At 39.0% G+C, this 230,686-nt stretch carries 211 protein-coding genes, 2 pseudogenes and 1 riboswitch (2 of these 214 only partly in view); of the genes and pseudogenes, 138 read left to right on the top strand and 75 right to left on the bottom strand.

From position 1 onward, the window contains the following. Together EA772_RS21985 and EA772_RS01960 are read left to right on the top strand one after the other, a co-directional pair. Positions 1-182, top strand: partial view of a hypothetical protein gene (locus tag EA772_RS21985; RefSeq protein WP_168187470.1) — the 3' portion only. 34 nt of this gene lie to the left of the window's left edge; the window shows 182 of its 216 coding nt (coding positions 35-216); its start codon lies beyond the left edge, outside the window; the stop codon is at positions 180-182. After that, a complete protein-coding gene (locus EA772_RS01960) occupies positions 146-1,123 on the top strand; it encodes a site-specific integrase (protein ID WP_124911005.1) in 978 nt (325 codons plus the stop codon). The genes EA772_RS21985 and EA772_RS01960 overlap by 37 nt, the downstream gene beginning before the upstream one ends. A 492-nt stretch (positions 1,124-1,615) precedes the next feature. Here the strand turns inward: EA772_RS01960 and EA772_RS01955 are convergent, their stop codons facing one another. After that, positions 1,616-2,902 (bottom strand): reverse transcriptase domain-containing protein, encoded by a 1,287-nt coding sequence (locus EA772_RS01955; RefSeq protein ID WP_168187469.1) that lies wholly within the window; start codon positions 2,900-2,902, stop codon positions 1,616-1,618. Positions 2,903-3,598: 696 nt separating this feature from the next. Between EA772_RS01955 and EA772_RS01950 the strand changes: the two genes are divergently transcribed. Continuing rightward, positions 3,599-4,717: a WYL domain-containing protein gene (locus EA772_RS01950; RefSeq protein WP_124911003.1), complete on the top strand. Its 1,119-nt coding sequence runs from the start codon at positions 3,599-3,601 to the stop codon at positions 4,715-4,717. A gap of 330 nt (positions 4,718-5,047) precedes the next feature. Here EA772_RS01950 and EA772_RS22430 read toward each other — a convergent pair whose 3' ends face one another. The 4 genes from EA772_RS22430 to EA772_RS01930 form a co-directional block, all read right to left on the bottom strand. Then, positions 5,048-5,155: a hypothetical protein gene (locus EA772_RS22430; RefSeq protein WP_371683167.1), complete on the bottom strand. Its 108-nt coding sequence runs from the start codon at positions 5,153-5,155 to the stop codon at positions 5,048-5,050. 230 nt (positions 5,156-5,385) lie between these two features. Further along, a complete protein-coding gene (locus tag EA772_RS01940) occupies positions 5,386-5,835 on the bottom strand; it encodes a DUF6527 family protein (RefSeq protein WP_246834023.1) in 450 nt (149 codons plus the stop codon). Continuing rightward, a complete protein-coding gene (locus EA772_RS01935; RefSeq protein ID WP_124911001.1) occupies positions 5,822-7,000 on the bottom strand; it encodes a ThiF family adenylyltransferase in 1,179 nt (392 codons plus the stop codon). Before EA772_RS01935 ends, EA772_RS01940 begins: the two co-directional genes overlap by 14 nt. Beyond that, positions 6,975-7,670: a multiubiquitin domain-containing protein gene (locus EA772_RS01930; protein WP_124911000.1), complete on the bottom strand. Its 696-nt coding sequence runs from the start codon at positions 7,668-7,670 to the stop codon at positions 6,975-6,977. The genes EA772_RS01935 and EA772_RS01930 overlap by 26 nt, the downstream gene beginning before the upstream one ends. A 104-nt stretch (positions 7,671-7,774) precedes the next feature. Here EA772_RS01930 and EA772_RS01925 point away from each other — a divergent pair, with 104 nt between their 5' ends. The 9 genes from EA772_RS01925 to mobC all read left to right on the top strand — a co-directional run bounded on the left by EA772_RS01925 (position 7,775) and on the right by mobC (position 17,809). Then, positions 7,775-8,362, top strand: a complete 588-nt coding sequence (locus tag EA772_RS01925) for a hypothetical protein (protein ID WP_124910999.1) — start codon at positions 7,775-7,777, stop codon at positions 8,360-8,362. Continuing rightward, a complete protein-coding gene (locus EA772_RS01920) occupies positions 8,359-9,984 on the top strand; it encodes an ImmA/IrrE family metallo-endopeptidase (RefSeq protein WP_124910998.1) in 1,626 nt (541 codons plus the stop codon). The genes EA772_RS01925 and EA772_RS01920 overlap by 4 nt, the downstream gene beginning before the upstream one ends. Next, entirely contained in the window at positions 9,966-11,606 is a 1,641-nt protein-coding gene (locus tag EA772_RS01915; RefSeq protein WP_124910997.1) for an adenylosuccinate synthetase, read from the top strand. Before EA772_RS01920 ends, EA772_RS01915 begins: the two co-directional genes overlap by 19 nt. A gap of 1 nt (position 11,607) precedes the next feature. Next, entirely contained in the window at positions 11,608-12,246 is a 639-nt protein-coding gene (locus EA772_RS01910; RefSeq protein ID WP_124910996.1) for a hypothetical protein, read from the top strand. A gap of 29 nt (positions 12,247-12,275) precedes the next feature. Continuing rightward, entirely contained in the window at positions 12,276-12,779 is a 504-nt protein-coding gene (locus tag EA772_RS01905; RefSeq protein WP_124910995.1) for a hypothetical protein, read from the top strand. 239 nt (positions 12,780-13,018) lie between these two features. Further along, the gene (locus EA772_RS01900) at positions 13,019-13,621 is read left to right on the top strand and encodes a hypothetical protein (protein ID WP_124910994.1); all 603 of its coding nucleotides are present in this window, start codon (positions 13,019-13,021) and stop codon (positions 13,619-13,621) included. Positions 13,622-14,080: 459 nt separating this feature from the next. Then, a complete protein-coding gene (locus EA772_RS01895; protein WP_124910993.1) occupies positions 14,081-14,491 on the top strand; it encodes a mobilization protein in 411 nt (136 codons plus the stop codon). Beyond that, on the top strand, positions 14,473-15,738 hold the full coding sequence (locus tag EA772_RS01890) for a relaxase/mobilization nuclease domain-containing protein (RefSeq protein WP_124910992.1): 1,266 nt from the start codon (positions 14,473-14,475) through the stop codon (positions 15,736-15,738). The genes EA772_RS01895 and EA772_RS01890 overlap by 19 nt, the downstream gene beginning before the upstream one ends. A 16-nt stretch (positions 15,739-15,754) precedes the next feature. Then, complete coding sequence (mobC, locus tag EA772_RS01885) at positions 15,755-17,809, top strand: conjugal transfer protein MobC (RefSeq protein ID WP_124910991.1); 2,055 nt, start codon at positions 15,755-15,757, stop codon at positions 17,807-17,809. 62 nt (positions 17,810-17,871) lie between these two features. Here mobC and EA772_RS01880 read toward each other — a convergent pair whose 3' ends face one another. The 3 genes from EA772_RS01880 to EA772_RS01870 form a co-directional block, all read right to left on the bottom strand. Continuing rightward, complete coding sequence (locus EA772_RS01880; protein WP_124910990.1) at positions 17,872-18,240, bottom strand: LytTR family DNA-binding domain-containing protein; 369 nt, start codon at positions 18,238-18,240, stop codon at positions 17,872-17,874. A gap of 107 nt (positions 18,241-18,347) precedes the next feature. After that, a complete protein-coding gene (locus tag EA772_RS01875) occupies positions 18,348-19,343 on the bottom strand; it encodes a sensor histidine kinase (RefSeq protein ID WP_210405069.1) in 996 nt (331 codons plus the stop codon). A 312-nt stretch (positions 19,344-19,655) separates the two neighbouring features. Next, positions 19,656-20,414: a LytTR family DNA-binding domain-containing protein gene (locus tag EA772_RS01870; protein ID WP_168187468.1), complete on the bottom strand. Its 759-nt coding sequence runs from the start codon at positions 20,412-20,414 to the stop codon at positions 19,656-19,658. Positions 20,415-20,682: 268 nt separating this feature from the next. Between EA772_RS01870 and EA772_RS01865 the strand changes: the two genes are divergently transcribed. The 3 genes from EA772_RS01865 to EA772_RS01855 all read left to right on the top strand — a co-directional run bounded on the left by EA772_RS01865 (position 20,683) and on the right by EA772_RS01855 (position 22,281). Further along, positions 20,683-21,273: a Crp/Fnr family transcriptional regulator gene (locus EA772_RS01865; protein WP_124910987.1), complete on the top strand. Its 591-nt coding sequence runs from the start codon at positions 20,683-20,685 to the stop codon at positions 21,271-21,273. A 215-nt stretch (positions 21,274-21,488) separates the two neighbouring features. Beyond that, positions 21,489-21,944, top strand: a complete 456-nt coding sequence (locus tag EA772_RS01860) for a MauE/DoxX family redox-associated membrane protein (RefSeq protein ID WP_124910986.1) — start codon at positions 21,489-21,491, stop codon at positions 21,942-21,944. Positions 21,945-21,969: 25 nt separating this feature from the next. Further along, positions 21,970-22,281 (top strand): hypothetical protein, encoded by a 312-nt coding sequence (locus EA772_RS01855; protein WP_124910985.1) that lies wholly within the window; start codon positions 21,970-21,972, stop codon positions 22,279-22,281. A gap of 31 nt (positions 22,282-22,312) precedes the next feature. Here EA772_RS01855 and EA772_RS01850 read toward each other — a convergent pair whose 3' ends face one another. The 5 genes from EA772_RS01850 to EA772_RS01830 all read right to left on the bottom strand — a co-directional run bounded on the left by EA772_RS01850 (position 22,313) and on the right by EA772_RS01830 (position 30,591). After that, the gene (locus EA772_RS01850; protein ID WP_124910984.1) at positions 22,313-23,758 is read right to left on the bottom strand and encodes a TlpA disulfide reductase family protein; all 1,446 of its coding nucleotides are present in this window, start codon (positions 23,756-23,758) and stop codon (positions 22,313-22,315) included. 11 nt (positions 23,759-23,769) lie between these two features. Further along, positions 23,770-25,155: a RagB/SusD family nutrient uptake outer membrane protein gene (locus EA772_RS01845; protein WP_124910983.1), complete on the bottom strand. Its 1,386-nt coding sequence runs from the start codon at positions 25,153-25,155 to the stop codon at positions 23,770-23,772. Between the two features lie 4 nt (positions 25,156-25,159). Beyond that, positions 25,160-28,477: a SusC/RagA family TonB-linked outer membrane protein gene (locus EA772_RS01840; RefSeq protein ID WP_168187467.1), complete on the bottom strand. Its 3,318-nt coding sequence runs from the start codon at positions 28,475-28,477 to the stop codon at positions 25,160-25,162. A 375-nt stretch (positions 28,478-28,852) separates the two neighbouring features. After that, positions 28,853-29,959: a FecR family protein gene (locus EA772_RS01835; RefSeq protein WP_124910981.1), complete on the bottom strand. Its 1,107-nt coding sequence runs from the start codon at positions 29,957-29,959 to the stop codon at positions 28,853-28,855. A gap of 56 nt (positions 29,960-30,015) precedes the next feature. Beyond that, the gene (locus EA772_RS01830; protein ID WP_124910980.1) at positions 30,016-30,591 is read right to left on the bottom strand and encodes an RNA polymerase sigma factor; all 576 of its coding nucleotides are present in this window, start codon (positions 30,589-30,591) and stop codon (positions 30,016-30,018) included. 458 nt (positions 30,592-31,049) lie between these two features. Here EA772_RS01830 and EA772_RS01825 point away from each other — a divergent pair, with 458 nt between their 5' ends. The 5 genes from EA772_RS01825 to EA772_RS01805 all read left to right on the top strand — a co-directional run bounded on the left by EA772_RS01825 (position 31,050) and on the right by EA772_RS01805 (position 37,657). Beyond that, entirely contained in the window at positions 31,050-31,388 is a 339-nt protein-coding gene (locus EA772_RS01825) for a hypothetical protein (RefSeq protein ID WP_124910979.1), read from the top strand. Between the two features lie 334 nt (positions 31,389-31,722). Further along, entirely contained in the window at positions 31,723-34,104 is a 2,382-nt protein-coding gene (locus tag EA772_RS01820; RefSeq protein WP_124910978.1) for an outer membrane beta-barrel family protein, read from the top strand. 272 nt (positions 34,105-34,376) lie between these two features. Beyond that, complete coding sequence (locus tag EA772_RS01815; protein WP_124910977.1) at positions 34,377-35,573, top strand: sulfite oxidase; 1,197 nt, start codon at positions 34,377-34,379, stop codon at positions 35,571-35,573. A gap of 92 nt (positions 35,574-35,665) precedes the next feature. Then, positions 35,666-36,262, top strand: a complete 597-nt coding sequence (locus EA772_RS01810; protein WP_082489588.1) for a DUF305 domain-containing protein — start codon at positions 35,666-35,668, stop codon at positions 36,260-36,262. A gap of 3 nt (positions 36,263-36,265) precedes the next feature. Beyond that, positions 36,266-37,657: a beta-propeller fold lactonase family protein gene (locus EA772_RS01805; protein WP_056095402.1), complete on the top strand. Its 1,392-nt coding sequence runs from the start codon at positions 36,266-36,268 to the stop codon at positions 37,655-37,657. A gap of 6 nt (positions 37,658-37,663) precedes the next feature. Here the strand turns inward: EA772_RS01805 and EA772_RS01800 are convergent, their stop codons facing one another. The 5 genes from EA772_RS01800 to EA772_RS01780 form a co-directional block, all read right to left on the bottom strand. Beyond that, positions 37,664-38,650 (bottom strand): YeiH family protein, encoded by a 987-nt coding sequence (locus tag EA772_RS01800; protein ID WP_008245480.1) that lies wholly within the window; start codon positions 38,648-38,650, stop codon positions 37,664-37,666. A 117-nt stretch (positions 38,651-38,767) separates the two neighbouring features. Next, positions 38,768-39,517, bottom strand: a complete 750-nt coding sequence (locus EA772_RS01795) for a substrate-binding domain-containing protein (protein WP_008245473.1) — start codon at positions 39,515-39,517, stop codon at positions 38,768-38,770. 11 nt (positions 39,518-39,528) lie between these two features. Continuing rightward, positions 39,529-40,449, bottom strand: a complete 921-nt coding sequence (locus tag EA772_RS01790; protein WP_056870676.1) for a substrate-binding domain-containing protein — start codon at positions 40,447-40,449, stop codon at positions 39,529-39,531. Between the two features lie 19 nt (positions 40,450-40,468). Next, positions 40,469-40,924, bottom strand: a complete 456-nt coding sequence (locus EA772_RS01785; protein ID WP_008245470.1) for a DsrE family protein — start codon at positions 40,922-40,924, stop codon at positions 40,469-40,471. Between the two features lie 19 nt (positions 40,925-40,943). Further along, positions 40,944-42,032, bottom strand: coding sequence for a c-type cytochrome (locus EA772_RS01780; RefSeq protein WP_124910976.1), 1,089 nt, complete (start codon positions 42,030-42,032; stop codon positions 40,944-40,946). Between the two features lie 144 nt (positions 42,033-42,176). Between EA772_RS01780 and EA772_RS01775 the strand changes: the two genes are divergently transcribed. Genes EA772_RS01775 through EA772_RS01765 form a run of 3 tightly spaced genes read left to right on the top strand, consistent with a single transcriptional unit; the run spans position 42,177 to position 44,004 of the window. After that, a complete protein-coding gene (locus tag EA772_RS01775; protein WP_008245460.1) occupies positions 42,177-43,076 on the top strand; it encodes a LysR family transcriptional regulator in 900 nt (299 codons plus the stop codon). Beyond that, the gene (locus EA772_RS01770) at positions 43,069-43,575 is read left to right on the top strand and encodes a hypothetical protein (protein ID WP_056849797.1); all 507 of its coding nucleotides are present in this window, start codon (positions 43,069-43,071) and stop codon (positions 43,573-43,575) included. Before EA772_RS01775 ends, EA772_RS01770 begins: the two co-directional genes overlap by 8 nt. A 39-nt stretch (positions 43,576-43,614) precedes the next feature. Then, positions 43,615-44,004: a YidH family protein gene (locus EA772_RS01765; protein ID WP_056849798.1), complete on the top strand. Its 390-nt coding sequence runs from the start codon at positions 43,615-43,617 to the stop codon at positions 44,002-44,004. Between the two features lie 160 nt (positions 44,005-44,164). Here EA772_RS01765 and EA772_RS01760 read toward each other — a convergent pair whose 3' ends face one another. Genes EA772_RS01760 through EA772_RS01745 form a run of 4 tightly spaced genes read right to left on the bottom strand, consistent with a single transcriptional unit; the run spans position 44,165 to position 47,787 of the window. Next, positions 44,165-45,457, bottom strand: coding sequence for a voltage-gated chloride channel family protein (locus tag EA772_RS01760; RefSeq protein ID WP_124910975.1), 1,293 nt, complete (start codon positions 45,455-45,457; stop codon positions 44,165-44,167). 18 nt (positions 45,458-45,475) lie between these two features. Then, the gene (eno, locus tag EA772_RS01755; protein ID WP_124910974.1) at positions 45,476-46,756 is read right to left on the bottom strand and encodes a phosphopyruvate hydratase; all 1,281 of its coding nucleotides are present in this window, start codon (positions 46,754-46,756) and stop codon (positions 45,476-45,478) included. 58 nt (positions 46,757-46,814) lie between these two features. After that, entirely contained in the window at positions 46,815-47,228 is a 414-nt protein-coding gene (locus EA772_RS01750; RefSeq protein WP_124910973.1) for an EamA family transporter, read from the bottom strand. 4 nt (positions 47,229-47,232) lie between these two features. Then, entirely contained in the window at positions 47,233-47,787 is a 555-nt protein-coding gene (locus EA772_RS01745) for a hypothetical protein (RefSeq protein WP_124910972.1), read from the bottom strand. 42 nt (positions 47,788-47,829) lie between these two features. Beyond that, positions 47,830-47,898: riboswitch (Fluoride riboswitch) on the bottom strand. A gap of 329 nt (positions 47,899-48,227) precedes the next feature. Between EA772_RS01745 and EA772_RS01740 the strand changes: the two genes are divergently transcribed. Beyond that, a complete protein-coding gene (locus EA772_RS01740; RefSeq protein WP_231459955.1) occupies positions 48,228-48,464 on the top strand; it encodes a four-helix bundle copper-binding protein in 237 nt (78 codons plus the stop codon). Between the two features lie 364 nt (positions 48,465-48,828). Here EA772_RS01740 and arsB read toward each other — a convergent pair whose 3' ends face one another. From arsB to EA772_RS01715, 5 genes are read right to left on the bottom strand one after another with little or no spacing between them, the layout of a single operon-like run. Next, the gene (gene arsB, locus EA772_RS01735; protein WP_124910971.1) at positions 48,829-49,914 is read right to left on the bottom strand and encodes an ACR3 family arsenite efflux transporter; all 1,086 of its coding nucleotides are present in this window, start codon (positions 49,912-49,914) and stop codon (positions 48,829-48,831) included. After that, positions 49,914-50,339, bottom strand: a complete 426-nt coding sequence (locus EA772_RS01730) for an arsenate reductase ArsC (RefSeq protein WP_124910970.1) — start codon at positions 50,337-50,339, stop codon at positions 49,914-49,916. Before EA772_RS01730 ends, arsB begins: the two co-directional genes overlap by 1 nt. Positions 50,340-50,345: 6 nt before the next feature. Then, positions 50,346-50,831, bottom strand: a complete 486-nt coding sequence (locus tag EA772_RS01725) for a GNAT family N-acetyltransferase (RefSeq protein ID WP_124910969.1) — start codon at positions 50,829-50,831, stop codon at positions 50,346-50,348. Between the two features lie 10 nt (positions 50,832-50,841). Continuing rightward, positions 50,842-51,312, bottom strand: coding sequence for a DUF6428 family protein (locus EA772_RS01720; protein ID WP_124910968.1), 471 nt, complete (start codon positions 51,310-51,312; stop codon positions 50,842-50,844). A 51-nt stretch (positions 51,313-51,363) separates the two neighbouring features. Continuing rightward, entirely contained in the window at positions 51,364-51,693 is a 330-nt protein-coding gene (locus EA772_RS01715; protein WP_124910967.1) for a helix-turn-helix transcriptional regulator, read from the bottom strand. A gap of 343 nt (positions 51,694-52,036) precedes the next feature. Between EA772_RS01715 and EA772_RS01710 the strand changes: the two genes are divergently transcribed. After that, complete coding sequence (locus tag EA772_RS01710; protein ID WP_124910966.1) at positions 52,037-53,563, top strand: lipopolysaccharide biosynthesis protein; 1,527 nt, start codon at positions 52,037-52,039, stop codon at positions 53,561-53,563. 442 nt (positions 53,564-54,005) lie between these two features. Here the strand turns inward: EA772_RS01710 and EA772_RS01705 are convergent, their stop codons facing one another. The 6 genes from EA772_RS01705 to EA772_RS01680 form a co-directional block, all read right to left on the bottom strand. Next, on the bottom strand, positions 54,006-55,178 hold the full coding sequence (locus tag EA772_RS01705) for a serine hydrolase (protein ID WP_124910965.1): 1,173 nt from the start codon (positions 55,176-55,178) through the stop codon (positions 54,006-54,008). A gap of 218 nt (positions 55,179-55,396) precedes the next feature. After that, positions 55,397-56,095, bottom strand: a complete 699-nt coding sequence (locus EA772_RS01700) for an AbiV family abortive infection protein (protein ID WP_124910964.1) — start codon at positions 56,093-56,095, stop codon at positions 55,397-55,399. Between the two features lie 27 nt (positions 56,096-56,122). Next, complete coding sequence (locus EA772_RS01695) at positions 56,123-56,725, bottom strand: recombinase family protein (RefSeq protein WP_124914957.1); 603 nt, start codon at positions 56,723-56,725, stop codon at positions 56,123-56,125. Between the two features lie 202 nt (positions 56,726-56,927). Next, on the bottom strand, positions 56,928-57,266 hold the full coding sequence (locus EA772_RS01690; protein ID WP_124910963.1) for a hypothetical protein: 339 nt from the start codon (positions 57,264-57,266) through the stop codon (positions 56,928-56,930). Between the two features lie 10 nt (positions 57,267-57,276). Next, the gene (locus tag EA772_RS01685; RefSeq protein ID WP_124910962.1) at positions 57,277-58,686 is read right to left on the bottom strand and encodes a hypothetical protein; all 1,410 of its coding nucleotides are present in this window, start codon (positions 58,684-58,686) and stop codon (positions 57,277-57,279) included. Between the two features lie 27 nt (positions 58,687-58,713). Then, on the bottom strand, positions 58,714-59,340 hold the full coding sequence (locus EA772_RS01680; protein ID WP_124910961.1) for a Crp/Fnr family transcriptional regulator: 627 nt from the start codon (positions 59,338-59,340) through the stop codon (positions 58,714-58,716). Positions 59,341-59,522: 182 nt separating this feature from the next. On the opposite strand from EA772_RS01680, the gene EA772_RS01675 reads away from it, so the two are divergent. From EA772_RS01675 to EA772_RS01640, 8 genes are all read left to right on the top strand, one after another. Next, a complete protein-coding gene (locus tag EA772_RS01675) occupies positions 59,523-60,398 on the top strand; it encodes an RteC domain-containing protein (RefSeq protein ID WP_124910960.1) in 876 nt (291 codons plus the stop codon). 235 nt (positions 60,399-60,633) lie between these two features. After that, positions 60,634-62,223: a cysteine peptidase family C39 domain-containing protein gene (locus tag EA772_RS01670; RefSeq protein ID WP_124910959.1), complete on the top strand. Its 1,590-nt coding sequence runs from the start codon at positions 60,634-60,636 to the stop codon at positions 62,221-62,223. 165 nt (positions 62,224-62,388) lie between these two features. Continuing rightward, a complete protein-coding gene (locus tag EA772_RS01665) occupies positions 62,389-62,568 on the top strand; it encodes a hypothetical protein (RefSeq protein ID WP_210405068.1) in 180 nt (59 codons plus the stop codon). Positions 62,569-62,591: 23 nt separating this feature from the next. Continuing rightward, complete coding sequence (locus EA772_RS01660; protein WP_124910957.1) at positions 62,592-62,810, top strand: hypothetical protein; 219 nt, start codon at positions 62,592-62,594, stop codon at positions 62,808-62,810. 141 nt (positions 62,811-62,951) lie between these two features. Further along, positions 62,952-65,744, top strand: a complete 2,793-nt coding sequence (locus EA772_RS01655) for an outer membrane beta-barrel protein (protein ID WP_124910956.1) — start codon at positions 62,952-62,954, stop codon at positions 65,742-65,744. Positions 65,745-65,753: 9 nt separating this feature from the next. Beyond that, complete coding sequence (locus EA772_RS01650) at positions 65,754-66,524, top strand: GLPGLI family protein (RefSeq protein ID WP_124910955.1); 771 nt, start codon at positions 65,754-65,756, stop codon at positions 66,522-66,524. 67 nt (positions 66,525-66,591) lie between these two features. Further along, positions 66,592-68,778 (top strand): peptidase domain-containing ABC transporter, encoded by a 2,187-nt coding sequence (locus tag EA772_RS01645; RefSeq protein ID WP_124910954.1) that lies wholly within the window; start codon positions 66,592-66,594, stop codon positions 68,776-68,778. An 8-nt stretch (positions 68,779-68,786) separates the two neighbouring features. Continuing rightward, positions 68,787-69,800 (top strand): HlyD family efflux transporter periplasmic adaptor subunit, encoded by a 1,014-nt coding sequence (locus tag EA772_RS01640; RefSeq protein ID WP_124910953.1) that lies wholly within the window; start codon positions 68,787-68,789, stop codon positions 69,798-69,800. 121 nt (positions 69,801-69,921) lie between these two features. Here EA772_RS01640 and EA772_RS01635 read toward each other — a convergent pair whose 3' ends face one another. Together EA772_RS01635 and EA772_RS01630 are read right to left on the bottom strand one after the other, a co-directional pair. Next, positions 69,922-70,689 carry a LytTR family DNA-binding domain-containing protein gene (locus tag EA772_RS01635; RefSeq protein WP_124910952.1) on the bottom strand — a complete coding sequence of 256 codons (768 nt, stop codon included), beginning with the start codon at positions 70,687-70,689 and terminating at the stop codon, positions 69,922-69,924. Positions 70,690-70,792: 103 nt separating this feature from the next. Beyond that, positions 70,793-71,869, bottom strand: a complete 1,077-nt coding sequence (locus tag EA772_RS01630; protein WP_168187466.1) for a sensor histidine kinase — start codon at positions 71,867-71,869, stop codon at positions 70,793-70,795. A gap of 82 nt (positions 71,870-71,951) precedes the next feature. Between EA772_RS01630 and EA772_RS21980 the strand changes: the two genes are divergently transcribed. Next, positions 71,952-72,089 carry a hypothetical protein gene (locus EA772_RS21980; RefSeq protein ID WP_168187465.1) on the top strand — a complete coding sequence of 46 codons (138 nt, stop codon included), beginning with the start codon at positions 71,952-71,954 and terminating at the stop codon, positions 72,087-72,089. 4 nt (positions 72,090-72,093) lie between these two features. Here EA772_RS21980 and EA772_RS01625 read toward each other — a convergent pair whose 3' ends face one another. Continuing rightward, entirely contained in the window at positions 72,094-72,834 is a 741-nt protein-coding gene (locus EA772_RS01625) for a LytTR family DNA-binding domain-containing protein (protein WP_124910950.1), read from the bottom strand. 363 nt (positions 72,835-73,197) lie between these two features. Here EA772_RS01625 and EA772_RS01620 point away from each other — a divergent pair, with 363 nt between their 5' ends. The 14 genes from EA772_RS01620 to EA772_RS01555 all read left to right on the top strand — a co-directional run bounded on the left by EA772_RS01620 (position 73,198) and on the right by EA772_RS01555 (position 83,944). Beyond that, on the top strand, positions 73,198-73,731 hold the full coding sequence (locus EA772_RS01620; protein ID WP_124910949.1) for a hypothetical protein: 534 nt from the start codon (positions 73,198-73,200) through the stop codon (positions 73,729-73,731). An 83-nt stretch (positions 73,732-73,814) separates the two neighbouring features. Continuing rightward, entirely contained in the window at positions 73,815-74,108 is a 294-nt protein-coding gene (locus EA772_RS01615; protein WP_246834095.1) for a DUF4134 domain-containing protein, read from the top strand. Positions 74,109-74,165: 57 nt separating this feature from the next. Next, the gene (locus tag EA772_RS01610) at positions 74,166-74,519 is read left to right on the top strand and encodes a DUF4133 domain-containing protein (protein ID WP_124910947.1); all 354 of its coding nucleotides are present in this window, start codon (positions 74,166-74,168) and stop codon (positions 74,517-74,519) included. Then, complete coding sequence (locus EA772_RS01605; RefSeq protein ID WP_124910946.1) at positions 74,516-76,984, top strand: TraG family conjugative transposon ATPase; 2,469 nt, start codon at positions 74,516-74,518, stop codon at positions 76,982-76,984. The genes EA772_RS01610 and EA772_RS01605 overlap by 4 nt, the downstream gene beginning before the upstream one ends. A 33-nt stretch (positions 76,985-77,017) precedes the next feature. Continuing rightward, positions 77,018-77,368 (top strand): hypothetical protein, encoded by a 351-nt coding sequence (locus tag EA772_RS01600; protein WP_124910945.1) that lies wholly within the window; start codon positions 77,018-77,020, stop codon positions 77,366-77,368. A 133-nt stretch (positions 77,369-77,501) separates the two neighbouring features. Continuing rightward, complete coding sequence (locus EA772_RS01595) at positions 77,502-78,182, top strand: conjugal transfer protein TraI (RefSeq protein ID WP_168187464.1); 681 nt, start codon at positions 77,502-77,504, stop codon at positions 78,180-78,182. Next, positions 78,169-78,816, top strand: a complete 648-nt coding sequence (locus EA772_RS01590; protein WP_124910944.1) for a hypothetical protein — start codon at positions 78,169-78,171, stop codon at positions 78,814-78,816. Before EA772_RS01595 ends, EA772_RS01590 begins: the two co-directional genes overlap by 14 nt. Beyond that, complete coding sequence (locus EA772_RS01585; protein WP_124910943.1) at positions 78,803-79,429, top strand: TerB family tellurite resistance protein; 627 nt, start codon at positions 78,803-78,805, stop codon at positions 79,427-79,429. Before EA772_RS01590 ends, EA772_RS01585 begins: the two co-directional genes overlap by 14 nt. Positions 79,430-79,449: 20 nt before the next feature. Continuing rightward, on the top strand, positions 79,450-80,661 hold the full coding sequence (traJ, locus tag EA772_RS01580) for a conjugative transposon protein TraJ (protein ID WP_124910942.1): 1,212 nt from the start codon (positions 79,450-79,452) through the stop codon (positions 80,659-80,661). Positions 80,662-80,673: 12 nt separating this feature from the next. Next, positions 80,674-81,288 (top strand): conjugative transposon protein TraK, encoded by a 615-nt coding sequence (traK, locus tag EA772_RS01575; protein WP_124910941.1) that lies wholly within the window; start codon positions 80,674-80,676, stop codon positions 81,286-81,288. A 3-nt stretch (positions 81,289-81,291) separates the two neighbouring features. Beyond that, entirely contained in the window at positions 81,292-81,501 is a 210-nt protein-coding gene (locus EA772_RS01570) for a hypothetical protein (protein WP_124910940.1), read from the top strand. A gap of 18 nt (positions 81,502-81,519) precedes the next feature. After that, on the top strand, positions 81,520-82,569 hold the full coding sequence (gene traM / locus EA772_RS01565; RefSeq protein WP_246834021.1) for a conjugative transposon protein TraM: 1,050 nt from the start codon (positions 81,520-81,522) through the stop codon (positions 82,567-82,569). Positions 82,570-82,700: 131 nt separating this feature from the next. Next, on the top strand, positions 82,701-83,678 hold the full coding sequence (locus EA772_RS01560; protein WP_124910939.1) for a hypothetical protein: 978 nt from the start codon (positions 82,701-82,703) through the stop codon (positions 83,676-83,678). 86 nt (positions 83,679-83,764) lie between these two features. Then, positions 83,765-83,944 (top strand): histone H1, encoded by a 180-nt coding sequence (locus EA772_RS01555; protein ID WP_124910938.1) that lies wholly within the window; start codon positions 83,765-83,767, stop codon positions 83,942-83,944. Between the two features lie 115 nt (positions 83,945-84,059). On the opposite strand, the gene EA772_RS01550 is transcribed toward EA772_RS01555, so the two are convergent. The 3 genes from EA772_RS01550 to EA772_RS01540 form a co-directional block, all read right to left on the bottom strand. Then, entirely contained in the window at positions 84,060-84,764 is a 705-nt protein-coding gene (locus tag EA772_RS01550; protein WP_124910937.1) for an SOS response-associated peptidase, read from the bottom strand. Positions 84,765-84,917: 153 nt separating this feature from the next. Continuing rightward, a complete protein-coding gene (locus tag EA772_RS01545) occupies positions 84,918-86,162 on the bottom strand; it encodes a Y-family DNA polymerase (RefSeq protein WP_124910936.1) in 1,245 nt (414 codons plus the stop codon). Further along, complete coding sequence (locus EA772_RS01540; protein ID WP_124910935.1) at positions 86,140-86,586, bottom strand: LexA family transcriptional regulator; 447 nt, start codon at positions 86,584-86,586, stop codon at positions 86,140-86,142. The genes EA772_RS01545 and EA772_RS01540 overlap by 23 nt, the downstream gene beginning before the upstream one ends. Before the next feature lie 323 nt (positions 86,587-86,909). On the opposite strand from EA772_RS01540, the gene EA772_RS01535 reads away from it, so the two are divergent. From EA772_RS01535 to EA772_RS01510, 6 genes are all read left to right on the top strand, one after another. Next, the gene (locus EA772_RS01535; RefSeq protein WP_124910934.1) at positions 86,910-87,365 is read left to right on the top strand and encodes a RadC family protein; all 456 of its coding nucleotides are present in this window, start codon (positions 86,910-86,912) and stop codon (positions 87,363-87,365) included. A gap of 546 nt (positions 87,366-87,911) precedes the next feature. Then, positions 87,912-88,493 (top strand): hypothetical protein, encoded by a 582-nt coding sequence (locus tag EA772_RS01530; RefSeq protein WP_124910933.1) that lies wholly within the window; start codon positions 87,912-87,914, stop codon positions 88,491-88,493. 187 nt (positions 88,494-88,680) lie between these two features. Beyond that, on the top strand, positions 88,681-88,860 hold the full coding sequence (locus EA772_RS01525; RefSeq protein WP_124910932.1) for a hypothetical protein: 180 nt from the start codon (positions 88,681-88,683) through the stop codon (positions 88,858-88,860). A gap of 989 nt (positions 88,861-89,849) precedes the next feature. Next, complete coding sequence (locus EA772_RS01520) at positions 89,850-90,650, top strand: hypothetical protein (RefSeq protein WP_124910931.1); 801 nt, start codon at positions 89,850-89,852, stop codon at positions 90,648-90,650. Further along, complete coding sequence (locus EA772_RS01515; protein ID WP_124910930.1) at positions 90,647-91,528, top strand: hypothetical protein; 882 nt, start codon at positions 90,647-90,649, stop codon at positions 91,526-91,528. The genes EA772_RS01520 and EA772_RS01515 overlap by 4 nt, the downstream gene beginning before the upstream one ends. Positions 91,529-91,534: 6 nt before the next feature. After that, positions 91,535-92,545 (top strand): hypothetical protein, encoded by a 1,011-nt coding sequence (locus EA772_RS01510; protein WP_124910929.1) that lies wholly within the window; start codon positions 91,535-91,537, stop codon positions 92,543-92,545. A gap of 616 nt (positions 92,546-93,161) precedes the next feature. Here the strand turns inward: EA772_RS01510 and EA772_RS01505 are convergent. Further along, positions 93,162-93,878, bottom strand: coding sequence for a LytTR family DNA-binding domain-containing protein (locus tag EA772_RS01505; protein WP_124910928.1), 717 nt, complete (start codon positions 93,876-93,878; stop codon positions 93,162-93,164). 349 nt (positions 93,879-94,227) lie between these two features. Here EA772_RS01505 and EA772_RS01500 point away from each other — a divergent pair, with 349 nt between their 5' ends. The 13 genes and pseudogenes from EA772_RS01500 (at position 94,228) to EA772_RS01445 (ending at position 108,204) form a co-directional block, all read left to right on the top strand. Continuing rightward, positions 94,228-95,073, top strand: coding sequence for a LytTR family DNA-binding domain-containing protein (locus EA772_RS01500; RefSeq protein ID WP_124910927.1), 846 nt, complete (start codon positions 94,228-94,230; stop codon positions 95,071-95,073). Between the two features lie 71 nt (positions 95,074-95,144). Next, positions 95,145-96,023, top strand: a complete 879-nt coding sequence (locus EA772_RS01495) for a hypothetical protein (RefSeq protein WP_124910926.1) — start codon at positions 95,145-95,147, stop codon at positions 96,021-96,023. 80 nt (positions 96,024-96,103) lie between these two features. Beyond that, positions 96,104-96,514 carry a hypothetical protein gene (locus EA772_RS01490; protein ID WP_124910925.1) on the top strand — a complete coding sequence of 137 codons (411 nt, stop codon included), beginning with the start codon at positions 96,104-96,106 and terminating at the stop codon, positions 96,512-96,514. Between the two features lies 1 nt (position 96,515). Beyond that, positions 96,516-97,223, top strand: coding sequence for a toxin-antitoxin system YwqK family antitoxin (locus tag EA772_RS01485; RefSeq protein WP_124910924.1), 708 nt, complete (start codon positions 96,516-96,518; stop codon positions 97,221-97,223). 1 nt (position 97,224) lies between these two features. Then, positions 97,225-97,878: a hypothetical protein gene (locus EA772_RS01480; RefSeq protein ID WP_124910923.1), complete on the top strand. Its 654-nt coding sequence runs from the start codon at positions 97,225-97,227 to the stop codon at positions 97,876-97,878. Beyond that, on the top strand, positions 97,878-99,116 hold the full coding sequence (locus tag EA772_RS01475) for a hypothetical protein (protein ID WP_124910922.1): 1,239 nt from the start codon (positions 97,878-97,880) through the stop codon (positions 99,114-99,116). The genes EA772_RS01480 and EA772_RS01475 overlap by 1 nt, the downstream gene beginning before the upstream one ends. After that, complete coding sequence (locus EA772_RS01470) at positions 99,104-99,469, top strand: PilW family protein (RefSeq protein WP_124910921.1); 366 nt, start codon at positions 99,104-99,106, stop codon at positions 99,467-99,469. The genes EA772_RS01475 and EA772_RS01470 overlap by 13 nt, the downstream gene beginning before the upstream one ends. Beyond that, the gene (locus tag EA772_RS01465) at positions 99,456-99,932 is read left to right on the top strand and encodes a hypothetical protein (RefSeq protein ID WP_124910920.1); all 477 of its coding nucleotides are present in this window, start codon (positions 99,456-99,458) and stop codon (positions 99,930-99,932) included. The genes EA772_RS01470 and EA772_RS01465 overlap by 14 nt, the downstream gene beginning before the upstream one ends. A gap of 11 nt (positions 99,933-99,943) precedes the next feature. Beyond that, positions 99,944-101,071 carry a type II secretion system F family protein gene (locus EA772_RS01460; RefSeq protein WP_124910919.1) on the top strand — a complete coding sequence of 376 codons (1,128 nt, stop codon included), beginning with the start codon at positions 99,944-99,946 and terminating at the stop codon, positions 101,069-101,071. 481 nt (positions 101,072-101,552) lie between these two features. After that, positions 101,553-104,552 (top strand): RHS repeat protein, encoded by a 3,000-nt coding sequence (locus EA772_RS01455; protein WP_124910918.1) that lies wholly within the window; start codon positions 101,553-101,555, stop codon positions 104,550-104,552. 6 nt (positions 104,553-104,558) lie between these two features. Further along, a pseudogene (locus EA772_RS22425) lies at positions 104,559-105,203 on the top strand (DUF6443 domain-containing protein); the annotation flags it as partial. Positions 105,204-105,476: 273 nt separating this feature from the next. Beyond that, positions 105,477-108,011: an RHS repeat domain-containing protein gene (locus tag EA772_RS01450; RefSeq protein WP_168187463.1), complete on the top strand. Its 2,535-nt coding sequence runs from the start codon at positions 105,477-105,479 to the stop codon at positions 108,009-108,011. Between the two features lie 4 nt (positions 108,012-108,015). Then, positions 108,016-108,204 (top strand): hypothetical protein, encoded by a 189-nt coding sequence (locus tag EA772_RS01445; protein WP_124910916.1) that lies wholly within the window; start codon positions 108,016-108,018, stop codon positions 108,202-108,204. Positions 108,205-108,459: 255 nt separating this feature from the next. On the opposite strand, the gene EA772_RS01440 is transcribed toward EA772_RS01445, so the two are convergent. Further along, a complete protein-coding gene (locus tag EA772_RS01440) occupies positions 108,460-108,807 on the bottom strand; it encodes a helix-turn-helix domain-containing protein (RefSeq protein ID WP_124910915.1) in 348 nt (115 codons plus the stop codon). 224 nt (positions 108,808-109,031) lie between these two features. Here EA772_RS01440 and EA772_RS01435 point away from each other — a divergent pair, with 224 nt between their 5' ends. The 3 genes from EA772_RS01435 to EA772_RS01425 are packed head-to-tail and all read left to right on the top strand — an operon-like array spanning position 109,032 to position 112,797. Next, positions 109,032-111,014, top strand: a complete 1,983-nt coding sequence (locus EA772_RS01435; RefSeq protein ID WP_124910914.1) for a DUF6443 domain-containing protein — start codon at positions 109,032-109,034, stop codon at positions 111,012-111,014. Further along, positions 110,929-112,215, top strand: coding sequence for an RHS repeat-associated core domain-containing protein (locus EA772_RS01430; RefSeq protein WP_168187462.1), 1,287 nt, complete (start codon positions 110,929-110,931; stop codon positions 112,213-112,215). The genes EA772_RS01435 and EA772_RS01430 overlap by 86 nt, the downstream gene beginning before the upstream one ends. Before the next feature lie 9 nt (positions 112,216-112,224). Then, positions 112,225-112,797, top strand: a complete 573-nt coding sequence (locus EA772_RS01425) for a hypothetical protein (RefSeq protein WP_124910912.1) — start codon at positions 112,225-112,227, stop codon at positions 112,795-112,797. Between the two features lie 49 nt (positions 112,798-112,846). Here the strand turns inward: EA772_RS01425 and EA772_RS21975 are convergent, their stop codons facing one another. Continuing rightward, complete coding sequence (locus tag EA772_RS21975) at positions 112,847-113,011, bottom strand: hypothetical protein (protein WP_168187461.1); 165 nt, start codon at positions 113,009-113,011, stop codon at positions 112,847-112,849. A gap of 619 nt (positions 113,012-113,630) precedes the next feature. Here EA772_RS21975 and EA772_RS01420 point away from each other — a divergent pair. The 10 genes and pseudogenes from EA772_RS01420 to EA772_RS01380 all read left to right on the top strand — a co-directional run bounded on the left by EA772_RS01420 (position 113,631) and on the right by EA772_RS01380 (position 127,136). After that, a complete protein-coding gene (locus tag EA772_RS01420; RefSeq protein WP_124910911.1) occupies positions 113,631-114,047 on the top strand; it encodes a type IV pilin protein in 417 nt (138 codons plus the stop codon). Further along, positions 114,047-114,571, top strand: a complete 525-nt coding sequence (locus EA772_RS01415) for a hypothetical protein (RefSeq protein ID WP_124910910.1) — start codon at positions 114,047-114,049, stop codon at positions 114,569-114,571. Before EA772_RS01420 ends, EA772_RS01415 begins: the two co-directional genes overlap by 1 nt. After that, complete coding sequence (locus EA772_RS01410; RefSeq protein ID WP_246834020.1) at positions 114,520-115,992, top strand: GspE/PulE family protein; 1,473 nt, start codon at positions 114,520-114,522, stop codon at positions 115,990-115,992. The genes EA772_RS01415 and EA772_RS01410 overlap by 52 nt, the downstream gene beginning before the upstream one ends. A 138-nt stretch (positions 115,993-116,130) precedes the next feature. Next, complete coding sequence (locus EA772_RS01405; RefSeq protein ID WP_246834019.1) at positions 116,131-117,939, top strand: type II secretion system protein GspD; 1,809 nt, start codon at positions 116,131-116,133, stop codon at positions 117,937-117,939. Position 117,940: 1 nt separating this feature from the next. After that, complete coding sequence (locus tag EA772_RS01400; protein WP_124910908.1) at positions 117,941-119,161, top strand: PilN domain-containing protein; 1,221 nt, start codon at positions 117,941-117,943, stop codon at positions 119,159-119,161. Continuing rightward, a complete protein-coding gene (locus EA772_RS01395) occupies positions 119,139-119,681 on the top strand; it encodes a hypothetical protein (protein ID WP_124910907.1) in 543 nt (180 codons plus the stop codon). The genes EA772_RS01400 and EA772_RS01395 overlap by 23 nt, the downstream gene beginning before the upstream one ends. 511 nt (positions 119,682-120,192) lie before the next feature. After that, positions 120,193-123,582 carry an RHS repeat protein gene (locus tag EA772_RS01390; RefSeq protein WP_124910906.1) on the top strand — a complete coding sequence of 1,130 codons (3,390 nt, stop codon included), beginning with the start codon at positions 120,193-120,195 and terminating at the stop codon, positions 123,580-123,582. Positions 123,583-123,588: 6 nt separating this feature from the next. Then, positions 123,589-124,233, top strand: a pseudogene (locus EA772_RS22420) (DUF6443 domain-containing protein); the annotation flags it as partial. Between the two features lie 249 nt (positions 124,234-124,482). Continuing rightward, the gene (locus EA772_RS22210) at positions 124,483-126,888 is read left to right on the top strand and encodes a colicin E3/pyocin S6 family cytotoxin (RefSeq protein WP_246834018.1); all 2,406 of its coding nucleotides are present in this window, start codon (positions 124,483-124,485) and stop codon (positions 126,886-126,888) included. 2 nt (positions 126,889-126,890) lie between these two features. Beyond that, positions 126,891-127,136 carry a hypothetical protein gene (locus EA772_RS01380; protein WP_124910904.1) on the top strand — a complete coding sequence of 82 codons (246 nt, stop codon included), beginning with the start codon at positions 126,891-126,893 and terminating at the stop codon, positions 127,134-127,136. A 256-nt stretch (positions 127,137-127,392) separates the two neighbouring features. Here the strand turns inward: EA772_RS01380 and EA772_RS01375 are convergent, their stop codons facing one another. The 3 genes from EA772_RS01375 to EA772_RS01365 all read right to left on the bottom strand — a co-directional run bounded on the left by EA772_RS01375 (position 127,393) and on the right by EA772_RS01365 (position 128,524). Beyond that, positions 127,393-127,743, bottom strand: coding sequence for a helix-turn-helix domain-containing protein (locus tag EA772_RS01375; RefSeq protein ID WP_124910903.1), 351 nt, complete (start codon positions 127,741-127,743; stop codon positions 127,393-127,395). Between the two features lie 17 nt (positions 127,744-127,760). Next, positions 127,761-128,153, bottom strand: coding sequence for a helix-turn-helix domain-containing protein (locus EA772_RS01370; protein WP_210405067.1), 393 nt, complete (start codon positions 128,151-128,153; stop codon positions 127,761-127,763). 128 nt (positions 128,154-128,281) lie between these two features. Beyond that, on the bottom strand, positions 128,282-128,524 hold the full coding sequence (locus tag EA772_RS01365) for a hypothetical protein (RefSeq protein ID WP_124910902.1): 243 nt from the start codon (positions 128,522-128,524) through the stop codon (positions 128,282-128,284). Positions 128,525-129,009: 485 nt separating this feature from the next. Here EA772_RS01365 and EA772_RS22205 point away from each other — a divergent pair, with 485 nt between their 5' ends. From EA772_RS22205 to EA772_RS01265, 21 genes are all read left to right on the top strand, one after another. After that, positions 129,010-129,783, top strand: coding sequence for an RHS repeat-associated core domain-containing protein (locus tag EA772_RS22205; protein ID WP_246834017.1), 774 nt, complete (start codon positions 129,010-129,012; stop codon positions 129,781-129,783). A 10-nt stretch (positions 129,784-129,793) separates the two neighbouring features. Then, positions 129,794-130,171, top strand: a complete 378-nt coding sequence (locus EA772_RS01355) for a hypothetical protein (protein ID WP_124910901.1) — start codon at positions 129,794-129,796, stop codon at positions 130,169-130,171. A gap of 305 nt (positions 130,172-130,476) precedes the next feature. Then, the gene (locus EA772_RS01350) at positions 130,477-130,713 is read left to right on the top strand and encodes a hypothetical protein (protein ID WP_210405066.1); all 237 of its coding nucleotides are present in this window, start codon (positions 130,477-130,479) and stop codon (positions 130,711-130,713) included. A gap of 127 nt (positions 130,714-130,840) precedes the next feature. Continuing rightward, on the top strand, positions 130,841-131,068 hold the full coding sequence (locus EA772_RS01345) for a hypothetical protein (protein ID WP_124910899.1): 228 nt from the start codon (positions 130,841-130,843) through the stop codon (positions 131,066-131,068). Positions 131,069-132,301: 1,233 nt separating this feature from the next. Then, positions 132,302-133,327 (top strand): hypothetical protein, encoded by a 1,026-nt coding sequence (locus EA772_RS01340; protein WP_124910898.1) that lies wholly within the window; start codon positions 132,302-132,304, stop codon positions 133,325-133,327. 287 nt (positions 133,328-133,614) lie between these two features. After that, positions 133,615-134,733, top strand: a complete 1,119-nt coding sequence (locus tag EA772_RS01335; RefSeq protein ID WP_124910897.1) for a hypothetical protein — start codon at positions 133,615-133,617, stop codon at positions 134,731-134,733. Between the two features lie 351 nt (positions 134,734-135,084). Then, entirely contained in the window at positions 135,085-136,146 is a 1,062-nt protein-coding gene (locus EA772_RS01330) for a hypothetical protein (RefSeq protein ID WP_124910896.1), read from the top strand. Between the two features lie 118 nt (positions 136,147-136,264). Beyond that, a complete protein-coding gene (locus tag EA772_RS01325; protein WP_124910895.1) occupies positions 136,265-137,284 on the top strand; it encodes a hypothetical protein in 1,020 nt (339 codons plus the stop codon). Positions 137,285-138,613: 1,329 nt separating this feature from the next. Next, a complete protein-coding gene (locus EA772_RS01320; protein ID WP_124910894.1) occupies positions 138,614-139,948 on the top strand; it encodes a glycoside hydrolase family 99-like domain-containing protein in 1,335 nt (444 codons plus the stop codon). A gap of 705 nt (positions 139,949-140,653) precedes the next feature. Continuing rightward, positions 140,654-141,679 carry a hypothetical protein gene (locus tag EA772_RS01315; protein WP_124910893.1) on the top strand — a complete coding sequence of 342 codons (1,026 nt, stop codon included), beginning with the start codon at positions 140,654-140,656 and terminating at the stop codon, positions 141,677-141,679. A gap of 340 nt (positions 141,680-142,019) precedes the next feature. Beyond that, positions 142,020-142,919: a hypothetical protein gene (locus EA772_RS01310; RefSeq protein WP_124910892.1), complete on the top strand. Its 900-nt coding sequence runs from the start codon at positions 142,020-142,022 to the stop codon at positions 142,917-142,919. Positions 142,920-143,112: 193 nt separating this feature from the next. Continuing rightward, positions 143,113-143,472 carry a hypothetical protein gene (locus tag EA772_RS01305; RefSeq protein ID WP_124910891.1) on the top strand — a complete coding sequence of 120 codons (360 nt, stop codon included), beginning with the start codon at positions 143,113-143,115 and terminating at the stop codon, positions 143,470-143,472. A 119-nt stretch (positions 143,473-143,591) separates the two neighbouring features. Continuing rightward, on the top strand, positions 143,592-144,113 hold the full coding sequence (locus EA772_RS01300) for a hypothetical protein (RefSeq protein WP_124910890.1): 522 nt from the start codon (positions 143,592-143,594) through the stop codon (positions 144,111-144,113). Between the two features lie 266 nt (positions 144,114-144,379). After that, a complete protein-coding gene (locus EA772_RS01295; RefSeq protein ID WP_124910889.1) occupies positions 144,380-145,477 on the top strand; it encodes a pyocin knob domain-containing protein in 1,098 nt (365 codons plus the stop codon). 245 nt (positions 145,478-145,722) lie between these two features. Further along, positions 145,723-146,433 (top strand): hypothetical protein, encoded by a 711-nt coding sequence (locus EA772_RS01290; protein ID WP_124910888.1) that lies wholly within the window; start codon positions 145,723-145,725, stop codon positions 146,431-146,433. Positions 146,434-147,585: 1,152 nt separating this feature from the next. Beyond that, a complete protein-coding gene (locus tag EA772_RS01285) occupies positions 147,586-150,987 on the top strand; it encodes a hypothetical protein (RefSeq protein WP_124910887.1) in 3,402 nt (1,133 codons plus the stop codon). Positions 150,988-151,021: 34 nt separating this feature from the next. Continuing rightward, positions 151,022-154,291 carry a DUF6443 domain-containing protein gene (locus tag EA772_RS01280; RefSeq protein WP_168187460.1) on the top strand — a complete coding sequence of 1,090 codons (3,270 nt, stop codon included), beginning with the start codon at positions 151,022-151,024 and terminating at the stop codon, positions 154,289-154,291. Between the two features lie 47 nt (positions 154,292-154,338). Continuing rightward, positions 154,339-154,701: a DUF1493 family protein gene (locus EA772_RS01275; RefSeq protein WP_168187459.1), complete on the top strand. Its 363-nt coding sequence runs from the start codon at positions 154,339-154,341 to the stop codon at positions 154,699-154,701. Positions 154,702-155,011: 310 nt separating this feature from the next. Next, positions 155,012-155,134, top strand: a complete 123-nt coding sequence (locus tag EA772_RS22360; protein WP_256370011.1) for a hypothetical protein — start codon at positions 155,012-155,014, stop codon at positions 155,132-155,134. Between the two features lie 26 nt (positions 155,135-155,160). Further along, positions 155,161-155,625: a DUF4265 domain-containing protein gene (locus tag EA772_RS01270; protein ID WP_124910884.1), complete on the top strand. Its 465-nt coding sequence runs from the start codon at positions 155,161-155,163 to the stop codon at positions 155,623-155,625. 3 nt (positions 155,626-155,628) lie between these two features. Beyond that, positions 155,629-155,952 (top strand): hypothetical protein, encoded by a 324-nt coding sequence (locus tag EA772_RS01265; protein ID WP_124910883.1) that lies wholly within the window; start codon positions 155,629-155,631, stop codon positions 155,950-155,952. Between the two features lie 1,510 nt (positions 155,953-157,462). On the opposite strand, the gene EA772_RS01260 is transcribed toward EA772_RS01265, so the two are convergent. The 4 genes from EA772_RS01260 to istA form a co-directional block, all read right to left on the bottom strand. After that, entirely contained in the window at positions 157,463-157,954 is a 492-nt protein-coding gene (locus EA772_RS01260) for a hypothetical protein (protein ID WP_124910882.1), read from the bottom strand. A 129-nt stretch (positions 157,955-158,083) separates the two neighbouring features. Next, positions 158,084-158,959 carry an ankyrin repeat domain-containing protein gene (locus EA772_RS01255; protein ID WP_124910881.1) on the bottom strand — a complete coding sequence of 292 codons (876 nt, stop codon included), beginning with the start codon at positions 158,957-158,959 and terminating at the stop codon, positions 158,084-158,086. Positions 158,960-159,248: 289 nt separating this feature from the next. Continuing rightward, the gene (istB, locus tag EA772_RS01250) at positions 159,249-159,980 is read right to left on the bottom strand and encodes an IS21-like element helper ATPase IstB (RefSeq protein ID WP_124910880.1); all 732 of its coding nucleotides are present in this window, start codon (positions 159,978-159,980) and stop codon (positions 159,249-159,251) included. An 11-nt stretch (positions 159,981-159,991) separates the two neighbouring features. After that, positions 159,992-161,545 carry an IS21 family transposase gene (gene istA, locus EA772_RS01245; protein ID WP_210405037.1) on the bottom strand — a complete coding sequence of 518 codons (1,554 nt, stop codon included), beginning with the start codon at positions 161,543-161,545 and terminating at the stop codon, positions 159,992-159,994. Between istA and EA772_RS21965 the strand changes: the two genes are divergently transcribed. After that, complete coding sequence (locus tag EA772_RS21965) at positions 161,495-161,734, top strand: hypothetical protein (protein ID WP_168187444.1); 240 nt, start codon at positions 161,495-161,497, stop codon at positions 161,732-161,734. The genes istA and EA772_RS21965 overlap by 51 nt on opposite strands. Positions 161,735-162,066: 332 nt before the next feature. Here EA772_RS21965 and EA772_RS01240 read toward each other — a convergent pair whose 3' ends face one another. Beyond that, a complete protein-coding gene (locus tag EA772_RS01240; RefSeq protein ID WP_124910879.1) occupies positions 162,067-162,576 on the bottom strand; it encodes a hypothetical protein in 510 nt (169 codons plus the stop codon). Positions 162,577-163,125: 549 nt separating this feature from the next. Here EA772_RS01240 and EA772_RS01235 point away from each other — a divergent pair. From EA772_RS01235 to EA772_RS21960, 14 genes are all read left to right on the top strand, one after another. After that, positions 163,126-163,548 carry a hypothetical protein gene (locus EA772_RS01235; RefSeq protein WP_124910878.1) on the top strand — a complete coding sequence of 141 codons (423 nt, stop codon included), beginning with the start codon at positions 163,126-163,128 and terminating at the stop codon, positions 163,546-163,548. 54 nt (positions 163,549-163,602) lie between these two features. Next, positions 163,603-163,845, top strand: coding sequence for a hypothetical protein (locus EA772_RS01230; RefSeq protein WP_124910877.1), 243 nt, complete (start codon positions 163,603-163,605; stop codon positions 163,843-163,845). A gap of 51 nt (positions 163,846-163,896) precedes the next feature. Then, on the top strand, positions 163,897-164,286 hold the full coding sequence (locus tag EA772_RS01225; RefSeq protein WP_124910876.1) for a DUF2750 domain-containing protein: 390 nt from the start codon (positions 163,897-163,899) through the stop codon (positions 164,284-164,286). A gap of 736 nt (positions 164,287-165,022) precedes the next feature. Further along, positions 165,023-165,439: a hypothetical protein gene (locus EA772_RS01220; protein WP_124910875.1), complete on the top strand. Its 417-nt coding sequence runs from the start codon at positions 165,023-165,025 to the stop codon at positions 165,437-165,439. 10 nt (positions 165,440-165,449) lie between these two features. Continuing rightward, on the top strand, positions 165,450-165,794 hold the full coding sequence (locus tag EA772_RS01215; RefSeq protein WP_124910874.1) for a hypothetical protein: 345 nt from the start codon (positions 165,450-165,452) through the stop codon (positions 165,792-165,794). Positions 165,795-166,042: 248 nt separating this feature from the next. Next, the gene (locus EA772_RS01210) at positions 166,043-166,651 is read left to right on the top strand and encodes a hypothetical protein (protein WP_124910873.1); all 609 of its coding nucleotides are present in this window, start codon (positions 166,043-166,045) and stop codon (positions 166,649-166,651) included. Continuing rightward, on the top strand, positions 166,652-167,239 hold the full coding sequence (locus EA772_RS01205) for an RHS repeat-associated core domain-containing protein (protein WP_124910872.1): 588 nt from the start codon (positions 166,652-166,654) through the stop codon (positions 167,237-167,239). It abuts the gene before it with no gap. Between the two features lie 156 nt (positions 167,240-167,395). After that, the gene (locus EA772_RS01200; protein ID WP_124910871.1) at positions 167,396-167,605 is read left to right on the top strand and encodes a hypothetical protein; all 210 of its coding nucleotides are present in this window, start codon (positions 167,396-167,398) and stop codon (positions 167,603-167,605) included. 41 nt (positions 167,606-167,646) lie between these two features. Next, positions 167,647-167,994, top strand: a complete 348-nt coding sequence (locus tag EA772_RS01195) for a DUF1493 family protein (protein ID WP_168187458.1) — start codon at positions 167,647-167,649, stop codon at positions 167,992-167,994. A gap of 261 nt (positions 167,995-168,255) precedes the next feature. Then, the gene (locus tag EA772_RS01190; RefSeq protein WP_124910869.1) at positions 168,256-168,834 is read left to right on the top strand and encodes a hypothetical protein; all 579 of its coding nucleotides are present in this window, start codon (positions 168,256-168,258) and stop codon (positions 168,832-168,834) included. Positions 168,835-168,855: 21 nt separating this feature from the next. After that, on the top strand, positions 168,856-169,407 hold the full coding sequence (locus EA772_RS01185) for an RHS repeat-associated core domain-containing protein (RefSeq protein WP_168187457.1): 552 nt from the start codon (positions 168,856-168,858) through the stop codon (positions 169,405-169,407). 238 nt (positions 169,408-169,645) lie between these two features. Next, positions 169,646-169,801, top strand: coding sequence for a hypothetical protein (locus EA772_RS01180; RefSeq protein WP_210405065.1), 156 nt, complete (start codon positions 169,646-169,648; stop codon positions 169,799-169,801). 820 nt (positions 169,802-170,621) lie between these two features. After that, positions 170,622-170,975: a hypothetical protein gene (locus EA772_RS01175; protein ID WP_124910866.1), complete on the top strand. Its 354-nt coding sequence runs from the start codon at positions 170,622-170,624 to the stop codon at positions 170,973-170,975. A gap of 1,642 nt (positions 170,976-172,617) precedes the next feature. Continuing rightward, a complete protein-coding gene (locus tag EA772_RS21960; protein ID WP_124910865.1) occupies positions 172,618-172,986 on the top strand; it encodes a hypothetical protein in 369 nt (122 codons plus the stop codon). On the opposite strand, the gene EA772_RS01165 is transcribed toward EA772_RS21960, so the two are convergent. After that, entirely contained in the window at positions 172,928-174,037 is a 1,110-nt protein-coding gene (locus tag EA772_RS01165) for an IS110 family transposase (protein ID WP_124910864.1), read from the bottom strand. The genes EA772_RS21960 and EA772_RS01165 overlap by 59 nt on opposite strands. Positions 174,038-175,014: 977 nt before the next feature. Between EA772_RS01165 and EA772_RS01160 the strand changes: the two genes are divergently transcribed. Beyond that, positions 175,015-176,367: a DUF4932 domain-containing protein gene (locus EA772_RS01160; protein WP_168187456.1), complete on the top strand. Its 1,353-nt coding sequence runs from the start codon at positions 175,015-175,017 to the stop codon at positions 176,365-176,367. Positions 176,368-176,600: 233 nt separating this feature from the next. Beyond that, a complete protein-coding gene (locus EA772_RS01155; RefSeq protein WP_371683166.1) occupies positions 176,601-176,897 on the top strand; it encodes a deaminase in 297 nt (98 codons plus the stop codon). A 775-nt stretch (positions 176,898-177,672) separates the two neighbouring features. Here EA772_RS01155 and EA772_RS01150 read toward each other — a convergent pair. After that, positions 177,673-178,713 carry an IS110 family transposase gene (locus EA772_RS01150; RefSeq protein WP_124910862.1) on the bottom strand — a complete coding sequence of 347 codons (1,041 nt, stop codon included), beginning with the start codon at positions 178,711-178,713 and terminating at the stop codon, positions 177,673-177,675. Positions 178,714-179,658: 945 nt separating this feature from the next. Between EA772_RS01150 and EA772_RS01145 the strand changes: the two genes are divergently transcribed. From EA772_RS01145 to EA772_RS01135, 3 genes are all read left to right on the top strand, one after another. Further along, a complete protein-coding gene (locus tag EA772_RS01145) occupies positions 179,659-180,480 on the top strand; it encodes a DUF1963 domain-containing protein (RefSeq protein WP_124910861.1) in 822 nt (273 codons plus the stop codon). 211 nt (positions 180,481-180,691) lie between these two features. Further along, on the top strand, positions 180,692-181,066 hold the full coding sequence (locus tag EA772_RS01140; RefSeq protein WP_124910860.1) for a hypothetical protein: 375 nt from the start codon (positions 180,692-180,694) through the stop codon (positions 181,064-181,066). A 133-nt stretch (positions 181,067-181,199) separates the two neighbouring features. Next, a complete protein-coding gene (locus tag EA772_RS01135) occupies positions 181,200-181,850 on the top strand; it encodes a hypothetical protein (RefSeq protein ID WP_124910859.1) in 651 nt (216 codons plus the stop codon). A 237-nt stretch (positions 181,851-182,087) separates the two neighbouring features. Here EA772_RS01135 and EA772_RS01130 read toward each other — a convergent pair whose 3' ends face one another. The 6 genes from EA772_RS01130 to EA772_RS01105 form a co-directional block, all read right to left on the bottom strand. Then, a complete protein-coding gene (locus EA772_RS01130) occupies positions 182,088-182,663 on the bottom strand; it encodes a hypothetical protein (RefSeq protein WP_124910858.1) in 576 nt (191 codons plus the stop codon). Continuing rightward, positions 182,638-184,560, bottom strand: coding sequence for a hypothetical protein (locus EA772_RS01125; protein ID WP_124910857.1), 1,923 nt, complete (start codon positions 184,558-184,560; stop codon positions 182,638-182,640). The genes EA772_RS01130 and EA772_RS01125 overlap by 26 nt, the downstream gene beginning before the upstream one ends. Before the next feature lie 130 nt (positions 184,561-184,690). Continuing rightward, entirely contained in the window at positions 184,691-185,602 is a 912-nt protein-coding gene (locus EA772_RS01120; RefSeq protein WP_124910856.1) for a DUF6438 domain-containing protein, read from the bottom strand. Positions 185,603-185,767: 165 nt separating this feature from the next. Continuing rightward, positions 185,768-186,370 carry a hypothetical protein gene (locus EA772_RS01115; RefSeq protein ID WP_168187455.1) on the bottom strand — a complete coding sequence of 201 codons (603 nt, stop codon included), beginning with the start codon at positions 186,368-186,370 and terminating at the stop codon, positions 185,768-185,770. Positions 186,371-186,536: 166 nt separating this feature from the next. Beyond that, the gene (locus EA772_RS01110) at positions 186,537-187,415 is read right to left on the bottom strand and encodes a carboxypeptidase-like regulatory domain-containing protein (RefSeq protein ID WP_168187454.1); all 879 of its coding nucleotides are present in this window, start codon (positions 187,413-187,415) and stop codon (positions 186,537-186,539) included. Between the two features lie 198 nt (positions 187,416-187,613). Continuing rightward, positions 187,614-188,093, bottom strand: a complete 480-nt coding sequence (locus tag EA772_RS01105) for a hypothetical protein (protein ID WP_124910853.1) — start codon at positions 188,091-188,093, stop codon at positions 187,614-187,616. Positions 188,094-188,531: 438 nt separating this feature from the next. Between EA772_RS01105 and EA772_RS01100 the strand changes: the two genes are divergently transcribed. From EA772_RS01100 to EA772_RS21955, 3 genes are all read left to right on the top strand, one after another. Beyond that, positions 188,532-190,919 (top strand): carboxypeptidase regulatory-like domain-containing protein, encoded by a 2,388-nt coding sequence (locus EA772_RS01100; protein WP_246834016.1) that lies wholly within the window; start codon positions 188,532-188,534, stop codon positions 190,917-190,919. Positions 190,920-191,312: 393 nt separating this feature from the next. After that, on the top strand, positions 191,313-191,675 hold the full coding sequence (locus EA772_RS01095) for a response regulator transcription factor (protein ID WP_124910851.1): 363 nt from the start codon (positions 191,313-191,315) through the stop codon (positions 191,673-191,675). A 312-nt stretch (positions 191,676-191,987) separates the two neighbouring features. Continuing rightward, complete coding sequence (locus EA772_RS21955; RefSeq protein ID WP_168187453.1) at positions 191,988-192,125, top strand: hypothetical protein; 138 nt, start codon at positions 191,988-191,990, stop codon at positions 192,123-192,125. Between the two features lie 269 nt (positions 192,126-192,394). Here EA772_RS21955 and EA772_RS01090 read toward each other — a convergent pair whose 3' ends face one another. Beyond that, positions 192,395-192,940 carry a putative glycolipid-binding domain-containing protein gene (locus EA772_RS01090; protein WP_124910850.1) on the bottom strand — a complete coding sequence of 182 codons (546 nt, stop codon included), beginning with the start codon at positions 192,938-192,940 and terminating at the stop codon, positions 192,395-192,397. Between the two features lie 336 nt (positions 192,941-193,276). Between EA772_RS01090 and EA772_RS01085 the strand changes: the two genes are divergently transcribed. Then, positions 193,277-194,710 carry a DNA/RNA non-specific endonuclease gene (locus EA772_RS01085; protein WP_168187452.1) on the top strand — a complete coding sequence of 478 codons (1,434 nt, stop codon included), beginning with the start codon at positions 193,277-193,279 and terminating at the stop codon, positions 194,708-194,710. 518 nt (positions 194,711-195,228) lie between these two features. After that, on the top strand, positions 195,229-195,453 hold the full coding sequence (locus EA772_RS01080; protein ID WP_371683158.1) for a JAB domain-containing protein: 225 nt from the start codon (positions 195,229-195,231) through the stop codon (positions 195,451-195,453). A gap of 25 nt (positions 195,454-195,478) precedes the next feature. On the opposite strand, the gene EA772_RS01075 is transcribed toward EA772_RS01080, so the two are convergent. Continuing rightward, complete coding sequence (locus EA772_RS01075) at positions 195,479-196,525, bottom strand: transposase (RefSeq protein WP_124910849.1); 1,047 nt, start codon at positions 196,523-196,525, stop codon at positions 195,479-195,481. Positions 196,526-197,954: 1,429 nt separating this feature from the next. Continuing rightward, the gene (locus EA772_RS01070; protein WP_124910848.1) at positions 197,955-198,536 is read right to left on the bottom strand and encodes a Crp/Fnr family transcriptional regulator; all 582 of its coding nucleotides are present in this window, start codon (positions 198,534-198,536) and stop codon (positions 197,955-197,957) included. Positions 198,537-198,677: 141 nt separating this feature from the next. Between EA772_RS01070 and EA772_RS01065 the strand changes: the two genes are divergently transcribed. The 3 genes from EA772_RS01065 to obgE all read left to right on the top strand — a co-directional run bounded on the left by EA772_RS01065 (position 198,678) and on the right by obgE (position 201,837). Next, entirely contained in the window at positions 198,678-199,745 is a 1,068-nt protein-coding gene (locus tag EA772_RS01065) for an SDR family oxidoreductase (RefSeq protein WP_124910847.1), read from the top strand. Between the two features lie 364 nt (positions 199,746-200,109). After that, entirely contained in the window at positions 200,110-200,679 is a 570-nt protein-coding gene (locus EA772_RS01060; protein WP_010599936.1) for an adenylate kinase, read from the top strand. A gap of 162 nt (positions 200,680-200,841) precedes the next feature. After that, positions 200,842-201,837, top strand: coding sequence for a GTPase ObgE (gene obgE, locus EA772_RS01055; RefSeq protein ID WP_124910846.1), 996 nt, complete (start codon positions 200,842-200,844; stop codon positions 201,835-201,837). A gap of 81 nt (positions 201,838-201,918) precedes the next feature. On the opposite strand, the gene EA772_RS01050 is transcribed toward obgE, so the two are convergent. Continuing rightward, on the bottom strand, positions 201,919-202,662 hold the full coding sequence (locus tag EA772_RS01050) for a YdcF family protein (protein WP_124910845.1): 744 nt from the start codon (positions 202,660-202,662) through the stop codon (positions 201,919-201,921). 63 nt (positions 202,663-202,725) lie between these two features. Then, positions 202,726-203,091, bottom strand: coding sequence for a YtxH domain-containing protein (locus tag EA772_RS01045; protein ID WP_010599939.1), 366 nt, complete (start codon positions 203,089-203,091; stop codon positions 202,726-202,728). A 486-nt stretch (positions 203,092-203,577) separates the two neighbouring features. On the opposite strand from EA772_RS01045, the gene EA772_RS01040 reads away from it, so the two are divergent. The 4 genes from EA772_RS01040 to EA772_RS01025 all read left to right on the top strand — a co-directional run bounded on the left by EA772_RS01040 (position 203,578) and on the right by EA772_RS01025 (position 208,380). Continuing rightward, positions 203,578-203,958, top strand: coding sequence for an OsmC family protein (locus EA772_RS01040; protein ID WP_010599940.1), 381 nt, complete (start codon positions 203,578-203,580; stop codon positions 203,956-203,958). Between the two features lie 84 nt (positions 203,959-204,042). After that, positions 204,043-205,296 carry a DUF2130 domain-containing protein gene (locus EA772_RS01035; protein WP_010599941.1) on the top strand — a complete coding sequence of 418 codons (1,254 nt, stop codon included), beginning with the start codon at positions 204,043-204,045 and terminating at the stop codon, positions 205,294-205,296. A gap of 127 nt (positions 205,297-205,423) precedes the next feature. Then, entirely contained in the window at positions 205,424-207,559 is a 2,136-nt protein-coding gene (locus tag EA772_RS01030; RefSeq protein WP_124910844.1) for a glycoside hydrolase family 97 protein, read from the top strand. A 344-nt stretch (positions 207,560-207,903) separates the two neighbouring features. Further along, positions 207,904-208,380, top strand: a complete 477-nt coding sequence (locus EA772_RS01025; RefSeq protein ID WP_124910843.1) for an acyl-CoA thioesterase — start codon at positions 207,904-207,906, stop codon at positions 208,378-208,380. On the opposite strand, the gene EA772_RS01020 is transcribed toward EA772_RS01025, so the two are convergent. From EA772_RS01020 to EA772_RS00985, 8 genes are all read right to left on the bottom strand, one after another. Next, positions 208,377-210,131, bottom strand: a complete 1,755-nt coding sequence (locus EA772_RS01020; protein ID WP_124910842.1) for an ATP-binding protein — start codon at positions 210,129-210,131, stop codon at positions 208,377-208,379. The two genes, EA772_RS01025 and EA772_RS01020, sit on opposite strands and share 4 nt — an antisense overlap. 78 nt (positions 210,132-210,209) lie before the next feature. Next, complete coding sequence (locus tag EA772_RS01015) at positions 210,210-211,334, bottom strand: sensor protein KdpD (protein ID WP_124910841.1); 1,125 nt, start codon at positions 211,332-211,334, stop codon at positions 210,210-210,212. A 214-nt stretch (positions 211,335-211,548) separates the two neighbouring features. Then, complete coding sequence (locus tag EA772_RS01010; protein WP_124910840.1) at positions 211,549-212,619, bottom strand: porin; 1,071 nt, start codon at positions 212,617-212,619, stop codon at positions 211,549-211,551. 149 nt (positions 212,620-212,768) lie between these two features. Further along, complete coding sequence (locus EA772_RS01005; RefSeq protein WP_124910839.1) at positions 212,769-213,329, bottom strand: K(+)-transporting ATPase subunit C; 561 nt, start codon at positions 213,327-213,329, stop codon at positions 212,769-212,771. Positions 213,330-213,418: 89 nt separating this feature from the next. Then, positions 213,419-215,446 (bottom strand): potassium-transporting ATPase subunit KdpB, encoded by a 2,028-nt coding sequence (gene kdpB / locus EA772_RS01000; RefSeq protein ID WP_124910838.1) that lies wholly within the window; start codon positions 215,444-215,446, stop codon positions 213,419-213,421. Positions 215,447-215,638: 192 nt separating this feature from the next. Beyond that, the gene (gene kdpA, locus EA772_RS00995) at positions 215,639-217,357 is read right to left on the bottom strand and encodes a potassium-transporting ATPase subunit KdpA (protein WP_124910837.1); all 1,719 of its coding nucleotides are present in this window, start codon (positions 217,355-217,357) and stop codon (positions 215,639-215,641) included. A gap of 70 nt (positions 217,358-217,427) precedes the next feature. After that, positions 217,428-217,505, bottom strand: coding sequence for a K(+)-transporting ATPase subunit F (gene kdpF / locus EA772_RS22415; protein ID WP_083837946.1), 78 nt, complete (start codon positions 217,503-217,505; stop codon positions 217,428-217,430). A 267-nt stretch (positions 217,506-217,772) separates the two neighbouring features. Further along, a complete protein-coding gene (locus EA772_RS00985) occupies positions 217,773-219,113 on the bottom strand; it encodes a sigma-54 dependent transcriptional regulator (RefSeq protein WP_124910836.1) in 1,341 nt (446 codons plus the stop codon). Between the two features lie 116 nt (positions 219,114-219,229). On the opposite strand from EA772_RS00985, the gene EA772_RS00980 reads away from it, so the two are divergent. The 5 genes from EA772_RS00980 (at position 219,230) to EA772_RS00960 (ending at position 226,557) form a co-directional block, all read left to right on the top strand. After that, positions 219,230-221,698 (top strand): PIG-L family deacetylase, encoded by a 2,469-nt coding sequence (locus EA772_RS00980; protein ID WP_124910835.1) that lies wholly within the window; start codon positions 219,230-219,232, stop codon positions 221,696-221,698. A 101-nt stretch (positions 221,699-221,799) separates the two neighbouring features. Further along, positions 221,800-223,491, top strand: a complete 1,692-nt coding sequence (locus EA772_RS00975) for a sodium:solute symporter (protein WP_124910834.1) — start codon at positions 221,800-221,802, stop codon at positions 223,489-223,491. Between the two features lie 36 nt (positions 223,492-223,527). Next, entirely contained in the window at positions 223,528-224,046 is a 519-nt protein-coding gene (locus tag EA772_RS00970) for a DUF2911 domain-containing protein (protein WP_116169361.1), read from the top strand. A gap of 140 nt (positions 224,047-224,186) precedes the next feature. After that, complete coding sequence (locus EA772_RS00965; RefSeq protein ID WP_124910833.1) at positions 224,187-226,268, top strand: glycoside hydrolase domain-containing protein; 2,082 nt, start codon at positions 224,187-224,189, stop codon at positions 226,266-226,268. 97 nt (positions 226,269-226,365) lie between these two features. Continuing rightward, positions 226,366-226,557: a hypothetical protein gene (locus tag EA772_RS00960; protein ID WP_010599955.1), complete on the top strand. Its 192-nt coding sequence runs from the start codon at positions 226,366-226,368 to the stop codon at positions 226,555-226,557. Positions 226,558-226,642: 85 nt separating this feature from the next. On the opposite strand, the gene EA772_RS00955 is transcribed toward EA772_RS00960, so the two are convergent. The 4 genes from EA772_RS00955 to EA772_RS00940 all read right to left on the bottom strand — a co-directional run. After that, positions 226,643-227,725 (bottom strand): sensor histidine kinase KdpD, encoded by a 1,083-nt coding sequence (locus EA772_RS00955; protein ID WP_124910832.1) that lies wholly within the window; start codon positions 227,723-227,725, stop codon positions 226,643-226,645. A 469-nt stretch (positions 227,726-228,194) separates the two neighbouring features. Beyond that, on the bottom strand, positions 228,195-228,683 hold the full coding sequence (locus EA772_RS00950) for a 2'-5' RNA ligase family protein (protein WP_124910831.1): 489 nt from the start codon (positions 228,681-228,683) through the stop codon (positions 228,195-228,197). A 35-nt stretch (positions 228,684-228,718) separates the two neighbouring features. Then, positions 228,719-229,003: a hypothetical protein gene (locus EA772_RS00945; protein WP_010599958.1), complete on the bottom strand. Its 285-nt coding sequence runs from the start codon at positions 229,001-229,003 to the stop codon at positions 228,719-228,721. Positions 229,004-229,527: 524 nt separating this feature from the next. Beyond that, positions 229,528-230,686 carry the 3' end of a PAS domain-containing protein gene (locus EA772_RS00940; protein WP_124910830.1) on the bottom strand. 1,964 nt of this gene lie beyond the right edge of the window, so 1,159 of the gene's 3,123 nt are visible here — the last part of the coding sequence; its start codon lies beyond the right edge, outside the window; the stop codon is at positions 229,528-229,530.

Below are 230,686 nucleotides of genomic sequence, written 5' to 3'. Positions count from 1 at the left end.
TGGAGTTCTTTTTCCATAATGCAGCAGAAGAACGGATGGAGCGTATCAGGGTTACCCGGAAGCTCAACCGGATTAAAGACCCAAGGCAAAAGCTTAAAAACTTTAATAATCTGTGTGAAGCTTACCGAATTGCCCTCGAAGGTGGTTGGAACCCCTTGATGAGCATGCCAATGCTCGACTGAAAAAGGAACTCATTGGCATCGACCTTAATGAAGCATTGGTTCTTTTTGAATCCTATCACAAAGCTAAAGGAACCAGGCCAAAATCAATCAGTACTTACCGTTCAACAGTCAATTCGTTTATCAAATATTATGGTGGAAATAAAAAAGTGAATACTATTGGTGATTTTGAGATAACCGATTTTCTTAATTTCAAGGAGAGGGAGGAAAAGTGGGCTGGGGTAACTTATAATAATTGCAGGATCGGGCTCAATAATTTCTTTCGTTATTTAAAGGTCAATAAATATATTCTGGAGAACCCTGTAACTGATTGTGAGACGCGGAAAAAAATGCCGACTCAGTCCCATCAGGTTTTTACAGAACTTGATTTTAGGGTTATCATGGACTGGCTTGATAATCATGATAAATATTGTCAGCTATTTGTGCGGATGATTTATTACACCTGTATCCGCCCAAAAGAACTCAGATTCTTACAATTAAAATATATCGATCTGGAGGAAAATACGATTACGGTCCCTGGTACCGTGTCGAAGAATAAAAAATCAATCCCAGTAAATATTGATGTGAGCCTAAGAGTTGAACTGGATAAACTACAGATAGAGAAATTCAACAAAGAATATTTTCTGCTCGGTTCTGCCCAAACATTTATCTCACGAAGTATGTGCTCAGAAAATTATGCCTATAACAGATTCAAGAAATGTTTGGAGGCAACAGGTTTGTTGGACAAAAACTATACACTCTATTCTTTCAAACATCTGTCTAACGTGAGGAAGTTCCAGGCAGGATGGAACCTTGCAGAAATTTGTTCGGCCAATAGGCATGGCAGTCTTTCGGAAACGGAAACTTATCTGAAAGAACTGCTGAAATTGGTAAGACTGATAAAGCAATTCCAGCCATTTAACGTTACTTACGCTTTCTTACAGAGCTTGTCAAGATCTCCGTAAGAAACTTTTGTTTTTGATTTTTACGCTTTCTTAATTGTTCTTCTGAAAAGTGTAAACGATGGATATCATTGACCTTTCTAACTAGATCTGAGATAACATCGAACAGTTCTTGATTGCTAACTTCTAGATTTGGAGACTTATCTTTACTTGTCATAATATTCATCTTCATTTAATAATATAAAATTATAGACCATACACAAAAATAATCTCCCTTACTCTAGGGATACCTAGAGTTTTTGAAGAAGCCGATCCCAATCCCTACAGTGCAGGGGAAATCATTTGAACACCTTTCTAATAAGTTGGAGAAAGAACTCCCAAGATTCCAAAAAAAGGTTAGAAATATTATGTTCTAAAAATGTTTCTTTTTCGTAGTTCGGGAGGTTTTTTGAACAATCATTAATTAATCATATTACTCAGCCGATCATTGGTTGGAATTTCCAATGGAAATTAGACGATAGGAAATGAATTTGTATCAAGATGTTTTTTTAATACTTAGGTGTACTTTTCAAGGGCCTTTTTCAAATGCTTGACAATAGCTTGGTTGAAAATCGTCCGATGCCTTCTGATCTGTTTTCGTATCGAATCATCTTCCATATCCTGAGCTGCGCGGTTGACATAACTGAAATAGTTGCTAGCAAATTTCTTCTTTTTCGAAGTTGTCTGCACTACAGAATAACCATATCTCCCCGGGACCAGTGTTCTGAATCGCCTGTTAGATAACTTTTTATCCAAATTCACGTTGGTATACAAGCGAAAAAGCCTGCGTTTGTAAATCGCCATACTCAAGCCTGGATTATTTTTTGCTGACAATACCGCCCGTTTTGTGCGGCTCTTCACCGAATCAATCATCCGGCGATAAAACTTGGAAAGATTAGCCGATTTGATCAGAGTTTTATGACCATAAAATTCAAAACCAAGGTAAGTTAATGGAATATTTTTAACGAGTGAACCATTTCTAAAAACATGACTAAGTGGTTTCCCACTTGCCTCGTCCAACTTAAAGAAATATTGCTCAGTTTTTTCTATACTTGCATTGACTTTGCTAACCTCCTTTAATGCCTTGGAGACAAAATCGATGAGAAATTCTTTGTCAGCACTGCCACAAATCACTATAATATCATCCGAGTATCTCCTGTAAAAACCTTTTCGGTTAATCACGACCTCTTCAAACATCAATTTATCAAACTCCAAGAGGTAAATATTTGCAAGGGTTGCACTTATCGGAAGTCCCTGCGGAATGCCTATCATCTCATCTTCGTCATTGCGAAAGGTGTTTTTATAGATCCTCAGTGTTTTTTCAGCCAATCGTTTGCGGAAGGCCTTAGGATTGTGGAAAAATGCATTTGTTCCTTGTTTGCGGTTTTCACTCAGCAGTTTCTCATCAAACCCTTCGCGGCGCTTAAACCGGGATTGACGGATACGTAAATCATCTTTTAGAATAAACGAAAACTTCGTTGCTGCTTTGAATACATTGTAATGATCATCCGGCAATGTTGTTTTCTGTAATAAAGTTGCCCAGGATTGTTTCAGGACCCGATGATCCATTGAACTGAAAAAGCTATCAACATCGAATTTCAATACCCAGCATTCCTGAGACGCACGACTGCTGACTTCCTGGAACACCTCGTGCGCAAAGTGAACCGTATTCATTGAGGTATTCAAGCGACTGGGGTGCAAAATTCTCCGATAGGCAGTAATGCAGGCGGCCAATCCAGCGGTGCGCTCAAGTTCGGTCAAATAAAGATTCTGCAGGAATTCGGAATAATATCCAAAAATCATCGAATCGATATGCGTGGCGTAATGTAAAGGCCTGAGTTTTGCATGTGTCTTCCCATTATAAGAGTGTTTACGCTTATGCGAACCTTCTGCCTTTTTATACCTTCTCAACTTAACGTTGGTATGAATCAGCGGAAAAAAAGCATGCCGTTCGACGAACGCTGTGTTTTTCACTTTCGCGAGTATCTCATCACGTCGCGAATTCACGTCTATGTGATCGGTGATGTGTAAATATCCCCTGTGTTTCAACCAAGTTTTTTTTCGTTTCTGTTCCATCAAAATTGGGACCCTGGACCGCTTGCGTATCGGATGATAGATTGCATACTTCCTAAAGAGGGGGAGACCGTTACCCAAATTCTTGAGTCACGCATAAAGTCCTGATAATAAAGCTAATCATTACATCCAAATATTATCAACAATGAAAACACTATTGAGAAACATCAGAATAATTGCTATATTTGTATACTGGCTGACTACAGCATTCCACACAGTGAATGATTTCACTATGGGAGAGCTTAATACTTATAAGCAGTATACGGTGTCTGACACCGTACCTATTTATAAGGGCAGTCATGCTAATTTACAGCCTTCGTGCACTGTTTCGCACAAAGTAATTTCGGTCCAAACCAAATGCTGATCCTATCCTTTGTCCAAAGTCCCGCCTAAAGATATTATATTTGGTTAAAATATTAATCAAAAATGTCTAAATTCTCTATCGGCGAAATTGTCACCCTCTCGACGCACCCATTTACTACGGTCACTAACAAGATTACCATCAGCGGGGAGTATCTCATGATACCGCCCTTAATGATCGTCATTGAAATCTTTCTACCCGAAGCCGCAGAAAGGGAAATCACTTTTCCCGGGTACAAATGTCTCTGGTTTTCATCGAAGGACAACCTTTTGAAAGACAGCTACTTCCAGGAAAATGAACTAAAGGCCATTATACCCCTAGATCCACCAGAACAGCCTATTCAGCTGAACGACCTGGTCGCTCTATCCACACAGCTCTATGAGCTAGGCAAACAGCGCAGCTTCCTGAATACTGAAACCCAGCGCAGCACGGTGATGAAAACCAACAAGGCAACAGCGTTGCTCAGTTTTATCAGTCCGGTCATGCAGGTGATCGAATTGCGAGACTTCGACGCAGAGAAAGATTCCAAGACCGTTAAACACTTGCGCGAACGCAAAGTTTATCCAAAGAGAATTGCTAAATGTAAGTGGTTCAATGCTGCGTCGGAGAAATTTTCAGAATCCTGGATTGCCCTTGACGCCCTGATGCTGATTCCTAAAATCTCCGATGACATCATCGGAAAAGTTAAGAAAGCCATAAATAAAAAAAGTTATTTAAAACTGGAGAACCGCCTGATCCGTCCAAATCAGATTTCGAACCGAAGTGGCTATTATCACCTTGATTGCTTTGATCTGGTCTCACAAACCAATACCAGCATTCCATTCACCGAGCTCGGCGGATTCAAAATCATCCCTTCAGCGTATAAAAAGACAGCACCAGTTTTCAAGAAAAAAACTATTAGGGGCGTGAGTACCATGAAAATTACATTGACTGCGGAAAAGCTGATCAGACAAGCAGTCAGCGAGCTCCCGGAACGTTATCTCTGGATAAGATACATTGATCAGCACGATAACATCACTACCCGTACAGTCAGTGACTACCATATCTACATGGGGGAAGATGAGGCCGGAGATGGTCGTACTGATGTGGAGTTCCTTGTTGGATATTGCCACTTAAGAGATGCAGAACGGCATTTCAGGTTAGCCAATATTTTCGAAGCCAAAACCCTCAGACTATTTAGCTGAAGTTAAGGATGCAACATAGGGGAAGCGCTGTCTATCAGCATACCTTCGTCATTAGCTTTTTTGAAATGCTTTTCCTCAAAAGCAATATTACCATAATTTGGGGAATGCGTTATCACCGCTCCCAAGAAATGGTAGTCATCATAAGGCCTAATATAGATCGTATAATGAGCAGGTCTGCCATTAGTATTAAGATTTTTATCGCTCCATAGCATATCGCCTTTTTTTAATTTATCAATTTGGATTTTCTTATTATTAAATTACACATAATACCACTATAAAAAAGCCGTAACAATTATTTTGTTACGGCTCAATTGCAATTGATTTCATAAGTTATCTTCTTGTGGAATCATCACCGTAAGAATTTCTTTCACGACTGTGACCATATGGTCGATGAATGAACATTTCTGAACCTAGATTTTTGGCGATATTCCTAGCTATCTCTATAGATTGCGATTACATTTCCGCTGTTTTGGTAACCTTCTCGTTACCATCCATGCATATAGCCCAATTTTCATTATGCTGTACAGCATGTTGATTTTTTCCCATTATTTACTTTTCTCCTACCTGTTTAAACATATGTAGTTATCGTAATACGCTTAACTTGTGCATTCGATACAAATCTTCCAGTAATAGCACTTTTATTAACTTTTACACTGATTTATTCATTTTTAATGATGCCTTCTTTTAGTTTTAAAAAATCTTCTGAAGAATAAAGCGATAGATTTCAGGTTAAAACCCTTCTCATTCTTAGATATTTCTTTATGAACGATAACCTTTTCGACCACCTGATTCTCAGAAAATTCTTCTTTTAATTTAATTGAGTAATTTCTACCACGCAGAACCTGTTCCTTACTCCATTTATTTGACCACTCTATTCTATTCTTCGTGATAAAATAATGAGACTCGCACTCAAAACTCCAATTGCCAATTGACGGATAAAGTGACACAGACTTTCCATCAAATGTCAATTCCCAATCAGTTGGAGATAGAGGCGTCACAACTTCGTTGCCGCAGCCACACACACATTTGTGAATGGCTGTGCAAAAGGTAGTCGAAATATAGAGCACACCTTTTTCTATCTTCTCTGGAATGAATTCGACAAACTTAAACTGCAACATCTTCGTTGAAAATTTTAGAAACCCCGATTGAATAAGAACTGTGAAACTCATTCTCTAGATCAACATAGAAGCCACTTTGTTTTTTCCATTTCAAGATGGCTAGAACTGCATTTAGAGCATTGAGTTCTGCAATTTGGATATTAGTAGAATAATCGTTGTTGTCGGCTTCGCCTGAAAATATCCTGAGAGGTAGATGGTCTTTTTTTGCTTTCGTAGATGAAGTTACCCTAACAGCGCCCGTTAATTTATCATCCACAATATTTACACCAAGGCCAACATCAGAAAATGATACACCTATTTCTGATAGATAGTCTGTAATCAATTTCCTCACAGGATTTCTATCAACGCACACAAATACGTAATCCATTCTTGCAAGTTCTAAGATATTCTCTTTGGTGACGTAATAATCATGCTCAACAATAAAGCGGTGCATATTCGAGTATATTTCCTTGAAATACCCAACTTTTCTTGGATTAGATCTCAACTCATCAACGGAAACAGCTCCAGGAGAACGGAACGCATTATGCTGATCAAAACAATCACCATCGAAAAGGTTGATTTCTGCCACTGGTGTTTTTGCAACCTGGTCTAGGATGTAAGCGCCTGTTCCTCCCAAACCGATAATCGCGATCCGTTGCCCCCCGAGTTTTGAATTAATAATTTCAATGTTAGCACGGCTGGAATTAGTATCTATATATTGAAATACCGTTTGATTATCATTATCAGGAATCACTTCGAACGTCTTTTCGGTCACTTCACTAAACAAAAATTTTGCAGGTGCTGAAATAATATCGGCATAACGTTTAACCTTTTCGTAGTAATTTGGATAACCGCTCAAAGGTTTATTAGAGAATGATCTATCTACAATGATGTCACCATTTAATGGTCTCCTAGTATTATCATGCTGAATCGCAGAAATGGCAACACCATTCATATCACATGGATTTTCTCCAATGAAGCTGATTACATGGTTGTCGGGAGTCGTTGTTTTTTCGTCATTACTTAAACTTAAGGTACTTACCAAACTTCCGAATCTCAGTTGCGTATTATGATCTAGGAATGGTATGTGGTGGACAAGTAAATGTCCACCGTTTACCTCGATCTCATAACCCTCGTCTCTAAGACGCTTAAGGTCAGGGCTATGATTTATCAGTTGCTGTGACATCGAAGATCATTTTATTTTTAACACGAACATTTGAACCTTTCACCATGGTGCCTTCTGGTTTTGGATCCCAACCCCTAGAATACGTGACCGTATAACCTACATTTGGATCATTTTTATAGGTTCCAAACGCTAACTCGACGACTTGCTCGAAAGATATTTCTTTGGCATTCCATACCTTTTCACGGGCATTTACAATTATGTTAAAATCGCTAGATTTTTCTTTGGAAAAAAATTTTTCGATGCCAGGTCTGGCGAGATTTATTCGAACATTATTCAATATTAATTCGTCTTCATAAGGTCCAGCTATCATCAAAAATATTTCGTCATCCTCTCCAATGGCTGCAATTTTCTTGATTTCATCTCCAGTTAAGTACTGCTTTTCAGAACTAAATTTCTTGCCATTGACAACAAAATCGAGTTTTTTCTTGATATAAAACCCTTCTATTCCGGGCCTGGCAAGATCAACTCTCGTATCGTCCGAAATGAGTTCATCTTTCCACGGCTCTCTTACGGTGAGGAATAATACGGAACTTTTTGCGAGCCCCGCCAATCTTTTAATTTCTAACCCAGTTAAATACTGCTGGTCAGTTTCATAAGGTTTATCTTCCACACTGAAAGATAACATGCGCTCACAGCCTGGCTGTGTCTGTACATTTCTTAAATCATCCATAATTACTTATGCTTGCCAAAAACTATTTTTTGCCGTCGACGGAAAAAAAAGTTACATTAGTAGCATAAGGTAATGTGAGGTTGATCTAAAAGTTAACGCAATCGATGGATACAATTAATTGGGATGAATTATACTTACAGTTATTTGCTTATACGGATTCGCTCCTGAAGGCAAACACTTGGTTTAGAAAAGGGAAAATCGACTCTTTTTTGGAGGGCAAACAAGTTCATGACTATGTTTCTGCAGCAATTGAGAAGTTTTTAAGCGAACCCTACAAATACGACCCTGCCAAAAGAAGTCTGGTTGGATATTTAAAAGTGCATATTATCCGTTCATTAGTATCAAATGATGTTAATAAGGCCGAGAATAAGACTACGAGTGATTTAGACTTCATTAACAATGATGAAGATGGCGACGAACTGAATATCATGGAGGCCCTTTTGCCCTATGTTGATGCGTACTTTGACCAACAAATTGATCACGATAAAATTCTTAATGACATCAAGGAAGAGATAAAAAGTGATGAAATTGTAAAGAAGATATTTGAAGCACATTGCCAAAATGGGCTTTTAAGAAGGGAAATATTAATGGAATATAATATGGATGCTAATGCGTTCGATAATGGAATGAAAAGATTAAAAACTGTGCTTAAAAAAACGGCGAAAAAATACGATTTAAGGCAACAGATATGAGCAAGGAAACAATGTTTAACCGAGAAGATTTTATTAGGTTGGTTTTAGCCAAAATTGAACACAACAGTTCTTCGGCTGAAAATGCAAAAGAATACTTGATGGATGAGGGATATAAAGTTGATGATATCGTAACTGAGGGGATGAAGCGTATTAGAGAAATTACGAGTCGTTTGAACTTATCGGATAATCGACAATCTCAAAGCAAGAAAATTCCAGCCATATCATCTCAAAAAAGCTTTAAAAAGAATTGGTCTCACGAATCGGTATTATTACTAATTAAAGAATCAAATAATAACGATCCATATGATGAAATAAAAGCTCGTGCGCGCGAACTCGTATTAAAGGGATTTGAAAAGGGTTGGGAAGGCCCACCATATAGTCCAATTAAGCTGGCCGAAATTATGGGGATAGACGTTACCCCTAATGATTCTGTCCTTGACGCCAAGATTGTACCTAAATCTGGCAACAATTTCCAAATCCAGTATAATCCATTTCAAATACCTACAAGAGTGAATTTTAGTGTTGCACATGAAATTGCACACACTTTGTTTTCAGACTGCGCAAAGGCCACCAGAAATAGGGAGGAGAATCCTATGGAAAACAGACAGCTTGAACAATTGTGCAATGCAGCAGCATCAGAAATCCAATTACCTTATGCGATATTTTCGAATGACGCGAATAATTCTCCTGCTTCGATGAAGGGTTTAATTGAGTTGGCAAAAAAGTATAAGGCTTCATTGGAATCTGTTTTCATGAGATATACTGAAGTCATTGATCAACCATGCGCAATTTTGATTGGTATATTTCAGGATGATGGTAAGATTATGGTAGATTACTATAAATCTTCAAGATTCTTTTCTTTGGATATTCCCGAAAATTTTGAAATACCAACGGGCTCCAACGCATATGAATGCACATCTCCGGGATGGACAGCTGAAGAAACAACCTATTGGGATATTTTTCTCGGTGAACAGTATCTAGTGAGCTCTGCTGGGATTTCTCCATATAAAAGAGACACCAAGCCAAGAGTCGGAATTCTTATCATGCCAGCGGAGTATGCACGTCATGATGCTGATTATGGAAAAATAGTACTAGAATTCGGTGACGCTACAAAACCTAGAGGCTCGGGAAAAAAAGTTATCGCTCAGGTCGTTAATACAAGCGCTTCTTTAGGACGCGGTTTTGGATATTCCTTGGCTAAAAATTACCCTTCTGTTAAACAAAGACTTAAGGAATGGAGTGCAGATAAATCGAAGTTTGTCCTTGGTAGCACTAATATTGTAGAAGTGGATAAAGACACTTATGTATTCCAGATGTTGGCTCAAAAAGGCCTGTTTGCTAAAGGCGATGAAATACCATTAAGATATAAGGAGTTGCAAAAATGTCTTGTTCAATTGAGAGAATTCGCACTAGAGAATAATTTTTCAGTACACATGCCGGCGATTGGAGCAGGTCAGGCAGGGGGTGACTGGGAAGTAATCATAGGAATGATCCATGACGAACTTGTCAACTACGAAATTAAGGTAAATATCTATCTATTTCAAGGTACATCTTTCAACCCCAAAAGAAAATCAAATTTAACGCTACTCAACGAAAGCTCTACATGGGAGAAAAAAAAGTAATCCTAGTTCTAACTGGAGAAATTAGTACAGGTAAAAGTACATTGACTGAAAAACTGGAAACGAGATTTGGTTTCAAGACTTGTAAAACCAGAGATGGTCTTAATTATTTTGCGAGGAAAAAATTAAAGGACAATGAACCTGATAGGGATTTTTTGCAAAAATATGGAACTGAACTTGATGTACAAGGTGACGGAAAATGGGTGCTTGAATATTTTCAGCATCTTTACGGAAGTGATTTTGATACCAACAGCTTGTACGTAATAGATTCAGCTAGAATTGTAAACCAGATCAAGCATATTAGGGAGGCTTATAGTTATTTCGTATTTCATATTCATCTAGAAGCAAATGCAAAAACCCTCGAACAAAGGTTTTTCGAGCGTGGTGAAATTAAAGAAATGCCGGAAGCTAAACAGGCGGAGAAATATAAACGTTACAAAGCTGATGAAACCGAAAAACAAGTACCGAAATTAAGAGAAGAAGCCGATCTTGTTATTGATACTGACCGCTGTAACGATGAAGATGTATTTATAAGGGTTGCAAGTTTTTTCAAATTACTGCCTCCCTTAAAAAACGAGTTGGTTGATGTTATCGTCGGCGGACAATTCGGATCTGAAGGAAAAGGTCAGATTGCAGCGCATATATCGCCTGACTATGATTGTCTGATGCGTGTTGGTGGACCAAACGCTGGTCATACCGTGTTTGAAAAACCAACAAATCATGTCTTTCACCTACTTCCATCTGGAACCTATCGGGCTCCACACTCGAAGTTGCTAATCGGACCTGGTGCTGTTTTAAACCTTGATAAGATATTGCAGGAGATCAGAACATTTAACGTCGAATTTGGAAGACTAGTTATCGATGAAAATGCTATAATAATCTCTCAGGCTGATATAGATGCAGAAAATGAGATAAAAGAGAAAATCAGTTCTACTGCACAAGGAGTAGGCATAGCGACAGCTGCAAATATCGTTTCAAGGTTGTACGGAGATGATAGGCACAAAGCTAAACATTATCTTAAAGAATTAAGGGGCTACCTTGGAAACACATCTGAAGAACTAGAGTTACTATATAGGGATGGTAAAAAAATACTTCTTGAGGGAACCCAGGGAACAGGCTTGAGCCTTCACCATGGGCTATATCCGCACGTTACATCACGTGACACATCAGTTTCTGGCTGCCTATCAGAGGCAGGCATATCACCAAGTAGAGTGAGGAAAATTATTATGGTAACTCGTACATATCCAATTCGAGTTGGCGGTACTTCCGGTCCATTTATAAGTAAGGAAATTGACATGAAAACAGTTGCCGACCGTTCTGGGAAAGACGCCGATGAACTAGTGAAAAAAGAAATAACAACAACAACTAGAAAAAATCGTCGGATAGCTGAATTCAGTTGGTCTTTATTTAGAAAAGCTTGTGAACTTAACTCGCCAACCGACATAGCCCTTACCTTCACGGACTATATTTCAACGAAAAATGAAAATGCGAGAAGATATGAAAACCTCACGGACGAGACTAGGCGTTTCGTAGAGGAGATAGAAAGATGCTCCGGCGTAAAGGTTTCTCTGATTGGAACAACCTTTGACTATAGAGCAGTAATTGACAGAAGAAACTGGAAATAAAATGGATTTAGAAAGATTTATACAGCAACGACCATATTTGTACCATTTAACTAATGCGCAAAATGCAGAAAGTATATTGGCCGAGAAAAAATTATATAGCGCTAATCAGATAATTTACATGTCTGGTGATCACAGTGATAATGTCAATCGTCAACGAAGGGTGGGGCATCAAGAAATTAAAGTTGGAGAAAAGTCCTATTTCTTAAGAGATCAGCGGCCGATATCCCAAAAGGCTTTGGAAAAATGTTTGACCGATGGATGGAAGATGCCGGATTTTCTTTACTATTTAAATGACAGAGTATTTATGTGGCCTACATTGGATAGGCTTCGTAGGCATTACAATAGATATGCATTAGAAAACCCCGTTATCTTTAGATTTCCTACAAGGGAAACAATCGAAGCCAATCCTCACGTAAAATTTTGTCGATTGAACTCTGGTGCAACAAGAGCGAACTCTTACTTGGGCGGAAAGCCACCTGAAAGAGGAAAAAATTCTTTTTTGTCAGCGGAAAACTTTTTGCTTCCTTTAAGGGAAGTTGCAGAAGTAACTTTTGAAAATGAGTGTAATTTTGATTTTGCAATCGCTCGCGGGCTCACGCCTGATGGAGTATTTGTTGAGGTAATTCCTAAAGGATTTTAGCAGCATCAAATTGACATAAATATTTTTAATTGGATACCAGTCTAATATATCAGAAAATTGGAGAATTCGTCGTCTCCTTTCAATGGCTTGAGCATCGGCTTAGAGAAATCGGGTGGTTAATTATTGACCCTAAAAGAAATAGTTGGCCCCCGAAAGAACTTAGGGATGATACCAATGTTCAATTGCTGAATAAAATTGAGACGTTATATATTCGTTTTTTAAAAGTTTCTGAAATTACGGATAAGGAGAAAAAAATAACTTCATTTAAAGAAACTATCGCTTCTCTTCATGGACATCGAAAGTATAGGAATTTACTTTTACATTCTGCTTATATAGAAATTCATCGAGTTGACGATAGCGAAGAAATTTGGAGATCGAATCCAAAATTAAAATATGCCGATGGAGACCGTGTGTTTGACACCGAAACGTTAACTCCTGAAAAAATAGATAAGGTAATGCTACAAATGGCGCATGATGCACTTACTATAAATAAGTGCTATAACCAAGCTTTACAATTGGCTGGGAAATACTAGCAACATTATATCCAACAGTTTTTTATATAATGAAATCTACTTTATGCAGAATCACTATCCTAGCTTTGTCAAATTGTAAGCATAAAGTGTCGTAATCAAAATCAATTAGTTTTTTCTCAATGCTAAAATATAACTGGCAATTTTTTACCCGCAAGGGTATATAAACAACCTGGTCGGTTGCCTTTGACGGGTATTTGCCAGCTATGATTTCTTGCATTAAAAAACTAATTTTTATTGTTATGGAAACAAATATCTGCCTACTTACAAAAGAAACACTAACCTACCATGTAGAGAATTACAATTTAATCGGATACGAAAGATTGTTAGTTGAAGAAATCTCATCCGCAATTGGTCAAAAGGATAGCACCTCAATTGAATGGTTTGCTCAGTTTGGCAATACCTTAAGAAAAATTCTCTTCAATGTTCATGCTTACCGCATGGGTTTAAGGTTTGGTTTTGACAACATTGAATTTGATGAATATGACTGGTTGAGTCGACCGACATTTCAGGATATAGAAGAATTGTCGTTTGGACTTCCTGATAAAAGTAGATATGGTAACTACAGCACAATCACATTAGGGCACGGGCCGAATCAAATTTGGACTTATGGACTATCATGTTCATATGGTACCGCGGGATCTTCTTCTGGAATTTGCGTATATGATCAAACCTTTGCCAATAGGGAGGAAGCACTTAAAGATGCAACGACCAGACTAAAAAAGATGATGGTAGCCAAGGTTGGGGATAAAGACACTACCAACCATAACCAAAAGATAATTGCTGCAACGCTTAAGGACATCGACAGATTGCAGACATCCTCAGTACAGTTAACCCTATTTTAAGCTAGCCGTATTTTTCTATATCTAAAAAAATCGATGGACTGATTCATTACACTAGGTATCGTTATAAAATAACGATATTACGTTAAGGAGTACCATTCTCCTGTTTCTTATCCCATCACTTTTGCTTTTTAAATCTTTGATTATGATTAGACCTAAAAAAGCATTTGCCCCAAGACCAAGGCCCAAGCCTGGCTCACCTGTCTATTACCGGGAATTAAGACTGAATCTGCGAAAGACAATTGCTAATATCCCCTTACCGGAAAGTGTAATCGAAAAGCCAAGTTTCTCGGTGCACCAATAAAGTAAATACCCACAAATTCGAGCGACTTACAGGAATACTTTAACCACTCGGGTGTTTTGCAAGATGTATTTTTGTATACACAAAAAAATCTTGCGCCCTTGAGGTCGGGCATTTTTCTCGGAACTCGAAAATGCTGAAGCTAGTTTAGAAACAAGATTATGCCAAGGAAGAAATTTAAAAATCCAGAGCAGCTGCTGACTCATCCGATCATCGTCAGGGTCACTGAAAATACGTATAAACGATTGGAAAAAATCTTGATCAATAGTAATTGTCAATCGATAGGAGAGGTTGCAAGAAATATTCTTTCAAAGGAAAAAATCCTGATGCTGACCAGAGATGTATCGATGAATGAGCCAATGGAAGAACTTGCTTCCATACGTAGAGAACTTCGGTCGATTGGTATAAATATCAATCAGCAAACCCGGCATTTCCATACTTCAAAGAATGAGGCGCAGCGGTCTTTTTATTTCATGCGGACCAGCGATCTTTATAAGAATGTCGGACATAAGGTAGACAGGTTATTGGAATTGGTCACTCAACTATCATTGAAATGGTTGCGAGGATATTGACGGGAAAGAGTATTCGGGGATTAATTAATTATAACGAATCCAAAGTCATTTTGGGAACGGCAATACCAATCCTTGCCAATAGATTCGGACTGGACATCGAACAACTGGAGCTTCGTCATAAGGTGGCGAGGTTTGAACATTTGACTAAGCTTAACAGTAGGGTAAAAACCAATGCAGTACACATCATGCTCAACTTTGATCCGTCGGAAAAACTGCCAATAGAGAGATTGCAAACGCTCGCTATGGAGTATATGGGTGGAATTGGCTTTGCCGAACAGCCTTTTCTGGTGTATAGACATGAGGATGCCAATCATCCGCACATACATATTGTGACCACTAACATCAAAGCGGATTCGACCAGAATTGATCTTCACAACATCGGTAAAGAACTTTCTGAGAAGACCAGAAAGGATCTTGAGGTAAAATATAATCTTGTCAGAGCTGAAGGCCGCGGCAAAGAGCAGCAAATTATTTCTGTTAAGATCGATATGGCTATTTACGGGGAGAAACAAACAAAAAGATCAATTTATAACGTAGTGACGGAAGTTTTGAAAAGTTATAAGTTTACCTCGTTTTCAGAATATAATGCAGCGCTAAAAAGCTTCAATATTGTTGCTGACCGGGGACCTGAAGATTCGGTGATGTTTGCAAAAAAAGGACTGGTTTATTCGGTTTTGGATGCAAACGGCATCCGTATCGGTATACCTTTTAAGGCCAGTTCATTTGCAGGGAATCCGATATTGGCCAAGGTTGAAGGTAAGTATAAATTGAATCTTGAAAAAAGGAAAGCACATGCTGAATCATTAAAAGGAATGATCATCAAGCAACTTACAAACGAAAATGGTTTGACGACAAGACTTTTGGTTGACAGGTTGAGGAAAAAAGGAATTTCATTGATCTACAGGCGTAATAGTGAGGGTAGGATATACGGATTGACCTATGTCGATCACAATACCAGAAGCGTATTTAACGGGAGTGATCTTGGCAAACAGTTCAGTGCAAAATCAGTCTTGGAGATCATGAATAGAGGTGATGACCATGTATTGGAGCATACAAGCCGAAACACCAAAACCAGAAATAATCAGTTTCGGGAAACCGTGGTTTCTGACGAAGATCATAAGAAATCATCTACAGAGGGGCTGTTACACTTTCTACTCGAAAAACCGAATCCTGATCCGGAGTCTCCATCAATACGGATTAGAAAAAGGAAGAAGAGAAAAGGACTTTCAAAAAATAGAGATATATAAAATAAAGTTTAAGATTATGAATACAGGTGAAGATACTCAGGGCCTTAGAAAAATACTGGATTTAAGCAGAATGATTAGTGTTTCCTTATTGGCCATGCACTTTTACATCCGATTTTTTCAGTTGTTCAAAAACTTGGGCTGGCATTCGGAAATTACAGATCGAATAGTCGGTCAATTGGCTAAACTTGCAATTTTTAATGGTTGGTGGTGCGCAAAGCTCGCCGCACTTTTGTTTTTAGCTATATCGCTATTGGGAGTGAAAGGGAGGAAAGATGAAGACATTTCATTAAAGAAGATTTATCTCTATTTGGGATTGGGGCTCTGCTTATATTTTTGTGCTATCTTTTTTCTGTATTTGCCTTGGTCGGATTCGTTATTAATTTGGCTTTATTGTTTGATAACCTCCACCGGCTTTCTTTTAATTTTGGCTGCGGGTACCTGGATTTCCAGAAGAATTAAGCAGAGTCTAGCCATAGATATATTCAATTCAGAAAATGAAACCTTTCCGCAGGAAGAAAGGCTCCTCGAAAACGAATATTCTGTAAACCTTCCCGCTAAGTATCATTATAAGGGAGAATTAAGAGATAGCTGGATTAATCTCATTAATCTTTTCAGAGGGTTACTTGTCGCTGGAACCCCGGGTGCAGGAAAATCATATTTTGTCATCCGTCACCTAATCGATCAGTTAATGGGGAAGGGGTTCAGCATGTTTATTTATGACTTTAAATATGACGATCTATCAGTAATTGCTTATAACTGCCTGCTCAAATATATTGATAGGTATAAGGTTAAGCCAAAGTTTTACGTGATCAACTTTGATGACCTCAACCGTACCCATCGTTGCAATCCACTTGACCCTGCCGCAATGACGGATATTACAGATGCCACTGAAGCAAGCAGGACAATCATGATGGGCCTCAATCGGGACTGGATCAAAAAGCAGGGCGACTTCTTTGTGGAAAGCCCGATTAATTTCCTAACCGCCATCATCTGGTACCTAAAAAAATATAAAAATGGAAAGTACTGTACGCTGCCGCATGTTATTGAGCTGATGCAGGCCGATTACGAACAGCTTTTTAATGTGCTGCAGCAGGAAGAGGAAATAAAGGTTTTGATCAATCCGTTTATTAGCGCCTACCAGAACGAAGCGATGGCGCAACTTGAGGGCCAGATCGCTTCGGCAAAAATTGGGTTGGCGAGGCTTTCCTCTCCGCAGCTTTATTATGTTTTGAGTGGCAATGATTTTACTTTGGATGTAAACAATCCTGAAGAGCCGAAAATCATATGCGTGGGCAATAATCCACAAAAGCTGCAAGTCTACGGCGCAGTACTTTCGCTTTATATATCCAGGATGATTAAACTGGTGAATCAAAAAGGCAAATTGAAAAGTGCACTTATTTTTGATGAATTTCCTACGATATTTTTCAATAATATAGATAGCCTTATTGCAACTGCCCGCAGTAATAAAGTTGCTACGGCTCTAGCTGTGCAGGATTTTAGTCAATTAAAAAAGGATTATGGCGCGGAACAATCTGAGGTCATTACGGGGATTGTTGGAAACATCATTGCAGGGCAGGTGACGGGAAGCACTGCAAAAACATTGAGCGAGACCTTTGGAAAAATTATGCAGGATAGGCAGTCAAAAAGTATCAATAGTAGCGATATCTCTATTTCCCAATCGACTCAACTGGATTATGCGATTCCTTCTTCCAAGATAGCTTCGCTATCTTCCGGAGCTTTTGTTGGAATGGTAGCAGATAATCCAGAGGAAAAGATTTCATTAAAAATGTTTCATTGTGAGATTCAGAATAATCATGAGGCAATAGCAAAAGAGGAAAAGAAATATAAATCTATACCCACTGTTAAACATGTTAATACAGAGGAGATAAAAGAGAATTATGAAAACATTAAATCCCAGATTGCTGACCTGCTAAAATCTGAGTCTAAAACACCTGAACATCATGAAGATAAAAGAGAAAAGGCTTCTAATAAAGTCAGGAATTCAATTAAATCGAAGAAAAAGCCAGCTGCAACAAACAACGAAAAACCTAACACCACAATGTCGTTTTAGGAGGGAACGCCAACTTAGTTACACGAATGATATACTTTAAGTTACGTTATTCATATATATCATCATTTGTATTCTGACTGGATTTCAAGAAATACTTCTCTAAATTCTTCCAACCTGGAAGGTTTAAAAAGATAATGCCATTTGCCCACCATTTTCGGGCGCAGTTCATGCCTAAAACGGGAGGTTACGAAAACCACGTGATTCACTTTTGTAGAGATGCTTTCCACCAATTCTATTCCCGAAATCTTTGGCATTTCAACATCGGTAAACAAAATGTCGATACCCTTATGCTCATTAATATATGTTCTTGCAAGGACCGGGTCAGTAAAAGTGTCCAGAAGTTTCAGCTCAGAAAATTGTGTCAAATAAGCTTTTAACAAAGTGATGGCAAAGGAATGGTCGTCGACGATGATGCAGGTAAGTTCTCTCATAATATTGATTTTATAAAAATTAATGGTAGAAAAAATAGCTATTAAGCCTTTATAGGCTAAAGGTATGCATACTGCCCCTTCTTGGGAAATCTTCAAAAAACGAAACTTTATGTTTGAAGGTTTTTATTTGACTGTAAGAAGTTAATGGTCAGTTCTGTTGTAAAAATGTTTCCAACTGGTCCATATCGAAACTCGAACCATTGTCCATATGTTTTATCCAGTCTGGCCAATATATTTTTTAATCCAATATGGGTTCCGCCCGTGTCATTTTTATTCATAATGGAGTTGCTGGTTTTAAGCACCAATACATCTTCATCAGCATAAATCTTAATGATGGCTGGTATTGAAGGTTCCTGAAAGTTTCCGTGTTTAAAGATGTTCTCTACAATCGTCAGTAAAATAATTGGCGGTAAGTAATGGTCGAAGTGGATCTGCTCGGTATATTCCAGGTTAAGGTTTGTTCCAAAGCGTAGCCTATTTAGTTTAATAATATTCTGGATCTGGGCGGTTTCTCTTTTTAAACTCGAAAGTTCTTTTTGGTCCCCGCTCAAAGCATAGCTCATAATTTCTGAGAATATTAAAATAGCCTCTTCTGCCAGTTTTGGATCCTTTTTGGAAGCATGTCTAATAAAGTTTAGTGTATTGAACAAAATATGGGGATTGACTTGGGCTCGCAGGTAATTTTGCTGGCTGGTTAAAAGTTCATTCTGGAGTTTTTCCATCGCAATTTCTTGCTCGGATTCTTTCTTTTGTTTGAGTAAAAACTGAACATGGAAATAGTAGCCAGTGGAAACCATGATAAAAATTACCGATCGCCAAATCGTCCCGAAAATGAACTTAATGCTTAGTTCCGGCAAAATAAACCCTCTCCCATTATGATAGTTTAATACCCCACCAAGGATCAATGATGTCAAAAAATAGACAGACAGTTCCAGTATAAAAAGCAATAGGAATAAAAAAGTTCTCGGCCTTTGTCTGGAAAATGGCTTCATGGTAACGAAAGCGTGAAAATAAAAAAGTGTAATGTTAAGGGCGTAAAAGCTAATGTAGTATTCCTTGGTGCTGAAATATCCATTTATCCCCCGGGTTACAATCACTTCCATCAGAATATAACTTAGCCACACATATATGTGTTTTTTCCATTGTATCCAGAGCTTTTTTATCATATATATAATATTTGCTATACAATCTATAATAAATGTGCTTAAGGTCCATCTATCTGCGATTATTGGGGTCACTTAAACATATATTATTATGAAAATCCTATCAAATGCCCGATTAAAAAAACGAACCATGTTCGTGTTTAAGAATGTCCGCCAATCTAACCGCCTGAACACAGGTAATTCTACAACAAGTGATCCGACAACAAGTGTGACGACCACGTCGACAATTACGGATCCGACAACATCTGGATTTTAATCTCTCTTTTTTCTTACGCTTCCGACGTGTCTGTTTTTTAAAAATGCCGTGAGTCGCTCCCTGTAAGGTATGCCTACAGGAAAACTCAGCCCATTATTCAGGAAAACCACATTCCCCTCAACCATCTCCAGATGAAGCAGCGAAATGATAATAGATTTGGAAATCCTGATAAATAAGTTAGTATAGCTTAATTCTCGTTCTACATCGCCCAAAAGAGAATAGGTCATGTGTTCATCCTTACCGGTAAATACCTGCACATAGTTTAATAGCGCTTTGATGTAAACGATCTCTTCGCAATTGACTTTTTTGAAATTGTTTTTATGATCTCCCTTTAAAAATATAAAGTTATCGTTCCTTAAGGAATGGAATGAAAGCTCAGATCTGATCTCCATGATCTGCTTGGCGAAATCTACATAACTGAGCGGCTTCATCAAATATCCACGCACCTTTGCCCGAATTGCGTCAAGGGCATAATCACGGTAGGCGGTAACGTAGATTAAAAAATTACAATAGCGTTGAAGCATCTCGGCGGCATCGATTCCACTCAAACCAGGCATATTGATGTCTGAAAATATGACGTCGACTTCTCCGTTTTGATCGAGAAAGCTGATCGCTTCCCGGGCATTACTAAAACTTCTACTAAGCTTTACCCCAGGTACAGTGTCAATGAGTTCCTCAAGTTCGGCCAACGCATGTGGCTCATCATCAATTATAATGCAGTTCAGCTCGTTATATCGGATCGGCTTTGAGTTCATAACTGTCAATATCGGAAATGTCATATTAATTAGCAAATTGAAACCGCTTTGATCTACAATCCTTAAGGATATATAAAATATTTAATAGGTTATATAATAAATTAAGTTTTCAAAACTACCGAAGGTAGATTGCAGAGAAATTATTGTTTAATTATTAATCAAACATTTCAACTTTAGTAATTTACCAGGCCGTCGGAAGCCCAGGAAAACTTCGAAGGGAGCATCACTCCCTTCGACTTTGAAAGAGCTGGAATGAAGCTATTTTTTTATGGTTCCAGACCCTAACTTTCAAGCGATTGTGGAACGGATAAACGGTTTTACCACTGTCTCTCAGCCGTTTTTAGACGCTTTAAAGCCTTTACTTAAGATTCATCATTTCCCTTACACCGAACATCTGCTTCGCACGGGTCGAAAAGCCAGGTATGCTTACTTTATCCTTAAAGGGTATGTCAGGGAAATCACACCTAGCAGTGCCGTGGAGCAGGGTCATACCACCTGGTTCTGGTTTCCCGGTGATTTTATACTTGCCTATCCGGTGTTTTTTAATCAGAAAGATGCTTTGTCTGACATTGAGGCGCTGCCTGACACTGTTCTTTTGGAAATCAGTCATGAGGATTTTATGATGCTAAGAATTAAGTTCAGAGAGGTTGAAAAACTGGTTGAAGAAATAGAGTTCTACTACGACAAGGCACGGATTGCCCACAGCGAAGACCTGTTCAATTTGTCAGGCAGGCAGAAATACCGTAAGTTTTATAGCGCACATCCTGCACTTTTTAATGTGGCGAAACACAAAGACATCGCTTCGTTTTTGGGATTGAAAGATATCGGATTCAGGAGATACTATTCGTTATTTGCATAATTGCAATCGCTTCAAAAAGAGTACAAAATCTTTTCAACTGTGTACGAATGTACACTCCACTCTTTTTTGGAATGGCGAACTTTATCCTAATTAAAAGATGGTTCCGGATCACCAATCAGAAAGGAGTGCTGTGACAAAGACAAAAGTTTTATAATGGAAGCTTCAAGCTTCCGGTGGTGGACACCACCTATTTGATAAACATCTAATGAAATATTATGAAAACATTAAAGCTAGTTAACTTTTCAATTAAGCTGGAACCAAAGTCAATTGACTTTCTGTTGCTTTTTATCAATATCATTCTTGCTTCACTTTTCGCATATACGGCATATGAAAAGATTATGGACCATAAACGGTTTATGAATGGTATTGCTAAAGTTGAGATCATCGGAGGGTTAGCTTTTCTCATCAGTTGGACTGTCCCAATTGTTGAGCTTGTTATCGCTGCAATGTTGTTAGTGCCGCAGACCTTAAGAATCGGACTCTGGTGCTTTTTGGGAATGATGACAATTTTTAGTGTATATATTTTGATTGCATTGATTTGGGCGAGTAAGCTTCCCTGTCATTGTGGAGGTGTTATCGAAACTTTAAGCTGGCCGGAACACCTGTGGTTTAATATTGCATTTATCCTTTTATCACTTGTGGCCATCCGTTTGGATAGAATAAAAAAGTAAATAATAAAAATTAAAATTTCAAATTATGAAAAATTTAAAAAAAATGATCATGGGCTTCGCAGCTGTTGCCATGATTGTAGGTTTTAGTGCTTTTAAAAGCGAATCAAAAAAAGTAAAAGTAGATGCCTGGTATTATACGCTTAACTCAAATGGCACTATTTATACACGAATGGGCACAGCACCAGTGGCTGAACCAAATCCGGATGATTGTCTTTCTGGACCATCTAAAAAATGTTATGTTGCCTTTGCAGATGATGAAGGAGCAACAATTGATGCGACCAGTGCTTTGCCCGCACCAACTGTGGATGAATCCGATAGTAATGGATATCGCCCTTAATTATTGAAATCTGTAGCCATTGCGAGAATGGCTACAGATTTTGTTCAATAATATCGATGAATGCCTTGCTGGTTGACTCGGATACAGGTCGAGGAGGATTTCCAGATATTAATTTCCCGTCCTTCGCAACAATAAGTAAATTAGGGTAGGAAATATAATTATAATATTTCAGCATTGGATGATTTTGCCCCATCCCATTAGTATACGTATAAAGTGATTTCTCACTTCCGTATTTACCACTATTGACACCCGCCTGAAATTTTTTACGATCAGCATCAACATTTACACTTAAAAATACAACACCTTTTCCCTCAAAATACTTCACTATCGGTTCCATCTTCTTGGTCAGCAAAATACAATTACCGCAACCGTAAAACCAGGTATCAATCACGATAACTTTTCCTTTAAGCATGTTCAATGAAATGCTGCGGCCATTAATATCTTCAAATGAAAAATCATACACCGGAGTACCCACATCCCTTGATGATAAAATCGCTTTCAGCCGTTCCTTACAATCCGGGTTCTGAACCGACTCAATTGCCTTAACTAGCAAGTCTGTAGAATATTTATTTTTGTTAATATGCTTTAGAAAATGGTTTTTAAGTAATTCATCTTGTAATAATCCGTCATAATTTTGACGTATCGTTGAGAATATAAACTCGAACGGACTTTGACTCCCCGACTGATTCGAAACCATTTGGTAGAGTTCGTTCAGATGCAGCATATATTCATGATAGATATGGCTTTTGCGTAAACTGAAACTAAACGGAACCGCAAAGCCATTCTGCTCGACAAAAAGCCTCCGGACTTCATTGGTAAAAGCTTGCCTATAAGCGGAATCTAATTCTATTCCCGGAAGTGGCTCAATAGCTGTTAAATAGTAATCATTTATAGCAGAGAACGCATTCAACTTGATAAGCTCAAAGGTGTCATTTTTCCATTCTTTTTTGTATTGATTCAAACTAGACATGACGAGATTACTTTTTTCGACTTTTCGTTTCTGATTAGTAACGATCCGGCTTGGGTCATTAACGTCTCCGATTTTTTGGAACTTGTGGATTTCCATTCCCATCGTATGCTGAAAATTTAACTTCGATGAACCTTTTCCCGTGAAAATTACATCTTTCGGGTTTTTATAATCAATATGAACAGAGTCGCCAGCTTCAATCACAAATTGATTACTTTGTAGAGAGAACATTTGTAACCACCATAGTTCGAAATACCCAACAGCAGAGGAGGGGTATATCTTGATTTTAAAATTGTTGTTTTTAACGCTGACTTTATAGATCTGCCTTCCTTCCCAAGGTTGTCGTGACTGATAGGTATTGTAGTACCTGATTTCTTCGGGCAGTTTTACAAAATTTATAAATTCAGTACTGATGGTGCCTGAGATGATGATTGGCTTGTATTCATTTTTCGCCCATGCGAAGTTACAAAGAAATAGCCCCAGCACTGATGTAATTAATAGTTTTTTCATATCGGGAAATATTATCTGACATTTTGTTGAATACCGCTTAGCGCGATTTCGTCATCAGGAATTGGAAATACATATTTTGTGGAGTTAGGCGCAAGGGTATAGGTTGTCCCACCAAGGTTCCTTTCGAGTTTAATATTGGAGCCATCGCGATTGAGTCGTTTTAGGTCTGACCATCTCAATGCCCTCCAAACCAACTCTTTTCGCCTTTCATTTAAAACCAATTCAAGTGCTGCATCGCTGGAAAGATTTGAATACGGCGTGAAAGTTCCTTTCTGGTATCTGTTGACAAGCAAATTATTTAACAAAGCGGCGGTGATGTCTGGTCTGCCACTTCTGGCAGCACATTCTGCTTTAATCAATAAAACTTCATCAGTTGCAAGTCCGGAGAAAGCGTAAAATCCCCCACCTACATATCCTCTTTTCACATTTAAATTTCCTAATGCATTTTTCACGAAAAAGATATTCAGCCTTAAATCCCTTGGTTGATAAAGGGCAATTAATGCAGGGTCAATCTTGATCGCTGTAGCGACCGTTGTGTAAGCTGTGGTTTGTGAGTAGGCTACCACCTGAGTGCTATAAAATATAGTCTCATCTGTAGAATATGAGAATGGAATGTCGCTTGTCTGGCTAACATTATTATAGTCGATTAACTTGCTGTATTTCGTAATACATTTGTCCGCATTTTCTTCAGCATCATTATACTTACCCATATAAAGATAAATTCTTGCCAGAAGTGCGTACACGCTTGCTTTCGAAGGTCTGTTTTTATTAATTGCCTGATAATCGTCTTTCAAAAGTGAAACAGAATGAACTAAATCTGTAATTATAAAACTGAAAGTTTCCTCTAGATTAGATCTTTTTTCAATGATATCAATTCCTGCAGATTTTCTTAATGGAAGTCCCAGGTCGTTAACCGCCTGCGATGGTATATATACAGGACAAAAATTTCTGGTTAGATCAAAATATGCGAAAGCCCTGTAAAACAATGCAGCCCCCTTTAAATCATCCCACTGTGTAGCATTTGAGGGTAATCGCTCAATTTTCTCCAAACCGTCCAATGCGTTGTTTGCATAAAAGATGGCACTATAAAGCTGGTTCCAGTCGGGAATGTTTACCTCACCTGAATAAACGTCGCTCTGCCATAGGTATGCATTTTTCAGGGTTTGTACACTGAATGCATCAAAATCGGCTTTGTTTACGATACTATATTCATCTGAAGAGATCATTGGGAGCGCACCGGTCTTATTTAGAATGTTGCTGTTGTCCAACAACGATCGAAATTCACTAAGGGATGTTGGATTAACGATTGAAGCACTAGGCTTTGCCTCTAAAAAATCTTTTTTACAGCCACTCAAACAATAGCAAATGAGGATATATAAAATATAATTACTTTTCATGATTTTAAAGATTAGTACTAATTCCGATTGAAAAACTGAATGGGTTTCGATAAAGGCCGGAACCAATGTCCGGATCTATGTTTTGCTTGGTAGCTTTCCAGATGATTCCCAAGTTTTGGGCATAGGCATAAAATTTCAGATCTTTGAAAATTTGCTTTGCGCTATGGTTGTTTGGTTGAAAGCTTAATCTGATATCTTGAAGCCGGATGTGATCGGCCTTTTCGACACTGATCTCGGAATATTGCACAAACGAGTTTTGAGCAGCGTTCGCAGGATAGGAGAGGGCGGGAATGCTGGTATTTAATTCGTCACCGGGTTTCTGCCATCGTTTTTCAAAATCAACATTCGTGTAGGCATAGCTACTACCACCAAATAAGCCCGAACGGCGAAAGACATAATTTAATTTATACCCAATGTTAAATGAAAGCTCTAAATTTTTGAATGAGAAATCGTTGCGCAAATAACCATAAAAGGTGGGTATAGCAGACCCACTGTAAATGAGTTCAGCGGGGTTACCAGAATTAATAATCCCACTGTAGTTTTGAGTCTGCAAACCATTCATGATACCGAGGGGTTTCCCCTGGCCATCCAGTCCTAAATATGCAAAGCTGAAAATAGCAGCATATGGATAACCTTCTAACGGATTGCTGAAATTTGATTGCGCAATGTTCAGGTTACTGCTTTGCTTGACTTTATAGTTTGTAATGATCTCTTTATTGTAGCTAAATAATAATGAGCTTAACCACCTGAAATTGTTATTTCCATAATTTTTACTGATCACGATATCCCATCCGGAGGTTTTGGTGTCTGCAGCGTTTCCTTTGAACTGTACTATACCAGTCTGAGGTGCACTCGGACTATTGGCAATTAAATTTTGGCCGCGTTTCTGAAAATATTCAATACTCCCGGAGAATAGATTGCCTTTAGTGGTGAAATCAATACCAAAATTTGCATTTTGCACTTTTTCCCATCCCAAAGATGGATTAGGAGGGTTTGAAACCTCTAAGGATGGGATGTTCCAGTTGTTTACAACACTGCTTCTTGCTGTTAAGTAGGCAGACGTGGAACGATCAACATTGCCATTGTAGCCAAAAGTTGCTCGAACTTTTACTGATTTTAATAATGGAAAGCTATAAAAAGCCTCATTACTCAAGTTCCATGCGATACCTGCAGACCATAGTGGAACACCTTTCTGGTTGGCACTTACGCCAAAGATGTTTGACTCATCTTTTCTTGCACTACCACTAACGATATATCTATTATCATAAGCATAAGAAAAGTTGACAAAACTCGATCTAAATCTATCTATCGTATAGTCGATTGAAGATCCCAAGGGAATTTTTGCTGTAGCTGTTGAAAAATATTGCGTAAAATTAGTAACGAAATCTACAGGTACAAAAGAAGCATTCGATTGATTGTAGCCATACTGTTGCCAAGAAAGCAGGGAAGATTTATAATCTTTAATTTCAAACCCTGCGAGTGCCGAAATACTATGTAGGTTGAAGCTCCTATTAAAATCGGCCTGCAGCCGTCCATAGTTTGATATATATTCTGTGTTTCGGTCCGTATTAATCGCGCCCAGGGGAATTGGTCTTGTTGCTACGCGTGTTGCCTGATTCAGCTTTGTGTAAGAATTAATCAAATTGCGGGTGAAGAATGAATCCTCTGGACTTAACTGATTAAAGTTGCTTGTACCTTTTTGATACTGAAAATTCATTCCAATATATAGGCCCTCAATTAACTTATATTTCGCATCTCCATTGAGTTTATAATCTGTAAGCTTCGTTTCATTATTGCTGTAGTTTTCGTCTAATGGGCGATAGTTCCAGTCTAGTAAGGCTCCCTTACCGGCGGTGTCAGTATAATGCTTTCTCAGCCCTCCCTCTGTAACAACAGATAATGCATTCCCGAAGGGGTCTGCTAGTTGAAGATAGGGTGTAAAAGGGCTTGAATATGAATTTCCGTTTCCCTTTGATTTGCTTGTGGTTAACAGGATTGCTGCTGAGATTTGTAACTTTTCATCAAAGAGCACATAATTATTTCTAATATTTAAATTGAAACGTTCATACTGATTCACAATAAGATTTGGTTTAACGACGTCATAACCTCCGGAAATATAAAATGTATTGTTTTTACCTCCGCCATCTACACTTATGGAATATTGCTGATTGAAAGATGGTCGGTAAAGATATTTTTCCAGATCATCCCGGACGTCAAGCGATCTTAAGGAATTTAATGATTCGTCCTGCTGAGCAGCTGTGATGACTCCACTGCGATTTTTTAAAAGAATATCTACAACAGGTGAAATGGTACGATAGCCATTATTGATTGTGGAATTGTAAAAACCTCTATCAAATAGATATTTCTCCAGATCAATATATTCCGATGAGCTCATTTGCGCTCTGTAATGCAAATCCGGACGAGCGGTTATCGTGGCATTAATGTTTGCGCTTACACGAATCTTTTCTCTGGCCTTTCCTTTCTTTGAGGTTAGCACGATCACCCCGTTACCTGCTTTCACTCCCCAGATGCTTGCTGCAGCAGCATCTTTTAATATTGAAATAGATTCTATATCATTTGGGTTAATATTGTCTAAACTTCCCTCATAAGGAAAATTGTCCAGCACGATCAAAGGAGATGGATTAGCAAACAACGTACTTCTTCCACGTACCGAAATGTTTGAGGTTATACCCCCACCTTGATTTTTATTGAATATGACGCCGCTCGCAACCCCATCTAATCGGTCTAGTATATTATTTCCGACCCTTCGATTAATGGTATTACTGTCAATTAACACAAAACTCCCTGTTGCTCGTTCTTTCGGTAATTTCTGATAACCCGTTGAAACGATCTGAACATCCTCGAGTATATTTTGTCCCGGTTCTAAAACAATCTTTAAAGACCTCCTGTCTGATGAAAACGGGGCTTCAGCCTGAGAAAAACCCAATGAAGTCACAATCAAAATTCCTTCATTTTTCAAACTTGTGATTTTAAACCTTCCAAAATCATCTGCTACAGTTGTGAGGTCTGTATTTTTGATTTTGATGGTTGCATTTGGAATAGGCTTACCGTCACGATCGATAACAACCCCGTCAAGATCTATCTTGGATTTGTTGGGATTAACCTGATCTTTACCTATTGATGGTTTAAGAAAGATTGTTTTGTCCACCATCTCGAAGCTTACCTTTCTTGGTAAAAAAAGATCTTTCAATACCTCATTCAGTTGTTGGCCTTTGAAATCAGTGTTGATTTTTTCTGATTCATTGAGCGTGCCTTTATTATACCAGAAATCATAACCGCTCTGTTCCTCTATTTTATTCATCACTGAACGGATTGCACTTTGGTTTGCTTTTAAAGTAATTGTTTGAGCATTGGTAGAGGAAAAAAATACTGTAACTAAAAGCGATGTTGCAAAAATCGGGAGGACAGTGCTTCTAAAATATTGCCGGTTTAAAGTCTTTATAGATGTTGTTGGGGGTGGATATTGATGTTTTTTGCCACAGTTTCCCATCAGTTGATAAAAAATCATACTTTTGTTTGGTTTGGTTATGAAATGTTAGGTTAGTGCTTGATGTTAATGCACCAGACTTTGCCGGTGGTGTGCTTCGAAAACACCTCCGGCTTTTTTATCTGGCATCATTAACTAAAATTAAATTTTAAATTTTCTACATAGGCAATCTGTGGTTTAAGTGAACGTTTATGGTGTGTTAGACTTTATTGTCAAAATTCTGGTACCCTGTTTTTCGTTTAATGAGAAATTCACCCCGCTCATTTGTAGCAACTTTAGCAATACTGATAAATTTGATTTTCTTGATATTCCACCAGTCAAACGCATGTTTGGAACGTTATCTTCATATTCTACCTTAATATCGTACCATCGTTCTGCCTCATTTAAAATCGATTTTAAATCTGCATCTCTGAATTTTATCTTACAATTTCTCCAGGCCAAAGTCAAATCCAGATCAACATCAGTTCTTCTAAAACTTGTGCCGTCTGCTATAGACCTCTCTCCCGGTTTTAATGTGATAGAAGCAACATCATCCTTAGAATTAAGTTTAACTGAGCCTTCTAGAAGGGTAGTGCTAACTTCATTGTTGTAGGTATTAATATTGAAATGAGTCCCTAGAACGGTAAGATTTTGATTTTTGGAAGAAACAATAAATGGATGGTTTTTGTCCTTCGCTACTTCAAAGTAGGCTTCGCCGCTGACCAATTTTACTCTACGTTCAATCTTCTCTCCAAAACTGGTAGGATATTGTAAAACAGTAGCGGCGTTCAGCCATACTTTGGTGCCGTCGGACAACACTATCTTGTATTCTCCACCTTTAGAGGTAGAGATGGTTTGATACTCCACAGTGGGATTGTTTTTTATTTTTATTCCGTCACTATAGCTTAAGCCGGAATTCTCTATTTTTATCTCATCATGGTTTTGGTCAAGTTCAATAGTTTTGCCGTTTGATAAGGTTATGCGTGCTGAATTACCTGTTGGGTAAATATGTTCTGCGATTCGGAAACTTCTTTTTATATCGTTCTCCGGTTGTCGGTTAAACATATAAATCGCAAAGACTATTGCTGCTGCTGCTGCAGCAGTTGAAATAGTAATAATGACTTTTAAAGAACGAGATTTGGGTATAGGTAAATCTCTCGAAACTTGTTTCTTGAGAGCCTTAAGTTTTGCGCTGGAAATCTCAACAGGCTGTTCATTAAATGCAAGAAATGATTGTTCAATCAGCGTCTTTTCTGCATCAGTGCATTTACCTGAATTGTATTTTTCCAAAAGTTGCCTTGCTTGTTCGTAGTCCATTTCACCGAATTGATTTGAACGTAGTACGATTTGAGAAGGATGATCTTAAATTTTTTTTAAAAAAAATAAAATAATAGCGGGATGATTTTTCCAAGTTTTATTCGGAATATTTTCAACGCATTTGATAAATGTTGAGAAACATTATTTTCAGTGATTTCCAATCTTTCGGCAATTTCGGTATGGCTGAGGTTTTCTTTCCTGCTAAGTTCAAAAACCTGTCTCATTTTCTTTGGAAGTCGTAGAATCTCTTGTTCAATATAACGATCTAGCTCTTTTTCTCTTATCAGATGGTCTGTTGGCTCATTGGTTTTTAGCTGATAATTCTTCAGAAAGTCTAGATATTTAATTTGTACTTTTTGATGAGCGAAATAATCAAAAATTCTACTCCTGATGGATATATATAAATAAGATGAAAGTTTACCGTTTTCGGAAAGTGTTTCTCTTTTGTTCCATAAGTTTACAAAGAGGTCCTGCACAAAATCTTTAGAAAGGTCTTCGTCTTTAAGTTTTTTAAAAGCGAAAATGAACATCAATTCGAAATAACGATTGTGTATCTCGGTATATGCAGAATGACTTCCTTTTTTGAGTAGGGTTAGAAGCTTATGATCATTATATGTTTTTAAATTATCCATTGCTCACCATTTGATGAGCTTCTTCGAAGAAATTAAGGCCGTGAAATAGAAATAGGGTACGGCAGCTCACTCTCCTTTACTGCCTGGCTCTGGTGGGCCGACCGTCAATTAACGGTGCAAAGTAAAGTATAAGCAAGCACCGTACCCTATAACTTGTATAAGGAACCGATGCAGTACTTACTTCACTTTGCGAAATTTACCAGATTTAGCAGCGAAGCTCGTTTAACGGCAACTTTTATTAGAAACCGTAAAGTTATTAAAAATGCAAATACTTATTACCAAAGTACGTGAATATTAATCTGCTTTATATATTCCGTCGAAGATAACAAAATAAGCCAAATAGTACAATTTTATTATACTAAAGTTCATTAATTGTGTAGTTAATAATTCTATGCCTATGGATTATTATAGAGATTTTTGAAGTTGTGGTTCATATTGGTGAAATTATACATGAGTTGGTGTCCAGAAGCAAATTCAGCGTTCAAGAAGTTGCAGATTATATGAATATGAGTAGATCTAACCTATTTAGTATTTACAAAAGAAGTGAAATAGATAACTACAAGCTTGCAAAATTTTCTGAGTTATTTGGTAAAAACCTCTTTGAATACTATGTTGACAAGACCGCGATAAAACAAATATTCTCAATAGAATTTTCCGAATTAGATCAACGAATAACACATTTAGAGTCACAACTTCGAAGTAAAACCCAAGAACTTGAAGACAAAGATGAAATTATCATAATGCTTAAAAAGGTTGTGGCCTTACATGAGGAAAATCAAAATAATTTAAAAAAATAAACTAAGAATTGATTCTAATTTCTAGAGCAACTTTGTCTGAGTTCCCTTAATATAATTGTCGTTGGTCGAAAGTCAAATTAAGATTACCGATTATTCGTCACGCCAGTGGAGAATATGAGATGATAAATTCAGTAAAAACTTTCGTTCGTTGAGACTATGTTTCTTCAATGAAAATCTATTGCTCTATAAAAACTTGCCTCTTCCGAACTATTCTCGCTTTTGAATGTGGTGTAATTGTTTTTTTTTGAATTAGTCAAATTAGTTATGGAAAATTCTTATTTCTGCATCCTTATCTCTATCAAACTTAAATACTCAAATTTTCCAATTCGTTTTTATGACCAAAATCTTTATTATTCTGCTCTCATTTTTTTGTATTCCGTTAGTAAGTAAATCTCAAATCAACATATATGGTCGAATTGTTGACGACAAAAGCACTAATATTCCATATGGCGGTATCTTGAAATATTCTATTGATGAAAAGGTTTTTTTAGGTAGTGCCATTAGTGATGAACTCGGTAGGTTTTTAATTACCGATAAGCTAAATGCCTCGGTAATTCTGATCATCAATTCTGTTGGTTATAAATCTGACACGCTAAGATTAAATCATTTGAGAAACGATACTGCATTAACTATTGTAATGCAGGGATTTTCAAAACAGCTTCTGGATGTAAACGTCGTTGCAAAAAAAACAATTATCGAAAGAAAGATAGATAGGGTTATCTTTAATATCGAAAACAGCCTTGTATCTAATATAGGCGATGCGATGGATGCAATCAGTAAGGCTCCGGGGGTACGTGTCAATGATGATGGAATTCAATTGATCGGCAAAAATGCGGTAAGAATAATGGTTAATAATAGGCCTATACAACTCTCAGGTGAAAACCTCATGAATTACCTTCGTTCAATGTCATCAAGTAACCTAAGATCCATTGAGGTTATAACCAATCCTTCAGCAAGATATGAGGCAGAAGGGAATTCAGGTATTATAAACTTGGTTGTCAAAAAAGATCTTACCTTGGGCTTTAATGGGATGATCAACACAGGATTGATTTCAGCCAGCTATCAAAACACAGGTCTTACCGGTATACTCAATTATAATACAAAAAGATTACATTTCAGCAGTACGATGAGTACCAACTTGAGCGAGTCCAAATCATTTGCATCAAACAATCTGGAAAGTACATTGTTCATTTGGGATCAATATGATGAGAATCAGTCGACAAGAAGAGGAATACGAGGAGAGTTGAGAATTGATTATGATATAAGTAAAAATTCGTCATTCGGAGTCCGCTTCAGCGAGAATTACAATTCAAATGAAATCAGCAGTTCTTCCAGGGGAACCTTCCTTACCCCACCAAATAAGGTAGATTCGGTAATGACAAATGTCGGGTTCAATAGCATGCCACTTTCCAATAGGTCTATTGATTTGTACATGGAATCTAAATTGGACACTTTGGGAAAGAAACTGGAGCTGTCAGCAAATTATTTCAACAACAGTTTGGATAATGGCACATCTTTTATCAATCTTACAACTACTCCCACAGGATCATTGATCCGAAAATATGTACCCGTAGATTTTGAAAACAATGAAGGAACAAGTGTGTTTTCGGCAAAGGCAGATTTGATACTTCCCTACAGGTTCGCAAATCTTGAATTAGGCACTAAGGTCGTTTCTATTAAAAGCCTCAATTCACTTTTATATAGCGAAGGAACAGATTTTGACTTGTCGAACAGCAATACTTTTAAGTACACAGAAAATACACAATCGCTTTATGTAAACGCGAGCAAAACTTATTTAAAATGGTCATTTCAGTTAGGATTTCGATTGGAAAACACACAAACAGCTGGTAATTCTTCGACAAAAGATCAGGTCGATAGATACAGTTACACGGCTCTATTCCCTACCTTTTTTTTAAAGAACACGCTATCTGACAATCATTCTGTAACAATATCTTATGGGCGAAGGGTTAACAGACCAGATTATGCCGCACTCAATCCTGCCAGGATATATTCTGTAGTCAATGTATACGATCAAGGTAATCCATTTTTAAAGCCATCATTTAGCAACAATCTTGAGCTTGGTTATAATTTTAAGGATATTTTTACTACAAATATATATGCGAGTTTTTTAAGGGATGGATTTAGTTTGCTTACCTTTTTAGATGCCAATACCAATGTACAATCCAATAAGTATCTTAATTATAGTTCAACAAAACAGATAGGACTAAGTGAAACGATCAGTTATTCTCCAAAGAAGTGGTGGGAGAGTACAAATCAAGTCAGCGTTTATCTTTATAACTCTCAATCAAACGGAGTACTTTTAGAATCTCAATTAAAAGGTCTAAGCAGTTATTTATCCACAGATAACACCTTTATGATCAATAAAAAAAGGACTCTTATGTCGAACATGGTGTTTTGGTATCAATTTCCAGACCAGTCCAATTGGTTTAAAAATGATGATTATTACGCAGTGGACATAAATTTAAGGGCTGCATTTCTGAAGCGTAATTTAACATTTACCGCTGGAGTGGTAGATCTATTCAAAACGAGTCAACGCTATTTTTACGGAACAGTTAATGGTATCAATCAGTTCGGAACCAGATATAATGACAACAGGAAATTCAGACTAATCCTGATGTATAAGATCGGAAACAGTAATTTAAATAAAAGGGCACGCTCTGTGGACGATCTTGAAAGTAGCAGAGCAAAACAATAATTTCTAAAACTCTCTAATTTGTTGATAATTTGCTTCGTTTTTTGAGACAAATTTAAAAGCGAATGTGAACGCCTATCAAAAATTCACCATTTTTTGATAGAAATTGAGATGAGTATTTGATAAACAGTTATAGAATTATTATGTCTTTTCTAGCAGGCCAGCGATGAAGTAAAGTCTACAGATGTTTCCTTTCAACCATTAAGAAAATGGAAGAATATAAGTTATCCTATGAGAGATTTTTAGCTATATTGTAATCACTTACATTTATTGAAATGAAAAACGACAAAACATCACAAAACTACACGTTAAACAGACGTAATTTTGTTACTGGAATTATCCCGGTGATAGCTGGTGCGACAATACCATCCTGGGCTTCCGCGAAGGAGATTCAACAAACCAGTCAAGACAGTGAATTTCCAGGACTTATTACGCGAGAGAAAAAGCCATTAAATATGGAGTTTCCATTTCCTACGTTAAAAAACAGGATTACTCCAAATAACCAGTTCTTCATCAGGAGTCATTTTAACATCCCCAATATTGATGCTACAAATTGGGAATTAGAGATTGGCGGCAACACCAATCATGTCATAAAGATCAATCTGAGCGAACTTAAAAAGCTTCCTGCAAAAAAGGTAATGGCTACTATAGAATGTGCCGGAAACGGACGTGCTAACCTCGCCCCAAAAGTGAAGGGTTTAGGATGGGAACAAGGTGGGATCAGCAATGCTGAATGGACAGGAGTACCTTTATCCGTATTGTTAAAGAAGGCTGGCATAAAGGTGGGTACGGTAGACATTATTTTGGAAGGGAATGATGAGGGGATGATTACAGAAGAGCCGAAATCACCAGGAAAAATCAAATTCGCCCGAAGCATTCCGTTAAATATAGCAATGCAGGATCACATCATCATCGCCTATGAAATGAATGGAAAACCATTGAGTGCTGAACATGGTTTCCCGGCAAGGGCAATTATTCCAGGATGGTATGGTATGGCATCTGTGAAATGGCTGATGAAAATTACTGCATCTGAAAAGCCGTTTGATGGCTATTGGCAGACGATTGAATATGCTTACTGGAAGCGTGTTGAAGGACTACCTACCTTGACGCCCGTAACCACTACATTGGTTAAGTCTGAAATATCAAGGCCGGTATTGTTTGAAGCGGTGCCGGCTGGAAAACCTTATCAAGTAAGGGGTGCAGGATGGTCAGGTGATAGTAACCTATCGAAAGTAGAAATAAGCACGGATAAAGGAAATTCATGGCAACCAGCAAAATTAATTGGTCCTGCTATCCCTTTCGCCTGGCAGCTATTTGAATTTGAATGGGTGGTTCCTGCTAAGACTGGAAGATATAGTTTAATGGCTAGAGCGACAGATCAAAATGGCAAAACGCAACCCATGGAGCATGATTTAGACAGAAGAACTTACATGGTTAATTTTATCTCGCCAATTGATGTAGATGTAATATAGCTCAATAAGAACAAATTTCAGGATCTTGCGGTTATCGCATAAGGCTTGTTTGGCATAAACAGTTTATCACAATTAATATTCTACATCAAACCATGATCAGATTCACGTCTATACTTCTACTATTTGCTAGTTTCTCTGCACGAGCACAACATGAACACATGCAAATGGCAACTAAAAAAAATGTCTTCCTTGGGCAAATGGCTCATATGATGATGAAGATGGATGAAATATCAGCTACCACATCTGCAGACAGAGATTTCATACAAATGATGATCCCACATCACCAGGGTGCTATTGATATGGCAGAAGAAGAGATTAAGACCGGAAAAAATAAAGAAATGATTCAGCTAGCTAAAAGTATCAAAGCTGAGCAACAAACCCAGATTCAGCAAATGCGACTCCTGCTCAGCCATCCTGAAGGATTTATCGCTACAGGCAACCAACATCAAAACGCCAACCAGAAGATGATGAAAGTGATGATGGAACAAATGCCTGAAGAAAAACAATTGTCTGATACTGATCTGTCCTTTGCAAGGATAATGCTTCCTCACCATCAGGCTGCCATCGACATGGCTAAAGTTGAGTTGCGGTATGGAAAAAATAAAAATGTAAAAAGACTGGCCGAGAATATTATCTCAGATGAACAGATAGAAATCCAACAAATGAAGACATTTACAAACTCCCATTAACATATGAAAAAGATATCCTTGTTTACGCTATTAATATTCAGTTTTGCCCTACAATCAAAAGCACAATCAATCTATGCCCAAGACAGGGTTTATACAGGCAATCAGATATCTAATACGGTTTCTGTCTTAGATCCCTCAACACAAACGCTATTAGGAAATATTGTTCTTGGTAAACCCCAACCTGATATCTTAAGTCCTCTATATAAGGGACAGGCCCTGGTTCATGGCCTGGGTTATTCCCCTAAAAGGCAATTACTAGCAGCGGTTTCCATTGGATCAAATTCAGTAACCTTTATTTCAACAGCAAAAAATAAAGTATTAAAAACTGTTTATATCGGACGTTCACCGCATGAGGCAACCTTTAACCCTTCAGGATCACAGGCATGGATATCGGTAAGAGGAGAATCGTATATCAGCGTAATTGATGCAAATAAACTGATTGAAATCAAGCAAATCCCAGTAGCCGACGGCCCGGGAATGGTTGCTTTTACTCCAGATGGAAAATGGGCTTATATTTGTTCCAGCTTTACTGCAGAAGTGGATGTAGTGAATGCAACTTCTTATGCTATTGTAAAGCGTATTCCAGTAGTTAGTCCATTTTCTCCAAATATATTCTGTAGTCCTGATGGGAAATGGATTGCATTGACACATAAGGATGTAGGGAAGATCACTGTCATCAGCACGGAGACAAATACGATACATACAGTACTAAATACAGGTCCAATTACCAACCATGTCACTTTTACTTTAGTTAATGATTCACCTGTGATGCTGGCAACCATTGGCGGAGAAAACAGCTTAAAAGTATTTAGTGTTTCACAAGATTTCAAGCTTACTGATAGCGTTGCGACAGGATCATTGCCACATGGCGTCTGGACTTCGGCAGATGGTAAATTTGCATATGTCGGATTAGAAAATGATGACCAGGTACAAGTGGTTGATCTGGTAAAAATGGCCGTTGTAAAAACCATTGCTATTGGACAATGTCCGCAAGCATTGTTGTACGCCGCTAATGCCAGCCCTGCAAATGCCTCAAAAGAAAATTTAACCCCGCTTAATCTTGCAGACAAAAGTCAGGTGATTAAATTGATGAATAAGGATAATTCAATGTCATCAGGCATGCTAAACGTAAGAAGCGTAGGCTTGACTGATCTTGTCCAACAGGACTTTAAAAAACTCGAGCCAAATACTTCGTATACTTTAGCGTTAACCAACTCCTCAAATGATACGTTTAACGCAGATTATGTCATCAATTCTTTTAAGACCGATGAAAAAGGAGCTTTTAGCGGTCAATCCTCGGGGATAATTAAGAGTGTAGGAACAGGTGGCGCCGATTATAAACATGTGGTTCTTATTGATGATCTTTCAAAAAAGCTGGTGATGATCAGTAACTAATGTATTTTAAACCAAAGATATAACTGCCCATAATGCAGCACTTGAAATTACTATCCATAAAATTACGCCTTGTAACAGTGGCATTATCCCCACTGCTTTCAAGATAGTAAATGAGAGTCCGCTTCCTATCAGGAACAAGGTTAAAGTTAAGCCTGCTTTTGCTAATGCTACAAAGTAGGGCGCAAAAGGCTTAATAAAAGGTAAGTAGGTGTTGGCGATCATTGCCAGGATAAATAGCCCTATAAAATAGGGTATACTAACTTTGCTATTGTTGCTTTTGAACAGGAAAGATGTACCAAACGCTACGGGAACAATCCATAGTGCTCTGGCTAACTTAACAGTTGTGGCTATCTGTAGTGCTTGTTCACCATATTTACTGGCTGCCCCAACAACAGAACTGGTATCGTGAATAGCAATGGCACACCACATACCAAATTGTGACTGTGACAAGTTAAGCGCATGTCCGATAGCGGGGAAAAGAAATAAGGCCACCGAGTTGAGTATAAAAACAGTACCCATTGCAACGGAGATCTGTTTTTCTTCTGCGTTCATTACAGGCGACAATGCAGCAATAGCACTTCCACCACAGATCGCCGTTCCAGCTGATATCAAAAAAGATGTTTTACGTTCTATTTTAAATACTTTTCCCAGGATAAAACCAATGATAAGCACTCCGAAAATAGAAACTACGGTAAACAGTACGCCTTCTTTTCCTGCTTTCATTGCACTGAATACATTCATTCCAAATCCTAGCCCGACAACAGAAATTTTTAGCAGCAGGTTTGTGGCCTTGTGATTTAAATGCAGATAGGGATGTTCCATTAGTTGCGCCAATACTAATCCTAGCAATAAGGCTAAAGGAGGCGACATAAATGGAAAGAGGCACAGCAAAACTGCCAGGATGAAGATAATTTTACGGGTGTTTAAATTTAAGTTTAGCAGGTTACCCGCCTTTATTTTAGAAGAATTTGAATTGTCTTTGATTTGTGTCATAATTTTGATTGTCTTTATTTTCTAATTCAAAGATCCATAACTAATAAACCCCGATCAAATCATTAAAACTTATCTTCCATAACTTCATGTTATAGAAGATAAGTTTTTAGACATTATTTATTCCCAACCCCATTTTTTGAAAATGAGATGTCCTTTATCGGATTGCATAAACTTGATAAAATCCTCAGTTTCCGACTTATGCGTACCAGTGCTACCCCTCACTACAGGTGTACCTCTATAGACTGTTTGTGTAACAGGAATCCTAACCATTGAGGTGAGGTCTGGTAAACGGTTATGCCAGGAGCCAAATGTTATCCAGGCATCATATTGAGGATCATTTTTCCATGCAGCAATACCCAATGCCGAATTTGCAAATGTACCTGCTATACGCTGCTGTATGTTTGCAATCAGATCTTGTCGACCTGCCAAATCTTCCCAAAGCCCCATTTGCCCAGCCCCATTCACATCAAGAATTTTCACACCTGGTTTACAGAGATCGCCCAGATTTTTGATGTTTTTAGGATTGCCGGGCCGTACCAGGATCGCTGCCGCACGTTTATATAACTCTGTCCGAGAGTTCGCCACTATCATGTTTGGGTGGTCAGACATGAATTTTGAAAGCATGTATTCTGCTCCTCCAAAGAACAGATCTGCATGTTTCATTGCATCCGGCATCCATTCATTATCTGGCCCGGCAGTGACTTTAATTACGATATCATGCTGCTTTCCAAAAACCTTCGCACATTCATTGATCGGTCCGAGCGGCCCACCGGGACCATAGACATATAAAGTATCGTTTGGGATTTGTGCATTCCCAATGGTCACTACAGCAACGACTGACAATATGGTTAAAAATATATTTTTCATTGTGTTTATGTTTAAGGTAAATCAAAACCAAACTTTTTGTAGATGGCAGCAGCCTGCGGACTGATCAAAAAATCCATAAAATCTTTTGCAGCGGCCGGATGTGGCGCATCTTTTAACTGTCCCGCTATATATTGCGCATGGATATTCTCTTTTTCAGGAATTTCAATGAGCTCAACAGGATGGCCAATCATTTTCTGATAGTAGGCCTCAGTATACCATACTGGAGCGGCGTCACTTTCGTTGTATAGGATCCTCATTGGTGATTGGCGATGATGGATCATGGTAAGATAAGTAGTCTTATCTTTAACTTTATCTTCCATGATGGTAGATTTTAATGTTTCCCCTCCAGCTTTCACATAGGCTTCTTCAATACGTTTACCGATCCCTTCATTCTCTGGATTGGGCATACTGATCCTCAGCTCTTTATTTGCTAAATCTTTGAGTGACTTCAATGCCTTCGGATTTCCCTTTTGGACCATGATTGCCAACCTGTTTCTAGCATATAAAGTCGTTTTGCTAAACCATTCAGGGGTCATGTCTATCCGGTTCTTACCAGCTGTATAAACATCCGGCTTTAAGGTAATTCTCATGTTGCCCACCACAATGCTACCGGTTTTTATTTGTTGGGCTAAAATGCCTGGGGGAAGCGTTTCGGCAAATACCCGCTGATAATGTGGATATGACTTTTTAAAGGCTGCAATTAATTCGTCAATGCACATAAACTGGTTACCGGCAAAGAAAACCACAAGTTGGGGATCATTAATGTCTCCAAAAAGATCAGGCACATTGTCTACTCCAGGTACTGTGAACTGAACTTTACTTTCAGGTGGAGTATTCCAGGGCGGATCAAAGCGATGATCCTGGGCCTTAACATTTCCACAAAGCAATAAAAATGCAACTGTGGCTAAAAAGGTGTGATTTATATATTTCATGATTTTCTAATTATTTGGTTTAAGGATGTACAACTGCCCATCCCTGATATTGACGGATGATGATTTCACCATTGCCGCTGGGTACATAACTGATAAAATCAAATAAGGTATTTTTTTCGATTTTCCTTTCTCTGACGGTATTTTCACATTGTGCAAGAATTACTCCTCTGGATTGCAGTTCTAACAATGTTTTTTCAAAAGATCCGTTCTTCTGGTAAACAGCTACGCCATCTCCAAAGGCAATAAGTTCTGCATTGATTTTCCCTTTTAACCTGGGATCGTCGAGTGCATTTTTTAGGTTTCGAAGTGTTCCTGCAATCTTTTTCTCATCACCGTTATTGATTACATACAGTGCCTTATAATTTTTCAGGGTGGCTTTTGCCCCTGTAAAATTAGCAGGTGTAGCTTGGGCAAAAGTGGCCGAGGTTGCTGCGATCAGCAAAAATAATGTACAGATTAAGGTTATTTTTTTCATGATTTTAGATTTTGATGATTTATTTAGTTGTTAGTTTTACTTGTTTTTCGGAGGTTACAATTGGTGCAAATGGACCATACTTATGTTGATTTTCAGAAAATTTGTCGGCATATGGTCCGTATGGCGCATCAAAAGGTTTTTTTAACAAATCAGGGTAATCTTTTCCCTGATCTTTATGTGGTCTTGGCTGTGAGTTCACAAAAGCAGCGAGATCCCAGGCCTCCTCATCACTTAACTGCGCATCTCCATATCTGGCACCATATGGCATATTGTTCTTTACGAACCCCGCAAAGTTACTGAGTCTATACATCCCTGCGCCATCATTGTAGCTGTGTTTGCCCCATAATGGCGGATAAACATAAGTTAGTTTGTCTTCATCGAGTATTCCCTCACCATTTGCACCATGACAACTTTGACATTTACTGGTATATAAAATCGCTCCATGTTTGACATTCGCTGCCCTATCCAGGAATTTTAATTTTTCGGTTCCCGTTCCAAACACTTTCTCCCCTTTTTTTACACCTGTTCCAAGCCATTTCATATAAGCCAGCATTGCCTGTATCTCTTTACTAGATTCGTCTGGTACTTTGCCTGCAAGACTTCGATTGAAGCACTCTGCAATACGTGCCGATGCAGGTTCAACCTTTCCTGATCTGCCACTCATTTTAGGAAAACTGGAAATAAAACCAGCATAATTATTTCCGAACAGTTTGGTTCCACCCTCGAGGTGACAATTCTGACAGTTCATACCATTTGTAATACGGGCTATGGATCCATTTGGCCCAAAATATTTGCTCGTATGTGCTATTAATTCTTTGCCATACCTAATCATCTGGCCGTACTTGGTGTCCGCCGGAATCGTATTTTCATCAGGCGCTTTCCAGGCATCAGCAGGTACAACCTGGCTTTTGACTTTAACAGCAGCTATACCGGTTTCCACATCCTGTTTGGTTTTTGCTGTCAATTCTACATCTGGCTGCCCATTAAAGAATAAAGTGCAGATGAAAATAGTTCCACAAGCAACAAATAGAATCGCAATGATAGCCGTTGTCCTGGCTGTATATATAAGTGCTTGTCTGATTTCTTTTTCTTTTGATTCCTTATTCATAACCAATGTTTTTCTGTTACAAATGTGCATTTATTCTACGCATCAGAAAAAGCATAAAAAGTTATTGATGATAACATAAGGTTATGATGTCAGTACCTGTTGAAACAAATTGTTTGTATCTTAGCTTATCTACTAAAACCGTGTATGATAGATTTCCGTTTGCAAGTATTTTATGCTGTCGCTAAAAGGCTGAATTTTACAAAGGCCTCGGCAGAGTTATTTATCAGTCAGCCTGCTGTAACCAAACACATTAAAGAATTAGAGCAGGAGTTCAAAATGTCATTATTTGAACGCAGTGGAAACAAAAAAATCAGCCTCACCCCAGCCGGCGAATTATTGTTGCATTACGCAGAACAGATTTTTGGAACCTACCGGGAACTGGAATATGATATGAATCTACTTACTAAACAGCATAAAGGAATATTGAGGATTGGTGCCAGCAGTACTGTGGCACAATATATCATTCCACCTGTATTGGCACAGTTTCACAATAAGTTTAAGGATATACAAATCCAACTGGTTACCGGAAATACAGAAGATGTAGAGCAGCGTTTGATTGCTAAGGAAATAGATTTTGGAATCATTGAAGGCATCTCCCGGAACCCACAGATTAAATACGAACAATATCTAAAAGATGAGCTGGTGCTGGTGTGTTCTGGTCACAATTATGCCATGAAAAAGGAAATAATCAAACCGAATGAGTTGAAGGATTATGATTTATTACTTCGTGAACCTGGTTCTGGTACACTAGATGTTATTGCATATGCTTTAAAAGCACACCGGATAAAGGTGGGGGACTTAAATATAGAAATGCAGTTAGGTAGTACCGAAAGCATTAAATCCTATCTGATTCACAGCAAATGCCTGGCTTTTTTATCTATCCACTCCATATTGAAAGAGCTCAAGAACAATGAATGCCGCATCATAGATATCAAGGATATGGTTATCGAAAGGCCGTTTCATTTCATTCAGCTTCATGGTCAGCCGGACGCTCTGGCGGAACTATTTATGCGCTTCGCTAAAAGCTACAACTACAATGTATAGTGTTACCGAAATTTCGAGGAAATATCAGCCAGCTAAAGTGCTGCTGCTCTTTGTTTCTGAAGCTCCTGGAGGTGGCGATAAACATTTTTACCTGGGAAATACTAATCTGTTTCGAACAATTTATCTTGCATTTAGTGAGGTATTTGGCGATTTTAAATCTGTAGAAGATTTTTTGCAGTTCTTTAAGGGCACTGGATGCTTTTTGGAACATCTAACTTGTACACCTATTGATAAATCGTCAGTGAAAATCAGAAAGAACCAAAGGCAGGGTGGAATAGAGCAATTAGCTCATAAAATCAGAACATATCAACCCCGATTAATCATGATCCTAATGAAAAGCATTGAACAAGAGGTTAAAGAATCTATTGACCTATCAGGCTTATCGTTTATCGAAGAAATTGCAGTTACCTGCTATCCTGCCGGCACTGAATCAAACAGGCTTGCTTGCATCCGGGATACCAGGGTTATCATCTCCAAACTGGCATCGATATTGACATAACATGCAAAATATGTTGCTTATATACCGATACAGAACAAGATGAAAATTCAAGAACAAGAAAATACCAAACAGCATGCAGGAGACCATTTGGCTAATGAAAGAACATTTTTGGCCTGGATCAGAACCAGTATTGGTATCATGGGATTTGGTTTCGTGGTAATGAAATTCTCGCTATTTATCAAGCAGATCAGTGCTGCACTGGGGAGTAAAGTACCACTGCACCAAACCGGAGATTCCCGCATTATCGGGATTTTTCTAGTTGCCCTGGGAGCAATTACTATCATTTGTTCTTACTTAAGATATAATTCAACGAAAGAACAATTGAATCAGGGGGTGTATTACCATTCAACACTTTTTGTTAAAGTTTTAACCGCTTTAGTTTTCATAGCTAGTATACTTTTACTGCTCTACCTTATTAAAACAACATAGGCAGTTAAATCATCTGTACTTGATGCTTTAGAAAAGAGAGGAAGGAAAGCGGTCGATATAGCGTTGTTTTTTGATATAAATTGCTGATTGCATTGGTCAAGGATCTTATAAAAATTTCACCTCTTTATGATAATCCACAGGAACAGGATAAGTCAATATTTTATGTTCCCGTAAATATTTTGGGTACCGCAATACGCTGTGAAGAATATATACCTGAATGGCCACTGAAAAAATAGGCTGTAAAACAGGCTACCGCAAAAAACATGGTGTATTCACTACCAAAAAGTTCTATACCCATAATCGTACAGGCAAGGGGTGTATTCGTTGCACCAGCAAAAACAGCAATAAATCCAAGGGCAGCAAACAAACTAACTGGAGCATTTAATAAGGTCGAAAGTGCATTGCCTAATGTTGCGCCAATATAAAACAAAGGCGTTACCTCACCACCTTTAAATCCAGTTCCTAATGTTAAAGTTGTGTAAATGGTCTTCCATAACCAGCTCCAAGTATCTGCTCCACCAGGCTGAAAAGCAGAGGGAATTGTAACGGCTCCTTGGTATTCGCTATCCACGCCCAAACTTAAGTAATCCGGTTTCCCGATGGCGTAAGTCAAGCCTATAATAATCAGACCACCGATAACAGCAATAAGCCACTGGATCTTACATACTTTAGAAAAAAAGGCCTTGATCTCATGCACCATTACAGCAAACAGGTAGCTGGCCAGACCAAACAATGTGGATGCTAGAATAACCTTACTAAGCAGGAGTAGGTTTACCGGCAGGTATTCAGATAGAAAGTAGGCACTTTTCTCTATGAGATCGATGTGATAAGCGGTATGATGGATGCCCCAGGCAGAGACAGTAAGATCACCAAGCACGCTGGCAATTAATGCGGGAAGTAAAGCCTTGTACTCTATTCTTCCAATGGCCAGAACTTCCATTGCAAATATGGCACCGGTGAGCGGTGTTCCGAACACCGCCCCAAACCCGGCTGCAATTCCCGCGGTAAGGAGCATCTTGGTGTCTACCTCATTTAGCTTAAACCAGCGGCTAAACATTCCTGCGATGCTTCCTCCGATTTGTACCGCGGTTCCCTCTCTTCCAGCCGATCCGCCAAACAAATGGGTAATCACTGTAGTTATTAAGATTACTGGCGCCATCTGCCTGGGCACTCCACCACCCGGCCTATGGATTTCATCCATGATCAGGTTATTTCCTTTTTCTGAGGACCTACCAACTGACTGATAAATCAGGTGGATCACAATACCTGCTAAAGGTAGCAGAAAAATGAGACAGGTATGCTGAAAGCGAAAGTGAATGGCCCAGCCTAGCAGCCAAAGGAACAAGGCAACCATACTTCCTATTGCAATGGCAACAGGAAGTATAAGCAGCGTCCATCGAACCGCATATTTAAAAACCGAAAGGTGTTCAAATAAAAATTTATTATGTTTCATTGTAGGTTAGCGGCTGATTTATAATTTTTTATAAAAAGTATTGATTCCTGCAAATGATGCCCTATCACCAAGTTCTTCTTCTATCCGAAGCAACTGGTTAAATTTAGATACCCTTTCAGAGCGGCAGCCACCTCCTGTTTTGATGTGCCCCGCACCGGTAGCGACAACCAGATCCGCAATTGTCGTGTCTTCAGTTTCACCACTGCGGTGAGAAATAAAGCAATTGTAACCGTTTTTTTGGGCTAGTTCTACGGCCTTTAGCGTTTCGGAAACTGTACCGATCTGGTTCAATTTAATCAGTACGCTGTTTGCAATGCCCTGGTCGATTCCCTGCTGGATAATACTCGGGTTGGTGCAGAATATATCATCTCCAACCAATTCCACTTTGTCTCCCAAAAGGCTGGTCAGCTTTTTCCATCCCTCCCAATCGTTTTCGCCCAACCCGTCTTCCAACAGGATAATTGGGTACTCTTTTAACCATCCTTCCCAAAAGCCAATCATTTCATCTGTTGTGATCCGTTCTTTAGAACTTTTATAAAATTCATATTTTCCATTATTCCACATTTCGCTGGTCGCTGGGTCAAGACAAAGGGAAATATCCTTGCCTGGAGCAAAACCGGCAATATGTATCGCTTCCATGATGATTTGGACGGCTTCCTCATTAGAACTCAGATTTGGCGCAAACCCACCTTCGTCACCAACTCCGGTATAATAGCCTTTCGCTTTTAGCAGACTTCTCAGGGAATGAAAAACAGCTTCGCCCATACGGATACTTTCCTTAAACGAGGGGGCGTTATGAGGGGCAATCATAAATTCCTGAAAATCGATGTTGTTATCAGAATGCCTTCCCCCATTAATGACATTCATGCACGGTACGGGCATTACGTAACCTTCCCTTTCCACTAGCTGCCTATACAAGGGAATCCCTTTTGCAACGGCCGAAGCCCGGGCGAAGGCGATTGAGGCCGCAAGCATCGCATTTGCGCCGAGCCTTGATTTATTCTCGGTTCCATCCAGACCAATTATATGATCATCGAAGGCCTGCTGACCCTCAAAGGATAAGCCGGTGACTGATTTGCCGACTTCGACGTTAATCCCTTTTACTGCTTTTTCCACGCCTTTACCATTATGGCGCTCTGGATCACCATCTCTAAGCTCTACGGCTTCTTTTTCACCCGTACTTGCCCCGGATGGAGAAATACCCCTTGCTGTTGTTCCGTTAAGAGTGACTTCTACTTCTACTGTCGGATTGCCCCTGGAATCCAAAATTTCACGGGCATGAATTTTAGTTAATTTCATAGTTTTTTGTTTTATATTGATTTTTAGTATTTCGGTTGCTTACAAATAATTGAGTTTCTCAAAAGATCAAAACCAGTGTTCCCCCAATGATCAGCAGGGCACCAAAGAATACTTTCAGGGTAAGAGCTTCTTTCAGGAACACCATTGCAAGTATAATAGTTAGGGCAACACTCAACTTATCAAAAGGGGCGACCTGGGACACTTTCCCGATCTGCAAAGCCTTGTAGTAGAATATCCAGGACAAGCCGGTGGCAAGGCCAGATAAAAAAAGAAATAGCAGGTTATGCTTTGACAGTTCCGTAATTCCTTTAAGTTCGCCTCTGGCCATTACGATCCCCCAGGCTACAATCAGTATTACCACCGTTCGTATGGCAGTAGCCAAATCAGAATTGACATTGGTTACGCCGACTTTTGCAAAGATGGCCGTAAGGGAAGCAAAGAAAGCTGATAATAGCGCGTAGATCCACCACATAGTTTTATGTTAATTTTCCGTTATTGAATAATTCCAAAGTAAATGAGTACAAGAACCGTTGCTCCGGCAATGATCCGGTAAATGCCGAACCAGCGGAAAGAATGCTTTTGAAGATAGGTGATGAAAGAGCGGATGGCCATCCATACATCCCACCCGCACCTGCTTTACTTAAATGAATGATCGTAGTTAGATTCGGTTCATGGGAAGGGCGTAGACGCTTAACGGTGTTTTTAATCAGTCCTGAAGCAATCTGATCTGCACTAGCAACTAGTAGCGCAATGGTAATAAGAACCTGCCAAATTTTTTTGCAGAAATTCTGGAAGAGGCAATAAATAATGAAGGCATAAAAAGGAAGCCAAAAACGCTTATCACTGGCCCAGTACATGATCGTATCCCAGAATGCATTATGGTGCTGATTTATCCACAAGAACCATTCAGTTTCAACCGGCAGGACCATTGCTAACACTGATCTCACTTTGGCAGACAGACAAAGTAAGACAAGCGCAATTAAGATAGCTGCCAGCAATAAGAGTTGAGAATTTATTTTTAATTTTTTCACCTACAATACTTTGACCGGCAGATTTTATTACCTGCTGGAATTTCTATTGTAGGCGCCATCAGCTTTTGAAAAAAGCGGTTGAATCGGAAGGACACCATTTCCGTATTGCAAATATAATACTAATAAAATGATGTGCAAAATCTTAAAGTAGGTGTTGAGAATTTAATTTATCACTATTCCTCCTTATTTGAATACGAGAACCAGTTTCTTATTCTTCTACCGTTTAAACAAGCATCATATCACGGGATTAAAGCTTTTCTTAAACAAAATGAAACCGCCTGGAAATAACCATGTTATCTATATAGGAATTTTTTTTATAACCCTAAAAAATTAAAGTTATGGGATACCATGAATGGAAAAACTGTATTGATGCATGCTTAAAGTGTGCTTCAATTTGCAATCATTGTGCAAGTTCATGCACTCAGGAAGAAGACGTGAAAATGATGGCGCGGTGTATTGAGCTTGATATGCAATGTGCAGCCATCTGCTACTCTGCCGCTCAATTGATGAGTATGGGTAGCTCTTTTGCTCAAGACATTTGCCGTATTTGCGCAGATATTTGCCAGCAATGCGGAGATGAGTGTAGTAATCATCATACCCAGCATTGTCAGGAATGTGCAGATGCTTGTAAGGCTTGTGCGGAAGAATGCAGAAGAATGACAGGAGTAGCTGCTTAAGATGCCAATCACCGTGAGCATTAATTGATTAAGGGCAGCATTCTAGTTGCCCTTTCATTTTTATAAATAGGCAAATTTATTCCATTCATTTTATTTTCATTATTCCCTGATTATTTAATAAGTTTTCAGGAGGCGTGGCTTAAGAATGGATTATACTTAGCAGAGTTGCCTACGATTATACTGCTGTACTCCGCTTTTTTCCTATATAATCATAAACTCATTTCATTAATCAAACTCAATTTTTAGTTTTTGATAATGAGTAAATGATAAAATATAATGACAAATTAAAGTTCGTTTTTTGAGACACCTCGCTATTTATATGGGGTAATTTAAGCCCTTCATTCATGAAAAAGTATAATATTCATTATTTTCTTGAATTTACAGGATTAGAAAGATAATATTTTTTCCTGATGTAAAAAGCAAGGTTCACCAGGGCGATCAGTGCAGGGACTTCTACTAAAGGTCCGATCACTCCGGCAAATGCCTGACCTGAATTGATCCCAAATACGCCAATGGCTACTGCAATAGCGAGTTCAAAATTGTTCCCGGTTGCCGTAAATGCGATAGAAGCGCTCTTGGAGTAATCTGCCCCAAAATAACGTCCTGCAAAAAAGCTCATGACAAACATGATGGAAAAATAAATGACCAGTGGAATGGCAATTCTAACCACATCCATCGGGATGTGTACGATTAACTCTCCTTTTAAACTGAACATGATCACAATCGTGAAAAGTAAAGCAATAAGGGTAATGGGCGAAATCATAGGTACGAAGACATTATTAAACCATTCTTTTCCCTTAAGACTGATCAGCGCATATCTTGAAATGATTCCAAGCGCAAAAGGTAACCCTAGATAAACCGCCACACTTTTTGCAATTTCGCCAATGGTAATATTGACTTCCAGGCCTTTCAATCCAAAATAAGGCGGCAATACCGTAATAAAAATATAGGCAAATACACTGTATAACAAGACCTGGAAAATACTGTTTAAGGCAATTAGTCCCGCTGCATATTCCCTGTTTCCTTCGGCAAGTTCATTCCAGACCACCACCATGGCAATACATCTGGCAAGTCCAATCAGGATCAGTCCCACCATATATTCCGGATAGTCTTTTAAGAATATGATGGCCAAAAAAAACATTAGTAAAGGCCCGACTACCCAGTTTAGTATTAGCGAAACGCTCAATACTTTGGTGTCTTTGAATACTTCTCCCATTTTTTCATAACTCACCTTTGCAAGCGGAGGGTACATCATCAGGATCAGTCCAATAGCTAAAGGGATATTTGTAGTGCCACTGGAAAACGAATTAATAAACCCGGAAGATGAAGGAACGAAATAACCTATGCTCACTCCCAGCGCCATAGCAATGAATATCCATAAGGTTAAATACCTGTCAAGGAAACCAAGTTTCTTTCTTTCGGACACAGGGGCACAATTATTTGCACTCATTAAATCTTTTGGTTTATATGTTCGCTGATAAAGTCAGCCGAGTAAACTTTGATCAGGTCTCTGACCCTTCTGAATTCGTCCATGATTTCTTCATCCGTTCCTGTTGCTTTTGCAGGATCCGGAAAGTTCTGGTGAAAGCGTTCTACCTTGCCTGGGAAATAAGGACAGGCTTCGTTTGCATTGTCACATACGGTGATCACTGCATCAAAATGAATAGACAAGTATTCATCTACGTGGTTAGAAGTGTGGGATGAAATGTCAATGTGGTCTTCTGCCATGACCTGAACCGCTTTAGGGTTCACACCATGAGTCTCAATCCCGGCACTATAGATATTGGCTTTACCTTCTGCATAATGATGCAGGTAACCTTCAGCAAGCTGGCTTCTGCAGCTATTTCCTGTACACAGGACTAATATATTTTTCAATTTACTTTAAATTATGGTTTGACTTCTTCTTTCTAATAGGACGGTATCCCGCCAAATGCCATGTTGTTTTCCAATCTTTTCCCTAATACCAAGGATCCTGAAACCAGCTTTCTCATGGATTTTTAAGCTTGATGCATTTTCCGGAAAAATTCCAGCCTGCAAAGTCCAGATGCCTTCCTGTTCACTTGTTTTGACTAGCTTATTAAGCAGACTAGATCCAATACCTTTTCCACTAAATGCCGGATCAACGTAAACGCTGACTTCTGCAACCCCGGCATAAACGCATCTGGAAGAAACAGGGGTTAATGCTGCCCATCCACGCACAATACCATTGAGATCATGGACAAACCGACAAGTTTTTAAATGTGAATCGTCCCATTCCTCAAAGGTTGGGGCAGTGGTTTGAAAAGTGGCATTGCCAGTCGCAATTCCCTTTTCATAAATAGATTTCACCTGGTCCCAATCTGAAGTAACTAAAATTCTAATCCCCATGTGCTTTTATTTAGCAGCAGCCACCACCTGGAGTACAAGTATTTGCATCACCTGCCAGGTTTACCATTTCCAGTTTTTCTTTTTTTGCCGGAATGCCGCATTTGTCCATGGCAAGGCAAGCAGTCGTTTTTGAGATTAAAACAAAGTTATCCCCATCAAAGGCTAGGTCATATTTACCAATGGTTTCAGATTGGTATTCTACTTCTATATCAAGATCTTCCATACCGATAACCTGCTCAGACAAAGAAATGATGTTCAATAATTTTCCTGCTTTCAAACGGTGCTCAAAGTCATTGGCATCCCAAAGCTGGAAATTTGCTACTTTCTCATGGCGCACGGTACCTCCACAGTCAATAAAATCTTTTGTGATCACACCAACTTCAGTAACATGAAAATGCTCAGGCACAGCCTGACCGTTCTCTAGTTTAAAATTAACACTTTCTCTTTTAGCCAGGATTTCTTTAATTTCTGATAGTTTCATAACGATATATTTAATATTGCAATTTAACGATTGATTTAATCTTTAAAAAAACTAACAGCAGTCAGCTTCTTGTTTGTAAGCGCCTAAAAAAGCGCCCATTCGGGTCTCTATTAATTTCCAGGTTACCGGATCAATACAGTAACAAACACTTACCCCTTCAATGGTACCCTGAATAATTCCAGCAGTTTTTAATTCTTTCAAATGTTGGGATATAGTAGCCTGGGCTAGACCCAGTTCTTCTACCAGGTCGCCACAAATGCATGTATTCGAAGCAAGGATCCTCTGCAAAATTGCGATACGGGCTGGGTGGGCCAGCGCTTTTAATAACGTTGCCAATTCATTCTGTTCAGTGCTGAATATTTCTGTTCTTGTAAGTCCCATAACTATGTATTGCAATATTACGATATATAATCTTATAGTGCAAACTATTTCTAATTATACCTTATGAGTTATTTTATTATTCTCTAGTTGGTAATCATTGATACTTAATGTTCGTTTTGTGAGACTAATTTAAAGGCGAATCTGAATACCTATCAAAAATTCACCGTTTTTTGATAATACAAAACGGAAGAATTGATAATATCTTTTTTATAGTTTCAGATTATCTAATGTCCTATTCAAATAAACGATATATTCTTAAATTGATATATTGAACCGTTTACATAAGAAATAAAATCGTATTCTTTCTGATTCATTTTGTTAAATTCGAACTTAATTTTTTCGATTGAGAGACATTAAACAATTAGCGGGTCAAACATTGTGGTATGGGGTTAGTAGCATCGGAGCGAAGTTTCTAAATTATCTTCTCACCCCTCTTCTTACTTACCTGATGACTGATAAATCTGGTGTACAGGATTATGGTGACTATAGCTTACTGTATTCTTGGATTGCAGTCGTTAACATTTTATTTATTTACGGGTTTGAAACGGGTTTTTTTCGCTTTTCTAATAAAAACGGAGTAGATCGCAAGTATCTTTTTGATACAGCATTCGGTTCACTTATCGTTAGTACTCTAGGATTTTTTGTCTTATTTTCCTTTTTTTGCGTGCCCATAAGTAACTTCATGAACTTGGGACGGCATCCTGAATATATACTATTATGCCTTTGCCTGATAGGATTAGATTCGATAAGTGCCATTCCATTTGCCAGATTGCGTCAGGAAAATCGCCCGAAAAAATATGCTTTTGTCAAGTTATTTGGCATCATAATTAACATCCTTTTCACCTTATTATTCTTGATTTGGCTGCCTAAATATGCGGAAGCCTATTCCACTGATTTCATAGCAAATTGGATCAAGGATAATAACCGTGTAGGCTTTCTTCTATTGGCTAATGTGTTACAGAATATGTTTGTATTTCTAATGCTTTATAAAGAATGGAAAGACTTTAGATTTAAAATTAATAAGAAAATATGGAGTCAGCTGTTTTTATATAGTTTTCCTATGATCTTAATTGGCTTGGCTGGAATGATTAATGAAGTAATGGATCGCCAAATGCTGGCTAAGCTTCTACCTACGGGTGTTGATGCTAAAAGAATTGTTGGTATTTATTCGGCCAACTATAAGTTAGCCATTTTCATTACATTGTTTATACAAGCCTTTAAGATGGCTGCAGAACCTTTTTTCTTTAATCAATCAAAAGAAAAAAACGCACCCTTACTGTACGCGCGTGTTATGAAGTGGTTTGTAATTACACTTTCAATAGCTTTTCTATTTTCTGCATTATACCTTGATGTTCTGAAATTTATGATTGGTGTTTCATATCGTTCTGGATTACCTATTGTTCCAATCCTATTGGCTGCAAATATATGTTTAGGAATCTACTATAATCTCTCGGTATGGTACAAAATAACCGATCGCATGCGCATAGGTGTATATATCACGTTTATAGGTGCACTCATTACCTTGACAGGCAATTATTTTTTCATTCCGCTTTGGGGAATGTATGCAGCTGCTTGGACCACGCTCGTCTGTTATGCAAGTATGGTGATTATTACATATTTTATCGGACAAAAATACTTTCCAGTTCCATATCCAGTAAAAAGGATATTAACTTATCTAACTTTAATGCTTATTTTTTATTTTATAAAAGTGAGTATCGATTCAATATCTGAGTTCTGGCCCAATAGGAGGCAAATACTGATACGTTTTCCAGTAGCCACACTTTTGATCATGATATATCTCTCTATTATCTTAAAATTTGAAAGAGCAGAGTTAAAAAAAATGCCTTTAATTTCTAAATTTTTATCTTAAGCTAACAAACAACTGGAAAATTAGGAATGTTGTTTGTTGAATCCTAGGCCTTCTACATGCAGTTGAAAATCGCTATAAATGGTAAATATTTTTTCAAACCCTATCAGTATTCCCTACTTTTTTAATAAGTTTCAGAAGGTAGGGCTTGAGAATATTATAGTAAGCAGTGTCGCCAACTATTGTCCTAAAGTACTCCGCTATTTTCCTATTTTATCATAAACTCATTTCATTAATCAAATTTAATTTTTATTTTTTGATAATGAGTAAATGGTAATTTATAATAGCAAATTAATATTCGTTTTTTGAGAAAAATTTGAAAACTCCTAGAAGGTTGATTTTCTACCCTTCCAATATTAGATGTATATATTAATACAAAATAGGTAGGCATCCTACAAAGTGCATACAACGAGATAGAACCTTGTTATCGGTAGTTTTAGTTGCGTCAGTGAATCTTTGTCGGTTGTGCTTTTATCTTATTAGCCCAGCACTCATAAATAGGATACCAAACATGGTCACCGTTAGAGCCATTGCTAAGCAATATTAATCCACTTTTTGTCGGTAAATGCAAAAACATTGCAGCGCTCCAGCCTTCGTTCTCACCGGTGTGTCCAATCGTTCGAAAATTGTCATAATTTAAAAACCGGTATCCAAGACCACTTTCTCCTTCATTAGATGATGGGAGAATAGGTTGTTCCATTAATTGTATTGTCTCTGGTCTCAAAACATTGTGTAATTGCCTGGAATTAGTTGTAATAGATAATTCGGCGAAGTGGGCTAAGTCTACCACCGTTGTTTGTAATCCTGCTGCTGCCTGTTCTGTAAATATTCTATTTTTTATCGGATTACCCGAAGTGTCGTAAGCGGTTGCAGAATTTTTCATCATTTCTGCTGTCCATTCATAACTTGTATGATTTAATCCTAAAGGTTTGAAAACATTTCTTTTCATGTAGCCTGCAAATTTTTCTTTTGTCTTTTCTTCAAGAAGTAACTGCGCAAGAGTATAACCTCCTCCAGAATAGTCCCATTTTGTTCCTGGCTCGTTTATAAGTCGTACACTTTCCCGGTTTCTTTTTGTTTTACCATCAAGAGATTCCTCTAAACTTAACAATTGTGTTCCCTGTTCAATGCCTCCATAGCCATGTACAGAAAGTCCTGCTGTATGACTTAATATTCTTCGTAGTGTTACCTTTGATACATCATATGAAGATTTGGGTAATTTCCAACGGGTTAAAGATTGATCAACAGGGTCATCTAATTTTAAAAGCCCTTTTTCTGTCAACTGGATAAATCCCCACGCAGATATTACTTTGGATATTGAACCAATGTTAAAGATTGTCTGAGCAGTTACAGGTTTTTTATTTGCCACATCAGCATATCCAATACACTGTATCCATGCAACTTTTCCGTTTTGGATAACAGCCACTGCCATCCCAGGAACATTGTTCTTTTTGGTGAGGTCTAAACCAAGTCTTTGGATTTCGTAATAGAGTGAGTCTGATTTTTCGTGTACACCATTTTTTTTAATGGTCTCTTTCGTTGTCGAGCAAGAAAAGAGAATTATAATAAACGCTACAAATAAGAATTTGAATTTATTAATGCTCATTTGCGCTTCCATTTATTTTGTAATACTTTATGGTGTCAGTAAATATACTGTTTTAAGTGAAGATAGGATCTCAGAATTACCGCTGACGTATGGCAAGCAAACTGATAACGTTTCCGGGCTTTGAGATGCATGAACAAAGTTAAATATTATAACTTTTAATAAGTTCATTACCCAATATTATTGACTGGCGAAACGGAAAATATGATCGTTTTCTAAGATCAATTAGTTAATCAAAGCTCCATGTTAGGTTTGCTAGGATTAAAGAGATTCCATATCTCATCCAATGCACGATTGTAGTCATCATCCAAATTTTTTAATTTGTCTAGAATTTCTGGAACGTCTTGTTGGTAGACATTTTCCACTAGAACAGTGTAGGCATAATCTGAAATTGCATTTTTAAACTGATCTGGTTCCTCAGAATTCAGCCAATCTTTTATTTTAAGGGCTGGATTTAATAATCCAAATAATGAAAAAACACGACTGATTGCCTCTTCATCACTAATGTGTTCCCCAGGAATATGAATTTTTCTTGAGCTTTTGTCAATATCGACATAGAATGCCATTTCCTTTTCAACCGAGAATTTCCCCCTTGGTATAATTTCAGTTAAGAGCGGATCTGTAAGATTGTTAAGTTCTATTCGAATTGTGCAAAAAAATTCATACAAAAATCCTCTTGATGCCTTTAGATCATGTGAACGCCACTCTTTCCAGAATAATTTCCAATTAGAAATTTTGTGAGCTATTGAATATGCAGCTAATAAAGAATATGATTTTCCAAGTTCCTCTAAAGCAAGCTCAGCGATGCCAAGACTCACATACTTTTTACCCTCATACGAGGTGGCCATGTGCATAGAGGCTTTGAACAACTCAAAACAATTATCTATTGTCGCATTGTATAGAGCCAGAACTTCCCTTTTTTCCAGATTCATTTATTGAAATAACAATTATCACAGTTATTACCTTTTCTCCATTTTTTTTATTTCTTCATTGGTGTGGGTATCAAGAATCTTTGCATATCTATAGAAGGTTGCTCTTGTTAATTGAAGCCCTTTATAAATTTGCTCTGGTGTTTTATCCATATCCTTATAAACCGAACGCATAACCAACAATTTGGAAATCGTATCTTTGGTAAAACCTTTCGGCCTGCCTCCCGTACGGCCTCTTGCCCTCGCGGATTCTAAACCAGCTTTTGTTCTTTCTCTAATTAATTCCCTTTCATATTCAGCTAATGAAGCCATGATATTTAAAAAAAGTCGACCATTAATTGTTGAAGTATCAACTCCATCGGTTAAACCTTTGATAATAATTCCTTCTTCACTTAATCTTAAAACTAAATCAATTATATGTTTTAAGCTTCTTCCCAAACGGTCCAATTTCCAAACAACCAATTCATCACCTTTTCGAAACTGGCTAATCATTTTATCAAGTTCCGGGCGAACTTTTGTTGCTCCAGAAATTGTTTCTCTGAAAATGATTTCACACCCCGCTTTTTCGAGTGCTTCAATTTGCAAATTTAAATTTTGTTCTTTAGTAGAAACTCTAGCGTATCCGATCTTCATTGTTGTATCACTAAAACCTTTCTTTGTAAATTTAATAAACTTTGTTTTGTGATACAAGTTTTTGGGAAGCTGGGGTTTTAGAATAATGATTCAATCCTACACAGATTTGAAAATCTCATAAAACCACCGTTTTTTACCTCCTAAATAATCGGAAAGTCACTGTCCTATATAAGTAGAGCCTATTATTATCTGCTTAATTAAACTAATTAATTTCAGCATCCGCATTGTTTAGTAAGGGGAGTTTAAATCTTTCGTAATTGCTAAGCATTTCCCACCATTCCCAGAATTTCCAAGGTTTTATTGCAAAGGTTCTATAAAGTTTTTTGTTAGCATTATCTGGGTTCTCTTTGTTAAATCGTTCGAATCTTATTTTACAAACTTCAAAATCTAAGCCTTTATCAGATTGTTCCTGATATTTAAAACTACCATCTTCATTTTGGTAGGAGTAATTTTCCTGAAAAAAGAAGGAAATAGGAGGTAAGTTAGTTATGATGATAAGTGCCAAAACAGCACCTATTGTGATTTTGGTCGTTTTTTTCATGATACTGTATTTAATTACATTCCCCTTTACTAGCTGGGATATTTCCACCACCTTCATTGATGTCCGAATTTGGATTGTTTGCTTTCTGTTCTCTCAAAGCACCAGCCATACCTGCGGGTGTCTTTGCATATCCGGCACCACCCGGCCCAATGATTCCTATTGCTGTTATTGGATCTGGAATGGGGATACCGCCAGCCTGACCTGCTCCATATACAAAAGCCGAACAGTTAAAGTCTGTGAAATGATATTGCAGAGGTGGGTTGCTAATATAATTTATTACTTTTTGAAAGCTTTCACTGTTAACGTAATAAGTTGCGCCAATGTTATATTTTATGTCGCCATTATCCAAAACTTGAGACTTTGAATCAAGTTTCTGTAATCCAGACCCTGTTGGATAGAATCCTACGGTTTGGGTGATAGTAGTACTGCCACTTGTCTTGCTAAGGGATATTGCAACATGACCAAAGCTATTTGCACCAACATTAAAAGAGGTTCCCGGCTGAGGTTCTATAACATACACTCTCACTACGAATGCGGCATTTGGATCCGTGATTTGAGAAAAGCATTCCATCATTTTTTTTGGATCAACTATATTATTAGTTTCTCCAGGTAAGTTGGATGGGGCAGGAATCAGAGGTTTAGGGTTTGTAGGAGAGGACCCACCACCGCCACCTCCTGCAGAACCTCCGCCACTATATGACCCACCACTATCTCCCCCGAAGAAGGTTGTTCCGTCATCGTAAAATGAATAACTGCAAATTCTTTCTGAATGAATGGTCAGATCGCCATTAGCATCAATATAGCTGCTTTGATACCAGGTGCAACTTTCAATAACCTGCATCTTCATTAGTTTTCCCTGAATGCCTATTAGTGGATTCAGGTCTCCAAGTGCCTCTTTACGCTGCAATTCGAAGTTTTCTTTTGGCCCGATTTCTCCAATTTGTTTACCATCACTGTACAATTGTCCACCTGTTAATTTGTACCCAAGATTATATTCAAATACGCGGCCCGTAAAATTCGAAATTCGGACACTGCCTTTTTGGAGATATACCGCGTCGGGTATCACTTCTATAATACGGGCATCAATCTCGCTGGTCTTAGGATCTCTTTTTATGACCAGCTGTCGGTAACCCTGTTCAATACCCTGGTATATTGGGTGCCCGGGGAGGTTCAATTTCCAGATGTTGCCATCTTTTGTTGCTTGGCTTTTAGCTGCCTGCCAGTCTAACCGCAATTTATTTAAAACGGAACTATTATTGGCGTTGTCGTTTAGTTCTTGCTCGACGTAAGATCTTGCATCGTCTAAACTCAGGTTGATTGTAGTTGGAGATTGAACCGGGTTTAGCTGCTCTGTGTTATCTTTCTTACAAGCGGCAAATGCAAATAGGAGGACGGTGAATATTTTAAGTTTTGTTTTCATAACGGAATTTTTAGCATTAAAACAATGCTATTTTTGGGTGCCGTTTTGTGTCACGTGACACAATCCCAGTTTTTTACGATGTATTCTGGATAGTGTTTCGCGGCTGATTCCCAGATAAGAAGCGATGTTGCTTTGAGTAGTTTGCTGTTCTATCTTAGGGTATTTTTCAAGTAGCATTTCATACCGCGTTTCAGGGGTTTGAGTACGCAGGAAAAGCGCCCGTTCTTCGCTTAACAGATAGTACTTTTGCGTAACAATACGGCCAAGTAAATTTCCTTCCTCGAAATCAGCGTAATAACTATTCAGTTGGTTCCAGGTTAATGATTGCAGTTTGCAGTCTTCAAGTACTTCTATATACTCATAAGCTGGTTTTTGAGTGAAAAAACTGTAGACTGAGATCATGAGGTCTCCTTTTCCCATAAACCAGGTAGTACATTCTCTTCCATTATTGTCTATGAAATATGCACGCAGAAATCCATGTCGGATAAAGTAAAGCCTGCGCGCAGTTTCACCCGGCCTAAGCAACAGGTGTTTTCTTTTGAAAGTCTCCGTGACGACTTCCTCATTGACGCGTTTTTGAAAAGGCGCGGGCAGAGGGATAATGAAGCTTAATGTTTCTAGTAAATCGGCCTCATTACTAAAATGATTTTCCATGCAGTGTCGATTGTGTCACAAATCAACTTTTCATTGCATTTACCTGGCTAATATTGTCCTGTCGGAAGGATATACTTTTTTAACGTTAATTTTTTGCTTTTGTTATGAAGTGCGTTTAAATTTTAATGTCCTAGGATATCTGATTGACTGCTGCTCAAATTGTTAACTTAAACTATATCGTCATGAACCTAAAGAAACTATCAGAAAAACTGTATGCTGAATTAGTGATCCAATTTGAAGAAACAATTTCTATTGAAAGTCCAATTGAAAAATTCAGAACCAATTTAGCACTCGTTCAAAAAGCACTGGCTCAACTCAAAATCCAACTCGCCCAAAGCGGTTTCGCAGATGAGGCAGAAGAGATTTACTTTTTTAAAAAAGGGAAGCCCCGAATATACGCGCTACTGATCCTCATCACTGAACGCTACGCAATTGAAGCCAGCATGCCCCTTCTGGGTAAAGAAAAGCAGATTGCACATCTAAAATCCCAACTGTTTTTCATTGACCGGTTTTTCAGGCAGAATGAATTTCTCTACCAATATTATCGACTTGATGCTGTAGATCTGGATGATCGATATTTTAGAAGAAATCGAAGTAGCCAGCTCATCGGGTTTGCAGAAGTTCCAGATGTTGATCCAACTTTTTCAACTGTAGCGGATTACCTGTTCTCTAAGTTTATCGCTTATGAAAAGCTTCAGGAATCAATCAAACAGGAAATCGAAATGCAGAAAGGTGGTACAGATGCCGTGCACAAGAACGCTTTCAAAGATCTCAAGTGGACAGGAGAAGCAGTTAACATGGTGGAACTGGTTTATGGGGTTTTTGAAACGGGGCAAGTTAACGGGGGTAAGATCACGTTATCAGAGCTTATGGAGTTTTTTGGTCAGGCTTTTCAGGTAAATATCTCCGGATACTTCAAGCGCTTTGCTGATATTAAACGACGTAAATCAATGAGCAAAACAAGATATCTTGATGAGATGCAACAGCTCGTATCCAAACGTATTGAAGATAGTGATGCCTGGATTCCCGAAGACCAAAAAAGCCGTTACGGTTTTTAAAAGCAATTCGCTGGTTGATTATAGTGCCTCTGCATTTATCTAAAATCAATCGTGTTTGGTATTGATTTTATAGCAACCAGCACGTCATCTTCCTTTTGCCTTTATTCGATAACCTGTACGTGGACTTTTATTTTGTCCCCGCTGGGCAGACGTTTGTATAACTGGGGATGATTTCTGTAAAGATTTTTTTTTATTAGAAAATGAAGTGCTAAACTTATGACATAATCACTGAATTATGCGCTCTCTTTTTAAACCTAAACAAAGTAATGCAACTGAAGTTGTTGATGTCCTACTGAAATCACTTAATATAAAAGTAAGTAGCGGTACCGTAAAAAAAACATTAGAAGATCATCCCGAGTATCCTAGTCTGCTTGCGATTAGTGATAGCCTCAAAGAATGGCATGTTGAAAATGATGCATACCGAATAGATAAAGAAGATTATAATCCCTCGGATTTGTTATATCCCTTTCTGGCTCATACACAGCATAAAGGCGGCATGTTTATCATCGTCAATAAAATTGAGAATGGGCAGGTTGTATATAGTGACGAGGATAAAAAAAACGGTGTAATTTCCGAAGAAAGTTTTCTGAAAGCCTGGACCGGCGTGGCATTATATGCCGCGGCGAAACCCACAAGTGGCGAGAAAAGGTATTTTTCAAATAAACTGCAGGATAGTTTCGGAATCGCTAAGTTTCCATTGTTGATCATGGTACTCTTCATGGCGATATGGTTTTCGATGGATAAGCAGCAGCTTACATCTGGATATGTTATCTCAATTTTCTTAAAATTAATTGGTGTCGGTGTGAGTGTATTGTTGCTGCTGCATAGCATTGATGCCAACAATCCGCTGGTACAGAACCTCTGTAGTCTCGGTAGTAAAAATAGCTGCAACGCGGTACTCAAATCCGATGCTGCGAAGCTGACTTCCTGGCTGAGCTGGAGCGAGATCGGCTTTTTCTATTTTACAGGTTCTTTTCTTTCATTATTGCTCGTGCCCAGTTCCGCGCCCGTGATAGTATGGTTAAATATATTTGCACTTCCCTACACCATCTACTCCCTTAGCTACCAATATTCAAGACGCAACTGGTGCCTGCTGTGCTGTACCGTTCAGGCTATTCTTTTAGCTGAGTTTCTGTCTAATTTTTTCACCGGGTCGATCCTCAATCCGGGAAGTTTGGATGATCGGCTCATCATAGAAATAGCTTTATGTTTTCTTATACCCATCCTGGTTTGGTCTGCATTAAAACCATTTTTCACCAAAGCTACTTTAATTGCCCCCCTGAAAAATCAACTTAAGAAATTCAAATTCAATAGTGATTTATTTGACGAGGCACTCCGTAAGCAGCCAAGTTATGCAGTAACAGATGATCTAATGCCAATCAGATTAGGGAATCCTGAAGCGCAGACAATAATTACCATTGTTAGCAATCCTTTCTGTGAACCCTGTGCCAAAGCACATCGGGTCATTGATGAATGGCTCACCTACCGTGATGATATTCAACTCAAGATTATTTTTTCAACTGCAGACCATGACGACGATCAAAAAACCATGGTTTCACGACATGTTAGTGCCCTGAGTTTGTCGAATGACCCCGCTTTATTAGAACGTGCCCTCAATGACTGGTATGGGCAAAATAAAAAAAAGTATGAAAATTGGGCGCAAAAATACCCCGTTGAGCTTGGTGATAATGTTTCGCAGGTGACACAAAGACAAAAAGAATGGTGTGAGATGGCCGATATTTCTGTGACCCCCACAGTTTTGGTGAATGGCCGAAAGCTTCCCGAAGCCTATAGGCTGGAAGACATTAAATATCTCTTGGGATAAAGGAATTGTACAAAAAGGGGCAGCCGGTTGCAACGAAACTGCCCCAAACCGAGTAACGACGTAAATCGTTATCGCTTAAGTAAACCAGGCGTGACTGGATTACAAAATCGTTTCAAAAATAAACTTTTAAAAATGAAAAAAGTGAATTTATTAAGTAAAGCTGAGATGAAAAACGTCTTGGGTGGTGTTGAACAGGTTGGAAGTTGTACGGCCAAATGTAAAGATGGCGGTTCAGTAACATGCGTAGGCAGCTGTGGCGCTATAGATGCTAGCGGAGACGCTGACGGCTACTGTACAGGTGATACCAATAGAAACTGTTCAGGTTCTTCTTCAACTCTTTATTAACGTAACTCTAACCTCAAAACAAAATGAAAAAAATCAATTTGATCAGCAAGGCTGAAATGAAAAATATTTTAGGTGGTACAGCTGCCGTTGTAGCGGATTGTACAGCAAAATGCCCTGGCAAAGCTGATGTGTCTTGTTCAGGTAGCTCGTGCAGTGCAATAGACGGCAACGGATGCGGAGCAGTTAATGGCGATACCATCGATATTAAAACGTGCGACGGTCAGACTTCAACACTTGCCTAAATTGTCCCCTTCTTCCACGAAAAGCTCGTCTTTTCGTGGAATTTAATTGGATATTGTTCGAATAAAATCTGGTAAAACCACTCAAATTTATATCCGGAGATTTTTTAATTATAACAAAAACAGTCATTCAAGTAGTCCTTCATGTTAAGAAATAGCGTCAGAATAATTTTAGTTGTAATTTCCATATTTATAGGACTCCTTTCAAAGGCCTACGGCCAGTCGACTTCAATTTCAGGAATTGTTCAAGATACAACTTCTCTCAAAAGGTTAGCCTATGCAAGTGTCAGCGTTTTAAATGCCAAAGATTCGATACTGGTGAGCTTTGACTGGACAAAATCTGACGGCTCCTTCAACATCCGGAATTTGAAACCGGGCAATTTTTTACTTCTAATAAGCTGCCCGGACTATGCAGATTATGTGCAGCGTGTAAGTATTGACAACAAAAATGCTTCTGACCTGGGTACAATAAAGCTACAGCCACTCGCCAAACTTTTGGCAGAGGTAACCATCAAGGGGCAGGCCCAGCAGCTCCAGATAAAGGGTGATACTTTAGAATACAATGCCAAATCATTCATCATTCAGCCTAATGCGAAGGTTGAGGATCTATTGAAACAGATTTCAGGATTTCAGGTTGATAATAACGGAAAAATAACGGCTTTCGGGCAAAAGGTTGGTAAAGTACTACTGGAAGGAGAAGAATTTTTTGGGGATGATCCCACCCTGGTAACCAAAAATATCAGGGCAGATATGGTGGATAAAATTCAGCTTTTTGATAAAAAAAGCGATCAGGCTGCATTTACAGGTATTGATGATGGTGTAAAAACCAAAACACTCAATATTAAACTAAAAGAGGATAAAAAGAAAGGCTACTTCGGAAAGCTTTTGGCAGGTGGGGGAAATAATGATTTTTTTCAGTCTCAGGCCATGCTAAATGTCTTTAGAAATAAGAGCAAATTTGCGATTTATGGCAATGCCGCTAATACCGGAAAAGTAGCACTCAGCAGTTCTGAAAATGACAAATATGGCATCAATGGACCAACTTTTGAATTATTTCAGGGCGGAATAATTGCTTCCTTGAATATTGTAGATGATCTGGAGCTCAATAATGAGCGCTATAATGGACAGGGTATTCCCAATGCCAAGACCGCCGGTGCACATTATGATGCCAAATGGAATAATGATAAACAATCTGTTAACAGCAATTATGCAATAGGTTCATTGGATGTGGACGGGGAAAGAAATGCAATCAGGAAAACCGACCTTTCCTCCACAACAATCGGAACTACATCTACCCAGGCATTTCAAAATTCGGCATTCAGACAGAAAATAGACATTACCTATTTCGCGAGGCTGGATTCTCTTTCCTCCTTAAAAGTGATGGTCGACGGTCTTGCCAAAAAAAATGAAACGGACAACCACTATGCTTCTTCAACAAGCAATCAAGAAAATCGGGTGCTCAACGATGGAATCCGTAGCCTTAATTTAAAAGGGGAGCACAAACAATTTGACTTCAATTTGCTCTATAATAAAAAATTCAAGAAAGAAAGAAGAACTTTAAGTCTGCAGCTCGCGGGATCATCATTTGATTACCAGTCCGAAGGATTTCTATATTCTTCAAATACGTTTTACGGGCAAACAGGGAATGTCACTTCAAGGGAGCTCGTGGATCAGTTTAAAACTTCAGACGTTAAAAGTAATATGTTCAGTACGACCATCTCCTACACTGAACCACTTTCCAAGACTTGGTCGGTAGCATTCAACTACGGTTTGGGATTTAACAGAAGCCGGTCGGAAAAGTTAACGTTTAATCCCGGTGGAGGATATACCGATATCGACGATCAGTTTAGTAATGATTACCGATTGGAAGAATTAACAAACCAGCTCGGATCCACATTTTCATACCAGAAAACGACCGACCGCCTTAACATCGGCGCAAAGGTAACTAACATTGATTTCCAGCAAAAAGATCTTGCTTCGATGGAAACATCGGACAGGCAGTTTTACAATTTTTCTCCTTTGGTAACCTATATGAAAACACTGTCAGGACGAGGTTGGATTAATTTGATTTATTCAGGTAAAGCACAACAACCTACCATTGAGCAGATTCAACCCATTCGAGTAAATACCGACCCACTCAATATTCAGATAGGTAACCCAAACCTGAGGCCATCCTACAGCCACACCTTAAGGTTAAATTATGTAGACTCTAAAAAGATCAAAGGCATTGGAATTGTCATCGACGGGCTCTATTCAATCATCTCCAATCCAATTATAACAACCTATGATGTTCAGCAAGATGGGCGAGCAGTATACAGTTCGGTAAACCTGGCGGATAATAACATTCAAAATCTCTCCCTAAGCGGAACTTATACAAAAAAAATCCAAGCCATTGAAGGAAGTATCTCCTTGAGGTTATCGTACGCATTAAATAGTAACTATGCTTATAATAATGGTATTTTGGCCAGACGCCTGGCGCAGCTTTATTCAGCGAGGATTGGTCTTTTTTCTTACAAAACAAACAAGTTTGATCTCAACATGGGCGTCAGTCCAAACTACCAAAAAAATGTATCCTCGCTTCAAAAGAGTTTGGATAACAGTGGCTATGGCTTAGTCGGTGATGCGACGCTGAATGTCTACCTCCCCGGCAAAATTATCATTGGCACAAACGCAACTTACGATTATCAGGGAAGAACCACTGCTTTCGAGCAAAGTAATAGTGTTTTGCTGCTTAATGGCGCCTTGTCAAAAAGATTTTTCAAACAGGAAAGTCTAAGATTCTCCCTTTCCGCAAATGATATTTTAAACCAAAACAGGGGATTTACGCGAAATACCGTTGGATCAAGCATCATCCAGAATAGTTACACCACGATAAGACGCTATTTCATGGCCACGCTAAGCTGGGACTTCAGCGGGTTTGGACGTCAGGCACAATAATTTTATTTTATGAGAACATTTATTTTTTGTCTAGTGATATCTTTAATTTCTCAGCGCTCAGTCGCTCAGGAGAAGGGGTCCGTCCTGAATGGTAAAATTGAATATGAACGCAGGGTTAACAAGTATGCATTTATAGAAAAATCTCTGAACAAGTTCAATTCCAATTCCATGCGGGAGGATTATATCAAATACAAAACCTCCCATCCGCAGTTTCTCACTATGAAAAGCGTCTTGTCATTCGCAGAAAATAAATCCCTTTTTACGCCCCTAACAGCGCAGGACAATCAGGTGGAGAATCGTTGGAATGGGCAGCCCATTGCTGAACAGATCAACGTTGTTTTTTCCGACTTCACTGAAAAAAAAACGGTTACAGAAAAAAAAGTATTGGGTGATATCTTCCTGGTGAATGACAGTCTAAAAAAAATAACTTGGAAGATTACCGATGAAACCAGGGATATTGCAGGATTTCTCTGTAGGAGAGCAAATGGCCTGGTATTGGATTCTGTCTATGCAGTTGCTTTTTACACCACCAGTATTCCGCTCTCAGGAGGCCCGGAATCATTTTCAGGATTACCAGGTATGATTTTAGGTATAGCACTTCCGCATGAAAATGTTTCCTGGTTTGCCACCAGAGTAGAGGTTGGCAAACCCATGGTGCCAGTTTCCAAACCAGTTAAAGGCAGACAAATCACTTACAGAGAACTTGTTCCGCTACTTCGGACTACCTTAAAGAATTTTGAAGGAGGAGGTGGCGAAATCATTAAAGCCTTACTGTTATAGTTTCTACAGAACCTCGCCCAATTGGATTCTTCACCCTTAATTTACCTTACACTCAGGCCTACAGATATTGAAAAAATTTATACATTTCAGACAGCAGGATCAAATGGATTGCGGACCAACCTGTTTACGTATGGTAGCTAAATACCATGGAAAAAATTTTAGTCTGCAGCACCTCAGGGACATTTCTGGAATTAACCGTGAGGGAGTTTCCCTTCTAGGGATAAGTGAAGCCGCGGAAAAAATAGGTTTCAGGACAATGGGTTCAAAACTTTCAGCTGAGCAAATCGCAGAAATTGAACTTCCGGCTATCCTCCACTGGGAACAAAATCACTTTGTTGTCCTGTATGGCATTAAAAACGGTCGCTATCAGATTGCCGACCCTGCAAAAGGACTTATCGAATATTCCAAAGCTGAGTTCATCAAACATTGGTTGAGTTCATTTAGTGAAGGAGATATGCAGGGGATTCTACTGATGCTCTCCACGACGCCTGCATTCTTTGCACAGGAAGGGGACAAAAATGCAGGTATCAACTTTAAATTTTTATCGAAGTACTTATTGAGGTACAAACAGCTGGTTATACAGTTGCTCTTCGGCTTGGCTGTCGGAAGTCTTTTGCAACTGATTCTCCCATTCTTAACACAGTCTATTGTTGATATTGGTATCAATACCAAAAATCTCAATTTTATTTACATCATACTCATCGCCCAGACAATGCTCTTCTTTGGCCGGACCAGTGTCGATTTCCTGCGATCCTGGATTCTGCTACACATCAGTACCAGGATTAATATTTCAATACTTACAGACTTTCTGATCAAACTGATGAAACTCCCTATGAGCTTCTTCGATACCAAGCTTACGGGCGATATTATGCAGCGGATGAATGATCAGAAAAGGATTGAAAATTTTTTGACCGGTTCCACGCTCACGGTAATTTTTAATGTATTTAATTTAATCGTCTTTACCATCGTACTTGCCTATTATGACCTTAACATATTCCTTGTCTTTATTTCAAGCGCAGTACTCTACTCGGCATGGGTAATCGCCTTTTTACGTAAAAGAAGAGATATTGATTTCAAGCGTTTTGATCTGGCGGCTAAAAATCAGGGAAGTATAGTACAGCTGATCAGCGGTATGCAGGAAATTAAGTTGAACAACTGTGAGCAGCAAAAACGCTGGGAATGGGAACACTTACAGGCAGGACTTTTTAAGGTTAGTATCCGCAGCCTTTCGCTGGGACAGATTCAGCAGGCTGGAGCATTTTTTATTAATGAGGGTAAAAATATTTTGATTACGTTTCTGGTCGCAAAAGCGGTCATCGATGGACAGCTCACACTGGGGGCAATGATGGCTATTCAATATATTGTAGGTCAGGTTAATAGTCCGGTTGAGCAACTGCTTAGTTTTATTCAACAGTTGCAGGATGCAAAGATAAGCGTGGAGCGGCTGAACGAAATTCACCAGATGGAAGATGAAGAGCCCACCGAGAAAGCTTTTATCCACACACTTCCACTTCGAAAAACTTTGAGCCTAAATGATGTAAGCTTCACCTATCCCGGTGCAGGCAATGAGCCCGTGCTAAAAGGTGTGGATTTTGATATACAGGAAGGCAAAACAACGGCAATCGTTGGAATGAGTGGAAGCGGGAAAACAACTATCCTAAAGTTATTGCTCCGCTTTTACCTACCCAAAAAAGGTAAGCTCAAGGTCGGGAACCTGGACATGGAACAGATTGGATATCGCTTCTGGAGAAGCAACTGCGGGGTTGTAATGCAGGACGGATTTATATTTTCAGATACCATTTCAAAGAATATTGCCGTAGGGGATCAAATTCCAGACATAACCAAGCTCAAACATGCGGTGCATGTTGCTAATATTACGGAGCTAATTAGTACACTTCCTTTGGGGTTAAACACCAAGATTGGTGCCGAAGGAAACGGAATCAGCCAGGGACAGAAACAAAGAATCCTAATTGCAAGAGCAGTCTACAAAAATCCGGAATATATTTTCTTTGATGAGGCAACTAATGCGCTTGATGCCAATAACGAAAAAGTGATCATGCAAAATCTTGAGGAATTCTTCAAGGGCCGGACAGTCGTAATCGTCGCCCATCGCCTCAGCACTGTAAAGAATGCCGACCATATCATTGTCCTGGATAAAGGTAGGATTATAGAGCGGGGAAGCCACGCTGAACTAACCAGCCAAAAAGGGGAATACTTTCAGCTGGTGAAAAATCAACTTGAACTCGACAACTAATTGACTAAATGGAAAACAAAAGTCCCTGCAGAAAAGACGCCTTTCAACAGCTCCATAACGATGAGCTTAACGAAATCATAACCGCTGTGCCCCGCTGGATATTGAGATGGGGTATAAGTCTGGTTTTTAGCCTACTCATCATGATTTTAACTGGGGCAGCACTGATAGATTATCCGGAAGTCATAACATCCAATCTGAAAATAAAATCCATCATCCCGGTTCACCAAGTAGCGATAGCAAACGGTGGTATAGTGACAGGTATTGTTGCCAAAAATGGTGAATTAGTCAGGAAAGGACAAATTTTATGCTTTCTGGAAACAGGTGCACGCCATGAGGACATTTTGGTTGTTTTCTCCACCATTGAGGCAATCAGGCAGGAAGCTAAAGCAGGTAGCATCCGTACCCATTTACCGGTGAATTTAAAATTAGGTGAACTTAAGGATGCTTATGAAAAGCTTTATAACAGTTTTTCAGTTTGGTATCACGACAAGAGACAAATCCCAAAAACTAAGTTAAAAAAAGCAGCTTATTTTCATTCAATCCGCGCTTTGAATGATTTTTCGAAAAACCTCGAATGGTATTTAAAAACCTATACCATAAGGGCTCCAATACATGGTATTCTAAATTACTCCAGCGTATTCTCGCAGAACCAGATGATTAAGCCAGGCGAGAAATTTCTTACCGTAAGCGGCCTCGACCACGTTTTTTTTGGGGAAATATCCATTGCCCAGGAAAACAGAGCGAAGATCAAGATCGGCCAGAAGGTGCTGATAAAACTCAAAAGTTATCCATTTCAACAGTTTGGAATATTGCAGGGTGAAATAAGTAATCTATCTGATGTACTTTATAAAGATAGTATTTACCTGGGTAGGGTCAGTCTGCAACCTTTCGAACAAAAAAATGCAAATAAAAAGCTAATGCTTAACAGTGGCATGCGCGCAGATGTGGAGGTAATCACCGAGAATAATTCTTTACTACAAAGGATATTCAGAAATCTGACTAGACAAATGACCAGGATCTAGTCCAAGGGGGCACAATCAGATAAACCATTTAAAACGAGCTTCGAACTTCCGTTTGGTGACCGTCTGTCTCTTTTAGTTAAAAAAAGAGGATGAGTACAAAAAAATTCAAATCCCGGTTTGTTCAAATGTTTTTTAATGCCTTAAATTTAGTACGTAACAGGTTTTTGGAAATAAAAGCCTCAAAATCATATTGATAGGATTTGGCGACTTTCAATGTTAGTCCGTTTGTCAGTAAGATGCTTGCACCCTTTATCGAACAAATATGATTTTCCGAAATTATCGAAAAATCATCTATACGGATAAATCCACGATAGCCTGAAATTGATTGAACGACACTTTTTGTTTTCAAACTTTTATATTTGATTGACTCAGCCGTTGAGTGAATACAAATAATTTCTTTATCACCGCTTATAGCAACAAAATCTTTCCTTGGAACTCTAATTATTCTAAGGTTGTCATCCATTTCCAATGTGATATAGAAGGATTCTGTTTCACCCGCTAGTGCATGATGGTTATTTTCTATTTCCGTTGTAAAAAGGCGGCTTATCTTCGAAATAAAAGAATTATAGGTGAAGGGTTTAAGGAGATATGCGTCTGCGGAAACGTTAAAGGCATCTAAAGCATATTTTGAGAATGAGGTGGTGAAAATTAGATGCTTTGTTTTATGTCGGATAAGGGAGGCTAATTCGATTCCTGAAATGTTGGGCATCTCCACGTCCATGAAGATGAGATCTACCGGATCAGCTTCAGTAATTGCTGCTAATGCGATAATTGGATCGGCAAACCTTCCTGCCAACGAAAGCCCATCACATTGTTTGATGTATTCACTTATACTGTCAAGCGCTACTGTGTCATCATCTATAGCAATGCATTTAACCATTTTCTTCATTAATCTTTGAAGATAACTTTAACATTCTGATTATTAAAATACGTCACTTTTGTCACGTAGCGATTGACGTTCGTGGAGACAAGCATTGCATTTTTACCGCGGTCTAAATCATTCTAACTGTCAATGAAAATAAAAAAATATTATTTTCTACTTCCCCAAAACTTATCACCGCCCGTTCTCCGTAAGAAAATTGCAGGCGCTTACTGATATTCGACATCCCGGAATGCAAACTTCCTTTAAACCTTTTTGCTGCAATCAGATTTTTGGTCCTGATAGACAGCAAGCCTTCATCAAAACTAATATGGACAGTTCCCGGAACCTTACTGTTTGTAAGATCGCCGTGCTTAAATATGTTCTCTACAATGGTAATCAATACCAATGGAATAAATTTAACATCACGGACTTCATCATCATAAAACAATCTTAAACATAAGCTATGGTTTTCCCGGAGCTGGTGCAGGTTGATCAGGTTCTCAACCTGTTCCAACTCACTGCCGAGGTCTACATATTCTTTGTTGAAATCGCTGTCAACCGCATAACGCATCATCTCAGATAACGCACTTATTCCCTCTGCGGCAACGGGTGCTTTATCCCGTGCATTGTGGTATAGAAAATTCAATGTGTTGAATAAAAAGTGAGGGTTAATCTGTGCGCGAAGATAGGCATTTTCAGAACGGGCAAGATTAACCATGTTTTCCAATTTGTTTTTTTCCAGTGCTTTGGTTCTCCTGCGTTCTTCTATATAGTTCTGTAAAAAGTAATAGCCTGTAGAAAAAAGAATGAAATAAAAGGCCCGAAAAATTGTTCCAAGGCAAAACTGATAATCAAATTTAACAGTGGTTCCATCGAGAAAACGGGTGTAATTTATCATCAGTTTTTGAATGCCATACATCATGCCCACATAGGCTGCAGTCTGCAGGACAAAAAGAACCGGAATCAGCGAAATGGGACTTTTCGATTTTTGTATGCTCCACTTTAGTGTGACTAGGGCATGAAAATAAAACAGTCCAATGTTCAGGGAATAGACAATAAAATACCTGACCGGATTACCAAAAAATCCCGAATACAATCCTATCCAGGCAATTTCATAAAAGATGAAAATCCCCCAAAGGTAAAAGTGGTATCGATAGCATTCCAGAAAATTCCTGATGCCGTTTTTTGTGGTACTGAGGTCGTTCATCCAAGTAGTTGGGTCAAGTGTATAAATAATTATTAGCTGATTCTCATTTGCCTGATTTTTCAAAAATAAACAAAACAAACTCATGAAAAATCAACAAAGAATCATCAAAAGAACCGTGTTCGTGTTCAAAGGAAAATTTCAGGTAGCAAATAACGAAACTATCCCGACTGATCCCACTACAATAACAATTACAGTGGGTACCCGGGCAGTCGCCAGGTGATGATTTAAAATCGGTTACTTCGGATGGTTTTCATTTTAATGAAGTCCATAACCTGTTCCCGGTAAAATTTTCCAATTGTCAGTTCCGTCCCATCAGTCATATAAATTGTATTCCCCTCAACTTTAGATATATAACTTTGAGAGATGACAAATGACCTGTGGATTTGAATGAAATCAGGCTGGTCTTTCAGAACCAGCTTGATTTCCCCTAGGCTCATATAGGTCACAACTGAATCATTCAGTGTATGGATGCGTATATAATTCTGAAGACTTTCAATAAAAATCACCTCCGCAAATTTAATACGAACTAAATTATTGCGCTCATTTTTATTGCGGACGAAAAAATAATCGTCCTTTTGTAGAGTTTGGCTATTACTAGCAGTCTCTGATTTGGGGAAATGCCTGTTTATCGTATCTGCAAAACGTGCCATCGTATAAGGTTTTAGCAAAAAATCATTTGCATGGATCTCGAAAGCATCATAGGCATATTTAGAGTGTGAGGTCGTGAATATCAGTTTATTGGTTTTGTGACGGATTGATTTTGAAAGTTCAATTCCGTTGATAACCGGCATGTCTACATCCATGAAAATGATATCGATCGCTTTTAAACTATTGATTTCTGTCAAAGCCTCTAAAGGGTCCGTATAAATATGGCTTAGCTCAAGCTGTGGCATTAAATTGATGTAGGATTTTAGACCATTGATGGCATGGATGTCATCATCTACTATTATACATTTAAGTTTCATTGGCTACTGGAAAGAAATAGTTTCTAGTAAAAAAATCATGTTTACCAAACTAGCGAAAATTATGCATTTGTCAAGGATTGTTTGAAAATCTTTAACAACATCTTTTTTGCCTTTATTTCAAAGCATATTAAAAATACCGGCGATTATACGATCTAGTGCTGTCAAACACCAATCAAGATTCAAAACTTTTCCTTTTACTTTAATAGTGCTAAACCCCTTTATCCTGCCTTTGCGTAGTAAATCCATGGGTCTCCAGAAAATCGTTCGGAAGTACGCACGTAGTATGGAATCAAAATTTCGCCAATTCCTAAAATTTGTACCAACAAAGGTCAGCAATGGTGCAGGCCGGAAAATCTTAGATTTATGTTACAACAATTTTCCTGGACAACTTTCCTCATTTTCTTCGCCATAGTGACTGCACTCTGGTATCTGGCGCTCCTCTTTACTGTCTATCGTAAAGAAGCAAAAGCGTTTATCTCCGGCTCCATTTCTAGGCCACCTTCACTCTCACCAGGCAAACACGTCTCGGAAGAAAACCAATCTACTGTCCCTGAGCTGGATATTATGGGAAAATCAAGAATGCCCGAAGGACTGGACCTGGTGGGTATGGGGGCGTTAAATTTTTCCGTTGGAGATCATTCCACTTACAGCAATGAAGATCAAAAGTTAGATCAGTTGGGGCTGGTGCCTGATGTCATTCAGGAACTGAAAGAAATTTTCGGGATTCTTGAAAAAGAAAACGGCAGTAAACAGGACTTTTTCGCTATGGCCGCCATGATCAGTGAAAAATATGGGCGTATCGGTTCTAACCCCAATATCGGCAAGATCAATGAGTTTATTCGCGACCATTCACCATTTGCAATTACCCAGGAAGAACTTGAATACCTGTGGGACTAATTAACTGAGTTTTACTTAACGATTTTATCATGAAAACGAATTCATTCAAAGCTGCAAAGAGACTTGTCCTCTCCAAGATCACAATGTTCACACTTGCCTGGTTAACGCTCAATTATATTTTTTCAGTTTCCTGCTTCGCCCAGGACGGGAATGCGGGAATTCAGGAAGCAACCAATAAGGTTAAAGGGTATTTCGATACCGGTTGCGATCTGATGTATGCCATTGGCGCTATTGTGGGTATCATCGGTGCCATCAAAGTTTTTAATAAATGGAACGCTGGTGAATCCGATACCAATAAGGTGGCAGCAGCCTGGTTTGGGAGTTGTATTTTTCTGGTTGTAGTTGCAACGGTGCTAAAATCATTTTTTGGGATATAACCGAGCGAAGCGAGCCCTTGAATACAATGAAAATCAATAACAAAAAAATGAAAAATCATGGGAGCAGTTTATCAAATCAATAAGGGGGTTTCCAAGCCAATAGTGTTTAAAGGCTTGAAAGCACAGTACATCGCCTATCTGGCCATTGGATTGGTGCTCCTGTTGTTGTCCTTTGCCATTCTATACATTTCTGGCTTAAGCCTACTGATTGTCATGCCATTGATATTGATCCTTGGAACAGCACTCTTTATGGTCACCTTTCGCCTCAGCTACCGCTTTGGTGAGCATGGACTTATGAAGTACCTGGCAAAAAAGAGACTCCCAACATACGTCCGGTTTTCTTCTCGCCGGCTATTCATCAATCTGAAGTACAATAAAATTGATCTTCAAAATCTAAATGTAAAGAAATGAAAGAAGCCGTAAACACACTTCCGATCTACAAAGTTGAGCAGGGCTGCATCCTTTCCTTTAGCGGAGATATTACCCTGGCCTATAAACTGCTTTTGCCGGAAATTTTTTCGCTCTCTGACCAGGATTATGAGGCTTATCACCAGGCTTGGGTAAAAGCGATAAAGGTATTGCCTTCAAACAGCATATTCCATAAACAGGATTGGTTCCTGCAGGAAACTTTTAAGGCAGATTTCCAAAAAGATGAAAAGGATTTTCTTTCACATTCCAGCGAGCGTTTTTTCAATGAAAGACCTTATGTTGAACACAGTTGTTATGTTTTTCTGACCAAAAAAGCTGCCCGTATTAAATCTGCAACCTCGTCGACTTCTGGACTCTTGCAGGGTAATCTGGTACCACCGCAAACGGTAAATCCTGCAATGCTTTCGGATTTTATAGACAAGGCAGGGCAGTTTGAAAGGATCATGACCGATTCCGGTTTCGTTTCTATGCTTCGTCAGGATGATAACGACATCTGTGGCAAAGCAAATGCCGGCGGTATCCTCGAACGGTACTGCTTTTTACTAGGGGATAAAGACATGCCGATTATTCGTGATATTCATTTGAGGGATGAGATCCGTATTGGAGAAAAACACATGGAAATCTATACCCTTTCTGATGTAGCGGATTTGCCTTCATTTTGCGGTAGCCGGATAAATTACGAACCCTATTCAACAGATAAATCAAAATTCAGCACAGGGTTCGCTACGCCGCTTGGGCAGCTTTTAGACTGCAATCACATCCTGAACCAATATGTTTTTATCGGTGATGCCCAGCAAACCATCAAACGACTGGAAGCTAAAAAACTACGTCTTCATTCCCTTTCTTCCTATTCCCGCGAAAATGCCAATGGCAGAGACGCTATCAATGATTTTCTCAATGAAGCAGTAGCGATGGGCAGGATTCCGGTAAAATCGCATGTCAATGTGATGGCTTGGTCTGAAGATGAAACCTTGCTAAAGGATATCAAAAACAAAGTAGGCTCTGCCATGGCGTCCATCGATGCAGCTGCCAAACGGGAGACCGACGGGCAGGCGCAGATCTGGTTTGCCGGACTGCCCGGTAATGAGGCCAATTTCCCAATGAACGATTCTTTTGATACCTTTTTAGAACAGGCCACTTGTTTTTTTAATATGGAAAGCCATAATCGCGATTCCCGCTCTGAATTTGGGATTCGCCTCGGCGAGCGACTGTCGGGCAGACCGATACATGTAGACATCTCGGATGAGCCGATGCGCCTGGGTTATACCACCAACCGTAATAAGTTTATTCTTGGTCCATCGGGTTCAGGTAAATCCTTTTTTACCAATCATATGGTCCGGAGCTATTATGAGCAAGGTACACATGTCTTGCTGGTGGATGTTGGACATAGCTACAAGGGGCTTTGCGATCTGGTTGGTGGTTATTACTTCAGTTATTCTGAAGCCAATCCAATTGCATTTAATCCTTTTTATTTAGGGAAGGGGGATGTGCTGGATACGGAGAAAAAAGAAAGCATCAAAACATTGCTCTTGGCGCTTTCCAAGAAGGAAGGAGAGAGTTTTTCACGGGCAGAATATGTGGGTTTTTCTAACGGGTTGACGCTATATTATAAGCATCTGGAGCTTCATCCGGATATCTTTCCATGCTTTAATTCTTTTTACGATTTTTTATCGGGAGAGTATTTGGAGGTACTTGAGGAAAACGGTGTGCGTGAGCACTATTTCGACATCAAAGGATTCCTGTATGTTTTAAAGCCCTATTACCGGGGGGGAGAATTTGATTATCTCCTCAATGCAACTGCCCAATTGGATCTGCTTTCTGAACGCTTCATTGTGTTCGAGCTTGATGCAATCAAGGACCACCCGATACTTTTTCCGGCAGTTACACTCATCATCATGGAGGTCTTTATCTCCAAAATGAGAAAGCTGAAGGGAATAAGAAAGATGATCCTGATTGAAGAATGCTGGAAAGCAATTGCCAAGAAAGGCATGGCAGAATACATTAAATATTTATTTAAGACCGTGCGTAAATTCTTTGGTGAGGCGGTAGTCGTTACCCAGGAGGTGGAGGATATTATTTCTTCTCCCGTTGTGAAGCAGGCCATCATCAATAATTCGGACTGTAAGATATTGCTCGATCAAAGTAAGTATCAGAATAAGTTTGACGATATCCAGCAGCTGCTTGGCCTGACTGAAAAGGAGAAATCCCAGATTCTTTCCGTGAACCGGGCAAATGATCCTGCTAAAAAATATAAAGAGGTATTTGTCTCCCTCGGTGGACAGCATAGCCAGGTGTATCGAACGGAAGTATCGCTGGAAGAGTATTTAGCCTATACTACTGAAGAAACCGAAAAATTGCAGGTACAGGCATATGCAGAAAAGTTCGGCAGCATCCAGAAGGGGATTGTAGCACTAGCCACAGATATCAGAAATTCAACCACTTTTTAACTAAAACTCAAACCTATGGGAAATCTTTTAAGAATGCTACTGGTGCTATTAAGCCTCACTTTCTACGCGTGTCGACAGGATCCAGCTAAAAAATTCCTTCCCGGGCTTTATACCAATTCAGCGACTGGGGAATTAAGTAAGGCCGATGATACCCTGGTGGTAGAATCCGCCGGAAGCAACAACTATCTGCTTCACCGCAAGACCGGATACAACCTGATCCGTGAGGTCAAAACCGGTAAGCGCCAGCATGAAAGCGAAGAATGGAATGCAATCTACGACGAAGGTACAAAAACTTTGTATGAGCTCAGAAGAGGAAAGCACATTACCATTTATCCGGATTCCGGATTTATCCTTATCGGTAAGCGGAAATATACTAAACAGTAAAATATCATCCAATAATTATAAATATATGAGATCTCATCATTCAGGTACAAGGCCATGTACCGCCAAAATCAGAAACGCCTTAGGCAATCCATTTAAAAATCTGGGTTGCCTCGGCACTAAAATTAAAAGAGTTATGAAAAACTATATGGTAATTCTCCCGGTCAGTGCCATGACCATTTGCGTAGGGCTGCCCAGTGGCGCAACCGCGCAGGTTGCGGTATTGGAGGTGATCAAGGCCGGTGTCAAGAAAGTCATCCGCGCAGTAGACCTCAAGGTGCAGCGATTGCAGAACGAGACGATATGGCTGCAAAATGCGCAGAAGGTACTGGAAAACCAGCTATCTAAGTTGAAGCTGACAGAAATCGCCGACTGGACCGAAAAACAAAAGGACCTATATTCGGAATATTATTCCTCGCTATGGAAAGTGAAATCCGCCATTACCTATTATAAACGGGTAAAGGAACTTACCGTCAAACAGGTGGCCATCGTCGATGAATACAAGTGGGCCATCGGGCTCTTTCAAAAGGATAAACACTTCAGCGTGGATGAGCTGGATCAGATGCAAAAGGTTTATCTGGGCATTCTGGAGGAAAGTGTCAAGAACCTGGATCAGGTGCTGCTCGTTGTCAATTCTTTTAAAACGCAGATGAGTGACGCCAAACGGCTGGAGATTATTAATGCTGCGGCTGATAAGATGGAGCAGAACTACACTGATCTGAGGAAGTATAATTCCGGCAATATAAGCCTGAGTATTCAGCGTTCTACTTCTGTTGATGAGGTAGCCAAATTAAAGGAGCTGTATGGCGTGGATTAGATTGATTCGAACGGCTTTTGTTGCGCTGGTACTAATCATATCGGGGTTTAGTGCGCATGCGCAGACCTGGTCAGAATGGTTTTCCCAAAAAAAGACCCAGCAAAAATACCTGGTCGAACAGCTCGCTGCACTAAAGCTTTATGCAGGTTACCTGAAAAAGGGGTATGAAATCGGAAGCTCCGGATTGACTTTCATTAAAGGAGCTGCGAAGGGCGAGTTTGATATGCACGGTACTTTTTTCTCTTCACTAAAGGCCGTAAGCCCTTTGGTAAGCAAGGATGTCAGAATTGCAGAGATTATTAAGATGCAGATACTGATTAGCCAGGCATTCAGTGCTCTCCACTCAGTTGATGGGCTTTCCGCCGTGAGTTCTAGGTATGTGGAAATGGTAAAGCAAAATCTATCTTCTGAATGCATGACCGATCTGGAAGAACTGCTCCTGATTCTCACTGCTGAACGACTAGAGATGGGGGATGAGGAGCGTATCATCAGGATTGATCGACTCTATCAATCCATGCAAACCAAAAAATCCTTTGCGCTGCGATTTGTTGGCACCGCAAGATCACTTGCAAATGAAAAAAACCATGAACTTAAAAGTTTAGAAGAAATGGAGGTATGGTATGAAAATAGGTAAAATTTGGGCTGTCGTATTGATATTGACTCTTTTGTTTACGTCCAGCACAAAGGCCCAGTCCACCGAGGTGCAGCAATTGCTACTGAACGTGGAAAAGCTCAGCCAGTTAAAGAACATTCTTTCCGATATGAAAAAAGGATATACCGTGATTTCAACAGGCTACAATGCCGTCAAGAATATTTCGAAAGGAAATTTTTCCATTCATGAGGTTTTTCTTGATGGACTCATGGCGGTGAGCCCAGAGGTGCGAAAGTATCGCCGGGTGGCAGACATCATCACTGCCCAAAAGGATATCATTTCGGAATATAAAAGTGCTTTTAAAAACTTCAATACTTCTGGGCTTTTCAGTCCCGCGGAGTTGGATTACCTCGCAAAACTTTATGGCAGACTATTTTCCCAAAGCATGGATAATTTAGATGAGCTGACTATTGTCATCACCGCAAATTCGCTTCGAATGAATGATGCCGAACGGCTGGATGCGATTGACCGTATTTATCTGGATACGTTTGACAAGCTGACTTTCCTGCGGAGCTTCAACCGGGATGCGGGGAAACTGTTGCTCCAGCGAAAATCTGCGGTAGCAGATCTGAAAGGCGTTAAGGAACTTTTTTAGATCAATCAAAATTTAAGGATATGGAAAAAATATATAGTCCCTTTTTTAAGGGGACAGGCTTGGCCCTTGTCTTGTTTATGCTTCCAGAACTGGTATTTGGACAGGGGATTGCGGGCGAACTCGCTGGCATGCAACCCGTACTGGAAAAGGTATATGATGATATGGTGCCACTCTGCTCCAGGCTAATTGATGTGGCCAGGGGGTTAGCCGGATTTGGAGCACTTTGGTACATCTCAAGCCGGGTATGGCGGCAGATTGCCGCAGCGGAACCCATTGATTTTTACCCCTTGCTTCGCCCATTTGCGCTTGGTTTATGTATCATGATGTTTCCTGCGGTACTGGGGATTATGAACGGGGTATTAAAACCTACTGTGATAGCGACCGGCGCCTTGGTTGCCGATAGTAACCTTGCTATTGAAAGATTGCTGAAAATTAAAGAGGCTGCTATCAAAAAGTCTAAAAACTGGCAGATGTATGTTGGTGAAAGCGGGCAGGGGGATAGCGATAAATGGTATAAATACACGCATCCTTCTGATCCCGGACGAGAGGATGAATCCTTTCTCGACGGATTAGGGAATTCGATGCAATTCTGGATGGAAAAACAAAGCTATAACCTGCGCAATTCCATCAAATCCTGGTTAAAGGAAGTGCTGGAGGTGCTTTATGCCGCGGCGTCCCTTTGTATCAACACCATCCGAACTTTTTTCCTGATCGTACTTGCCATTCTAGGACCTTTAGTCTTTGGTTTTGCGGTCTTTGACGGGTTCCAGCAAACCTTGAGCGTTTGGCTCGCCCGATATATCAATATTTTTCTCTGGCTCCCCATTGCCAATATCTTCGGAAGCATTCTGGGGAAAATCCAGGAGAATATGATTAAAGTGGATCTGGCCCAGATTGAGGCGCAGGGTGATACTTTCTTTTCCGCCACGGATACCGCTTACCTCGTATTCCTCATTATCGGAATCGTAGGCTATTTCTCCGTACCAAACGTGGCCAATTATGTCGTGCATGCAGGTGGTGGAAACACTATTCTCACCAAGGTAAACTCCATGGTGATCGCTGCACCCCGGTCAGGAGCAAATGCTGCAATGGGGGCTGGTGGAATGGTTGCCGATGCCTTAGGGGATAGTGCCCGTATGCAGTCACAAAGCTACGCCACCGCTTCGCAGGGCGATTATTTTCCTGATCAGAACAGCCATCAAAAGGATAAGATATCTGGTAAATCCGCTTAAAAATTGAAACTTATGTTTACACAATTCAAAAACATCGACACTGCTTTTAGCCATATCAAACGCTTTAGCATCTTTCTTATCATTGCCTGCACAATGATTTCGGGCTTTGCGATTTATAAGGGCTTTGACGCCGCAGCCAGGGCAAGGGCTACCGTTTATATTCTTGCCAACGGCAAGGTACTGGAGGCCGTTTCTGCTGATCGTAAGGACAACATTGCTGTAGAGGTAAGGGATCACATTAAGATGTTTCACCATTACTTTTTTACGCTGGACCCTGATGAAAAAGTGATTCAAGCCAATATATCCTCCGCGCTGAACCTGGCAGATGAAAGCGCTAAAAAGGCATACGATAACCTCAAAGAGAAAGGCTATTTTAACAACCTGATCGCCGCAAATATCTCCCAGCAGATTGTTATTGATAGCACTTCGCTTGATCTCGCTGATTACCCATACCGCTTCAAATGCTATGCTACCCAGAAACTGATCAGGGCAACTTCAACGCTCACCCGTAAGCTCATTACCGCCGGTACCTTAAGGAATGTTTCCCGCTCAGATAACAACCCGCATGGTTTTCTGATCCAGCACTGGGAAACGCTTGATAATCATGATGAACCTTTAAATCCATAGCAAATGGAAAAGCAATCAAATATCGAAGGAAACAAACCCACGCTAGTTGCGGGTTTGCGCAAAAAAATGCTGTCAAGGCAAAGGAAATTGGCAGACCATCTCAATTCGAAATGCCGGGAAATTTCATTAAAAGTGCTCTTGGCTATGCTGATTAGTTTCACGACCCTAATGAGTGCTTTATTACTAAAGCTTATCATCAGCGCTATTTATTAACGATTTAACCTATAAAATATGAATAACAAAAAAATCAGGGACAAAAGAAAAATCCTGCTCGTCTTACCCATACTGATCATGCCATTTCTTTCCCTTGGCTTCTACGCACTGGGTGGTGGAAAAAACTTTCAGAATAAGCCCGTAGAAAATGCAGGCATCAATGCCTCACTTCCCAACGCCAGCTTTGGCAAGGAAAAGCAGACCGATAAAATGGAGATCTATCAGCGCACGCAGCATGACTCCTCCAGCACAAATGCTGGACATTTGGAAGAAGTAGCAGGCCGATTTGGATTTAGTACGACACCAACACCAGATCCGACTAAGGATATTAACCTTAAACTGCAACAATTAAATGCACAGCTCAATGCGCCCGCTAATATCAGAGACTTGTCGGCTGCACGTGAGCGAAATATAAAAGTCCCGGGAATGGGCAGCGATGTTGACAGGCTTGAAAAATTGATGTCCTCCATGCAAGCAGGCAACGGTGAAGACCAGGAAATGAAGCAGCTTTCCGGTATGCTGGAAAAGGTGCTGGATATTCAGCACCCTGATCGTGTGCGTGATGCCTATATCAAACAGGTCACTGCAGCGCCGGAGGAAAAATTCGCTGCCATTCCAGCCCAGGTTGCTGCAAAGCAAACCCTTACGCAAGGCGCAGTGCTTAAACTGATGCTTACTGACACCGTGACCATTAACGGAATGCTAATTCCAAAGGGGCACGAGATCTTTGGACTTTGCAACCTGACCAACCAGCGGTTACTGGTCGATATTAAAACCATCAGAATTCATAACAATATCGTTCCGGTTGACCTGTCTATCTATAGCCTTGATGGGATTAAGGGAATTGCTGCACCAGATGCCATCGTAGATAACGCAATATCAGGCGGAGCGGATGATGCAGTGCGGAGTCTGCAGTTGCTCACTATGGATCAGTCAATAGGAACTCAAGTTGCTGGCGCAGGTATAGATGCTGCCAAAGGACTTTTTTCCAAAAAGGTAAGGCGGGTGAAAATGAAAGTGAAGGCAGGGTTTCCCATCCTGCTTCGGAACAACCAAGTTAGCAGGTAACATAAGCTTTGATATCGGTTGAGTGAAGGCTATTGATCATAAATGAACATTTAGGCTTCTAGAGCCATAATCGCTATCTCATAGAAAATTAATGCGTGGAAGCGCAAATCGTAAACCATAAAACAGTAATCATGAATTTAAACAACTTAGAAAATCTCAAGTCTGAGATGAAAGCACTTGGCTTTAGTAAGGAGCTGCAGGAAAAAATGGAAGACAATATGAAAGCTAATCTTCCTGAATTTGTTTTGAAGGACCAGATCAACGGATATAAAGGGCAAATTGACCTTAATCTTTATTTTAAGCAATCCGGCCAATCCGAAAATTACTATTTGAATAAATATGATGTGGCACTTAATGAAGGCAAACCCTTAGAGGCTGGTCAAAAGTATCTGGTGATCTCTCCTAGCGAAACGGCTGGGAAAAATAATGTTTTTAAAAGAGAAAATGTAGCTGAAGCCATTGAGGTGTTTAAAAAGCATACCGGAAATGCCGAGCTTTCCGTGGGCAAAGATGCTGCCCATAAAACCAGGCTGGCCACCATGGAAGAAGGAAAGATTAACTATGTGGACAAGGAATTCGGAAGGATTTTTCGCAATCCGCCATTGCCACAAACCATCTGGGTAGAAAGAGGGAAAGGTTTCACCGCTTCCCAATCTGTTAACCTGATTGAAGGCAGGGCAGTATATCGTGAGGATATGCTTACCCAGGGCGGATTGCCTTATAAAGCCTGGATGAAGCTTGATCTCGACGGGCCGCGTGATCGCCACATGAATTTCAATATGAACCAATATCATGATCCATCTTACGGATTTAATTTAAAAGAGGTGCTTGATAAATTCAATATCAAAGAACTGGAGAATCCAAAGGAAAGAGAAAAACTGGAAGCCCAATTGAAAAACGGTGATCGCGCATCTATAACTGTAGAAAAAAATGGGGAGCAGGTGAAGTTGCAGGTGGAAGCAGTGCCGCGTTATTCGCAGCTGAATATGTTTGCCGGAAATGGTAGAGCTGAGAAAAGGGAACAGTTCCTTAAGGAAACATCTATCAATAAGGCTGTAACAAAATCAAAGGGGAAAGAGGTTTCTGCCAATCAGGGCTTGGGCGTTTAAGCGCTTTTTGTATTTTAGCGGTTTGTATTTGAACTAATAGTAAATTTAATAAACGCTGATAACTTTAGTCAGCAAAAGAAACAGTTATGGAAAAGTTTGAAAAAGTAAAAGAACTGGTATCGGCAATTGAAGCTGATGCAACTAAATTTTATGATGGTGGCAATGGCGCTGCAGGTACACGTGTCCGTAAAGCGATGCAAGATCTTAAAGTTTTGGCTCAGGAAATCAGAGCAGAGGTAACAGAAAAGAAAAATAGCGCAAAATAAAAAGCTCGCTGTTTTGGGAAATTCTAAGAGTCCCGGCTATTGGCCGGGACTTTTTATATTGATCTGCATATTTTTCTTATTCCTTCACAGGTGTCTAAAGACCTTCAAATTGGAATTAAACATCATCATCGGTATTTAAAGGAAGCAATAAATCCGAATCATTGTTTGGCTTTTTTGTCGTCGACACTGCGTTTACCCTTTTACTTACCTTTACTCTTTTCATCAGTTCGGCAGGGAAAGTATCCAATACAGTCATTTTCGTGGCTAAAGGTAGGGTCTTGCTCAACCATATTTCTTCCTCGGCTTTGGTAAGTATCACAGGCATACGTTTTTTGGCGTGAATTTCTGCCACCAGGGGATTCGCCTCAGTAGTCAGGATACCATAGGTACGAAACTTCTCATTGGTTTCCGGATCGACCCATTGCGACCACAAACCTGCAAAACAGAACAATTTTCTATCCTTAACTGTAAAACGATAAGGCTGCTTATCGCCCTTACCTAATTCTTTCCACTCGTAAAAGCTATCGGCCATGACCAGGCAAGTTTTATGATTGACCAAAAGTGGACGCCACAATACACTGTCCATCGCTGTTTCACTTTTAATATTCCAAGTATCGCGCGTAAGTCTAAGGCTGTCGGCGAAATAAGGTACAATGCCAAAGGCCATTTGTTGAATGATGTCGGGCTCGTCTGCTGTGATTACTAAGCCTTTCTGTGTAATGGCGAGGTTATAATTAGGTGTCCACTCTCCTTGAATTTGGTGTGGATGCGTTTTGAGTATTTCCTTTTCCTCAGCGGTTAAAGTATATCTTGCACACATAATAATGATAGGTAGTTTTTTGTTAATACAACAACCTGATCATTAAGAGGGTTTTATTTCTTCTTTTTTCCTTTTGGCTTATCTTTGATCTGATTTAAGGTAGCTGCCTCTTTCAATAAATATTCTTTTAATAAATTCAGTAATAATTTCATATCATTTAACTTTAATAATGTCGTTCCAGTTTGTCGTATAACACGGGCTTAAAAACTGTCTTTTCATTGTCCACTTTTGTTCCATGCCTTCTCCGGCCATTTTCAATGTTCCGGCCCCATAATGCATGTTGACCTGATCCAGCACCCGTGAAATTTTATCATGTTTTATACCCTTAAACTCGCTGAACATGTTCAACTGAACTTCCTTTTCCGGAATCAGACCAGTGGCTGTCACCTCAACCTTTTGAAAAAGATAACCACGCCTGTAAATCTTTTTAAGGCCATGTAGTGCAACTCTTACCAAGTCAAGCGTGTTATTAACCGGGTGTTCCAGTGGAATAGTGATGGCAGGATAGGCCTGTGCTGCTTCAGGCCCAAATTTATTAGTTAATAACCGTACAGAAATTACACTGGTACAAAGTTTCTCCCTTCGAAGTTTAGTGCCCAATCTGGCAGCATAGCTGGATGTCGCTTCCTTCAGTTCAGTGTAATCGGTCGTGAGTTTGCCAAATGCCCTGCTGGTACACATTCCCTTTTTTGGATCCAGAACGGTTTTGAGTGGCAGGCAACTTTCACCCCATAGCTCGCGCCACATTCTTAGGCCGACAATGGTCATGTTTGATTGTACCCAATCCATCGGCAGGTTTCTAAACTGCGCCGCAGTTTCAATCCCGTCCCTGATCAACTTATGACTGAACTGCCTGCCTATGCCCCAAAGATCTTCTACCGGATAATCAGCCAATGCATCGGAAATTTGTTCAGGTGTTTCCAAAACCATGACCCCATTGAACTTCTTTGAGGTTTTGTTGGCTACCTTCGCTAAAACCTTGGTAGGGGCAATGCCTACACTGATCGGGATGCCGGTGTTATAAATCACCGTTTCTCTGATCTCCTTGCCATATTCATTAAGATTTTGAATACCGCTTAATCCTAGAAAACACTCATCAATGCTATACACCTCTACATCGGGTGTAAACCTGGCCAAATTAGTCATTACCCTTGCGCTGATATCGCCATATAAGGTGTAGTGGCTGCTGAAAACTGCAATATGATGCTTTTTAATTTCGTCGCGTATCTTAAAATAGGGGGCACCCATTCGTATGCCGCAGGCTTTAGCTTCATTACTCCTGGCAATAACGCATCCATCGTTGTTACTTAATACCACAACAGGTAAACCGTTATATTTAGGTTCAAACAGCCTGTGGCAGCTGGCATAAAAATTATTACAATCTGCCAGTGCGAACATGAGTTTGATTTGAATGTGGTAAACACGTCCAGGTTACGGCACCAAATACAGTAATATTCTTGCCTGTAACATTTAAGCAGGCATCCATACTATCATTTAAACACAAAAAAGTATTCTCCCCTTTAATTAGAAGTTTCCTGGTTAGCCATTCCTCATCCACGCTACATACAATTAGCATCCCAGATGAAATCTTTACCGATTTATCGACAATAATGATGCTGCCTTTCATGATACCATAGTAACGCATTTGATCATCATCCGCTTCAAAATAAAAAGTATTGGTTGGATCCTTTACAATCCTTTGTGCGATATGTAACCGTCGTTGTTTATAATCCTCTGCAGGAGAAATAAATCCTGAAACCCGACCTGGGTTATCCAATGTGTCGATTAATTCATTCTTCGGTATCTCTAATTCTCTTATCATAAGCTAACATTTAATAAATCAAAAATACTAAAAATATTAGCAAAATAAGTTTTAGTTATTAACATGCATTACCTATTGTAATCAGGAGGTCTTATTAGCATTAAAACAGTTCTGGGCAATCTTCAGAAGCTACAAATCCATGTTGAGACAGGTCAAAGGGAATCATTTAATCATTTGCAAATTTAGGTTTGCTTTCCGGCACACGACTGAAATTCCGGCATAAACCCGCCTGTTTCCATACCCGCTTTTCCATTTATTCCGTTGCTTCAATCGCTTTGGCGGAACTCAAACCAGTTGAGGCACCATAATTAAATCAGAATATTATGGAAAACTTATTTTATCAGCTTGCTGAAATAGAAATCAGCTACAAACCCAAATTCAAAGTACTAGAACGTCCTCAGATAGATTGCTCGAATAAAGCTTACGACATACTGATGAGTAATTGGGATCTGGACAAGATCGAGCTTGTTGAAGAGTTCAAAATCATTTTATTAAACCGGAGGAATAGGGTACTCGGCATCGTGAATATATCTCAAGGTGGAATGTCTGGGACGGTAGCCGATCCAAAGATAATATTTGCTGTTGCACTGAAAGCCTGTGCAAGTGGGATCATTCTCTCTCACAGCCATCCTTCTGGCGAATCGAGCCCAAGTGAGGCAGATATCAGATTAACAAAGAAGCTTACCGAAGCAGGGAAATTGCTTGATCTTCATATACTCGATCACATCATTGTTTGTGCTGATGAATATTATAGTTTCAAAGATGAGGGAATGATTTGATCGCTAAGCTCCTGCAATGGATTGTAGGAGCTTATTTTTTATTCATTTTTTGCTCATTATCTAACCAAGGAATGTTTTTTCTTTTCATAAAGGGAATGGAACTGGACCAGGATTCCATAGTAGTATTATTCATGCTGATATCTGGTGAAAACAAACACCGCTTGCGCTTTCTGCTTTTTTGAAATCAATAAAAAAACCTATAGGCGTTTTGAATAGCAAATTTCTGAACAATCCGTTTGCCGGCAAGACCATTCCCTAAAGGGTTTGCTGAAAAAAAATCTTCCTTTCTCGCTGCGCTTGAAAGCGTATTTGTTTTTCGCAAAGTCTTGTCTTGCAAACTGGATGGTATCAAGGAGAGGTGGCTTAGCAAAAAGCCAGGAGGCTCCTGCCGACTGATTTTGAAACGTAATATAATCAAGCCATGAACCTATTAAAAAACAGAAGCCCACCGATCCGATGCCTGCACTAATAAGCGCACACGGGAAACTTATCCCATACAAGGAAGATCATTAAAACAATTTACAAGAAGTATTAAAATTAAAGACCATGAAAAATCAAAGTATTAATAACATCCATGCAAAGGCAGAATTCTTGGATATCAAAGACGCCAAGAACCCATTTTATCAACCTTTGGCAGGCAAGGCAAAATTAAATGACAATAATAAATCCCTGCAAGGAGATCAAAGGAACAAAAAAGAAAGCGCAGCTGACTTGCAAATCGAGAATATAAAAGAATTTATCGAAATGCCAAAGCTCCAGAATGCTGTCTCCCAGTTACCAGCGATTAGCGAAGGAAGGGACGAACCGAAAACAACCGACGGAAAACCAGCATTAAATTTAGAAAGTACCTTAAAATTGGTGGAGGAACTTCACCGGCGAATGGTGCAAAGAGGTAGACTGGTTCACACCATTGACAATCTTGATAAATTTGAGATTGAGCAAAAACAAGAAGCCGAAGACAACACTTCAAACTATTACCAGGGCTGTGAACTCGAAATCACAGACGACAAGCGGAATAAGTTTTCAACAAAAAATCCAGTGATTATAAAAGCTGTTGCGCTATTTGTACGTGACTTATGCACAAATCGTCTCGCTGAAATCGAAGCTGAAATTATACTACCCGGATAATTGATTTATATCCTGTCCATTTGGGCAGGGTGTAACCAAAATTCTAATGCAGCATATAACACATTATTAAACTACCTGAAGATTTTGTATCCGGAAGGATATGTCAAAAACCTGCAGAAAATAAAATACACAGTACTTGATAACTTAACACACCTAATTTCTCACACTATATCCTAATAAAATTACCATGAAAACTGAAGAGCTATTTTTTATCATCCGTATCGAGGTACAGACAGGGCACGAAAATATTAATGATACCCTACAAGAAATGGAAAAACAATCCCGCTTTCTAATGACTGATACGCCCAGTGTGAAAGTGATGAATGCAGAAATCCTAACAACAAAAATGAGGAACAAAAACAACTAAAAAATTCCACACAGCCTGCATTACAACTAATGGACACATAAACGCAGTATCTTTTTAGTAAAACAAAAATATAGCCCAGCATCGTCACAATTATCGAATATTGTCCAGCCAGCATGGCGCATTAGAATTTGCAGGTTTGAACTGTACCGTTGAAAAGTGTCCGCATTTTGCTCGTAGGAATTTAAACTTTTACTATCTCAATGCACAGTCACGTGGAATAGAGCCACTCTTGGGTGTCAATAATTACGCTAATGGTTTGCCCAGCGGAATTACACCTGGCAGAGACATCGGCGCGAGGGTAAATATGCGCAAACCATTTTCTCAGGCCCCACCTTGACAAATTTTAATTTTTTGTAAGTATCTAAAATAAATCGACAAATTTAACTTAGCATTGGTGGAAGGGGTCAACTAACTGTGATTTATCTAATTAGGGTATCTTTTTTGGTTTAATCATTAGATTGCTATCATTCGTCATCTAAATTCTATAGTTCGTCAAATAACTCTTATTAATTCGTTAATAGGAAATATATTCGTAACCAATAGATAATTATAACTTCCTCGACTTATAAACTTGTGTTTCCAAGTGTATTTAAATCCTTTTTATGTTAAAAGAACGCTTTTTAAATAGCAATTAATCCAAAATGAAAACAAACAATTTTAGTATTGGTAGTTATCGAAATGTTATTGTCATTTGTCGAACCGCACTCATTTACATAATTGCTTTTTTGAACTTCTTCCAATCTAATATTCTCAGATTTAACTTTAATGCCGTAAAAGTATCTGCTTTAAATAGATTGTTGATCGTTAGTAGCTTATGCAGAGATTCCCAATTTGAGCATTCGTTTGTATGAAAGCAAATTGAAGGTGTAATTATGCTTCTTTATAATGTACCATTGCTCTAAGTATAAAGTGTATAAAGAAGAATGTATGTGGAAATTGCCGATAGATTTAATCATATAAACACAATTCCAAATTTTTAAAGTAAAATCATGAACGTTAAGTATATTTTGATTGTTTGCACAATTTTTTCTGCTATTATGACAAGGGCACAGAACACCTTTCCAACAACAGGATATGTTGGCATTGGTACACTTTCCCCTGTAGGTTATGTGGATATTTTCTCCATACATAATACCACTATTAGCCCCTTAATTTCTCTGAGGTCCAATTTTCACATTACTGGAAATTATGGGATGATCAGATTTGGAGATTATACACAAACAACTGACTATCAAAAAGGGGCTTTAATATATGAAAGCGTATCTGGATCTGCAAGAGGAAAGTTCCATATCGCCATGGAAAATACAGATAGTCCGGGAAGTGTGAATTTAGCTGATGCAAGATTGACTGTACTTTCTGATGGAAATGTAGGTATAGGGACTACTTCACCGAAGGAAAAGCTTTCTGTAATGGGGAAGATTAGAGCTCAGGAGGTCAAAATAGAGATGAATAACTGGCCGGATTATGTTTTTACCAACGATTATCCCTTAATTACGCTCACTAAATTGCGAGACTATATTAACATAAATCATCACTTACCGGATATTCCATCGGCTGTCGAAGCCTCAGAACATGGTATTTCATTAGGGGATATGACAAAGAAACTTTTAGGCAAAATTGAAGAACTTACTTTGTATGCCATTAATCAAGATGAAGATATTCAAATGCTAATTAAAGAAAATTCCCTTCTTATGAAAAATCAAAAAGATCAACTGGCATTGTTTAAGGAATTTCAAACTCAAATCGAAAAAATAAAGATATCCTCATACCCTAAAAAGTCAAAGAAATGATGAAAAGAACAATTCTTATTTTATTTTTAAATATCGCTTCAATTTACGTATACGCTCAGTTAGGGGCGTTACAAGGAAATTCATTTGAAATTTCAAATATAGGTGGCTCAACTATGGCTAATAACTTAATGAATAAGAAGTGGCTTTATAGAAACAATAATGGTAATGATTGGTATACAGCCTCTGTTCACGACGGAATTTCTGTAGACATATCTTTTCTTACACCACAATTAGATACCAGAACGTGGTGGGAGCGAAACCCGATGACAGGTGCTCATAGTTGGGGTGATATGGGGCAGACCATGATGTCTTTAATAGGAGGTAATCTTGGAATAGGTACTTCCTCACCAACATCTAAGTTACAGGTTGAAGGATCCGTTGATGTTAAATATAATAGTGTAGACGGCTATTGGTTAAAGCATAGCGATTTGGGAGGAAATATCATTGCTGGACTTAAAAGAGAAGGGAATAATCTTTTAATTAGAGCATTTGACGGAATCGGATTCTCAGTGGGCAATAATGAGACCAAGGCATTAACTTTAGCTGCGGATGGGAACATGGGCATAGGCACTGCGTCTCCCAAAGAAAAGCTAAGTGTAAATGGTAATATTAGGGCTAAGGAAGTTAAAGTGGAAGCTAATAATTGGCCGGATTATGTATTCGCTCCTGATTATGAATTGAGATCATTAAAAAGTATATCTGCTTATATAAAAGATAATCAGCATTTGCCGGAAGTTCCGAGTGCTAAGGATATCGCTGAAAATGGCATTTCCTTAGGTGAGATGAATAAAATACTGTTAAAAAAAATAGAAGAACTTACGCTACACATCATTGTGCTCAGTGAAAAAGTAGAAAAAATGGAAAATCGTGCTAAATAATAATCAATGAAACTGAAAGTAAATTATATCTTTTTATTAATGATTGTTTCTTTAAATACTTTGGGGCAAGCACTGCCTGTATCAGGAAATCAATATCATTTATATGGTCCGAATAGTAATTGGGGCGAATACTTTCAGGTTGGTGGAAATGGCCAGATCACCAATCACGCATTTATTGCCACTACCAATGGGAACCTGCATCTGGATTCAAAAGCGGGATTTGCTACTTATATCAACCATTACAACCAGGGTCCTACTTTCATTAACACACAGGGAGGCAATGTCGGTATCGGCACAACAAATCCCTCAGAAAAACTTGACGTGAATGGGAATATTAATGTTGTTAGAGTAAAATCCTCTACAGCAATTTTTAATTCAAATAGTCGCAATTCATTAAATTCATTCAATACTGGACAAGATCCCAATCTATCCGGGGGTTGGATTGCTGCTGACTTCGGAGGAAATGATAATGCCTCTGACCGACTTGTCGTTGGAACAGGATTTGGCGGAAAAGTGGTTATTGGAACTCATAATTTTAATTTAACACAATGGGGGGGTGACATCTTGATTAGTCCAAATGGCGGAAATGTAGCTATTGGAACAACTTCAGCAAGGGAAAAACTTTCTGTTAACGGAAAGATCCGAGCACACGAAATCAAAGTGGAAATCCAAAACTGGCCAGACTATGTTTTTTTAAAGGGTTATGAAAAAGCAAGTCTAAAGGATATCAAACGATACATTGATACTTACGGACATCTCCCAGAGGTCCCTTCAGCAGAAGAGGTGAAAGAAAAGGGCGCTTCTCTTGGTGAAGTAAATAAAGTATTGCTTAAAAAAATCGAGGAACTGACTCTTCATCTTATAGAGAAAGAGGATGAAATAGATGTTTTAAAGCAATTAAGGGATAAGGATAATATCCAATCCAAAAAGGAGCAGAAAAGTATTTTGGAAAGGTTAGGTGCTCTGGAGGAAATTATAAGACATGGATCCAATGCCTCAACAAAAACTTTTAATTAATATTAAAATCTGTGCCAACAGAATTAAAGTTGAAGCAGCCAATTGAACGGATTATTGGTGATATAATGGAGGAGATCAACACACTGGTAAGATATAGAAAGTGAGGTAAGCTTATGCTGCAGAGACTCAAAGGGAAAAAGGCCGAAAAGAATTGTATTGCGCTTAGTAAAATGAAAATGTTACTGTTTAAAAAGTTTGAAAATTAGTGCTGCATTTAGCAGAAAAGGGTAATACAATTAGGGAGCAGATGCCAAGATCAATACCTAGCAAAACAGCAATAGACTTCGGGAATACTGCCTTAAACCCTGAAGTTTTAATAAAGAAATTAGCTGCCAAAAAAAAAGTTTTTATGGCAATTATAACTTTTAACTATAATAGTCAATCTCATTGCTTAGAACCGAAATAGATCGGTATTCTATGCTGCAAACTGTTTTGCGCAAATGTGGAAATATATTGACTATTACGATTCAACAAAGGATAATAGGTCTACCAATTCATCTGATAACCATTATTAGCAGCATACATTCCAGAGGTGCCATTCCTCCATTGTATAAGGTAATATCAGTATAGCCAACTCTGAAATGCAGTTTTTGGAAATTGCCATCTGCAATGTCTGTTATTTGAATTTCCTGCGTTTGATATTATTTTCAAAATAGGCATCAAAATTTTTTTGATAGGTTTCGCCCACTGAGACCGTGATGCCGTTTTGTAATGTGATTTTATATCGGTTGACTAGCTCAATGGCATCGGTGTTGATGATATAGGATCGCCTGATGCGAATGAATTGGCCTGTTGGAGCGAGTTCTTCCATCACGTCGGTCAAAGATCCATAGGGGACATAAGTTTTAGTGGTAGTGTACACTTTTAGATAGTTGGCCCAGCTTTCAATGGCGATGATGTCATTGTGAAGCACTTTCATAGCCTGGTTTTTACCGCTCAGCCGGATCATCATAAAGTTTTCTATAGTAACCATTGTTGAGAGTACGTGGTTGATGACGCGGTCAAATTTCTTGGGGCTAATTGGTTTGTCCAGGAAGTGTTTGGCTTGCAAGAAGAAGGCTTCCAGAGAATAATGCATGTGTCCGCTTACTAAAATCAGATTGTTGTATTTACCTGCCGTTTGCTGCGCGACTTCAAAGCCACTCAGGTGTGGCATCTCGACATCTGTAAAAAGGATGTCAACCGGGCGGTTAAGAGACAGCAGGTGTTCGGTAGCCATCTGCGGATCAGTGAATGCGCCAGATAGTTCAAGACTGGCTGAGCGCTCAATATATTCGGTTAGTTGTTCTATTACATTGATGTCATCATCAATGATTATGCAAAAATAGGGCATCCAATATCGCTTCGTATCTTATGGGGATCGGTAAAAAAAATAGAGATAGAAATTTACAAATTTATCAATTCCGGAAGTTGAAAACTGTAGGTGAATATGGGTTCGTATAAAATATCAGGGTGGTTGATATAAATTCCTGAATTTAAATCAGCATTTGTATGATATTCGTTTTTAGAAACAGGTCAGGCTGTCCGGTCATTAACAAACAAACTAAAAACCCTATAAACGCTCTCATGCTGAATGAATATCCAGGCTGAAATTCAAGAATGTATTAAGCATTTTTTCATCTCAACTATGGCGTTCTGCAGTTCCGAGCGTTAAAACATAGAAATGATAATTAACGCCCGATATGATAAATTGTTATGTTATTGGTGAACGATCGACGGTTGAATCGCTCTGTGCACACATTAAAAATTATTCACTTAGTGAGCTTTTAGGTTATGCGATGCATTTCCCGAATGAATTACAGGAGCTTTATAGCATGAAGCCGGATATTGTTTTTTTGGACGCATCGATGTTGCCTGTAGATGAGGAATCGCTGAATATTATCAGAGGGATTTCCACGGTAATTTTCGTTTCCAAAGATGCCCAAATGGCTTTTGAGGCTTTTGAGCACTTGGCTTTTGATTACCTGCTGAGTCCGGTGTCTTTCACCCGGTTTGCTAAAAGTGTAGGAAAATTTGACCGTTTCCGCAGGGTATCGCAGCCAATGGTTTTGCATCATGCCCCAGCATCTATTGAGTCCTTTTTCATCAAGACTGATTCAAAGGGTTTTAAAGAAGTGCTCATCAGGTGCGATCAGTTGCTATACATTCAGGCGCTTCAGAATTATGTCGTGCTGCATTTGGTTGGTGGCCAACGTTATTCCTGCCATAACTCAATGAAAGAAATGGAGGAGAGTTTGTCAGGCTCGAGCTTTATCCGGATCCATAAATCCCATATTATCAATGAGCACAAAATTACGTCGGTGGAAGGTAATATGGTTACGCTGAACAATGATGAATCGCAAAAGCTCTTGATTGGTAATACTTACCGCAAACCTTTTTTCGATCGAAAAAACCAGCGGATGATCAAAAAGCACAAACAGTCGCCGCCATTATTTGATATCTCGCGGCCGGCATCTGTTTTTTTTGGTATCGGAATGTTCGTTTATGATCTTTTAATTTGTTCCGGTTTGGAGGGTGGGCTGTTATGATCTCATTGAAAAGGATACTTTTTGGTTTGGGATTATTTCTGGTTCTCGTAATTGGAGCCTGCTCGGAATTCATGGAGCATTCGCTGGCGGAACGCCATATGGTGCTGCTCTCGCCATCTGATAGGATTGAAACCTCTGTTTATCAGCAGATCTTCTGGTGGGAGGCTATGGATGATGCGCTGTTTTACCGTCTTCAGGTGGTTACGCCTTCATTTGACAGTGCAGCGTCATTGGTGCTGGATACTTTGGTGAAAACTGATAAGTTTATTTTTACGCTGGATCCCGGGCATTACCAATGGCGGGTTAGGGGAGAGAATGGCAGCAGTCGCACGGAATATGCTACCCATGCGTTCGTTGTCTATCCTTCGAGCTTGAAAGAACAGTCTTTGCGATTGAACAGTCCTGCAACAGGACTGCTTACCAGCCAGCCTGATATTATGTTCAGCTGGCCGAAGCTTTTTGGAGCCTTGAATTACCGACTTCAGATAGATACCAATAATTTCGTGGATGAATCTAAAGTGTTGCTGAATGTTTTGCTTGACGGCCAGACTTATATTTTTAGTCCTGTGACTGAAGGTCATTATCAGTTCCGGATTCGGGCGGAAAATGCTACGGAAAATTCGAAGTGGAGCACGGCTGGATTATTAACTTTTGATTCTACGCCACCGTCAAAGGTTAACCTGGAATTTCCTGCCAATTCCGGTACCGTTTCTTCGCCTGTAAGTTTGAAATGGACAGCAGAGCGTGATGCAGTGGCGTACCAGCTTTTCGTTTATAAAAGTGACTCGGTCAGCGTTCTTAATAATACTTTCCCATTGCGCTTATCTGCAAATTCTCATGGTTTCTCTTTTGGTAATCCCGGAGAAAAGCTTATCTGGAGAGTAAGGGCTATGGACAAGGCGGGAAATCTGGGGCCTTATAGTGATTACCGCTCATTTTTTATTCAGTAGCAATGCGTAATAAACGAACGACCTATCTCCTGGTATGTTGTGCTCTCGGTGTCTGGGGTATTATTTTCTATAGGGTGTTTATGCAGACGGGAGAAGAGGAGATGGATTTACCTGATGTTCGAGAAGTGAAGGAAAAATATTTCAACCTGATTGATCACCAATATGATCCGGTTGTGTTGCAACTGGATTATGGCGATCCGTTTCTCAAAGGTGATGATAGTAAAGAGGAATTTATAGTAAACAGTGAACCGGACAAAAAAATAGATATAGTTGTACCCGTAAAGCCCCCGGTTAACTGGCCCGCTATCCATTATACAGGCAGGATTTATAATCCGCAGACTAAAGAAAATATTGCTATCCTGAACATAAATGGAAAGGAAGCGATGCTATCTGAAGGTCAGTCAGCATCCGGTCTGAAGTTTATCATGCAAAGGGGGGATTCAATCAAGGTTAGTTATCAGCAGTCTGTTAAATATTTATCGGTTAAATAATATGAGATTTTTTTATATCTGTCTATTGCAAATGCTTGCATGTTCTACGCTGGTTTGGAGCCAGTGGTCCTATGCAGAAATCGGGGAATATAGTCATACAATAACTTACGCTGATTATAAGGCTGTTTTTCATTTGCATGAAGGAATGGACAGGGTATTCAAAGCGCGGTCAGGATTGCAGTATCACTGGTACGGCAGCAATAAGATTAATGTAACACAAGGCGGCATGGGGGGGAAATTGTTGCAGGGAGAATATAGGGAATTTTACCTTAATAAAAACCTGAAGGTTAAGGGATCTTTTAATAAAGGACTCAAAGAAGGGCAATGGAACCAGTGGACAGAAAATGGGATGCTTCTGTCGCAGACTCATTTTTCCAAGGGGCTTTTACAGGGATTGTTTAAACGATATGGACAGGATGGGGTGTTGATTGAAAAAGGAAAATATCGCAAGGGTAAAAAACAAGGTAAATGGATGAGCTATAGTTCCGGGGACAGCATAAGCATGATTCGTTATCAATATGGCGTGATTAAAATTAAAAAGGACAGTGGTCCTATAAATTGGGTTAAAAAGAAAATGGGTTGGAGCAAAGAAAAAACAAATGCTCAAGGAGCACTGGGCAATTCAGTTAAAACTGGAAGTTCAACTTTTTCTAGTGAAAATTTTTTAAAGAAAGAATCAAAGCCTAAACCAAATAAAAAAAGAAATTAAAATGAAACAGAAATTCTTTGTAGGGCTATTGCTGCTGGCAGCATTAGGCGTCAGTGCGCAGGACCAAACCATTAACGGTAGCCTGAGTATTGGTCAGGATGCCGGCGCTTCATTGGGAAATGGAGATAGCTTGTTCTTTAGAGGGGTGCAAGCTAACAGTGATGAACTCTCTATTTACAGATTCAACAGGGCGGTGAATATGAGTGATTTACGGGTATGTATCGGAGATGATTATGGTGAGCCGGGTGATCGTTTTGTTGTGGGGAGCCATAATTGGAGGGATAGTAAATATTATGCGCACATGGTAATAGATGGTGACGGAAAGATAGGCATAGGTACTGAGGCAATGGGAGCGGAACGGTTGGCAGTAAATGGCTTGGTGAAGGCAAGGGAGGTTAAAGTGGAAGGTGGAGTTTGGCCGGATTATGTGTTTGAAAAAGGTTATCGTCCACTGTCGCTATTAGCGGTCGAAAAGTTTATCAGCTTAAACGGGCATTTGCCCGAACTCCCTTCAGCTTCCACAGTGAAGGCAAATGGAATTGAGCTGGGGGAGATGAATAGGATTTTGCTTAAAAAGGTGGAGGAACTGACCTTGCACCTGATTGCACAATCAAAAGAAATAAAGGCGCTTAAACGTAAGGTAGATAAACGCTGATGCTAAAAGCAGGGGCGCTTTATTTCTCAATCGTAGTTGCGTTCTTCATTGCAGTGTTCTGCGCTTCACTGATCATGCTGGCAGCTCATTACCGCAATGGTTATTCGAAAGAACTTCGAATGATCAGGTTGGTTAACAACTTGGAATCCGTCCAGGCCAGGGTGCTTGCTGTGGAGCTCGGTACTGGTTATGGGGCTTATGAGACCGATCTTTATGGGGATGGACTAGATAGTGTGTCAATTAGCAAGAAGGCATGGGGAGTGTTTGATCTTGCTGTAGTAAAAAGTTTTGTGTTCTCGGATACGCTAAAAAAGGCTTTTCTGACTGGGATGGATAAGCATTCAGATAGTGTTACCCTTTATTTAAGTGATGAGGACAGGCCGCTTTCGGTCAGTGGGGATACCCGGATCACTGGGGATGTTGAAGTGCCAAAGTCAGGCATGCGAAAATCCTATGCGGAAGGAAGGGCGTATTCCCGGGATGATATGGTGGATGGGAAAATCCGCGACAGTGGTCGCAAACTAAAACCACTGGTTAAAGCCTATACAGCGGGTTTAGACATGGAGCTGGAGAAGTCTGGTATTTTGCTGAGACAATTACCTGAGCATGATTTGCAAGTTTCTTTTTTGGATTCGGTCAGCAGGTTCAGGGTGAGGCCAGATCAGGTTTTAAAACATAGTTTATCAGGACATATCGTTCTCTATGCGGATAGCGCCGTGGTGTTATCTTCAACTTGCCGGCTTGAGGGGGTGCTGCTTTTCGCCCGATCCATCCATATAGAAGCAGGGTTCAAGGGAAATGCGCAGCTTTTTGCCAGGGACTCCATCATCATTGGGGATGAGGTAACCTTGGATTATCCAAGCGTAGTGGGTCTGGTGGCAGAACAAAAACTAGTCGGACAGGGTAAAATAACTACCGGTAAGGAGTTGATGTTCAATGGTGTGCTGTTTGCTGCCATGGAGGGTAAGTCCTTGCTGCCGCTGATGACATCCTTTGGTGAATCCAACACCATCAATGGAGAGATATATACTGACGGGGTGGTTAAAATGAGCAAGGGTTTTATTTTAAATGGCAAAGTGTCCTGTAACAGATTTTTAATGCAGACTAAGGTAAGTTTGTACGAAAACTTTTTAATTGATGTGGTTTTCAATAGAAGAGCCCGAAGCAGCTATTTTCTCACTTCCGGCATATTTACCGATAAACCTGGAAAAAGTAAGGTGCTGAAATGGTTGGATTAAGAAGCAGCAAACTAGAAGGTGCTACACTTATCGAGGTTTTGATCGCCATGGTGATCATCGTAGGGGTATTTACCACTGCTGTCACTGTTTTTACCAATGTGCTCAATAGCGGGGTGTCTTCTCAAAAGATTAAAGCCATTCAGCAAATGCAACAGATGAAAATTGATTTAATCAAATCGGAAACTTTTGAAAGGGGGGTACTGAATATAGACAGCATCAGCTATCAAATAGAACCTTTAGAAAGTGGTGTAGAAGGTGTTGGTGCGCTCAAGATCAAAGCCGAGTTGAAAGGACGGACACTTGCGGAGGTTCGGTTTCAATATATTTTAAAAGATCAGGATGAAATGCCATAAACTTTCTGCATACACACTTATGGAGATCACTGTGGCGATGCTCTTGTCTGCCATTGTCATATCAGTTTGCTATACCGCTTATGGATTGATTGATAATTATTATCAAACCTTCCGTTTAAAAAACGAATCTCATGATCAGGCACTTGCGCTTCGGCATGTTTTAATTAAGGATTTTGCCAGCCATTCCATCATTATTGCGCGCAATAATGGAATTGAGCTGATCGGAGATAGCATGGCAGTAGGCTACGTGTTTGAGGAAGATAAGGTAATAAGGGAAATAAAATATCTTCATACAGATACATTCCATTTAAGTCCTTCATCGTGGATGATGGGGTTTGATGGACAGGATAGGATCGCAGGCGATACAATTAATGAACTTGATTTTTTTGTTCAAATAGATAAGGGCGTGGAAATCCCAATGAACTTTCGAAGGGTTTATAGCGCTGTCCAGTTATTTAAATAAATACGTACAAGATGGATATTTCAAGCTTCCAACATAAAAAAAAGGTAAGAACAAAGCATACTGCCGTTGGTCTGCTGGACTTTATGAACCGAGATTTGTCTTTTGGTGATGGGCAGTTGCCGGACAAAAGGAAGCAAGGGTTTTATAACGAACTAGGTACATTGATCCGCTCCGGCATTGACATCTCTACGGCACTGGAATTAACTATGGGCTCTTATAAAGGAAAGGACGAGCTGTTATTTGCTTCCATCAGAAAACAGGTGGTTGAGGGCAAGTCGCTATCTGAAACGCTTGAAGGTGAGCAAAAGTTCAGTAGGTACGAATATTTCAGTGTGCGTATTGGCGAAGAGACCGGACGGCTGGGAGAGGTGCTTGGAGAATTGTCGAAATACTATAAATCCAGGATTTCTCAGCGACGCAAAATCATTGCAGCGATTACGTATCCGATGCTGGTGCTGAGTACTTCTTTAGCCGCAATTTTTTTTATGATCAAGTTTGTGGTGCCCATGTTTGCAGATGTTTTTCAGCGATTTGGAGGCAAGCTGCCTTATATCACGGGTTTGATTTTGAGAATTTCCGAGTGGCTGGATAGCTATATTTACCTCATTTTGGTTTTCATTATAGCGGTAGTGATCTTTTATTTCATCAACAAAGGTAAGCCCTGGTTTAAGCGGGGGAGTGCTTTATTGATGCTTAAAATTCCCTTGGTTGGGGATATCCTTAGAAAGATTTATCTAGCGAGGTTGGCCAACACGATGAGGCTGCTGACAGGAACTTCCACTCCGCTATTACAGGCGATGAAAATGGTAAGGGAGATGATCAGTTTTTATCCTATAGAACATTCTTTGGCAGCTGCGGAAAAAGAGATATTGGTCGGTAGCAGTTTGTCTGATGCTCTGGCTAAACATAATTTTTACCCAGAAAAATTCATCCAGATGATCCGCATTGCCGAGGAGGTAAACCGCCTGGAGTATTTCTTTGAGCAGTTATCAGATCAATATACCGAGGAAGTGGAGTATAAAACCAATGCCATCAGTGGTTTGCTCGAGCCTTTGATCATTATTTTTTTAGGTTTGGCTGTCGGGGTGATTTTAATTGCTATGTACCTGCCTATGTTCCAGATGAGTAACAGTTTTTAGGAAAACTTATATAAATGGCATCCCCTGCAAGTTATCTAACAACTAAATTGTTTTCTTCAAATTAGCGTTGATGAGTTAGTAAGGCAATTCCAAACTATGATATAAAAATTTTGAACGATACAATGGTTTCATTGCATTTTCCTTAACGGCAAAAAATATTTCGTTTCACCGCTAATTGATCTTAATACGTGTCAATGGTTCATTTAGAATCTACCAATGAATTGTGATGGATCGCAATAATTTCACTATTATTTTTCACTTCATTTCGAAATATTTTGACTCCGTTCATCACTTAAAATCGTTTGTTCATGATAGAATCTGGCGCGTTTATCAAATTGATTTCACAATGTAACAGTTAGTATCAATATTAGAAAATCAATCGGTAAAGTTTTCCTTCTTGATACCTGCCTTTCAAAGCTGATAGCACAAAGAAGAAGGAGTTTATAAAAAGACAAATTCAGACAGAATAATATCAATTTAAATGAAAATCCAATTATTGAGGTACTTTTGGCTACCAATTTTATGTGTCATAGGCAACATCGCTACCGCGTATGGTCAGACATTACCAGTATACTATAATCGACCATCATCTCCAACGGCTGCTAATTTTCTTAGATATGGCGAAATACCCGTAGACATGAGTTCTGGCGTTCCGAATATTAGTATACCACTTTTGGAGATAGCATCAGGGAAACTAAAAATTCCTGTAACTTTGTCATATCATGCATCTGGAATTAAAGTTAGGGATGTATCTAGCGAGGTGGGAATCGGATGGGTCATTAATACAGGAGGAAATATTACAAGGACTATTTGCGGTCGTCCTGATATTGAAAGTGATGACAACCTTTTTCTTTTTCCTTATCGAACAAAAGAAGCCATTGATTCTGCTTACCATCAGGCAAATGGCAGCGGAAATTCCACGTCATTCGTTACTGATCTATTTAATTATGCCTATTATAATTCGGCCTTAGACCTCATGTCGGACCGATTTAACTTCACATTGCCTAATGGAAAAAGTGGTGTTTTCAGAAGGGACTTTAAGACAGGTAACGCATATCTCATTCCTTATCAACCTATTAAAGTGAAAATAAATCCCAATAATTTACCTCAGGGCGAGGTCACAAAGCAAATCTTGATTATTGATGATGACGGAACCTCTTATCTATTTGAAAGGGCAACAAACTTCAATGCCCAGACCTGGAGTGTGAAAAAAATTATTTCTGCAGACCAAGAGGATACCATTTCTTTTTACTCTCATACTGAAAGTATTGGCTATAGCTCTTTCAATGACTACATCATTTATTATGACGTAAACAATTATTCCCCTTATCCGTCCTATTACGACCGAAGTGAAGCCAGATTTAGATATTCGGGAGGAGAGATTTTCGGTATTGAATCGGTTAGGAAATCGCAACAGGATTTGCATTACGGAAACGATTATTATTTTGATTATCCGTATTTAATGGATAGTATTGTGACGAAGTCTTCAACTTTGAAGTTCGAATATGCGCTGGATAGGCAAGACCGGCAGTTAAGCGGCTACCCCAATCCAATATCGCGTTTAACAGGAATTAAGGCAATTGACCGTAGCAGTGGTCATATTGTTACAAATGTCAATTTATTCCAATCATATAAAGACAACCGGATGTTACTTGATCAGGTTGTTAATAATGGAAACATTCATTCATTTGGATATGACCAAACAACCGCTCCGCCATATCCAACCCTTGTTTATGGCAACGTCCATTCAACGGTAAGTGAGGATTTCTGGGGATATTCAAATGGGATGCCCACTAGTTCATATGTTCCAGAATTTAATAAACTTGATGTTCCAAACCAAACCTATGAATTCATAACGAAGTATCCCAATATAAATTTTGCCAAAATGCTGGTCTTGAATCGTATTAGCTACCCGACGGGTGGAAAAACTCTTTTTGAGTATGAATTGAATCAGGTAGATCCGGGCGTATATAACTACCAAGCAAGTGATAAACCAATCGATGGACGGGTTGGTGGGCTAAGAGTGAAAACAATATCAAATTTTAAAGATTCAATTTCTTTGCCAGAGGTGAAGTCATACGAATATTTCTCAAAACCACATTATGATTATGGGCTGATTTCTCCATCATTATTTCAATACAGAGAAGACACATATAATTACTCGATTGCAGGACAAATTTATCATCCTGCCAATGCAAATTTACATGTTAGCACAAGCGCACCATATTGTACATCCACGCCTATAGGAAGGATGATAGGTACATCTCAGGCTCCGGTTATTTATGATCAGGTCACTGAATATAACGGGACCCCAAGTAATAATACAGGTAAAACCGTTCATTATTACACGGAAAATTTCTCTTCACCGTTTATAAGTAGCAGATTTGAAAGTCCATATACATATGATAATGGAAATGTAAAACCTCGACTTGTTCGAAAAGAAGATTATAAGTTTCAAAATGGGAACTATATACTTGTATCAAGTAATAGCATTCTATATAATGAATATAAAAATATCACAATAAATACTGGACTGAACTTTAGCTCGGAACTAACGTTTAACCCAATGCAACTTACCCCTATTTCCTACACACCTCCGGAAGGATATGTTCTTATAAACGGTGCTGATGATGCTTTTAGTCGCCTTATTCATGAAAACACAACCGCATCGCTTAAAGTGATGCTCCCTTTTAGGGAGAGGCATGTTACAAACCATGAATCCGGAGATTCTACGATAATTGAGCATCAATATAGTTATAATGACTACTTACAGTTGGCCGAAGAAAAAAGAATAAATAGCGATCAAACATATAACTTTTCCGTTTCAAAATATCCCGTTGACTTTAGTACAGCCTCCCCTTATGACGGAATGGTTAGCCGAAACATTTTAAAACCTGTTATCGAAAAGCAAAATTATCTCGTCGATGGAAATTCTACAATATTTCTTAGTTCGATGAGGCATAATTTTAGTTATTGGCAAAAAAAGCCTGTCAACTATTCAACAGCTCGAATCTATCCTTTAAGTCTTCTGACTAAAAATGGTTCTTATGACTATGAAACCGAGATAGATTTTAAAGCTTATGACATCTACGGTAATCTTAGCCATTTGGATAAAAAGGGTTTGCAGACTAGCTATTTATATTCATATATGGGACAACATCCTATTGCAGAAATTAAAAATGCTAATTATAACATTGTAGAACAATTATTGGGTGGTGAAGCGGGGGTAAAACATATTACCAACTCAAATCTGACAGATAGCCAGGTTAATTCAATTGTAAATATTTTAAGAAATTCTTCTTTACTAAAAGATGCTTTTATCATCAGCTATACTTACAAGCCGCTGGTTGGGATGACGAGTATGACGGATGCCAAAGGTATGACGACCTATTATCACTATGATGCTTTTGGGCGTTTGCAATTTGTAAAGGACCAGGATGGGAATGTGGTTAAGCAGAATACTTACCATTATAAAAATTAAGGCTTTATGAAGAAGTTAATAACTGGGGCACTGGTGGCAGCGGCTGCTTTTGCTCAATCCAATATTTGCTTTGCCCAGGATAACCATAAGAGGCTGTCTGCCTATGATGGTGCGCAGAACATCAGTGCCCCATTGAGCGTAACGCTAGAGGCGCCTTTTCATATCCCTCCACCTGCTCCGGGCACCTCTGTACGGATCTTTACAACAGGCAGAAGTTATGCAGACTGCAGGCCCTTCGTTTCCTCAGCGAGCAGCAACCAGAATTTTATCAGTACACGTATATTCAGGGCTCCGGAGATTGATCCGAATAATCTCTCCGGCCGGGGGATTTGTGAGGTGAATGAAACAGTTCAGTACCTGGACGGGCTTGGAAGGCCGCTGCAGACGGTGATCGTCAATGGGGGGCTTCCCGGGCATGATGTGGTGCAGCCGGTGGGTTATGATGCTTTTGGGCGGGAGGATAAAAAATACCTTCCGTATTCGGTTTGGAACAATAACGGCGCGTACCGCTCGGACGCGATCTCCGGGGGCGGACAGGCGGCATATTACAATAATCCACCTTCTGCGAGCATTCCGCAGACTGGTGCGGCTTTTGGGAAGGTTGTTTTTGAGGCAAGCCCGCTGAACCGGGTACTGGAACAGGGATCAGCCGGAACAGACTGGCAGCCTGTCGCGGGGAGCGATGCGGGACACACGTTAAAGCAGCGGTATGGTACAAATGCATCCGGGGAGGTGAGGCGCTGGGTGGTCAGTGGGAACGGGGCTTCCATCGCCCAGGACAACAGCGGCTATTACCTGGCGGGCAGACTATACCTGAGCACGAGCAATGATGAGAACTGGCAGCCTGAGGATGGGATGACAGGTGCCACTCAGGAGTTCAAGGATCTTGAAGGGCGGGTGGTGCTGAAGCGCACATGGGAGACGGTGTCGAAGAGCCTGAACACCTATTATGTATATGATGATCTTGGTAACCTTCGCTATGTGCTTCCCCCGGCGGTGAACCTGCATACAGACCGTCCTGATGCGGGAGAGATTTCAAGTTTCATCGAGAGCGATCCGGTATTTGACAGGTTCATCTATGGTTACCATTATGACGGGCGAAATCGTGTAATCAGGAAGAAGGTGCCGGGCAAGGGCTGGGAGGAACTGATTTATAATCCTCTAGACCAGGTGGTGTTCAGTCAGGACGCGGTGCAGGCACAGCGGGCTGAGCGGGCATTTACGAAATATGATGCTTTGGGCAGGGTAACAATGACGGGGGTGGAGATCGGACATACGGGAACCAGAATTGATGTCCAGGCTACGGTAAACTCTTATGGTGCCTTCTGGGACAAACGCAGCACTGCGGGGAATAACCTCCATGGTTATGACAATGCCAGTGCACCGGGCAATTACCCTAACATGCAAATCGATGTGGTCAACTATTATGATGACTATGATATACCCGGGCTACCGCATAATGAATCTGCAAGCTTCAGCAATATGACCAAGGGGCTGTTGACAGCGAGCAAGGTGAGGGTGCTGGGTACGACGGACCAGTTTTTGTGGACGGTAAACTATTATGACCGTGAGGGCCGGGTGGTGAAGAGCTATTCGCAGCATTACCTAACGGGTGCTGTCAGTGCATCCAATTACGATATCACTGAGAACGTTTGGAAGTTTGATGGGAACTTAATGAGCAGTGTGCGGACGCATCATGCCAATGGGCAAAGTACTAAGATTGCGACCCGTTATGAATATGACCATCTGGGCCGGAAGGCGGCGACCTTCGAGAACATCAATGATGCGGGAGAGGTTAATTTGAGTTACCTGGCCTATAATGAGCTTGGGCAGCTCCAGGAGAAGAAACTGCACAATGAAACCCAGGGAACAAAACTAACATATAACGAACGGGGCTGGCTGAAGAGCAGCAAGAGCAATGAGTTCAGCATGGAGCTCAAGTACAATGACGCGATAGATGGCGCAGAGGCGCAGTACAATGGCAATATCGCCAACCAGCGTTGGGGCGCGGGGGAAACGCTTCCATACACTTTCGTATACAGTTACGACAGGCTGAACAGATTGAAGCGGGGGGCTGCATCAGGCCTTTCCTACCCGATGAGCGAGCAGGTTGAATATGATGTGATGGGCAACTTTAAGTACCTTTCCAGGGACGGGGGCAATGCGAACAGTTACGACTACCAGCATGGGAATAGGCTGTGGTATGTGGCTTATGTAACAAATGGTTACGCCTATGATGTGAACGGGAATGCGACAACGGATGGCCGCTCAGGTTATACGGTGCAATACAATCATTTTAATCTCCCATTTCATATCCCAAATATCAACCTGACCTACACCTATGACGGGACGGGACGCAAGATCAGGAAGAACTCGAACGGATCAGTGCGAAACTACATTGACGGAATTGAATACAAACCGGATGGAACGATTGATTTTATACAGACCGAAGAGGGTCTAGCACTGAACAATGGTTCAGGTGGATACAGCTATCAATATAATCTGACTGACCATCTTGGAAATGTGCGTTATAGTTTCGATATTTATAATGGAGCGGTAAGAAGGCTCCAGCAGGATGATTACTATCCCTTTGGATTGAGGAAGTCAATATCTCCGGTGGCAACGACGAACAAGTATCTCTACAATGGCAAGGAGGTGCAGGATGAGCTCGGCGGGCAATATGATTATGGCGCAAGGTTCTATGACCCAATTATTGGAAGATGGAACGTGATTGATCCAAAAGCAGAGCTTGGTAGAAGGTGGTCTCCTTATGCTTATGCATTTGACAATCCGATCTACTTCATTGATCCAGATGGGATGTGGCCGGGGCCTGGACCTGGTTTTTGGGGAGGCGTGAAACAAGGATTTACAGGTTATTTTGGTAACATTAAGCAAGCGGTACTAAATCCTGTTCAAACCGTAAAGAGTCAATTTACTCCAGGAGCCATAAAAGAAAATATATTAAATACCGCTACTTTTGGTACCTATGGTATGGCGAAGCAGGGATTAGCTGTTTCTTCAGCTGCATCAAAAGGGGATCTTTCTGTGTTGGGGCATGCTGTTGGTACTAAATTGGCGGAAGCCACTGTTGTTCTCGCTACAGAGGGGGTAGCAAAAGGGCTTGGAAGTTTGAAAGGTGCCTCTTCAGCAGAATCAGCCGGTACCAATGTTTATAGAGTGTATGGAGGCGATGCAAAAGCTGAGGGCTTTTCTTGGACAACTCAAAATCCTAACAGTGTAACTAATTTTAGGGATGCAGCAGGGCTTCCTTCTGGTGGAGCAAGTGGATCTGTTAATACAGGGCAATTCGTGTTAGAAGGAGTTGTAGATGCGAAAAAAATCATTGAGAAACGATCCGCCCTGCCCTTAGATGGGAATAAAGGAGGTTTGCCCGAGCTTATTATTAAACCAGAAGATGTGAAAATTAAAAGAGTTTCAGGTGCAAATCCTGCGTTTTAAACCTATGGAAAATAAATATTCAGGGATGACTGTAAATGAACGACTTTATGTGAGTGGTTTAATAAACGAGTTTGACAAAGCCGTCAAAGAAAAAGACGTTGGAAAAGTAAGATCTATTCTTAATGAAGTAGATATAAGGGATGAGGAATCAATTGAAGCTATTCTAAAACAAGAGGGGCTAATTACTATATAAATTTGTTCATTAAAGTTCCGGTAGATTCAAGAGGCCGTCTTGATTTAACTTATGAGAGGTCCCTTTGCTGATAAACTAATAGGCTGTATATCTGACTATGCAGCCTATTGTTGTTTTTATACCTGCAAGTTGTGTTTTTGGGTACCCAAAAACCTGCTTGCCTTCGCCCCCCGGCGAAGGAAGAAAACCCTGCGCAACTTAGGGTTTTGATGCAATGGCCGGCTTTGCTGGCTGTTTGATGCATAGAATGGCTGTTTACTTGCCTTTTAAGAGTTCATTCTTTTCCCTTTCGGCCTGCGGGAGGCGTTCATAAAGTTCCATTACCTTGTCCAGTGGGTTAAAGGTGCACTGGTAGTTAAAATAGCTCTGGTCGTGGAAGTAGTTGATAATGGCATCTTCGCTAAAGCTCTTGATGGCCTGGGGTGTAACGCCCAAAGCCTTTGCAACCTTGCCAAGTGTTTCTTCTTCCACGCTCTCGCTCTGCTTGATCTTGGAAATGGTCTGCTGGCTGACGCCCATCTCAATAGCGAGGTAATCCTGTTTGATGCCCCTGATCTCTCTGATCCGGCTGATCTTTCTGCCGATATGAATTGTTTCTGCCATAATGTGGATAAACCGATATTAATTGACCCCATCTCGCCAAAAATAATTTTATTACAACGTCTTCGCTTTCAAGACTTTTAAAGGTAATTGCAAATTGGTGATACGGGGTCAAATTAATTGGTTAGTCCACCTCAGCGAGCAGCAACCAGAATTTTATCAGTACACGTATATTCAGGGCTCCGGGGATTGATCCGAATAATCTCTCCGGCCGGGGGATTTGTGAGGTGAATGAAACAGTTCAGTACCTGGACGGGCTTGGAAGGCCGTTGCAGACGGTGATCGTCAATGGGGGGCTTCCCGGGCATGATGTGGTGCAGCCGGTGGGTTATGATGCTTTCGGGCGGGAGGATAAAAAATACCTTCCGTATTCGGTTTGGAACAATAACGGCGCATACCGCTCGGACGCGATCTCCGGGGGCGGACAGGCGGCTTATTACAATAATCCACCTTCTGCGAGCATTCCGCAGACTGGTGCGGCTTTTGGGAAGGTTGTTTTTGAGGCAAGCCCGCTGAACCGGGTGCTGGAACAGGGATCAGCCGGAACAGACTGGCAGCCTGTCGCGGGGAGCGATGCGGGACACACGTTAAAGCAGCGGTATGGTACAAATGCATCCGGGGAGGTGAGGCGCTGGGTGGTCAGTGGGAACGGGGCTTCCATCGCCCAGGACAACAGCGGCTATTACCTGGCGGGCAGACTATACCTGAGCACGAGCAATGATGAGAACTGGCAGCCTGAGGATGGGATGACAGGTGCCACTCAGGAGTTCAAGGATCTTGAAGGGCGGGTGGTGCTGAAGCGCACATGGGAGACGGTGTCGAAGAGCCTGAACACCTATTATGTATATGATGATCTTGGTAACCTTCGCTATGTGCTTCCCCCGGCGGTGAACCTGCATACAGACCGTCCTGATGCGGGAGAGATTTCAAGTTTCATCGAGAGCGATCCGGTATTTGACAGGTTCATCTATGGTTACCATTATGACGGGCGAAATCGTGTAATCAGGAAGAAGGTGCCGGGCAAGGGCTGGGAGGAACTGATTTATAATCCTCTAGACCAGGTGGTGTTCAGTCAGGACGCGGTGCAGGCACAGCGGGCTGAGCGGGCATTTACGAAATATGATGCTTTAGGCAGGGTAACAATGACGGGGGTGGAGATCGGACATACGGGAACCAGAATTGATGTCCAGGCTACGGTAAACTCTTATGGTGCCTTCTGGGACAAACGCAGCACTGCGGGGAATAACCTCCATGGTTATGACAATGCCAGTGCACCAGGCAATTACCCTAACATGCAAATCGATGTGGTCAACTATTATGATGACTATGATATACCCGGGCTACCTCATAATGAATCTGCAAGCTTCAGCAATATGACCAAGGGGCTGTTGACAGCGAGCAAGGTGAAGGTGCTGGGTACGACGGACCAGTTTTTGTGGACGGTAAACTATTATGACCGTGAGGGTCGGGTGGTGAAGAGCTATTCGCAGCATTACCTAACGGGTGCTGTCAGTGCATCCAATTACGATATCGTTGAAAACGTTTGGAAGTTTGATGGGAACTTAATGAACAGTGTGCGGATGCATTATGCCAATGGGCAAAGTACTAAGATTGCGACCCGTTATGAATATGACCATATGGGCAGGAAGGCGGCGACCTTCGAGAACATCAATGATGCGGGAGAGGTTAATTTGAGTTATCTGGCCTATAATGAGCTCGGGCAGCTCCAGGAGAAGAAACTCCACAATGAAACCCAGGGAACAAAACTAACATATAACGAACGGGGCTGGTTGAGGAGCAGCAAGAGCAATGAGTTCAGCATGGAGCTCAAGTACAATGACGCGGTAGATGGCGCGGAGGCGCAGTACAATGGGAATATCGCCAACCAGCGCTGGGGCGCGGGCGAGGCGCTCCCTTACACTTTTGTATACACTTATGACAGGTTGAATAGATTGAAGCGGGGGGCTGCATCAGGCCTTTCCTACCCGATGAGCGAGCAGGTGGAGTATGACGTGATGGGGAACTTAAAGTACTTGTCCAGGGACGGGGGCAATGCGAACAGTTACGACTACCAGCATGGGAACAGGCTGTGGTATGTGGCTTATGTGACCAATGGCTATGACTATGATGAATGGCAATGCGACAACGGATGGCCGCTCAGGTTATACGGTGCAATACAATCACCTGAACCTGCCCAGACATATACCTAACATCAATCTGACTTACACCTATGATGCCAGCGGGAGGAAGTTAAGGAAGAATGCCAACGGATCAGTGCGAAACTACATTGACGGAATTGAATACAAACCGGATGGAACGATTGACTTTATACATACCGAGGAAGGCATAGCACTGAACAACGGTTCAGGTGGATACAGTTATCAATATAATCTGAGTGATCATCTTGGAAATGTGCGTTATAGTTTCGATATTTACAATGGAGCGGTAAGAAGGCTTCAGCAGGATGATTACTATCCCTTTGGATTGAGGAAGTCAATATCTCCGGTGGCAACAACGAATAAATATCTCTACAATGGCAAGGAGGTGCAGGATGAGCTGGGTGGGCAATATGATTACGGGGCAAGGTTCTATGATCCAGTAATTGGGCGTTTTAATGTCATAGATAGGTTTGCGGAGAAGTATTATCATTTATCTTCATATAGCTATGCAGCTAATAATCCAATTAATTTAATTGACATTAACGGAGATTCTCTTTGGGTATCTTATGCTGGTAATAAAATTCTTTACAACAATGGGGGCTTTTATAATAAGGATGGTTCAGCTTATACTGGCAAAGGTGTGAAGACGGACAAGAATGGTAATGTGACCGGCTATAAGGGATTTTTAGGGAAAGCGCATACTGCTTTAGGAGCAATTGGAGGCACTCAGGAAGGAGGTTCCCTCTTAAATGAGTTACAGTCATCTACTAATAGCTTCACAATTCAAAACAGCTCTACTAATGAGTTTGTTGTAGATCCGAGTCAGCGTGTTGCAGGATATGCTAATCAATTACAAACAGATCCACAATATGCCGGCCAGTTAGCAAATACAACTGCTTCTGCAATGTTAGGAGGTGCAGGTGGTACAATCAATTGGAACCCGAGCGGAGCAAATGTATGGGTACTTGGAGGGGGGCAAAATAATAATGCTGCATCTAATTTAGGGCATGAGTTATTTCATGGAAGAGACTCTAATCGAGGCTTGTTAGATTCTAGACTTAATCAAGATCTGAAATACGATGAATGGCAAGCAACATTTAAAGAAAATCAATTAAGGTCACAAATGGGGCTGCCGCTAAGGGAGTTTTATAAATCGCAAAGCAATAATGGCGTTTTAAGCCCATTAGCCCCAAGAATGTTAAATGGAAGTAATCAACCGGTGCGACCTACTTGGGTTCCTGGAAATTGGTAATTAATAGTTATGAAAAAATATTTTAGTGGTGTAATATTCTGTTTGTTTCTTACCTCTTGTTTGGCACAGAGTCGGTCCAATAATTCCAGCCTTTTGGTAAACCAAATTTATGAGAGTCAGTTGGCTTATTATAATGCTAATATTGCCGACAAAGACAATTATTTAAGCATTATCAATTTTGCTAAAACAGAACGATCTACCCTCTTTAAGAGGATTGGAAGGGTAGTTCAATCAGATAGTTTCATTATTCTAGAGGGGTTCAGTCCTGGATGGGGGAACTTTGTTGGATTAGTCTGGAACAGGGAACTTGCCTACTCATATAAGAAATTATCGACTGATAAAAAACTGCATATTACCAAGACGAATCTCAGTGGTAATAATGTAAAGCATAATACGAGTATAGATCCATTTATTATTAAGAAAATATCTGAATGGGATGTAAACTATATTCGAAATATCAAGAATAAAATAGGAATGGGCGTTTCTGATGGTCATTGCTTTATCGCAACTAAGGTTACAAAAGGCAAAACTGACCATGATTATATAATAGAGAACATTGCTTTTGAGCAGTTTGCGGAATAAATTTATTCAGTCTATGACAAAGCCCATCAGAAATGTTGGGCTTTGCTGTTTAAGATGCGTAAGCCTTTTGCGCTTTGGTGTCCCTGAGGACGGTATCAATAAAGAAGAACGGCTTTTCCTTGATGGCGGGGCTTAAGCTTTCTATTTCCTGCATGCGGTTTACGGTCTTTTTATCGAACGAGGCATTCACACCTTCACCGGCGAGGTAATCCAAAGATACCTGAAAATCTCTTGTCCGATCTTCATTTCCTCCTCAATGGATGGTACGGCCATCCCGCTCATACTTGCCGATCATCACCTTGAAATACCGCTTTTAGTGGCCAGATTGGATAAACCGATATCAATTGACCCCATCTCGCCAAAAATAATTTTATTACAACGTCATCGCTTTCAAGACTTTTAAAGGTAATTGCAAATTGATGAAACGGGGTCAAATTAATTGGTTAGTCCAATTAGCCTTTCTGAGTTCTATTATCGTGTTTCCAATGTCGAGCATATTCTGCTAAAAAGTTGGAGTTGCTACCTTTGGATAGAGGCATTTATGCGCAGATTTAAAAGAGTAATATTCAAATTTATAGGATATCTTCATTTTTCCATAAATTATTCTCTATACTAGTTTAGGGTAGCACATTATAAGTCAACAATAGCCATAGTGAGTACCCGGCGTCTAGTTTCGTCACTTCAAAATCTCAGTTTATCACTCCATAAGCATCGTTCATCAAAAAGATTGTGTGCTATTCTTGTTTTCTGTGCACTTTAATTTATGATTTCCGCTGAATGGCATTTTTGATTCAAGATTAGGCTGTTTTTGGAATGATAATGATGAGGTGAATATGAAAAATAAACTGAACAAACGACTTGATGCCTATACTTTGACCGAAATCCTGATTGTTCTGGTGATTATCGGAATTCTGATTTTGCTGGCTTTGCCGAATTTGATGCCTTTGATTACGAAGGCAAAAACTACGGAGGCTAAGCTTCAACTGGAACATTTGGCTAAATTACAGCAAGGTTATTTCTATGAAAATTCCAAGTATTCTTCTGACTTGGTCGAGATCGGGTTCATTCAGGAAAAATTGACTAGTGATGGTAAGGACGGAAAGGCGAATTATAAAGTCGAGATCACTGCCGCGAGCAATAATACCTTTACGGCCAAGGCGACTGCGGTCGCGGATTTTGATGGGGATGGTACTTTTAATGTCTGGCAGATTGATCAGGACAAAAATATCAAAGAGCTTATTGCGGACTAATGGTTACTTTGTTGGGAGGTATTATTATGGTGCTGGGGATGATGTTTTATCAGGATCTTAAGTACAGGGGGATTTATTGGTGGCTCTTTCCATTGTTGTTTTTAGGCCTGTTTGCGCATTCTGTTTTTGTGTCGGGATGTATGAATGTATTGATGATTTCGCTCTGGAATTCATCCTTTGTATTACTTCAGGTTTTTCTATTGACCTTATATATCTCGTTTCGCAAATGGAAATTGACTAACATTTTTGAAGGTTATTTTGGGATAGGTGATCTGCTCTTTCTGATCAGTATTGCTTGCGCTTTTTCGGTGGTAAACTATGTTATGTTTTATATAGTGAGTCTATTGCTGTGCATTTTGCTAACGCTTTTATTGAAGTACAATAAAAATCATTCAGGGGAGAAGATACCGCTTGCTGGCTATCAGTCCTTGATGCTGATTGGGGTGCTGCTGTTTGATAAGTGTCAATCGGAATGGAAGATGGTTTCGGATTTTTCAATGGTCAGTGGCTGGGGGAGATGGTGATGGAAATCAATTCTGAAATACTGTCCTTGATTTCTAAAGACATTGCTTTACAATACAGGGTGTTTCCTGCTGCTTTATTTTCCGGAGTGTTGGAACTGTATTGTGAGGCTAAGGAATTGAATGTTGCACTGGCTGATGAACTTGAAGTGGTTCTGGGTTTGCAAGTTAAGCTCTCTGGATTGGAAGGGCAGGAATTAACCAGGCTCCTGTCCAAGCATTATTTGAGCGATGTGGCAGGGACTGCGGCTGATCAGGGGATCGGGGAAATTTCTGCGGGAGATGATTTTTTGAACGTGTTGATCGATGAGGCCAGGAGGCTCAAAAGCAGTGATATTCATATTGAAACTTTTGAATCCAGATCTCGCGTGCGGGTGAGGATTGATGGGATGATGGTGGAACGTTATCAGGTCAGTAAAGGAGACTATCCAGCCCTAGTAAATAAGATCAAGATCATGGCCAATCTGGATATTGCCGAGAAAAGGCTTCCGCAGGATGGAAGGATTCAGTTTCGCTCGGCCAGACAAAATCCTTTTGATATCCGAGTATCGGTACTGCCAACCCTTTATGGAGAAAAGGTGGTGCTGAGACTGCTCAATAACAGCAGTACGGATATTGACCTGGCAACGCTTGGTTTATCCGAAGCAGATATGGCGAGCTACATGCAAGGCGTGCAACGACCCAACGGGATTATTCTAATCAGCGGTCCGACGGGTTCGGGAAAGACAACGACTCTGTACGCAACGCTAAAATTGCTCAATAAGAGCACTAGAAATATTTTAACCATTGAGGATCCTATTGAATATACGCTGGAAGGCGTTAACCAGGTACAGCTCAAGGAGAGTATCGGATTAGGGTTCGCTTCTACTTTGCGTACCTTTCTAAGACAGGATCCGGATGTAATTATGGTGGGTGAAATCAGGGATCCGGAAACAGCAAACATGGCAATCAGGGCGGCTTTGACCGGGCATCTAGTGTTATCAACGATTCACACAAACTCTGCCTGGGGAACAGTTTCAAGGCTGGTGGATATGGGTATACCCGGATTTCTGCTGGCCAGTACGCTCAATACCACTGTGGCGCAAAGGCTGATTAGGCTGCTTTGTCCGGTCTGTAAACAGCGGAAGTCCTTATCTCCCTCTGAATACCCCAAGGCTTTTAGACCACCTATAGTTTTGGCGGAACAATATATGGCAAATGGTTGTGATCGCTGTTACTATACTGGTTACAAGGGACGGGAAGCGGTTTATGAGGTCATTCCGGTGGATGCTGATTTGGCGCATGAGATACGAATGGGTAACATGGCCATCGAAGGTGTTTTGTTTGAGAAAAATATCAATACCCTTTCTGGAAATGCCTTCGCACTATTTGCACAGGGCAAGACATCTCTGGAAGAAATTTACCCACTTCTGCTATCTATTTAAATGAAAAATATAAATTTAACGCTGCTTCGATGCCTTTTGGTTCTAGTTTTTTCAATTTTTGCGCAGGTCTCATTCGCCCAGAATAGTAGCGATGAGCGGCTGAAGCGAATTGATGAGCGCCTGCGAAATCTGGCGGTGATGGTACCGGGCTTGAACCAGAAGGTTCAGCTTTCTATGTCGGGCGCATCTGCCCAGGAATTTCTGCGGGCGCTAGCGCAGGCGAATAATTTGAACATCAATATTGACCCTTCGCTGAGCTTTAAGGTTTTTACCAATTTTCGCAACGAGACCGCAATGAACATTTTGTTATTTGTGGCCAAGGAGTATGATCTGGATATTAATATGATCGGCTCGATCATGTCTGTTACCAAGGCACCGGTAATGCAAAAGGAACTCGTTCCAAAAGATATCAGGGTAAGTTATAATGTCACGAATGATGATCTGGGCTTTGAACTTAATAATGATACCTTGCTTCTTGTGGCTAAAAAAATCAGCCAGCTTTCGCATAAAAATGTGGTGGTACCAGTAAATCTGCTGAGTAAAAAGGTGACCGGATTTATAGCTGCAGCACCTTTTGAGGTGGCCTTAGAGAAGTTGGCTTATGCCAATGATCTGAAAATGAACAGGACCAATGACGGGGTGTTTTTGTTTCAGTCACTGGGAGAGGGTGAGGAACTATATCTCAACGGAGACAATGCAACCTCAGTAAAGAGAAATCAGAAACCGGTAGCCGGGCAGGCTGCTGCTGCGGGAAATTTTAACCTTTCTTCAAAAAAAGATGCTTCTGGCAACAGGGTACTAAGTGTTGATGCACTGAATACGCCAATATTGGACCTAATCAAATCCGCCTCCACTGAAATGGGCACCAATTATTTCATCTATTCTGAAATGAAAGGAACAGTGAGCACCAGGCTGACAAACATTGATTATGAAAGTTTTCTTACTGCTTTACTACAGGGAACAGAATACACGTACAAAAAAGAGGGGGGGGTATTCATGATAGGTGACCGAAAACTAGAAGGATTGCGATTGAGCAGGATCGTTCAGTTGCAGCATCGCTCTTTGGACACTGTTCAAATGATGATTCCAAGTGACTGGAGAAAAGGGGTGGAGATCAAGGAGTTTCGGGAACAAAATACCTTACTTCTTTCCGGCTCGGCGCCTCAGGTAAAAGAGATTGAAAGCTTTATCAAACAGATCGACCGGGTTGTACCGATGGTGCTGATCGAGGTCACTTTAGTGGATGTGAGAAAAGGTAAAACCGTTAAAACAGGAATTTCCGCAGGTGTTTCTGATAGTGTGAGAACAGGCGGAACCGTTCTTCCCGGGATAGATTATACTTTTGGTGCCAATTCGATCAATAATCTGCTCTCCCGGATCGGGCGGAACAGTTCGGTAAATCTGGGCCGGGTCACACCTAATTTTTATGTGCGGTTGAGCGCTTTGGAAAATAACAGCAATGTGGACATTCGTTCGGTGCCAAAACTGTCTACACTAAATGGGCATTCGGCGAACTTAAGCATTGGCAGTTCCAGATACTATAGTCAGCGGACGCAGAATGTTATTCCTTCGCTAAATGCCCAGACGGTTGTGACCGAACAGTTCACCGAGGTCAATGCGAATCTGGAAATCGATATCCGGCCGGTGGTCTCGGGCGATGACCAGGTGACGCTGAATATCAAGGTGAACATTTCGGATTTCATAGGAAATCCGCCCTTGAACGCGCCGCCGCCTAAGTCCACCAGTAAGTTCAGTTCGATCATCAGGGCAAAGAATGAGGACATGATTGTCCTTGGGGGATTGGAACGTACGGAAAGTAATGAAAGTGGTTCAGGCGTACCTGTGCTTTCACGGATACCTGTATTAAAATGGCTCTTCAGCAGCAGGGAAAAATCCAATGCGAAGGTGGTTACCTTGGTGTTTATCAAACCTACAATTCTTTATTAATATGGACTGGAATGTTTTTTCGCGGGTGCTTGGCGTGGAGGTACGTTTCATAGATAAAGGCATTTATGAATCTAGGACGGTTTTGCTCCAGCGAATTAAGGGACAGCTTGAAATCAAGGAAAGCAGAGAATATCAGGGAAATTTGGTGCAGGTGTTGGAAAGGATTCCAAAGCAATATCCCATAGCTTTGTCGGTTGGAGGAAAGGGAGTTGTTCATAAAAACACGACAGGAGGTACTGGGCTGTCTAATCTGCAGCAATTTCAGATTGCCTTTCCTGCCATTTCTGAGAAGGAGTTTTATGTTCAGGTTTTCTCTGAACCATCTTGTGGACTAATCAGTATTGCCAGAAAGGTCCTTTTGGATGATTTGCTACTGAAGATGAAAGGTTCCGGCTTGCAGGTGCTGTCGGTGAATTTGGGTGGGATTGTGACCTCACATCTCTGGGGGCATTTGAAGGAAGATAACCATTCTATTTCTCTAGACGGTCATATCATCACCTTTGATGATAGCCGGCAATTCACCTCTTACCACTATCAGGGTAATTTGGGTATGGAAACAAGTACAGATTTTAAAAATGAAATCGGAAGACCTTTTGAACTTGTTGCTTACGCCAGCGCCTTACAACTGCTACTACAGGATGATGTAGAACGGATTGAAGCACAAATAGATGGGGCTGCAAAAGACTATTCAGGTTTTGTTGAAAATGCAAAACTGAAAACCAGTGCGATGTTTTTTTTGGTTTTCCTATTTATTTTATTGCTGGGCAGCTACTTGTTTTATACCGATTATAATCTGGCAAACGCAGGTTTAACCCAGCGGGCAGGAAATTTGATTGCCAACCAGCAGGAGAGGGACCAACTGCTTAGAAGTGTTGGTGAACATGAACGTTTTCTGGCCGAGGTAGGTTGGAATGGGGGTTATAATTACGGATTAATGATGGATGAAATTGGGAAGAGTAAGCCCCGTCAGATCTGGCTCACTTCGCTGGCCTTTAATGATGAAAAATACATCCAAACTGCTGGTGGCGCAAATTCATCAAATGTAATCATCCAAGGCATGACGACTAATCTAGTGTCCGTAAACAACTGGATCTATTTGCTGAAGGAAATAAAATGGATCACCGCCGTGAGGTTGCTTCATTACAGTGAAAATCCTCAGGATGAAAATTATCTTTTCAGTATATTAATTCAATATGGAAATGTTACAAAAACTGGAATCTAACAGGAAACGAATACTGCTACACCTCTTGATGCTGACATTTGTATACTTCGCTTATCAGTTATCATTTCGGCAAACCATTGCTGCCATTAGGTTGCATCGTGAATTGAATGATCAGCAACAGAGTGACGCTTTTTCTCCTGGTGCTATTTCACAATTGAGGAAGAAGGCTGCCTTTTATGCGATGGTATCGAAAGGTTACGTTGTGAAAAAAGGGGATGAGGATAACCGGATCTGGCAAGCGGTTTCGGGGATGGCGGTAGCTAACAACGTGTTGATTGGATTCAACGTAGCGCCTTTGGCGGCACAGAATGATACCACTGAATTGGTTGCAGGTATAAATATAAAACATTATGTGTTAAAAGGTAAATATCCAAATTTGGTTTCCTTTCTGGATACCTTAAGCAGAAGCAAGGGCAATGGACGGTTATCGGCGGTTACGTTATCAATTGAAAGCGTTGATAGATCGCAACGAATTAATGATTATTTGCAGCTTAAAATAGCGCTCTCTAGTAAATACTAAAAAAACTAAATTTACTTGCATTTACGCTTGTTGGCTATTGATGATGGATTAAAAGCATTCTTGCCAGTAAATTTCAAGCAGTTAGCGTTTAAAATATCGTCTCATTTCCTCTAAATTTTAAAGAGCTCAAATGCGTTCGTCACCCCAAATGCGATCTTGGTCACTTCCATTGACTACTTTGTCAAATAGATTTATTGTTAAGGTTTAACATGGATAATTTAGATATGCATCGTGAAATTCGCTTGCTTAAATATTTATAAAAGAGTTTAATTCTCGAAAGAGCATGACATCAATTCAAAAGTGATAAAACTGGTTATATGGGCTTTTTTTCAAAGAGTTAATAAAGCTAATGGATATGTTGCAAAGCCTACCAGCACTCAACGGTAGCCATTAATCATTATTGGAAATGGGTGAAATAAACAAATTGTTATTTAACGAAATCTTGAATTTATTATAGCAAATAAAAAATAACACATCAGATAGAAGAACTTAAAAATTAAAGTATAGCTAAATGAAAAACGCTGTGAAAGTCAACAACCTCAGTTTCATGCAGGCAAATGATAGTCAATCGAAGCTGAACAACAAACACTCTTTTATGAGATCATTAATCAAAGAATACCTAGCCGGATTGTTAATATTTGTTTTATCATTTACAATAAGTATTGAAGTTTATGGTCAGGCAAATCAACCGGGGATCACAACAGATATGGTTTCTATTCTGTCTCCTTCACCTAACGCCGCATCCCTTGGCAAATATCTTGAGATACCCGTAGGCGAATACACAGGGATTCCAAATATTGAAATTCCTATCTATCAATTGAATCAGGGTGATATTTCGATGAATCTGAGTCTTTCCTATCATGCTGGCGGAATAAAAGTTGATGATATCGCATCTTGGGCGGGTACAGGTTGGTCATTGAATGCTGGCGGAACTGTTATCCGGATAACACGCGGTATTCCGGATTCATATAATTCCCAGATTTCTGCCAATCGTTATGCGAATGACCAAATGACTGCCCTGGAACGACAGACCTATATAAATGCTGTTTACAGAGGGACTGCAGATTCTGAACCAGATTTATATATCGCCAGGGCGGGGGATCTTAGCATTAGTTTTTTTGAGGATTTGTCTGGAAATTTTCATGTGTTGGACAATAATCCGAATATCAAAATTCAACGGGATTTGAACGGCATAGATTGGATTATCACTAATGGAAAGGGAATAAAATACAAGTTTGGTGCCCGTGAATATACTGAAGCTGACACCCGTTTCAGAAGATCTGATGCAGCAGAAATTGATGGCGGATTTTTTTTCGATGTATCGAACTGGTATCTCACAGAAGTTGAGGATACGAAAAGCAATAAACTGACTTTTGAGTATGTTAACACCATTATATCTTTTCTAACCCGGGGCGTGGAACGTATGAAAGTTCCAATACAAGCCAATGTAGTTGATTGCCAGCCATATGGGGAGTATAATTACACTTATAATACGATTTCTGGAAAACGAATCTCGGCTATCAACTTCAAAAATGGAAGAATTAATATATACGGTGGGCTTCCAAGACAAGATTGTAATGGTGATGTTTCCATTGACCGGATTGAGGTAATAAATCACAATGGTGAATTAGTTAAAAACATGAAGTTCTTTACTTCTTATTTTGATAATAATGCCGTTGGTACTTCAGGCCTGAATTATTATACAGCAATGGATCAAAAAAGACTGCGTTTGGATTCAGTTAGGGAGGAGCGAGGCAATTTATTCGATAAGCCATATAAATTTACTTATTATATAAGTCAAGGCTTACCCTACCGAAACTCAAATGCACAAGATCATTACGGCTATTTCAATGGTCAAAACAATAATACTTCTGTATCTTATTATAGTCAATCTTCTGCAAGTCAGCAAGGTGCTAATAAAAATATTGATGCTGCATTTACTAAAGAATGTGTGCTTACTGCTATTACTTATCCAACAGGGGGAACTATGAATCTTGAGTTAGAAGGTAATAACTATGTTTCAAGGAGGATAAACGGGCCTGGAGGAGGAGGGACTGAAGAGGTTATAATACCACTCACGGGAAATAATAACAATAGCTCAACGGATTTTCATTTTGAAAAATCTTTTACTATTACGCAAGCAGATTTGGAGGGCGGAAGCTACAAAAATGCATGGTTTCGCCTTTATACAGAAGGATTGCAGTCGGGAACTTCTGCGACCCTCCAATTTAGAATGCTTTGGCCGGATGGCATATATAGGGCGCTACAAATTGGGATTTTCAACGTGTATCAATTAGTTGAAGGTAACTATAAAATTGAAGCAGATATTACTACAGAATATGCAGGTAATCCATACGTATACTTTAATTCAAGTTTATACTATTTTAAACAAGCTGCCTCAACCCCAGGAGATACGACTCTTGTCCAACTTGCTGGCCCAGGGCTAAGAGTAAAACGGATAATACATAAGAGCTTTGATGGACCGGACATGGTTGAAGAATATGATTATAATAATCCAAATAATAGTTCATCTAGTGGGCTAGTCGGAAATTTACCTGAGTACGTTTCAACGCAAACTACAGTGAACCAACGTATCGCACAGGGGCCTAATGGGACCTTAACAGAATATTTTAATTGTGATTATAAAGTTTATTCTTCGGCTTCAAACCGTTCGCTTATCAATAGTAAAGGTTCTTTTATAGGTTATAGTTTTGTGACAAAAACGCGAACAGGTAGTGGAAATCAAGGACGGATACTTTCCAAATACAGTAATTTTTCAGAGTTTAATGATTTAAATTATGCTGCCGCCTTCCCTTTTCCTCCAAATTCTTCTCAGGACTGGAAAAGAGGATTATTGCTGAAACGCAAATTTTTTGATGCTACTGGGCAAGAGCGCAGGACTGAGTCATATCAATATCAAGTATTATCCAATTCAACGGTAAATAATTTCGGGTACAAGGTGGGGGCTCATACATTAATGAACTATTCAGGTGTTAATGAAAGCGCTATTTACAATAGTCTTAGTGTTTTAAGATATGATGTATCTACTGATGCATATAAGCTTTTAGCCGATACAATAGTGGAGGTAAATAATAATCTTTCTATGTTGGCAGATAGAAAATATAAATATTCCCCTTCCGGGTTTATGCTGAGTGAGATTGAAAATGGTTCAAGTGATGGCGGTAGTTATATTCAGCGGTTATATTATCCGAAAGATTATCTTGCAAATGCTGGGAGCTCACCATCTCTTGGTTCTTTACTTGAATATAATATATTAGATAACCCTATAGAAGAGGTCAATCTCAAAAAGATTAATGGTGTAGAAAAGTTGATTTCTGGAGTAGTAAATGAGTATGGTTATGATCAAATTAATCAGCGTAAAATTTTTTCCCTTAGGAAGGTTTTTACCTCCGGAAATGATCTAACTACATCCAATAACACTTATAACTTCATCCAAATTCCTTCTCGTTACGAAGAAAAATGGAACTATGGTTTTCATGACGCTGAGGGCAAGCCAAGGCTTGTAACTGAACGTCAACTTCATAAAACTAGCTATCTCTACAGTTACAATTCCCAGTATCCAATAGCTGAAATCAAAAACGTATCATACGCTACCATTGAATCAGTTTTAGGTGGGCCAGCGAATGTAAGCAGCTTCGCTGCTTCTAATCCTAAAGATGCCGAGGTGAATAACCTTGTCACCAACTTAAGGAGTTCGCCTCTACTTAAGGAAGCCCAGATCATCAGCTATACTTACAAGCCGCTGGTTGGGATGACGAGTATGACGGATGCCAAAGGCATGACAACCTATTATCACTATGATGCTTTTGGGCGTTTGCAGTTTGTGAAGGACCAGGATGGGAATGTGGTTAAACAGAACACTTACCATTATAAGAATTAAGGCTTTATGAAGAAGTTAATAACTGGGGCACTGGTGGCAGCGGCTGCTTTTGCTCAATCCAATATTTGCTTTGCCCAGGATAACCATAAGAGGCTATTGGCCTATGATGGTGCGCAGAACATCAGTGCCCCATTGAGCGTAACGCTAGAGGCGCCTTTTCATATCCCTCCACCTGCTCCAGGCACCTCTGTGCGGATCTTTACAACGGGCAGAAGTTATGCAGACTGCAGGCCCTTCGTTTCCTCAGCGAGCAGCAACCAGAATTTTATCAGTACACGTATATTTAGGGCTCCGGGGATTGATCCGAATAATCTCTCCGGCCGGGGGATTTGTGAGGTGAATGAAACAGTTCAGTACCTGGACGGGTTTGGAAGGCCGCTGCAGACGGTGATCGTCAATGGGGGGCTTCCCGGGCATGATGTGGTGCAGCCGGTGGGTTATGATGCTTTTGGGCGGGAGGATAAAAAATACCTTCCGTATTCGGTTTGGAACAATAACGGCGCATACCGCTCGGACGCGATCTCCGGGGGCGGACAGGCGGCTTATTACAATAATCCACCTTCTGCGAGCATTCCGCAGACTGGTGCGGCTTTTGGGAAGGTTGTTTTTGAGGCAAGCCCGCTGAACCGGGTGCTGGAACAGGGATCAGCCGGAACAGACTGGCAGCCTGTCGCGGGGAGCGATGCGGGACACACGTTAAAGCAGCGGTATGGTACAAATGCATCCGGGGAGGTGAGGCGCTGGGTGGTCAGTGGGAACGGGGCTTCCATCGCCCAGGACAACAGCGGCTATTACCTGGCGGGCAGACTATACCTGAGCACGAGCAATGATGAGAACTGGCAGCCTGGGGATGAGATGAAAGGTGCCACTCAGGAGTTCAAGGATCTTGAAGGGCGGGTGGTGCTGAAGCGCACATGGGAGACGGTATCGAAGAGCCTGAACACCTATTATGTCTATGATGATCTTGGTAACCTTCGCTATGTGCTTCCCCCGGCGGTGAACCTGCATACAGACCGTCCTGATGCGGGAGAGATTTCAAGTTTCATCGAGAGCGATCCGGTATTTGACAGGTTCATCTATGGTTACCATTATGACGGGCGAAATCGTGTAATCAGGAAGAAGGTGCCGGGCAAGGGCTGGGAGGAACTGATTTATAATCCTCTAGACCAGGTGGTGTTCAGTCAGGACGCGGTGCAGGCACAGCGGGCTGAGCGGGCATTTACGAAATATGATGCTTTAGGCAGGGTAACAATGACGGGGGTGGAGATCGGACATACGGGAACCAGAATTGATGTCCAGGCTACGGTAAACTCTTATGGTGCCTTCTGGGACAAACGCAGCACTGCGGGGAATAACCTCCATGGTTATGACAATGCCAGTGCACCAGGCAATTACCCTAACATGCAAATCGATGTGGTCAACTATTATGATGACTATGATATACCCGGGCTACCTCATAATGAATCTGCAAGCTTCAGCAATATGACCAAGGGGCTGTTGACAGCGAGCAAGGTGAAGGTGCTGGGTACGACGGACCAGTTTTTGTGGACGGTAAACTATTATGACCGTGAGGGTCGGGTGGTGAAGAGCTATTCGCAGCATTACCTAACGGGTGCTGTCAGTGCATCCAATTACGATATCGTTGAAAACGTTTGGAAGTTTGATGGGAACTTAATGAACAGTGTGCGGATGCATTATGCCAATGGGCAAAGTACTAAGATTGCGACCCGTTATGAATATGACCATATGGGCAGGAAGGCGGCGACCTTCGAGAACATCAATGATGCGGGAGAGGTTAATTTGAGTTATCTGGCCTATAATGAGCTCGGGCAGCTCCAGGAGAAGAAACTCCACAATGAAACCCAGGGAACAAAACTAACATATAACGAACGGGGCTGGTTGAGGAGCAGCAAGAGCAATGAGTTCAGCATGGAGCTCAAGTACAATGACGCGGTAGATGGCGCGGAGGCGCAGTACAATGGGAATATCGCCAACCAGCGCTGGGGCGCGGGCGAGGCGCTCCCTTACACTTTTGTATACACTTATGACAGGTTGAATAGATTGAAGCGGGGGGCTGCATCAGGCCTTTCCTACCCGATGAGCGAGCAGGTGGAGTATGACGTGATGGGGAACTTAAAGTACTTGTCCAGGGACGGGGGCAATGCGAACAGTTACGACTACCAGCATGGGAACAGGCTGTGGTATGTGGCTTATGTAACAAATGGTTACGCCTATGATGTGAACGGGAATGCGACAACGGATGGCCGCTCAGGTTATACGGTGCAATACAATCATTTTAATCTCCCATTTCATATCCCAAATATCAACCTGACCTACACCTATGACGGGACGGGACGCAAGATCAGGAAGAACTCGAACGGATCAGTGCGAAACTACATTGACGGAATTGAATACAAACCGGATGGAACGATTGATTTTATACAGACCGAAGAGGGTCTAGCACTGAACAATGGTTCAGGTGGATACAGCTATCAATATAATCTGACTGATCATCTTGGAAATGTGCGTTATAGTTTCGATATTTACAATGGAGCGGTAAGAAGGCTTCAGCAGGATGATTACTATCCCTTTGGATTGAGGAAGTCAATATCTCCGGTGGCAACGACGAACAAGTATCTCTACAATGGCAAGGAGGTGCAGGATGAGCTCGGTGGGCAGTATGATTACGGTGCAAGGTTCTATGATCCGGTCATAGGGCGTTTTAGTACGGTAGATCCACTTGCTGATGAATTTGATCACATGTCGCCGTATAATTATGCGATGAATAATCCTATCTTAATGATAGATCCTGATGGGATGGCTGCTGATACCTCCAAAAAAGTTACTCCACCTCCAAAGCCTAAACCGATAGAACTAAAAGAGGTTATTATAAAATCTGGAAAATGGAAAGGTTGGGTTGCTAATGGTACTACTATATTTGGAACGGCACAGTATAGACTACCCCAGGCAGTTTTAGAAGCAAACAGAGCTGAGGCCGCTGCTTTTTTGGGTAGATGGACGCCATTGGGAAGAGCAATTACACTTGTAAGCAATCTGCTTGATATAGCGAATTCTGTTAGTTATACACCTGCGCCAAAAGAATTAAAAGGATTTCCTACTGCTAAAAGGGCTCCTAATAAAGGAAGAGCCAGATGGAAGACGTCTGATGGCAAAATACTAGAGTGGGATTCTCAGCATGGTGATGTAGAAGTTTATGATAAACAAGGAAAACATCTAGGGAGTGCAAGCCCAGAAACGGGGCAAATGACAAAAGATGCAGTCCCAGGGAGAACAACTAGAAAATAGATATGAAAATCGAAAGGATAATAAGTTGGTTCAATAAAACTAATGAAGAATTGTTAGGGGAATATAATATTGATCATATAGATTTGGATATTTTAAAGCAAATTTTTCCTTCAAAAGAGGAAGACCCATTATTATATGATCCATACACTATTCATCGAAAAGAAGCAAAAAAACTACAGCCTTATTTGAAGGATTTTACTTTTGAGCTCGAAAAGTTTATTTACCAGATTGATTGTTTTCAATTGTAGTCAATAACAGTAAGGTCTGATATATTAGACCTTGCTGTTTAAAAGGATATACCGTACGTGTTTCTAGCATTGAAACATATCTTCTGTTGTTTGTTTTATGATCTACAAGTTTTGTTTTTGTACGTACACCCCGCCTTCGGCAGGTCTGGCCTACAAAAACCTGCTTGCCTTCGCTTTGGGCGAAGGAAGAAAACCCTTCGCAACTTGGGTTTTTACCACAATGGCCAATTTTGTTGCCTGTTTTATGCTGAGCGTGCTACTTACCTTTAAGGAGTTCGTTCTTTTCCCTTTCGGCCTGCAGGAGGCGTTCGTAGAGTTCCATTACCTTATCCAGCGGGTTAAAAGTGCACTGGTAGTTGAAATAACTCTGATCATGGAAGTAGTTGATAATAGCATCTTCGCTAAAGCTCTTGATGGCCTGGGGTGTAACGCCTAAAGCCTTTGCCACCTTGCCAAGTGTTTCTTCTTCTAGTGTTTCGCTCTGCTCGATCTTGGAAATCGTCTGCTGGCTCACGCCCATCTCAATAGCGAGGTGATCCTGTTTAATTCCCCTGATCTCACGGATACGGCTGATCTTTCTGCAGAAATGAATTGTTTCTGCCATCATGTTTATGTTAAAAGCGGCTATAAAGCAGCAATGTTGTTGTTAAAAAAATCCTTGAACTTCTTTTTGGTGAGCATGGTATCAATGATCTTAAAGACCACCGTGCGGTCTTCCTCATCGAGCTGGTTGATCAGGTTGACCTGTTCAAAATTGGGCTTGTCCTGAATGGTGACCTCTGCAGGCTGATTGTCGAAATGCACCACCTGGTCAATGGTCATGCCGAAGTACCCGGCAAAGCGTTCCAGTTCATCAATAGCAATATCACGTGTGTTGTTCTCCACCTTGTTATAGCTGGTATAGGGAATGTTCAGTTCGGCGGCCAATTGCTTTTGCAGCAATCCTTTGCGTTCCCTGATCTTCTTAATGTTATCGCCTAAGCTCATGACGTTTGGTTTTCTTCCAAAAATACCCATAAAAGCTATTTTAATCAATATGTTGCGTTATTGCTGATTTTACAGTTGCTAAAATAGGTATTAATTGTTAGGTTTGCTATATCGAAAATAGCAATAAATAGTTTAGATGAATAAAAAGGCCAAACTGATCACTCCGAGTATACTTTAACCTTCACAGTACCAGCAAGGCCGAAAGAGTATACTGTAACGTATACGCTGATGATAAAGCCTGCGGCAGCAAGGTGCTTCGCAGTAATAGTTGGGAAATCTTCCATTCCCCAAACCCCTTTGGAACCTCTTGCTGATAGAAAGAGCCGCTCTTTCCTCCCCCACAAAACCAAAGCACTTTCCATCAGTAAGAAGTCGCCACCCAACGCCTGAAATAAACACAATGGTGTTTAGCAAAGATGTATAAATGTCTACATTAATAGTAAATCTTGCCTCCGAAGTCGGCAGAGAAACAAAGTCAGTGCAACCACCGGGAGCGGTTAAAATAGTTTTTGTATAGCAAAAACATAAACTTGCTCCCTCAATGCTCTATCTGCACCAACTAGAATAGAGGTCTGGGGTGATCATTTTGTTAAGCCCCCCAAAAGCGGAAGAAGGGAGAGCTGTCAAGGGAACGTGGAATAAATGGCCTTAGAGCCAAGGCCAAGAGCGTTTATGCCGAGAAAGTCCCTTTACTGCTTTTCCTTCGAGGCTATCTTTGCTGTAACATATGATCAACCTTATCTACCGCAGAAACTCTCCGAAGAACGAAATTACCCCTCTTGTAAAACCCAAACAAAAAACTAACTTTACGCTAAAGGAACGTTCTTTATAAAGCTGAAAAGTACCTGCCAGCGAATCCGGCGAAGTGTAAAAAAGTTGCATAAGGGTGTTTGATTATGGTGCAAGGTTCTATGATCCGGTGATTGGACGTTTCAACGTTGTTGATGCACTTTCCGAGGAAATGCGCAGCCATTCTCCTTATAACTATGGTCTCAATAATCCAATGCGTTATACCGATCCTGATGGGAATGCGCCAACTGATATTATTTTAAGAGGAGCTGGAAATTCCAGTGTGACGATAAAGACAGAACTTATCGATATAGAAGTTAATGCCAGTTCTTTAGGAGTTAATTTTGGAGGTAATTATACGCTACAGGGTGATGATATTTTACAGGCAGGTTTAGATGTGGTAGGTATATTTGACCCAACAGGTATTGCAGATGGTGTCAATGCTGGAATTTCTGCTAAAAAGGGTGATTGGTTAAATGTAGGAATAAGTGCTCTGGGTGTTATCCCGCTGGCAGGAGATTTGGCAAAAGCAGGTAAAATTGAGAAGGATGTAAAAATTATCAGTAATGCTGTTGATGCTGTTAAAACTGAAGCTAAGGTAGAGAAGTCTATTGTGAAGTCAGCTGAAGCAGGTTCTCAAAAGCTATCAAAAGTTGAGAAAAGCAAGACAGTAGAAAATATTGGCGACAAGTTTACAAAGAAAACCGAAGTAAGGCCGGGTAAAGGTCCTGGTCAATCAAGAGCTGAATATAGTACGTATAAAAATAAAGATGGCAAGACTGTAAAGACTTACAAAGATAGCTATGATAGAGGTAATAAGTATCAAGGTCGTAAGCCTTTAAGAGGTGGTCCAGAGGGCAGAGAACAATAACATGATATATATGAAGCTAAGTCAATTGAGATCTTTTTTAGAACAAAAATTGGAAATCGAAACTTTTAGAAAAGGTATTGACAAAGAAGTAGCAGGATATAAAAACCAGCTTTCAAAAAAAGGAGCTAGTTCGGAAGTTCTTTTAGAAGCCGACATTGATTTGTATTTAACTAAGGCACATATATCGGAATTATGTAGGCATTATTTAAATGATCGGTTATCAGAATACGAGTTATATTATGTAATAGATGCTTTATTGTTATCTGAAAACGTGTCTTTTGAAAACGAGAAGCTTTTGGAGCTAACGGAAACAATGACAGACCCATCCGTAAACGGAGTTGTAACTAAGTCAGTAGTGAAAGAAGTTCTTGATTATTGTTTATCTTAAATCGTTAGCAGGAGCATCGCTAATTAGCCAATAGGCTGTATAAACATATATGCAGCCTATTGTTGTTTTGTAATCTACAAGTTGTGCCTTTGTACGTACATCCCGCCTTCGGCAGGTCTGTCTACAAAAACTTGCTTGCCTTCGCTTGAGCGAAGGAAGAAAACCCTGCGCAACTTAGGGTTTTACTGCGGTAGCCAGCCTTGTGCCTTTTTATGCCGAGCGTGCTGGGAATATGGTTAGTTGGGATTACGGTCCAGCCCATGCTCCGGCTAAAGGTATGAGCTATCATTCATCTTTTAGGTTCAATGTTGGTGGAAGTACATATGGCAGTAGCGCCCAATATCCCTTTGGCGCACCTTTCGAGTTTTGGAAATATAAAAAGAATTAATATGGGTAGCTTAGATATTGTCATGCACAATGCAAACACTGTTTCAATAAAAGATCTTGAGCATAATTTAGATATCGCTGATTCCAAATGGGACAAGCTTATTACACTGCTTCATATTAAATGTGAGATCGTATTTTCTCAGGGTTTAGGCTAAGCTATGAAACTAATCCGCAAGAAATTATTGATTATGTAGCTGAGGAAAAACTGTACATCAAAAATGAGGGTGAAGTGATTGAAAAAAACCTTGTAGCATAAGGGAAATAAATGTAATTAATAGGGCTTTGTTAAGTGAACTTTGGAAGGCTTATGATGAGCCATCTTTAGTTTTTTTGACCGAAAAAAATAACGAACAGGATTTGGTAGACTGTATGAGCCACTACCAATTTGGTTTGGAGATTTTGAAACGTGTCCCAGGTATTTATGACTTATCTCAAAGCTACGAGGCAGACGTTATTTGGATTCAAAGCAATGTAGATATTGCACCTTTGTTATTAGCTATCGAAAACTAGTTTATACTAAGGTGGGGCGGATGTGCAGCTCTTACCAAGAATAAAATTATACCCCCAGCAATTTACTGCTGGGGGTTTTTTGTTATTTGGCGAAAGCCTTTTAGTCTTGAAGTTCTGTATGTAGGTATATAAAACGTTAAACAGGATGGACTGGGTATCGGCATCCATCTTCTGTATATATTTTATGCCTTTTCGCACTCCCCATTCAAAAAATCTTCTGTTACCTCGAATGCCATTGTCATCTTTGCCCCCATCTTTATCAATGGCAGGTTCTCGTTGCGTCTTCGCACTTTTCGATGATTTCACAAGATGCCTCAATCTGCTGTGCAAGATCGCCCTGCGACCAGTCCAAGCCTTCCTTAGCGTGATTATTTTGCTTCCGATGTTTAGGCTTTAGTAGTTTGCTTAGATTTTTGTTGATAAATTAATGTGGCAGCAGATGTAACTCCTTAAATGACTGTGTCGAGATGGTCATGACTTATTGACATAACCACTTAAGTTTCAGATGAAGAAAATAACCTGAATGTTCCAAATTCATCTATTATCTCAGATTTAATTTTTTTTGTATAAAATTAGATATTTTCACATTCGCCGGCTTGAATTTGATATGCAAGTACAGGCAATCGATTTGAATTGGTCGGCGTTAGTGTCTATATGAATAGAACTCATGACTGAGATTTTCGTCCTCCTACTAAACTACATTAGTAAGTAGTTCTTCCGAACGCTATCAATAAATTTTAATCCCATATACAGTTATTAGTGACAAAATGCAATTTATTTGTGCTCACTGTCAATTTTATTTCATTGCTTCAAAACCCCTTTTAATCACTTACATCATTATGTTTGTCAAAAACATTTAGGTTAATCAAACAGAAAATCTAACTTGTATTAACGAATTATCTTGGCTTCTTTATCAAAACTACGCGGTATGATAATAGACATCAAATTTACTATTTGGTTTTCCTTATTAAAAATCCTTAAAGCTTCTGTTCAATTTCAGGCTTACGCAGGAAATTATAATAAAATCCATTTTGATGTGGTTTAATCGACAATCATTTTATTATGATACCTTACTCTATTTAGAATCGAGAATGAAATTTGTGTGAATGCATGATGATGAAAGACTTGTTATTGATGACTTGACTATGCATGATTGTAAATATCTTAATTATATGGCGCTTTCAAAACAATTAGCCATAACGTTAAAAATTAGTAATTAATCTAGAAAAAAGAATGAAAAAAATCTGTTTAAAATTTTTGGTATTGATAGGTATTTCTATTGTTTCAAGAGCTTATTCGCAAAATAAATTGGATCCTAATGGTAATGTTGGAATTGGAACCTCTAATCCAATAACGCGTTTTCAAGTTCAAAAGGAATCGTCAGCACCTGCAATTATGATTGGCGGTGGTTTCCCTGGTTCGCCTAGGCTTCAAATCTATGGCTTGGGCGAAGATTCGAATGCCTGGATGGGGTTAGGTGTTGATATGTCTGGAAACTCTTATGAACACAGCATTTATTTCCCTAAATCGCCGTTAGGCTATTCAGGTAGGTTAACAATCGGTGATTATAACGGAAATATTTTCAACACTAGGATGACTGTTTTGGATAATGGTAATGTTGGTATAGGAATACTGAATCCACAAAGTTTACTTCATGTGAATGGTAAGACAATAATCAATGACAATCTAAAAATTTTGGGAAAAGATGCTGCTTGGGCTGAAGGTTTATTAATTGTAAAACCTTCTGGTTGGAGTGGGATTAGGCTTGCAAGACATGATCCCTCTACAAACAATTTTGAAGGTAACTGGGCTTTAGGTTATAATGCGACATCGGGAAATGATTTCTCAATTTCTAATGTAAGGGATGGGAATCAGATGGATTATGTTTTTCATATCAGCGCCCAAACTAGAAATGTTGGTATCGGCACTTCTACCCCTAATGAAAAACTTGCTGTTAATGGTAACATAAGAGCAAAAGAAATTAAAGTAGAGACAACGAACTGGCCGGATTATGTATTTGATGAGGGTTATAAAATTGAAAAGTTGGGAACGTTAGAAAGTTATATTAAAACGAATAAACATTTGCCAGAAATGCCGTCAGCAAAAGAAGTTGAATCGGAAGGGGTTGAATTGGGTGACATCATTAAACGGTTACTTAAAAATCAGGAAGAGCTTACACTCCATCTTATTGAGAAGAATAAAGAAATAATCAACCTTGAAAAGAGGCTCTCGGACCTGGAAAGAAAAGGTAAGCTTTGAAAATTTCAAATAATAAATAAATTATAAATATTAGAATAAAGCAATCTAATATTTAAGGCAGCTCATTATTTTTTAATTTATCCTTAAGACCAATCAAGTGGGTTTGCAATTGATGTAGTTTCAATTTTGTCTCCTTCGGCGAATACGACTTCATTGATAAGTGTCGAAGTCATGAAGAAGATGTTTAGAGTCTTTCACACTTTTGTCATGAGAAAATGATCGATCGTCATGCGATATCTATTCTTGGTCAAATAAATTTTCTTTACCTCTTCAAGATATGATTTTAGATGGGTTTGAAGAAAAGTAGTTCTATGTCAACTGACCCTTTTAAGAATTGTCGTATGAAACGAATAACCCTATTATTTTCAATAAGTTTTTGGACTGGATTAAATCTGAATGCTCAAAGTAACCTATTTCCCCCGACCGGGAATGTAGGTTTAGGCACATCAAATCCTGAGAACATCGAAGGTTGGGATAAGGTATTGGATTTATATGGTAATTCACATTCTAAATTTATGGTTCGTTCATCTGGGATTACGGGTGGATTTTGGTCACATTTATCTGGGTTTTACGGCGCCCCTGCAGGAAGTATGGCCGGAACTGTAAGTAACCATCCATTTAGTCTACTTACTAATTCAACACCTCGGCTCACCGCCTTAAGCAATGGAAATCTAGGTATTGGTACAACAAATCCTTCGAGCCTATTAGAGCTCTTCAAAGAAAATGAGCGGTTTCATTTAACTCTTTCGGGTAATGGAGATGTTAATGCTTACGCAGATATTATTTTCAATGTAAAAAACCCTGTAAATGATTTCCCACAACGCATTAATTCCTGGGTGATAAGTCATAGAAAAGATGGATATTTTTCGGATAACCCATCGGGGCAGTCAAGCCTCGAATTCTATTCGGTTATGAATAATGGTTCATACGCAGCCCCATTGAGCTTTAAGTCTAATGGAGACTTAATTTTAGCATCTAATAAAAATGCGATTGGGGGAAATGTTGGTATCGGAACCAACATCCCGGATGCCAAGCTGGCCGTTAATGGTCTAATACATACAAAGGAAGTTAAAGTAGATTTACAAAACTGGCCGGATTATGTATTTGATGAGAAATATAAAATCTGGCCGCTGGAAGATTTGGAACGCTATATCAAGGTAAATAGACATTTGCCAGATGTTCCGACGGCTATTGAGGTAGAAAAAAATGGTGTTAAGTTAGGCGAGATGAACAAAGTTTTATTGAAGAAGATTGAAGAAATAACATTACATCTTATTGCAAAAGATCAGGAAATGAGGCATATAAAAGCCAGTTTTTTAAAAATCCAGTCTGAACAAAGCGAAATATCTTCAACTCTTCAGTTGTTAGTTAAAGAAATTGGTTCCCTCAAAAAGAGAAATCGATAATATAGGAAGCTTTATTTATACGACGAAGGATTTTTACGGTCGTGCTTCAGTAGGCGGAAGAGATCATGTGGAGCATCCCGCTAATTTTTGATTGTGAAGATGATAAACAAAAGATAGCCGGTTACAAAAAAACGTAAATCTGCTAAAATGAAAACTGCGACATGAGAGTGAACCGAAACAACTGACACGTTCCCGTAGAAAGTATTTTAGTTATAACGCTTTGCTTATAATAAGTTTCATAGAACTGAAAACTGCTGGAAAAGGAGTGGATAAGTGAATTTCTCTATTTAGAGTTAGCATAGATTTGGTTTAACCTTAAATGATTTCTTAATACTTGTTACATTATATTATATGAAAAAAAATATTATTATTATCACGCTGCTAAATATCATAGTTTTTCAGGTCGGCTTGATCCGTGCACAAAATATCTTTCCTGGAAGTGGTCCCGCAGGCATTGGCACTGTAAACCCGGATGTTGCATTTCATATCATTGCTGGTTCGGACAGCAGGCCAGAGGGTATATCCTCGTCGGCTTTTCCTATTCTTAAGTTTTCCCGTCCAGGCACTCCTAATTATGCATACCCTGAGTCGGCTGAATTCAGGATTGCTCACGGAGGTTCGCATATCTGGGGTTCCAGACTAGACTTGTATGTTAATGGTGGGACCAATCAGACCAACATTCCCGATCAACATGCTATGAGCTGGCTTTATAATGGTAATGTCGGAATTGGTACGCAGACCCCCCGTTCGCTTCTGGATGTTGGTGCTGTGATCAATGAAGGGAAACTGGGCGCGGTTCTTGGAAGATTGCAGGAAGGAAACGAAATTGGGGAAGGAACTTTTTTAGGGGTAAGGGGTTATAATACTACATCTGCCTACGGATTCAAAAGCTTCGGTCTGGAGCACAGTTTTTATGGGGTCACTAACAGCTCAATTAATTTTTTGCGGGGCGGAGGCCAGACAGGCGGAGGTATTTCCTTTAACACGAATGTAAATACCGAACAAATGCGTTTAGAGTGGAATGGAAATTTGTTAATTGGTAAAACCACGCAAACTAACCCTTCTTATAAGCTGGATGTGAATGGCAAAGCTAGAGCAAACGAGATAACGGTGAACAGTAATGGCGCTGATTTTGTTTTTGAGGGAGATTATAAACTTGTTCCCTTGGATCAGCTGGAGAATTTCATTAAACGCTTTAAACATCTTCCGGAAATTCCTGATGCGAAAACAATGCAACAGAATGGGGTGGAGATTGGGATGTTGCAAACAAAATTGCTCCAAAAAGTGGAGGAACTCACGCTTCACCTGATTGAAAAGGATAAAGAGCTTACCCTGCAGAAAAAACTGAATGCGGCAAATCATGACCGATTATTGAAACTTGAGATGGCTTTGGAAACGCTAAAGTCGAAATAATCGGGTGTCGGAGATAACAAGCGTAAAGATGGTTTTCTGCTGAGCACAGGAAATCATATGATGATAGCTAATGGACTAAGCCGGCCTCTTTATTTTCTAAATGTTAAAATAGTTTAAAATGAAAAAAATAAAATATGTTTTAGGTATAACCGCTGCATTTATAGCTTCTGCCAGCTACGCGCAGACACCAGAGTTTGCTTTTAATGGAGGGGCAGATGTCATCTTTAAATTTCCTCCAAGGGGATCAGGTGGAAGGGCCATTGTGCATGATGAAGGAAATATCCTAACCCTGAATTATGGTGGTGACTTCAGTGGTGGTACCAGATTGGGACCGCAATTCAATGTTGGCAATGATGGCTCATTTGATGCTAATCATGGGAATTTTGTACTAAAGGGATCTACTGGGAATATTGGCATCGGGACGTCCAATCCGCAATCTAAACTTGAAGTGATGGGACAAATAAAAAGTCATAACGCGAGCGTGGGACAAAGTGATGGACAAACCAGCTCGAAAAATTTTGCGAATTTTAGTTCCAATAACCATGGTTCAGTCCTGGTCTCCTCAAATCTATACTTTAGTGGCAATGATGATCTTAAAGTTGCCAATGGCCACGGGACGATGAGTGGTGCATCTATAATTCTTCCAGGTAACTGTCAGCCCAACCAAGGCGGAATTACTTTCTATACTAGCAATCCTTCAGCGGTTATTGCTGATCAGGTTTTTACGGGCAGTGCAGCGATGGTCATTAATGGTAGCGGAAACGTGGGGCTCGGCACAACTTTGCCCCGTGAGAAGCTTTCGGTCAATGGAAACATCAGAGCACATGAGTTGAAGGTCGAATTAACGGGGTGGCCAGACTACGTATTCAATTCTGGATATTACCTAAAGCCGCTTTCTGAGATCGAAAAATTTATTAAAATAGAAAAGCATCTGCCTGGCATCCCTTCGGCTGGTGAAGTGGAGCAGAATGGCTTGGGCTTAGGTGAGATTAATAAACTATTGTTGGAGAAGGTAGAAGAACTTACTTTACACCTAATTGAAAAAGATAAATTAATAAAAAAACAGGAATCGATCAATGCAACACAGGAAAAACGTCTTGGCCAGATAGAGGCTAGGCTTAAGTTGCTCATCAAATGAGAAAGCACCTAATTTTCACTATATTATTTATTAACCTTCACTAATAAGAAAGAAAAAATCATACATAAGATGCTTGAGATAAGCTTAATTTGGTATACCCGAAACATAGATTTATTTGCTCAGCATCAGACAATCAATGGTAGTTATAATATTAGGGCTAGATTCCATAATATCTTGAATTATGGTTAGAAAATTATATCTGCAAGAAACTCTGATGACTGTTTCATTGGAAGCTAAAATTAAGGAGCTACCAGATACAGTTTAGATTTAATATTGGGGATGATCTGGTGGAAAAACCAATTTAGTTGACCCCGTTCTGTTAAATCTATAATCGTAGGTTTAATTAATGATTAATTCACAGGTATTCCTGGCGGGATGGTGTCAATAGGTTGCGGTTTTTGTCCACTCCCCGACGAATGGGCAGCGCACGGCCGTCTTCATTCCGTCAGCAGAAAAGCCTGCGGCAGCAACGCAAACATTGACAAGAGGTAAAATAGGTTCAGTTATTGGTAACTCAGTTATCCGGCAGATAAACAACGAAGTCCAATCCCTCCAAAAAGTAACAACAATCTTGGGTTAGCCCTTCGTTGTGTTAGATCCATCAACATAACTAGTCGTTATAATGATAAACAAATGAATTTAAAACAATGGAAAAGCGGGACATGTCGAAATTAAAGATCTGGAATTTCAATTCCTAAGCTATATCCTCCAATGTTGAAACATAATAACTATATAATCAAAGCTGTTGCCATTTTTAGATTATTTTCAATATTAAATTTACTTAATCACCTCAAAATCATCGTTTGTCATTCAATTGATCGTATACGTCAAAAAGATTTATTAATTGGCTAGCCTTGATGCTAATTTAGTTTGTAGGTTTTAAGGTGATGAATGATAAGGAGATATTTTACGATAGAAGTTGGTAAAGCAAGTGAAGTTTGCGGTTCGATGATAATCACTGCCAAGTCATCGATAGAATGTTGAAGGGGCGTCATCTATTACAAAAAATGCAATTTAAATATATTACCGATTCTCAATTGGACTAGTGTACTGCAACTATTTCGAACTTTGGATCTTTTGCATTTAGCAGCTTTATATTGAATAAACTTAACTAAGTTTTGATATAAGACATTAAGAAAATCAAGTCGAAAATCTTTCGTCTTTTGACATATTTGAAGCCGCAAATCTCCACGGTTATAAGGTAGGGAGATCATAAATTAAGTTTAATCAAAATTGAATAATTTGACAGATTTATCACTGGGTCAGCTTCTGAAATAGATCTTTCCCAAAGCATTATAACTCCAATATTAAAAATTTAAAGTAACAAGCATGATGCAAAACAATTCAAATTACGATGTGGGTGTATTTTACATGCCCTTCTGGTTATACCCTGGGAATGACCCGATGGATGGAAACTGGAAGATGATTAATGACTACGATACCTTTTTGGTCAACAAAGGTGAAGCCAACAAAGTTCGTATCCCGATGAATAACTACTGGCCGAGTCCTCAATGGTATGATGAACGGATGGCCTCTGTAACTGAAAAACAGCTTGAGTATATGAGCAATCATGAGATAGACTTTGTGGTGCTGGACAGCTACTGGATTCACGAAAATAATATTGATGCATATGTTCCAGCATGGCAGCATGTACTGGAAAATATGAAACAACCTGGATTCAATTTCCATGGGATGGAGTTTGCGATCATGTGGGCTAACGATTTTACAAACATGGTTGATCAGACCAGCTGTGAGAGATTTTTGAGAGGGGGTCTTAATGGGGGGCTTGACCGAATGGTTACCTACTGGTCACAGTTTTTTCAACACGCAAATTATAAGAAAATTGATGGCAAACCAGTATTTTATATTTATTATCCCTCTATAAAATCTCAGGATTTCAGTGGGAAATTCACCACACCCACAATTGAAGGTATATGTGGTTATTGTGAAGATGATCCGTTTTTTGATCCGCTTGGACCTGCTAAGAACGAACCTAATATTAATAACCTTAAGACGAAATACCTTTTGGAGCAGATTGAAGCAAAGCTAGGGATGGAGCTATATTTCGTAGCAGTGATTGCTACTGATATCCGCAACTATGCTGACGCACCTGCGGTGGACTGGTATATTAAATATGACTGGCTTTTGCAGCATCCACAGTTGGCCGGGTATGATGCCGTGACTACATACGGTTATAAATATTTTGATTATGAGGATGCTTTTAAAACAACACAAACAACAGTTTGCAATGGTCAGTCCAGTTTCCATAATTGGGATTATAACTACAGCACAATGCAAGGAATCTATCAACGGTTCTACGACTACATGATAAACAACAGTACCCTGGATTACCATGTTCCGGTCACCGCAGGGTTTAGCAGAAATCCGTATAATATGTTTGAAAAACTGAATGGTGAATATCTTCAGTTTGCAGATCCTTGTAATAATTATACACGGGATCCTATTGATCAGGCTGTCAGCTCTCCTGCTACTTTTGAACAATCTCTCATTTCGGCGAGAAATCTGGTTGACAACAATCCAATAAGAACTCGAAAAATTGTGATGATCAGTGCCTGGAACGAATATGCTGAGGGTACCGTTATCGAGCCTACTGTGACGTTTGGTACACAATACCTTGAAAAGGTTAAGAACGTTTTTATGTAGATTATTCATTGCTGTGGAACAAACAACTTTTCCTGTTTGTTCCATAGCGTGATGCTACAGATGGTATTGATTTGATAAAAATGAGAAGTGGTATACGTAAAGTATGAAAGCACACTAAGTGGCAAGGTTAAATTTAACGATTGTTTTTTGATGATTAAAAATCATATATCAATGCCAATGGTATCTGCAATCTGAGGTTAACGGCATTGGTATTGATATATGATATTCATAGTATAATCTCGATTTAAGGTCTTACAGTTTGATATTTAAATGAGTGTTTCTTATGTATATCTAATAGGCCTTTAGATTTCAGTTTTCTATACTTGAATAATGTGATTTCAACAGCCTGCTTTAAATATCTCGAAGACACCTTATCATAATGTCATTAATGCGTTCAAATTTTTTTTCAATTCAACTGTCTATTAGGAAAAAGATTCAGCCTTTACTAATAGGAGGATATTCTGCACTGTAAACACCCATTTTGTTATCATGTGCAGTCATGATTATTTAACAAATAGCTTTTGGCAATTGAATACATAATTAAACAAGAATCCAATGATGGCATTACTAGCTACACCAATATAAATTTCGTAGAGCGGCTTTGTTTCCGAGCAAAGCCTTTTGATGAGAACTTAAGAAAAATATGGCACAGTTAGGGCTTAATACTATTAAGTGCTTTTCGGATTTAATAGAAAACAGATACAAATGAAACAATTTAACGTTTTATTGCTGCTGCTCTTACCAATTCTAGCATTTGGGCAAACGCAAACAAGAAATGATGCCGGACTCCAAGGAAATCATGGTGCCAGCTCCGGTTTTTTCGAGACATCAGCTCCCGTAAATTATCCTTCAGGTGCCGGAAGCTGGTGGCATTTGTTGGATGTCAGGCACAGTTACCCGGAGAATAATTATGCAATGCAATTTGCAGGTATTTTTTTCGACCAGGAATTATTTTTTAGAAAAACAAATAACAATCCTGTTCAAGCGTGGTCGAGGATACTATTAGAGAACAATGGCCGGGTGGGTATCGGAACTTCTGCTGCCCGCGCGTTGCTTGATGTTGCTAGCCCGCTTAATGAGGGGAAACTTGGTATCGTTTTAGGACGATTACAGGAGGGGGATCATGTAGGTGATGGTACATTCTTGGGGGTGAGAGGTTATAATACAACAACGGCATACGGTTTCAAAAGTTTTGGGCTTGAACATAGCTTCTATGGAGCGGTCAACAGTTCGATTAACTTTTTAAGAGGTGGAAGTATAAGTGGAGGTTGCATCACATTTAATACCAATACAAATATGGAGCAGATGCGTCTGGATGCAAATGGAAATTTGTTGATTGGAAAAATCAGCCAAGCGAATACGACCTACAAGTTAGACGTTGAAGGAAAGGTTCGTGCTAACGAAATAGTGGTTAATACCAATGGTGCTGACTTTGTTTTTGAGGATAGCTATCACTTGCGCCCCTTGTCTGATCTTGATATTTTCGTGAAAAAATTTAAACATTTACCGGAAATTCCACCAGCTAAAACGATGCAGGCAGAAGGTGTTAGTATCAGTGAGTTACAAATCAAGTTGCTGCAGAAAGTCGAGGAGCTAACCCTATATTTGATAGAAAAAGACAAAGTTATTGCAGAACAAGAAAAAAAGTTGAAAGTACAACAAAAGGAATTGAGTGAGATTAAATTCTTTATACACCGTCAATACCCTGACTTCAAGATCAATAAGAAATAGGTAGTTTCGTGAGGTTGTCTTTGACCTATTATCTCCGAGAAATACTAGTTAAAATTACCGCATGGTGTTTGTCAAAAACATTTAGCCCAGTAAATCAGAAAATTTAACTTGTATTAACGAATGTCTATTATACTCTCATGAATCACAACTAATAAGCATTCATCAACAGTGAAATAATTTAAGTGCGATCCATGTCTTAATACTTCAATTTAATAATAAGAACAGCTTTTTAAGCTTTAAGATAGGTTAGCCCATGAAGATTAAATAAGAAGAATTAATTGGTAGAGGTTACCATAATGACTTTTCAAATAATATAATAAGTCTGAAAAATAAAGTGATAATGAAAAAAGTATGGATTACGGTATTTGCGGTATTTTCAACAATTGGCTTGCTGGCACAAGACGTTAGTTTGGGGAATACTGGGGGATTTAATGGCTGGTTTCGTCTAGGGGTTTTATCATTGCAGCAACATGGAGCCGATGCATATATCCAAATCGCATCCGGTGGAGGTTACAATTCGAATGTGGGTCAAAACGGAGAATGTCATATTCATTTTCGGACGAGTAATGCCGTCAGCGAAACAAATGGGGTATACGCCTCGGGAAGTTTTTATAGTACCGGCATAACAAAAATTTTGTCTTCAATTCGTGTAGTTCAGATTAATCAGTCCACATGGGAGTTTTATGCGGTAATGCCGAGCTTTACAGGACAAGAAGCACTCTTTTCTTTAAGGTCGGTTTCTGGCACTTGGCAGTCGTCCTTTTATAAATTAGATCCTCCAACTCAATTTCCAGCATTTGATTTGACTGAAGAATTTCTGGTCACCAGTAATGTCTACATGATGGGAGACGTTGGAATCGGGACCAGTACCCCAAGAGAGAAACTTTCTGTTAATGGAAACATAAGGGCGAAAGAAATAAAAGTTGAAGCAGAAGGATGGCCTGATTATGTATTTGAAGAAAAATATAAACTAATGGATTTAGGGGAGTTGAAGTCTTTTATCAAAAAGCATAACCATCTACCCGACATGCCCTCTGCATCAGAAGTGGTCAAGGACGGCATTGCGGTTGGTGAAATGAATAAAAAGCTACTCCAAAAAATTGAAGAATTCACACTCTATTTGTTGGAGAAAAATGAAGAATTAGTCATGCAAAAACAAAAAATTAAAGATTTAGAGGAAGGGCAAAGCCAATTAAAAAAAATGTTGAAGGATTTAACTGAAATAAAGATAGATCGCTAAATTTTTAGCTGCATTCCCTCTGATCTTTTATTATGAAGGCATATCAGGCGTTTTTCCTAAATATGTTTCTGAGAATTTCGTCAAGTCATTGTTAGAATTAAAAGTTTATTAAATGAAAAAAGTGTTCAAATATTTAAATATAGTGCCGAAGGGCGTGTTCTGCAATTTATAACTCATTGTTTCTAGTGACCTCATGGCTCAGGATCAAACTATTGATGGTAATTTGACTATTGGTGGAGAATTTAAAAACGGACTTGGCTATGCACCAGGGATTTTTCTATTTGGAAATTCAGATGATTTTTTTATTCGTCGTTTCAATGTTGCACCGAATCAAAGTGAGTTCCGGTTCGCTATTGGAGATGATTTTCAACCAGAAGATCGCTTCTCTATAGGTGTGAATTATGGTGGTAGCCAATGGCACTACAGAATGGTGGTTCAGGGTGATGGTAAAGTGGGTATCGGTACCTCTACACCTGGCGCACAGTTGCATGTTAATGGAGGGGCTGCAGTTTTTGGAACAAATGCTGTAACAACAAATACAGATGGCCATTAAGTATTGGCAATATTCATGCGGACTCCGCACCTAATAGCAGCAACTGGCCTGATCAAACAACATTTCTCCTGAGTGGCAAGGATTATTCTACCATCGGGTTTCATGATTCCGGTCACAGGGTGGATTTTATAAAAGCAGGTGACGGCACGATACATCTTGGACACGATGGCGGATTTGGCAGAGCGAACATAGGCTTACCACTTGGCATTTGGAATGCGAATGGTAATGTGGGCATTGGTACATTAAACCCGCAGGAAAAACTTTCAGTGAATGGCAAAGTAAGGGTACATGAAATTAAAGTACAATTAGATGGATGGTCGGATTTTGTGTTTGATAAAAAATATCAATTGATGCCGCTCAATCAACTCGAAGCTTACATTGCTAACAATGGGCATCTTCCAGCAATACCATCTGCTGCAGAAGTAATAAAAAATGGTATAGAACTGGGCGAAATGAACAAAAGACTTTTGCAGAAAATAGAAGAACTTAGCCTCTATGTTATTCAACAGGAAAAACGTTTGCTTGACCAAGAAGTTAAGGCCTTGGAGCAATCAAAACTCAATCAAAGGCAGTCTGAAAATATTTCAATTTTATTGAAGCACATTAAAAAGACAGGCACCAAAACAAAGCTAATGCTTTAAGATTAATTGTTGTTAAGTTTCAACACCTAAACCATCATTCATCTCCCTATTTAGTTTGATGTGATATCATCAATTCTCTTTATTTTTAGTAAATGTGGGTATAAATAACGTGGTATAATTTGTTTATGCAGTTTTTTTTGGTCACCGCAAATCGTTCATTGGTCAATTTGAAAATGGTGTTTGTCAAATAGTTTTGGGTGGGGTGCTGCTGATTACCATTTTTATTCAACATTAACTCATGCTGTATTTATCTAAACTATTATTGTATGAAACTAAAAATGAAAGCAGGTTGGTTATTAGTTTTTTACATCATTTCTAGTGAGACTCTATTAGCCCAAACGCCTTTAACTACAGATAACGGTGTAAAAGCCAATACCAGCCAATATTATGGTGATCTCAATTCTAATCAAGCCTGGGGTGGAATAGGCATGTCAGGAATGTATATCTTTAATGCAAATACTTTGAATCATGCGCCAGTGTCATCTGATTGGTATCATGTTATCGAAATGCAGCATGACGCTGGAAATAATTGGACCGGTCAAATTGCGCTGGGTTATTTTACAGATAATTTATATTACAGACAGCAAAATGGTGCGAACTGGCAAAACTGGCATACGCTGGCCACGCAGGATTGGATTCAATCATTGTTCAATACCAGACTAACCCTTACAGGAACGGGATCCAACAAAGATGCAAATGGTGAAATTAACGGTGATCTGGTTGTAAGGTCAAATACTGGTAGTCGGAATGTTCAACAAGGCGCTATGCTAGAATTTGTAGTTCCGGCAAATACCGATGGAAGTAATCCCTGGGGGCAAGGCAGGATTATTACTGTTGCTGGAAACCAGCTTAACGCAAATGCAACTGGAAAGATGATCTTAGGTACCAGAAGAATGCAAAATAAACTGAATACAGGCAACAATTGGTACTATGGAGATGATTTAACCATTGATGGTGATGGAAATGTAGGTATCGGGATACTTTCACCCACGGAAAAACTCGCCGTAAATGGTAATGTCAGAGCAAAAGAAATCAAAGTGGAAGTGAACAACTGGCCTGATTATGTCTTTAGTAAGGATTATCAGTTGCCCAGTCTGGATAGTATTAAGGTATTTATCAATAAAAACGGACGCTTACCTGAACTGCCATCTGCAGTAAGCGTTGAAAGCGCTGGTTTAAATCTTGGGGAAATTAACCGTGGCCTTGTTAAAAAAGTTGAGGAGATGACACTTTATCTGTTGGAAAAACAAGAACAACTTAATGATGAGAAACAAATAAATGCAAGCCAAACTTTAGAGATTAAAGAAATGAAGATAGTTATGGAAAGATTGACCAAAAGGCTGGAACTGGTCGAAAAAAAATAGTATAAATATCTCATAGATTAATATAGCTCTAACCAGCATGTTAATCTTCGGATGTTATATTGGAAGAATTTAGATGTTTCTACCGCTTATTTATAGAAACGATGACCAGCTCATTTTGTCTAAAATACAATTTATAGTTCATTATATCTTCTTATTTGCGATGTTCAACAGTTAATAAACATTATTCGCGAATAATATCTCTCCTTTGACTGACAATAAAATACATTTATAAACAAAATATAAAGATGTACAAATTAATTTCAATCCTAATTCTTTGCACTGGACTTAGTAGTCAGGCACAAAATACTTATCCTTTTCCCTCTTCAGGAAACCTGGGAATTGGTACAACTTCTCCTATTGCACGTTTGAACGTTTCTGGTACTTTTGTAGTCACCGGAGCGAATCTTGACAAAAATGGAGTAGAAGCAAACCTGAACTATCTTCTTGGAGACGGCAAATGTCTTATTGGATGGAATCGCTCTGGTGGTATGGGAGAAAGTGATTTTATTACTAGTCAGGGCCCTGGTGGCTCAGGGGGATTCAGTTTTATTCAGTATAATTCTGATGGTACAGAACGCGAATTGATGTATATGAGGGGAAACGGTAATATTGGGATTGGGATTACAAACCCTGCTGAAAAACTAGCAGTAAATGGTAATATCAGGGCCAAAGAAGTAAAGGTGGAAACTAATAACTGGCCGGACTATGTATTTAAAGCAAACTATTCACTCCTACCACTTAACCAAACAGAAAAATATATCAACTTAAACGGGCATTTACCAGACTTACCTAGTGCTTTAGTAGTGGAAAAGGAGGGGGTAAGTCTTGGAGAAATGAATAAGTTGCTATTGAAAAAAATTGAAGAGTTAACGCTGCATCTCATCGCTCAAGATAAAAGGATAGATGAGTTGTCCGCTACGATACAGTTAATTCGCAAACCATTAGTTATTAAGTAGGTATTTGTATGTCGAATGTCGCCATCGGAAATATGAGCCTTTAGTTGGAAAGACAAGTTGTTTTAAGCACAAGTTGCCAAGTTCAGTATATATGTTAGCTATTGATTTCATGTAAATCCACTCTCCGGCGAGATTGGGTCACTCGGCTGTTGTTCCTTCACATATATTTATAGAAATTAGTTTAGAATTAAGAGGTAATAGAATTGGTGTTTGTACGTGTTTGCCAATCCAAATACTAAACAACAGAAAGAAGCCTATGTGCTTTGTCTAATTGAGTTCCCTTTTGCATTTCATAGAATATTTTCTGAGTTGTATCTCTGATCCGTTGGTAATGAAAAAAACTTAAGATCGATCTGAATTCAGTATTAAATAGAATTCATTAAATTCTGCAAATGTGCATGATCTGTATATGAATGACTATTTTAACGCTGATCTAGATTATTAAATAATGTAAGTAAAGGTATTAGTTGTTCGATTGTATTCTCCGCGAGTGCACGAAAAGGATACAGTAAAACTGTATCTTTTTTTATTAAATGCATTTAGAACTATTCAAAGGCTTCTTTTTTGCATGTATGTTCAACTCACTGAACTAAATCGTTAAAGCGAATAATTTATTTTTAAATGTTTGTTATTCAGTTACTTTTGAATGGTTTAAGATAATTTCAATGTTTTTCAGCGCTAACTTTTCAATTACCAGTTCGAAGGATTCTAACACCCTTAATTCGTCGAATTCGGTTTTTTTGTTACAATTAGTCATAAAAGAATCTCCGAAATAGTTGTAGGGATTCAACATCTATCTATAATTGATTGCAAAATAATTTCCACGAGACTGATTAAAGAGGGTTGTATGTTTTGATTTCAATCACAGTTCCAATGTTTTGATCTATAAAATATTTCCCTACTATTCGGTTTTAACGGGCAATCTTCTGTTGCGATCTATCTCAACACGTTCATTTAAAAAGTATCGTCGTAAAAGTCACATGTCGTTTTAAAAAGAACAAATGTTAAAAGCTTTTCGAAAGTTTTTGATTTTTTTTAGTTTATAGTTTGTCAATACTAAACCAATGTTTGTCACTTCGCTTGTTACGTTCGTCAATAAATTTTTGGATAGAAAATGCATCATGGTAACTTTCAGGATTAACGTTGAAATCCATGATGAAACCGATCCAAAAACAATTCTTTCTTCAGCTGAAGGCTTTACTGCTTAGTATATCATTGTTAGCTGGTTTAAATGCTGCCGGTCAAATCATAAGGCCGAAGCCATTGTTTAAAGAGCCAACGCCAACTTCGCCACAATCAGCGGCGTTGATCAAGTCAATTGAGTTTCCCGTCGATTACGCGCGGGGCCTGGTAAATGTGGAAATCCCGCTTTACACGGTTAAGGTCAATGATATTGAGATCCCTATCGCGCTGAAATACCACAGTTCAGGAATCAAGGTTCATGATATGAGTGGATGGGTGGGTTTAGGCTGGTCGCTTTCTGCTGAACCGGCTATTACCCGCTCCATTCAGGGAAGGGCTGATGAACGGAATTTTTTGAACAATGAGCTTTTGGGAAATAATACCAAGGAATATTTGGAGGATCTAGCCAATAATGTCAACGATGAGCTTCCCGATCAATTCTATTATTCGCTGACAGGTTCAAGTGGATCTTTTTTATTTAGCAGAAAACCGGGGATCTCTGGTTGGAACATCAAGACGCTTCCTTATCAACCTTTGAAAATAGAGCCTTTGGGCGCAAATCCTTCGCAATTGAATTCCTTTAAGATCACTGATGATTCTGGTCGTCAGTTTTATTTTGGAGGCAGTCATGTTGAACGGACGGACCTGTTGGACCTGACCACGTGGAAGGGAAATGAGATCATTTCAGCAAATCGGATGGACACGGTGAGATTCGCTTATCATCCGACTGTGAATGAATGGGTGCCTAAGCCGCAATCACATTATGTTAGCGTGGATGATCAGCCAACCAATTATCATGATGAAATCGTTCGAGCGACCAATTGTGCTGATGGAAGCACCTCGACTGCTCCTGACGAGCAGATGCCTAAACCTTTTGTGTCAGAATATGTGAACGGGGCGATAAAAAGATATTATTGGAACGTATCTACGCAAAGCCTTGATTATTTGGAGACTATAGACGGCCCTAGCACACCTAGCGTAGAGGCTACAGAGGTTTTATACACAAAAAATATATTCTTTAGGGGAGGTCGTGTTGAATTTGAGATAGGGAACCGCCAGGCGCTTAACGGAAGCACAATTTATGATAATAGCAAGCGACTTAACAAAATCCTGGTCTATGACTCCCAAAACAAGGTTGTAAAAGAGATCCGTTTGACTTATGAAGAATTTAATTCACACGGTAATGTTCCAAACAATAACTCAGTTTCGATTTACCAATCCAGGATGCTGTTAAGTTCAGTAGAAACATTCGCAAACAATGTAACTATAGGGGAAAAACATGAGTTTACTTATAATAGGAATGGAACGCTGCCAAATAAATTCAGTTATGACTTGGATCTTTGGGGATACTACAATGGTCCAAAAAACAATGCCAGCTTAATTCCAAGTACCACACTTGAAGCAAGAACTTATACAAACGCCGCGGTACCATTGACGGTGGGAGGTGCGGACAGAACATCAGATTCTTATTATAATTATGGACAGGCGGCGATATTGATGAGTGTCAAGTATCCTACAGGTGGTACTACTGCTTTCGAATACGAACCCAATAAGGCGCTTAACGTCCAAACGCAACAAAATACTGTGGTAGGTGGGTTTCGCATTAGAAAAATTACCGATTACGATGCGGCGACTGGTGCGTCCAAAGTTCGTTCATTTCTCTATGGTAGCGCAGAAAATGGTGGAGGATATATGCGCCATTGGGTGAGCGGGGATGCGCTCTATAATCCATTTATGATAGAACAAACAAAGCTATCCCTGGTTCGGGGCTTAGTAACGTGTTTTGGAATTCCGGGCCCCGGCGTAACCTATGGTCCAATAAGCATCAACACCCGGTTAAGGACAGTGATGTCCAATCCAGTGGCGAATCTATTCTATAACGGTGAAGTGGTGGCCTATCCAGAAGTCAGTGAATATAATGGAGAGGCTTATCAAATAAATTCAGGGAAGATTGTGCACAAGTATTTTTTTACCGGTTTGGGAAGCCTGGGTGGATATGAAACACCTTTCTTCGTCAATGGGACAACGCTTCCCTATGAAACGAAAGCGGATTGGATCTACGGAACCCAAACAAATAAGGCCATTTATAAATCTCCTGGACTTAATTCTTATGTTGCGATCCAGGAAAATGGTAGCAGTTATTTCCCGGCTTTGGATAGTGATAAGATCTGGTCAAGGTCGGTTTATCGCAATACCGTTGTGATCGATCATTATGGCGGTAGTGGAATCGCCATTCAGCCTTATTTTTATCAGACACAGATCAACGAATACCAAACCGGCTACAATCAGCTGCTTTCAGATACCAGTAACATTCAGGAGAGCGGCTTCCCGCTATTTAAAAAAATCAATAACTATGTATATGGCAATCCTAAACTAACTGTTCCCACTGAGGTGAGTTTTTTGAATAGTTCAGGTAGGTTGATCAAGGAAAAATCTTTGTTTCCGGCGGAAATGGTGGCAATGGGCAATAGCCAGCCTTACCAGGAAATGATCGATAGAAACATGCTGAATGTTCCGGTTGCGGTGGAAAAATATTCAGATCAAAACTTTTTAAATCGGACAACCACCCATTATGGTACCTGGCCGGCAGGACTTATCGCCCCTACCAATATTGCACTTAAAAAAGGGGCTTTTGCTGAAGATGTACAGGTTGAGTTCAAAGGATATGATGCCAGAGGTAATCTGTCTGGTTTCTCAAAACAGCAAGGTCCCAATACGGTATATCTCTACAGTTATAACTCGCAGCACCTGATCGCTGAAATTTCCAATGCAACTACTGCAATGGTAGAATCCGTTTTTGGTGGTGCGGGCGCCATTGCGGGAATTGCTGAATCGATGCCAACTGACGCGCAACTGACAGCCTGGATTAATCAGTTGAGAGCATCCCCGACACTGGGACAATCCCATATTAAAAGTTATAGCTATAAGCCTTTGGTTGGGATGACGAGTATGACGGATGCTAAAGGATTGACAAGCTATTATCATTACGATCCTTTTAATCGGTTAAGGTATGTCAAGGATCAGGATGGGAATATACTACAGGCATATTGCTATAATTATGCTGGACAGGTGGTTGACTGTACCAGCGAACCCGTAGGACAGGAACCGGTAGGGACTTGCCAAAGTTTCCGTTTAAGAATACCATTTTCTGTGTTGAATAATCTATATGTAAGTTACAGGCCTTGTGGCAGCTCGATGTATGTTACAGTGGGCGCCCACGAACTCGAGCAGGAACTTGGGGAGGGGGATGAAGTAGTTCTCACCATCTGTAAGGAAGGAAGTGCTCCTGATTTTCAGTTCCGTTATGGTCCTAATGGTGCTGGTCAAATGATAAATTCAATTCAAATCAATCCAGTTGGTCCTTGTCAATAATCAACTGATGATCGAATTACTTAATAGAAAGAACATGAAAAGACTTATACTTTCAGCAGCATTAATGCTTCTGTCCATGTCTCCGATTTTAGCTCAATCGCCATTGAGTTATCTGAACTGTCCGGGTTTCAATTCAAATCCAAGTGCTGGACAAAATTTCGTGAGCACAAAGGTATTCCGTATACCAGGGGTTCGCAACGGGAATGATGTTGCTCAGGGGGGGAGGAATATTTGCGATGTCACTCAGACCATCCAGTATTTGGATGGTCTGGGGCGTGCCGTTCAAAGTGTAGCCGTTAATGGCGGACTCCCGGGGCATGATGTAGTTACGCCTATAAGTTATGACAATTTTGGAAGGGAGGAGAAGAGATATCTGCCTTACTCGGTGTGGAATAATCAGGGTGCTTACCGTTCAGATGCGATCATTGGGGGCGGGCAGGCTGGGTACTACAATTATCCGCCTTCGGGAATTGTGTCGACTACTGCAGCTTTCTCAAAAGCAGTTTATGAGGATAGCCCACTCAACCGTGTTGTTGAACAGGGAGCTCCGGGTGTAGATTGGCAGCCAGTGGTTGGAAACAGTTCAGGTCATACAGTGAAAACCTATTACGGTATCAATAACTGGGGTGAAGTGAGGCTGTGGATCGTTAATGGCAATGGTGCTGCACTAAGCGGAAGTGATAACGGATATTTTCCTGCGGGTAAATTGACTAAGACGACTTTGAGGGATGAAAACTGGAAGGCGGCTGATGGAGCTATGGGTAGTACGGATGAATTTAAGGATATGGAAGGGCGTGTGATTTTGAAACGGGTGTGGGAGACAGCGACAAAGAGTCTTAGTACTTATTATTTATACGATGAATACGGCAACCTGCGATATGTTCTACCTCCGGCAGTAAACCTGAATACAGACAAGCTGGCTGGTGAACTATCTGCTTTCAATGAAGTGCAGACAGAGTTTATGGATTTTATATATGCTTATCACTATGACAGCCGGGACCGGGTAATTAGAAAAAAAATTCCGGGTAAAGGATGGGAAGAACTAATCTACAATCCGCTGGATCAGGTGGTTTTTACGCAGGACGCGGTTCAGGCAATAAGGGCTGAACGTGCATTCCTTAAATATGACGCCTTGGGCAGGGTAATTATGTCGGGAATAGAGATTGGACATACTGGCACCCGTGATGATGTTCAGGCTACCGTGAACTCCCTAGGGGACTTTTGGGATGACAGGGGAGCGGGTCAGTCCAGTCTTCATGGATATGATAATACCAGTGCGCCAAGTTATTTGCCCAACCTTCAGCCGGAGGTAGTAAATTATTATGATGATTACAATATTCCCGATATCCCGGATAACCAGTCGATGTATTTCAGCGGAATGATCAAAGGGCTGCTGACCGCCACAAAAGCGAAGGTATTGGGAAGTTTAAATGATTTTCTTTGGACCGTACATTACTATGATCGCGAAGGAAGGGTGGCACGGACTTATGCGCAGCATTATCTATCGGGTTCAGTGAACGCTTCAAACTATGATTTGACCAATAATGAATGGAACTTTGACGGAAGTTTGAAGCGCAGTGTGCGGACGCATTACGTCAATGGTTCCCCGACTACCATTGCGACGAGATATGAGTATGATCACATGGGAAGAAAGATCGGCACTTTTGAGAGCATTAACGGTGTTCAGGAAACATCATTGGCTCATCTTGTTTATGATGAAATTGGTCAGTTACGAGAAAAAAAATTGCATAATGATCTGCAGACCACTTACCTGAGTTACAATGAGCGGGGTTGGCTAAAAACCAGTTCAAGCAATGAATTCAGCATGGAACTGGTCTACAACGATGCGCCAAATATCGCGGATAAACAGTTCAATGGCAATATCTCAAAGCAGATATACAACAATGGTGGAAACGGTAACACGATCAATTACAGCTATGATGGCTTGAACAGGCTATCTATAGGTGAAGTATCGCCTAATGTTCTGAGCGAGCGGATTTCTTATGATGTGATGGGCAACATTAATACGCTGAATAGAGATGGCGTAAATCCAAATCAGTACCACTATAACGGCAACAGGCTCTGGTATGCCGAATATTTTACTAATGGTTATGATTATGACGAAAATGGAAATGCCAGGACTGATGGAAGGAATGGGATGGTCCTTACTTATAACCGTTTAAATCTCCCCGCAACTGCTAACAAGGCGGGCATGTCATTGACATATACATATGATGCAAATGGAGTCAAGCTACAGAAAAATGCGAACGGGGTGGTCAGGAACTATGTTGACGGCATCGAATATAAGCCAGATGGAAGCATTGATTTTATTCAGAATGAAGTCGGTATTGCCAGGAACAATGGCTCGGGATATATCTATGAGTACAATTTATCTGACCATCTTGGGAATGTACGGTACAGTTTTAACCAGAACGGAACGAAGTTACAGACAGATAACTATTATGCTTTTGGAAAAAGAAGCCCAACATTTGCATCTTCAAGTGACAATAAATATCTTTATAACGGCAAGGAGTTGCAAGAGGAATTAGACGGTGAGTATGATTACGGGGCAAGGTTTTATGATCCGGTAATAGGGAGGTGGAATGTTCCAGACCCATTACAAGAGGACGAATATTGGAGTGCGTACGATGATGCTTATGCTCAGGAAGCTTCGAATGAGGGATACGATGTGGATGCAGCTGAAGGTAGAACAAATGCAGGTAGATATTTCAGTTTCTTAGGCCCACTTAATATGATAACTGCAGGGAATTCAGCTGTTCACTATAATTCAAGTCCTTATGCTTACGTATTAAACAATCCTCTTAGCTATATCGACCCTTTGGGACTTGATACAGCCAAAGCAAATCAATTGAAAGATGTTACTATTACCGGTGAAAAGGGAATTAATCTTTGGGGACCAGGTATGATTTTACTAGGGCAACCAACTATACCGAAAGATGGACGTATTGTTAGGTATTTTTACGATCATGCATTTGCGGTAGGTAAAAACAAAAGAACTTCAGTAGCCTCTCTAGCTTCTAGAGTAGCTGTAAGAAAAATTGAACAAAAAGCGGGCGATAGAGTTGCCAAAGCAATAGGTAAGAAAGCCGCGAGGCTAGTTTTTAAGCGCCTGGGTGGATTGGTAGGTAGGGCTATTCCCGGAGTGGGATGGGCGATAACTGCTTCTGATGCATGGGAATTTAGAAATGAAATTGGAGCAGGGGCTAAAGCCTTTAGTGCGGGCGCAGGAGATTATTATAAGCTTCGGGCAAATCCAGAGACGGGCTGGATGTATGCAAAATAATAAGGCTTAACTATTATATATTTTTCTTAGGTTCTAAAATGATAGATATGGAAGATGAGTTTTTAAAGAAAATCAGATCATTTGTGTATGATGGTGGTTGGGGCTATGCCTTGCCATTTCCTTTGTTGCTAAAAAAAAAGGAAATTAATAGAGATACAAAATTAGTCTCGGATTTAAAAATTACAGGTGATGATGCAGAGGAATTTTTTCTGGCATTTGCTAAGGAATTTGATGTTGACGTAAGCGAATTTAAGATAGGAGACTATTTTGGCGATGAAGAAGACTTTGTTTCTGGTGCGATCAAAGACCTCTTTAGGAATAAGGAAAAAGGTAGAAAGCCATTAACTATAGGCCAGTTAGAAAAAGCGGCTATAGCGGGCCGTTTAGATGAAAATATTATAAATTCTTAAACCCTGATTTACTATTGTAAAATTTTACAAGTAATAGGCGCAGAGGCTTTTGCTAATTAGCCAATAGGCTGCGTAAACAAGTATGCAACCTATTGGCTTGTTTTGTAATCTTTAAGTTGTGTTATTGTACGTAAATCCCGCGTTAGGCACGTCTGTCTGTACAAACCAGAGTAGATTGACCCCATCTCACCGGAAATAAATTTGCTGCAAAGTTTTGCTTGTCTGCATGTTATAGAATTGGCGAAAAGGGGTCAAATTTATTGTTATATGCAATAAAGATCAGAGTCATATTTTTAACATCAGTACTTACATGACTGATACAATAGATTTTAAGTTGATTGATGCTAATCCAGATTTGACAAACGAAGAACTGGAGAAACATCCAGATATTGTTAAAGGATGGAAACATCAGCTAACATACATAGGTATGTAACCAAGAAATAATTAACCTCTTTTTAAATGGCCGAAGAAGAACACGAAAAAATACTTTTCCAATTTTATAGCAATGTTCTTGACGAAGAGACTATAGAAACAATGTGGGCTGTAGTAATTGATAAAGAAAATGGCCTTTACAAATTGGACAGTATTCCCTTTTATGCTCCCAATGTTGCGGCCAATGACATTATCTATGCAGAATTTGATGAAGATCAGGAACGGCTAACCTACAGACATACTGTTGAATCTTCTGGAAATTCTACTGTTCAGGTCGTAATGATGGATTCTGATGCTGTTACAAATGAAATAAGAGAAGTATTTGACTCGCTTGGCTGCTCTAGCGAAAAGTACAGCGAAGGATATTTTGTAATTGATGTCCCTAGTAGTTTGAACTATGCAACTGTACAGGATAAGCTAACCGAGCTACAAAATGCTGGGATTCTCGATTATGCAGAGCCCTGTTTATCTAAAAAGCACGGGCTGGAGTAAGTTATGAAAACCAAAATCGATATTTTATCTGATAGAGAAGTAGAAATTGGGGATTATGCCGAGTCTCAAAATGGGACGATGGACTTTGTAACTGAAAAACTTTCCGCGGAAGGAATGTTTGAACAATATCGGAATATCCATAAATCATATCTTGAACTCTATTTTCGCATTGATGACGAAGCAATAAAGCTTGAAATCTTAAAGCGGCTGATTTTTTTAAATTGGTACGCTCTGGTGGAGCCGAGTTGTTATACAGGAATTGAAGATCTTGACAATGCAACCGTATCTGAATCGTATTCCATTTTAAATCAATATTTAATCGATTAAAAAATCGATACAGAATTTAAGTGGATGTTGTCTTTTTATTCCAGCTGGGACTACACCATTCTTGCATTTTCAGAATATAAACTTGAAGCCTTAACTGCATTTGTAAAAGGGGGTAGATACTTCCATTTTAAGCTGTCCTAAAAATCAGTTGCCAAAAGGCGTAATGGATAACAGGGTGGAGATTTCGGTAACTTTGACCACATCGTTTCGGAATTGCGGATCATTATGTTTCGGTCAAAATTGACCATCCCAATAGACTAATAAATAATAGGTTAATAATAAATCGGTTTTTTTCTTAAACTGGTCAATCCGACACGGAATCACGTGGTCAACGGAGCCGAAATCTCCACATAGTGAAACACTACTTTCATATGCTATCAAAAACGGACTGAACTTGGTTGATTAGAATTTCCCGATTCATTGGACTTCCAGCTTTGGAAAGCTAAATTTCTCCATTTTTTTTAAAAATAAAATAGGCTGGAAAACCATCTGTTTCTAATCGGTCGAAGATCGATAAAGTCAAATCTTTGTCAGCCATGTAATGTGTGCCCTCCATTCTATGGTAAGCTATAAGTTTTTGCCATTTGGCTTCATTGTTAGTATCATAATTGGATATAAACAGAAATTCAACGGGCTTGTTTCTGTAGTGTTCTTTGATTTAGCTACTGTTCGCTTCGATTTCTAAAAAGCAGGAACCACACCATGTTCCCTACATGTCAACAATCACAGTTTTTCCTTTATAGTAATTGGTTAAATCTTGATGTGTTTTTAGTTTTCTTGGTTGGATAAATTATATTGAGTTGATGAGCTCCCGTTTATCTTTCGCCGTTATGCCTGCAATCATGGAATCACTTTGTAAAGGGTCTGGCTTTGAGGAAACTGTGCTTTAAAATTTTGAAAAATACTTAGCGCATCATCTTTTTTTGAATATCTCAATTCAGAGAGTAATTGGATATAAGCAAATTTTTTAACTGAGCCTGTCAGACAAAGCTTTCAAGAATAAATATCAAACCTATTTTTACGACTTGGCTGTAATGGTCCAAATTTAGACAGTTTAAAAAAAAATGTAATGAATTGGCGTTTAATCATTTGACCGTAGTGTTTGGCAATGAATGAAAAAAGGAAGTACGACGCGACGTTATCGGCCTAAAAAATGGAAACAAAAATAACGGCTTATAACAATGGTTTTTGTAAATGTTTGGGCGAAGGGTGATACTCGAGTTCAGTAATTATTTATTACGTTAGTAATGGTAGATATATTTAAGTAAAATCAAAATTAGCAAAGCCATGAAACGTTATGTGGTACTTTAAAAACCGACAACACGAATGATAATTGAAGCAGAAATAATAAGTCAACCATATTAAGGAAAATATACCGAAAGAATTTACCACAACGAAAGTGCGTGGAATTCTCAAAGTTGTACTTTAAAAAAAATCTATAGCTTAAATTTAGTATCAAAAAACGAAGAATTTTGAACATCATCACATGCTCCTATAAGCATTCGACTGATTATGGAACTAACGATCTTCCAATATTTTCAGTAAAAAGTAAGGCAAAAGCCTCATTTGCATTTCCATACAATTTTTCATAGCCTTCTAGCTCATCAATGTAGTCTTTTAGTGCCGCATTAGTAAGAGTTGAGGCTGTGGATAATCCAGAATATAAATAAGGGAAATTGTTTCTATTAGGGTTAGGTGTATGTAAAAATAATGCGTCGCTACTACTCTCGAAATCTAGCACTAAAACCCACAATTGAAAGTCCTTATCTAATGATTTAGAAAGTTTTTGTAGTATATGAAAATGCCTAAATAACTTATCGAGATGTGGCTTGCGTTTTCTAAAACTGCTGTTCCCATAACCATACCAATCAAAATGTGTATGCCATAAGTCAAACCAGGCCAAATCAGTATTCGAAAAACTCAATTCACTCCAATCATCAGTCTTAAAATCCAAGTTTTTATAATACCTCCTTAGCCCACGATGTTTTTTATATCCATGCATTTGGTTTTAAAGATAGAACTCAATTATTATAGATCAAAACAATTACAGGCTTTAGATAACTAGAATATTTTCCGTCTGAAGTTTATCTCATAAAACGAAAGAATAATTAGAAAGACTTAATATGTATTCCTAATACTTTTGAGCGTATTCCTCCCAGGTTTTAGGGTATTTCATTTTGATGGCTTTAAGTACGTAATCCGGGATATGCTCTTTATAATAGTCCAAACCTTTTCCTTTCAAAAAGGCTATGACGGCAAGCTTTTTATTATATTCTGGTGATTGAAGATCTAACAGATTCTTTCTTAATGCCTCCAGAATATAAACATCATGTCCATCAATCAATTTATATATTACCTTTTTGTAATCAGCTCCATTTTCTAGAAAATATAATGCCACATCAATTTTATCCCGTTTGATAGCAATTCCTAAGGGCAAGTCTGTATTACTGTTATTATTTGGATAATTTACATCAGCTCCTGCCTCAATTAAAAGTGTTACCTTTTCAAGGCTGTTAGCATAATAATACGATATTGCAGAAGTTAAAGCAGTTTGCATCGGTGAATCATTGTCTTTTACAGATTTATTTTCTCCCACTTTAGGATTACCTTTATATGCTAACAATAATTTCAGATACTTTGAATCTTTATTTTCAGCAGCATTAATAACCGCTGTTGCCCCACTACACCTATCTCTTAAATTCGGATCTGCTCCAACATCCAATAGAATTTTGGCACTTGCATAATTGTTATTGAAGATAGACATCATTAATAATGTATTACCACAACGGGATTCCTGATAATCAGGATCTATCTTATTTTCGATCACAAGTGTTTTTACTTCGGAGGTATCTTTATCCCTTACAGCTTTGGCTAAAGGCCATGCTGGCGTATCTTGAAATAAACGATAATCATACCCGGTCAGTTTTGATTTTGCTACCTTTCCATCTGAATTTGAACAGCTTGTCAAAAACAGACAAATAATAGTAGCCTTTGATATTTTTTTCATAACATCATCAATGTAATTAATTTTCGACACTACTTAACTTCGTTTGGAAATAAATCAGTAACAGGCATAGGATTGCAAAAACTATTTTATCAAAAAAGGTAAATTTTCATAGGAATGAGAATTTTACCTTAGGTTCTTGTCTCAGAAAATGAAGATATATGCTGAGCGAGCGTATTGATTATTCCGAACAAAGTACACCACATTCCGAGGCATAGTGCACCAGTTTGGTTCTGGCTTTAGCACTAACTTTTAACCATATCACTTTTGGACAAAGCGATATTCTGTAAACTTAATGATTTTTTTTATTTCTCATGGATTTGCCCGTGAGTGCAATTCTGTGAGCAGATGCTGACAGCCTGTCCATAATTGCATCTGCAAGTGTAGGTTCATCTATAAAGTTGTACCAGTTATCTACTGGCAGCTGTGAGGTTATTATTGTCGCACCGTTGCCATATCTATCCTCCAGAATATCAAGTATTGCAATCCTGGCATCATTGCTCAGGGGCTTAAGCCCGAAGTCGTCTAATATCAGTAGCCTATTTGAGGATATCCCCTTAATCCATCGGAGGTAAGTTCCATCGAGCCTTGCCTGGGCAAGAGCATCCAGAAACTTATTCATACTGAAATATAGCGTACGGAATCCAAGTAGGCAGGAACTGCGTCCCAGTGCACAGGCAAGGAAACTTTTGCCGCACCCGGTAGCGCCGGTAATAAGCACATTTTCACCACGTTCAATGAAAGTGCCGTCCGAGAGTCTTAGTACCTGTTCGCGGGTAATGCCACGCTCGGAAGTACAGAGTATATCTTCGGGAAGGGCATGATATCTAAGTTTACTGTACCTGAGATATTTTTCTGTTCTTGCATACTCGCGGTACTCGATTTCTGCCTGGATAAGCATAGCGAGCATTGAATGTGGGTCCTGGATTTCGTGTATTGGCAATTGTAGCGTTGCCTCATAGCGCCTTGCCATTCCGCCCAGCCTTAGGCTTTTCATCTGGTCTACTGTGTTCTGTGTATTCATATTGATCTTTATTAGTTGGTTTTGTATGCTTCAGCTCCTCGCACGTTCTGGTGTAGCGGTGTCCTGTATTCTTTCTGTTCTATTTCCTCGACCATGTCCATATTGTTGTCAAGAATGTTTTTTATCACAGTATATTTAAACCTGTGTCCGGTGAGTGCTCTTTTGCAGGCAGCTTCCATTCTTGCCGCCCCGTAGGCTTTCAAGAGCCGCATCAGTCCGGCGCAGCCAGCATATGATTGATGGATGACGGGATTGCTCTGCATCAGCTTTTGAATAAAGTCATAAGTGTTCTGACCTGCTTTTTCAGCCTGTTTCAGATAATATTCAGGATCCCATCCCTTTTCATCCGAAAAGGATTGGTGAGCTTCAGGCATATGTTCCCTTACGGTTGTGAAATGGTGTTTTCTGAAACTCCGGACATGTATGGCAATCCGGGTGCAATTATGGAAGATTTCAACGCTGTCCATACAATATGAAATCCTGACCTCCTTGCCGATATATCTGAAGGGAACGCTGTAATAGTGCCAGTCTTCACCTACGACGACATGATAGTTCTTCTGAACTTTTGCCCTGGTGTAGTGCTGGATAGAGAATGATGTTTCTGGAAGTGGTTGCAAAAGTGCAGACTCATTATTGTGGAATAGCTCATAGCGGCTGAAACTTTTGCGTTGAAAACTAAGCTGGTGGTGTTCATTAAGCTTAATTCTGATTGCCTCATTCAATTCCTTGAGACTGTAGAAGGTCTGGTTCCTAAGTTTGGCATAGATGCGCATATAGGCTATCCTCACAAAGTTCTCTATGCTTGGTTTATCCTTTGGCTTATACGGGCGTGCAGCAAAGAGCGCAATCTTATTATGGTTAGCCCATTGCTCCAGCATCTCGGTAAAGACAGGTTCATACTTTGAGCTTTTGGATACCCATTGCCTCATATTATCCGATTTTACCCCTTTGGGCACACCACCGATATAGATGAGTGCTTTGTTCAGTGCCGATACAACCTGAGGCAACTTTGCATCTACAAGTGCTTCCACGTAACCGTAACCGCTAAAGGGAAGAATGGCAAGAAACACCGGACAGCTAACCAGTTCTCCTGTAGAAGTATCCAGATAATGCAGTGGCGCACCGGCAAAATCAACCTGCATCATCTCAGCTGGCTTATGCTCAAAATGCATAACGGCCTTCGAGGCCCGGTTATGTTCCTGCAGCAGATCACAGAATCTGGAATACTGGAACCCTTCCGGATAATTGGTAATATACTCTTCCCACAGCAATAACCTGGTTACGCCTTCTTTGGTGGCGAGCTGTTCATTGTGATATTCTAAATGTTCAAGAAAATGAACCCGCCTGGGGTCAGCATCCTCCATTACCTCTTCGTTTATAAGGCCAAGAATCTCATCGATGTCCCTATCAGAGAGCTTTAGCAAGCCACCAAAAGTCAAACCTGTCGATCTGAACTTTTCGAGGTAACTCGCGATGGTACGCCTGTTGACCCTGACCTCTTTTTCTATTTTCCGTTGGGAGACACCCTGATCCAGGAAAATGAGTATCTGTCTAATCTTATTCATGCTGAGCAGTTTGTTCGCCATATCTACAGGGGTAAGCTTGATGCTTACCAAACCTATATAATTGGCGGGTTAAACTATGCCCAATTGCGTAATATGGTTAAATATAATGGTGCAGTATGTGTCGGAATGGCAGAGAAAAATAATCCTGAAATGAACCAAAAATGGCGCACTTTGCCTCGGAATATTTAATTAGCTCAAACAAAAACTGGTGTACTTTGGCTCGGAATGACTGGTGTACTATGCCTCGGAATGGGTGGTGTAGTATGGGTCGGAATATCCACGTATATCGAGTCACCTTTACACTTCGTTGTCTCAACGAATTTGAAAGCGATGAATATTTTAAACCAGAAACTGACCCTGACGTTGAAATTTTGGAGATAAATCTGGCAGTGTTGGTAAATGGCGGCTATATCTTAATCAAGCTGTATGCTTTATCGGTTTTGAACAAAATTGTCCCAAGCAATTATTACATAATATTTATTGCTTTGTAGAAGAAATTAAAAATACATTGCTAGAAAAGATCATTTAGTTATCAATAACCTACGGAAGAAATGAAGGTGATATTTAACAGCCAAATCAGGGAACTTTGAAATCAAATAGCGATCTATATTTTGCCCAAGCAGGCTATTAATTATTATCTTCTCTTCATTTCGAAAATTAATTTGAATAAAGTAATAATATTCATTATGAGCTAAAGTTCTTGCCCCACTACCATTTTTTTTGTGCTGAGAGGTTGAAAAAACTTCAATTGAAACGATCTCATCGATAGAATAGGTTTGATTATCGTACGTTATGAAATCACTGCCGACTATCAGAACACGTCCTCTTGCATATTTGATATAATTTATATGTAGAATAATAACCGGAATGAAATAAAATAATAAATAAATAATCAGCAAAATAATTGAGCTAGGAAAAAAACTATCCAATGCATATCTAAAAAGCACCGAGATTGCCATGAATGAAAACGTGATAACTATTATTCCTTTCAATGCTTCTATTTGGCTTCTAAATGTTAATGTATATTTCATTACTTGCTAATTATAATATTGTGACTATTTACAATTATTAATTACTGTTGTAATATCTGGGATGGTGATTTCTTTCAGCTCTAATAAGTGGTAGTAAATTATTTTAGTGCTAACAACTTCTTTTGGAACCTGCCCATTCACGGTATACATTTCATTATTTTTTCCATCGCTGTTTCCGAGTATAATCCAATTTTCGTGGAAATATCTCGATTAGTAGGAATAGCTCCTTCTATGTTCAAGGGTAAACCTGCAATATAGGCATGAGAGTATTGGTTATAAATATCTGTTGCAGATATTTCGCTATTATCATTTTCACAGCCTATTAGCAGTAAACTTATTAAAACATATGAGAATTAAAAGATTAGGTTTCATAAAAAATCAAATATAATATTCATTATTGTTTAAACGTAATGCATGCTTGAGGAATCTCAAAAAACGAAGAATTAATAAAATCCTAATGAGTATCAGCGGAAGAAGCCTATCTTTTGATTAGATTTATACAAATAATAGATCGCTAACATCTTGTACGCACTTTTTATAGAATAAGTAATGGAGGTTAATTTTACGATAAAAAACAATACAGCGGCTTTAAATTTTAAAGACACAAATATCGACTTACATAATAATTTTAATTTTGTCGGTTTAGACTATCAGTTGCCAATAAGAGAAATTCATTTAAAATGGGTAAAATCAAAGGGTGACTGGGTTGGTCCAGATGAATTCTCTTTTTTAATCCTAAAACATCGAGATGTTACTTTCTTTAAGGTGATTGAACAAGACGAAAATAGTACACCTGATGATGATAGTTGTCTAGGGGAGATTACATTTTTCCCTTCCTCTGCAAGGGATTTCATCGATAGTTATCTTCCACAGGAAAAACCCAACGAAAATGATGATATCAAATACTTTTTTGAGGGTGGTCTTCAGATAATAATTCATTGCAAACAAATCCATTTAGATGCATACAAATAGAAGAATACATAAGTGTGTCTCGTCCTGCTATAGCTTGTCATTAAAAACTGAAAAATGGCAACAAAAAGCAAAGACAAAACAAAAATTGCAACTAGAAAACCTTGGGGACGATTAAGCGATGATTTGAAAGAGAAAATCATTTGCGAGATCAAATCCAGTATGCTCAGTCAGCGAGCAGCTGGACGCAAATATGGCTTACCTTCAAGTACCATTGGCAAATGGATGGGGAAGCATAATTTGGCTATCTTATTTCATTCAAAGGCATCTTATGAACTTTCAGCGATGAACGAAAACTAAGAGACACACATAAATAGGATAATAACGGCAAAAAGAACAAGAAAGACCTTTATGATGAAAATTACAGAAAAGGAAATAGAAGTAGTATCAGCATTAGCTCCTTACGAGCGCTATAAATACTTCATTAAGCGTGTTGCTGATACGGAATTGATGTATTCTCTAAAAAGCCCGGATGGAAATTGGGCTATATCAGAAGTCAAAGCCTCTAAGTTATTTCCTTTGTGGTCGTCAACGGAGTTTGCTGATCAGTCTAAGGCATCCGGTTGGTTGGACTTTCATGTTGAGGAGATCACTTTGGAGACTTTTGAGGACGAACTTTTGGATTTTGTTCATTTGCACGGTTATCTTTTGAATGTTTTTGTGGTTGGACAAAATACAGGTTTTGTTGTTGATATAGTGGAATTTGCAAAAGACTTGAGTGAAGAAATGAAAAATTACTAAGGCAGTACTTAAGGTAATTAAATAGCAGCAAAGCCTGGTTCATTGAGCCAGGCTTTGCCATTTATAGGCTATATATATGTTTAGCTCATATGTGGAAAAATTAGTTTACATTGATCCCGTCTCGCCAAATATAAAATTATCATAAAGTCTTGCTTGTCTGGATATTTCGGTAGCTTTTACCACATCGTTTCGGAATTGAGGATCAGTTTGTTACGGTGAAAAATGACCATCAATAGATTAATAAATAATAGGTTAAGAATAAATCGGGTTTTTTCTTAAACTGGTCAATCCGATACGGAATTACTTGGTCAACGGAGCTGAAATCTCCATTGATAATACAAAATAAGAAATTTCATTATCAACAAGAATACGGAGGCGCTCGTATCCAATCTATATATTTGTTAATCAAATAGAGTTTAACTGACAAGTGATTTAAAACATAATTGTCTTGGTTGAGAAGATCAGCTTGGGCAATTAGCTTAAATGAAACTTTTTCGAATCAATCTTGATAAAACTTAGTAAATTCACGTAAATAAGGCGATTTGACTTATGTTTACATGTCAATTAGCTTTCATAATCTCTGTCACATGGATTTATTGGTCTTCAGTAATAGAGACCGCACTAACCAAAAGTTTGGACCGGAACCGTTAAGCCACAAATGACGGGATGCGCAGTTAAGTTCTATTAAGTATTTGTTGAATTCCTTTTCAAAATTAAAGAAGGGTTATTCCATGAATTGGCTAACAATTCTTTAAGGGTGTGGGGCGGCTGTTTTTTCAATGGTACCAGATCTATAGGAGAGGCGGCGTTCGATGTCACTGCTGATGTCGTTGCCGGGGAAATTGGCGGGATAATCGGTAGAAAGATTACCGGGGTTGCTGAACAATCTTTGGCAAAGGCAACAGCCTCTGAGGCAAATGCTGTTAGGGGATTGGTCAAAGGAAGCAATTTATTTAATAAAGTTACTGATGGAGAAAGAAATTTGGCAGGTATTAAGGGTACGATCGTAGCAAAGAAATTAGATGTTGCTAAATCAACAGTAGATCTTACTCGCAAGTTAGCTGTTGCTTCCGGTGTCGCAAAAAAGATTTCAAGAGGAGTAATTGGTCGGATTGCAAAGAGGCTTTGCAAAATGTTGCAACCGACAAGGTGAAATTTAATATATGAATAAAATACGAATTGGGACTATATTTATAATTATTATCGTTACTATTAGCTTATTTCTTTATTGGATAGTATCTAACTCAAATAAAGATAATGCAAAAAGAGTTAAAATGGTTGAAAAAAAATTTAATTATTCAAAAGGTGTAATTGCTGAAATCCATTCCTATAAAGGGCATAGTATTAAAGTAAAATACAAAATTAACGGTATTGATTATACATTTTTCGGTGGTTGGGATAACAATCCTGAAGGGTTAAATATAAATGATTCTATTTCATTTAAGTATTCAATAACAGATCCGAACTTGATAATTACTGAACTTGAAAAGGAATATAACATCAACTAATGCAAAGTGTTTGTTGGTAGGTAATGGAAGTAATTCGGTCATGTGATAGATGGCTTAAGTAGAATAGTGTGCTAACAATTAAAATATTAAGATTTGAGTTCAATGCCACGTTGAAGTCAATGGAATTAAGATCATGGCAACACAACCAGCCTTCTGTTGAAATGACCCACGGATTACCTTTAATCAATCAAATTATAGGGAAGGGCAATCTTAATTATTATCCTTCTAAATTTTATAAACGATAAAACATGAAATTTAAAATACAGCCTGTAATTCTAGCTTTGGGTATTTTTTCACTGTGTGTTGGCATCTGGCAAATGTTGCAAACAAAAACAATGATACTTCCCTCTTGGTTTTTGCTCTTGCTCTCTTTGCCTTGTACCCTTCTTGTTTTTTTTGGGTTGGGTATGCTAGTAAAGAAAATACTGAATTCAAAATGGCGGGCTCTAACATTTGCTTCCATATTCGTAATAATATTTAGCTCTATATTTTATATAAGCGAGTACAGGCCTGTTTATACTGTTGTTATTCCAGAAGGTTATGTTGGAGAAGTTAGGTTGCTAGTTTCCAATGAAAAAGAAAATGATTTTTTTATTAACAATTATGGCATTGGATATATCGACAGGAAAACGTTTGACGAAGGCTTTTATCCAAAAATAATTAAGGGAGATAATGAAATAACAAAACAAGTAAAAGAATATAGTAAGGGAGCTTTGGCAACAACACCAGGTGATATTTATTCTTATGAATACTTATCTTTTTTTGTTCCAGCTAAGGGAGAAAGTGTAGAAGATAAGGATATTGAAGAACTGATAAAAATCAAAGCAATAGATACTACTCACTTATATAGAAGATAATTGTCTAGCATAGCTCTGAACAATCGAACAGGTCGTTACAGCCACCATTATAATTGGGCTGACCATCTTGGAAATGTACGTTATACTTTCGATATTTACAATGGAGCAGTAAGAAGGCTTCAGCAGGATGATTACTATCCCTTTGCATTGAGAAAGTCGGTATCTCCGGTGGCAACAACGAATAAATATCTTTACAATTGCAAGGAGGTGCAGGATGAGCTCGGTGGGCAATATGATTACGGGGCAAGGTTCTATGATCCGGTAATTGCAAGGTGGAATGTACCTGATCCTTTGCAGGAAGATGAATATTGGAGCGACTTTGATGATGCATATGCTCAAGAGATGTCTAATGAAGGCTATGATTTTGATGCTTCCGAAGGCAGAAAAAATGCTGGTAATTATTTTAATCTACCGAGAGTACGCAATGTGATAACTGCTGGGAATTCGGCTATCCACTACAATTCCAGTCCATATGCATGTGTATTCAATAATCCTCTAAGTTATATTGATCCTTTGGGCTTGGATACAGCGAAAGTCAACCAATTAAGAGAGGTTACCATCAAAGGAAATAAAAACAATGGTTATTGACCTTGGGGACCAGGGCTAATTGTATTAGGTCAACCTTTTGATTTCTTAAAACCAGTAGGCGCATTAGGTTCTGATCGGGGATCATCGATTGCATCAAGGGTTTTATCAAAAGCAATCCCTTGGGAACGTACAGCTTTCAAAAGAAAAACGGTTAAGGTGCTTTCAAAAGCTATTGGAAAAAAAGCGGCAAGAAAAATTGCTAGCAAAGTTGTTGGTCGATTTATAGGGAGGCTAGTTCCTCATGCTGGATGGGTATTATCGGTAAAGGGTGTTTGGGATCACAGACAAGAAATAGGAGAAATTACCGATCAATTGACAAAAAATAATAAGGAGAATAACAACAATCCAATGTGGTATGTGCGTTAAAAAGAAAAGACGATAGAATCGATGATACTGAAAATATGAATATGAGAGATGAAATTTTTAATCAATTGAAACGCTTTATCATTGAGCAAAATGGCTTTGACGATGAAGAAATTACAACAAACTCAAGAATAGAGGAAGATTTAGGTCTTTATGGCGACGAGGCAACAGATTTCTTAATATCCTATGGAAAGGCTTTTAAAGTTGACTTAACAAAATTTATGAAGGCAGATTATTTTAGTGCCGAAGGAGATTTTATATTGCCAGCAATCATTAGATTTCTGACCAACAGCAAAAAGCTAGCAAGAAAAGCCCTCACGGTTGGACATTTAGAAAAAGCAATAGTTAAAGGTAGACTCGATGAAGAAGTTATAAATAATACCTCTAGATAAAATCATAAGCCAGCGATGTGAGGATGAGGGTACAGAAAAAGTAGACCGAAAATGGTCTATAAAAGATTAGCTGATGAGTAGGTCATAAGATTTCCATCCGCCTTTTTTTTTGGGTGTTTTTATATTCTTTACTGATTTTAATTCATCAAGTTCTTTTGTGGATAAATTAGTTTACATTGACCCCGTTTCGCCAAATATAAAATTATTACAAAGTATTGATTGTCTGAAGTTAAATGAATTGGCGGAAAGGGGTCAAATGAATTGGTTACTGCTGTCAGTACATCCAATTACGATATCACTGAGAAAGTTTGGAAGTTTGACGGGAACCTGATGAGCAGTGTGCGGACGCATCATGCCAATGGGCAAAGTACTAAGATCGCGACCCGTTATGAATATGACCATCTGGGCAGGAAGGCGGCGACCTTCGAGAACATCAATGATGCGGGAGAGGTTAATTTGAGTTATCTGGCCTATAATGAGCTTGGGCAGCTCCAGGAGAGGAAACTGCACAATGAAACCCAGCGAACAAAACTAACATATAACGAACGGGGCTGGTTGAGGAGCAGGAAGAGCAATGAGTTCAGCATAGAGCTTAAGTACAATGACGCGATAGATGGCGCAGAGGCGCAGTACAATGGGAATATCGCCAACCAGCGCTGGAGCGCGGGCGAGGCGCTCCCTTACACTTTTGTATACATTTATGACAAGTTGAATAGATTGAAGCGGGGGGCTGCATCAGGCCTTTCCTACCCGATGAGTGAGCAGGTGGAGTATGATGTGATGGGCAACTTTAAGTACCTTTCCAGGGACGGGGGCAATGCGAACAGTTACGACTACTAGCATGGGAACAGGCTGTGGTATGTGGCTTATGTGACCAGTGGCTATGACTATGATGTAAACGGGAATGCGACAACGGATGGCCGCTCAGGATATACGATTGAATACAATCACCTGAACCTGCCCAGACATATACCTAACATTAATCTGACTTACACCTATGGTGCCAGCGGGAGGAAGTTAAGGAAGAATGCCAACGGATCAGTGCGAAACTACATTGACGGAATTGAATACAAACCGGATGGAACGATTGACTTTATACATGCCGAGGAAGGCATAGCACTGAACGACGGTTTAGGTGGATACAGTTATCAATATAATCTGAGTAATCATCTTGGAAATGTTCGTTATAGTTTCGATATTTACAATGGAGCGGTAAGAAGGCTTCAGCAGGATGATTATTATCCATTCGGATTGAGGAAGTCTATATCTCCGGTGGCAACGACGAACAAGTATCTCTACAATGGTAAGGAGGTGCAGGATGAGCTCAGTGGGCAATGTGATTACGGCGCAAGGTTTTATGATCCGGTGATTGCAAGGTGGAACGTGGTGGATCCGCTTGTAGACTCTATCTAGAAAGTACATCTCCGTATATCTATGTTTTAAATAATCCTATAAGATTAACCGATCCAGATGGTCGATATCCTGATTGGCCTGGTGATGACCTATAGGATGTGATAAAGCAAGGTTTTACTCGATATTTTGGAGGAATAAACAGGCAATATTAAATCCAGTTGAAACAGTTAAAAGCCACATTACTACTTAAGCAATAACGAACAATTTGTTAAAAACAGCTACTTTCGGCACCTATGGAATGGCAAAAGTAGGGATCACATTATCTTCGGACGCATCAAACGGAGATTTGACAGCTTTGGTGAAGGATATGGGTAGTAAAGCCGCCGAAGGGCTTCTTGTTGGTGCAACAGAAGGCTGGAAGGGTTACAGGTGCAGTGACAAAGGTGGCATCTAAAGAAGGTCAGTTTTGGGAAAACTCCTTTTATTCCGAAGGATGCAGAGGGTGTAACATTCAAAACGATTAAGACAAAGGCTGGGAATACAAAAATCTATGCGGAGGGTAGAGGCGTTGCACACACTCAACTAAGAGAAGATGCTTCGGGCAATTATGCTCAACGTACGAACTTTCATGCCAAAGGAAGAAAAAGAAGCGATACGCACATTACAACTCATGGAGAAAGTGGAAAATCGTCACCCCATAAACATACATATTATAAAAAGGAAAACGCAGTGAAGGCCTCTAAGTATAAAATTAATAGTGAGCTCAAAAGTTTAAATTTCATAAAAGATATATTGCTAATTGAACCCAAAGTACGGTTATTTGGTGAGCTTGAAATTGAGCCATATTTGGTGTTTTCAGTTAATTTTCAAGCAGATTATTGGTATATCAAGTATCTTTTGTTAAGAGATCAATATGTTGATCTTACAAATGAGTTCGAGAGTCTTTTTAGTGAATCAGACTTAAATATTATTTGGCTGAGGTTGACGGATGGCAATACTTTTGTTTTGGAGTTTAACGATGGACAACCATTTGTTAGTTTTTTAAAAGAGACTTCTTCGATAACAAATTACTTCGAGTTATTTACCTTGAATAGGCTCTAAACAAGTCCATATCCTGGTGCCAACTAATCACTCATGCCTAAAATAAAAAGTAACATCAAAGTCACGAATCACCTGTCAATACAAAAGGACTTCAGATAAGTCATTTTCATTTGAATGGAGCGAAAGAGCATATATTTGATATTTGTAGATGGCCTAAAGCACAATAAATTACTATGAAATTTGAAGAATATCTTTGGCATAATTCGGAGATTAAAAATATTGAAATAGACAGGACAAACCCTGGTAAGAGTGATACGGTACTATTTGAAATATCCGTAGAAAATAAAGGTCCCCTTAAACTTATCTTTGAAGACGTGTATTGGGTAAGCCTCAATATGAACCTAGGTGTAGAGGCTCCTGAATATATTGACTATGCGTTTATCGAAGTTGAAAGTGTAGATGTTTTGGACCTATATAAAAGGTGGAATGGTTTGATTGAAGAAATCGAATTGCATTGCTACGTAATAAAGACCATCTCAACGAGTAGTTTAATGAAGATTATAGCGAAAAATTTTACAGTCGTTTAAATAGTTGCTTTTTCAAAAAATAGGTTACATGCCTAGCAATCTAAAGTTGCTGGGCTTTGTTGTTTATTGTGAATATGCCTTGCCGGTCTTTGCATCACGGATGATGGCATTTGCCAGAAATAGGAGTATATCTATAATTGAGGGTTCAAGTTCCTCAATCTCGTCTATGAGCTTCAGGATCTGTTTGTCAAAGCTAGCCTTGTCTGGAGATTTCGGTAGCTTTGACCACATCGTTTCGAAATTGCGGATCATTATGTTTCGGTCAAAACTGACCAGGCCCAATTGATCAATAAATAATAGGTTAGGAATAAATTGGGTTTTGTCTTAAACTGGTCAATCCGACACGGAATAAATTGGTCAACGGAACCGAAATCTCCATTCATAATCTCTGTCACATAGATTTATTGGTCTATAGTGATAGAGAACGCATTAACTAAAAGTTTGGACCGGAACCCTTAAGCCACAAATGCCGGGATGCGCAGTTAAGTTCTGGTAAGTATTTGTTGAATTCCCGGTCAAAATCAAAAAAGGGGTTATTACATGAATGGCCAACAATTCTTTAAAGGTGGTTGGCAGCTTGTAAATATTATCAGTTATTTTTAATTGATTAAACCTGCTTCAAAGTCTTTCCGCTTCGACGCAAAATCAGTCAATTAGGCTTGAACTTTTTTATCGAATATCATCCTACCTGCACCTTAATAGAAATGTCAGTATTTTTCCACATTGATTATTAGTTCCTTTTGGGCAGCGGAGGTCGTAATTCCTCGAGCCGAGCTAATTCTCGCTATTTGCTTATCTAAATATACATGAGAATTAGTAGCTTAAGTAATTGTTCAATTAAGCTCCCTTTTACTTTCAACAGAATATTATTTACCTAGAAACCCTAACTTGATAGTCATCGTAAAATGAAATAAAATGATCCGCTTACAACCAACGTTAAAAGTTCTTAAGTTAAACAAAAGTGCTTTTAAAATCCATAAATCGCTATTTGTCTTTCTCATTAACAGAATTAAACAACGTAAGCAGAGGTATCAATTGTTCGATTGTAGTCCCCTCTGGTGCACGAAAGAGGATATAGCAAAAAACTGTATCCTCTTCTTATTAAATGCCCTCAGGGCTGTTCAAAGCCTGTTTTTGTCATTCGTGTTCGAATTACAGAACAAAAATAATTAAATTGAATGATTTTATTGTAAGTATTTGTTCGTCAGCTGATTGGTTGACTTTTTAGGGTGATTTTGAGCTCTTTCAGTACTAACTTTTCAATTACCAGTTCAAAGGATTCGAACACCCTTATTTCATTGCATTTGGTGTTTCTTGTCAGAATTTGGCATAAAAAGAATCTACGGAATAGTTGTAAGGATTCAATGATTACTTATGATCGTTTGCAAAATAATTTCCGAAAGACTGTCTAAAAAGGATTGTATGTTTTGATTTTCATCACAATTCGAATGTTTTTGATCGTATCGATACGCTATTGGATAAACCAGAATACGTTGACCCCATTTTACCGGAAATAATTTGCTGTAAAGTTTTGCTTGTCTGCATTTTAGTGAATTGGCGGAAAGGGGTTATATGAACTGTTTGTGCAGTTAGGAATGTTGGTACTCTAAAACTCATACTTGAGGATAAATTTAACAGACAAATGAATGATATTGCTAAGGAATTGAACTTACAATTCTCAGAAGAACATAATCATTTCGTTTTACCGAATTTTAGAAAATTGTATGCCAAGTTTAATTTCGAAAGTGGTGGACTAATTTATGGGCTAGTTAAAACACCTGAGTTTAATAAATTTCATCCAAAGAAGAAGTTCATTCCGGAAATCTCATCTAAATTAAAAATACAATTTTCGACATCTCATTGCTGGCTTTTATGGAAATTTCTATATAAGAATATTGAAATAGAAGATCACTTATGGTTGGATATCCAAAATAGTCAACTAAAAATTGCTATCAAACTTTTTTTACAAGATATTTTAAATCTGCCAAGCGGTTTGACCACTGACTTGTAACAAATCTTTTATCTTCAATCTCAATAAGTCTATATTTTAATGGCGGATTAAACTTGAAGTCCTTTTGATAAGGTTTATTGTTCTTTAGACATGCATATACCCTCGATGCCATTTTGAAACGAATAGCGTTCAAGACCAGCATCTTGTGTTTTCCCTCAATGACAGTTTTCCGGTGGTAGTAATCCTTTATATCTGGAACAAAGCGTCGAGCCAAAACTGCAGAAGTATGTAGGAGGGCTTTCATTTTCTTGTTTGCAATCCTTGATACCCTTGTCTTTTTTTGGATTGAGGTTCCAGATTTGTATGGAAAAGGAGCTATGCCTGCATATGACGCAAACTGTTTGATTGTGGGGATATTTTTAAATTCATTTGTACAGATAATCATTTCCAAGGCAATTGAAGGCCCAATACAAGGGACAGATTGGACAAGTGTCATAAGTCTATTTAAATCTTCATCGGATTTCCAAGTTGCTTCAATCGAATCTTCAACATCTTTAATATCCAATGTTAGTGCATCAATGCTTCTAGAACAAAGTCTATTGCTCTGTTCGATTAAACCTTTTTTAACAAAGCCAGCACTTTCTTTTAATGGTGTTTTCATTGCAATGTGAAGAGACTGAAGCCTTTTTCTTAGCGAGGTGAGATTGGCCAACTGTTCCAATATCGGTCTTTTAGGATCTCTCAAGCGGAGTACATCTCTCGATTTGTAGAGATACATAGCGATCCTCTTTGAATCCAATTTATCTGTTTTCCCTCTGACTACTCCTAGGGAATTCTTGATATGCAATGGTTGCTCCACGACGGTATCAAGTTTTAGACTTTCTAAGGTATTTATTAAATGGTTGCTATAAATACCGGTGTTTTCCATTCCGAAGATGGCATTCCTTTTAGTAAAACCTAAAGATCGCCTTAGTTGGATAATATGACTCTTTATAGCCTTCTGCTCATTAGGAATTAAACTATGTGTTAAAACATCTCCATTGGATATAACAGACATATCTAGCGTTTCTTTGGAGATGTCAATACCAATAAAATAAATATATTTCTTCATAATATTAAATACATTCGTAGTATAGGTTGTCAATACCCATTTAACAGTCAGGCGTTTCGCTGATTCATAGGTCTTTCCTAGGCAAGGGATTAACTTACCTGACTGTCCTTTTAGTTACCTAAACATTACTTGAGTTTCAATCCTCTATTTTAGGTCTTTCCTATATGCCTGATTTGTTCTACTCAGTTGTGGATGTCTAGCCATCTTAAGTTCAATGGGTTTTGATTTAATACGCAAGTTTCCTAGATACTAAATTTCAGTTGTCAAAAGGCTATCTATGCTTTTTTCGTTATGAACTCCATTATGCAGTTAGGCGCTTATAGTCCTTCTATAGGTTTTTCCTAGATGTGTGCCTAAACCAACCTAACTGCCCTTTTCAAGTTATTATTTATTTAAGACTTCTATCAGTCCATAGGCCTGTTAACCTAGACGCGAGTTTGAGTAAACTTCAAATAACTCTACAAACTTTATTAGGAAATAATGGAGATCACTATTGTTTTTTAATTAGAGAAACTATTTTGCTACCTCTAATATAATTATTAATTAGATAATATTTCTTATCGTTATTGCGTGGACTTTTTTCATTATTTAAGTGATATGCTTAGAAATTAAAGGGATTGAATATTCGACAGCACCCGCCAGCCGGGATTGCCGGTAAAGAGAAGAAATTACTGGTCAGCACAAATTTATAGCTTGCAGAAATTATATAAAGGCTAGGCTTTGAACAACCATAATCCGAAAAATTTGTTTAAAAAGAAAATTAGTGCCACTTCATTGGAATGAGTGATAAAAAATCGTGCAGCCAATAATTTAACGTCAGATAAAGATGTTAAATCCTTTTTTTTAATTTAGCAAAGTTATTTAACTAATGATCGCAATCTTTTAGTCCTCGCATGAATTTGAATTTTCCTTTCCGTATATCAATATCCTTTTTATTATTTTTTTCTATTGCTTCTTCAAATTTAGCTGCGCAGGGGGTGACAATTCTCGCAAAACCCAGAGTGGATGAGCGGGTAGAATTGTTAAGTATCGTATTTAGGCTGGCCGGTGCACAGGAATTCAGTTCTACGCAATTCAAACGTTATACAGATAATATTGAACGATACTTTGGTGCTTATAAAAATCATGAGTTGATTTCCTATATTAAAAAGATTCGTAAAGAAAATGGCATTGGCTATGATGCGGTGATGAAAATGGCGGTGCATTTAGGCCCAGCCCCTGGCTTTAAACCGGTGGTGAAACTTTCAGATTCTGTTCCTGAAAAACGATGGAAAATGGAAAAGGCACAGGAGTTTATCCGGCTGCTGGGAAAGTTTTATAAAGACTCCAGGGCGGATGTTTTTTTTAAGGCGAATGCCGATATTTATAAGGAAGTAAGTCAACGTTTTCTGACTATTTATGACCAGCTTGATCTAAATTGGTATAAGGATTTTTATGGCAAGTCACCGAAAGAGAAATTTATTATTATCAATGGGGTTGGGAATGGTGGAGGAAATTATGGCCCCGATATATTTTATAAAGATGGAAAACGTGAGGTATATGCCATTATGGGAACTTGGACTATAGACAGCACAGGAATGGCCAGATTTGATCTAAGGGATTATTTTCCGACGCTGTTACATGAATTTAATCATAGTTTTGTGAATTATCTCACTGACCAGAATCCTTCCCGTTTTGAGAAGAATGGACAGGTCATTTACAAAGCGGTTCAGGAACAAATGAGTGGGCAGGCTTACGCAGGTTGGCAAACGATGATCAGCGAGGCACTTGTACGGGCGGCGGTAATTAAGTATATGAAAGATCACAGCTTCGATAAGCAGGCTATCGATCGTGAGATTTTAGAACAACTCGATCGGGGTTTTCTTTGGATTAACGAGCTTTTAATAGAACTGGAGAAATATGATCAACAGCGGGATAGATATCCGACGTTGGAAAGTTACCTGCCTAACATTATACTGGCATATCATGATTATGCCCAAAATATCTCTGTTTACCAAAATATATTTGAACAACAAAGGCCAAAAGTGACCTCAATAGATGAATTTGCCAATAATAGTAAAAATATTGATCCGGCAATCCATACCATTACCATCAATTTTGACAGGCCGCTATTCGGCAAAGGTTATTCCATAAACCTCACCGATAAAGGGAAAGACGCCTTCCCAAAGATTAGTAAGGTAAGCTATTCCAAAGATAATACGTCAATAATTTTAGAAACTGCGCTGGAAAAAGGAAAAGAATATGAGTTTGAGCTCAGTGGCCGGTCATTTAAGTCAGTTGATCAAGTGCCAATTAAAAATTTTGTGGTCAGCTTCAGTACCACACCATAAAATTATAGCCAAAAACGCAACCCATAAAGCACAATAGACTATTGTGCTTTATGAATGATATGGCCATTAATCCTGGGTGATGCAACGTATAACCTTTAAATTCGCTCGATCTATCGCAAAGCAATTCTATTATGTTTGAACTTGATCTCACGCAAAACGTTGTCGCCAACGGGGCCGATGTAGATAGGACGACACTAATAAAAGGGAGAGCGTGATCCACTGCACATGCTGAAATCAATGCCATTCGCGCGGCTGCAAAAAGTATAGGCAAAGCAGACTTAAGCGGGTGCATCATGTATACTAGTGCAGAGCCTTGTCCAATGTGTCTAAAAGCAATTTACTGGTTCAATATCGCTCAGGTTTATCATGGAAATACTAAACGCGATGCTGAGTGGGCAGGTTTCGGCGACGAATTTATTACTGTTAAATTACAGAAGAAACTTGAAAAGCAGAAAATTACGTTTCATGGACTTTTGCAAATGAGGCTATCACAGTCTTTGACGAATGGGTTTCATCAAACGCTGAACTGAAAAATGTAATTAAAGGCGGATCGTTATAAGTGCCTTCTTTAAGCTTATTGTCTTAATTTTCTGCTTAAAAATGTTAGAAAATTATGGCTAATGAATTTCTGTTTAATCCTTAAAATTGGAAAAATAAGGCCCCTAAAAAATTAAAGGCTCCGCTAAACCAAATATATACTAGTAGCTAGATGAAATCCGTAACAATTTTGCAAAGAATTTAGTTAATAAAAACCAGATCGTTAGTCTTAACACACTAAATTCAACTAATGTATGAATTCTCATGAATAGCGTACACTAGATTTCGGTTTTAAATATGCCGCAGGACCTTGGTGTGCGAATAGGGACAATTGGAAATCCATGGATAGTTCAGATAAATAAGTCATCAGACCAACGGGATTTATTTTATTGTCAGGGCTCTTGTACTAAGCAGATCGATTCTCAGTATGAGTGCAAAATTAAGGTCTAAAACAATGCAATACGCTCGCTATAGTTAACATTGATCTCAAGAAACCAGAGGATAAAGATTTAGTTTTTAATGCCTTGTTCAACTTCACTACTGAAATGATATATGAGATATCTGTAAATCAACTTGGAAAAATAAAAATCAACACGATATCTACTTTGACGGTTAATTAGTGCAGGTTTTTATCTCAATAAATAGTGACTACCCGGATACTTTGCTCACTTTTAAACGATCCCCAAGTGATACGACTAGTACTGAATAAAAAACAATAATAAAATAGCACTTCTAATTTTTTTAGTTTAGTCGCAATAAAACGGCAAACTATGTTTGTCTTATCCCTTGAGTTAATTTTTCACTATTGTAATCATAATCTTTAGTGTAGAGCCTATTGTGTTTAATACAGGAAAATACCCTTAGGACGAGCTTTGATCTGATGGCATTAAAAACAAGCATCTTCGGTTTTCCCTCTATTTCAGTTTTTCTTTTGAAGTAAGCTTGCATTTCAGGTACAAAACGATTAGATAGCATTGCACATGTATGCAAAAGTGTTTTCATTTTCTTATTAGCAATATTTGAGACACGACTCCTGGATTGCAGCCCGGTTCCTGATTGTTTTGGATAGGGAGCCAAACCTGCATAAGCTGCGAATTGTTTAGGACTACTGATGGTTTCGAATTCGTTGGAAGTTATGATCATCTGTAACGCCGTAAAGGGCCCAACGCAAGGAATTGATGTGATAATATCCATCATTCTTTTAATCTTTGGGTCGGACAAGCATAATAAGTTAATAGTTTCATCTAAGATATGAATATCAGCCTCTAAGGCATCTATGGTTCTTGATGAAAACTTCTCGTTTTGAATTGCAAATTTGGTGCTAACAAATAAATGATCTTCTTTCAATGGCGTTTTTAGTGCTCTTTTTGTTCTTGCAAGCCTGTCTCTCAATGCGACTAAGCTGGCAAGCTCCTGAATGATTTTTCTCTTTCCTTGCCATAACCTTAAATCATCCTTTAACTTTTTGAGATAAGTGGCAATTCTGATGGAATCAAGCTTGTCATTCTTACCTCTCAAATTACCTAGTGAGTTTTTGATATGAGTGGGGTTTTCATAAACAATATTTGCTTTTTTCCTTTCCAATATACTCAAGATTTTATTGGAATAAATTCCGGTATGTTCCATTCCAAACACTGAATTTGATAGCTTAAATCCATTAATTTCTTTTAGCTCAACGAGCATCGATGCTATTGCAGTTTCGTCATTTGCGATTTTTCTATGATAGATCAGTTTTTCTACATTCATAATCGCAAAGTCAAGGGTCAATTTACTAACATCAATTCCAATAAAGTATTTATATCGTTTCATGTTTAAATAGTTGTCCCTTGACAGTTGGGCATCTCATCGTAATATAGGTCTTGATCCTCATTTTGATATTGATTCAACCCAACTGAATGTTTATACTTATCTCCTGCAAAACTTAAAATCCTTAATCATGCCGTAAGTCTTTGTCTTGATGGTATACATAGGTCATTTTAACTCATTGCCTTTCAATAATTACTTCGCATTAAGGGACATTTTTCTTTGAAGTCTAATTATTTTGTGATGACAAATTTTAAGGAATTACACTCATCACAAATCCACTTGTTTTTTTTATTTTAACTTATACCAACATAAGCTTTTTAATTTGTTGATTGATGCAAATATTTTCGATCATCACCTCAATAAAGAAACGTCATTTTTTCAATTTTATGCACTGGCAAAATACTTCGGTCTTTAAGTCGGTTATTATTTGTGTGAGATGACTTAATGAGCTATTTGTTTCAACATATAGTGACTCCAAGATTATGAGGTTTAAGACAGGCAAAATGTTCGCTTTTATGATACATTTTTCTATTTGCGAAATACTGCATATAAGCTTAAGCTAATAGGGGAGGGATATCTTCGTTGTTGAGACTTGATATGCTTCAAATATCTATACACAAATTTAAAAGCCAATAGCTGCTTACCGGCCTTTTTTTAGATGGGCTTTCTTTTGTTGAATATGCTAATCACATCACTTGGCCACTGTAAACGTTTGGTTTCATACAGTATGGTGTTATCAGAAATTCCTTGCACAATCATTTGAAAATTCCCTCTAATATTGTCACAAAAACGAAGCGTTAAATAGCTCAAATATCAATTCAGTAAATGACTTATTAAAGTATGTTTGATGCTATATATTTACGAATGTGACGAATATCATTATTGGTGCAAAATAAGCTTTAATCAATCATCCTAACATTCACTTAAATGATTTAATTTTCTAAATTGATGGAGAAAGTAGAAATTATTAAACTTATAGAAAATACAAAAGCTGTAAACGGGCAAAAAATAATATCGTTATTACTACTCAGTTTAAAATTCAGTTTGGATGAGCCTGCTGTAATAAAGCAATCAAGGTCGCAGATTGGAGGAGCGCCCACGATCTTTGATCAGCATTATCCATCACTTCATGATGTTCCCTTAAGCTTTTTAGCACAAATTTCCTTAGATGATATTCATTACCTGAATGATTTATTACCTAAAAGTGGCCTGCTCTGTTTTTTTATACTCGTAAATGATATTGGCAACCGTTATCCTGACCGAAAAGATGAATTTAAAGTGGTGTTCGTCAACAATACGACGCGAGGCAATGCTAATGGAAATAGTGAGGACATTCCAGCATTCCCTATTTCCTTTGTCGAACAGTTTACCTTTCCTTCCTATCAGGAAGATGTAATTGTTAAAAATAATATGACTGACGAAGATTTGTTTTTGATGGAATCGCTTGAAATGGAAGTTCAATCGGCATCGGCATTGACTGATATCGGGCATCAAATATTAGGGCATCCAAACGCTGTTCAGGGTACAGTAAGGTTTTGGTGGGCTGCGAAATATTTAGGTATTGATCAAATTGATGCCATCACCCAGGAGCAAATGGATAGCATTAATCAGGAGGAAGATCAGTTTGTACTATTGCTTCAGTTAGATTTTAGCGATCCGAAAATCGGCATTGAGCATTTTGGAGATAGCGTTGCTTACTTCGGTATCCATGAAAAAGATTTAGCTAAGGAGAATTTTGACAATGTGATCCTGGTGATGCAAAATACCTAATGAGTAGATTATACCATAGTTGGGCATGTCCAGCCCTTAGGCGCTGCATGCACAGGAAAGTGATGGTACCCCGCTTCTTTTAACCCATCCATTTCTTTGAATAGATATAGTTTTAAAGATCATAATGCTATTTTGTTGACCATAAAATAGAAATCAAGGGTGGCTGACATTAATGTATGGGAATTCGTTTAATAAAAACACAATAAATTTAATGTTGATTATTCCGACACTTCTATTAAGCGGTTGCGCACTGCAAAGTCGTAGAAAAAGTGAATGGATAGGGAGCTACAAAAGACAGGTGTTTATTGCATGTGTTACCTCATCAAATCTAAAATTGGTTGAAAATGATATTTCTCTATCCATAAATTTTGATGTTATTGGTAATACAATTCTTGCGGAAGGTGCCTCTCGTCTTGGTCAATCTTACGATAAACTTATTCAACCTTCCAAAATTTCAGATTTCGAAGAGGAAAGGCCCATTATGAACTACTGTTTAATGTATTATGAAGGAAAAGCACTTGATTCCATAGCTAAATCTGAATATAAAAAGTATTTAAAATCATTAAATTTTTATCCTGAACAATAAGTGTAATTTTAAAATTATCGTTTATGACCCCTAAGACCAACCTGGTCTATTTTATCGATAGAAAAGCAATTTAGTATCTAATTTGATTATTACTTTATCTCGTATCTTTCCATTTAAAATAATTACATTGGATATGATTAAAAAATTTGTTTTATTCTTGTTTTTGGTTTTACCGCTGCTATCTTTTGGCCAATCCAGAGGGCTTGGTATATCACCAATGCATAGATTTTTTCAACATTATACAGATAGCACTATCGTAATAGAATATTCACGGTTAGCTGATGGAAGACCATCTTTTTATAGATTATTGAGTAAGACAGGAGACTTTGTAAATGCTTTCAAATACGAACCGATAGACAGTTCGTATTATTCGGTCTTCAAGCTTAAAAAATCAATGCCTGCAGTGTTATGGAATATGTTCTTAGCTAAGCGTACAGGATTCAAAAATAATGCAGCTGATATCAACATATTTTTTAATTATGTTCAGATAGACAGCCAACGAACAAAAAAGCTATGGCGGGAAATACTATCATTTAAACCATGGCAGCTTGTTGATGATGAAACCTATGGTGCGGAATGTGCAGGCAAACCTGCAGGAACCACATACGATAACGGCACCTGGATTATACATTTGGTAACTAAAAAAGAAATTAAAACTTTATGCTACCTGCTTCCTGAATATTTCGAAAAACAATGCCCAGGGAATAAAAACAGACAAGCTGCAGTACAGATTGAACGGCTTTTCAACGAATACTATCCTGCGTTCACCTACTTAGGATATTGAAAGCAACACTTCGAATTGGCCAAAATCCAGCCGGCGCTCGTTTATAACACATGCAAAATAGCATTTCGATTTTACAAGTTCAGATCCATCCTGCTCCTGCCGCCCTATTGTCGGCGGTAATTTTTATTTATTTTATAGACCTAATACACCAATAAGTTAATTAATTATTCATTACGCTTCCATATTTTCATGAAAGTCTTACGGGTTAAAAATCCAGGAAATATGGTATGGTTTTCATCACCTGGCAACTGTAAATGTTTTGGTTTCATACAGTATTGAGTTATCAGAAATTCCTTGTACGATAATCTGGAAAGTTCCTGTAATATCCCCCGTAAAAAATTTCAACTCCATATCTTGCCCCGTCGTCACGATTTCCATGGGTGACCATAGTAATGTTGAAGTATAGGTAGGCGCCGGCATTGATAACTCAGCTTCATCTAAACTATATTTTTCGCTACTGTAGTTAATACCGTAAATAGTGATAGCCGAATTCTTATTGGTTTCTAATTCGCATCCCTGGTATATCAACGGAATATTTTGAATAATTCTATTATCGCTGACAATATGCCTCATATATGTTTTCCCTTTTTCGGGGATATATGTTTTCCAAGTATGGCCAGAAAATGGACAATTTAAGCACCAGGTTACACATAGGTAATCACCGCACCTATTTCTGCCTTCCTTTTCGGTATGTCCGGTCGGGCTGAATGTATTTCCGTCCTTTTGCGCCTTGATCACAACTTCCTTCAGCATATTGGTTTTTTCAAACCCTGCCAAACCTTGAACATCATTGGATACTTGAAGAATGCTCATCCCCCCCCGAATGTGATTCGATCACGGTGCTTAAAGATTCGTTTATTTTGATATAGGGATTCTCAATATTGATCTGGTAGTTTTCTTTATTCGATTCGTTAACATTTAAAACGACTTTTTTACCCTGTTCAATATTCAGGTCCTGGTGTGTTAAAATAAACTTTCCCGAATTGTCAGTCTCTATCACTGAATAATCATTGCCCCGCAAAACCGATAGTTTAACCGCCCGTTTTAATTTTTTGCCAAAAAGTGTCACCTTGCCTTTAAATTCTGCTGAGGTGTAGCTCGATGAACCGGTGTCTAATGTTTTTAACATGTCTGTCCAGCTATATTTTCTCCAGCCTTTAACCAACAAAATGTCTTCGATATAAGAAATGTTCCTAAAGCCCCTTCCTGAATGGTCAGTAGGGATATCGCCAAGTTCATCGGATAGATAGTGAAAGCTTTGAATATCCTGGGTTAATGCGCTTTGCAGTCGGTTTTGCTGTACACATGCAATGGAAACAATACCTGTATTCGTATCTTTAAAGTATTTTGAAAGATTTAGTTTTAATTTGACAGTTTCTTTAGTGTGGTAAGCCGCTTTATCTGTATTCACAATGATTTTATCTTCTTGATTGTAGTGTGAAAAGAATAATCTTTCCGATTCCGGCCTGCCTATACTGTCAAGCAGTGTTAAGGCAAAAACTCCCCGGGGCACGTCAGCTAAACCGATTTTGATCATCCGCCCAGTGGCGGTTGTCAACAATGGAACATCAGCGTAAACACTTCTATAGTTATGTAACAGCAATCGCATTTTCCTGACACCGTTACTTCTTACCTGTATTTTTATGGTATCATCGACAACAGCTTTGGAGACGTTCATGGCAACAATATGATTTATTGCAGGAGGCAGTTTGTAAGTGACGTTTGCATACACGGCCGGGTTTCCCTGGATTAATTGGAATATATAATTCTTTCCAGCTTTAGGTAACATTCTAAATTTGTTCATTCCGCTGCTTAGCGTTTGGATGGTATCTAAAACTTTATTATCCTCGAGAAGAATGCCTTTTACCATGGCCGGTTCGCCATTTATCGATTTGGCTTCCCAACCAACAGTATTAAGATTGTTGGCAGATAGGTTACCCCCTTCCGGATAGAAACGGATTTTTAAACTATCTTTTTCTATTGTAGGTAACTTTAGTTGAAGTCGTTTAATTTCATTTTGGTTTTTTATAGTCGCAATCAGCACTGGATGCTGCGGAGTGATCTGCCCGCGTGCGATACTAATTACATTTTGACCTGTTTTGGATGATTTTAACGGCCGATCCGGCAAATTTCCGACCTTAGTGTTGATGTTATAATTGGATTTTCTTTTGGTTTCCTCTTCGATGTTCAATGAAATGCGGAGGGAGTCTGCACGATCTGTATCAACTAGCGCAAGTGTAGCCTTAAAATTTTCAACTACGATGGTTTTTATATTTATCGCCTGCCTGAAAATATTCGTCGGCTGACCGTTTGAATCAAGTAGATTCGTGTAACCTATGATATGATATGCTCCAGGAGCTATCGTATCTGGTAACGACAGGCTGCCTGCACACAAACCGTTTTCAAATGCAAATTGGCCGGATAAGTTAACCTTATTGGTAACGTCATCAAAAAGGGCGATAGATAGCGTATGGTGTAATGCAACATGTGCAGAGTCAGCTTTTGTTAAGTAAGCGGAAAACCAAATTGTTTCGCTATTGGTGTATGTTGTTTTGTCGAAGTGAATGAAGAGCACAGCATTCGAAAGGCTTTGTCCATACTGAACTATTTCCTGACCAATATCGATAGATTGATTCGCCTGTTGAGCCACACAGTTTGCCATTGGAAGTGTGCAGACCATTAACCAAAAATATCTAAATATAAATTTCATAGAAAGGTTGAAATAGCGGTGCACAATGCGGCCGAAGAGCGCTTCCTGAACAAGGTAAAAAAAATTAGCGGTGAAACAAACGATTGTTTTTTGAGGCTGCTTCATAAGTGCAAACTTTAATTTCTATCCATCACCAGGTTACCGCAAGAGCCGTCATTTTTGAATACAAAGCGCTCAATCCGAATGTTCCTTGCATGCCATAATCTCTGATGGTTTTTTTTAAACCCTTCTCATAGGTTATGGTTAAGGTGGCTGTTTGGTCGTCGGTCCATGGCACCTGGTATTGATCATTTAACTTTTTTATATTGATGTAATTTGCCAAGTCACATAATTCTTTAAATGTATTCAACGATAAAATTTTTGAAGATTCGCCGTTGGTTCTGGTAAATGCAATCCCCTCGAAATCACCTTTACCGGTATGATACAGTGTTAAATTAAATACCGGGCAATTGCCAAAACAACCTGAAGCCTTCATTTCGATAGATTTTACAATATCGTTTACAGGTACTTCCAACTCAATGAAGCTGTTGTATTTAAAAACTAGCGTGTCCATAATCAGCACCTCCTTATAGGAAAAAGGGATTTTGCTTTCAAAGTCAGGTTGTTGGGTTTTGCGAAAGAGCCTTAAATAGTTTTTTGTGCCAATTTTTATGGGCTTTATCAGCTCACAGTTTTCAAATGAATTCTTAGAAAATCTAAAAAGTTGAAATTTATTATTTCCTTTATCTATGAAAACATAGCTGATGTAATCATACCAATATGCAATAAAAACCAAGTCGGTTAAACCATCATTGGTAACATCTACCTTCTCCCAATTTTTGATATTCCAGTTGGCAAGTATGCCGTTACATTTTAGATTTTTTAAGAGTGAATCCGTTGGTTGTACTTGAAACCTTCCGAATTTATCTTTTGCAAATTCCGGATTTTCCGACTTTACGAAATTATTTACATCAGAATCAGTAATCAAATCATCAATCCTATTCGCGTAAGCAGCCGAATTCCAAAAGAAAATTGAAAATATCAATATTACATAGTGGCGCATGTTATTTTATTTTTCCTATTAATTTAAATTGTGTGAATTGCGGTATAGATTAAATTTAGATTTTTTTTGTTCGTTTTTTGAAGCCGAAAAATAGCTGTATAAGTTTTTTATAAGAGGCTTTTAAAATGATATAGGCTAAAATAATTTGAATATAACCGTCGTTCGCTAAAGTCGAAGGTCTTTTTTAATTTTCATTCCCTGAGGTGAATTTTTTAAACGTTCAGATAATTTATTATAGAGTACGCTAGGTTCGTTCTCGTCATAATATTCTGGCATCTTTAGTAAGATTACATAAGTTCTTAATAAGGTTATAGCTAGGGGAGAATCAGGGTAGACATCTAAGAAGATTTTAAAATCTCTTGTTCGAGTAGCTTGGTTGAATTTTGAAATTTGAGTGTTAAATTCTCCACCTTCTACAACTGAAGTTTTAGCATCACTATTGACGAAAATCTTCGCATCTTCAATTGCGATCATTTTTGGCCTTTGGAGACCTTCCCATTTTTTTATTAACTCTTCATAATCACTCACTGAATCTTTATCGAAATAAAGGAAACAAACTTCTATTTCCAGAGGCTTAGCAATGGTAAAAATAAATTTGCCATCATTTATTCTGGTAATTAAGTTTTTCTTTGTTTCCGGATTACTTATATGAGCAAATTCATAGTCAGTTTTTTCTTTAAAAGATCCGGATATCTTACAATTTAGAACTTGTGCATTCAAGTCATATATTGTTAGAGTTAAGATGAAAATTATCAGTTTCTTAAGCATATTACGAAGTGATTGGTCTTTATCTATTACAAATTTATTTACTCTGTTCCGTTAAGTATATAATTGATTGGTGATTAATGATTAAATTTAAGGTGGCATGAGGTTAATGGATTGTATTTTATCTACATAGCTTCTTTTTGCCTTTGTTGGCAAAACTCTCTACCGCTTAATCCTTTAATTTATAAGCCTGGAAATTAATATACAAAAAAGAGTTTTTTAATGGGGTCCATTCACTTTCGCTTTTCTCTCGGAAAAAACTTTTTTTAAAGGGTGATGGATATGATGGGACAAGGAGTAAGGTTTTATTTACATCGTCATCCTTTAGTTTGGCATCAAGCAATTGTACTGAAACTGCAACTTTTTTATAATTTTTTAGCACAATATTGTAGTCTTCCAAATCAATTTTTTTCCATCCCCTGGTTTCAGATGTTTCAAAAATGATATCCTTAGTCGGAATGATTTTATCCGGCAGATCATTCTTTACAGAATATAAGTTTATACGGTATTTAAGATTAGCAAAATTATTTCTAATCAACAAAAAGTCAACTTCCTTTAACAATATTTGATTGTTAATATCTAAAATTGTAGCCTGTTCAAGTCCACTAACATCACTGGTTCTTGGAACCCTCATATAAGCTTTGGGGGTTAGGTATATGGATGCAGGGGTACGTCCATAGGTCTCTATCGTTTGTTTAGAGGCTTTTATGGATACTTCATTTAATAGTACAGATGAGGCTTCCATGGTTATTGCCCATGGGGAATCCTTTAGTTCGGAAATGGTCTTTCCAAGGGTATGGTATCCCACCCTCATAAAAATTACACTATCAGAGGGTGCTACCGTATTATCCAAAAGTAATTTAAATTTGCCAGTAGAGTCGGCTACAGTACCCAACGCTTTTCCCTTAATTCCTATTGATACATAAGGTATACCCGAACGACTGCCTATATCAACTATTGTTCCGTATCTATTACTTATTTGGGCATGCGAGATAAATGGTAGGATATATAGAAATGTTAGGGCTCTTAAAAAAAATCTGAGTTGCATTCGCATGGTCAACGTTGTGATTTCGGAGGTTAATGCAAGGCTAATGATCAAGACCTACATGTTATTTTGAATATAGTAAAAATTACCATGCTCCGTTAATTAATTTTTCAAAGAGGGCAATTATTTTGGGGCAAAGATTTCCTTAAACTGTAAATCATATAGCTTTAATTCAATATACCTTTTAACCATCCATGAAATTTACTGATCTTTTTTTAATATAATCCAAGGTTTTGAATTTGGTGTATTTTGAGGTGGGTTCGTTGCAAAAATCTTAAAATTAGCATTAGCTCTTGTAAACAATTCAGATTGATGAGCGTTTTCGAAGTCTCCACTTGACCTCGGAAACTCTATCATTTTGATAATTTTATTTTCTTCGAAAAACACAATTTGATTAATGTCTTCACGAATATCAATACGGGAGTGCTTAATGGGGTTCAAACTGATATGATGAGCTTTTTCAACACGACTAATGTTTGTATACGGAGGAAGGATGAGCAGTTTATCCCATTTAAAGTTTATTAGCTTTCCAAGTTCAATCTTTCCCCCGATATTTCTTGACACTTCCTTTTCTAAAAGCAATACTATATGATGATCATTATTTACCCTATTACAACTTGTTGCTAAAAAGAAACCTAAAATAAGGACTGTAAGCGTAAACCGTGAGGAACTTTTAATCATATCGATACAATTCTATTAATCAGACATTTACCACTCAGCATATATTAAAGACTTTATTTATGGGTTTTTGTTACAAAATATCTGAAGTGGGTTCTCATCTAAAGCATTTTTTCGCTAGTCAACTCATATCTGACGTGTTTAAACCTTATCCGAATGGTCTTGTACACTTCTTCTAATCAGCATAACTTTTAGATCAAAATACTTTCGGAGAATTTGATTGATGCAACGTATTTCATAAAAGTGCAGCTTCTCATCAACTATACAAACTACCTTTGATTTGGGAATATAACTGCTAAGCTGCCAGTCCGATAAAGATCTGTTAATTTGGGCTCCAACCCTATCCTATTGCAGAAAAACTTGTAAGCCTAACTTTAAGTGTTTAGCTTAGTAATACTAAAAACAAACGCTTTCATGATCAAATGTTATTGCCTGTTGTTATTGATCATTATATTAAATGTTGCAAGTTCTGCTGGTCAGCAACCCACGCTTGCAGATGGTATTGAATCTAATCATCACAAAGATTTAAGTTTAAAACTGGAGCGGTTTCTTCAGGAGCACCCGAAAGAGAAAGTTCATGTCCACTTTGATAAAACAATTTACGCGATTGGCGATACCGTTCGGTATAAAATTTATCTTGTTAATGGCTACAATAACCAGTTATCTGCTTTAAGTAAGCTCGTGCATGTTGAAATCGTAAGCGGTGAAGGCCATAGTCAAAAATTACGGCTTCCGGTAAATTCCGGTATGGCAAACGGATATTTGGTTTTAAGCCCTCAAAAGTTTAACCAAGGAAGCTATCCATTTAATGTTCACACCCGTTTGATGGAGCATGGCGCTCAGAAGATTTATACTTTTAATTTAAATATTGGCATAAAAGGAAATGCAAATTTGCCAACTGCTTCCAGTGAGGTTGCTTCACTTCAATTCTATCCTGAAGGCGGCACGTTGGTTGCCGGGCTGAGGTCGAAGGTCGTGGTCAAAAGCCAGGATGCCGGGGGTAATCCTATCGCTGCAAATGGCTATGTGATAAATGAAGGAAATCATAAAGTTGCCGAGTTCGCAACCGAAAAATCCGGGATGGGCATGTTTGCATTATCGCCCAAACAGCAAGGAAAATACAGCGCAGTTTTAGAAAAAAGCGTTGCAAACAGGCGCTTTGAACTGCCAAAAGTAAAGGATAAGGGCTATGTACTGGCTGTAAACAGCACTAATGAAGATACTTTAACGGTAAGAATATCCAAAACGATGACAGTCCAGGATGAGGTGCGGGTGGTTTTTCAAGCCAATGGAAATATATACCATGTTATACCCGTATCGATTGTCTTAGGATCATCAGCACTCAAAATCCCAAAAGCTTTACTGCCTTCGGGTTTGAATGAGGTAGCACTTTTTTCAATGGAGAACACCTTGCTTGCGAACCGGTTTTTATTTGTACCAGAAAAGCAATCATCGAAGCAATTATTCCTGGATCGAAATGAATATGGTACCCGTGAACTCGTTAAAATCAGGCTCAACATATCTGATGACACGGGTGCCGGGCTTGTAGGAGGCTATTCTATTGCTGTAGCCAAAGCAAATGAGCCCCTCGAGGAAAACAACAGTCGCTGGTCAATCTGGTCAAGCCTGATTCTTAATGAAACAAATAAAGACCAAAGCATTGATTTTGATCCTCAGGCGCAAACGGGAAAAGCTGCGCTCGACATGCATCTCATTACACAAAGGTTGGGTTCCTTTTCCTGGGATGAAATATTTACAGACAACCAACCCCCGTCCCAATTTACAGCAGAACGAAGCTTATCCATTGGCGGAAAGGTACTGAAAACAGATGGCATGCCGATGGCTGGCGCAAAACTGAGCCTTTTTGCGGCAAAAAATATGATGCTGATTGATACTTTTGCCAATGAAAATGGCATCTTCAAATTTGAAAACTTCAGCGTTTTAGATAGTACGGAGGTAGTGATCAGGGTAACCAACCTGGGCAATGAAAAAAATGTTCAGATTATATTGGAAGAGGAAGTAGGTAGCATTGAAGATGAAGCCACTTATTTACCAAACGCGAACGGAACCAAAGCAGCAAAAAGCGAAGGATCAAATCAAAACCAACCTCATCCTATCCAATCAAAAGAGAAAGTTAATAAATTAAAAACAGTTGAAATTGCCGCCAAACGTCGACCCGTCATTCCTGGTTCGGTTTATCCTTTCGCGGCTGCACCTCCAGATTATACCATAGAAGCTGAAGAGCTGCACAAGATAATCAGTTTGACAGATTATCTCAGAAGCAGGTTTGCTGGGGTCAGGATAATTAATAATAAAGTTATCGGCACATGCCAAGGAAAAGAAGGCCCAATGTTTATTTTATTAAATGGTCAAAATATCGAGGATTTATCTTTCATCGATCCAAGATCGCTAACTGGGGTACAAATTATCAAAGGTGGTGTGACAGCAGCGGGCATGGCAAACCAATTTGGCGAAAGTTTGTATGGTCAGGGAGTATGCTTTGGCATAATCTTTCTTACCTCCAATCATCATAATCCAAACTTCGCAAAGGTTACTGAGCAAACTACGGGTATCATTCGAAAAAAGATTCCAGGTTTTGCTGCTCCTAAAGCTTTTTCTAGTCCTAACTATGCGATTAAGAAAGACGACATTGCCAAAGATCTTCGTGATCCTTTATTTTGGAAACCTGATATCATTACAGACAAAGAAGGCATGGCAACAGTAGACTTTTATACTGCTGATGAAAAAGGCAGGTATCAGGTGACGTTAGAGGGGATTGGCATCAATGGTCAAATTACGCGGGAAGTGGCATTTTTTACTGTAAAGTAGACGAGGTATAGCTTTAAAAACTATTGAGAAGCGTAAATCCTGATTTTATTTATTTGAAAGATCATGTAAAGGATGTAATCACTGGCATATAAAACTCTTGTATCCATAATCCTAAGTCAAACCCAGTATACGATCGTTATCAATTTAGTCAACGAAACCTTTATCAGGAAAGTAAAATCAATAATACGCTGTCATTAAGTGATTGCTTTCGTATGGATTCAAAACAGAGAAAAGCAAGTCTGTTAGCAGAAATACACGTTTAAATTGGTGTAGATATATTTTTGATCTTCCGTCGCTTGATTGCACCCCTGAATGCCCTGAGTCTTTGCTCAGTGATGAGTTAATTGAAATTGTGTGGATTTTCTGTAAATTTAGGGCAATTAAAAAGTAATCATGGCCAAGATATTAGTAGTTGAAAACGACGCCGGAAATGCTAACGTGCTGCATTTGGAATTAACAGAACAATTGCATCGGGTGAAAACAATTAATGATGCCGCCTTATTAGAGAAGATGATTGATCAATTCCATCCGGAACTTATTGTAATGGATATTTTGCTCGATCAATGTGATGGAAGACAGCTTTGTTTTGATTTGAAGAGATCAATTAAGACTGCGCACATTCCGATATTACTCATTACTGCTATGTTAGAATCCCAAATATATACTATTCCGATTGTTGCTGATAAAGTGATGCTAAAACCATTCGATTATGATGAGCTCGCTCGGACAGTTAATAGTCTTCTGCCTACATCATAAATTTTGCCCCATCAGTTTTTTCCTATTTATTGTTTATCAATAATTATTTCAGGCATTAGGTTTTTGACTCATGCAGGTAGCAACCATCCCTATACTATGCTTTAGGGCAGATTGGAATGGATTACGAACCTTTGCTTTTACCCTTAATAAGGCCTTTGCTTGTCATGATAAACATCAATGCCAGCGTATAAAAATATTTTATCCAAATAAAAATTTTTTGAACGCAAATCATTATTGAAATGCAAAACACTTTATTGTTATTTAAAAGTTTGAATTTTCATCAATGGTTCAACATTAAGCATTGATAGAAAAATGGGAACGATTGATTTTGATTTAAGACCACGACCACAATTTGGCCTAACTTATCAAAACTATGGCTTGTACTTGGCATATTCAGTTGGAACAGAAAACCATCAGGATGGATCGTTGGTAGCCCAAACCATCGGGTAAATGCGAATTATTGAAGGTTTGGCATCAATTATAAGTTAAAATAATAGGAGGGGTAACGCAATTTTGATTTTCACATGCCCCAGGAAGGCGGTACCTATAAATCACTTACTAAGTATAAAACATTAGAAGTTTTAAGTGAATATTAAATCATTAAAATTGACATCACCACCGATCTATCTTGATAAACCATAAAAAGTGAATAGAGTATAAATCACAACTGATTTAGGTTAAGAGATGCTTTGCAGAGCAGGTTTAGATTCTATTATTTTCTAAACTATCCTTTCAAACAAAGTGGGATAAAGATTGACAAATCCGCTGTCGTCAACGTTAAGGTCAGCTTCAAAATTTTTTGGAATGTTTTCGTAGTGATAATTAAGGTCAGAATTCTTACTGTACTTTTGTTTTACCGCTTCAATTGACCCGTTAAAAATATCAACATACATGACTTTAACTGTCTTTTTTTGATGAGCACTAAAATGCAGATGATTGATGGGTAGCGTATTGGTGAAGGGTGTCAATGAAATATCTATAAAGTCGAAGTTTCGGAATTGCGGCTTAATTTCTCCGTTTATTGACCAATCACTATTAATTTTTTCTCCCAATATCCTTTTTTTATTGTTATTGACCTCAAACTCTATTTTAAAATTGGTTAATGTCCAATCTTTCGCAATAACCAATGAATAATCTACCCAATAAAATTTATCTTCAAAAGTTCCGATGATTCTTGACTTCACCGTGAAGTTCTGATGCGTTTCAGACAACTGGAAATATTCAAGAGCCTTATAATAAATTCCTTTCCAAATGATTGTTTTCATAGTATTGATGGCTATCGCATGAAATTGATTTTGCGTTTTTAGATTCGGCCGGAACCACGCTAGCCTGCTGGTCTAAATGTTACTGTACTATTTTCGAAAAATAAACACAGATTTTCCAACTGTTGTTTGACCAATAGCCCTGAATCAGGTTCTATCGGAACCATTAATTGGGTTGCTAATCAATCAGCCTTAGAGCTGCCTGTTAAAACCCTTATAAGCGCAGGAGCCCTTTCCCGAATTGTTAGCAATAATATAACCTTGCAATCGCCATTTCTTTATACCTTCGTATTCATTTTAAAAGATCTGAATAGTGCATACCCTAAGACATTTAAAAAAATGACATTTAAAAACATCCTTATCTATTCGGGGTTCATTGGAATCCTGTCGCTATCGGCTTGTTCAAAAAAAACAACGGTTGAAGAAGAAACACCTGCCACGCCACCAAAGGCACCTACGGCCTATGCCATTACTGAAACATTCGAAGCGGGTACGAAAGGAGCCTATGCTTTAGACAGTGTTCAGCTGTTAACCGGAAAATGGACCATGAGTGATGCCCTTATCGGCAACCTTGCTGCAGATGCTAAAAATGGTGCAAAATCTGTCAGGTTGAGAACAGGCTACCTGTCTATGAATTTTGACGTAGCAGGTGCGAAAATGATCTATGTGTCGCATGCAAAATACGGCACAGACGCGAATTCTACCTGGCAGCTTCTGGCCTCCACGGATGGTGGTAAAACCTATGCTCAGCTCGGTTCAGATATTGCTGAAACCAGTACAACTTTAGTAACAGATTCGTTCAAAGTGAGCAGCACCGGTAAAATCCGTTTCCAGATTAAGAAGGCAGGCACCACCAGGATCAATATCGATGACATTATTTTTAAGGGCACTGGCGATCCGGGTATTACGGTAGGTGCACCAGATACCGATCCTGTGGATAATGGAAACTCCACCAATCCAACACCCGGAAGAGGAACGCCCGAGGCAGGTGCAGATGCGCCCCCGGCAGGTGGAGACAATTCAAACTTATTATTTGGCAATCCTTCAGGTGCGATGGCGACAGTAGTTTCAGCGGAAAACTACCTGATTGATCAGAAATATTATGTAGAAAGTTACAGCATGACCCGTGGCATTCCAAACTGGGTGAGCTGGCACTTAGATCCAAATAACTTCAATGGTACCGCAAGCAGAAAAGATGATTTTGCTGCATTCACCGGCCTGCCAGCCAATTGGTACCAGGTGCAAAGCAACAGCTATTCAGGTTCAGGTTTCGATAGAGGGCACAATTGTCCAAGTGGCGACCGTACCAGTTCCAGTACCGCTAACTCAGCAACTTTTCTAATGACCAATATGATCCCTCAGGCTCCAAATAACAACCAGAAAACCTGGGAGTCTTTCGAAAGTTACCTTCGTGGCCAGGCATTAAACGGTTATGAGGTTTATGTGATCATGGGCAGTTATGGTACCGGTGGCATTGGTTCAGCGAGTGCATCGGTAGTGAATAGCATTAACAATGGAAAAGTAACGGTTCCGGCAAACGTTTGGAAGGTAGCGGTACTTTTAAAAACAGGCGATAACGATTTAAGCCGGGTGACATCTTCCACGCGGGTAATTGCCATTAATACACCTAACATTAACAGCACCAGTGCAAGCTGGAAAGATTATATTGTTTCCGTTCGCGACATTGAAGCTGCAACAGGTTACAACCTGCTCTCCAACTTATCACAAAATATCCAGGATGTGGTGGAGAAGATAAAAGATAGTGGGAACTAATCAACCTATTGAACTAATTGATCCGAGTAACAATAACTAATAAATTTAAAAATGGGGGAATGTCAAAAGCTTCCCCCATTTTTATTGGTACTTCCTGATGGCAATTTGAATAAGGGCTACGCCTTTTTATTGTCTTGGGCGCTTAGATAGGTCGAGTCGAAACTTCCCTTTAACCAAGCACTTTGCCAAAATCACGAACATCCGGCGCAATCAGGTATCTGCCGGTATAACTATCAACACTATCCACCATATTGGTTGCACTGGTGGTTGAGGCGTAATGCTCAAGGTAATGCTAATCGCGGGCATCTTTGCTGCTGATCAGGACCAAACAAAGGCAGCCAGCAAGCCCGCCAATGGCGAGCAATGTGAAATCAAATGTAATTCTAATCATGTTGCTATTTGTGTGTATCTGTATTTACATATGGCCAGACTGTCAGCATCTGTTCACAGATTGCATTTACGGGCAAATACATGAGAAATAACATCATTAAGTTTACAGAATATCGCTTTATCCAAAAGTGATATGTTTAAACTTTAGTGCTAAAGCCAGAACCAAAGCGGTGCGCTACCCATATAAAATCTTATTTTGCGATCGCCACCCTAGCGGTAATCTAAGGCCTAGCGAAGCTGATAAACTATTTGTTAAGAAGTTAAAAGAAGGTGGAAAGCTTTCGGATATTGAGGTGTGTGATCACATCATCGTTACTAATCGTAACTATGTTAGCTTCGCTGACGAGTGTTAATGTAAATTAATTTAGCTGGGGTTGATCACCTAAGCTTATTGGTAACTGGTTTAAGAGAGACGTACCCTTTCTCATAAAATCTATCAACACGAACACATGCGAAAACTCTGCATATCAACTTGAATTTAATTGCATTCATAACTGACATCTTGTTCTTTTTATCAACATCTACTCTGCGCCTATAATATGCTTTAATGCTAGGATCATGTCCAATACATGTTCTTACTCCATTATGAAGCAATGATTTAATTCGCTTATTTGCTAGATGCGAAACTCTTGCCTTTTTTTTAACACTTGTCCCAGAATCATATTCAAACGGTGCCACACCACAATAGGACGCAAAAGTTCTTGCCGTTGTAATTGTTTTGAATTCATTCGTATGTATTAGGATTTGTAAAGCAGTTACTTCGCCTATACCCATTACAGAAAGCATAATCTTCATAAGTCGGTTACAATGATCATCATTTGTATAAAGAGCTTTGATCTTTATATCAATATTTGTTATCAAATCCTCAATTTGAACAATTGACGGGTTGCATAGGTTGATATTCGCCGCAGATATAGCTGGATCAATAAAATTAGTATCTTCATTCAGCGGAGTGGTTATGATAACACCGACCTTCACCATTCTTTCCCTTAATGTTGATAAGCTACTGAGCTCATCTATAATCTTCCTGCGAGGTACCCACAGCTTCAATTCCTGAAGGTTCTTGATGAGATATCGGGCGATTCGAGCAGCATCGAGTTTATCATTTTTGCCTCTAATGATTCCGAGAGAATTCTTAATTCGGATGGATGGTTCAACAACTATTTTTGCTTTCATTTTGGTTAAAGTATTTAACAGCATGAGACCATATACTCCGGTGACTTCCATTCCAAATATTGCATAGCCTAATTTGAAGCCTGAAATTTCTCTAAGCTTTAGAACAAATTCCTTGATTGACTCCACGTTGTTTGCCACTCTTCCATTTAAAACATTCCCTCCAGCATATCTTAAACAATAGTTAAATGTAGCTTTAGAGACATCTATTCCAATGAAATATTTAATAACAGTGAGCTTGCTCTCTATCATAATGCATTCTGATTTAACAAGCCACTCTAAAGTCCTTTAATCAAAAATAAATTCTTCTACAGATTGAAATAGGTCGCGTCTTCCAAAATAAACAAACCGCCTTTAGGCTTATGGTCTTGAATAGATCTATATTAACAGCTGTCCTAAATCTATCTTAAAAGTGAAGACATGTTGGTTGAGTGATTTGTTATTACAAGATAAACAAAAACTAGAATTAGTGCAAGTAAGAAATCAAACCACTCTAAAGGCCTTTAATCATATTAAGATTTATAATCTACTTCAACATATAGGTTGCTTCTTCCGCAGTATAGTGTTCATTTTTGAGCTTAAAATAGTGCATAGGTAAAACTATAATGATTGATAAGTTTATCTCAAAAATGTAAATACAAACGGTTGAGTGATTTGATAGTACAAAATAAGAAATTTCATTGTCAATAAGAATGTGGATGCGGTCGTATCCGATTTATATATATTAGTTAATCTAATAGAGTTTTACTGACAAGTGATGTAAAACATAATTGTCTTGATTGAAAAGATCAGCTAGGGCAATTAGAAATTGGGTTAACTGAAACTCTTTCTAATCAATCTTGATAAAACTTAGTAAGTTCACGAAGATAAGTCGATTTGACTTATGCTTACATGTCGATTAGCTTTCATAATCTCTGTCACATGGATTTATTGGCCTACAGTAATAGAGACCACATTAACTGAAAGTTTGGACCGCAACCGTTAAGCCACAAATGCTGGGATGCGCAGTTAAGTTCTGTTAAGTATTTGTTGAATTCCCTGTCAAAATAAAAAAGGGGTAATTCCATGAATTGGCCAACAATTCTTTAAAGGTGTTGGACAACTTGTAAATATTGGCAGTTATTTCTAATTGATTAATCCTGCTTAAAAGTCTTTCCGCTTCGATGCAAATCTAGTCAATTGGGCTTGGACTTTTTTATCGAATATCATTCTACCTGCAACATTAATATAAATGTCAGAATTTTTCCTCATTGATTGTTAGTTCCTTTTGGGAAGAGGAGGTCGTAATTACTCGATCCGAGCTAATTCTCGCTAGTTTACTAATCTAAATATACATGAGAAATAGTTGCTTAAGTAAATGTTCAATTAAGCTCCCTTTTACTTTCTACAGAATATTATTTACATAGAAACCCTAACTTGATAGTGGTCGTAAAATGAAACAAAATGATCCGTTTACAACCAACGTTAAAAGTTCTTAAGTTAAATAAAAGTGCTTTTACAATCCATAAATCGCTATTTTTCTCTTTCATTAACAGAATTAAACAACGTAAGCAGAGGTATTAATTGTTCGATTGTAGTCCCCTCTAGTGCACCAAATGGAGTTAGATCTTAAAGATTTAGCTCCATTTTTTTTGCAATGATTTTCAGCATAAAAAATTCTGAATTTCAGTAACGCTATTAACTATTTTTTTGAAATTAAGTTTTTCTTGATTCTACTCAATGTTTCAGGGGCGATACCCAGATAAGAAGCAATGAGATTTTGTGGAATGCGCTCAATAATTTTAGGGTTTGATGCTGACAATTCCAGGTAACGCTCTTCAGCGCTATGAGTAATGTTACTCATCAACCTTCGCTCTTTGGTCACCAGGCTATTTTGATAAAGAATCCGGAAGTAGCGATCCATGATGGGTACTGTCAGGGTTAAGGCTTCATAATTGCTTTTGGAAAGCAACAATAATTCTGAATCTTCAATCGCATCGATATTAAAAACAGCGGGTTCGCCTGAGAGAAAGCTATTGAAATCTGATAGCCACCATCCTTCCCAGCCAAAAATGCTCATATGTTCGTTGCCCTTTTCATCGATATTGTAGGTGCGGAGTAAGCCTTTGGCAACAAAAACGAGGTTTTTGCAAACTTCTCCCTCCTGTAACAGGTATTGCCTTTTTCTTAATTTTTTGGTCGAAAAGAAACCCTTGATCAGTTCTTTATCCTTATCACTAAGCAAAACTTTTTCTTCAATGTGACTGAAAAGGGTATTGATCATGCCTGAACTTTTTGAAGCAAAGATAAAGTTTTCGCAACACAAGACTGGCGCTTGATTTAGATCAAGCATATTTATTGACGCAAATCAAGTGCTAGCTGTAATTGTTCAGGTAATTTTGAACATCACTTAAAAATTAATAAAATGGATAAAATAGCATTAGTAGTTGGTGCGAGTGGCATTACCGGAAGCAACTTAGCAATTAAGCTGATTGCCGATGGTTGGGATACATACGGTTTGGCCAGGAATCCAAATCGTGAAATAAATAACTTAAAACCTGTAGCGGCAGATTTGCTAGATCTTGATGGCCTGAAATTAAGTTTAGCGGAAATAAAACCCACCCATGTTTACATTACTACCTGGATGCGGAATGACACCGAGGCTGAAAATATTCGGGTAAATAGTTTAATGGTTCGCAATTTACTTGATGCATTGTCTGTACGTCAATCTGTAGTGCATGTGGCCCTGGTAACAGGTTTAAAACATTATTTAGGTCCGTTTGAGGCTTATGCCAAAGATGGATTTTTACCTGAAACGCCTTTAAGAGAAGAGCATCCCAGACTGGATATAGAGAATTTTTATTACGCTCAGGAAGATGAGGTTTACGCTGCGGCAGCTCGCGATGGTTTCACCTGGAGTATTCACCGGCCGCATACGGTCATTGGTCAGGCAGTTGGAAATGCGATGAATCTGGGTACTACCTTAGCTGTTTATGCCTCAATTTGTAAGGCAACAGGGCGCAAGTTCAGGTGGCCCGGCTCAGCGGCGCAATGGAATGGCTTGTCAGATGTTACTGATGCAGGTGTGTTGGCCGAACACCTTATCTGGGCATCAACAACCGATGAAGCAAAAAACGAAGCTTTCAATGTAGTAAATGGCGATGTGTTCCGCTGGAGCCGGCTATGGAAAAGATTGGCAGCATACTTTCAAATTGAATCATTGGGTTTTGAGGGTACCATCTGCCCACTTGAACAAGAGATGAAAGATGATGCTGAAGTTTGGAGAAAAATTGCGGTAGAACACGAGCTGAAAGAAACTAATTTAAGTCGACTTGCCTCTGCATGGCATACCGATCTTGATCTTGGCAGGCCGATTGAAGTGATGACTGACATGTCAAAAAGTAGAAAAAAGGGATTTTTAGTATTTCAGGATACTGAAGATGCATTTTATAAATTATTCGATACGCTCCGTCGGAGTCATTTAATACCTTAATCGGAAAATGTCGAACTAAAACCATAATAAATCCACGATTTTTTTATTTACCACTAACATATTGTCAAGATTTGCGATAAAAATTTCAATGGAAATAGTTCTGTTATAATTTTTTGTTCGGATTAATGAGGTTTTTAGATGAGGATGTTAGGTGGGTGTGGCTTAATGCCTAACATTCTTCTTAAAACAATTTGTTTGGTTTTAAACAAGTTAGTTTTTTAAATAAATTGCCATTTATAAAACTCATCTAAATTAATAATTATATATTTGCAGCCTTGAAAGGCAACACTTTGTGTTATTTTTTCAATTTAAATGAGTCGCAACAATAAGGCTCTTAGTTTTAAAGACAACCTAAACCACGTTAATGCTTAATTTAGTTCTCTTTGGCCCTCCAGGGGCGGGTAAAGGCACCCAATCTGCAAAATTGATTGAAAAATATCAGTTAGTACATGTTTCAACAGGCGATCTTTTTAGAGCACACGTAAAAGGTGAAACAGAATTAGGAAAAAAAGTTAGCCAGTTGTTAGCTGATGGAGAATTGGTTCCGGATGCAATTACAATTGCCATGCTTGAAGAAGAGGTAGATAAAAATCCTGAAGCAAAGGGATTTGTATTCGATGGTTTTCCACGCACCGTTCCTCAGGCAAAAGAACTTGATTTATTTTTAGAGCGTAAGGGAAGCAAAATTGCTGGCGTTATCGCTTTAGATGTTGATCAGGAAGAGTTAACAAAACGCATTGCTGAACGACATAAGATAAGTGGCCGTCCGGATGATGACGCAGAAAAACTAAAAAAACGTATTTCAGAATACTTTGAAAAAACCATTCATGTATTACCTTATTATGAGGAGCAGGGAAAGTTGAAAAAAGTAAATGGAATAGGTGAAATAGAAAGAGTTTATACTGATCTTTGCAACGTAATTGATCAGTTTTAAATAATAATTTTTTAAAAATTAACATCCGCAGAAAAAGCAATAGTTGTTTTTTGCGGATGTTTGTTTTTTAACGATTTTTGTAATCTTAAATCGTACAGTAAAATATAATAAGAATTTACCATCGGTTTTTAATTCAAAATCGCCAAACTAAAAGTTAATAATATGTCACAGGGATCGAATTTCGTGGATTATGTAAAAATTTGTTGTCGCTCTGGTAAGGGTGGGGCAGGTTCTGCACATTTACATAGAGATATCCTCACCTCAATGGGTGGCCCTGATGGTGGCGATGGCGGACGTGGTGGCCATATTACGGTGGTTGGTAACAGCAACATTTGGACATTATTGCACCTTAAATACCGCAAACATATTATTGCCGAAGATGGAATGGCGGGTGGAAGTTCGCACAAATTTGGGCGACAAGGTAAAGATGAAATTTTAGAAGTGCCGCTTGGTACCATTGCTAAAGATGCTGAAACTGGTAAAGTCCTTTTTGAAATTACCAAACATGGCGAAACCAAAATTTTAACTGCTGGTGGTCGCGGCGGTTTGGGTAATGCCCATTTTAAAAACTCTGTTCAGCAAACACCTCGGTTTGCGCAGCCAGGTGAGCCTGGTCAGGAAGTTTGGAATATTCTTGAACTTAAGGTTTTGGCCGACGTAGGTTTGGTAGGTTTCCCTAATGCGGGTAAATCAACTTTATTGTCTGTGGTTTCTGCGGCTAAACCAGAAATTGCCGATTATCCTTTCACTACCATTGTTCCGAACTTAGGCATTGTAAGTTACCGTGGCGGGAAATCTTTCGTAATGGCTGATATTCCAGGTATCATCGAAGGGGCGTCAAAAGGTAAGGGTTTAGGTTACCGTTTCTTACGTCATATTGAGCGTAATTCTGTATTATTATTTATGGTCCCTGCTGATACAAGTAGAACGATTAAAGAAGAATATGAAATTCTAAAAAGCGAGTTGGAATCTTACAACCCTGAATTGATGCAAAAGCCGCATGTACTGGCAATTACAAAATCTGATATGTTAGATGATGAACTCATGGCAGAAATGAAACGGGAGTTGCCAAACATTCCATCGATATTTATTTCATCAGTTGCAGAGAAAAATATTTTAGAGTTAAAAGATATGCTTTGGAAAGCAATTGAAGCTTAAATCATTATTTAATGAGCTAATTTTTGGTTGATTTTTGGAAACCATTTAACAACAAAATTCAGCAATTAAATCACGCAATAATCAGCTGCGAAACTTATCTACAACCAAACCCACCCATTCTTTTAAAATATATTGCCAGTAGCTTAAGGTACCAGCATCGGGCATATAAAAATCAGAAATATCGTAACTATCCTTGCCAATAAAATCAGTAGGGTAATAGTCAAGTTCTCGGTTAAAGGCCTTATTAAAAATCATTCGGGAGCGAGGGATATGCCAGGCACTTGTAATTACCAGTACCGATGCATTTTGACCATTTCTATTGGCTATTTCTACACTATATTTTGCGTTCTCAATGGTGTTTTTGCTTCTATTCTCAATCAGTACTGCCGAATCTGGAATGCCAATTTTGTGCAAATAAGTTGAGGTTAAATCGGCTTCAATAGATTCGGAACCAATTAACTTACCCGAACCGCCACTAATTAAAATCTTCCTGATTACGCCAGTTTTATACAAATAAATGGTTTGTATAAGCCTGTCGCCACGTTCGTTTGCCGCCAATTGACCACCCTTTGTAGATTTTGAAAAACCGCCTAATAAGATGCCAATATCATATTGCTTTTTAGGCGGATATGAAACCTCGTAAATATTATAAACCTTGCCAACCAAAAAACGGTTAGAAAAAACAAATAATAATATTATTCCAAAGATAAAGAGGTTTTTCCTACGCTGTTGGTTTCTAGTAAAAAAGGCAAATACAAGTGTTACAAAAATCCAAATAATGGGCTGTAACGCAAAAATTAAAAGCTTTGAAAAAATGAATGACATTAGGCTGTTTTAAAACCAAATGTATAACCAAATTCTAAGAAAATAAACTTTTAACAGATTAAACTAGCCTTGTCCTTCTTGTACCTGACCATTCTCATGGGCATGTTCCAGAATTTCTTTGATGTCTGACTTAGTTTTTTTAGTAACCTTATGTTTAAAATGAGGCACCTCATGTTCAACAATATCTTCCTCAATCGCTTCCACTCCAAATACTTTTTCTTTCAAAAGGTTGTATTTATCCTGAAAACCATAACGCAGATTTTTGGCACCACTGGCAATTTTACCTCTGGTTCCAGCACCGCTATCAGGGGCAAATAAAACGCTGATTACTGCACCTGCTGCTAATCCTGCAACTAACGCTAAAGCAATTTGAGCATTGCTGTTTGATTTGTGAGCAAAATATTTTCCGATTAACTTTCTGTACTTCATGATATTGTGTTTTTTAAAAGGAACAAACGCTACTTCATAATGTTTCGTTATTTTTAAATTCGATTGTAAATCAAACCTCTAAAACGATTTTTTTTGGCAGCGCAATGACGCTGCAGCTATTAAAAATCGGTCCCGCTTTTCGTTTCAATCTTGTTAAAACTTCTGCTTTGCTGAGGCACGAAGAATCAGTTTCATTGGTTGCAGATGCTTCGTGCCTCAGCATGACAGTTTATTCAGGGTTGCTACAAATAAAAAATATTTCCACTTCAATCGGGGCTAAACAGCAAAAGCTTTTTCCATTTTAGCGTTTTGCAGGGTGCTTAACCCTTGTTTCTAAACCTGATTTTAATGGAAAGCCCGCAAGCGAGGTACGAGTGCGGACTTGGAATGGTAAGCAGGGCTGCAAGCCGCCATGCACACGGAACCCTCATTTTCCAAAAAAATAATTTGATTTTAGGTAAGTTTAAACTTTTAAATTGAATAATAATGGTAAAAGCAACAATAAACAAAGAGCATTATGCATGTGCGGTAACAAACGGAACACATGATATCGTGATAGATGAACCGGCAGATTTAGGCGGAACGAATAAGGGTTTTGCGCCAAAAGGATTGTTAATGGCGTCCCTTGCATCTTGTGTAGCCATTACACTGCGGATGTATGTAGATAGAAAGGGTTGGGCAGTTGACAAAATTGAGGTGGAAGTGAACATGGGTATAGAGAATGCGCAGAATATTTTCCTGGAAGAGATTACTTGTACCGGCCAGTTGACTGAAGAGCAGAAACAAAGATTAGAGGATATTGCGGCGAAATGCCCGGTAAGTAAAATACTGACGGCAGGTAACGAAGTTCGGTCGAAAGTGCTTTAAAAAAATGGTGCAAAACTCGTTTACCTTTTCCTAAAAAGCTTTAATATCTTTGTACCTCTTCAACTTTGTGATTAAAAATTATTTATGGCTACCGAAATTAAATGCCCAAACTGTGCTCATGTTTTTCCGATGGAAGAAGCCATGGCCGAAGATTATAAGCGAGAGTTACGTGATAAGATGATTGCTTTTACAAAGGAAAATGATGCAAAGTTGCAGAAAAGACTTGCTGAATTTGAGAACGAAAAGCAGCTGCAACAAAAAACTTTTGAAGCTAAACTGATTGAAGAGAAGAATAAGCTGAAAGGCGATTTAGAAGAAAATCTGCGTAAAAGTATTGCATCAGATTTCGAAACCAAATTGCAAATGCTGGAAGGCAATGCAAAGGAAAATGAAGAAAAGCTGAAACTTGCACGCGAAAAGGAGTTAGAGTTTTTGCGTAGAGAGCAAAGTTTAAAGCTAAAAGAGGAAGAAATGGAGCTGGCTTTCCAGCGTAAAATGCAAGAGCAACGCAACGAGTTGGTGGAGCAGATTCGTAAACAGGAAGCTGAAAAAAATAGCATTAAAGATACCGAGCACCAGCTTCGTTTAAAAGAGCTTGAAAAACAACTCGACGACCAAAAGAAACTGGCCGAAGAAATGAAGCGAAAAGCGGAACAGGGCAGTATGCAGCTTCAAGGCGAAGTACAGGAACTTATTCTGGAAGAATTACTGCGTAGCAACTTCCCTTTCGATTTAATTGAAGAAGTAGGCAAAGGGGTACGTGGTGCGGATTGTGTACAAGTTGTGCGTAACCAATTCGGGCAGGAATGCGGTAAAATTATTTATGAAAGCAAGCGTACCAAAGATTTTGGTGGCGACTGGATTGAAAAACTGAAAAAAGACATGCGAAGCATGGGCGTTGATGTGGCGGTAATCGTGAGTCAATGTTACCCAAAGGGAATGGATTGTTTTGGGCAGAAAGATGGTGTTTGGATTTGCTCTTTTGAAGAAGTGAATGCAGTAGCTTATGTGTTGCGTGATGGAATCCTGCGTTTATCTACAGCGATGAAGTCGCAGGAAAACCGAGGCGACAAAATGCATATGTTATACGATTACCTTACCGGAGCCGAATTTTCTGAGCAATGGAAAGCCATTCGCGAGGGTTTTATGAGCATGAAATTATCCATCCAACGCGAACGCGATGCCATGGAACGTTTATGGAAAGCCCGTGAAAAGCAACTGGAAAAAGTATTGTTAAATGCTACGCATATTCGGGGTTCGATTGAGGGAATTGCCGGGAGCGATAGCATTCAGTTAAGTTTAACAGATGATGAGGATGAAACCTTGTTGTTGGATTAAAAACGATACAGCTAAATGAATTCGTTATTGCGAGGCACAAAGCAATCTTTTTATAGATCTTAATTGAGATTGCTTTGTGCCTCGCGATGACGGGGAATGTAAATGATTATAAAATAAATGATATAAAGTGAATAAAAACCTAAACAAAAAAACTATTAACCGCTCTCTATTGCTAGCAATTATTTGCTTTTTACTTTTTTCCGGGAACGTTTCCGGACAAGAATTAAAATCGCCTGATGCAAATTTGGTGGCTAACTTTTCATTAGCTGACGGTGGTGTTCCAACCTACAAGTTGAAATACAAAGGCAAAGACGTAATCAAAGCGAGCAAACTTGGTTTAGAACTTAAAGAAGGTAAATCTTTAATGAACGGTTTCACCATTACGGATACCAAAACCAGTACTTTTAACGAAACCTGGAAACCGGTTTGGGGCGAGGTGAAGGATATTGTCAATCACTATAACGAATTAGCGGTTACGCTCACACAAAAAGAAAGCAATCGTTTCATTATTATTCGCATGCGTTTATTTAATGATGGCCTGGGTTTCAGGTATGAATTTCCAGAACAAAAAAATCTGGATTACTTCATCATCAAAGAAGAAAAAACGCAATTTGCTTTAGCTGGAGATCATAAAGCGTTTTGGTTACCGGGCGATTATGATACGCAGGAATATAGCACCACGACTTCAAATTTATCAGAAGTGCGAGGCAAAATGAAAACTGCAGTAACACCAAACGCATCGCAGACTACCTTTTCTCCAACTGGTTTACAAACACCTTTAATGATGAAAAGTAAAGATGGTTTGTACATCAACATTCACGAGGCGGCTTTGGTTAATTACTCGTTAATGTCGCTAAATCTTGATGATAAAGACATGGTTTTAGAATCGTGGTTAACGCCTGACGCAGTAGGGGATAAAGGGTATTTACAAGCTTCATGCGTATCACCCTGGAGAACAATTATTGTGAGTGATAAAGCAGGCGATATTCTAACTTCTAAACTGACTTACAATCTTAACGAACCTACAAAATTTAAAGATGTATCGTGGATAAAACCAACCAAATATGTTGGTGTTTGGTGGGAAATGATTACTGGAAAAAGCACCTGGGCGTATAACGATTTAACTAGTGTGCAATTAGGTGTAACCGATTATTCGAAAACTAAACCAAACGGAAAGCATGCTGCAAATACCGCTCATGTAAAAGAATATATTGATTTTGCGGCTAAACACGGTTTAGACGGTGTATTAGTTGAAGGATGGAATGAAGGTTGGGAAGATTGGTTCGGCAAAACAAAAGATTATGTTTTTGACTTCGTTACGCCATATCCAGACTTTGATGTGAAAGAATTGCATCGCTATGCGGCAAGCAAAAACGTAAAAATGATTATGCACCATGAAACATCATCATCGGTTCGTAATTACGAAAGACATTTGGATACCGCTTACAAATTTATGAAAGCCAATGGTTACGATGCGGTGAAAAGCGGTTATGTGGGCAATATGATTCCCCGTGGAGAGCATCATTATGGTCAGTGGTTAAACAACCATTATTTGTACGCCATTGAAAAAGCTGCGGAATATAAGATTATGGTAAATGCCCACGAGGCGGTTCGCCCGACAGGTTTGGCTCGTACTTATCCTAACTTAATCGGTAATGAATCTGCCCGCGGAACGGAATATGAAGCTTTCGGTGGAAATAACGCCGATCATACTACTATTCTACCGTTTACCCGTTTAATTGGTGGTCCTATGGATTACACGCCAGGCATTTTTGAAACTAAAGTAAGTGCATATAACCCTGAAAATAATTCATTTGTCCATACAACTTTAGCTCGCCAGTTGGCGCTTTATGTCACCATGTACAGTCCTTTGCAAATGGCTGCGGATTTACCAGAGACCTACAATAAATATTTGGACGCTTTCCAATTTATTAAAGATGTGGCGGTTGACTGGGATGATACTAAGGTTTTAGAAGCAGAACCCGGCGATTATATTACATTTGCCCGTAAGGCAAAAGGGAAAAACAACTGGTTTGTTGGAAGAACAAATGATGAGGTGGCCCGTACATCAAAGATTGATTTCAGCTTTTTAGATGCAGGTAAAAAATATACTGCAACCATTTATGCTGATGCAAAGGATGCGCATTACGAAACGAATCCAAAAGCTTATACCATCCGCAAGATGGAAGTAACCAATAAAACCAGGTTGACTTTAAATTGTGCTCCTGGTGGCGGTTATGCAATTAGCATCATGGCAAAATAGGTTTAATGATTTAACAGCAAAGAACGCTAAGTTTTCGCGAAGTGTTGAAGTTAGTTACCTCAAAGTACATAAAGCTTTATTAAGTAATGAGTCGTTCCAAGTTGGAACGACTTTTTTATTGGCACAATGGGCTCATGCAGATTATAATTTTATGCGTTATATTATAGGCGCCCCGTTATTGCGAGGCACGAAGCAATCCTAAGGCGTTAGCTATTAAATTCTTTCGTTTCAAGATTGCTTCGTGCCTCGCAATGACGACTTTTTTTATAACAAAAATCCATCTTCTCTTTCTTTGCGTTTTCACTTTGCGTATTTTGCGGTTAATAAAAGCAAACACAACCCAAATGGCCAGGACAAAAAATCACATTGAACTACAATTTTTAAGCGAACCATCTGATGTGAATTACGGTGGAAAGGTTCATGGAGGGATGATGATGAAATGGATTGATCAGGCTGCGTTTGCTTGTGCACTGCAATGGAGCGATTCATACTGTGTGACCGTTTATGTGGGTGGAATTCGTTTTTTTCGCCCGGTACATATTGGCCATTTGGTGAAAATGGAAGCCCGGATTATCTATACCGGCAAAACCAGTATGCATATCGCTGTTGATGCCTATTCAAAACCAGTAGGTAAATCTGATTTTGTGAAAAATACCCACTGTATTATAGTTTTTGTGGCCGTTGGCGATGATGGCCAACCCAAACAAATTCCATCTTTCAAGCCGAAAACAGATAAAGAAATTGCCATGCATGGCTACGCAATTAAACTCATGGAATTACGTAAAAGTATTGATAAGGAAATGGAACCTTATATTGTTTAAGCTTGATTTATCGGTAACATAAAACTAAAACAACTTCCTTCTCCAATCGCACTTTCTACCCAGATTTTTCCTTCTTCTGCTTCGATAAAGTCTTTGGAAATGGCTAAGCCCAAGCCTGAACCCGATTTGTTTTGTCCATCTGTAGGCACCTGAAAATACCTTTCGAACAACCGTTTCTGGTATTTTTCATCAATTCCTTTTCCAAAATCCCGCACAGAAAACTGAATAAATTTATCTTTCTGAAATACATCAATTTTAACGCTTGATTTCTCTGAACTGTATCGCAACGCATTTGATAGAAAGTTAACCAGCACCCAGGCGGTTTTCTGAATATCGGCATTAACCTTCGGCAGATTTTGATCGCAATTTAATTCCAATTTTATTGATTTCTGTTCCGCCTGGAACTTAACTGCATCTACCGCATAATTCACAATATCTTCGGGCTTGGTAATGGCGAAAGTAAGTTTTAAATTTCCGGTTTCTACCTGCGATAAATCTAAAAGTTCGCTAGTGATTTTTAATAACCTGTCACTATCCTCTTTAATATGTATTAGTAATTGGCTTTGTTCCTCATTCATTGTTCCAACCCGGCTATCGTTTAATAATTTTAAACTCATTTTTATAGAGGAGAGTGGCGTTTTTAATTCATGAGAAACGGTTGCGATGAAATTTGTTTTGGCTTCATCCAATTCCTTAAACTGTGTAATATTTTTCAGCACATAAACACTTCCAGCCGATTTAGAAGATTCGAATAAAGTTTTATCCTCAGGCGTTTCATAATTTGGAATAATGATTTCGCGGTTTTCTAATAAGAAATACGATTCCTTTTCATCAGCATAAATTTTTAAAGTTTTTTCCGCTGTTTCAGGCTTGATAATTCTTTTTAATAATTCATTTTTCTTGATGAGTTCTGCTGCGTTTTGGCCGATGATTTTTTCTTCATCAAGATTCATCAGCTTTGCTGCTAAATGATTCAAAAATAGAATTTCTCCCTTTTCATTTAAACCGATAATGGCATCTTGCATTTGTGCAATAATGGCTTCGATACGCGATTTCTCTGATTTGATTTTTGACAGATTACTATTCTCCCATTCATTTAGTTTGACAACCATGCCATTGAACGAATCTGCAAGTTCAGTAAACTCATCATGGTTATTAAAATGGAGGCGCTGCTTATAGTTTTTTCTGCCGATTTGCTTTATTGCAGCGCTAAATTCCGCTAGTGGATTAGCGACAAAGCCCGGAAAGTTGACGATGAATGTAAACAAAATGAGAAATGCAACCATCGCCGCAATAGAGATATATAAATTTGCTCGGGATGATGCAGCATTTGCCATTTCATTTTTGTCGTAAATGGCTTTCATATTTACCTCTTCTATGTTTTGAAGTGCTGAACGTAAGCTTTTTAAGCTATTTGCATTAATGCTGTTTGTCGAAGCATTAATCAAAGTTTCATAGGCCACCGCTAATTTTTGAAAGGCTAATTTCTCTCCGGTTTCAGTGATATTTTGTCCTTCGTTTTTTAGATTTTGTTCAAATATTTTTGCCTTTTCCGCAGATAATGGGAAAGCACTCTCATCAACAACATTTCGCATAGCTGCAACATATCTCAGCGATTTGTAATTGTCTTTGAGGATGACTTTTGATTTATCTGAAAGCTCGTTTAAAAAGAATAGGGCAATCAATCCAAAGGATAAAACGATGATGAATAGAAATCCGAATCCGAGGCGAAGTTTGGTTTTGATTTTCATGATGATGTTGTGTTAGAATAGTTGTCACATTGAGCTTGTCGAAATGTTCTTCAACAAGCTCAGAATGACATGTTAAGATTACGATAGTATAACCAAATCCAATTCTTTTGTGGCTAAATTACGTAACAGTTGATTAAAAATTGCCGTTCGCATAATGATCTGGAAAATATTTAGGTGTGGTTTACCGATGCAAATGGTGGTAATTTCTTTTTCTGTTGCCGTTTTAATAATGGTTTGGGTAATCTGGTTGCTTTTAACTTTAATCAACTCTGCACCTAATTCTGTCGCCAGTTTAAAATGATTAATCAAATGTCGTTGTTTATCAAGCTTAATTTTATCCAAACTTTCCCCATCACTTTGAACATACAGAACAATCCAGGGTGAGTGGTAATAGGAAGCGAGCCTGGCGGTTTTGCGAATAACTACGCCAGCTGTTTCTGCATTGGAAGAAATACAGGCAAGAAATCGCTCCGGGCGAAGTTTTATGGATTTTGGGATTTCAGTTTGTATTTTCCTTTCCACCTGATGCACCACTTCTTTCAAAGCCAATTCCCGTAATTGCAAAATTTTATCAGCCTGAAAGAAATGCTGTAAAGCCTTTCCGATTTTACTTTTATCGTATATTTTTCCCTCTTTCAATCTGGTCACCAATTCATCGGCTGTTAAATCGATGTTCACAATTTCATCCGCGACTTCGAGAATTTTATCCGGAATCCGCTCGGTTACTTTAATGCCGGTAATATGTTCAATTTCTTCATTTATGCTCTCTAAATGTTGAATATTTACAGCCGATATAACATTAATTCCTGCCTCCAATAAATCAAAAACATCTTGCCAACGCTTATCGTTTTTACTGCCTTCAGCATTGGTATGTGCCAGTTCATCAACCACAACAATTTCGGGGTGGCGATTTAATATGCCCTGCAAATCCATCTCATCGATTTCCTTCCCCCGGTAAAATATATTTTTTCGTGGAATTAAGGGTAAACCAGCAACCAAGGCTTCAGTTTCTGCTCTTTTGTGGGTTTCTACATAACCAATGCAAATATCGATTCCGTTGCGCAAAAGTGCATGCGCTTCCTGCAGCATCCGATAGGTTTTGCCCACGCCAGCGCTCATCCCAATGTAGATTTTGAGTTTTCCTCGTCTCGATTTTTTGATGAGATTGAGGAAGTGTTTAACGGAATCGTCTTTGCTTTGCATGGTGTTTATTTGTCTTAGCCAGACAGGCTTTTTTCTTTTGACAACAAAAGAAACAAAATTGCCGGCTGAAAATTTTTGTTTTAAAGTTGGTGGTTTGGCTTTGACCGTACATCCCCAAAAATTTGTTAGGCCGGTTTAAAGTGAAACGTAGATTTCTGCACTGGCCCTGCTGGATGCAATATCAGGTGTGATAATCTCTATCATCTTTCAATCTTTAAAACGCCACCGCTATACTTGCGGTCAATGTGGTATTCGCATTAACTAAACTTGCTTCGCGATTAAAAATTTTATCCTTGCTATCGTATGTTTTTCCTTCTAAACGAATCACTGCGTTCGCAATCGGTGAGTAATCTACATTTAAAGAGTATCCTTTTGTTTTAAAGCCATTTGGGGTTCCTGTTGAAATGAAAACACCATTTTTATCTTCATAGTATTCGAATCGACCAGCAATGGCCCATTTTGGAGCAAACTTATATTGTGCAACAGCCACGGGCGATAAAATTTCATTTTTCTCGCTACTGCCTTTTGCTTTCTGCTGCGTTCCATAATCGAAACCAAGGGTTAGGCCAAATTTATCTGTCAATTGAAAAACGCCATAAATATTGTGGTACAATCGGTTCACTCGTACAGAATCTGCTCCTTCGGTTCCTAAATAATTGCTGTAATTTACTGTGATTTTATCTGTCGGTTTCCATGTTAACTGTAAACCACCTGCCGGTTTATTATTGCCATCAATGCGGGTAATTCTTTGCCATCCGTTGAGGTAGAGCAGGGTTGCAGCTAGTTTTCCATCTTTTGTGCCGTAAGTTATTTTTGCTCCAGATTCATAGTATGGCGTGTTTTCGGATGCAATGTTACGGGTCAATACCCAGCAATCTTTAGAAATAGCCCCTTCGAAACCAATGTGTGACGCAAAAATTCCGGCATCTATCCATAGGTTTTCTGATTTGGAAAGTTTAACGCCTGCATTGGCTTCGAAAATATTCTTTAAAACGCCAGGCTCGGCGGCTAAGTTTGCATTGGCATAAGTTCCGGCCATTACCGCTAAATTCGCACGGATTGAACCGCTTTCGTAGCCCGCTTTAATAAACCCTAAATTCAAATTTATCTCGTTCGCACGGTTGTGAGAATAAATAAAACCTGGACGATTATGGTCAGTAGGTTTATTAAAATCGTAGCCGTAATAAGTCTCTAAATAACCAGAGAATTTTACTTTAGGCTCATCTTGTGCAAATGCTGTTAGGCTCGCTGTTATTGTTGTGATAATGGTGATTAGTTTTTTCATTTTGTTATTAATATTTGTCATTCTGAGGTACGAAGAATCTTCTTTAACGATTTGTCTAGGGCGGTCGTCATTGCGAGGTACATAGCAATCTTTAAGCGCAAATCGACATCCTAGGATTGCTTCATGCATCGCAATGACGATTTTCCGATTTACAAATTATCCAGTGCTACATTCAGTTTCAATACATTTACCGAGGATAGTCCGAACAAGCCTAGTAATGGTTTTAGCGTATTCATAGCTACCAGTTCCTTAACTTTCTCCTCATTAATTTTACGTGCCTTTGCCACTCTGGCAATTTGGATGGCTGCACCTTGTTCAGAAATATTCGGGTCTAAACCACTACCTGAAGCCGTAACCATATCAGCAGGAATATCTGATTTTTTTAATCCTGGATTATATTTCAAAAGTGTATCAATCCTCGACTGAACTTCTTTCAAATAATCTGGATTAGATGGGCCCTTGTTCGAGCCGGCAGAACCAGCCGCATTGTAAGCAACTGCCGATGGTCTTCCCCAAAAATATTCAGGTTTGGTAAACGATTGACCTAACAAGGCATAACCAATTGTTTTTCCATTTTTAGCGATTTTTTCGCCATCACCTTTTCCGCTGGAAAGTTTTCCGGCTAAGGCAATGCTGATGGGATAGATGATGCATAACAATACGATTAAAACTAAGGTTAAGCGTATCGATTGTATGATGTATTTTTTCATGATATTAAGTGATTACACAGGTTTTAAATAATTAAAGAGCTTCAATTTGTCATGCTGAGCTTGTCGAACAATCTTAATTTATGTTTCGATTAAACAAACAACCCCACTACTAAATCAATTAATTTGATGCCGATAAATGGAGCAACAACACCTCCGATGCCGTAAATAAATAAGTTTCTGCGAAGTAAAGCAGTTGCGCCAATCGGTTTGTAAGCCACGCCTTTTAAGGCTAGCGGAATCAAAATCGGAATGATAATCGCATTAAAAATAACCGCAGACATAATTGCACTTTCTGGCGTATGCAGGCCCATAATATTTAAACTTTGTAAGGCTGGGATGGAAGCAATAAACAATGCCGGAACGATTGCAAAATATTTGGCTACATCATTCGCAATAGAGAAAGTCGTCAGCGTTCCTCGGGTAATTAAAAGCTGCTTCCCGATTTCTACAATTTCGATTAATTTAGTTGGGTCGTTATCTAAATCAACCATGTTTCCAGCCTCTTTAGCCGCCTGTGTTCCGCTGTTCATGGCCACACCCACATCGGCCTGGGCAAGCGCCGGAGCATCATTTGTGCCATCACCCATCATGGCAACCAGTTTTCCCAAAGTCTGTTCATCTTTAATGTAATTCATTTTATCCTCGGGTTTTGCTTCCGCGATAAAATCATCTACACCTGCTTTTTCGGCAATGTATTTGGCAGTTAAAGGATTATCTCCAGTGACCATTACCGTTTTAACGCCCATTTTTCTTAAGCGTTCGAAACGCTCGCTAATGCCTGGTTTAATGATATCTTGCAACTCAATCACGCCCAAGGCTTTTTCATTTTCTGATACAACCAGAGGTGTTCCGCCATTGGTTGCGATGGAATTCACATGGTCGCGTATATCTGATGGAAAAATATTACCAGCTTTTTCTACAATATTTCTGATGGAATCGAAAGCACCTTTTCTAATACGTCTTCCGTCTGCAGTGTCTAATCCGCTTGAACGGGTTTCGGCTGTAAATTTGATGAAAGTTGAACCTGATGGCGTTCCTGTATTTGTGAAACCTTGTTCAGCAGCTAATTCGATAATCGATTTTCCCTCTGGAGTTTCATCAGCTAAAGAACTTAATACGCAAGCATCCGTAAAATCTTTAATCAACACCCCCGCGGTAGGATAGAAGTTGGTTGCTTTTCGATTACCAATGGTGATTGTTCCGGTCTTATCCAAAAGCAAAACATCAATATCGCCTGCAGTTTCTACCGCTTTGCCCGATTTGGTAATTACGTTAGCCCTTAAAGCCCTGTCCATTCCAGCAATACCAATAGCCGATAATAAACCGCCGATAGTTGTTGGGATTAAACAGACGAACAGTGAAATTAAAGCCGCAATGGTAATGGGCGTGTTGGCATAATCAGCAAAAGGTTTTAAAGTAACGCAAACGATAATAAACACCAAAGTAAAGCTGGCCAATAGAATGGTTAAAGCGATTTCGTTAGGTGTTTTCTGGCGGGATGCCCCTTCAACCAATGCAATCATTTTATCTAAAAAGCTTTCACCAGGAGCGGTGCTCACCCTAACTTTTATTTCATCAGATAAAACTTTTGTTCCACCAGTTACAGAAGATTTATCGCCGCCAGATTCGCGAATAACCGGAGCAGATTCTCCCGTAATTGCAGATTCATCGATGGTTGCAATACCTTCCACAATTTCTCCGTCGGTTGGAATTGTATCGCCAGCCTCACAAATGAAAATGTCACCTTGTTTCAGTTGATTCGAGGAGCGGATTTCGATTGTATCATTATCTAAAAGGACTTTTGCAGGCGTCTCTTCCCTCGTTTTACGTAAACTATCGGCTTGTGCTTTACCTCTTGCCTCCGCAATTGCCTCAGCAAAATTGGCAAACAAAACCGTTAAGAAAAGCACTAAAAATATAAAAAAGTTATAAAGCGGAGAACCTTGTCCGCTGTTGCTGAAAGAGTAAATGGTCACGTAAGCCATTACCAGAGTGCCAATTTCAACGGTAAACATTACGGGGTTGCGAACCATTACCCGTGGGTCGAGTTTGATGAAAGATTGTTTCAATGCAGTTTGCATCAAAGCAGGTTCGAATAATTTATTATTGGGTTTCATTTTTAAATATGTATGATGTTTGATGTAAAATGGATGATGTGTTTGGACAATGCCAATATTCATTTTTCCATTATTATTTAAACTTTGAACAGGTATGATGAATGGTATATCTTATCCATCTCCCATATTCCTGTTTACCTCTAGAGCTGTATGATGTTTAGGCTATTCCCTTATCCATCTTCCATCTCACGTTTACCTCAATTGAGAAAAGTATTCTGCCAATGGCCCTAAGGCTAATGCTGGGAAGTACGACAGCGCATTGAGTACTAAAATCACAGCGAAAGTCATTAGCGCAAAGGTTTTGGTATCAGTTTTTAAGGTTCCTGCAGATTCCGGGATGAATTTTTTAGCGCCTAACAAACCTGCAATGGCAACTGGGCCAATTATCGGCAAGAAGCGACCTAAGAAAATAATCACACCAGTAAGCACGTTCCAAAACACGTTATTATCGCCCAAACCTTCGAAGCCGGAACCGTTGTTGGCGTTTGAAGAAGTTACCTCGTAAAGCATTTCAGAAAAACCATGGAAACCAGGGTTGTTTAACCAGTTTTTCGGCTGAACAGCCCAAGCCGCATCTCCATGATTAGTGAATGCAAAACTTGCAATTGCTGTTCCCGCTAAAATTAAAAACGGACTTAATAAAGTGATGATGGCGGCAATTTTAATTTCCCTGGCTTCAACCTTGTGACCTAAAAACTCAGGCGTTCTGCCCACCATTAAGCCTGAAATAAATACAGCAATAATCAGGTAGATGAAATAGTTTAATAAACCAACCCCACAACCGCCATAAATCGCATTTATCATCATGGCTAACAGTTGCCATAAGCCCGTTAATGGCATGGTGCTATCGTGCATCCCGTTTACCGAGCCTGTAGAAATCACCGTAGTTAATGTGCTCCAATAGGCCGTGGCAGCTGGTCCGAGGCGAACTTCTTTACCTTCCATTGCGCCAGTAGTTTGCGATATGCCCATCTTAGCTAATGCAGGATTTCCGCCCAATTCAGAAGTTAAAGTCGGAATCATCAGCATAAATAAACCGATTGTCATGACTCCGAAGATTGTCCAGGCCAATTTTCTCCTGCGGATGAAATACCCAAAAGCGATAATCATCGCCATTGGAATAATGGTTTGGGCAATAATTTCAACCATGTTGGTTAAGTAACTTGGGTTTTCGAATGGATGGGCAGAATTTGCACCAAAATACCCACCACCATTCGTACCCAAGTGTTTGATGGCAATCATCTGCGCTGCGGGACCTCGTGATACATTTACGGTATCGCCTTGCAGAGAGATAAATTGGTCTTTCGCCTCGTAGCTTGCAGGTGTGCCATTAAAAGTTAAAACTAAAGCCACAACAATTGATAATGGCAATAATAAACGTGTAATCGCTCTCACGAAAAACTCCCAGAAGTTGCCCAGTTGTGTAGTGGTTTTATCTCTAAAGGCCTTGAATAATATTACGGCTGCCGCGATACCAGTGGCGGCACTTACAAATTGCAAGAACATCAACACAAATTGTTGTGTTAAATAACTTACACCACTTTCGCCCGAATAGTGTTGCAGGTTACAATTGGCCACAAAACTGATGATGGTATTGAAAGCCAAATCAGATGTCATTCCTGGGTTTCCATCAGGATTGAAAGGAAGTTTATCCTGAAATATCAACACAAAAAAGCCGTATACCAGCCATACCATATTGATGGTTAGCAAAGCTTTGAGTTGTTGTTTCCAGTTCATCTGTTCTTTAATGTTGATGCCTGAAAGTTTATAAATTCCGTTTTCGAGTGGCTTTAAAAAGTCTGTCCAAACTTTTTCTCCTGCAAAAACCTTCGCCAAATACTTACCCAAAGGGATGGCAATGATTAAGGTGAGCAGGAATGTGGCGATGATGCCAGTTAATTCAGTGTTCATTTTTTTTTGTTTTTTACAGATGATTGTCGTTGTGCTTACTGTTTCGAGAGGCTCAACATGACAACCGCGTTTAAAATTTTTCTGGGTTAATCAACACGTAAATCATATAGATAAATACGGCGATTGAGATGATGAATAGTGCTAACATTTTCTTTAGATTTTTTCAAACCAATCGATAGAAAGGTAAGTTGCCCAGCAGAGCAGGATTAGAATTAGAAACAGGATAATTGTCATAACTTATTGATTTATGAAATGCCTATTGCCAACTCTTGTGCCGATGAAAATGTAGTTTTTGCAAAATACTGTTTTACAGGTGTTTGATTTGATTTTGTTATTGAATCAAAATTTTGGACATAAAAAAACCTTTCCGTTTTGGAAAGGTTTTTATCGTTTTGGGATACTTATTTTAATTGGCTTATTTGAATTCCGTTATGCCGTACTCTTCAATTTTTCTGTACAGTGTAGTTAAGCCAATGCCTAACAACCTTGAGGTTTCAGTCTTATTTCCTTTGGTGTGAATAAGCACTTTTTGAATATGTTGTTTTTCTACCTGTTGGAGGTTAAAATTATTTTCCAAAGGAGCGAATTCGAAGAACTCTTGTGGTAAAGCTGATAAGTTGAGGCTATCATCGTCTGAGAGAATAACAAGTCGCTCGATTACATTTTTGAGTTCCCGGATGTTACCTTTCCAGTTGTATTTTTCAAAGACATCAAGCATTTTATTTTCTAATGCAAGTTCGGGGCGATTGGCTTTAACGGCGAACTGTGTTAAATAATGTTGCGCCAAAGCAGGAATATCCACCTTTCTTTCCCGCAAAGGCGGAAGAACGATTGTGAAAACGGATAAACGATAATACAAATCAGAACGAAATTTTCCCGATGCCGCATCCGCTTTTAGATCTTTATTCGTTGCTGCAAGGATACGAACATTTACTTGTTGAGTATTGGTATCACCCACTTTGATAAAACTCTGATTTTCGAGCACCCGAAGCAGTTTGGCCTGCAAATCGAGGTTCATTTCCCCAATTTCATCCAAAAATAAAGTGCCACCATTGGCTTCCTCAAGCAAGCCTTTTTTGTCTTTATTTGCTCCAGTAAATGCACCGGCTTTATAACCAAAAAGTTCACTCTCCAGTAAATCAGGTGAAAAGCCACTACAGTTTAGTGCAACAAATGGTTTTGCCGATCTTGGGCTTTCGTAGTGGATTGACTGTGCAAAAACCTCCTTGCCGGTTCCGGTTTCACCGAGTAGAAGTACGGTTGTATCGGTTTTGCTTACTCTTTTCGCCAGATCAATTGCTACTTTCAAGGTTTTTGACTGACCAATAATGCTTTCAAAGCTATGCTTTGTTGAGGTGCTTTTTTCAAGCTCAAAAATTCGCTGTTGCAGGTTTGCTTTATCCATCGCCTTGTAAAGCAGCGGAATGATCTTATCGTTGTCATCGCCTTTAACCAAGTAATCAAAGGCACCGTTTTTAATGGCTAAAACACCGTCTGAAATGGTTCCGTATGCTGTCAGATTGATAATTTCAACAAATGGTTTAAGCAATTTGATATCTTTCACCATGGCCACCCCGTTCACATCAGGTAATTTTACGTCACTGATCACAATGCTAATATCATTGTTTTTCAGAAGTTTTAATCCCTCTTTGCCAGTGTTTGCCTGCAGGGTTTTAAAGCCTTCTAGTTCAATAATCCTCGAAAGTAAACTGCATATTTTTTTTTCATCATCAATGATGAGGACTATCCCGTTCATAGGTATAATTTATGATGCAATATTAAGGATTAATTATTCTTTGTTTGTACCTTTTTCGATTCCAACTGCGTGAAATAAAACCATTTTGAGCATATTTGTTGCACAAAGCAAATTCTATGTTCAAAAGCGTATTCCTGGTCATCATCCTTGGTTTTATTGTGTTTTTTAGTTCAGCTCAACAAATTCGCCCTGCAAAATCTGCTGAAATTTATCGCGAACTAAAAACATTGAAACATATTCCGAAAGTACTTTATCTGGCAGCACATCCTGATGACGAAAATACGGGCCTATTATCCTGGCTGATTAACGAGCAAAATGTAGAAACGGGTTATCTATCATTAACCAGGGGCGATGGTGGACAAAATTTATTAGGTACCGAACAAGGTGCGGCTTTAGGTTTAATTCGTACACATGAACTTTTAGAAGCCCGAAAATTAGATGGTGCACAACAATTTTTTACCAGGGCTATTGATTTCGGTTTTTCGAAAAATACGAATGATACCTTTAAACAATGGGATGCCGACAGCATTACAGCTGATGTGGTTTGGGTAATTAGAAAATTCCGTCCTGATGTGATCATTTGTCGTTTTCCGCCAACTGCTGCGGCAGGGCATGGGCAACACGCGGCATCAGCAGTAGTGGCTGAAAAGGCATTTGCAGCTGCGGCCGATAAAAATATGTTTCCTAACCAGTTGAAATATGTGGAGGTTTGGCAACCGAAAAGATTGGTTTGGAACACTTTCCGTTTCGGATCTACCAATACGACTGCTGAAACTCAGTTGAAGGTTTCGGTAGGCCAATACGATGCCCAACTGGGCATGGGTTATGGTGAACTGGCGGGTTTGAGCAGAAGTTTGCACAAAAGTCAGGGTGCCGGAACACAATCTGTGGCAGGAGTACGGACTGAATATTTTTCCCCTGTGTTAGGGGTGCCAGCCAAAGAATCTCTTTTTGATAAAATTCCAATCAACTGGTCTGAAAAAGGCATAGATAACATTGATGAACTGATCGATATTATTTTATTGTCTTTCGATTATAACCATCCGGATAAAAGTTTACACGGACTGCTGATGTTGAGGAAAAGAATCGCGGAAATTCAGGATAAAAACCTGAAAAAAGATAAGCTGGCCGCGATTGACCGTATCATTTTAAGCTGTACCGGTTTTATGGGAGAGGTCGTCACTAATCAGGCAGAAGCCATAGCAGGAAATAGCTATAATTTTCGCTTGAACTTAATTTCCCGATCAGCCACACCAGTAATACTGGAACAAATTAACTGGATTAATCAAACTGACAACCTAAATAGAAGGATAGCCGGAGATTCATTGATGACCATTGAACGTAAAATCCAGATACCAGCAAATGCAACCTTAACCGAACCCTATTGGCTGGAGAAACCGGCGAAGAACGCAGCCACTTTTAGTGTTGCCAATGATACCCTAATTGGTTTTGCCGAAACCGAATCGGCTCTGAATGTTTCGCTTTCCTTAAAAATAGGAACTGAAAAATTCAATATAAAATTACCCCTTTCTTTTAAAAAATTAGATCCGGTAAAGGGTGATGTGGTGGAGCAGTTGCGTATTGTGCCAGCCATGGATTTGAGTTTTGCTGAACCTGTTTATTTCGCAAAAGATAAAGAAGATTTAAAAATCACCCTGCGACTCAAAGCAAATAAATATATCAATTATGGTAAGGTTACTTTTAAAATCGGCAGTGCCATCATCGCGAACTTTACCGGCATCAACCTCCAGGAAAATACAATTACGATCAAAGACTTCATTATTCCGGCCAATGAATTGAGCAAGATCAAAACCAATCAGAATAAATTGGAGGTGTTTTTTTCTTCCGAGAATAACGATTTTATCAAAGGGCAGGTGTTAATCCAGTATCCACATTTACCGTCACTTCAATATTTTATTCCTGCCACCACCTGGTTATTAAAGGGTGATGTAAAAGTACTGGCGAAAAAAGTAGGTTACATTCAAGGTGCCGGAGATCTTATTCCTGAAGTATTAAAACAGGCAGGTTTACAAGTAGATGTATTAACCGAAGCGGATATTTTAAACCCGGTTAAGTTAGTCACTTACGATGCGGTAGTAACAGGTGTTCGGGTAATTAATACCGAGAAACGAATCAAAAACTGGCAAACCGCATTGAGAAGCTATGTAGAAAATGGAGGAACAATGGTAATGCAGTATAATACCACGCAAGATATGGCGTTACAAGATTTTGGCGTTTACCCAATGCGCATCAGTGGAAAAAGGGTAACCGAAGAAAATGCAGCCGTTAAAATTCTTATTCCAAATCATAAATTGCTAAACTATCCTAACAAAATTACAACTGACGATTTCAATGGATGGGTTCAGGAACGTGGCGCTTACTTTCCCGATCAGTGGGACGAAAAATATGAGACACTTTTTGAAATGAATGACACCGGTGAAGAGTCTTCTAAAGGTTCAACATTATTTGCAAAATACGGCAAGGGTAATTTCATCTACACACCTTTAGCATTTTTTAGGCAGCTGCCTGCAGGAAATGTGGGCGCAGCAAGGCTATTTTTTAATTTCATATCAGCAGGGAAGTAGATGAGAAACCAGCTTAAGAATTGGAACACCTGGTATATTTTACTTGCTTTGGCATTAATTTTCCAGGTTGTTTTTTATTATCTCTTTACTAAAATCTGGGCATGAGTAATATCGATTGGTTCGTACTCATTTTTACCCTCCTTGCTGTGGTGGCCTATGGCGTTTTTATAGGGCGAGGTCAGAAAAGCAATGAATCCTATCTTAAAGCCGATAATCAAATGCCCTGGTACATTGTGCTTTTGGGTATTATGGCTACGCAGGCAAGTGCAATTACCTTTCTGTCTGCACCCGGGCAGGCCTATACCGATGGCATGCGCTTCGTTCAGTACTATTTCGGCTTGCCACTGGCGATGATTGTAATTTGTATCACGTTCATTCCCATCTTTCAGCGGTTGAATGTGTACACGGCTTATGAATACTTAGAACAACGATTTGATAAAAAAACCAGGGTATTAACTTCCTTGTTATTTCTCTTTTCCCGAGGATTATCAACAGGAATCAGTATTTATGCACCGAGTATTATTTTATCTAGTGTTTTAAACTGGAACATCTATTTAACCAATGTTTTAACTGGCGGAATTTTATTGATTTATACCTATGTTGGCGGGGCGAAGGCCATAGCACATACCCAAAAACTTCAGTTTCTCATTATCTTGGGAACAATGGCATTTGCCGGATATTTGTTGGTGCAAAATATGCCCAATAGTGTTGGCTTTACCGATGCACTTTACCTGGCAGGGAAATCAGGAAAGCTAAATGTGATTACAACTGAGTTTGACTGGAAAGATAAATACAATATCTGGAGCGGACTAATTGGAGGGTTTTTCCTTGCGCTCTCGTACTTTGGAACCGACCAAAGTCAGGTAGGGCGGTACATTACTGCCAAAGATAATACCAATGCAAAAATGGGTTTGTTGTTAAATGGCCTAGTAAAAATTCCCATGCAGTTTGCCATTCTGCTCATTGGTGCGCTGCTTTTTGCTTTCTTCTCTTTAAAACCTGCGCCTATTTATTTTAATGAACGTTCTTATCAATATTTAAAAGAAACACAGCCCCAGCAAGCAGCAGTTTTTGAGGGAGAGCATAAGCTGCTCGAGGAGAAATTCAATGCCCAATCGAAAGCCATTCTTACACAAAAAGAAACTCATGCCGCAGGTTTGGAAAGTTCTATCGCCAGTTTTAAGGAAACCCAAAAAGATGTTAAAGATCTGCATAGCAGGGTAGAGGAGGCGATCAATAAATCAAACTTTAATGCCGAGAAAACTGATACCAACTACATCTTTTTATATTTTGTAAAAAACACCTTACCCGTTGGGATGATTGGATTGCTATTCGCTGTAATTTTCTTAGCCAGCTGGGGATCCATTTCTGCAGCACTGAATTCACTTGCCGCCTGTTCATTAAAAGATGTTCATTTAATTTTCAGTAAAAAGGAACTAGATGACAGAACAGAATTAAAGTACAGCAGGTTGCATACCTTGGGCTGGGGGATATTTTCCATTGCGGTAGCCATGTTTGCCACGCAAATGGGATCGCTTATCGAGGCGGTTAACGTGCTGGGCTCCTTATTTTATGGCCCAATTTTAGGGATTTTTCTGGTGGCCTTCTACTTCAAAAAAATCAACGGGCCAATCGTTTTTATTTCCGCAATCCTATCAGAAATTGTAGTAATTGCCGTTTATGAGTTCGATGTAGTATCGTTCTTATGGTTAAATGTGATTGGTGCTGCAGCCGTAATTATTTTTTCGACTTTGGGATTATTATTTTATCGACCCAAAGCATTAAATTCGTAGAATCAAAAACAACAAAAACAGATAAATAATATTACTATGAAAACGATGTTTAAATCTATCGCTTTGCTTTTTACCGCAATAACGATCTCTGCAAGTGCGATGGCACAAGATGCTCAACCCAAACCAAGTCCGGCGGCAACGGTTACAGGCAAAATTAAAGCCGCAACCATTACCATTAACTATAGCAGTCCTGCTGTAAAAGGCCGTAAAATCTGGGGTGGATTAGAAGCTTATGATAAAGTTTGGCGTGCTGGTGCAAATGAGGCAACTACTTTCGAAACTGATAAAGACATCATGGTACAAGGAAAAGCACTTCCTGCAGGTAAATACAGTTTTTTCTTAATCCCTAAAGAAAGCGGAACCTGGACGGCTATCTTCAATAAAGAACCAAAACAGTGGGGCGCATACAAATACGAAGAAGCAAAAGATGCTTTACGTGTTGATGTAAAAACAAAAGCTTTAAAAGCCACTCAAGAGCGTTTGGTTTATAAAATTACCAAAACAGGGTTTTCTTTAGACTGGGATAAAATTTCTGTTCCGGTAGCAATCAAATAACCCTGGTTATAAAATATGTAAGGCCATTTTCGATAAGGAAATGGCTTTTTTGTTTGCTGTAAAATCGGTTAGATAAATAACCTCACACTTAATATTTACTTCACTTTAAAATGTTATTTTAGGCCAGTTTATTCTCAGGTATGAAAGTTTCACTTAAAATAATTGCACTCCTCTCGTTTTTTTATTTAAACGTTTTAGCACAGTCAAAAACCACGTCGTTCTCCATAAAGGAAAAAAAACCGGTTGATCTTGTGAATGTTTTCTTAGGTTCATCAGGCGATCACGGACAGATGTCGCCGGCAGCTTCCTATCCGTTCAGTATGTTGAGTATCGGGCCGCAAACCTATCCAAAAACACATACAGGTTACGAATATCTGGCGAAAAAATTTGAGGGTTTTACGCACAATCGTTTCGAAGGCGTGGGCTGTCAGGGCTCAGGCGGAAATCTTTTTGTGAAACCTTTTTTAGGTGATGATCCTAAAGCATCTGAACTCATAAAATCGACAGAGAAAGCTGTTCCTGGTTATTATGAAGTTGGCTTTGAAAATAAAATTAAAGCAAGCTTTTCAGTTGTAGGTAATGCCGGAAAACATGTTTATCAATTTCCTGCCGGGAAAAAGGGAATTTATATCGATTTAAGTTATGCATTTAACGGTGCCTTTGTGGAAGAGGAGCATGTGATTAAAAACAATACCATTTCTGGTTGGATTGAATCAAAAACAACCTGTTCTGTAGGTAAATATCGGATTTACTATTATCTGGAAATAAAAAATAATATAAATTGGGAAGAGGTAGCAAATCACAAATTTATCGCCAGGCTTGGGCTGGCGCCGGGTTCGGTAGAGGTGAATGTTGCGCTTTCATCGGTAAGTGCCGAGGCCGCAAAATTAGCCATTAATACCCATTCAATGACTGAAATGATGTCGGAGAGTAGCGGCTATTGGAACAAAAATCTTTCGAAAATTGCGGTGAATGGCGATTTAAAGGATGCAAAATTATTTTATTCGCTGCTTTATCGAACCATGCAATCGCCTTATGTCATTTCCGATCAGGATGGCCAGTATCGGAATACCAAAGGAGAAGTACAAAAAGATAAACAGATTCGTTATAACGGCTGGGCCATTTGGGATAATTACCGTACACAATTGCCTTTGCTTTCGATCATCACCCCTGATCGTTATGCAGGAATGGTTACTTCTATTGGTGATTTATACCTCTCGGGGAAAAAAGATTACGCCGGGCAAAAGGAACCTTCTAATACCGTTCGCTCGGAGCATGCCATTGTAGTATTGCTGGATGCTTACCGAAAAGGATATCCGGTTGATTTTGCGAAAATTGCTGATTCATTGGAAAAAGAAGTAAAGGGGTTGGATTATAAATCGCCAGATAAAGCGCTCGAATCGAGCTATGACAATTGGGCAATGGCGGAGATTTTTAAGATTTTGAAAAACCCACAAAAGGTGGAGATTTATAAAAATAAAGCCCTGGAGTATAAAAAATACTGGAATAAGGATTTTAAAGATATGAGTAAACGGGATGTGGATCAAATGCAGGCCCGTGGTTTATATCAAGGTACCATTTGGCAATACCGTTGGTTTGTTCCCTATGATTTTAAAGGCTTGGTAGCGCTTGATGGGGGAGAGGAATCCTACCTGGCTAAATTAGATGAATTTTTTGCCCGTGATTTATATAACCATGCCAATGAGCCTGATTTGCAGGTGCCATTAATGTATAACATAACCAGACAGGGTTATAAATCTCAATACTGGATGCACCAGTTGGCAGCCGATACCGTTATTCAAAATTATTTTAATGATAACAGCCGCGGCATTGGTAGTTACATTGGTAAAATATACCGTAACCAGCCTGACGCCTATTTGCGAACCATGGATGATGATGCAGGAGCGATGAGTGCATGGTATATATTTACGGCAAGTGGTTTTTCTCCAGCCTGCGTAGGTTGGCCTGTATACTACCTAAACGTTCCTTTGTTTCCATCTGTCACATATGACTTACCTGATGGCAAAACGTTTAAGGTAGAAACTGAGAATTTTAGTTTGAAGAACAAGTATATCAAACAGGTATTTTTAAACGGAAAACCTTTTAACAAAAATTATATCACACAAGATGATATTAATAAAGGTGGCGTTTTAAAAATTGTTTCTTCTGCAAATCCGATCAAAGTTTCAGCTACTGAAAACTGGATTTCGAGTATCGAATAACTAGTTTGGATTATTAATGAAAAAATAATTACTTTTTGGGGTGTCACTGAAAACAAATCAACGCATCGCCTGTTTTCTGTATATAAAATTACATGACATGGCACCCTTAAAATTAAGCGAAGAACAAAATGCAACGTTAACGAACAAAGATACCGCAGAAAAAGCAGATAACCAGCCTTTAGAGCTTCATCCAGAAGCTTACAAGGTAAAAGGACCATCTCCCGATAAGATGAATACTGTTTCTGCTTCTTTAAGAACTTATGCACACGGCCTTTACGGTTTGTTATAAATCATAACCCCTATTTTACATAAGCCCTTTTTCTTTTTAGATAGAGGGCTTTTTATATTGAAAAGAGAATCTTAACAGATTCTGGTTATTTTGGTAGCTGAACAAAAAAGGTTGTGCCTTTAAATTCATTCTCTTCAAACCAAATTTTTCCTTTGTGGGCATCAATGATTTTCTTTGCGATTGGTAGTCCCATACCGTACGATTTTTCACCTCTTGTTCCAATTCTTTTTCTGCGTTCTTGCGAAGTGAATAAAGAAGGTTTTAAATCGTTTGGAATCCCAATACCCTGATCTTTAACTTCAATAATTATGTGTTCATCAAATTCGGTAGTTTGCAATACTATCGTACTGTGATCAGGGCTAAATTTTATCGCATTGGTGAGCAGGTTGCTGATCACCCTCCAAATATTTTCGAGGTTGCAATCAAGCAAAATGGTCTGACTATCGATGGTGATGGTTTGCCGTTTTTCTATCGCTTTGTATTTTAAAATATTAGCACAATATTTTATAAGCGTATTTAATTCGACAGGCTCTTTCTTTAATACCGCATGGGCATCTTCTTTTTCGAGTATTGCGGTCATAAAAGTTAATGCGTTAATTCCTGCTTTTTGAATAATCGATATTAATTCACTTGCTTCCTCATTTAACTTGGTCTCATTCAGTAATAAACTGGAGGCACTCACAATCGCACCAATTGGGCTACGCAGGTCGTGAGCTATGATTTTGGTTACCCTGAGGTTTTCCGATTCGCTTTCTTCCAAGGCATTCATTATGTGTTGCATGTAGGTATTCTGTTCCGAAATCTGCGAATGTAATTGCTTTAAAAGTCTGTTATTCTCCTCATTTTTTTTCCAGGCTTTATGCATTTGAAAAATTATAATCAAAACCAATATGAAAAAGATAACTGTGGTTATTCTGAAAATTAGATCGAGTTGCAAACCTGCTTCTGAGCCAGTAATTATTGGAAAATTCAATAAGTCAACAGAGAAGTCATCCTTATCGATAGCTGCAGTGGCGGAAACAATCCGATCGATATACACAGCAGCATGGTCTTCCGTGTACTGTAAGCTTGTGCATCCTGCTAAAAAAATGAATAGCACAGCAAAACGAAGTGAAATGAAATTTTTTACAATTGCTTCGTGCTGAAGCGGAGGGATGTTAATAATCATAACGAATGTTTTATACCAGATAGGTTCACCAGCTAATTAAAAGTTCGAATCAAATTAATCAGCTAAGTAAATAGGCTTAACCTGGCAAGTAGAAGTGTAGTTTAGAGTTTGCTTTGAACCACACCTATTATCGTAAAAAGGATGATATAATATATGCGTATAAATACGTAGACTAAGTTACCTCTTTTTCAAGTAAATGCCTAATCTTAGGGGTGTGATACAACTATGGTGTGTATGAAAATTTAGCTTAAGTTAGCTTATATAGGAAGCGAGGTTTGCATTTCGCGGAAATTGAGTATCCTATCTAACATAAACATAAATTGTTTAGTAATCAGGCATTTGGCTAAATTTTGCATGTTGGGGCGTTCATGAAAGCTGAGGATATTTAAGTTTATCAATGAGATATGATTTAAGTGGAATATCAAATCATACAAGCTTTGATCTTCCGTTACAAATTACCAAGCAGTTTTTATGAGAATGGGAAATATTTGGTGTGCTCCCAGGGACCATTTAAATATAACCATAGGTCGAGGCCAGAAATAGTAATCTCAAATGGTTCGAAGGATGGATTAAGTTGATCAAATAAAGCTTTCGCCTGATCTGACCTCACCTTGTTTTGTATGGTAATGTGTGGCTTGAATTTTTGCTGATCTTGTAAAGAAAGGTATCGCTCAAAATTTTTCTTGAGCTTGCGATGTACATTTTCCAATTGTTCACTGGAAATAAAATAAGCCACACCATGGCCAATGTTTTTTAAACTACTAACTGTTGCTAATATTGGTTGCTTTTCAACCGATTGCAGCGCCTCCAGGATTTCTGCTGTTTTTGGTAGTGTATGAAACAATGTAAGATGAGCACTGAGAAAGTTTCTTTCCTTCGGAAAATGCATGTTTCTGAGGTCGTCAAAAAAGCTTTGGTGAATTTCATCTATCCTTGCAGTTAAAATAAATGTACTCATGCCAAAGCTATCTTTTTGAAGAAGGTTGTCAGAAATTACGCTGAAGCTTGATTCAGGCTAGCCTCTAATGCACCAAGGTAATCAAATGTTGCAAAACAATTTCCATTTACTTTCCTTATAATGCCTTTGAAACTCGAAGGATAATCGCCAACAGATTCCCAAGCCTGCTTAGCCGCCAATGCATAAGTAACCAGGTCTGTATCGTCCTTTACCAAAAATGTCATGGTGTTATCTCCTTCTACTCCTCCTCTATAACTGTCTATAAATTGAGTCTGATAATAATTCTGTGGAATGGCTTCGATTTCTTTGCTGTAATTCATAATATGATCTTGTTATTTTTGTAACATTATTTTCTGTTATTATGTTTTTTTTGTCAGCGAAATAACTGCATTTATTTAGTCGTTTTAAGAGTAAAGCCTGCTGCAGTTAATGCCTTTCTTTTGTTAAAAAACCTGAAGTGAGTAGTGCTTCAGGTTCTCATTAACTACGCTATTCCATCCGGAAATAGATCGTCCCATTAGTAATATAATAACATCCTAAATTAATTTTCATTACTCTTAATTAGAATAGTCCTTTAATACCATATCAACCTACCAGAGCACCTCATTTAAGAAGCCTCTTGCGTTAAAAAAATGAAATTCTTTTAAAACTTTTTAGGTGCATCATTGTCTTAAATGTACATCTACCTATTACATTTATTTGGTTATTAAGGCTGTTGATTTTTCAATAGCCTTTTTTTGTAATGAAGCTGTTGAGATTTGTTTTTATTACGCTACAGTTGGTTTATCTAATCAGAATATTGACGTTGGTTATAAGTTCTGGAAAAAAGAGCGACCTGCTTTTTTTAGCCGTTCGCTAGGTCAATAGGTAGGCTAAAGTAAAATGTAGAGCCTTTAGTAATTTCGCTTTCCAGCCAAATCTGCCCATGATGACGCTTAATGATTTCGGCACAGAGATAAAGCCCGATCCCAAAACCTGAAACCGTTTGAGGCTGATTCATTACGCGGTAATAGCGTTCAAAAAGTTGGTGCTGGTCTTCGGGCATAATTCCTATTCCTTCATCCTTAACGGCTACGATGGCAGAATTTTCATTTCGTGTACAGGATATTTCGATGGTGCTGCCTGTAGGAGAGTACTTCACCGCATTGGAAATAAAATTATTGATTACCTGACTAATTTTTTCCCGGTCGGCATTAACAAATATTTCTTCTGTTTTGAAAATAAACTGATGACTATTCAGCACAACATTAAACTCTTCATCAATTTCTTTCATGAGTAATGATAAATCGAAATGCTGCCTTTCGATATGAATTTTTCCAGATTCCAATCTTGAAACATTGAGGAAACTGTTAATCATATTCACCATTTTCTTCGATTGATTATTGGCTTTCTCTAAAACGCTCAAAGCAAAACTGTCTTGGTTTTTGCTGGCTTTGCTTTGCAGTAATTGTATATATGCGGTCAATGATGTTAAAGGTGTTTTTAGCTCATGGCTTACCATGCCTATAAAATCATTTTTACGTTGCTCATCTGCCTTTACTTCTGTAATGTCTGATACGATGCCTACCATTTTTGTGGCCTTTCCTTCATTATTGTACCTGGCCTTTCCATGTGCACTTACCCAATGGATTGATCCATCAGGCCAGCTTACTTCGTACTCTGCTTTATAAACCGTTTGGTTTTGAATGGCTTCATGCACCAGGTTTTTGATGGTTTCGCGGTATTGTGGAAGCATGGAAGCATATAAGTCAGGATAAGTAAATTCCCGATCAAGTGGCCATCCATAACACATTTTATACCGATCGTTACAAACCATTGTTCCGGTAGCCAAATCGACCTCGGTTGAGCCTAATGCACCAGCCTCAATGGCAATGTTCAGCCTGGTGTTAATTTCCAGAACTTCCTTTTTAGCATTTACCTGTTCGGTAACTTCAGTAACTACTTGCAAAATACTATCTATCTCTCCATGATCGTTTTTTACCGGTTGATAAATAAAATTGAAG

This window comes from Pedobacter sp. G11 (assembly GCF_003860265.1).
GTDB lineage: Bacteria > Bacteroidota > Bacteroidia > Sphingobacteriales > Sphingobacteriaceae > Pedobacter > Pedobacter agri.
Note: the sequence above shows the minus strand (reverse complement) of the source record. Positions and strands in the feature narration are given on the sequence as shown.

Excerpts from the sequence above, each read along its gene's own strand:
- EA772_RS01635 (WP_124910952.1), bottom strand. The coding sequence starts at position 70,689 with ATGAAGAAAATGGTTAAATGCATTGCTATAGATGATGACACAGTAGCG.
- EA772_RS01305 (WP_124910891.1), top strand. The coding sequence starts at position 143,113 with ATGGCTCAGGATCAAACTATTGATGGTAATTTGACTATTGGTGGAGAA.
- EA772_RS01035 (WP_010599941.1), top strand. The coding sequence starts at position 204,043 with ATGGCTACCGAAATTAAATGCCCAAACTGTGCTCATGTTTTTCCGATG.
- EA772_RS01005 (WP_124910839.1), bottom strand. The coding sequence starts at position 213,329 with ATGAAAAAATACATCATACAATCGATACGCTTAACCTTAGTTTTAATC.
- EA772_RS01150 (WP_124910862.1), bottom strand. The coding sequence starts at position 178,713 with ATGAAACGATATAAATACTTTATTGGAATTGATGTTAGTAAATTGACC.
- EA772_RS01640 (WP_124910953.1), top strand. The coding sequence starts at position 68,787 with ATGGAAAACAAAAGTCCCTGCAGAAAAGACGCCTTTCAACAGCTCCAT.
- EA772_RS01240 (WP_124910879.1), bottom strand. The coding sequence starts at position 162,576 with ATGAAATATACATTAACATTTAGAAGCCAAATAGAAGCATTGAAAGGA.
- EA772_RS01335 (WP_124910897.1), top strand. The coding sequence starts at position 133,615 with ATGGGTTTGAAGAAAAGTAGTTCTATGTCAACTGACCCTTTTAAGAAT.
- EA772_RS01950 (WP_124911003.1), top strand. The coding sequence starts at position 3,599 with ATGTCTAAATTCTCTATCGGCGAAATTGTCACCCTCTCGACGCACCCA.
- EA772_RS01595 (WP_168187464.1), top strand. The coding sequence starts at position 77,502 with ATGAAAAACTATATGGTAATTCTCCCGGTCAGTGCCATGACCATTTGC.
- EA772_RS01935 (WP_124911001.1), bottom strand. The coding sequence starts at position 7,000 with ATGTCACAGCAACTGATAAATCATAGCCCTGACCTTAAGCGTCTTAGA.
- EA772_RS01890 (WP_124910992.1), top strand. The coding sequence starts at position 14,473 with ATGGTTGCGAGGATATTGACGGGAAAGAGTATTCGGGGATTAATTAAT.
- EA772_RS01380 (WP_124910904.1), top strand. The coding sequence starts at position 126,891 with ATGAAAATCGAAAGGATAATAAGTTGGTTCAATAAAACTAATGAAGAA.
- EA772_RS01520 (WP_124910931.1), top strand. The coding sequence starts at position 89,850 with ATGAACGTTAAGTATATTTTGATTGTTTGCACAATTTTTTCTGCTATT.
- EA772_RS01900 (WP_124910994.1), top strand. The coding sequence starts at position 13,019 with ATGGAAACAAATATCTGCCTACTTACAAAAGAAACACTAACCTACCAT.
- EA772_RS01695 (WP_124914957.1), bottom strand. The coding sequence starts at position 56,725 with ATGAAGATCGGATACGCTAGAGTTTCTACTAAAGAACAAAATTTAAAT.
- arsB (WP_124910971.1), bottom strand. The coding sequence starts at position 49,914 with ATGAGTGCAAATAATTGTGCCCCTGTGTCCGAAAGAAAGAAACTTGGT.
- EA772_RS01740 (WP_231459955.1), top strand. The coding sequence starts at position 48,228 with ATGATGGCGCGGTGTATTGAGCTTGATATGCAATGTGCAGCCATCTGC.
- EA772_RS01490 (WP_124910925.1), top strand. The coding sequence starts at position 96,104 with ATGCAGACGGGAGAAGAGGAGATGGATTTACCTGATGTTCGAGAAGTG.
- EA772_RS01535 (WP_124910934.1), top strand. The coding sequence starts at position 86,910 with ATGGAAAACTTATTTTATCAGCTTGCTGAAATAGAAATCAGCTACAAA.
- EA772_RS01910 (WP_124910996.1), top strand. The coding sequence starts at position 11,608 with ATGGATTTAGAAAGATTTATACAGCAACGACCATATTTGTACCATTTA.
- EA772_RS01815 (WP_124910977.1), top strand. The coding sequence starts at position 34,377 with ATGAAAAACGACAAAACATCACAAAACTACACGTTAAACAGACGTAAT.
- EA772_RS01495 (WP_124910926.1), top strand. The coding sequence starts at position 95,145 with ATGGAGCATTCGCTGGCGGAACGCCATATGGTGCTGCTCTCGCCATCT.
- EA772_RS01225 (WP_124910876.1), top strand. The coding sequence starts at position 163,897 with ATGATGAAAATTACAGAAAAGGAAATAGAAGTAGTATCAGCATTAGCT.
- EA772_RS01660 (WP_124910957.1), top strand. The coding sequence starts at position 62,592 with ATGAAAAAAATCAATTTGATCAGCAAGGCTGAAATGAAAAATATTTTA.
- EA772_RS01685 (WP_124910962.1), bottom strand. The coding sequence starts at position 58,686 with ATGAAAACAAAACTTAAAATATTCACCGTCCTCCTATTTGCATTTGCC.
- EA772_RS01470 (WP_124910921.1), top strand. The coding sequence starts at position 99,104 with ATGGTTGGATTAAGAAGCAGCAAACTAGAAGGTGCTACACTTATCGAG.
- EA772_RS01480 (WP_124910923.1), top strand. The coding sequence starts at position 97,225 with ATGAAACAGAAATTCTTTGTAGGGCTATTGCTGCTGGCAGCATTAGGC.
- EA772_RS01020 (WP_124910842.1), bottom strand. The coding sequence starts at position 210,131 with ATGAAAATCAAAACCAAACTTCGCCTCGGATTCGGATTTCTATTCATC.
- EA772_RS01465 (WP_124910920.1), top strand. The coding sequence starts at position 99,456 with ATGAAATGCCATAAACTTTCTGCATACACACTTATGGAGATCACTGTG.
- EA772_RS01265 (WP_124910883.1), top strand. The coding sequence starts at position 155,629 with ATGAAAACCAAAATCGATATTTTATCTGATAGAGAAGTAGAAATTGGG.
- EA772_RS01070 (WP_124910848.1), bottom strand. The coding sequence starts at position 198,536 with ATGATCAATACCCTTTTCAGTCACATTGAAGAAAAAGTTTTGCTTAGT.
- EA772_RS01115 (WP_168187455.1), bottom strand. The coding sequence starts at position 186,370 with ATGCTTAAGAAACTGATAATTTTCATCTTAACTCTAACAATATATGAC.
- EA772_RS00945 (WP_010599958.1), bottom strand. The coding sequence starts at position 229,003 with ATGAATTACAGCAAAGAAATCGAAGCCATTCCACAGAATTATTATCAG.
- EA772_RS01045 (WP_010599939.1), bottom strand. The coding sequence starts at position 203,091 with ATGAAGTACAGAAAGTTAATCGGAAAATATTTTGCTCACAAATCAAAC.
- EA772_RS01330 (WP_124910896.1), top strand. The coding sequence starts at position 135,085 with ATGAAAAAAAATATTATTATTATCACGCTGCTAAATATCATAGTTTTT.
- EA772_RS01630 (WP_168187466.1), bottom strand. The coding sequence starts at position 71,869 with ATGAACGACCTCAGTACCACAAAAAACGGCATCAGGAATTTTCTGGAA.
- EA772_RS01775 (WP_008245460.1), top strand. The coding sequence starts at position 42,177 with ATGATAGATTTCCGTTTGCAAGTATTTTATGCTGTCGCTAAAAGGCTG.
- EA772_RS01955 (WP_168187469.1), bottom strand. The coding sequence starts at position 2,902 with ATGATTTTTGGATATTATTCCGAATTCCTGCAGAATCTTTATTTGACC.
- EA772_RS01525 (WP_124910932.1), top strand. The coding sequence starts at position 88,681 with ATGAAAACTGAAGAGCTATTTTTTATCATCCGTATCGAGGTACAGACA.
- EA772_RS01700 (WP_124910964.1), bottom strand. The coding sequence starts at position 56,095 with ATGAATCTGGAAAAAAGGGAAGTTCTGGCTCTATACAATGCGACAATA.
- EA772_RS01210 (WP_124910873.1), top strand. The coding sequence starts at position 166,043 with ATGAAATTTAAAATACAGCCTGTAATTCTAGCTTTGGGTATTTTTTCA.
- EA772_RS01705 (WP_124910965.1), bottom strand. The coding sequence starts at position 55,178 with ATGGAAGCGCAAATGAGCATTAATAAATTCAAATTCTTATTTGTAGCG.
- EA772_RS00975 (WP_124910834.1), top strand. The coding sequence starts at position 221,800 with ATGAGTAATATCGATTGGTTCGTACTCATTTTTACCCTCCTTGCTGTG.
- EA772_RS01675 (WP_124910960.1), top strand. The coding sequence starts at position 59,523 with ATGAACCTAAAGAAACTATCAGAAAAACTGTATGCTGAATTAGTGATC.
- mobC (WP_124910991.1), top strand. The coding sequence starts at position 15,755 with ATGAATACAGGTGAAGATACTCAGGGCCTTAGAAAAATACTGGATTTA.
- traM (WP_246834021.1), top strand. The coding sequence starts at position 81,520 with ATGAATAACAAAAAAATCAGGGACAAAAGAAAAATCCTGCTCGTCTTA.
- EA772_RS01405 (WP_246834019.1), top strand. The coding sequence starts at position 116,131 with ATGGTACCGGGCTTGAACCAGAAGGTTCAGCTTTCTATGTCGGGCGCA.
- EA772_RS01290 (WP_124910888.1), top strand. The coding sequence starts at position 145,723 with ATGTACAAATTAATTTCAATCCTAATTCTTTGCACTGGACTTAGTAGT.
- EA772_RS01515 (WP_124910930.1), top strand. The coding sequence starts at position 90,647 with ATGATGAAAAGAACAATTCTTATTTTATTTTTAAATATCGCTTCAATT.
- EA772_RS01295 (WP_124910889.1), top strand. The coding sequence starts at position 144,380 with ATGAAACTAAAAATGAAAGCAGGTTGGTTATTAGTTTTTTACATCATT.
- EA772_RS01870 (WP_168187468.1), bottom strand. The coding sequence starts at position 20,414 with ATGAACTCAAAGCCGATCCGATATAACGAGCTGAACTGCATTATAATT.
- EA772_RS01430 (WP_168187462.1), top strand. The coding sequence starts at position 110,929 with ATGATGAATGGCAATGCGACAACGGATGGCCGCTCAGGTTATACGGTG.
- EA772_RS01125 (WP_124910857.1), bottom strand. The coding sequence starts at position 184,560 with ATGAAATTTATATTTAGATATTTTTGGTTAATGGTCTGCACACTTCCA.
- EA772_RS01445 (WP_124910916.1), top strand. The coding sequence starts at position 108,016 with ATGGAAAATAAATATTCAGGGATGACTGTAAATGAACGACTTTATGTG.
- EA772_RS01840 (WP_168187467.1), bottom strand. The coding sequence starts at position 28,477 with ATGAATAAAATAGAGGAACAGAGCGGTTATGATTTCTGGTATAATAAA.
- EA772_RS01780 (WP_124910976.1), bottom strand. The coding sequence starts at position 42,032 with ATGAATAAGGAATCAAAAGAAAAAGAAATCAGACAAGCACTTATATAT.
- istA (WP_210405037.1), bottom strand. The coding sequence starts at position 161,545 with ATGAATAAGATTAGACAGATACTCATTTTCCTGGATCAGGGTGTCTCC.
- EA772_RS01605 (WP_124910946.1), top strand. The coding sequence starts at position 74,516 with ATGAAAGAAGCCGTAAACACACTTCCGATCTACAAAGTTGAGCAGGGC.
- EA772_RS00980 (WP_124910835.1), top strand. The coding sequence starts at position 219,230 with ATGTTCAAAAGCGTATTCCTGGTCATCATCCTTGGTTTTATTGTGTTT.
- EA772_RS01650 (WP_124910955.1), top strand. The coding sequence starts at position 65,754 with ATGAGAACATTTATTTTTTGTCTAGTGATATCTTTAATTTCTCAGCGC.
- EA772_RS01375 (WP_124910903.1), bottom strand. The coding sequence starts at position 127,743 with ATGATGGCAGAAACAATTCATTTCTGCAGAAAGATCAGCCGTATCCGT.
- EA772_RS01585 (WP_124910943.1), top strand. The coding sequence starts at position 78,803 with ATGAAAATAGGTAAAATTTGGGCTGTCGTATTGATATTGACTCTTTTG.
- EA772_RS00950 (WP_124910831.1), bottom strand. The coding sequence starts at position 228,683 with ATGAGTACATTTATTTTAACTGCAAGGATAGATGAAATTCACCAAAGC.
- EA772_RS01560 (WP_124910939.1), top strand. The coding sequence starts at position 82,701 with ATGAATTTAAACAACTTAGAAAATCTCAAGTCTGAGATGAAAGCACTT.
- EA772_RS01235 (WP_124910878.1), top strand. The coding sequence starts at position 163,126 with ATGGAGGTTAATTTTACGATAAAAAACAATACAGCGGCTTTAAATTTT.
- EA772_RS01715 (WP_124910967.1), bottom strand. The coding sequence starts at position 51,693 with ATGGGACTTACAAGAACAGAAATATTCAGCACTGAACAGAATGAATTG.
- EA772_RS01095 (WP_124910851.1), top strand. The coding sequence starts at position 191,313 with ATGGCCAAGATATTAGTAGTTGAAAACGACGCCGGAAATGCTAACGTG.
- EA772_RS01795 (WP_008245473.1), bottom strand. The coding sequence starts at position 39,517 with ATGAAAAATATATTTTTAACCATATTGTCAGTCGTTGCTGTAGTGACC.
- eno (WP_124910974.1), bottom strand. The coding sequence starts at position 46,756 with ATGAAATTAACTAAAATTCATGCCCGTGAAATTTTGGATTCCAGGGGC.
- EA772_RS01820 (WP_124910978.1), top strand. The coding sequence starts at position 31,723 with ATGACCAAAATCTTTATTATTCTGCTCTCATTTTTTTGTATTCCGTTA.
- EA772_RS01895 (WP_124910993.1), top strand. The coding sequence starts at position 14,081 with ATGCCAAGGAAGAAATTTAAAAATCCAGAGCAGCTGCTGACTCATCCG.
- EA772_RS01555 (WP_124910938.1), top strand. The coding sequence starts at position 83,765 with ATGGAAAAGTTTGAAAAAGTAAAAGAACTGGTATCGGCAATTGAAGCT.
- EA772_RS01120 (WP_124910856.1), bottom strand. The coding sequence starts at position 185,602 with ATGCGCCACTATGTAATATTGATATTTTCAATTTTCTTTTGGAATTCG.
- EA772_RS00965 (WP_124910833.1), top strand. The coding sequence starts at position 224,187 with ATGAAAGTTTCACTTAAAATAATTGCACTCCTCTCGTTTTTTTATTTA.
- EA772_RS01175 (WP_124910866.1), top strand. The coding sequence starts at position 170,622 with ATGAAATTTGAAGAATATCTTTGGCATAATTCGGAGATTAAAAATATT.
- EA772_RS01090 (WP_124910850.1), bottom strand. The coding sequence starts at position 192,940 with ATGAAAACAATCATTTGGAAAGGAATTTATTATAAGGCTCTTGAATAT.
- EA772_RS01040 (WP_010599940.1), top strand. The coding sequence starts at position 203,578 with ATGGTAAAAGCAACAATAAACAAAGAGCATTATGCATGTGCGGTAACA.
- EA772_RS01805 (WP_056095402.1), top strand. The coding sequence starts at position 36,266 with ATGAAAAAGATATCCTTGTTTACGCTATTAATATTCAGTTTTGCCCTA.
- EA772_RS01810 (WP_082489588.1), top strand. The coding sequence starts at position 35,666 with ATGATCAGATTCACGTCTATACTTCTACTATTTGCTAGTTTCTCTGCA.
- EA772_RS01615 (WP_246834095.1), top strand. The coding sequence starts at position 73,815 with ATGTTCACACTTGCCTGGTTAACGCTCAATTATATTTTTTCAGTTTCC.
- kdpB (WP_124910838.1), bottom strand. The coding sequence starts at position 215,446 with ATGAAACCCAATAATAAATTATTCGAACCTGCTTTGATGCAAACTGCA.
- EA772_RS01670 (WP_124910959.1), top strand. The coding sequence starts at position 60,634 with ATGCGCTCTCTTTTTAAACCTAAACAAAGTAATGCAACTGAAGTTGTT.
- EA772_RS01280 (WP_168187460.1), top strand. The coding sequence starts at position 151,022 with ATGAAAAGACTTATACTTTCAGCAGCATTAATGCTTCTGTCCATGTCT.
- EA772_RS01415 (WP_124910910.1), top strand. The coding sequence starts at position 114,047 with ATGGTTACTTTGTTGGGAGGTATTATTATGGTGCTGGGGATGATGTTT.
- EA772_RS01110 (WP_168187454.1), bottom strand. The coding sequence starts at position 187,415 with ATGCAACTCAGATTTTTTTTAAGAGCCCTAACATTTCTATATATCCTA.
- EA772_RS01195 (WP_168187458.1), top strand. The coding sequence starts at position 167,647 with ATGAGAGATGAAATTTTTAATCAATTGAAACGCTTTATCATTGAGCAA.
- EA772_RS00960 (WP_010599955.1), top strand. The coding sequence starts at position 226,366 with ATGGCACCCTTAAAATTAAGCGAAGAACAAAATGCAACGTTAACGAAC.
- traJ (WP_124910942.1), top strand. The coding sequence starts at position 79,450 with ATGGAAAAAATATATAGTCCCTTTTTTAAGGGGACAGGCTTGGCCCTT.
- EA772_RS01410 (WP_246834020.1), top strand. The coding sequence starts at position 114,520 with ATGGAAGATGGTTTCGGATTTTTCAATGGTCAGTGGCTGGGGGAGATG.
- EA772_RS01075 (WP_124910849.1), bottom strand. The coding sequence starts at position 196,525 with ATGATAGAGAGCAAGCTCACTGTTATTAAATATTTCATTGGAATAGAT.
- EA772_RS01590 (WP_124910944.1), top strand. The coding sequence starts at position 78,169 with ATGGCGTGGATTAGATTGATTCGAACGGCTTTTGTTGCGCTGGTACTA.
- EA772_RS01770 (WP_056849797.1), top strand. The coding sequence starts at position 43,069 with ATGTATAGTGTTACCGAAATTTCGAGGAAATATCAGCCAGCTAAAGTG.
- EA772_RS01850 (WP_124910984.1), bottom strand. The coding sequence starts at position 23,758 with ATGAAAAAACTATTAATTACATCAGTGCTGGGGCTATTTCTTTGTAAC.
- EA772_RS01275 (WP_168187459.1), top strand. The coding sequence starts at position 154,339 with ATGGAAGATGAGTTTTTAAAGAAAATCAGATCATTTGTGTATGATGGT.
- EA772_RS01865 (WP_124910987.1), top strand. The coding sequence starts at position 20,683 with ATGGTTCCAGACCCTAACTTTCAAGCGATTGTGGAACGGATAAACGGT.
- EA772_RS01285 (WP_124910887.1), top strand. The coding sequence starts at position 147,586 with ATGATGAAACCGATCCAAAAACAATTCTTTCTTCAGCTGAAGGCTTTA.
- EA772_RS01015 (WP_124910841.1), bottom strand. The coding sequence starts at position 211,334 with ATGCAAAGCAAAGACGATTCCGTTAAACACTTCCTCAATCTCATCAAA.
- EA772_RS01540 (WP_124910935.1), bottom strand. The coding sequence starts at position 86,586 with ATGATAAGAGAATTAGAGATACCGAAGAATGAATTAATCGACACATTG.
- EA772_RS01105 (WP_124910853.1), bottom strand. The coding sequence starts at position 188,093 with ATGATTAAAAGTTCCTCACGGTTTACGCTTACAGTCCTTATTTTAGGT.
- EA772_RS01230 (WP_124910877.1), top strand. The coding sequence starts at position 163,603 with ATGGCAACAAAAAGCAAAGACAAAACAAAAATTGCAACTAGAAAACCT.
- EA772_RS01765 (WP_056849798.1), top strand. The coding sequence starts at position 43,615 with ATGAAAATTCAAGAACAAGAAAATACCAAACAGCATGCAGGAGACCAT.
- EA772_RS01545 (WP_124910936.1), bottom strand. The coding sequence starts at position 86,162 with ATGTTCGCACTGGCAGATTGTAATAATTTTTATGCCAGCTGCCACAGG.
- EA772_RS01860 (WP_124910986.1), top strand. The coding sequence starts at position 21,489 with ATGAAAACATTAAAGCTAGTTAACTTTTCAATTAAGCTGGAACCAAAG.
- EA772_RS01725 (WP_124910969.1), bottom strand. The coding sequence starts at position 50,831 with ATGGGGATTAGAATTTTAGTTACTTCAGATTGGGACCAGGTGAAATCT.
- EA772_RS01930 (WP_124911000.1), bottom strand. The coding sequence starts at position 7,670 with ATGGATGATTTAAGAAATGTACAGACACAGCCAGGCTGTGAGCGCATG.
- EA772_RS21955 (WP_168187453.1), top strand. The coding sequence starts at position 191,988 with ATGGGAACGATTGATTTTGATTTAAGACCACGACCACAATTTGGCCTA.
- EA772_RS01855 (WP_124910985.1), top strand. The coding sequence starts at position 21,970 with ATGAAAAATTTAAAAAAAATGATCATGGGCTTCGCAGCTGTTGCCATG.
- EA772_RS00985 (WP_124910836.1), bottom strand. The coding sequence starts at position 219,113 with ATGAACGGGATAGTCCTCATCATTGATGATGAAAAAAAAATATGCAGT.
- traK (WP_124910941.1), top strand. The coding sequence starts at position 80,674 with ATGTTTACACAATTCAAAAACATCGACACTGCTTTTAGCCATATCAAA.
- EA772_RS00955 (WP_124910832.1), bottom strand. The coding sequence starts at position 227,725 with ATGATTATTAACATCCCTCCGCTTCAGCACGAAGCAATTGTAAAAAAT.
- EA772_RS01845 (WP_124910983.1), bottom strand. The coding sequence starts at position 25,155 with ATGAAAAGTAATTATATTTTATATATCCTCATTTGCTATTGTTTGAGT.
- EA772_RS01510 (WP_124910929.1), top strand. The coding sequence starts at position 91,535 with ATGAAACTGAAAGTAAATTATATCTTTTTATTAATGATTGTTTCTTTA.
- EA772_RS01455 (WP_124910918.1), top strand. The coding sequence starts at position 101,553 with ATGAAAATCCAATTATTGAGGTACTTTTGGCTACCAATTTTATGTGTC.
- EA772_RS01420 (WP_124910911.1), top strand. The coding sequence starts at position 113,631 with ATGAAAAATAAACTGAACAAACGACTTGATGCCTATACTTTGACCGAA.
- EA772_RS01350 (WP_210405066.1), top strand. The coding sequence starts at position 130,477 with ATGTTGGTGGAAGTACATATGGCAGTAGCGCCCAATATCCCTTTGGCG.
- EA772_RS01255 (WP_124910881.1), bottom strand. The coding sequence starts at position 158,959 with ATGAAAAAAATATCAAAGGCTACTATTATTTGTCTGTTTTTGACAAGC.
- EA772_RS01665 (WP_210405068.1), top strand. The coding sequence starts at position 62,389 with ATGAAAAACGTCTTGGGTGGTGTTGAACAGGTTGGAAGTTGTACGGCC.
- EA772_RS01355 (WP_124910901.1), top strand. The coding sequence starts at position 129,794 with ATGAAGCTAAGTCAATTGAGATCTTTTTTAGAACAAAAATTGGAAATC.
- EA772_RS01270 (WP_124910884.1), top strand. The coding sequence starts at position 155,161 with ATGGCCGAAGAAGAACACGAAAAAATACTTTTCCAATTTTATAGCAAT.
- EA772_RS01395 (WP_124910907.1), top strand. The coding sequence starts at position 119,139 with ATGTTACAAAAACTGGAATCTAACAGGAAACGAATACTGCTACACCTC.
- EA772_RS01085 (WP_168187452.1), top strand. The coding sequence starts at position 193,277 with ATGACATTTAAAAACATCCTTATCTATTCGGGGTTCATTGGAATCCTG.
- EA772_RS01390 (WP_124910906.1), top strand. The coding sequence starts at position 120,193 with ATGAAAAACGCTGTGAAAGTCAACAACCTCAGTTTCATGCAGGCAAAT.
- EA772_RS01800 (WP_008245480.1), bottom strand. The coding sequence starts at position 38,650 with ATGACACAAATCAAAGACAATTCAAATTCTTCTAAAATAAAGGCGGGT.
- EA772_RS01130 (WP_124910858.1), bottom strand. The coding sequence starts at position 182,663 with ATGAGCATTCTTCAAGTATCCAATGATGTTCAAGGTTTGGCAGGGTTT.
- obgE (WP_124910846.1), top strand. The coding sequence starts at position 200,842 with ATGTCACAGGGATCGAATTTCGTGGATTATGTAAAAATTTGTTGTCGC.
- EA772_RS01750 (WP_124910973.1), bottom strand. The coding sequence starts at position 47,228 with ATGTGGTGGATCTACGCGCTATTATCAGCTTTCTTTGCTTCCCTTACG.
- EA772_RS01690 (WP_124910963.1), bottom strand. The coding sequence starts at position 57,266 with ATGAAAAAAACGACCAAAATCACAATAGGTGCTGTTTTGGCACTTATC.
- kdpA (WP_124910837.1), bottom strand. The coding sequence starts at position 217,357 with ATGAACACTGAATTAACTGGCATCATCGCCACATTCCTGCTCACCTTA.
- EA772_RS01400 (WP_124910908.1), top strand. The coding sequence starts at position 117,941 with ATGGACTGGAATGTTTTTTCGCGGGTGCTTGGCGTGGAGGTACGTTTC.
- EA772_RS01570 (WP_124910940.1), top strand. The coding sequence starts at position 81,292 with ATGGAAAAGCAATCAAATATCGAAGGAAACAAACCCACGCTAGTTGCG.
- EA772_RS01530 (WP_124910933.1), top strand. The coding sequence starts at position 87,912 with ATGAAAAATCAAAGTATTAATAACATCCATGCAAAGGCAGAATTCTTG.
- EA772_RS01500 (WP_124910927.1), top strand. The coding sequence starts at position 94,228 with ATGATAAATTGTTATGTTATTGGTGAACGATCGACGGTTGAATCGCTC.
- EA772_RS01610 (WP_124910947.1), top strand. The coding sequence starts at position 74,166 with ATGGGAGCAGTTTATCAAATCAATAAGGGGGTTTCCAAGCCAATAGTG.
- EA772_RS01370 (WP_210405067.1), bottom strand. The coding sequence starts at position 128,153 with ATGGGTATTTTTGGAAGAAAACCAAACGTCATGAGCTTAGGCGATAAC.
- EA772_RS01550 (WP_124910937.1), bottom strand. The coding sequence starts at position 84,764 with ATGTGTGCAAGATATACTTTAACCGCTGAGGAAAAGGAAATACTCAAA.
- EA772_RS01940 (WP_246834023.1), bottom strand. The coding sequence starts at position 5,835 with ATGTTGCAGTTTAAGTTTGTCGAATTCATTCCAGAGAAGATAGAAAAA.
- EA772_RS01440 (WP_124910915.1), bottom strand. The coding sequence starts at position 108,807 with ATGGCAGAAACAATTCATATCGGCAGAAAGATCAGCCGGATCAGAGAG.
- EA772_RS01835 (WP_124910981.1), bottom strand. The coding sequence starts at position 29,959 with ATGGACTACGAACAAGCAAGGCAACTTTTGGAAAAATACAATTCAGGT.
- EA772_RS01680 (WP_124910961.1), bottom strand. The coding sequence starts at position 59,340 with ATGGAAAATCATTTTAGTAATGAGGCCGATTTACTAGAAACATTAAGC.
- EA772_RS01135 (WP_124910859.1), top strand. The coding sequence starts at position 181,200 with ATGATTAAAAAATTTGTTTTATTCTTGTTTTTGGTTTTACCGCTGCTA.
- EA772_RS01655 (WP_124910956.1), top strand. The coding sequence starts at position 62,952 with ATGTTAAGAAATAGCGTCAGAATAATTTTAGTTGTAATTTCCATATTT.
- EA772_RS01785 (WP_008245470.1), bottom strand. The coding sequence starts at position 40,924 with ATGAAAAAAATAACCTTAATCTGTACATTATTTTTGCTGATCGCAGCA.
- kdpF (WP_083837946.1), bottom strand. The coding sequence starts at position 217,505 with ATGTTAGCACTATTCATCATCTCAATCGCCGTATTTATCTATATGATT.
- EA772_RS01215 (WP_124910874.1), top strand. The coding sequence starts at position 165,450 with ATGAATAAAATACGAATTGGGACTATATTTATAATTATTATCGTTACT.
- EA772_RS01925 (WP_124910999.1), top strand. The coding sequence starts at position 7,775 with ATGGATACAATTAATTGGGATGAATTATACTTACAGTTATTTGCTTAT.
- EA772_RS01065 (WP_124910847.1), top strand. The coding sequence starts at position 198,678 with ATGGATAAAATAGCATTAGTAGTTGGTGCGAGTGGCATTACCGGAAGC.
- EA772_RS01620 (WP_124910949.1), top strand. The coding sequence starts at position 73,198 with ATGTTACAACAATTTTCCTGGACAACTTTCCTCATTTTCTTCGCCATA.
- EA772_RS01875 (WP_210405069.1), bottom strand. The coding sequence starts at position 19,343 with ATGGAAGTGATTGTAACCCGGGGGATAAATGGATATTTCAGCACCAAG.
- EA772_RS01920 (WP_124910998.1), top strand. The coding sequence starts at position 8,359 with ATGAGCAAGGAAACAATGTTTAACCGAGAAGATTTTATTAGGTTGGTT.
- istB (WP_124910880.1), bottom strand. The coding sequence starts at position 159,980 with ATGAATACACAGAACACAGTAGACCAGATGAAAAGCCTAAGGCTGGGC.
- EA772_RS01505 (WP_124910928.1), bottom strand. The coding sequence starts at position 93,878 with ATGCCCTATTTTTGCATAATCATTGATGATGACATCAATGTAATAGAA.
- EA772_RS01425 (WP_124910912.1), top strand. The coding sequence starts at position 112,225 with ATGAAAAAATATTTTAGTGGTGTAATATTCTGTTTGTTTCTTACCTCT.
- EA772_RS01625 (WP_124910950.1), bottom strand. The coding sequence starts at position 72,834 with ATGAAACTTAAATGTATAATAGTAGATGATGACATCCATGCCATCAAT.
- EA772_RS00970 (WP_116169361.1), top strand. The coding sequence starts at position 223,528 with ATGAAAACGATGTTTAAATCTATCGCTTTGCTTTTTACCGCAATAACG.
- EA772_RS01325 (WP_124910895.1), top strand. The coding sequence starts at position 136,265 with ATGAAAAAAATAAAATATGTTTTAGGTATAACCGCTGCATTTATAGCT.
- EA772_RS01475 (WP_124910922.1), top strand. The coding sequence starts at position 97,878 with ATGCTAAAAGCAGGGGCGCTTTATTTCTCAATCGTAGTTGCGTTCTTC.
- EA772_RS01145 (WP_124910861.1), top strand. The coding sequence starts at position 179,659 with ATGGAGAAAGTAGAAATTATTAAACTTATAGAAAATACAAAAGCTGTA.
- EA772_RS01060 (WP_010599936.1), top strand. The coding sequence starts at position 200,110 with ATGCTTAATTTAGTTCTCTTTGGCCCTCCAGGGGCGGGTAAAGGCACC.
- EA772_RS01315 (WP_124910893.1), top strand. The coding sequence starts at position 140,654 with ATGAAACAATTTAACGTTTTATTGCTGCTGCTCTTACCAATTCTAGCA.
- EA772_RS01025 (WP_124910843.1), top strand. The coding sequence starts at position 207,904 with ATGGCCAGGACAAAAAATCACATTGAACTACAATTTTTAAGCGAACCA.
- EA772_RS01320 (WP_124910894.1), top strand. The coding sequence starts at position 138,614 with ATGATGCAAAACAATTCAAATTACGATGTGGGTGTATTTTACATGCCC.
- EA772_RS22360 (WP_256370011.1), top strand. The coding sequence starts at position 155,012 with ATGACTGATACAATAGATTTTAAGTTGATTGATGCTAATCCAGATTTG.
- EA772_RS21980 (WP_168187465.1), top strand. The coding sequence starts at position 71,952 with ATGAAAAATCAACAAAGAATCATCAAAAGAACCGTGTTCGTGTTCAAA.
- EA772_RS01880 (WP_124910990.1), bottom strand. The coding sequence starts at position 18,240 with ATGAGAGAACTTACCTGCATCATCGTCGACGACCATTCCTTTGCCATC.
- EA772_RS01600 (WP_124910945.1), top strand. The coding sequence starts at position 77,018 with ATGCTACTGGTGCTATTAAGCCTCACTTTCTACGCGTGTCGACAGGAT.
- EA772_RS21960 (WP_124910865.1), top strand. The coding sequence starts at position 172,618 with ATGAATGATATTGCTAAGGAATTGAACTTACAATTCTCAGAAGAACAT.
- EA772_RS01050 (WP_124910845.1), bottom strand. The coding sequence starts at position 202,662 with ATGTCATTCATTTTTTCAAAGCTTTTAATTTTTGCGTTACAGCCCATT.
- EA772_RS01790 (WP_056870676.1), bottom strand. The coding sequence starts at position 40,449 with ATGAAATATATAAATCACACCTTTTTAGCCACAGTTGCATTTTTATTG.
- EA772_RS01720 (WP_124910968.1), bottom strand. The coding sequence starts at position 51,312 with ATGAAACTATCAGAAATTAAAGAAATCCTGGCTAAAAGAGAAAGTGTT.
- EA772_RS01310 (WP_124910892.1), top strand. The coding sequence starts at position 142,020 with ATGAAAAAAGTATGGATTACGGTATTTGCGGTATTTTCAACAATTGGC.
- EA772_RS01830 (WP_124910980.1), bottom strand. The coding sequence starts at position 30,591 with ATGGATAATTTAAAAACATATAATGATCATAAGCTTCTAACCCTACTC.
- EA772_RS01340 (WP_124910898.1), top strand. The coding sequence starts at position 132,302 with ATGAAAAAAATCTGTTTAAAATTTTTGGTATTGATAGGTATTTCTATT.
- EA772_RS01915 (WP_124910997.1), top strand. The coding sequence starts at position 9,966 with ATGGGAGAAAAAAAAGTAATCCTAGTTCTAACTGGAGAAATTAGTACA.
- EA772_RS01140 (WP_124910860.1), top strand. The coding sequence starts at position 180,692 with ATGTTGATTATTCCGACACTTCTATTAAGCGGTTGCGCACTGCAAAGT.
- EA772_RS01165 (WP_124910864.1), bottom strand. The coding sequence starts at position 174,037 with ATGAAGAAATATATTTATTTTATTGGTATTGACATCTCCAAAGAAACG.
- EA772_RS01260 (WP_124910882.1), bottom strand. The coding sequence starts at position 157,954 with ATGCATGGATATAAAAAACATCGTGGGCTAAGGAGGTATTATAAAAAC.
- EA772_RS01180 (WP_210405065.1), top strand. The coding sequence starts at position 169,646 with ATGGCAAAAGTAGGGATCACATTATCTTCGGACGCATCAAACGGAGAT.
- EA772_RS01010 (WP_124910840.1), bottom strand. The coding sequence starts at position 212,619 with ATGAAAAAACTAATCACCATTATCACAACAATAACAGCGAGCCTAACA.
- EA772_RS01485 (WP_124910924.1), top strand. The coding sequence starts at position 96,516 with ATGAGATTTTTTTATATCTGTCTATTGCAAATGCTTGCATGTTCTACG.
- EA772_RS01460 (WP_124910919.1), top strand. The coding sequence starts at position 99,944 with ATGGATATTTCAAGCTTCCAACATAAAAAAAAGGTAAGAACAAAGCAT.
- EA772_RS01760 (WP_124910975.1), bottom strand. The coding sequence starts at position 45,457 with ATGAAACATAATAAATTTTTATTTGAACACCTTTCGGTTTTTAAATAT.